Annotated in this window: 183 protein-coding genes, 10 tRNA genes and 8 pseudogenes; 122 read left to right on the plus strand and 79 right to left on the minus strand. The window is 65.5% G+C overall.

Translation table 11 applies throughout. From position 1 onward, the window contains the following. Positions 1-191 precede the first annotated feature (191 nt). Both ABQ137_RS16610 and ABQ137_RS16615 read right to left on the minus strand, forming a co-directional pair. Entirely contained in the window at positions 192-617 is a 426-nt protein-coding gene (locus ABQ137_RS16610) for a barstar family protein (protein WP_046343048.1), read from the minus strand. After that, complete coding sequence (locus tag ABQ137_RS16615) at positions 614-1,063, minus strand: guanyl-specific ribonuclease (RefSeq protein ID WP_016904848.1); 450 nt, start codon at positions 1,061-1,063, stop codon at positions 614-616. The genes ABQ137_RS16610 and ABQ137_RS16615 overlap by 4 nt, the downstream gene beginning before the upstream one ends. 257 nt (positions 1,064-1,320) lie before the next feature. Here ABQ137_RS16615 and ABQ137_RS16620 point away from each other — a divergent pair, with 257 nt between their 5' ends. Further along, a complete protein-coding gene (locus ABQ137_RS16620) occupies positions 1,321-1,932 on the plus strand; it encodes a superoxide dismutase (RefSeq protein WP_016904847.1) in 612 nt (203 codons plus the stop codon). 662 nt (positions 1,933-2,594) lie between these two features. Here the strand turns inward: ABQ137_RS16620 and ABQ137_RS16625 are convergent. Then, a complete protein-coding gene (locus ABQ137_RS16625) occupies positions 2,595-3,428 on the minus strand; it encodes an inositol monophosphatase family protein (protein ID WP_039521909.1) in 834 nt (277 codons plus the stop codon). Between the two features lie 115 nt (positions 3,429-3,543). Here ABQ137_RS16625 and ABQ137_RS16630 point away from each other — a divergent pair, with 115 nt between their 5' ends. From ABQ137_RS16630 to ABQ137_RS16640, 3 genes are read left to right on the plus strand one after another with little or no spacing between them, the layout of a single operon-like run. Beyond that, positions 3,544-4,311: an RNA methyltransferase gene (locus ABQ137_RS16630; protein ID WP_054593068.1), complete on the plus strand. Its 768-nt coding sequence runs from the start codon at positions 3,544-3,546 to the stop codon at positions 4,309-4,311. A 51-nt stretch (positions 4,312-4,362) separates the two neighbouring features. Beyond that, on the plus strand, positions 4,363-5,292 hold the full coding sequence (locus ABQ137_RS16635; RefSeq protein WP_161961042.1) for a phosphate/phosphite/phosphonate ABC transporter substrate-binding protein: 930 nt from the start codon (positions 4,363-4,365) through the stop codon (positions 5,290-5,292). Further along, the gene (locus ABQ137_RS16640; RefSeq protein ID WP_024940418.1) at positions 5,289-7,406 is read left to right on the plus strand and encodes a putative bifunctional diguanylate cyclase/phosphodiesterase; all 2,118 of its coding nucleotides are present in this window, start codon (positions 5,289-5,291) and stop codon (positions 7,404-7,406) included. The genes ABQ137_RS16635 and ABQ137_RS16640 overlap by 4 nt, the downstream gene beginning before the upstream one ends. Before the next feature lie 96 nt (positions 7,407-7,502). On the opposite strand, the gene epmB is transcribed toward ABQ137_RS16640, so the two are convergent. Next, positions 7,503-8,531, minus strand: coding sequence for an EF-P beta-lysylation protein EpmB (epmB, locus tag ABQ137_RS16645; protein ID WP_349783211.1), 1,029 nt, complete (start codon positions 8,529-8,531; stop codon positions 7,503-7,505). A gap of 103 nt (positions 8,532-8,634) precedes the next feature. On the opposite strand from epmB, the gene efp reads away from it, so the two are divergent. The 6 genes from efp to ABQ137_RS16675 are packed head-to-tail and all read left to right on the plus strand — an operon-like array spanning position 8,635 to position 13,655. Continuing rightward, positions 8,635-9,201, plus strand: a complete 567-nt coding sequence (gene efp, locus ABQ137_RS16650; RefSeq protein WP_007962665.1) for an elongation factor P — start codon at positions 8,635-8,637, stop codon at positions 9,199-9,201. 52 nt (positions 9,202-9,253) lie between these two features. Beyond that, positions 9,254-10,054: a PA3715 family protein gene (locus ABQ137_RS16655; RefSeq protein WP_503021231.1), complete on the plus strand. Its 801-nt coding sequence runs from the start codon at positions 9,254-9,256 to the stop codon at positions 10,052-10,054. Positions 10,055-10,072: 18 nt separating this feature from the next. Continuing rightward, positions 10,073-11,410, plus strand: a complete 1,338-nt coding sequence (locus ABQ137_RS16660; protein WP_024940415.1) for a TRZ/ATZ family hydrolase — start codon at positions 10,073-10,075, stop codon at positions 11,408-11,410. A gap of 29 nt (positions 11,411-11,439) precedes the next feature. Then, the gene (gene ubiG / locus ABQ137_RS16665; RefSeq protein WP_024940414.1) at positions 11,440-12,159 is read left to right on the plus strand and encodes a bifunctional 2-polyprenyl-6-hydroxyphenol methylase/3-demethylubiquinol 3-O-methyltransferase UbiG; all 720 of its coding nucleotides are present in this window, start codon (positions 11,440-11,442) and stop codon (positions 12,157-12,159) included. A 52-nt stretch (positions 12,160-12,211) separates the two neighbouring features. Further along, a complete protein-coding gene (locus tag ABQ137_RS16670) occupies positions 12,212-12,937 on the plus strand; it encodes a phosphoglycolate phosphatase (protein WP_349783213.1) in 726 nt (241 codons plus the stop codon). A gap of 28 nt (positions 12,938-12,965) precedes the next feature. Further along, entirely contained in the window at positions 12,966-13,655 is a 690-nt protein-coding gene (locus ABQ137_RS16675) for a squalene/phytoene synthase family protein (protein WP_024940412.1), read from the plus strand. A gap of 175 nt (positions 13,656-13,830) precedes the next feature. On the opposite strand, the pseudogene ABQ137_RS16680 reads toward ABQ137_RS16675, so the two are convergent. Further along, positions 13,831-14,052: pseudogene (locus tag ABQ137_RS16680) on the minus strand (putative acyl-CoA thioester hydrolase); the annotation flags it as partial. On the opposite strand from ABQ137_RS16680, the gene ABQ137_RS16685 reads away from it, so the two are divergent. Next, positions 14,030-14,467, plus strand: coding sequence for a hypothetical protein (locus tag ABQ137_RS16685; RefSeq protein ID WP_349783266.1), 438 nt, complete (start codon positions 14,030-14,032; stop codon positions 14,465-14,467). The pseudogene ABQ137_RS16680 and the gene ABQ137_RS16685 overlap by 23 nt on opposite strands. A 263-nt stretch (positions 14,468-14,730) precedes the next feature. Next, a pseudogene (locus tag ABQ137_RS16690) lies at positions 14,731-14,831 on the plus strand (transposase); the annotation flags it as partial. Positions 14,832-15,006: 175 nt separating this feature from the next. On the opposite strand, the gene ABQ137_RS16695 reads toward ABQ137_RS16690, so the two are convergent. Together ABQ137_RS16695 and ABQ137_RS16700 are read right to left on the minus strand one after the other, a co-directional pair. Then, on the minus strand, positions 15,007-15,204 hold the full coding sequence (locus ABQ137_RS16695; RefSeq protein WP_164738893.1) for a hypothetical protein: 198 nt from the start codon (positions 15,202-15,204) through the stop codon (positions 15,007-15,009). A 65-nt stretch (positions 15,205-15,269) separates the two neighbouring features. Beyond that, the gene (locus tag ABQ137_RS16700; protein WP_349783214.1) at positions 15,270-16,235 is read right to left on the minus strand and encodes a tetratricopeptide repeat protein; all 966 of its coding nucleotides are present in this window, start codon (positions 16,233-16,235) and stop codon (positions 15,270-15,272) included. Between the two features lie 20 nt (positions 16,236-16,255). On the opposite strand from ABQ137_RS16700, the pseudogene ABQ137_RS16705 reads away from it, so the two are divergent. From ABQ137_RS16705 to ABQ137_RS16715, 3 genes and pseudogenes are all read left to right on the plus strand, one after another. Continuing rightward, a pseudogene (locus tag ABQ137_RS16705) lies at positions 16,256-16,808 on the plus strand (transposase); the annotation flags it as partial. 271 nt (positions 16,809-17,079) lie between these two features. Next, positions 17,080-17,568: a pyridoxamine 5'-phosphate oxidase family protein gene (locus ABQ137_RS16710; RefSeq protein ID WP_349783215.1), complete on the plus strand. Its 489-nt coding sequence runs from the start codon at positions 17,080-17,082 to the stop codon at positions 17,566-17,568. Between the two features lie 177 nt (positions 17,569-17,745). Beyond that, positions 17,746-18,036, plus strand: coding sequence for a hypothetical protein (locus tag ABQ137_RS16715; protein ID WP_154832140.1), 291 nt, complete (start codon positions 17,746-17,748; stop codon positions 18,034-18,036). Between the two features lie 9 nt (positions 18,037-18,045). Here ABQ137_RS16715 and eutC read toward each other — a convergent pair whose 3' ends face one another. From eutC to yidD, 6 genes are all read right to left on the minus strand, one after another. Beyond that, entirely contained in the window at positions 18,046-18,897 is an 852-nt protein-coding gene (gene eutC / locus ABQ137_RS16720) for an ethanolamine ammonia-lyase subunit EutC (protein ID WP_349783216.1), read from the minus strand. Then, positions 18,894-20,303 (minus strand): ethanolamine ammonia-lyase subunit EutB, encoded by a 1,410-nt coding sequence (locus ABQ137_RS16725; protein ID WP_154832138.1) that lies wholly within the window; start codon positions 20,301-20,303, stop codon positions 18,894-18,896. Before ABQ137_RS16725 ends, eutC begins: the two co-directional genes overlap by 4 nt. After that, positions 20,300-21,664: an ethanolamine permease gene (gene eat / locus ABQ137_RS16730; protein ID WP_349783217.1), complete on the minus strand. Its 1,365-nt coding sequence runs from the start codon at positions 21,662-21,664 to the stop codon at positions 20,300-20,302. The genes ABQ137_RS16725 and eat overlap by 4 nt, the downstream gene beginning before the upstream one ends. Positions 21,665-21,862: 198 nt before the next feature. Continuing rightward, positions 21,863-22,702 carry a M23 family metallopeptidase gene (locus tag ABQ137_RS16735; protein WP_349783218.1) on the minus strand — a complete coding sequence of 280 codons (840 nt, stop codon included), beginning with the start codon at positions 22,700-22,702 and terminating at the stop codon, positions 21,863-21,865. Continuing rightward, a complete protein-coding gene (locus ABQ137_RS16740; protein WP_160954544.1) occupies positions 22,702-24,051 on the minus strand; it encodes a dihydroorotase in 1,350 nt (449 codons plus the stop codon). Before ABQ137_RS16740 ends, ABQ137_RS16735 begins: the two co-directional genes overlap by 1 nt. Next, a complete protein-coding gene (gene yidD, locus ABQ137_RS16745; protein ID WP_046343020.1) occupies positions 24,048-24,335 on the minus strand; it encodes a membrane protein insertion efficiency factor YidD in 288 nt (95 codons plus the stop codon). Before yidD ends, ABQ137_RS16740 begins: the two co-directional genes overlap by 4 nt. A gap of 90 nt (positions 24,336-24,425) precedes the next feature. Between yidD and dksA the strand changes: the two genes are divergently transcribed. Continuing rightward, positions 24,426-25,469, plus strand: a complete 1,044-nt coding sequence (dksA, locus tag ABQ137_RS16750) for an RNA polymerase-binding protein DksA (RefSeq protein ID WP_349783219.1) — start codon at positions 24,426-24,428, stop codon at positions 25,467-25,469. Between the two features lie 198 nt (positions 25,470-25,667). Here dksA and ABQ137_RS16755 read toward each other — a convergent pair whose 3' ends face one another. The 3 genes from ABQ137_RS16755 to cysS form a co-directional block, all read right to left on the minus strand. After that, the gene (locus tag ABQ137_RS16755; RefSeq protein WP_039521872.1) at positions 25,668-26,918 is read right to left on the minus strand and encodes an MFS transporter; all 1,251 of its coding nucleotides are present in this window, start codon (positions 26,916-26,918) and stop codon (positions 25,668-25,670) included. Next, entirely contained in the window at positions 26,915-27,352 is a 438-nt protein-coding gene (locus ABQ137_RS16760; RefSeq protein ID WP_016903219.1) for a SufE family protein, read from the minus strand. Before ABQ137_RS16760 ends, ABQ137_RS16755 begins: the two co-directional genes overlap by 4 nt. Before the next feature lie 301 nt (positions 27,353-27,653). Next, positions 27,654-29,078 carry a cysteine--tRNA ligase gene (gene cysS, locus ABQ137_RS16765; RefSeq protein WP_160954543.1) on the minus strand — a complete coding sequence of 475 codons (1,425 nt, stop codon included), beginning with the start codon at positions 29,076-29,078 and terminating at the stop codon, positions 27,654-27,656. A 186-nt stretch (positions 29,079-29,264) separates the two neighbouring features. On the opposite strand from cysS, the gene ABQ137_RS16770 reads away from it, so the two are divergent. From ABQ137_RS16770 to ABQ137_RS16830, 13 genes are all read left to right on the plus strand, one after another. After that, positions 29,265-29,762 (plus strand): glycine zipper 2TM domain-containing protein, encoded by a 498-nt coding sequence (locus ABQ137_RS16770; RefSeq protein ID WP_024940007.1) that lies wholly within the window; start codon positions 29,265-29,267, stop codon positions 29,760-29,762. A gap of 312 nt (positions 29,763-30,074) precedes the next feature. Beyond that, entirely contained in the window at positions 30,075-31,100 is a 1,026-nt protein-coding gene (locus ABQ137_RS16775; protein ID WP_167709027.1) for an N-acetylornithine carbamoyltransferase, read from the plus strand. A 71-nt stretch (positions 31,101-31,171) separates the two neighbouring features. Further along, positions 31,172-32,416, plus strand: coding sequence for an argininosuccinate synthase (locus ABQ137_RS16780; protein ID WP_126966082.1), 1,245 nt, complete (start codon positions 31,172-31,174; stop codon positions 32,414-32,416). Positions 32,417-32,739: 323 nt separating this feature from the next. Beyond that, entirely contained in the window at positions 32,740-33,840 is a 1,101-nt protein-coding gene (locus ABQ137_RS16785) for an acetylornithine deacetylase (protein ID WP_024940004.1), read from the plus strand. A 49-nt stretch (positions 33,841-33,889) separates the two neighbouring features. Beyond that, a complete protein-coding gene (locus ABQ137_RS16790) occupies positions 33,890-35,233 on the plus strand; it encodes an acetylglutamate kinase (RefSeq protein ID WP_024940003.1) in 1,344 nt (447 codons plus the stop codon). A 5-nt stretch (positions 35,234-35,238) separates the two neighbouring features. After that, a complete protein-coding gene (locus tag ABQ137_RS16795) occupies positions 35,239-35,850 on the plus strand; it encodes a GNAT family N-acetyltransferase (protein WP_039526977.1) in 612 nt (203 codons plus the stop codon). Next, positions 35,847-36,797, plus strand: coding sequence for an N-acetyl-gamma-glutamyl-phosphate reductase (gene argC, locus ABQ137_RS16800; RefSeq protein WP_349783220.1), 951 nt, complete (start codon positions 35,847-35,849; stop codon positions 36,795-36,797). The genes ABQ137_RS16795 and argC overlap by 4 nt, the downstream gene beginning before the upstream one ends. 127 nt (positions 36,798-36,924) lie before the next feature. Beyond that, positions 36,925-38,220, plus strand: coding sequence for an argininosuccinate lyase (locus ABQ137_RS16805; protein WP_349783221.1), 1,296 nt, complete (start codon positions 36,925-36,927; stop codon positions 38,218-38,220). After that, positions 38,220-38,573 (plus strand): cupin domain-containing protein, encoded by a 354-nt coding sequence (locus ABQ137_RS16810; protein WP_024939999.1) that lies wholly within the window; start codon positions 38,220-38,222, stop codon positions 38,571-38,573. Before ABQ137_RS16805 ends, ABQ137_RS16810 begins: the two co-directional genes overlap by 1 nt. Continuing rightward, on the plus strand, positions 38,573-38,833 hold the full coding sequence (locus ABQ137_RS16815) for a YciI family protein (protein ID WP_039521853.1): 261 nt from the start codon (positions 38,573-38,575) through the stop codon (positions 38,831-38,833). The genes ABQ137_RS16810 and ABQ137_RS16815 overlap by 1 nt, the downstream gene beginning before the upstream one ends. A gap of 13 nt (positions 38,834-38,846) precedes the next feature. After that, positions 38,847-40,001: a glutamate 5-kinase gene (gene proB, locus ABQ137_RS16820; protein ID WP_046343002.1), complete on the plus strand. Its 1,155-nt coding sequence runs from the start codon at positions 38,847-38,849 to the stop codon at positions 39,999-40,001. A gap of 130 nt (positions 40,002-40,131) precedes the next feature. After that, positions 40,132-41,376, plus strand: coding sequence for a glutamate-5-semialdehyde dehydrogenase (locus ABQ137_RS16825; protein ID WP_349783222.1), 1,245 nt, complete (start codon positions 40,132-40,134; stop codon positions 41,374-41,376). 127 nt (positions 41,377-41,503) lie between these two features. Further along, positions 41,504-43,417 (plus strand): CocE/NonD family hydrolase, encoded by a 1,914-nt coding sequence (locus ABQ137_RS16830; protein ID WP_349783223.1) that lies wholly within the window; start codon positions 41,504-41,506, stop codon positions 43,415-43,417. Here the strand turns inward: ABQ137_RS16830 and ABQ137_RS16835 are convergent. The 5 genes from ABQ137_RS16835 to ABQ137_RS16855 all read right to left on the minus strand — a co-directional run bounded on the left by ABQ137_RS16835 (position 43,398) and on the right by ABQ137_RS16855 (position 47,878). Next, positions 43,398-44,624 carry a CynX/NimT family MFS transporter gene (locus tag ABQ137_RS16835; RefSeq protein WP_024939994.1) on the minus strand — a complete coding sequence of 409 codons (1,227 nt, stop codon included), beginning with the start codon at positions 44,622-44,624 and terminating at the stop codon, positions 43,398-43,400. The genes ABQ137_RS16830 and ABQ137_RS16835 overlap by 20 nt on opposite strands. Before the next feature lie 123 nt (positions 44,625-44,747). Then, positions 44,748-44,824 (minus strand) — tRNA-Pro (locus ABQ137_RS16840). A 60-nt stretch (positions 44,825-44,884) separates the two neighbouring features. Further along, the gene (gene cydX, locus ABQ137_RS16845; RefSeq protein ID WP_024939993.1) at positions 44,885-44,995 is read right to left on the minus strand and encodes a cytochrome bd-I oxidase subunit CydX; all 111 of its coding nucleotides are present in this window, start codon (positions 44,993-44,995) and stop codon (positions 44,885-44,887) included. Between the two features lie 92 nt (positions 44,996-45,087). Then, a complete protein-coding gene (gene cydB / locus ABQ137_RS16850; RefSeq protein ID WP_054591565.1) occupies positions 45,088-46,239 on the minus strand; it encodes a cytochrome d ubiquinol oxidase subunit II in 1,152 nt (383 codons plus the stop codon). Positions 46,240-46,255: 16 nt separating this feature from the next. Next, positions 46,256-47,878 (minus strand): cytochrome ubiquinol oxidase subunit I, encoded by a 1,623-nt coding sequence (locus tag ABQ137_RS16855; protein ID WP_349783224.1) that lies wholly within the window; start codon positions 47,876-47,878, stop codon positions 46,256-46,258. A 148-nt stretch (positions 47,879-48,026) separates the two neighbouring features. Here ABQ137_RS16855 and cydD point away from each other — a divergent pair, with 148 nt between their 5' ends. Both cydD and cydC read left to right on the plus strand, forming a co-directional pair. Beyond that, positions 48,027-49,772: a thiol reductant ABC exporter subunit CydD gene (gene cydD, locus ABQ137_RS16860; protein WP_349783225.1), complete on the plus strand. Its 1,746-nt coding sequence runs from the start codon at positions 48,027-48,029 to the stop codon at positions 49,770-49,772. Further along, positions 49,769-51,445 (plus strand): thiol reductant ABC exporter subunit CydC, encoded by a 1,677-nt coding sequence (gene cydC / locus ABQ137_RS16865; RefSeq protein ID WP_349783226.1) that lies wholly within the window; start codon positions 49,769-49,771, stop codon positions 51,443-51,445. Before cydD ends, cydC begins: the two co-directional genes overlap by 4 nt. A gap of 57 nt (positions 51,446-51,502) precedes the next feature. Here the strand turns inward: cydC and ABQ137_RS16870 are convergent, their stop codons facing one another. From ABQ137_RS16870 to ccmA, 11 genes are all read right to left on the minus strand, one after another. Continuing rightward, positions 51,503-51,925: a DUF1294 domain-containing protein gene (locus ABQ137_RS16870; protein ID WP_349783227.1), complete on the minus strand. Its 423-nt coding sequence runs from the start codon at positions 51,923-51,925 to the stop codon at positions 51,503-51,505. After that, the gene (metX, locus tag ABQ137_RS16875; protein WP_349783228.1) at positions 51,919-53,121 is read right to left on the minus strand and encodes a homoserine O-acetyltransferase MetX; all 1,203 of its coding nucleotides are present in this window, start codon (positions 53,119-53,121) and stop codon (positions 51,919-51,921) included. Before metX ends, ABQ137_RS16870 begins: the two co-directional genes overlap by 7 nt. A 480-nt stretch (positions 53,122-53,601) precedes the next feature. Next, positions 53,602-54,615, minus strand: coding sequence for a tetratricopeptide repeat protein (locus ABQ137_RS16880; protein WP_349783229.1), 1,014 nt, complete (start codon positions 54,613-54,615; stop codon positions 53,602-53,604). Then, positions 54,615-55,049, minus strand: coding sequence for a cytochrome c-type biogenesis protein (locus ABQ137_RS16885; RefSeq protein WP_184632085.1), 435 nt, complete (start codon positions 55,047-55,049; stop codon positions 54,615-54,617). Before ABQ137_RS16885 ends, ABQ137_RS16880 begins: the two co-directional genes overlap by 1 nt. Next, positions 55,046-55,648 (minus strand): DsbE family thiol:disulfide interchange protein, encoded by a 603-nt coding sequence (locus ABQ137_RS16890; protein WP_024939984.1) that lies wholly within the window; start codon positions 55,646-55,648, stop codon positions 55,046-55,048. Before ABQ137_RS16890 ends, ABQ137_RS16885 begins: the two co-directional genes overlap by 4 nt. Next, complete coding sequence (locus ABQ137_RS16895; RefSeq protein ID WP_126966094.1) at positions 55,641-57,578, minus strand: heme lyase CcmF/NrfE family subunit; 1,938 nt, start codon at positions 57,576-57,578, stop codon at positions 55,641-55,643. The genes ABQ137_RS16890 and ABQ137_RS16895 overlap by 8 nt, the downstream gene beginning before the upstream one ends. A 171-nt stretch (positions 57,579-57,749) precedes the next feature. Continuing rightward, positions 57,750-58,220 carry a cytochrome c maturation protein CcmE gene (ccmE, locus tag ABQ137_RS16900; protein WP_039515161.1) on the minus strand — a complete coding sequence of 157 codons (471 nt, stop codon included), beginning with the start codon at positions 58,218-58,220 and terminating at the stop codon, positions 57,750-57,752. Continuing rightward, on the minus strand, positions 58,217-58,387 hold the full coding sequence (locus ABQ137_RS16905) for a heme exporter protein CcmD (protein ID WP_047125263.1): 171 nt from the start codon (positions 58,385-58,387) through the stop codon (positions 58,217-58,219). The genes ccmE and ABQ137_RS16905 overlap by 4 nt, the downstream gene beginning before the upstream one ends. Next, a complete protein-coding gene (gene ccmC, locus ABQ137_RS16910; protein WP_104554234.1) occupies positions 58,384-59,136 on the minus strand; it encodes a heme ABC transporter permease CcmC in 753 nt (250 codons plus the stop codon). The genes ABQ137_RS16905 and ccmC overlap by 4 nt, the downstream gene beginning before the upstream one ends. A gap of 94 nt (positions 59,137-59,230) precedes the next feature. Then, positions 59,231-59,926, minus strand: coding sequence for a heme exporter protein CcmB (ccmB, locus tag ABQ137_RS16915; protein WP_006452115.1), 696 nt, complete (start codon positions 59,924-59,926; stop codon positions 59,231-59,233). Beyond that, positions 59,923-60,567 carry a heme ABC exporter ATP-binding protein CcmA gene (gene ccmA / locus ABQ137_RS16920; protein ID WP_024939979.1) on the minus strand — a complete coding sequence of 215 codons (645 nt, stop codon included), beginning with the start codon at positions 60,565-60,567 and terminating at the stop codon, positions 59,923-59,925. The genes ccmB and ccmA overlap by 4 nt, the downstream gene beginning before the upstream one ends. Positions 60,568-60,765: 198 nt before the next feature. On the opposite strand from ccmA, the gene ABQ137_RS16925 reads away from it, so the two are divergent. Beyond that, on the plus strand, positions 60,766-61,914 hold the full coding sequence (locus ABQ137_RS16925; protein ID WP_349783230.1) for a pyridoxal phosphate-dependent aminotransferase: 1,149 nt from the start codon (positions 60,766-60,768) through the stop codon (positions 61,912-61,914). Positions 61,915-62,058: 144 nt separating this feature from the next. Continuing rightward, a complete protein-coding gene (locus ABQ137_RS16930; RefSeq protein ID WP_104568380.1) occupies positions 62,059-62,859 on the plus strand; it encodes an amidohydrolase in 801 nt (266 codons plus the stop codon). A gap of 79 nt (positions 62,860-62,938) precedes the next feature. On the opposite strand, the gene ABQ137_RS16935 is transcribed toward ABQ137_RS16930, so the two are convergent. Further along, positions 62,939-63,709 (minus strand): glutaminyl-peptide cyclotransferase, encoded by a 771-nt coding sequence (locus ABQ137_RS16935; RefSeq protein WP_349783231.1) that lies wholly within the window; start codon positions 63,707-63,709, stop codon positions 62,939-62,941. A gap of 165 nt (positions 63,710-63,874) precedes the next feature. Here ABQ137_RS16935 and ABQ137_RS16940 point away from each other — a divergent pair, with 165 nt between their 5' ends. Beyond that, positions 63,875-64,312, plus strand: coding sequence for a hypothetical protein (locus ABQ137_RS16940; RefSeq protein ID WP_016904973.1), 438 nt, complete (start codon positions 63,875-63,877; stop codon positions 64,310-64,312). A 201-nt stretch (positions 64,313-64,513) separates the two neighbouring features. Here ABQ137_RS16940 and ABQ137_RS16945 read toward each other — a convergent pair whose 3' ends face one another. The 3 genes from ABQ137_RS16945 to ABQ137_RS16955 are packed head-to-tail and all read right to left on the minus strand — an operon-like array spanning position 64,514 to position 68,283. Beyond that, entirely contained in the window at positions 64,514-66,142 is a 1,629-nt protein-coding gene (locus ABQ137_RS16945) for a pseudouridine synthase (protein ID WP_349783232.1), read from the minus strand. Continuing rightward, positions 66,135-67,400: an SMC-Scp complex subunit ScpB gene (gene scpB / locus ABQ137_RS16950; protein ID WP_503021232.1), complete on the minus strand. Its 1,266-nt coding sequence runs from the start codon at positions 67,398-67,400 to the stop codon at positions 66,135-66,137. Before scpB ends, ABQ137_RS16945 begins: the two co-directional genes overlap by 8 nt. Beyond that, the gene (locus ABQ137_RS16955) at positions 67,378-68,283 is read right to left on the minus strand and encodes a segregation and condensation protein A (RefSeq protein WP_024940608.1); all 906 of its coding nucleotides are present in this window, start codon (positions 68,281-68,283) and stop codon (positions 67,378-67,380) included. Before ABQ137_RS16955 ends, scpB begins: the two co-directional genes overlap by 23 nt. A 350-nt stretch (positions 68,284-68,633) precedes the next feature. Here ABQ137_RS16955 and ABQ137_RS16960 point away from each other — a divergent pair, with 350 nt between their 5' ends. The 10 genes from ABQ137_RS16960 (at position 68,634) to ABQ137_RS17005 (ending at position 82,561) form a co-directional block, all read left to right on the plus strand. Beyond that, positions 68,634-68,933, plus strand: coding sequence for a YciI family protein (locus ABQ137_RS16960; protein ID WP_024940607.1), 300 nt, complete (start codon positions 68,634-68,636; stop codon positions 68,931-68,933). Beyond that, positions 68,930-69,199 carry a BolA family protein gene (locus ABQ137_RS16965; RefSeq protein ID WP_016904540.1) on the plus strand — a complete coding sequence of 90 codons (270 nt, stop codon included), beginning with the start codon at positions 68,930-68,932 and terminating at the stop codon, positions 69,197-69,199. Before ABQ137_RS16960 ends, ABQ137_RS16965 begins: the two co-directional genes overlap by 4 nt. Positions 69,200-69,527: 328 nt before the next feature. Further along, complete coding sequence (locus ABQ137_RS16970; RefSeq protein WP_349783234.1) at positions 69,528-70,550, plus strand: LacI family DNA-binding transcriptional regulator; 1,023 nt, start codon at positions 69,528-69,530, stop codon at positions 70,548-70,550. 121 nt (positions 70,551-70,671) lie between these two features. After that, positions 70,672-73,650, plus strand: coding sequence for a TonB-dependent receptor (locus ABQ137_RS16975; protein ID WP_102581593.1), 2,979 nt, complete (start codon positions 70,672-70,674; stop codon positions 73,648-73,650). A 101-nt stretch (positions 73,651-73,751) separates the two neighbouring features. Continuing rightward, the gene (locus tag ABQ137_RS16980) at positions 73,752-75,371 is read left to right on the plus strand and encodes a glucoamylase family protein (protein ID WP_039527041.1); all 1,620 of its coding nucleotides are present in this window, start codon (positions 73,752-73,754) and stop codon (positions 75,369-75,371) included. 3 nt (positions 75,372-75,374) lie between these two features. Beyond that, positions 75,375-76,727, plus strand: coding sequence for a sugar ABC transporter substrate-binding protein (locus tag ABQ137_RS16985; protein ID WP_349783235.1), 1,353 nt, complete (start codon positions 75,375-75,377; stop codon positions 76,725-76,727). After that, positions 76,724-77,608, plus strand: a complete 885-nt coding sequence (locus ABQ137_RS16990) for a carbohydrate ABC transporter permease (protein WP_024940601.1) — start codon at positions 76,724-76,726, stop codon at positions 77,606-77,608. The genes ABQ137_RS16985 and ABQ137_RS16990 overlap by 4 nt, the downstream gene beginning before the upstream one ends. Beyond that, positions 77,605-78,441, plus strand: coding sequence for a carbohydrate ABC transporter permease (locus ABQ137_RS16995; protein ID WP_016904891.1), 837 nt, complete (start codon positions 77,605-77,607; stop codon positions 78,439-78,441). The genes ABQ137_RS16990 and ABQ137_RS16995 overlap by 4 nt, the downstream gene beginning before the upstream one ends. Positions 78,442-78,467: 26 nt before the next feature. After that, the gene (locus ABQ137_RS17000; RefSeq protein WP_024940600.1) at positions 78,468-81,605 is read left to right on the plus strand and encodes a discoidin domain-containing protein; all 3,138 of its coding nucleotides are present in this window, start codon (positions 78,468-78,470) and stop codon (positions 81,603-81,605) included. A gap of 65 nt (positions 81,606-81,670) precedes the next feature. Continuing rightward, positions 81,671-82,561: an endonuclease/exonuclease/phosphatase family protein gene (locus ABQ137_RS17005; protein ID WP_503021233.1), complete on the plus strand. Its 891-nt coding sequence runs from the start codon at positions 81,671-81,673 to the stop codon at positions 82,559-82,561. 118 nt (positions 82,562-82,679) lie between these two features. Here the strand turns inward: ABQ137_RS17005 and ABQ137_RS17010 are convergent, their stop codons facing one another. The 6 genes from ABQ137_RS17010 to ykgO all read right to left on the minus strand — a co-directional run bounded on the left by ABQ137_RS17010 (position 82,680) and on the right by ykgO (position 87,424). Further along, positions 82,680-83,912, minus strand: coding sequence for a TraB/GumN family protein (locus ABQ137_RS17010; RefSeq protein ID WP_039515126.1), 1,233 nt, complete (start codon positions 83,910-83,912; stop codon positions 82,680-82,682). Next, complete coding sequence (locus ABQ137_RS17015; protein WP_046342957.1) at positions 83,905-84,432, minus strand: GNAT family N-acetyltransferase; 528 nt, start codon at positions 84,430-84,432, stop codon at positions 83,905-83,907. The genes ABQ137_RS17010 and ABQ137_RS17015 overlap by 8 nt, the downstream gene beginning before the upstream one ends. A 4-nt stretch (positions 84,433-84,436) precedes the next feature. Then, complete coding sequence (locus ABQ137_RS17020; protein ID WP_016904714.1) at positions 84,437-85,321, minus strand: carbon-nitrogen hydrolase; 885 nt, start codon at positions 85,319-85,321, stop codon at positions 84,437-84,439. Between the two features lie 80 nt (positions 85,322-85,401). Then, positions 85,402-86,436: an agmatine deiminase family protein gene (locus tag ABQ137_RS17025; protein WP_349783236.1), complete on the minus strand. Its 1,035-nt coding sequence runs from the start codon at positions 86,434-86,436 to the stop codon at positions 85,402-85,404. Positions 86,437-86,728: 292 nt separating this feature from the next. Continuing rightward, positions 86,729-87,058: a hypothetical protein gene (locus ABQ137_RS17030; RefSeq protein WP_039515118.1), complete on the minus strand. Its 330-nt coding sequence runs from the start codon at positions 87,056-87,058 to the stop codon at positions 86,729-86,731. Positions 87,059-87,298: 240 nt separating this feature from the next. Further along, positions 87,299-87,424 (minus strand): type B 50S ribosomal protein L36, encoded by a 126-nt coding sequence (gene ykgO / locus ABQ137_RS17035; protein ID WP_005913193.1) that lies wholly within the window; start codon positions 87,422-87,424, stop codon positions 87,299-87,301. A 172-nt stretch (positions 87,425-87,596) separates the two neighbouring features. On the opposite strand from ykgO, the gene cmk reads away from it, so the two are divergent. The 9 genes from cmk (at position 87,597) to ABQ137_RS17080 (ending at position 97,925) form a co-directional block, all read left to right on the plus strand. Continuing rightward, a complete protein-coding gene (cmk, locus tag ABQ137_RS17040) occupies positions 87,597-88,280 on the plus strand; it encodes a (d)CMP kinase (protein ID WP_024939216.1) in 684 nt (227 codons plus the stop codon). Between the two features lie 183 nt (positions 88,281-88,463). Further along, complete coding sequence (gene rpsA, locus ABQ137_RS17045) at positions 88,464-90,149, plus strand: 30S ribosomal protein S1 (RefSeq protein WP_016903550.1); 1,686 nt, start codon at positions 88,464-88,466, stop codon at positions 90,147-90,149. A gap of 88 nt (positions 90,150-90,237) precedes the next feature. Next, positions 90,238-90,549, plus strand: a complete 312-nt coding sequence (locus ABQ137_RS17050) for an integration host factor subunit beta (RefSeq protein ID WP_016903549.1) — start codon at positions 90,238-90,240, stop codon at positions 90,547-90,549. Between the two features lie 65 nt (positions 90,550-90,614). After that, positions 90,615-90,920 carry a lipopolysaccharide assembly protein LapA domain-containing protein gene (locus tag ABQ137_RS17055; RefSeq protein ID WP_024939214.1) on the plus strand — a complete coding sequence of 102 codons (306 nt, stop codon included), beginning with the start codon at positions 90,615-90,617 and terminating at the stop codon, positions 90,918-90,920. 6 nt (positions 90,921-90,926) lie between these two features. After that, a complete protein-coding gene (gene lapB / locus ABQ137_RS17060) occupies positions 90,927-92,105 on the plus strand; it encodes a lipopolysaccharide assembly protein LapB (protein ID WP_016903547.1) in 1,179 nt (392 codons plus the stop codon). Next, positions 92,105-93,082, plus strand: coding sequence for an MraY family glycosyltransferase (locus ABQ137_RS17065; protein ID WP_104568392.1), 978 nt, complete (start codon positions 92,105-92,107; stop codon positions 93,080-93,082). The genes lapB and ABQ137_RS17065 overlap by 1 nt, the downstream gene beginning before the upstream one ends. 13 nt (positions 93,083-93,095) lie before the next feature. Continuing rightward, positions 93,096-95,003 (plus strand): polysaccharide biosynthesis protein, encoded by a 1,908-nt coding sequence (locus ABQ137_RS17070; RefSeq protein WP_024939212.1) that lies wholly within the window; start codon positions 93,096-93,098, stop codon positions 95,001-95,003. Further along, the gene (gene galU / locus ABQ137_RS17075) at positions 95,003-95,896 is read left to right on the plus strand and encodes a UTP--glucose-1-phosphate uridylyltransferase GalU (protein ID WP_016903544.1); all 894 of its coding nucleotides are present in this window, start codon (positions 95,003-95,005) and stop codon (positions 95,894-95,896) included. The genes ABQ137_RS17070 and galU overlap by 1 nt, the downstream gene beginning before the upstream one ends. A 172-nt stretch (positions 95,897-96,068) precedes the next feature. Further along, a complete protein-coding gene (locus ABQ137_RS17080) occupies positions 96,069-97,925 on the plus strand; it encodes a monovalent cation:proton antiporter-2 (CPA2) family protein (RefSeq protein WP_349783237.1) in 1,857 nt (618 codons plus the stop codon). Positions 97,926-98,052: 127 nt separating this feature from the next. Here ABQ137_RS17080 and ABQ137_RS17085 read toward each other — a convergent pair whose 3' ends face one another. Then, positions 98,053-98,373: a DUF1244 domain-containing protein gene (locus tag ABQ137_RS17085; RefSeq protein ID WP_016903543.1), complete on the minus strand. Its 321-nt coding sequence runs from the start codon at positions 98,371-98,373 to the stop codon at positions 98,053-98,055. 49 nt (positions 98,374-98,422) lie between these two features. Here ABQ137_RS17085 and folD point away from each other — a divergent pair, with 49 nt between their 5' ends. The 3 genes from folD to guaA all read left to right on the plus strand — a co-directional run bounded on the left by folD (position 98,423) and on the right by guaA (position 102,551). Beyond that, positions 98,423-99,307, plus strand: coding sequence for a bifunctional methylenetetrahydrofolate dehydrogenase/methenyltetrahydrofolate cyclohydrolase FolD (folD, locus tag ABQ137_RS17090; RefSeq protein ID WP_039521785.1), 885 nt, complete (start codon positions 98,423-98,425; stop codon positions 99,305-99,307). A gap of 90 nt (positions 99,308-99,397) precedes the next feature. Then, positions 99,398-100,855: an IMP dehydrogenase gene (guaB, locus tag ABQ137_RS17095; RefSeq protein WP_016903541.1), complete on the plus strand. Its 1,458-nt coding sequence runs from the start codon at positions 99,398-99,400 to the stop codon at positions 100,853-100,855. A gap of 130 nt (positions 100,856-100,985) precedes the next feature. Next, on the plus strand, positions 100,986-102,551 hold the full coding sequence (guaA, locus tag ABQ137_RS17100; RefSeq protein WP_039521782.1) for a glutamine-hydrolyzing GMP synthase: 1,566 nt from the start codon (positions 100,986-100,988) through the stop codon (positions 102,549-102,551). A 511-nt stretch (positions 102,552-103,062) separates the two neighbouring features. Here guaA and ABQ137_RS17105 read toward each other — a convergent pair. Further along, positions 103,063-109,695, minus strand: a complete 6,633-nt coding sequence (locus tag ABQ137_RS17105) for a DUF3320 domain-containing protein (protein ID WP_349783238.1) — start codon at positions 109,693-109,695, stop codon at positions 103,063-103,065. Positions 109,696-109,907: 212 nt separating this feature from the next. Here ABQ137_RS17105 and ABQ137_RS17110 point away from each other — a divergent pair, with 212 nt between their 5' ends. Together ABQ137_RS17110 and ABQ137_RS17115 are read left to right on the plus strand one after the other, a co-directional pair. Beyond that, positions 109,908-110,399: a helix-turn-helix domain-containing protein gene (locus ABQ137_RS17110; protein WP_349783239.1), complete on the plus strand. Its 492-nt coding sequence runs from the start codon at positions 109,908-109,910 to the stop codon at positions 110,397-110,399. After that, positions 110,396-111,052: a nucleotidyl transferase AbiEii/AbiGii toxin family protein gene (locus ABQ137_RS17115; RefSeq protein WP_349783240.1), complete on the plus strand. Its 657-nt coding sequence runs from the start codon at positions 110,396-110,398 to the stop codon at positions 111,050-111,052. The genes ABQ137_RS17110 and ABQ137_RS17115 overlap by 4 nt, the downstream gene beginning before the upstream one ends. Before the next feature lie 594 nt (positions 111,053-111,646). Here ABQ137_RS17115 and ABQ137_RS17120 read toward each other — a convergent pair. Continuing rightward, on the minus strand, positions 111,647-112,390 hold the full coding sequence (locus ABQ137_RS17120; RefSeq protein WP_349783241.1) for an SDR family NAD(P)-dependent oxidoreductase: 744 nt from the start codon (positions 112,388-112,390) through the stop codon (positions 111,647-111,649). A gap of 86 nt (positions 112,391-112,476) precedes the next feature. Here ABQ137_RS17120 and ABQ137_RS17125 point away from each other — a divergent pair, with 86 nt between their 5' ends. Then, a complete protein-coding gene (locus ABQ137_RS17125; protein ID WP_024939198.1) occupies positions 112,477-113,040 on the plus strand; it encodes a TetR/AcrR family transcriptional regulator in 564 nt (187 codons plus the stop codon). 90 nt (positions 113,041-113,130) lie between these two features. On the opposite strand, the gene ABQ137_RS17130 is transcribed toward ABQ137_RS17125, so the two are convergent. From ABQ137_RS17130 to ABQ137_RS17145, 4 genes are all read right to left on the minus strand, one after another. Continuing rightward, positions 113,131-113,745: a DUF8082 domain-containing protein gene (locus ABQ137_RS17130; protein WP_024939197.1), complete on the minus strand. Its 615-nt coding sequence runs from the start codon at positions 113,743-113,745 to the stop codon at positions 113,131-113,133. 44 nt (positions 113,746-113,789) lie between these two features. Then, positions 113,790-114,917 (minus strand): Cache 3/Cache 2 fusion domain-containing protein, encoded by a 1,128-nt coding sequence (locus ABQ137_RS17135; protein ID WP_024939196.1) that lies wholly within the window; start codon positions 114,915-114,917, stop codon positions 113,790-113,792. A gap of 413 nt (positions 114,918-115,330) precedes the next feature. Beyond that, positions 115,331-115,972: a response regulator gene (locus tag ABQ137_RS17140; protein WP_024939195.1), complete on the minus strand. Its 642-nt coding sequence runs from the start codon at positions 115,970-115,972 to the stop codon at positions 115,331-115,333. Further along, positions 115,965-119,057, minus strand: coding sequence for a sensor histidine kinase (locus ABQ137_RS17145; protein ID WP_503021234.1), 3,093 nt, complete (start codon positions 119,055-119,057; stop codon positions 115,965-115,967). The genes ABQ137_RS17140 and ABQ137_RS17145 overlap by 8 nt, the downstream gene beginning before the upstream one ends. 462 nt (positions 119,058-119,519) lie before the next feature. Here ABQ137_RS17145 and ABQ137_RS17150 point away from each other — a divergent pair, with 462 nt between their 5' ends. From ABQ137_RS17150 to ABQ137_RS17170, 5 genes are all read left to right on the plus strand, one after another. Next, a complete protein-coding gene (locus ABQ137_RS17150) occupies positions 119,520-119,993 on the plus strand; it encodes a helix-turn-helix transcriptional regulator (protein ID WP_104593319.1) in 474 nt (157 codons plus the stop codon). Then, positions 119,990-120,646, plus strand: coding sequence for a hydrolase (locus tag ABQ137_RS17155; protein ID WP_104552631.1), 657 nt, complete (start codon positions 119,990-119,992; stop codon positions 120,644-120,646). Before ABQ137_RS17150 ends, ABQ137_RS17155 begins: the two co-directional genes overlap by 4 nt. Further along, positions 120,643-121,080: a DoxX family protein gene (locus ABQ137_RS17160; RefSeq protein ID WP_349783242.1), complete on the plus strand. Its 438-nt coding sequence runs from the start codon at positions 120,643-120,645 to the stop codon at positions 121,078-121,080. The genes ABQ137_RS17155 and ABQ137_RS17160 overlap by 4 nt, the downstream gene beginning before the upstream one ends. A gap of 113 nt (positions 121,081-121,193) precedes the next feature. Next, positions 121,194-123,035, plus strand: a complete 1,842-nt coding sequence (locus ABQ137_RS17165) for an amidohydrolase (protein WP_349783262.1) — start codon at positions 121,194-121,196, stop codon at positions 123,033-123,035. Between the two features lie 85 nt (positions 123,036-123,120). Then, positions 123,121-124,749 carry an MFS transporter gene (locus tag ABQ137_RS17170; protein WP_349783243.1) on the plus strand — a complete coding sequence of 543 codons (1,629 nt, stop codon included), beginning with the start codon at positions 123,121-123,123 and terminating at the stop codon, positions 124,747-124,749. 664 nt (positions 124,750-125,413) lie between these two features. On the opposite strand, the gene ABQ137_RS17175 is transcribed toward ABQ137_RS17170, so the two are convergent. Together ABQ137_RS17175 and ABQ137_RS17180 are read right to left on the minus strand one after the other, a co-directional pair. Further along, positions 125,414-126,238, minus strand: a complete 825-nt coding sequence (locus tag ABQ137_RS17175) for an alpha/beta fold hydrolase (protein WP_024939189.1) — start codon at positions 126,236-126,238, stop codon at positions 125,414-125,416. A 523-nt stretch (positions 126,239-126,761) separates the two neighbouring features. Further along, the gene (locus ABQ137_RS17180; RefSeq protein WP_349783244.1) at positions 126,762-128,108 is read right to left on the minus strand and encodes an Nramp family divalent metal transporter; all 1,347 of its coding nucleotides are present in this window, start codon (positions 128,106-128,108) and stop codon (positions 126,762-126,764) included. 144 nt (positions 128,109-128,252) lie between these two features. On the opposite strand from ABQ137_RS17180, the gene mntR reads away from it, so the two are divergent. The 3 genes from mntR to orn all read left to right on the plus strand — a co-directional run bounded on the left by mntR (position 128,253) and on the right by orn (position 129,887). Then, positions 128,253-128,720 carry a manganese-binding transcriptional regulator MntR gene (mntR, locus tag ABQ137_RS17185; protein ID WP_024939187.1) on the plus strand — a complete coding sequence of 156 codons (468 nt, stop codon included), beginning with the start codon at positions 128,253-128,255 and terminating at the stop codon, positions 128,718-128,720. A gap of 8 nt (positions 128,721-128,728) precedes the next feature. Further along, the gene (tadA, locus tag ABQ137_RS17190) at positions 128,729-129,232 is read left to right on the plus strand and encodes a tRNA adenosine(34) deaminase TadA (protein WP_503021235.1); all 504 of its coding nucleotides are present in this window, start codon (positions 128,729-128,731) and stop codon (positions 129,230-129,232) included. 70 nt (positions 129,233-129,302) lie between these two features. Next, positions 129,303-129,887, plus strand: coding sequence for an oligoribonuclease (gene orn / locus ABQ137_RS17195; RefSeq protein WP_024939185.1), 585 nt, complete (start codon positions 129,303-129,305; stop codon positions 129,885-129,887). Positions 129,888-130,086: 199 nt separating this feature from the next. On the opposite strand, the gene ABQ137_RS17200 is transcribed toward orn, so the two are convergent. Together ABQ137_RS17200 and ppsA are read right to left on the minus strand one after the other, a co-directional pair. Further along, positions 130,087-131,052: a mechanosensitive ion channel family protein gene (locus ABQ137_RS17200; protein ID WP_016905101.1), complete on the minus strand. Its 966-nt coding sequence runs from the start codon at positions 131,050-131,052 to the stop codon at positions 130,087-130,089. Continuing rightward, complete coding sequence (ppsA, locus tag ABQ137_RS17205; protein WP_349783245.1) at positions 131,052-133,430, minus strand: phosphoenolpyruvate synthase; 2,379 nt, start codon at positions 133,428-133,430, stop codon at positions 131,052-131,054. The genes ABQ137_RS17200 and ppsA overlap by 1 nt, the downstream gene beginning before the upstream one ends. Positions 133,431-133,572: 142 nt before the next feature. Here ppsA and ppsR point away from each other — a divergent pair, with 142 nt between their 5' ends. From ppsR to ABQ137_RS17220, 3 genes are all read left to right on the plus strand, one after another. Next, positions 133,573-134,394 (plus strand): posphoenolpyruvate synthetase regulatory kinase/phosphorylase PpsR, encoded by an 822-nt coding sequence (ppsR, locus tag ABQ137_RS17210; RefSeq protein ID WP_104608823.1) that lies wholly within the window; start codon positions 133,573-133,575, stop codon positions 134,392-134,394. Between the two features lie 197 nt (positions 134,395-134,591). Then, entirely contained in the window at positions 134,592-135,101 is a 510-nt protein-coding gene (locus ABQ137_RS17215; RefSeq protein WP_016904415.1) for a DUF1249 domain-containing protein, read from the plus strand. Positions 135,102-135,165: 64 nt separating this feature from the next. Further along, positions 135,166-135,654, plus strand: coding sequence for an NUDIX hydrolase (locus ABQ137_RS17220; RefSeq protein ID WP_024939182.1), 489 nt, complete (start codon positions 135,166-135,168; stop codon positions 135,652-135,654). A gap of 319 nt (positions 135,655-135,973) precedes the next feature. Here ABQ137_RS17220 and ABQ137_RS17225 read toward each other — a convergent pair whose 3' ends face one another. Next, on the minus strand, positions 135,974-136,735 hold the full coding sequence (locus tag ABQ137_RS17225) for a 3-hydroxybutyrate dehydrogenase (protein ID WP_102251943.1): 762 nt from the start codon (positions 136,733-136,735) through the stop codon (positions 135,974-135,976). A gap of 82 nt (positions 136,736-136,817) precedes the next feature. On the opposite strand from ABQ137_RS17225, the gene ABQ137_RS17230 reads away from it, so the two are divergent. The 5 genes from ABQ137_RS17230 to ABQ137_RS17250 all read left to right on the plus strand — a co-directional run bounded on the left by ABQ137_RS17230 (position 136,818) and on the right by ABQ137_RS17250 (position 140,566). Further along, positions 136,818-137,480, plus strand: coding sequence for a CDP-alcohol phosphatidyltransferase family protein (locus ABQ137_RS17230; RefSeq protein WP_349783246.1), 663 nt, complete (start codon positions 136,818-136,820; stop codon positions 137,478-137,480). Positions 137,481-137,534: 54 nt separating this feature from the next. Further along, positions 137,535-138,704: a class III poly(R)-hydroxyalkanoic acid synthase subunit PhaE gene (gene phaE, locus ABQ137_RS17235; RefSeq protein ID WP_349783263.1), complete on the plus strand. Its 1,170-nt coding sequence runs from the start codon at positions 137,535-137,537 to the stop codon at positions 138,702-138,704. After that, positions 138,701-139,777 carry a class III poly(R)-hydroxyalkanoic acid synthase subunit PhaC gene (locus ABQ137_RS17240; protein WP_024938704.1) on the plus strand — a complete coding sequence of 359 codons (1,077 nt, stop codon included), beginning with the start codon at positions 138,701-138,703 and terminating at the stop codon, positions 139,775-139,777. Before phaE ends, ABQ137_RS17240 begins: the two co-directional genes overlap by 4 nt. Before the next feature lie 103 nt (positions 139,778-139,880). Then, complete coding sequence (locus tag ABQ137_RS17245) at positions 139,881-140,081, plus strand: PspC domain-containing protein (protein ID WP_104574704.1); 201 nt, start codon at positions 139,881-139,883, stop codon at positions 140,079-140,081. Continuing rightward, on the plus strand, positions 140,051-140,566 hold the full coding sequence (locus tag ABQ137_RS17250) for a hypothetical protein (protein ID WP_349783247.1): 516 nt from the start codon (positions 140,051-140,053) through the stop codon (positions 140,564-140,566). Before ABQ137_RS17245 ends, ABQ137_RS17250 begins: the two co-directional genes overlap by 31 nt. Here the strand turns inward: ABQ137_RS17250 and ABQ137_RS17255 are convergent. Then, on the minus strand, positions 140,524-141,735 hold the full coding sequence (locus tag ABQ137_RS17255) for an NAD(P)/FAD-dependent oxidoreductase (protein ID WP_228911755.1): 1,212 nt from the start codon (positions 141,733-141,735) through the stop codon (positions 140,524-140,526). The genes ABQ137_RS17250 and ABQ137_RS17255 overlap by 43 nt on opposite strands. 192 nt (positions 141,736-141,927) lie before the next feature. Here ABQ137_RS17255 and ABQ137_RS17260 point away from each other — a divergent pair, with 192 nt between their 5' ends. Both ABQ137_RS17260 and ABQ137_RS17265 read left to right on the plus strand, forming a co-directional pair. Beyond that, complete coding sequence (locus ABQ137_RS17260) at positions 141,928-142,155, plus strand: hypothetical protein (RefSeq protein ID WP_016904406.1); 228 nt, start codon at positions 141,928-141,930, stop codon at positions 142,153-142,155. 244 nt (positions 142,156-142,399) lie between these two features. Beyond that, a complete protein-coding gene (locus ABQ137_RS17265; RefSeq protein ID WP_024938700.1) occupies positions 142,400-144,766 on the plus strand; it encodes a Tex family protein in 2,367 nt (788 codons plus the stop codon). 385 nt (positions 144,767-145,151) lie between these two features. On the opposite strand, the pseudogene ABQ137_RS17270 reads toward ABQ137_RS17265, so the two are convergent. From ABQ137_RS17270 to ABQ137_RS17280, 4 genes and pseudogenes are all read right to left on the minus strand, one after another. Then, positions 145,152-148,133, minus strand: a pseudogene (locus tag ABQ137_RS17270) (PAS domain S-box protein); the annotation flags it as partial. A gap of 6 nt (positions 148,134-148,139) precedes the next feature. Continuing rightward, positions 148,140-148,484 (minus strand): annotated as a pseudogene (locus ABQ137_RS20710) (PAS domain-containing protein); the annotation flags it as partial. Between the two features lie 30 nt (positions 148,485-148,514). Further along, positions 148,515-148,925 (minus strand): annotated as a pseudogene (locus ABQ137_RS17275) (histidine kinase); the annotation flags it as partial. Positions 148,926-149,122: 197 nt separating this feature from the next. Continuing rightward, positions 149,123-149,503, minus strand: coding sequence for a response regulator (locus ABQ137_RS17280; protein WP_046342825.1), 381 nt, complete (start codon positions 149,501-149,503; stop codon positions 149,123-149,125). Between the two features lie 139 nt (positions 149,504-149,642). On the opposite strand from ABQ137_RS17280, the gene ABQ137_RS17285 reads away from it, so the two are divergent. Beyond that, positions 149,643-149,729, plus strand: a tRNA-Leu gene (locus ABQ137_RS17285). A 346-nt stretch (positions 149,730-150,075) separates the two neighbouring features. Then, entirely contained in the window at positions 150,076-150,252 is a 177-nt protein-coding gene (locus ABQ137_RS17290; protein ID WP_349783248.1) for a hypothetical protein, read from the plus strand. Positions 150,253-150,459: 207 nt separating this feature from the next. On the opposite strand, the gene ABQ137_RS17295 is transcribed toward ABQ137_RS17290, so the two are convergent. From ABQ137_RS17295 to ABQ137_RS17320, 6 genes are all read right to left on the minus strand, one after another. Beyond that, a tRNA-Glu gene (locus ABQ137_RS17295) sits at positions 150,460-150,535 on the minus strand. Positions 150,536-150,583: 48 nt separating this feature from the next. Next, a tRNA-Ala gene (locus ABQ137_RS17300) sits at positions 150,584-150,659 on the minus strand. A gap of 502 nt (positions 150,660-151,161) precedes the next feature. After that, positions 151,162-151,237: transfer RNA gene (locus tag ABQ137_RS17305), tRNA-Glu, on the minus strand. Between the two features lie 45 nt (positions 151,238-151,282). Further along, a tRNA-Ala gene (locus tag ABQ137_RS17310) sits at positions 151,283-151,358 on the minus strand. Positions 151,359-151,462: 104 nt separating this feature from the next. Then, positions 151,463-151,924 (minus strand): c-type cytochrome, encoded by a 462-nt coding sequence (locus ABQ137_RS17315; protein ID WP_039514407.1) that lies wholly within the window; start codon positions 151,922-151,924, stop codon positions 151,463-151,465. A gap of 8 nt (positions 151,925-151,932) precedes the next feature. Further along, complete coding sequence (locus ABQ137_RS17320) at positions 151,933-152,325, minus strand: c-type cytochrome (RefSeq protein ID WP_046342823.1); 393 nt, start codon at positions 152,323-152,325, stop codon at positions 151,933-151,935. Positions 152,326-152,529: 204 nt separating this feature from the next. On the opposite strand from ABQ137_RS17320, the gene ABQ137_RS17325 reads away from it, so the two are divergent. The 3 genes from ABQ137_RS17325 to ABQ137_RS17335 are packed head-to-tail and all read left to right on the plus strand — an operon-like array spanning position 152,530 to position 160,252. After that, positions 152,530-153,663, plus strand: a complete 1,134-nt coding sequence (locus ABQ137_RS17325) for an efflux RND transporter periplasmic adaptor subunit (RefSeq protein ID WP_024938697.1) — start codon at positions 152,530-152,532, stop codon at positions 153,661-153,663. Beyond that, on the plus strand, positions 153,660-157,169 hold the full coding sequence (locus ABQ137_RS17330; RefSeq protein ID WP_349783249.1) for an efflux RND transporter permease subunit: 3,510 nt from the start codon (positions 153,660-153,662) through the stop codon (positions 157,167-157,169). Before ABQ137_RS17325 ends, ABQ137_RS17330 begins: the two co-directional genes overlap by 4 nt. Beyond that, positions 157,166-160,252 (plus strand): efflux RND transporter permease subunit, encoded by a 3,087-nt coding sequence (locus tag ABQ137_RS17335; RefSeq protein WP_065031465.1) that lies wholly within the window; start codon positions 157,166-157,168, stop codon positions 160,250-160,252. Before ABQ137_RS17330 ends, ABQ137_RS17335 begins: the two co-directional genes overlap by 4 nt. Positions 160,253-161,195: 943 nt before the next feature. Here the strand turns inward: ABQ137_RS17335 and ABQ137_RS17340 are convergent. From ABQ137_RS17340 to zwf, 5 genes are all read right to left on the minus strand, one after another. Then, positions 161,196-161,855 carry a bifunctional 4-hydroxy-2-oxoglutarate aldolase/2-dehydro-3-deoxy-phosphogluconate aldolase gene (locus tag ABQ137_RS17340; protein ID WP_039815810.1) on the minus strand — a complete coding sequence of 220 codons (660 nt, stop codon included), beginning with the start codon at positions 161,853-161,855 and terminating at the stop codon, positions 161,196-161,198. A gap of 52 nt (positions 161,856-161,907) precedes the next feature. Next, positions 161,908-163,824, minus strand: a complete 1,917-nt coding sequence (gene edd / locus ABQ137_RS17345; protein ID WP_024938694.1) for a phosphogluconate dehydratase — start codon at positions 163,822-163,824, stop codon at positions 161,908-161,910. 144 nt (positions 163,825-163,968) lie between these two features. Continuing rightward, complete coding sequence (gene pgl / locus ABQ137_RS17350) at positions 163,969-164,688, minus strand: 6-phosphogluconolactonase (protein ID WP_102254232.1); 720 nt, start codon at positions 164,686-164,688, stop codon at positions 163,969-163,971. Next, on the minus strand, positions 164,685-165,692 hold the full coding sequence (gene glk, locus ABQ137_RS17355) for a glucokinase (protein ID WP_016902597.1): 1,008 nt from the start codon (positions 165,690-165,692) through the stop codon (positions 164,685-164,687). Before glk ends, pgl begins: the two co-directional genes overlap by 4 nt. Next, on the minus strand, positions 165,689-167,119 hold the full coding sequence (zwf, locus tag ABQ137_RS17360) for a glucose-6-phosphate dehydrogenase (RefSeq protein ID WP_016902596.1): 1,431 nt from the start codon (positions 167,117-167,119) through the stop codon (positions 165,689-165,691). Before zwf ends, glk begins: the two co-directional genes overlap by 4 nt. Positions 167,120-167,540: 421 nt before the next feature. Here zwf and ABQ137_RS17365 point away from each other — a divergent pair, with 421 nt between their 5' ends. Further along, complete coding sequence (locus tag ABQ137_RS17365; RefSeq protein ID WP_349783250.1) at positions 167,541-168,629, plus strand: ABC transporter ATP-binding protein; 1,089 nt, start codon at positions 167,541-167,543, stop codon at positions 168,627-168,629. On the opposite strand, the gene ygfZ is transcribed toward ABQ137_RS17365, so the two are convergent. Further along, on the minus strand, positions 168,626-169,516 hold the full coding sequence (gene ygfZ / locus ABQ137_RS17370) for a CAF17-like 4Fe-4S cluster assembly/insertion protein YgfZ (protein ID WP_104554269.1): 891 nt from the start codon (positions 169,514-169,516) through the stop codon (positions 168,626-168,628). The two genes, ABQ137_RS17365 and ygfZ, sit on opposite strands and share 4 nt — an antisense overlap. Positions 169,517-169,555: 39 nt before the next feature. On the opposite strand from ygfZ, the gene ABQ137_RS17375 reads away from it, so the two are divergent. From ABQ137_RS17375 to lolD, 10 genes are all read left to right on the plus strand, one after another. After that, the gene (locus ABQ137_RS17375; protein ID WP_162839016.1) at positions 169,556-169,726 is read left to right on the plus strand and encodes a DUF1674 domain-containing protein; all 171 of its coding nucleotides are present in this window, start codon (positions 169,556-169,558) and stop codon (positions 169,724-169,726) included. 56 nt (positions 169,727-169,782) lie between these two features. Continuing rightward, positions 169,783-170,178 (plus strand): succinate dehydrogenase, cytochrome b556 subunit, encoded by a 396-nt coding sequence (gene sdhC / locus ABQ137_RS17380; RefSeq protein ID WP_349783251.1) that lies wholly within the window; start codon positions 169,783-169,785, stop codon positions 170,176-170,178. Beyond that, positions 170,175-170,561 carry a succinate dehydrogenase, hydrophobic membrane anchor protein gene (gene sdhD / locus ABQ137_RS17385; protein ID WP_016902592.1) on the plus strand — a complete coding sequence of 129 codons (387 nt, stop codon included), beginning with the start codon at positions 170,175-170,177 and terminating at the stop codon, positions 170,559-170,561. Before sdhC ends, sdhD begins: the two co-directional genes overlap by 4 nt. Before the next feature lie 33 nt (positions 170,562-170,594). Next, positions 170,595-172,385, plus strand: coding sequence for a succinate dehydrogenase flavoprotein subunit (gene sdhA, locus ABQ137_RS17390; RefSeq protein WP_039514416.1), 1,791 nt, complete (start codon positions 170,595-170,597; stop codon positions 172,383-172,385). 3 nt (positions 172,386-172,388) lie between these two features. Then, positions 172,389-172,598, plus strand: coding sequence for a hypothetical protein (locus ABQ137_RS17395; RefSeq protein ID WP_349783252.1), 210 nt, complete (start codon positions 172,389-172,391; stop codon positions 172,596-172,598). Positions 172,599-172,614: 16 nt separating this feature from the next. Beyond that, on the plus strand, positions 172,615-173,397 hold the full coding sequence (locus ABQ137_RS17400; RefSeq protein ID WP_024938686.1) for a succinate dehydrogenase iron-sulfur subunit: 783 nt from the start codon (positions 172,615-172,617) through the stop codon (positions 173,395-173,397). 111 nt (positions 173,398-173,508) lie between these two features. After that, positions 173,509-173,757: an FAD assembly factor SdhE gene (locus ABQ137_RS17405; protein ID WP_016902588.1), complete on the plus strand. Its 249-nt coding sequence runs from the start codon at positions 173,509-173,511 to the stop codon at positions 173,755-173,757. Then, positions 173,708-174,160 carry a hypothetical protein gene (locus ABQ137_RS17410; RefSeq protein ID WP_065047439.1) on the plus strand — a complete coding sequence of 151 codons (453 nt, stop codon included), beginning with the start codon at positions 173,708-173,710 and terminating at the stop codon, positions 174,158-174,160. Before ABQ137_RS17405 ends, ABQ137_RS17410 begins: the two co-directional genes overlap by 50 nt. A 23-nt stretch (positions 174,161-174,183) precedes the next feature. Then, complete coding sequence (locus ABQ137_RS17415; protein ID WP_039514422.1) at positions 174,184-175,425, plus strand: lipoprotein-releasing ABC transporter permease subunit; 1,242 nt, start codon at positions 174,184-174,186, stop codon at positions 175,423-175,425. Beyond that, complete coding sequence (gene lolD, locus ABQ137_RS17420; RefSeq protein WP_349783253.1) at positions 175,418-176,152, plus strand: lipoprotein-releasing ABC transporter ATP-binding protein LolD; 735 nt, start codon at positions 175,418-175,420, stop codon at positions 176,150-176,152. The genes ABQ137_RS17415 and lolD overlap by 8 nt, the downstream gene beginning before the upstream one ends. A gap of 240 nt (positions 176,153-176,392) precedes the next feature. Here the strand turns inward: lolD and ABQ137_RS17425 are convergent, their stop codons facing one another. Then, positions 176,393-177,457 (minus strand): SDR family oxidoreductase, encoded by a 1,065-nt coding sequence (locus ABQ137_RS17425; protein ID WP_054592954.1) that lies wholly within the window; start codon positions 177,455-177,457, stop codon positions 176,393-176,395. 257 nt (positions 177,458-177,714) lie between these two features. Between ABQ137_RS17425 and ABQ137_RS17430 the strand changes: the two are divergent. From ABQ137_RS17430 to ABQ137_RS17490, 13 genes and pseudogenes are all read left to right on the plus strand, one after another. Further along, positions 177,715-180,261: pseudogene (locus ABQ137_RS17430) on the plus strand (DNA internalization-related competence protein ComEC/Rec2); the annotation flags it as partial. Further along, the gene (locus ABQ137_RS17435; protein WP_024938680.1) at positions 180,155-180,817 is read left to right on the plus strand and encodes a MotA/TolQ/ExbB proton channel family protein; all 663 of its coding nucleotides are present in this window, start codon (positions 180,155-180,157) and stop codon (positions 180,815-180,817) included. The pseudogene ABQ137_RS17430 and the gene ABQ137_RS17435, both read left to right, overlap by 107 nt. A 3-nt stretch (positions 180,818-180,820) precedes the next feature. Continuing rightward, a complete protein-coding gene (locus ABQ137_RS17440) occupies positions 180,821-181,285 on the plus strand; it encodes an ExbD/TolR family protein (RefSeq protein WP_047128748.1) in 465 nt (154 codons plus the stop codon). Continuing rightward, a complete protein-coding gene (msbA, locus tag ABQ137_RS17445) occupies positions 181,282-183,051 on the plus strand; it encodes a lipid A export permease/ATP-binding protein MsbA (RefSeq protein WP_016902580.1) in 1,770 nt (589 codons plus the stop codon). Before ABQ137_RS17440 ends, msbA begins: the two co-directional genes overlap by 4 nt. Beyond that, a complete protein-coding gene (gene lpxK / locus ABQ137_RS17450; RefSeq protein ID WP_102581629.1) occupies positions 183,048-184,085 on the plus strand; it encodes a tetraacyldisaccharide 4'-kinase in 1,038 nt (345 codons plus the stop codon). The genes msbA and lpxK overlap by 4 nt, the downstream gene beginning before the upstream one ends. A 279-nt stretch (positions 184,086-184,364) precedes the next feature. Then, positions 184,365-185,144 carry a 3-deoxy-manno-octulosonate cytidylyltransferase gene (gene kdsB, locus ABQ137_RS17455; protein WP_166771326.1) on the plus strand — a complete coding sequence of 260 codons (780 nt, stop codon included), beginning with the start codon at positions 184,365-184,367 and terminating at the stop codon, positions 185,142-185,144. Beyond that, positions 185,141-185,605: a low molecular weight protein-tyrosine-phosphatase gene (locus ABQ137_RS17460; RefSeq protein WP_184378193.1), complete on the plus strand. Its 465-nt coding sequence runs from the start codon at positions 185,141-185,143 to the stop codon at positions 185,603-185,605. The genes kdsB and ABQ137_RS17460 overlap by 4 nt, the downstream gene beginning before the upstream one ends. 23 nt (positions 185,606-185,628) lie before the next feature. Then, positions 185,629-187,047 carry a hypothetical protein gene (locus tag ABQ137_RS17465; RefSeq protein WP_167764190.1) on the plus strand — a complete coding sequence of 473 codons (1,419 nt, stop codon included), beginning with the start codon at positions 185,629-185,631 and terminating at the stop codon, positions 187,045-187,047. Beyond that, positions 187,044-188,900, plus strand: coding sequence for an excinuclease ABC subunit UvrC (gene uvrC, locus ABQ137_RS17470; protein ID WP_016902575.1), 1,857 nt, complete (start codon positions 187,044-187,046; stop codon positions 188,898-188,900). Before ABQ137_RS17465 ends, uvrC begins: the two co-directional genes overlap by 4 nt. Further along, positions 188,900-189,532, plus strand: coding sequence for a CDP-diacylglycerol--glycerol-3-phosphate 3-phosphatidyltransferase (pgsA, locus tag ABQ137_RS17475; RefSeq protein ID WP_024938673.1), 633 nt, complete (start codon positions 188,900-188,902; stop codon positions 189,530-189,532). The genes uvrC and pgsA overlap by 1 nt, the downstream gene beginning before the upstream one ends. A 36-nt stretch (positions 189,533-189,568) precedes the next feature. Continuing rightward, positions 189,569-189,644 (plus strand) — tRNA-Gly (locus ABQ137_RS17480). 68 nt (positions 189,645-189,712) lie between these two features. Then, positions 189,713-189,786, plus strand: a tRNA-Cys gene (locus tag ABQ137_RS17485). 81 nt (positions 189,787-189,867) lie between these two features. Beyond that, positions 189,868-189,943 (plus strand) — tRNA-Gly (locus tag ABQ137_RS17490). A 527-nt stretch (positions 189,944-190,470) separates the two neighbouring features. On the opposite strand, the gene ABQ137_RS17495 is transcribed toward ABQ137_RS17490, so the two are convergent. After that, positions 190,471-190,554: transfer RNA gene (locus ABQ137_RS17495), tRNA-Leu, on the minus strand. Between the two features lie 142 nt (positions 190,555-190,696). On the opposite strand from ABQ137_RS17495, the gene ABQ137_RS17500 reads away from it, so the two are divergent. Then, positions 190,697-191,989: a nucleotide sugar dehydrogenase gene (locus ABQ137_RS17500; RefSeq protein WP_184519072.1), complete on the plus strand. Its 1,293-nt coding sequence runs from the start codon at positions 190,697-190,699 to the stop codon at positions 191,987-191,989. Here ABQ137_RS17500 and ABQ137_RS17505 read toward each other — a convergent pair. Together ABQ137_RS17505 and ABQ137_RS17510 are read right to left on the minus strand one after the other, a co-directional pair. Further along, a complete protein-coding gene (locus ABQ137_RS17505; RefSeq protein WP_349783254.1) occupies positions 191,973-193,232 on the minus strand; it encodes a TIGR03862 family flavoprotein in 1,260 nt (419 codons plus the stop codon). The two genes, ABQ137_RS17500 and ABQ137_RS17505, sit on opposite strands and share 17 nt — an antisense overlap. A gap of 11 nt (positions 193,233-193,243) precedes the next feature. Then, positions 193,244-193,675, minus strand: a complete 432-nt coding sequence (locus tag ABQ137_RS17510) for an FKBP-type peptidyl-prolyl cis-trans isomerase (protein WP_024938670.1) — start codon at positions 193,673-193,675, stop codon at positions 193,244-193,246. A 61-nt stretch (positions 193,676-193,736) separates the two neighbouring features. Here ABQ137_RS17510 and ABQ137_RS17515 point away from each other — a divergent pair, with 61 nt between their 5' ends. The 3 genes from ABQ137_RS17515 (at position 193,737) to ABQ137_RS17525 (ending at position 195,756) form a co-directional block, all read left to right on the plus strand. Beyond that, entirely contained in the window at positions 193,737-194,102 is a 366-nt protein-coding gene (locus ABQ137_RS17515) for a DUF6164 family protein (RefSeq protein ID WP_065031449.1), read from the plus strand. A gap of 35 nt (positions 194,103-194,137) precedes the next feature. Beyond that, positions 194,138-194,899: a sulfurtransferase gene (locus tag ABQ137_RS17520; protein WP_349783255.1), complete on the plus strand. Its 762-nt coding sequence runs from the start codon at positions 194,138-194,140 to the stop codon at positions 194,897-194,899. Positions 194,900-195,108: 209 nt separating this feature from the next. Beyond that, positions 195,109-195,756: a response regulator gene (locus ABQ137_RS17525; RefSeq protein WP_024938667.1), complete on the plus strand. Its 648-nt coding sequence runs from the start codon at positions 195,109-195,111 to the stop codon at positions 195,754-195,756. 587 nt (positions 195,757-196,343) lie between these two features. On the opposite strand, the gene ABQ137_RS17530 is transcribed toward ABQ137_RS17525, so the two are convergent. After that, positions 196,344-200,075 (minus strand): Rne/Rng family ribonuclease, encoded by a 3,732-nt coding sequence (locus tag ABQ137_RS17530; RefSeq protein WP_349783265.1) that lies wholly within the window; start codon positions 200,073-200,075, stop codon positions 196,344-196,346. 410 nt (positions 200,076-200,485) lie between these two features. Between ABQ137_RS17530 and ABQ137_RS17535 the strand changes: the two genes are divergently transcribed. Beyond that, positions 200,486-201,472 carry an RluA family pseudouridine synthase gene (locus tag ABQ137_RS17535; RefSeq protein ID WP_104544063.1) on the plus strand — a complete coding sequence of 329 codons (987 nt, stop codon included), beginning with the start codon at positions 200,486-200,488 and terminating at the stop codon, positions 201,470-201,472. A 120-nt stretch (positions 201,473-201,592) separates the two neighbouring features. Here ABQ137_RS17535 and zupT read toward each other — a convergent pair whose 3' ends face one another. The 3 genes from zupT to ABQ137_RS17550 form a co-directional block, all read right to left on the minus strand. Then, positions 201,593-202,411, minus strand: a complete 819-nt coding sequence (zupT, locus tag ABQ137_RS17540) for a zinc transporter ZupT (protein WP_016904561.1) — start codon at positions 202,409-202,411, stop codon at positions 201,593-201,595. Positions 202,412-202,682: 271 nt separating this feature from the next. Continuing rightward, a complete protein-coding gene (locus tag ABQ137_RS17545; protein WP_184455991.1) occupies positions 202,683-203,105 on the minus strand; it encodes an energy transducer TonB in 423 nt (140 codons plus the stop codon). Further along, entirely contained in the window at positions 203,102-203,458 is a 357-nt protein-coding gene (locus ABQ137_RS17550) for a 4a-hydroxytetrahydrobiopterin dehydratase (RefSeq protein WP_024938664.1), read from the minus strand. Before ABQ137_RS17550 ends, ABQ137_RS17545 begins: the two co-directional genes overlap by 4 nt. 89 nt (positions 203,459-203,547) lie before the next feature. Here ABQ137_RS17550 and ABQ137_RS17555 point away from each other — a divergent pair, with 89 nt between their 5' ends. From ABQ137_RS17555 to ABQ137_RS17605, 11 genes and pseudogenes are all read left to right on the plus strand, one after another. After that, complete coding sequence (locus ABQ137_RS17555) at positions 203,548-204,147, plus strand: NfuA family Fe-S biogenesis protein (protein ID WP_024938663.1); 600 nt, start codon at positions 203,548-203,550, stop codon at positions 204,145-204,147. A 13-nt stretch (positions 204,148-204,160) separates the two neighbouring features. Beyond that, entirely contained in the window at positions 204,161-205,975 is a 1,815-nt protein-coding gene (locus ABQ137_RS17560) for a transmembrane repetitive protein (protein ID WP_184519082.1), read from the plus strand. A gap of 142 nt (positions 205,976-206,117) precedes the next feature. Beyond that, a pseudogene (locus ABQ137_RS17565) lies at positions 206,118-206,263 on the plus strand (SDR family NAD(P)-dependent oxidoreductase); the annotation flags it as partial. A 518-nt stretch (positions 206,264-206,781) separates the two neighbouring features. Further along, the gene (locus ABQ137_RS17570; RefSeq protein WP_184519085.1) at positions 206,782-207,459 is read left to right on the plus strand and encodes a 4'-phosphopantetheinyl transferase family protein; all 678 of its coding nucleotides are present in this window, start codon (positions 206,782-206,784) and stop codon (positions 207,457-207,459) included. Between the two features lie 244 nt (positions 207,460-207,703). Beyond that, complete coding sequence (locus tag ABQ137_RS17575; RefSeq protein ID WP_184519088.1) at positions 207,704-208,048, plus strand: hypothetical protein; 345 nt, start codon at positions 207,704-207,706, stop codon at positions 208,046-208,048. Positions 208,049-208,070: 22 nt separating this feature from the next. Beyond that, complete coding sequence (locus tag ABQ137_RS17580; RefSeq protein WP_349783256.1) at positions 208,071-211,292, plus strand: efflux RND transporter permease subunit; 3,222 nt, start codon at positions 208,071-208,073, stop codon at positions 211,290-211,292. Positions 211,293-211,350: 58 nt separating this feature from the next. Next, positions 211,351-214,515, plus strand: coding sequence for an efflux RND transporter permease subunit (locus ABQ137_RS17585; protein WP_349783257.1), 3,165 nt, complete (start codon positions 211,351-211,353; stop codon positions 214,513-214,515). Positions 214,516-214,965: 450 nt separating this feature from the next. Then, a complete protein-coding gene (locus ABQ137_RS17590) occupies positions 214,966-217,449 on the plus strand; it encodes a penicillin acylase family protein (RefSeq protein WP_179465775.1) in 2,484 nt (827 codons plus the stop codon). 3 nt (positions 217,450-217,452) lie between these two features. After that, the gene (locus ABQ137_RS17595; protein WP_184519100.1) at positions 217,453-219,153 is read left to right on the plus strand and encodes a cyclic peptide export ABC transporter; all 1,701 of its coding nucleotides are present in this window, start codon (positions 217,453-217,455) and stop codon (positions 219,151-219,153) included. Between the two features lie 104 nt (positions 219,154-219,257). Beyond that, positions 219,258-222,470 carry a non-ribosomal peptide synthetase gene (locus ABQ137_RS17600; protein WP_349783258.1) on the plus strand — a complete coding sequence of 1,071 codons (3,213 nt, stop codon included), beginning with the start codon at positions 219,258-219,260 and terminating at the stop codon, positions 222,468-222,470. Continuing rightward, positions 222,463-227,057 (plus strand): non-ribosomal peptide synthetase (locus ABQ137_RS17605; protein WP_349783259.1); only part of this gene is annotated, 4,595 nt, incomplete at its 3' end. The genes ABQ137_RS17600 and ABQ137_RS17605, both read left to right, overlap by 8 nt.

Below are 227,057 nucleotides of genomic sequence, written 5' to 3' on the forward strand. Positions count from 1 at the left end.
GACTGCGTGCCGGCCTTGTGGATGTGTGGAGCGATAACTGGCACCACGCCTCCCACTACAGGGGTGGCAGCCGTGGGGCAGCGCGTTGCGTGAAACACGCGCTGGACACGCACCGGTGATCACCGACCACCACCACGCCGTGTTGATCGTGCTGTGCCCGGCGAGTGCGCGATGCGTCTTGCAGGCAGCGCCTAGTCGCAGGCGCTCGCAGGCGCCACGAATGCCGCAAACGTGAGCCCGCGCGCGGCCCAGGCGGTAGCCGCTTCGTCGAGGATGTCCAGCAAGGTGTCGCGGTCGTTCGGCGCAGTGCGGGCCAGCGCATCGGCGCCGTCGATCAGCAGCGCATAGCCATGCGACGCCGGCAGCCATGCCAGATCGCGCAAGGCATCGGAGAGCGCATCCCAGTTGCGGCCGAAGCCGGCCGGGAAGTCCAGTTGGGTGGCCAGGCGCATCAGCAGCCTGTGCTTGTCGCCGCAGCTGGCCAGGTCCACGCGCAGGATGTGCAGGCCGGCATCGCGGGCAAGCGCGGCCATGGTGTCCAGATCGTCGGTCTCGGCTTGGTAGACGCCCGATTGCTGCGGGTCGGACAGGTCCAGTGCGAAGTCGCCTGCGCTCATGGTGCCTGCTCCGGGGCCGGGCCCTGGAACGATCTGAAACTCTGGTAATGATCGTCGCTGTAATACCACGCCTGCGGTGGCGTACCGCCGGTGACGATGCGGCGCGCACCGCGATCGGGACTGCCTGGGGTTTCCACGGTGTATTCGTGGTAGTAGCCGCGCGGACGCTCGGGCAGGCGCTGCTCACGATTGCCGAACACGCTGCCGTCCTGCGGATGCGGAAATGGCCCGCCGCGCTGGATCAGCACGATCGTGGCCATGGCCTCGGTCGGCAGAAATCCCGGCAACGCTTGCTGCTGCGGTGAGCGTTCGACCGGTGCTGCGGCGGCGATCGGCGCGCTGAGCTGCGGCGCGAAGTGCGGCTTGGGTGTCTGCATCGCGCGCATGCCCCATAACCCGGCGACGAGCAGCACGATGGCGACGATCAGCAAAGCGGGCTTGCGCATGACGGTTCCGGAAACAGGGTGTTGGGACGGCAGAGCAAGTATGCCGTTGCGCGACTGTGTCGACTTTGAACGCGCCGGGCTGCAGGACGGTTCACGCCCGAGTAACCGGGGCATGGTGCAAGGTATGCAGCGAACACGACGCGGCATGCGATGGGATGAAGTTTCCCTGCCAATAACCTTGGTAAGCGCCGCCGCCGTCCTTACCATCTACCCCGCAACGCCCGGTCTTCGCCGGGCGGCAAGTCCAGGAGACACGCATGGCTTACACCCTCCCGCAGTTGCCCTACGCCTACGACGCGCTGGAACCCAACATCGATGCGCAGACGATGGAAATCCATCACACCAAGCATCACCAGACCTATATCAACAACGTCAACGCGGCGCTGGAAGGGACCGAGTACGCCGACCTGCCGGTGGAAGAGCTGGTGTCCAAGCTGAAGAGCCTGCCGGAAAACCTGCAGGGCCCGGTGCGCAACAACGGTGGTGGCCACGCCAACCATTCGCTGTTCTGGACCGTGCTGTCGCCCAATGGCGGCGGTGAGCCCAAGGGCGAGGTCGCCAAGGCAATCGACAAGGACATCGGTGGTTTCGAGAAGTTCAAGGAAGCCTTCACCAAGGCCGCCGTCAGCCGTTTCGGCTCGGGCTGGGCCTGGTTGAGCGTGACCCCGGACAAGAAGCTGGTGGTGGAAAGCACCGCCAACCAGGACAGCCCGCTGTTCGAAGGCAACACCCCGATCCTGGGTCTGGACGTGTGGGAACACGCGTACTACCTGAAGTACCAGAACCGTCGTCCGGAATACATCGGCGCGTTCTACAACGCGGTGAACTGGGAAGAAGTCGAGCGCCGCTACCACGCTGCGATCGCCTGAAGTCGTGCATCAGCGCTAGGTTCCACGTAGCGCTGCGACAGCGGCACCCAACGCACAAGGCCGGGAGCGATCCCGGCCTTGTGTGTTTTGCTGCGCGCTGTGTAGGAGCGACCCTGGTCGCGAGGGGCTTTGCCGGGAAGCCCCGTCGCGCTCTGGCGCGCTCCTACGGTGTGCGGCGCCGATGGGTTTTGCAGCGAGCTGGAACACACAAGGCCGGGAGCGATCCCGTTTTGCTGCGGGCTGTTGTAGGAGCGACCCTGGTCGCGAGGGGCTTTGCTGGGAGAGCCCCGTCGCGCTCGGGCGCGCTCCTACGGTGTGTGGCGCTTATGGGCTTGGCGTCGCGCTGAAACGCACAAGGCCGGGAGCGATCCCGGCCTTGTGCGTTTTACTGCGCGCTGTCGTAGGAGCGACCCTGGTCGCGAGGGGCTTTGCCGGGAAAGCCCCGTCGCGCTCGGGCGCGCTCCTACAGTGTGTGGCGCCGATGGGCTTTGCATCGAGCTGGAACGCACAAGGCCGGGAGCGATCCCGGCCTTGTGCGTTTTGCTGCGCGCTGTTGTAGGAGCGACCCTGGTCGCGAGGAGCTTTGCTGGGAAAGCCCCGTCGCGCTCTGGCGCGCTCCTACGGTGTGCGGGCGCCGACTAGAACTTGGGGTCGGGCAGCGATCAGAACTTGGCGTCGAACTCGCGGGCGTAGCCGGTGTTGACGATGACCTTCTGCAGCGCGTCGCTGATCTTGATGTTGCCGGCCACGATCTGCTGCGTTTCCGGGCCCATGTTGTCCATGCGCGGCGGGGTGGCACCCTTGTAGTCGCAGACGCGGCCACCGGCTTCGCGCACCAGCAGCACGCCGGCCGCGATGTCCCACGCTTTGACGCCGGCCTCGAAATACGCATCGGCGCGGCCGCAGGCCACGTAGGCCAGGTCCAGCGCGGCAGAACCGGTACGACGCACATCCTCTGCCTGCACCAGCAACGCATCGACGCACTTCAGCTGCGCACTGGTGCGTGCGCGCTCGCGCGGCGGGAAGCCGGTGTGGACCATCGCGCCTTCCAGGTCCTTGCGTTCGGCGATGCGGATGCGGCGGTCGTTGAGCACCGCGCCGGCGCCGCGGCTGGCGGTGAACAGCTCATTGCGCAGCGGGTCGAAGATCACCGCGTCGGTGGGCTCGCCGTTTTCCACCAGCGCGATCGACACGCAGTAATGCGGGAAGCCGCGCAGATAGTTGCTGGTGCCGTCCAGCGGGTCGATGACCCAGGTGTAGCGGCCACTCTTGCCACCTTGCACGCCGCCTTCTTCGCCGAACACGGCGTACTCGGGGTAGCCGCGCTTGAGTTCCTTGATGATGACCTTCTCGGCATCGGCATCGACTTCGCTGGCGTAGTCCATGCGGCCTTTCTGCACCACGTTGAGCGCATCGAGCTTGTTGATACCGCGCAACAGCACATTGCCGGCGAGGCGGGCGGCTTTGACCATGACGGTGACGGCGGGTTTCTGCATGGTTAAAGCTCCCGTGAAGGCAGAATCGAAAATGGCGAAGGTAAAAGAGCGGTCCGGCACCAAAGCCGGCCGCGCAGTTTACCATCTACGACCGAATCGCTCCCAATCTCCGTTCATGTCCGTCAGCCAGCGCATCCGTTTCGTTCTTGTCGGCACCCAGCATCCAGGCAACATCGGCGCCGCCGCGCGCGCGATGAAGACGATGGGCGTGTCGCGCCTGGTGCTGGTGGCGCCGGAGCGTGCGCTCGACGAAGACGCCTATCGGCGGTCGGCCGGTGCCGAGGACGTGCTCGGCGAGGCGCCGATCTTCGCCACCCTGGCCGAGGCGGTGGCCGATTGCACCCTGGTGATCGGCTGCACCGCGCGTGCGCGCCGGGTCGCGCTGGAAGAGTTGCCGCCGGACGAGGGCGCGCGCCGTGCCTGGGCCAAGGCCGGCGAACCGGCCGAGGTGGCGATCGTGTTCGGCCGCGAGCGCACCGGCCTGACCAACGACGAACTGCAGCTCTGCCATGCGGCGCTGCATATCCCCTCCGATCCGGCGTTCAGCTCGCTCAACCTGGCGGCGGCGGTACAGGTCGTGGCGTACGAGGTGCGGCTGGCGCAGCTGGCGGCTGGCGAAGCGGAGGTTGCGCCCGCCGCGGCGGCCGGCGCGCTGCGCGAGGGCCCGGCCAGCCATGCCCAGCTGGAAGGCATGTTCGGCCAGTTGGGCCAGACCCTGGACGAGATCGACTTCCACAAGGGGCGGGCGCCGGAGTCGGCGATGCGCAAGCTGCGGCGGCTGCTGTTGCGCGCGGACATGAGCGAGCAGGAAGTGCGTTTGCTGCGCGGCATTCTGTCCGATGCGCAGCGCATGGCCATGCTGGCAAAGCGCAACGGAAACTGACGTCTGTCACATCTGGAAAGATTCGGCTAGGCTGTCGGCGGCTCTAGGGGAGTGTCCGTTTTGCGCGGTCTACGATGGTGTCTGATTGCCTGCGGGCTGTTGGCCGGGGCAGGCTTGGCCGCGACGGCGACAGCGGCGCCTTCCCCGGTATTGGTGCTTGGACGGATCAGCGACGATCCCGCCACCCATTACGCGCAACTCAAGCCCCTGCTGGATTACGTGGTGCCGCGCATGCGCGAGGTCGGGATCCGCCGTGGCGAAATCCTGATGGCGCCGGATGCGCGGCAGATGTCCAGTTACCTGCGGCGTGGCCGCGTCGACTGGGTCAGCGAAACCACCGGTGCGGCAATGCTGCTGGAACAGCGCGGCAGTGCGCACCCGCTGGTGATGACCGAGCGCGCCGGCCTGCGCGAGTTCCATACGGTGTTCTTCGTCCGCCGCGACAGTCCGATCCAGTCGCTCAAGCAGTTGCGCGGGCACACCCTGGCGTTGCAGAACGCCTCCTCCACCAGCGGCTACCTGCTGCCGATGCTGGAGCTGGTGCGCAACGGCATCGCCTGCGATGTGCTGCTGTCGCCGGACGACAGCCAGGTACCGGGCTCGGTGGGTTACCTGATGGTCGGGTCGAAACTGAATATCTCCGCCTTCGTACATCAGCACCTGATCGATGCGGGCGCTTTCAGCAACGCCGACTGGGATGACGAACGCCACCTGCCGCAGGTGTTCAAGCGTGATTTTCGTATCGTCCATCGCAGTGCGCCGGTGCCGCGCGCGGTGGAGATGGTGCGCACCGGCATGGATCCGGCGGTGGAACGGCGTCTGCGCGTGGTGCTGCTGCAGGCGGCCTCCGACCCCAAGGCCGGGCCGGCCCTGAAGCGCTTCTTCGGCACCACCGCCTTCCACCCGCTGGATGCTGCCAGCCGCCGGCGCCTGGATGCGCTGAGCGCCGGCTTGCACCGTGTCAGGGACCAAGTGGAATGACTCAGGTGCGCTTCGGGTTGCAGGCACGCTTCTTGTTGGTGATGGCGCTGACGCTGCTGCTGGTCGGTGCGATCCTGGCGTCGCTGCTGCAGCGCCAGAGCGCGATGCAACGCGAGGTGCGCGGGCTCAGCGCGCAGATCCTGCACGAGCTGTTCGATCGCAGCCTGCGCACGCGTGGCGAGACCCTGGCCACCGAACTGGCGAACGGCCTGGCCAATCCGTTGTACTACTCCGACCTGGGCACGGTGGGTGCGCTGGTGCGCAACGCCTCGCGGCAGCAGGTGGTGAGCTACGTGCTGGTGTTCGATCGACGCGGCCGGCTGGTGCACGATGGCTCGCCCGATCTGCAGCATTACGGCCAGCCCATGACCGACCCGCTCGCGGCCAGGGCGGTGACCGCGCGCGCCATGCTGTCGCAGTCCTCGCCGGAAGTGCTGGACGTGACGATGCCGATCAAGATCGGCGACCAGCGCATCGGCGGGGTGCGGGTGGGCATGTCGCGCGAGCGGGTGCGCAGGGTCGAATCCGGCGCCAACCTGACCCTGGTGCAGAACCTCAACGCGATCGGCAAGCGCGATCTGGGCTGGCTGCTGGTGCTGCTGGCCGCGCTGGTGGCGCTGGGGGTGCTGTTGGCCATCTACGTGCAGCGCACCCTGGTGGCGCCGGTGCGGCTGCTGGCGGCGGCCGCGCGCCAGATCGAGCGTGGCGACTATGCGGTGCAGCTGCCGCCGCATCCGCGCAACGACGAGATCGGCGAGTTGATTTCCGCCTTCGGCCGCATGAGCGAGAGCATCGCCCGGCACGATCGCGAGGTGCGCCACATGGCCTACACCGACGCGCTGACCGGGCTGACCAACCGGCTGGGGTTCCGCGAGGGCCTGGACCATCTGCTCAACACCGCCCGCAGCACCGACAGCAAGCTGGCGCTGCTGTTCGCCGATATCGACGACTTCAAGCGGGTCAACGACACGCTGGGGCACGAAGCCGGCGACGAGGCGCTGCTGCAGTTTGCCAGCCGCATCAGCCGCGCGGTCGGTGCGTTGGGCGGCGACGACGCGATCCTGGCGCGCTTTGGCGGCGACGAGTTCGTGATCCTGCTGCAGAACGGCGATGTCAGCCTGCTTGCCGCCCAGCTGGCGGACCGGCTAGTGCACGAATTGAGCCGCCCCTTGAACGTGCAGGGCCGGGAGGTGTTCCTGGGCACCTCGATCGGCATCACGCTGTTCCCGGACGATGCCAGCAATGCCACCGCGTTGCTGAAGAACGGCGACATCGCGATGTACCAGGCCAAGGTCGCCGGCAAGAACTGCCATCGCTTCTATAGCCGTGCCGCCGATCATGCGGTGGAGCGGCGCGTGCATATGGAGCACGAGCTGCGCGGGGCCTGGGAGCGCGACGAGCTGCGGCTGGTCTATCAGCCGATCTACCGTACCAGCGACCGGGTGCTGGTGGGGGTGGAAGTGCTGTTGCGCTGGCAGCACCCGGCGCTGGGCACGATTGCGCCGTCCACCTTTATCGACATCGCCGAGCAGAGCGGCCTGATCGAGGTGATCGGCCCCAAGGTGCTGCGCGCGGCCTGCCTGGAAGCGGCGCAATGGCCGGTGGTGGGCGAGGGCTTGTTCATCTCGGTCAACGTCTCGCCGCGTCAGCTGCGCAGTGGCGACCTGATCGACACCGTGGCCGAGTGCCTGGCCGAGTCCGGCCTGCCGGCCGCGCGCTTGCACCTGGAGCTGACCGAAACGGCGGTGATCGGGGACGAAATGATGGCCGCTAGCCTGCTCGATCAATTGCACCGCACCGGCGTGAAGGTGTGGCTGGACGACTTCGGCACCGGTTTCTCCGGCTTGAGCCATCTGCGCCAGGTGCCGGTGGACGGGGTCAAGATCGACAAGAGTTTCATCGCCGACCTGCAGCGCGACCCGGACGATCTGGCGCTGACCACAGCCATCATCGGCATGGCGCATTCGCTGGGCATCACGGTGGTGGCCGAGGGGATCGAGCAGGAAGCGCAGTTCAACCTGCTGCGCGAGCGTGGCTGCGACCTGGGCCAGGGCTACTGGTTCAGCCGCCCGCTGAGCCCGGCCGACATGGTCAAGCTGATCGCCGCGGGCTGATCAGCGTAGGAGCGCACGCGGGCGCGACGGGTGTTACCGGTCATGCTTCGTCGCGCCCGGGTGCGCTCCTACGATCCGGTGTGTTCGAGCTGGTGGTTACAGCGGACGTTTGCCGGTGTCGCCGGGAATTTCGCGCACCAGGCGCGGCACCAGGTAGCCGGACAGGCGCGCGGCCAGCTCGGTGTGCAGCGCGCGCGCGCGCGCATCGTCCACTTCGAAATGCGCCACGCCGGCCACCCGGTCGAGCTGATGCAGGTAATACGGCAGCACGCCGGCGGCGAAGCTGCGTTCGCTCAGGGCCGCCAGCGCGTCCACGCTGTCGTTGACGCCGCGCAGCAGCACGGCCTGGTTGAGCAACTGCGCGCCGGCCTCGCGCAGGGCGCGCATGGCATCGTCCACGGCGGTATCGAATTCGTTGGCATGGTTGGCATGCACCACGAAGGCCACCGGCCACGGCAGGCTGCGCAGCCAGGCCAGCAGCGGCGTGTCGACACGCGCGGGCAGCACGATCGGCAGCCGGCTGTGGATGCGCAGGCGCTTGATGTGGCCGATGGCAGCCAGCGCGTCGGTGAGTTCGGCCAGCTTGCCGGTGGCCAGCGACAGTGGGTCGCCGCCGGACAGCAGCACTTCGTCGATGCCGGGGTCGGCCGCGATCGCGGCGACCGCGTCGCGCCAGCCGTCGCGCGCGGCGGTTTCCTCGGCATACGGGAAGTGGCGGCGGAAGCAGTAGCGGCAGTGCACCGCGCAGCTGCCGGTGGCGATCAGCAGCGCGCGGCCGCGGTATTTCTGGATCACCCCGTCGGCGGTCTTGGCGGCGCCATCGCCGACCGCATCCAGGCCGAAGCCGGGCACCGGCCGCATTTCATCGTCCAGCGGCAGCACCTGGCGCAGCAGCGGGTCGTGCAGGTCGCCACGGCGCATGCGCGCCACGAATGCCTGCGGCACCCGCAGCGGGAACTGCGCGGCGGCCGCGTCGCTGATCCCGGCCGCCTGCGCCTCCAGGCCCAGCAGCGCCAGCAGCGCGCGCGGGTCGCGCACGGCGTCGCGCCACTGCTGCTGCCAGCGCGGCGGTTGCAGGGTGGGCGGCGGAGATGGCTGCAAGGCGAGGGGGGCTGCGGGTATCATGTGCGGTCACAAAACCAATGCCCGCCGGTTGCGGCGGGCGCCCCATTCTAATCCGACCTGCCACGGCCTGTGGCAGATCGTGGTCTTATCGAGGAGCTGCACCATGGCCACTGTTGGCATGAACGACGTCAAGAACGGCATGAAGATCCTGGTCAACAACGAGCCGGCGGTCATCACCGAGACCGAATACGTCAAGCCGGGCAAGGGCCAGGCCTTCACCCGCATGAAGTACCGCTTCATCAAGTCCGGCCGCGTGGTCGAAATGACCATGAAGGCGACCGACGACGTGGAAGTGGCCGACGTGGTCGATACCGACATGCGCTACCTGTACAGCGATGGCGAGTACTGGCACTTCATGGACCCGGAAACCTTCGAGCAGGTGCAGACCGACAAGGCCGGCATGGGCGGCGCCGACAAGTGGCTCAAGGGCGAGGAAGACTGCATCGTGACGCTGTGGAACGGCACGCCGATCTGGGTGCAGCCGCCGAACTTCGTCGAGCTGAAGATCACCGAGACCGACCCGGGCGTGCGTGGCGATACCTCCGGCGGCGGCGGCAAGCCGGCGACGCTGGAAACCGGCGCGGTGGTGCGTGTGCCGCTGTTCGTCAACCAGGACGAAATCATCAAAGTCGACACCCGCTCGGGCGAATACTCGGCGCGCGTCAAGTAAGACGATGCGTCCGGGACACTGGCCTGATCGAGCGGGACGCGGTGCCAGTGTCGTGTTGGGGCTGTGGGGGGCGCTGCTCGCGTGCCCGGCGTTTGCGCAATCGGCTGCCGCAACCTGCGATGCCGAGGACGTGGCCGCCGTTGCGGCCATTGCAACGTCCGGCGTCGTGGGCGGCGCTGCCGCCACGGTGCCGGTCGACCGTCTGGTGGCCCAGAGCTGCAAGCCGTGGCCGAACGATGCGGCGATCCGGTTGGCGGCAATCGCATTTGCCGGCGATGCGGAGACCGTGCCTGGCGAGCGCGACCTCGAGTTGCGCGTGGCCATGCTCGATGCCGCCAGCGGCAAGGTGCTGGCGTTCTACGCGCAGGCAATGGGCGAGGACGCCGCCTTTGAACTGGCTGCCGACAGCCTGCGCCTGGACACCGCGCGCTACGACCTGGCCAAGGGCGTGCGTGCGATCGGCGTGGTGGTGCGCAGTGCCGCGCGCGGGCCCAGCTGCCCGGATTTTTACAGCAATCAGGCATTGACACTTCTGGTGCGCGAGGGGCGCAGCCTGCGCCCGGTGCTGCAACGCGATCTCTATGCGTGGCAACGTGTGAAAGGCGAGCCGTGCAGTCTGGGCAAGGACGATGTGATCACCGAAGTGGCCAATCTGAGCGTGAGCATGGCGCCGCAGGTACACGCCGGCTACGCGGACATCGTGCTGACAGCCAACGTGGCTACCGTGGAGAGCGCCGCTGGCAGCGACACCGATACCGAACGCACCCGTCGCGTGCGCCAGGTGCTGCGCTACAACGGCCAGCGCTATGTGCCTGTGGCCGGTGGCGATCCCAGCTGGCCGTTCGACAATTAACCTTTTATGGATCCGCTCATGACCAATGCCCCTCCCGAAGTCTGCGACCTGTTGATCGAAGCCGGTTACGTCGTGCCGATCGAGCCGCATGCGGTGGTGCTCGACGATCACGCGGTGGCGGTGCACAACGGCGTCATCGTGGCCATCCTGCCGACCGCCGAGGCGCGCCTGCGGTTTGCGCCGACGCAGACCGTCTCGCGCCCGGAGGCGGCCTTGATCCCGGGCCTGGTCAATGCGCATACGCATAACCCGATGACGCTGCTGCGTGGCGTTGCCGACGATCTGCCGTTGATGGTGTGGCTGCAGCAGCACATCTGGCCGGTGGAGGCGGCGGTGATCGGGCCGGAATTCGTCGCCGACGGCACCACGCTGGCGATCGCCGAAATGCTGCGTGGCGGTACCACCTGCGTCAACGAGAACTACTTCTTCGCCGATGTGCAGGCGGCCGTGTACAAGCAGCACGGGTTCCGTGCGCTGGTCGGCGCGGTGATCATCGATTTCCCCACCGCCTGGGCATCGTCGGACGACGAATACTTCGCACGGGCCGGCGAACTGCACGACCAGTGGCGCGACGATCCGCTGATCAGCACCGCCTTCGCGCCGCATGCGCCGTACACGGTCAACGACGCCAACTTCGAACGCGTGCGCATGCTGGCCGACCAGCTGGATCTGCCGGTGCATCTGCACACGCACGAAACCGCGCAGGAAGTGGCCGATTCGGTTGCCCAGTACGGGCAGCGCCCGCTGGCGCGGCTGGACCGCCTGGGGCTGGTCAACGACCGCCTGATCGCCGTGCACATGACCCAGCTCACCGAGGCGGAAATCCACCTGTGCGCCGAGCGCGGCGTCAGCGTGGTGCATTGCCCGGAGTCCAATCTCAAGCTCGCTTCGGGCTTTTGCCCGGCCTGCGCGCTGCAACGTGCCGGCGTCAACCTGGCGATCGGCACCGACGGCTGCGCCAGCAACAACGACCTGGACATGTTCAGCGAGAACCGCACGGCGGCGATCCTGGCCAAGGCAGTAGCCAACGATGCCACTGCACTGGACGCAGCGACCACGCTGCGTGCGGCCACACTGGGCGGCGCGCGCGCGTTGGGCTTCGGCGACAGGATCGGCTCGATCGAAATCGGCAAGCAGGCCGATCTGGTCTGCGTGGATCTGTCCGCACTGGAGACCCAACCGCTGCATCATGTGCTGTCGCAACTGATCTACGCGGCCGGCCGTCATCAGGTCACCGATGTGTGGATCGCCGGCAAGCCCAAACTGGTGCAGCGCGAGCTCATCGACATGGACACCGCTGCCCTGGTCGCCAATGCGCGGCAGTGGCGCGAGCGCATCCGCACCGTCCGCGCCTGAGCGCGCGTCACCCCATCACGGAGCTCCGCATGAATCCGAATCCCCAATCCAATTCCAGCAACTTCCATCAGAGCGAGCTGGACAAGTTTGCGGCGCTGGCCAACCGCTGGTGGGATGCCGACGGCCCGCAGAAGCCGCTGCATGCGCTCAATCCGGTGCGCCTGGACTACGTGTCCGCGCGGCTGGGCCTGGCCGGCGCGCGCGTGCTCGATGTCGGCTGCGGCGGCGGTCTGCTCAGCGAGTCGATGGCGCGCCTGGGCGCCCAGGTTACCGCGATCGACCTGGCGCCGGAGCTGGTCAAGGTGGCGCGCCTGCACAGCCTGGAATCGGGCGTGCAGGTGGATTACCGCGTGCAGTCGGTGGAAGACCTGGCCGCCGAACAGCCGGGCAGTTTCGATGCGGTGACCTGCATGGAAATGCTCGAACACGTGCCGGACCCCACCGCGATCATCCGCGCCTGCGCCAGCCTGCTCAAGCCGGGCGGCAAGCTGTTTTTGTCCACGCTCAACCGCACCCCGGCCGCGTTCGCGCTGGCGGTGGTCGGCGCCGAGTACATCGCGCGGCTGCTGCCCAGGGGCACGCATCACTACAAGGATTTCATCAAGCCGGCAGAGCTTGCGGCGTGGTTGCGCAGTGCCGAACTGCAGCTGGAAGACGTCAGCGGCATGGTGTACGAGCCGTGGCGCAATCGTGCGCGCCTGTCGTCGCGGACCGAGGTCAATTACCTGGCTTATGCGGTGAAGCCGTGACGAATCGGGAATCGGGATTCGGGAATCGCAACAACAGAGACCGGCGCCGGTGATGTCCGAGCCATTTCGAGTTCAAGATGACGCCGCTCAGCGGAAAGACGCCGTCGCATCGTCGAAGTTTCCGCGTGCGGTGTTGTTCGATCTGGATGGCACCTTGCTGGATAGCGCGCCGGACATGCTGGCGACCGTCAACGCGATGCTGGATGCGCGTGGGCGTGCGCCAATCGCCTTGGCGCAGTTGCGTCCGGTGGTGTCCAAGGGCGCGCGCGCGATGCTGGCGGTGGCGTTTGCCGACCTCGATGCGCTCGAGCGCGACACCTTGGTGGCGGAATTCCTGCGTCGTTACGAAGCCTTGATCGGCACGCAGTCGCAGCTGTTCGATGGTGTCGAAGAACTGCTGCTGCGGCTGGAGCGTGCAGGTTGCGTCTGGGGCGTGGTCACCAACAAGCCCGAATATCTGGCCCGGCTGATCCTGCCGCAACTGGGATGGGAGCAGCGCTGCGCGGTGCTGATCGGCGGCGATACGCTGGCCGAGCGCAAGCCGCATCCGTTGCCCTTGCTGACCGCGGCCGAGCGCATCGGCGTTGCGCCGGCGCACTGCGTCTACGTCGGCGACGACGAGCGCGACATCCTGGCCGCGCGCGCGGCGGCGATGCCGTCGGTGGCGGTGTTGTGGGGCTATCGCCTGCATGACGACGAGCCGTCGCGCTGGCAGGCCGACGTCCTCGTCGCGCAGCCGCAGACGCTGTGGGATGCCGTGGCGTGGCCGCAGACCTGATCTTCTTTCGTTTTCTTCCGGACCCGCCATGAGCCAATCCAGCGCTCTCGACAGTTTTCTCGACAAGTGGCGCACGCGCTGGCCGGAATGGTCGGTTGCCGAGCCCTTCATTCCCGAGCCGCAGCGACGCCTCACGGCGGCCTGGTTTGCGCTGCTGCAGGAATGGGAAGACATCATGAACATCGCAGGCGACCCGTTGCCGGCCGACGCCAAGCTGGCATGGTGGCAGCAGGAGTTGCGCGACTGGTCGCAGCAGCGTTCGCGCCATCCGCTGGGGCGCGTGCTGGAGCCGGTGCCTGCGCCATGGGCGCAGTTGGCCGACACCTTGCCGGCCATGCAGGACGCCCGTGCGCAGCCGCAATCGTTGCAGCAGGCGTTGGCGAGATTGCGTGCCTTCGCCGAGGCCGTGGTCGGCGTGGAAGCCGCGCTGTTTGCGCGCACCCAGCCTGGCGATGCCACCGCGGTGGCGCTGCAATGGCTGGATGCACGCCAGCGTGTGGCCGGCGACAGCGCCGCACCCGGCGACATGACGCTGGCCGCATGGCGCACGCAATTGCTGCGCGCCTGGCCGCGCAAACCGGCGTTGGCGCGCCCGCACCGGGTATGGTCGCGGCTGGCACGCCTGCGCCTGCAGCGCGAGCTTGCCGGCAAGGCAGCCTATCCACCGCCCGTGCAGCAGTTGTGGCATAGCTGGCGTGCTGCCAGCGGCGCGGACTGAGCGCGCGGATCTGGTTCCGTTAGTGCACGACCAACGACGTGGCGAAGGTGCCGCAATCGCAGGAAACGGCAACGCCTGTCGGCGTAACGCATCACACGGCTTGCCGACAGGCGGGGGTGGCAACGTCCACGCGCTGCGATCCGGCGACGCGGATGGCCTGGTGTGGCAGCCGTCGGTCCGCGCTGCCGGCACCGCTATTGCCGTATTCGTAGAAACGGTTGGCCGAATTGACACAGGTGCTGCTGCAGTACGGGCGGCTGACGGTGGATGCATTGCATGGTGCGGTCTTGCAGATGTGGCTGCCCAGGCTGGAATTGCGCACCGTGACCTGGCCATTGGGCGAGTTTCCGTTGACGTAGGCGGACAGGCTGCCGATGCCCTCGTCCCAGGCGCGCCCTGGGTTGGCGCGATGCATTTATTTATATAAAGGTGAAAATGCATTTTTAACTGAAACGCCATTTATCATCGGCATTTTAATGACTGCCATTGGTTTGTTCGTAATGCTTTCAATCTTCAAGCCTAATAAAGACGAGTTGGTGAATATAAAAAACTGGAAGACCAAGGGGGAGTGGCATGGTGAGATAATTACTACCGAGCCTAAAAGCTGGTCGCCAACAGGCGCCAAGTATGGTGATGAATTCTTCTATAATTTCAAGGTATCACTTAATGTTGCTGGAAAACCGAATCTATATACTGCGAAAGGGTTGGTAAGGCCAAATGACATTCATAAATTAAAGAGAGGCATTAAAGTCATTGTTAAATATAGTGAGGGTAAGTCGCCAAAAGTCGCTGTAGTTGATGTGTTGTATTAGTCCTTTTTAACTGTGCCGTAGATTGGTTAGGCAACTTGTTATTTGCTTTGAGTTGCGGTAGCGAGGGTGGCTAGGTTTACGTATTCCAAAGTGGTGGAGTTATTGGAGTGGCAAGTCCCTGACATGTATTGGGTTGGATATAACATGTAAAAAGCTATTCGCAAATAGCAGCGCGGAAATTTCATCCTCTAAGCACCGACGTCCCCCGATTTTGAGTAGCACCGCAGTTTGTAGTCCAATTCCCTAGCCGAAGGAGATTGGACGTGAAGAAGCGCTTTTCCGAAGAACAGATCATTGGCTTCTTGCGCGAAGCCGAAGCGGGCGTGGCGATCAACGACTGTGCCGGCGCCATGGCTTCAACGAACACTGGTTCCCGACACTGCTGCACGCACGTATGCCCCACAGCTGGCGGCACCGATATCATCAACCCCGGACTCTAAACCCGGCCGCTACTCAGGACGGGCGGACGTCGTGACCAGGGCGGCAAAGAAAGGACACAAAAGAGGTCCTTGAGGCGCTATCCGCCGATCTGCGCTGTCCTACATCAGGCCGGCGGCGCGGGTGCAGCCGCCCACATGCACGGCCAACTTCGGCGCCAGCTTGGTGAGCTGGGTGGCGATGCTGGTGTACGGGATACGGTGGCGCATCGCGTACTTCGCCGGATGTGTCGACACATCGTGGGTCAGCACGGCAATCCCGCTAATCTGCAGATCGGGCGGCAGGCCCAGATCACCCATATGGCTGCATTACCCCAGCGCCTCTCTCAAGAGCCGTTGAGGATTCTCCGCAAGGTCATCGCGATTCAGATCAGCAAACGATCGATCAACGCCTGCTCGTAATCGTTGAGAGGCTGATTTTCGTAGAGCTTGTCGGAGGCGTCGACTAGCGCCCGGCCCTCGACTTCACGCCCACTTTCGCCATACACGTAGCCGAGGTTCTCCAGCGACTGCAGGTTGCCGTGCTTGGAGAAGGAAATCAGATACCAGCGCTCGGCCGCCTCGAGTTCGCTCAGGCGGTGGTAGGCCACCGCCAGATTGTGCTGGGCGTAGACGTGATCGGATTCCAGCGCCTGCAACAACGCCTGCCTGGCCTGTTGGTAGTCCTCGAGCTGCAGGTACAGCAGGCCGAGGTTGTTGTAGCCGTCGATATTCCCCAGCTCGGCAGCGCGCCGATAGGCCTGCTCGGCCTGCGGGTAGCGCTTGGCGTGCAGATGGACGTCGCCAAGCAGGTTCAGCGCCTCCGCATGATCGTGGCGCACTGCGTTGTCGAGGTGCTCGACGGCGGCGTCGTGATCGCCGTCCTGATAGGCCATGCTGCCGAGGTAGAAGTGGCTGCGGGGGCAATCGTACGCGGCGGCTTTCTGGAAGTATTGGCGGGCGGCGTCGTGATCACCCTCCTGGAAGGCCATGCTGCCGAGGTTGTAGTGGCTGCCTGGATAATCGTGTTCGGCGGCCCTTTGGAAGTGTTGGCGGGCGGCGTCGTGATCACCGTCCTGATAGGCCAAGATGCCGAGGTTGTAGTGGCCGCCGGGATAATCGTGCTCGGCGGCCATCTGGAAGTGTCGATGAGCGTCGGCGTGATCTTCACGCGCCAGGCTCACGGCGCCAACGCCGTTCATCCAGCGCGGGTCGGCGGGGCACGCCTTGGCAAGGGTCTGGAAGTACTCCAGCGCGGTGTCCAGATCCTGCTCGCGAAACGCCGCCCACGCCTGCTCACTGAGCGCGGTCGCCTGCTCGTCACTGAGGTTTTTTTTATTCATGAACCACATAATGTTTCCTGCCTTGCGAGCAGGTCAAGGATGTGTGCCGTGAGCCGGGTATTTCCGATGCGACGTACTACGTCTGGAAGTCCAGGTACGGCGGCACGGAAGCCTCGGACGTGCCGCGGCTGCGTGATGTTGAGGCCGAGCACGCCAAGCGCAAGCGGATGTATGCCGCGTTGGCGATGGACAACCATGCGTTGAAGGATCTAACCGCAAAAAAGCTGTAGACCCTGCGTATAAGCGTCCGTTTCTTGCCTGGCTCATTGAGCAGCATTGTTGGAGCGCGCGCCGTGCCTGTTCAGTGGTTGGCGCGGCTCGCTCAACGGCGCGCTATCGGCGTTGTCCCGATCGCGACGTGGAGGGCATTGCATTGTTGTCCGAAGTGGCCGAGCGCTTTCCCGAGCGTGGTTTTGGAAAGCTCTTTCCAGATTATCCGCCGTCGCGGACAGGTGTGGAACCACAAAAGGGCCTGGCGCGTGTATTGCCCTGATGAAGCTCAATCAGCGTCGTCGCAGCAGGCGCCGGGTCCCTACGCGCTATCCCCAACCGTTGGCGTGCGGAGCATGCCCCAATGCCGGGCGGCCTGGCAGGCGAGCTTACTGACATGGGTGCTACAGCTGCCCGGTGTCGAGGCGCAATGTTCAAGGGCTTTGCTGGCATCACGCTCTGCAAGGTGACTGCGTCGCAAACACGCCGCATGGGTGGTCGCCATTTATACAGGTGCACCATTGCAGAGGGGGCGATCGCGTTGCCGCCATGTGCAGGCAGGAGTGCGCATCGTCACATGCCGTGGGCGGGGAGACTTCCAGACTGAGTCACCCGCGTAGACACGCGCATGTGAGACATCGAGATGGCAGATCCCAAAGAGCTGCAGGAAAAATTCTGGAAAGCCCTGAAATCCGATCGCACCGTGATGCTGGGCCTGGATGGCGTGGAAGACGGGCATGCCCGCCCGATGACCGCGCAGATCGAAGGCGATAGCGGTGGTCCGATCTGGTTCTTCACCTCCAAGGACAATGCGTTGATTGCCATGCTGGGGCAAGGCCGCCGCGTCATCGGCGCCTTCAGCAGCAAGGGGCATGACCTGTTCGCCAGCATCAGCGGCTCGTTGCGTGAAGACACTGACCCGGCTGTGGTCGAGCGCCTGTGGAACCCGCATGTGGCTGCCTGGTACGAAGGCGGCAAGGACGATCCCAAGCTGGCGCTGCTGCGTCTGGACACCGATCACGCGCAGATCTGGCTCAACGGTTCCAGTCTGCTGGCCGGTATCAAGGTGTTGTTCGGCGTTGACCCGAAAAAGGATTACCAGGACAAGGTGGCGGACGTTCCGCTGCCCTGAGGCCTGCTGCACGCCTGCACGATCTTCGCGATGGTGCAGGCGTTCTCATTTCACTGCTGTCGCTTGCGCAAGCGCCGATCCAGTTGTGAGGCTGGATCTGCGCTGTCAGCCTGGATTGCATACAAGAACGTTCATGGCACTGCGCGTTCGAGCGCTGCCTGCCAAAGGAGAAGCAAGATGCAACAGATCGAAATCGGCCAGATGGTATTTCTGCGCGATGGCGAAGTCGGCGTCGGTGCCGTCCGCGAGGTGCGCAAGGATGGCGCCGAGCTGGTCATCAATATCGAAAACGGGGGCGACTTCGTGCTGCCTGCGTCGGTGGTGCGTGATGTGCATTCCGGCAAGGTGATGCTGGATGTCGCGCAACTGCCCGCAGAGGTACGTAATGCCTTGCGCCATCCGCACGACAACGAGTTGCCAACCAGCACCTATGCGGCCAGCGATCCGCACGATGGAGCGCTTACCTAAGTAGGTCGGCTAGCCGCACCCAGCTTCAGCGTCTGGTGGCGCGCCATCAGGAAGCAGAAACGTCCGCGGCGCGGCGTCGGACGCGCCCGCCGACGGCAACGCCGGTTGCTCGGCTTCGTCCTTGAGTTGCACGCCGGACAGTTTGCGCCGGAACGATTCGCGCAGCAGGTATGCAAGCTTGTGCGTGGCTTCGGCGTAACTCAGTCCTTCGGCGCGGATATTGGAGATGCAATTGCGCGCGGCGTCGGTCAGGCCGACGCGCGGGGTATAGGTCAGATACAGGCCCAGGCTGTCGGGCGAGCTCAGCCCTGGTCGCTCGCCGATCAACACGATCACCAGACGCGCCTTGAGCAGTTCGCCGACCTCGTCGCCGATGGCAACGCGGCCTTGCGCGATCAATGCCACCGGCGCCAACGACCAGCCTTCGTGTGCGGCCAGCGCGTCGATATGCTCCAGCATCTGCGCTGCGTGTCGATGCACCGCCAATGCAGAGAGTCCGTCGGCGACCACCACCGCGACATCGTGCCCGCCGCCGTGGACCGCAGTCAGGCCACGCAGATGCGCGGCCGCATCCTCGTCCAGGCGCCGGCCCAGATCCGGACGTTGCAGATAGGTGTGCCGGTCCACCGCTGCGCTGTGCAGCAGAATGCTGTCCCGCCCGCGCTGTTGCAGCGCTGCCTGCAGCGGCTGTGGGTCGAATGCCAGATGCACCGCATCGCGCGCCTGCGCATGCGCAAGCTGGAAATCCAGATGTGCCGCGGTGGGCAGGCTGGTGCCGACGCGCCCCAGCGCAACGCGCGCCGGTGTGAGTTGACGCAGCTGCGCCCAGGCATCGCGCGGAGGAGTGGTGGGGCTGCTCATTGCACGCTGCCGGCGTTCAATTGCTCCAGCGCACGCCGGAACGGTGCGGGAAGCTCGCTGCCGAGTTCGAAGCGGCCATCGCGCAGGCGCAGGATGCCTTGCTGTTCCAGCCAGTGTTCGAACTCGGGCGCAGCGCGCAGCCCGAGCGCCTGGCGCGCATACAGCGCATCGTGGAACGAGGTGGTCTGGTAGTTGAGCATCACATCGTCGGAGCCGGGAATGCCCATGATGAAGTTGATGCCGGCGGTGCCGAGCAGGGTCAGCAGCACGTCCATGTCGTCCTGGTCCGCCTCGGCATGATTGGTGTAGCAGATGTCGCAGCCCATCGGCACGCCCAGCAGCTTGCCGCAGAAGTGATCCTCCAGCCCGGCACGGATGATCTGCTTGCCGTCGTAGAGATATTCCGGGCCGATAAAGCCCACCACGGTGTTCACCAGCAGCGGCTTGAACTGCCGCGCCACGGCATAGGCACGTACCTCGCAGGTCTGCTGATCGACGCCATGGTGCGCATTGGCCGACAAGGCGCTGCCCTGGCCGGTCTCGAAATACATCACGTTGTCGCCGACACTGCCGCGCCGCAGCGACACCCCGGCGTCATGGCCTTCCTGCAGCAGCGCCAGATTGATGCCGAAGCTGGCATTGGCCGCTTCGGTGCCGGCGATCGACTGGAACACCAGGTCCACCGGCACACCGCGGTTGATCGCGTCGATGGTGGTGGTGATGTGTGCCAGCACGCAGGACTGCGTGGGGATCTGGTAGCCGGTGATCACCGCATCGAGCATGCGCAGCAACGCGGTGGTGGCGGCCAGGCTGTCGCTGGCAGGATTGATGCCGATCACCGCATCGCCGTTGCCGTACAACAGGCCATCGAGCACGCTGGCGGCGATGCCGGTGGCATCGTCGGTAGGGTGGTTGGGCTGCAGGCGCGTGGACAGACGGCCACGCAAGCCCAGCGTATTGCGAAAGCGCGTGACCACGCGCGTCTTCTGCGCGACCAGGATCAGGTCCTGCACGCGCATCAACTTCGAGGCCGCCGCCACCATCTCCGGCGTCAGTCCGGGCGCCAGTGCGGCCAGTGCCGCTTCGTCGGCCTGCGCACTCAACAGCCAATCGCGAAAGCCACCTACGGTGAGATGCGCCACCGCAGCAAATGCGGCCGCATCGTGCTGGTCGACGATCAGGCGGGTGACCTCGTCCGATTCGTACGGCACCACCGCTTCATCGAGGAAGTGTCGCAGCGGCAGGTCCGCCAGCGCCATCTGCGCGGCCACCCGCTGCAGCCCGGAGTCGGCGGCGAGCCCGGCCAGTTGGTCGCCCGAGCGCGGCGGCGTGGCCTTGGCCAGCAAGGTCTTGAGATCGGCAAACTGGAAGCGCTCGCCGCCGGCGGTAAACGCGAACCCGCTCATCTGGCACTGGTTGCAGGCGTGGCCTGGCTGCGCAAGCTCAGCACGCAACACAGCGCACCGAACAGCAGCAGGCCCACGAAGATCAGCGCCACGATCGGGTTGAACCAGACCATCGCCACCAGACACACCAGCGCCAGCAGCAGAGCGATTGCCGGCACCACCGGATAACCCGGCGCACGAAAGCTGCGCTCCAGCCCGGGTTCGGCGCGGCGCAGCTTGAACAGGCTGAGCATGCTCATCACGTACATCACGATCGCACCGAACACCGACATGGTGATCATCGCCGCGGTCAGCGACATGCCCTGGATCTTGACCACGCTGTCGCTGCAGATCGCCGCGATGCCGATCGCGCCGCCGGCAAGAATCGCGCGATGCGGCGTGCGAAAGCGCGACAGCCTGGCCAGCCCGTGCGGCAGGAACCCGGCACGCGCCAACGCAAAGAACTGCCGCGAATAGCCCAGGATGATGCCGTGGAAGCTGGCCACCAGGCCGAACAGGCCGATCCACACCAGCATATGCAGCCAGGTCGAGCTGTTGCCGACCACGGCCTTCATCGCCTGTGGCAACGGGTCGTTGATGTTGGAGAGCTGACGCCAGTCGCCGACCCCGCCCGCAAACACCATCACGCCCAGCGCCAGCACCACCAGAGTGAGGATGCCGGCGATGTAGGCACGCGGAATCGTGCGCTTGGGGTCCTTGGCTTCTTCGGCCGCCATCGCCGCGCCCTCGATCGCCAGAAAGAACCAGATCGCAAACGGAATCGCGGCAAAGATGCCGGAAATGGCGGCCGGGCCGAACACATCGTGACCGGCCCAGCCATTGGCGGCAAAACGCGCAACGCTGAAGCCCGGCGCCACCACGCCCATGAACACCAGCAGCTCGATCACCGCCAGCAAGGTCACGATCAGCTCGAAGGTGGCGGCGATCGCCACGCCGAGGATGTTCAAGCCCATGAAGATCGCATACGCGCCGATCGCGGCGATGCGTGCGTCCAGGGTCGGGAACTGCACATTGAGATAGGCGCCGATTGCCATCGCGATGGCCGGCGGCGCGAACACGAATTCGATCAGCGTGGCCAGGCCCGCCAGCATGCCGCCGTAGGTCCCGAACGCGCGCAGGCTGTAGGCGAACGGCCCGCCCGCATTGGGGATGGCGGTGGTCAGCTCGGTAAAGCTGAAGATGAAGCAGGTGTACATCACCGCGACCAGCAGCGTGGTCACCAGAAAACCCAGCGTGCCGGCGGTGCCCCAGCCGTAGCTCCAGCCGAAATATTCGCCGGAGATCACCAGACCCACGGCGATCCCCCACAGTTGCCAGGTGCCCAGGGTGGGTTTGAGTTGCTCGTTGCGCATGTCGCACATCTCCTGCGGTCGGGGGAGGGGAGATGACGCAGGTCCGGCGGCTAGGCACCGGACCGACGGCCAGTGACCGATCGTCCACCGTTGCCCGGTGACGATCGACGGTCGTCCCGGTTATACCCCAAAGCCCTGCGGCGAACACAAGCGCAACGGGTGGGTCGCAGACACCATGCCGCCGTGGCGGCACACCGCGCGCGCTAGCTATTTGCTGCGCTCAAGCACCAGCAGCGGATCGATGCGTACATCGAACCAGTTCATCCCCCAATGCAGATGCGGCCCGGTCGCGCGCCCGGTGGCACCGACTGCGGCAATCACCTGGCCTTGCTCCACCCGGTCGCCCACCTTCACGTCGATGCGCGACAGGTGCAGAAAATTCGAGCTCACCCCGAAGCCATGGTCCAGCAACACGGTGCCGCCGGTCAGATACAGGTCCGGCGCGGCAAAGGTCACCACGCCGGCAGCCGGTGCCTTGACCGGCGTGCCGGTGGGCACGGCGATGTCCATGCCCGAGTGGCCGGCACCGGGCTGGCCGTTGTAGACGCGCGCGTTGCCGAAGCGCCCGCTGATGCGGCCCTGCACGGGCCAGATGAAGGCCTGGGCGAAATCGGTGCGGGCATCGTCGCGGTCACGCGCGGCGGTGACCTGCGCCTGCTCGCGCTTGATCCGCTCGGCGATCGCCGCAGGCGGATTGACCGTCTTGGGCGGCACGCCGTTGACGCGCTCCACCGGCCAGTCGCGCGGCGTCACCGCAATGCTGGCGGTCTGTTTGCTGCCATCGGGCCGGGTGATCTGCACCTGCAACGGGCCGGTGGCGTCGCGGCCGATGCCGAACACCACGCTGCCATAGCCGCTGACCCGCAAGCTGCGGCCGGCGTACTGCACCTGGCTGCCCGCCGGCACCTTGCCGATCACCAGCGCGCCCTGCGAAGCGCTTTGCGGAAATACCACCTCCGTAGCGTCGGCAGACTGCGCAGCGACGCTGCCGACAGCGAGCGAGAGCGGCGCCAGCGCAAGCCAGGCGCCAAACAGGGCTGCGCGCATCAGCGGTCGAAGGTCAGGCGCTGACCGGCGGCAGCGCCAATCAATTGTTCGCCATCCCACACCTGCTGGCCGTTGACCCAGGTCGCGGCGATACGCGAACGGAACGTGGTGCCTTCGAACGGCGACCAGCCGCACTTGGACAGCACCTGCTCGCGCTTCACGGTGAACGGGGTGTTGTCGATCATCACCAGGTCGGCGAAATAGCCTTCGCGCAGGAAGCCACGCTCTTCCACATCGAACAGCTGCGCCGGCGCATGCGCGAACTTCTGCACGATGCGGGTGATCGGCAGCTTGCCCTCGTGCACCAGCTCCAGCGCGGCGACCAGCGCGTACTGCACCAGCGGCAGGCCGGAGGGCGCCTGTGCGTAGGGCTTCTGCTTTTCTTCCCAGGTATGCGGGGCGTGGTCGGTGGCGAGCACGTCGATGACGTCCTCGGCCAGCGCCTGGATCAACGCTAGGCGGTCGTCGGCGTCCTTGATCGCGGGGTTGCACTTGATCAGGTTGCCCAGTCGCGCGTAATCGCTGCGGTCGAAGCGCAGGAAGTGGATGCAGGTCTCGGCGGTGATGCGCTTGCGCAGCTTGCCCTCTGCATCGACCAGCGGGCCGGCTTCGAACAGCGCCAGCTCGTCGGCGGTGGAGATATGCAGCACGTGCAGGCGGGTGTTGTGCTTGCGCGCCAGCGACACCGCCAGCCGCGAGGACTTCAGGCAGGCCTCGCGTGAGCGGATGTCCGGATGCATCTCCGGGGTCAACGCGTCGCCGTACTTTTCCTTGTACTGCGCCAGCGTCGCGTCGATGGTGGGGGTGTCTTCGCAGTGGGTGATGATCGGCGTCGGCGCGTCGCGGAAGATCGCGTCCAGCGTCTCGGGATTGTCGACCAGCATGTTGCCGGTGGAGGCGCCCATGAACACCTTGATGCCCGGGGCGGTCTTCGGGTCCAGCGTCTGGATCGCGGCCAGATTGTCGTTGCTGGCGCCCATGTAGAAGCCGTAGTTGGCCCAGGCGCGCCCGGCCGCCGCGTCGTACTTGGCCTGCAGTGCGGCCGCGTCCAGGGTCGGCGGATTGGTGTTGGGCATGTCCATGAAGCTGGTCAGGCCACCGGCCACCGCGGCGCCTGATTCGGTCGCGATATCGCCCTTGTGGGTCAGGCCCGGCTCGCGGAAGTGCACCTGGTCGTCGATCATGCCCGGCAGCACCCAGCGTCCGGCCGCGTCCACCACGGTGTCGCCTGCGGCTGGGGCGATCTTGCTGGCGATCTTGGCGATGCGGCCGGCTTCGATCAGCAGATCGGCGTCGAATTCCTTGCCTTCATTGACCAGGCGGGCGTTGACGATGAGGGTTCGGCTCATGGATGAGGTCCTTTGCAACTACAGGAAGGGGAAGCGGGCGAGGACGCGGGCGCGTCGGGGACGGGATCGAACCCGCCCGGATGAAAGGGATGGCAGCGGCCGAGCCGGCGTGCGGCCAGCCAGCAACCGCGCAGCGGGCCGAAGCGGCCGATCGCGGTCATCGCGTATTCCGAGCAACTGGGCGCGAAACGGCAGCGCGGCCCCAGCAGGGGGCTGATGAACCGCTTGTAGAAGCGCAGCAGCGCGATGAGCAGGCGTGAGATCACTTGCCAATGATATGCCACTTGGATTAATACGTGGTTGCCGGAGGTCCGTGGGGTAAGCTATAAAGGCCCGCTTTCCCGGGCCCCGGGGGAACCAAGGATGAGCGTTTCGTGGCTGCTAAAAAACCTGCAAAAAAGGCCGTAGAGGCCGCCAAGAAGTCCGCCAAACCCGTTGCGAAGAAGGCAGCGGCGCCTGCCGCTGCAAAACCGGCCGCCAAGCAGGTCGAGCCGGCTGCCAAGCAAGCGGTTGCCAAGAAGGCAGCTGCGAGCAAGACCGCGGCCAAGCCGGCGCCGGTCGCCAAGACCGCAGCGTCCAAACCCGCGGCCGCCAAATCTGTAAAATCTTCTGTCGCCAAGCGTGCTGCCAAGCCGGCGGCGAACAAGGCAGCTCCGGCTGCCGCCAAACCGGCCGCCAAGCCGGTGGCGCCCAAGTCCGTACCGAAGCCGGCTACCAAGCCGACTCCGGCCAAGTCAGTCCCGGTCAAGGCTGAAAAGCCCGCGCCCGCACCGGCCTCCAAGGCCGCCCCTGCGAAGCCGGCAAAGCCTGCGACCCCGTCACTCAAGAATCCCGTGCCCGTTTCGAAATCTTCAGCAAAAACGCCAACCAAAACCGAAGCCCCCGCCAAGCCCGCCGCGACCCGTCCGGTCGGCAAGGTGGCCGTGGCCGTGACCTCCAAGCCGTCCAGCCCGACCCCCAAGACCAAGTACAAGGTGGTCGAGTACAAGACCGATGAGGCCACCGGTCGTCCGATCCTGCCGCAGGGCTACAAGCCTGCAGCCGATGAGGAGTACATGAGCAAGCTGCAGCAGGAGTACTTCCGTCAGCGTCTGCAGAGCTGGCGCAACGACCTGATCGAAGAGTCCAAGCAGACCATCGAAAACCTGCGCGAAGAAGTGCGCGACATCGGCGACGAGGCCGAGCGTGCCACGCGCGAGACCGAGAACTCGCTGGAGCTGCGCACCCGCGACCGTCACCGCAAGCTGATCGGCAAGATCGACAGCACGCTCAAGCGTCTGGAAGACGGCGACTACGGTTACTGCGTGGACACCGGCGAAGAGATCGGCCTGGACCGGCTGGAAGCGCGCCTGACCGCCGAACGCACCATCGACGCCCAGGAGCGTTGGGAGCACCTGCAGAAGCAGCAGGGCGACTGATCGTTCGACAAGGTCCAGGCCTTGTCCGTCGACTGAAAGACCCCGCCATGTGCGGGGTTTTTTTATGCGCATCGTGCCAGCGCAACGGACGTTGCAGTGGTCGACACGCCTGGCGCGTGTCATGCGGCCAGGCAGGCATCGATCAGGTGATATCGATCAGACCTGCGGGCACCGTCGCAAACCTCACTGCCGCAGACCTCACTGCAGGTCGCGCAGATCCAGCTTGCGCAGCTTGGGCGCCTTCCACGCGGTGGTGGCGACCACGCCCAGGGTCACGCAGCCGCCGATCACCACCGCCGGCACCAGGCCGACCAGGCGTGCCATCACCCCGTCGTAGAACGCACCCAGCTCGTTGGACGAGCCGATGAAGATGCCGTTGATCGACGACACCCGGCCGCGCATCGCATCGGGCGTGGCCAGCTGCAGGATGGTCTGGCGCACCACCACCGACACCCCGTCGCACATGCCGTAGACCAGCAGGATCGCCGCCGACAGCCAGAAATGCCGCGACAGGCCGAACGCGATGGTGCACAGACCGAAGCCGGCCACCGACAGCATCAGGATGCGCCCGGCATTGCGCTGCAGCGGGTGCCGCGCCAGCCACACGCCGACCACGATCGAGCCCAGTGCCGGGGCGCCGCGCAGGATGCCCAGCCCTTCCGGGCCGTAATGCAGGATGTCGTGGATGAAGGCCGGCAGCATCGACACTGCGCCGCCCAGCAACACCGAGAACATGTCCAGCGCCATCGCGCCCAGCATGATCTGGTTGGACAGCACGAACTGCGCACCTTCGGCGATGCTGCGGAAGATCGGCGCACGCGGGCCTGCGTTGACCGGCTCGCTGACACGCAGCAGCGCCAGCGCCAGGATTGCCACCAGCGCCACGCCGGCGGCCACGCCATAGGCCAGGCCCTTGCCGCCCCAGCCGACCAGCACGCCGCCCAGCGCCGGGCCGATCACCATGCCGGCCTGGAAGGTGACGCTGCCGATACTGGCGCCGCGCGCGAACGCCTCGCGCGGCAGCGCACGCGCGAACAGCGCGTTGTAGACCGGCGACAGGAACGAGCGCGCCGCACCGGTCAGCGCGATGGCCGCGTAGATCGGCCACACGCCCTGCACCGGCAGCCAGCCATGGGTGATGGCCAACAGCAGCAACGCGGTGGCGACCAGGCCCAGCACCGCGACCATGCCGAGGCGTCGGCGCGGCAGATGATCGACCAGATAGCCGGCAAACGGCGCGATGCAGAAGAACGGCAGGATCTCCGCCAGGCCGATCAGCCCGAGCGAGAGCGGATTGCGGGTGATCTCGTAGATATGCCAGCCGACCGTGACCGCGACGATCTGGTACGACAGCATCGCCGCCACGCGATACAGCAGCACCAGGCCGAAGCCGGGATGAGCCAGCAGCGTACGCAGCGAGGCGGCGGGCGAGGGCGTCGGCGTGCTCACTGCTGGGCGCGGGCGGTGTCGCGGATGAAAGCCAGCATTGCCGCCACGCCGTTGCTGCGGGTCGGCGACAGATGCTTGGCCAGCCCGATGCCGGCGATGTAGTCCGGCTCGGTGGCCAGGATCTCCTGCGCGCTACGCCCGGAGTAAACGCGCAAGGCCAGATAGATCAGCCCGGAGACGATCGCCGAGTCGCTGACGGCGTGGAAGTCCAGCCGCTCGGCATTGCCCTCCGGCACGATCCATACCATCGACTGGCAACCATGCAGGCGGTGTTCTTCGGTCTTCCACTGTTCGGGGAAGCTGGGCAGCTTGCGGCCCAGGTCGATCAGGTACTGGTAACGCTCGGACCAGTCGCCGAAGAAGGAGAACTCCTCGGCAATGGCGGCCTGTGCGTCGACGGCGGTGGGTTCAAGCGGGAAGGGGGTGGTGGTCATCAGAAAATCCAGATTCGGTCGGTGGTAGCGCTGCCCGGCGACACCGCAATGGCGCCCATCACCCGCCGGGGCGAGAAGGCGGCGCGGTTTGCGCGCCATGGGCGCGCGTGCCTTGAAGCGCCCGCGCCGCCAGCGCGGGCCGGGGCGCGGAGCGGGGGTTGGGGCGAGGGTACGGGCAAAGCCTCGCTGGAATTCGATGCGGGTGGCTTCGCCCTTACCGCAAGGAAGGTGCATGTGGCTGCGCTCGCACCCTGATCCGCCCCTACGGGGCACCTTCCCCCAAAGGGAGAAGGGCGGAGGGTCATGCGCGCTTCCAGCGCACGCCTTGCGGAGTGTCTTCCAGCACGATGCCTTCGTCGGCCAGCTGCGTGCGGATGGCGTCGGCGCGGGCGAAGTCCCTCGCTTTCTTGGCGGCATTGCGTTCTTCGACCAGCGCCGTGATGCGTGCATCGTCGCCGGCGTCGGTGCCGCGCGAGAACCAGGCGGCCGGATCCTGCTGCAGCAATCCCAGCGCCAGGCCTGCGCCGAGCAGCCGCGACTTCAGCCCGGACAGCGCGGCAACACCTGCCGATGCGTCGCTGCCCTGTGCGAGTTGGGTGCGCAGCGCGCGGGCCTCGGAGGCAATGCTGGCGATGACCGACAGCGCAAGCGGGGTGTTGAGGTCGTCGTCGAGCGCGGCTTCCACCTCGTCGGGAATCGTGGCCGGCTGCGCGGGGGCGATCCCGGCAGCGTGTTCGGCCGCGGCCAGGTCGCGCAAGGTGCCGTACAGCCGGTCCAGCGTGTTCTTGGCCTGGTCGATCAGGCCATCGGACCAGTCCAGCGGCTGCCGGTAATGCGCGCTCAGCAGCGCGTAGCGCAACGCCTCGGGCGGGTGGCGGGCGATCAGGTCGTGCACGGTCTCGATGTTGCCCAGCGACTTGCTCATCTTGGCGCCGCTGAAATTGAGCATGCCGTTGTGCAGCCAGAACCGCGCGAACGTGGCTCCACCATGCGCGCACTCGCTCTGCGCGATCTCGTTCTCGTGATGCGGGAACTGCAGGTCCACGCCGCCGGCATGGATGTCGATGGTCGGGCCCAGGTGCGCGGCAGCCATCGCCGAGCATTCGATATGCCAGCCCGGGCGGCCGCGGCCCCAGGGCGAGTCCCAGCCGGGCAGCTCGTCGCTGGAGGGCTTCCACAGCACGAAGTCGCCGGGGTCGCGCTTGTACGGCGCCACGTCCACGCGCGCGCCGGCCAGCATCTCGTCCGGGTCGCGGCGCGAGAGCTTGCCGTAGTGCGCAAAGCTGGCCACCGCGAACAGCACATGGCCTTCGGCGGCATAGGCATGTCCGTTGGCAATCAGCTGCTCGATCATCGCCACGATCTGCGGGATATGCGCGGTCGCTTCCGGTTCGATGTCCGGCGGCTGCACGCCGAGCGCGGCCATGTCCTGGCGGTAGATCGCGGCGAAGCGGTCGGTGATGGTCGAGATCGGCACGCCCTGCGCCTGCGCGGCGGCGTTGATCTTGTCGTCCACGTCGGTGATGTTGCGCGCGTAGCGCAGCGCGCCGTAGCGCCGGCGCAGCAGGGCGGCCAGCACATCGAACACGACCGGGCCGCGGGCGTTGCCGATATGCGCGTAGTTGTAGACGGTGGGGCCGCACACATACAGAGTGGGGCTGGACGGATCGAGCGGTGCGAACGGCTCGACCCGCCGCGTCAGGTTGTTGTGCAGGCGCAGGCTCATCGGCATCTGAAAAAGGATAACCGGGCGATTCTAGCCGGTCGCGGCGATGTGGCGAACCAACCGCACGCGCGCAGCAGCGCCGGTGACCGGATGGGCTGCGTTCAGCCCAAGGTATCGCAAGCTCCATACACTTACGTATTGCCTGGCTGCGCCCTCCTGGTACTGATGCGACCTTCCCCGTTCTTCCTGCTGCTCTGTGTGTTCGCCTGGCAGGCATCGTCAGCGCACGCGGCGGAAACCGATCCCAAGAACCGGGTGGTGGTGATCGAGAACGTGAAGCTGGATTACGCGCAGGTGCTCAATGTCGAGCCGGTCTACCAGACCCTGCGTGCCACCCGCATGGAGGAACAGTGTGAGGCCGAGCAGGTCGCGCCGGTAGCAGCGGCACCGGTCGAGGACGAAGGCCGTATCAACCGGATGGTGGATTCGGTCAAGGAGATGTTCTCCCGTCGCCCCGAACCGGCGTCCGTGCCGATGGCGGTGCCGCCGACCAGCACACGGCGCAACTGCCGGGTGGTGGAAGTGCCGCGCGAGTTCCGGCGGCCGATCGCCTTCGACGTGGATTACGTCTACAAGGGCACCAAGTACCGTTCGCGGCTGCCGGAAGACCCGGGTAACCGGCTGCGCGTCCGCGTGTCGGTCACCCCCTACATCCCCGACGCCATCGTCGCGCCGCCGCGCTGAGCCGCGCGGCGGTTGCGCCGTGCCCGCATGCATGCGAGGATTCGCGCCCTATGTACGCAAACGCCTTTCAGCACGACACCAGCGCCGCCCGGATGGCCTCCGGCATGACCTCGCGTGCCCGCCGACCGGAATCCCACATTTTCGCTGGGTAACCGGAGCGTTTTGCTGTTCCGCCGTTGAAAACCCAGCCCGCAGGCTGGGTTTTTTCGTTTTGACGTCACAAAAGTTTCAACCGCAAGAAACGCGCATGTCGCGCACCCCGCCGCTCCTGGCGGACCACGCAGCAGAAGCACGCAGCACAAGGATCGATCGATGTCACTGAAGCACTTCTTGAACACCCAGGACTGGAGCCGCGCCGAACTGGACGCGCTGTTGACCCAGGCCGCGTTGTTCAAACGCAACAAGCTGGGAAGCGAGCTGAAGGGCAAGTCGATCGCGCTGGTGTTCTTCAACCCGTCCATGCGCACCCGCACCAGCTTCGAGCTGGGCGCGTTCCAGCTGGGCGGGCATGCGGTGGTGCTGCAGCCGGGCAAGGACGCCTGGCCGATCGAGTTCAATCTGGGCACGGTGATGGATGGCGACACCGAAGAGCACATCGCCGAAGTGGCGCGGGTGCTGGGCCGTTATGTCGACCTGATCGGCGTGCGCGCGTTCCCGAAGTTCGTCGACTGGTCCAAGGACCGCGAGGACCAGGTGCTCAGGAGCTTCGCCAAGTATTCGCCGGTACCGGTGATCAACATGGAGACCATCACCCACCCGTGCCAGGAGCTGGCGCACGCGATGGCGTTGCAGGAACACTTCGGCACCCAGGATCTGCGCGGCAAGAAGTACGTGCTGACCTGGACCTATCACCCCAAGCCGTTGAACACCGCGGTGGCCAATTCCGCGCTGACGATCGCCACCCGCATGGGCATGGACGTGACCCTGCTGTGCCCGACGCCGGACTACATCCTGGACCCGCGCTACATGGACTGGGCAGCGCAGAACGTGGCCGAAAGCGGCGGCTCGCTGCAGGTCAGCCACGACATCGACAGTGCCTACGCCGGTGCCGACGTGGTGTATGCCAAGAGCTGGGGCGCGTTGCCGTTCTTCGGCAATTGGGAGCCGGAAAAGCCGATCCGCGACCAGTACCAGCACTTCATCGTCGACGAACGCAAGATGGCGCTGACCAACAACGGCGTGTTCTCGCACTGCCTGCCGCTGCGTCGCAACGTCAAGGCCACCGACGCGGTGATGGATTCGCCCAACTGCATCGCCATCGATGAAGCCGAGAATCGCCTGCATGTGCAGAAGGCGATCATGGCGGCCCTGGCGGGCCAGGGCCGCCGGGATTCGTGATTGGGGATGTGGGATTCGCAACGGCGAACCCGGCTCCCGACCCAACCTAGTCAACTTCTAAAGAGACCCCCATGTCGCAGCAGACCGCTTCCACCAATCCCGAATCCCCACTCTCCAATCCCGGCACAAAGAAGGACATCGTCCTGGCGTTCTCCGGTGGCCTGGATACCAGCTTCTGCATTCCGTATCTGCAGGCGCAGGGCTATGCGGTGCACACCGTGTTTGCCGATACCGGCGGGGTGGATGCCGAGGAGCGTGATTTCATCGAAAAGCGCGCGGCCGAACTTGGTGCCGCCAGCCATGTCACCGTCGATGGCGGTCCGGCCATCTGGCAGGGCTTCGTCAAGCCGTTCGTGTGGGCGGGCGAGGGCTATCAGGGCCAGTACCCGTTGCTGGTGTCCGACCGTTACCTGATCGTCGACGCCGCGCTCAAGCGCGCCGAGGAACTGGGCACGCGCAGCATCGCCCACGGCTGCACCGGCATGGGCAACGACCAGGTGCGTTTCGACCTGGCAGTGAAGGCACTGGGCGATTACCAGATCGTGGCGCCGATCCGCGAGATCCAGAAAGAACACACCCAGACCCGCGCCTACGAGCAGAAGTACCTGGAAGAGCGCGGCTTCGGCGTGCGTGCCAAGCAGCAGGCCTACACCATCAACGAGAACCTGCTCGGGCTGACCATGTCCGGCGGCGAGATCGACCGTTGGGAAGCGCCGGGCGAAGGTGCGCGCGGCTGGTGCGCGCCGCGCAGCGAGTGGCCGGCCGAGCCGCTGACCGTCACCCTGAAGTTCGTCGAAGGCGAGGCCGTTGAACTCAATGGCAAGGCGCTGCCGGGCGAGCAGATCCTGGCCCAGCTCAACAAGTTGTTCGCGCCCTACGGCGTGGGCCGTGGCGTCTACACCGGCGACACCGTGATCGGGTTGAAGGGCCGCATCGTGTTCGAGGCGCCAGGCCTGATCTCGCTGCTGACCGCACACCGCGCGCTGGAAGATGCGGTGCTGACCAAGCAGCAGAATCGCTTCAAGCCGGATGTGGCGCGCAAGTGGGTGGAGCTGGTGTACGAAGGCTTCTATCACGATCCGCTCAAGACCGACATCGAGGCGTTCCTGAAGTCGTCGCAGGCCAAGGTCAATGGCGAGGTCACGCTGGAAACCCGCGGCGGCCGCGTCGATGCGGTGGCGGTGCGTTCGCCGCACCTGCTCAACACCAAGGGCGCGACCTATGCGCAGTCGGCCGACTGGGGCGTGGAGGAAGCGGAAGGCTTCATCAAGCTGTTCGGGATGAGCTCGACGCTGTATGCCCAGGTGAATCGCTGAAGTTTCAGGGCACGTATGCAAAGCCCCTCTCCCCCGGGGCGAGAGGCACGGCGTACGCGCCACTGGCGCGCGTGCCTTGGAGCGCCCGCGCCGCAAGCGCGGGCCGGGGCGCGCAGCGGGGGTGAGGTGAGGGTGCGAGCGAAGCTCCTGCAGGGTGCGGTGCACTCGGCTTCGCCCGTCCCCTCATCCGCCCCTTCGGGGCACCTTCTCCCGGTGGGAGAAGGGTGGCCTGGATGCGCTGTAGGTGTTGTTTGCGCAACCTCGCACCACGGTGCAGTTGTGACTTTTGTTAGCCGCCACTTCGGACCATTGATCAAACCGACATGACCGATCTACTTGCCTCCACCCTCGAACACCTGGAACAGCTGGTGTCCTTCGACACCCGCAATCCGCCGCGGGCGATCGCTGCCGAGGGCGGCATCTTCGATTATCTGCGTGCGCAGCTGCCCGGTTTCCAGGTCGAGGTGATCGACCACGGTGCCGGTGCGGTCAGCCTGTATGCGGTGCGCGGCACGCCCAGCTACCTGTTCAACGTGCATCTGGACACGGTGCCGGATTCGCCGCACTGGAGCGCCGATCCGCACGTGATGCGGCGTACCGACGATCGCGTGATCGGCCTGGGCGTCTGCGACATCAAGGGTGCGGCAGCGGCGCTGGTGGCAGCGGCCAATGCCGGGCAGGGCGATGCGGCCTTCCTGTTTTCCTCCGACGAGGAAGCCAACGACCCGCGCTGCATCGCCGCGTTCCTGGCGCGCGGTGTGCCGTATGAGGCGGTGCTGGTCGCCGAGCCGACCATGAGCGAGGCGGTGCTGGCGCATCGCGGCATCAGCTCGGTGCTGATGCGGTTTGCCGGGCGTGCCGGGCATGCCTCGGGCAAGCAGGACCCTTCCGCAAGTGCATTGCATCAGGCGATGCGTTGGGGCGGCAGGGCGCTGGACCATGTCGAGTCGCTGGCGCATGCGCGTTTCGGCGGCCTGACCGGCCTGCGCTTCAACATCGGTCGGGTCGAGGGCGGCATCAAGGCCAACATGATCGCGCCGGCGGCCGAGCTGCGTTTCGGCTTTCGTCCGCTGCCGTCGATGGACGTGGACGGTTTGCTGGCGACGTTTGCCGGATTTGCCGATCCACACGCGGCGCATTTCGAAGAAACCTTCCGCGGCCCCAGCCTGCCGTCCGGCGATATCGCGCGGGCCGAGGAACGCCGCCTGGCCGCCCGCGATGTGGCCGATGCGCTGGACCTGCCGATCGGCAATGCAGTGGATTTCTGGACCGAGGCCTCGCTGTTTTCGGCCGGCGGTTACACCGCCCTGGTCTATGGCCCCGGCGATATCGCCCAGGCGCACACCGCCGACGAGTTCGTAACGCTTGCGCAGCTGCAGCGTTACGCCGAGTCGGTACATCGCATCATCAACGGCTCAAACTGAAGCCGCGTTCCGCGCCCAGGCGCGGCCATCCCTCTCTTCGATCACGGCAATGTCCCTCTCCGCACAGCCCCACAAACAGACCCGCCAGACCATCGTGCGCCTGCTTTCGAGCATGGCCAGCGCCAAGGAAATCAGCCAGTACCTCAAGCGTTTCTCGCAGCTGGATGCCAAACGCTTTGCGGTGGTCAAGGTGGGCGGCGCGGTGCTGCGCGACGACCTGGACGCGCTGACCTCGTCGCTGTCGTTCCTGCAGGAAGTGGGGCTGACCCCGATCGTGCTGCATGGCGCCGGCCCGCAGCTGGATGCCGAACTGTCGGCGGCCGGTATCGAGAAGCGCACCGTCAACGGCCTGCGGGTGACCTCGCCGGAAGCGCTGGCGATCGTGCGCAAGGTGTTCCAGGCCTCCAACCTCAAGCTGGTCGAGGCGCTGCAGCAGAACGGCGCGCGTGCGACCTCGATCACCGGCGGCGTATTCGAAGCGCAGTATCTGGACCGCGACACCTACGGCCTGGTCGGTGAGGTCAAGGCGGTCAACCTGGCGCCGATCGAAGCCAGCCTGCAGGCCGGCTCGATTCCGGTGATCACCAGCCTGGGCGAGACGCCGAGCGGGCAGATCCTCAACGTCAACGCGGATTTTGCCGCCAACGAACTGGTGCAAGAGCTGCAGCCGTACAAGATCATCTTCCTCACCGGCACCGGCGGTCTGCTGGATGCCGATGGCAAGGTGATCGACTCGATCAACCTGTCCACCGAGTTCGACCATCTGATGCAGCAGCCGTGGATCAACGGCGGCATGCGGGTGAAGATCGAACAGATCAAGGATCTGCTCGATCGCCTGCCGCTGGAGTCGTCGGTGTCGATCACCCGGCCGGCCGATCTGGCCAAGGAACTGTTCACCCACAAGGGCTCGGGCACGCTGGTGCGGCGCGGCGAGCGCGTGCTGCGCGCGACCTCCTGGGACGAACTGGACCTGCCGCGGCTCAGGACGCTGATCGAATCCAGCTTCGGCCGCACGCTGGTGCCCGATTACTTCAGCAACACCAGGTTGCTGCGCGCCTATGTCAGCGAGAACTACCGCGCCGCGGTGATCCTCACCGACGAAGGCATGCTGGGTGCAAGCGCGCTGATCTACCTGGACAAGTTCGCCGTGCTCGACGACGCCCAGGGCGAAGGCCTGGGCCGTGCAGTGTGGAACGTGATGCGCGAGGAAACCCCGCAGCTGTTCTGGCGCTCGCGTCACAACAACCAGGTCAACATCTTCTACTACGCCGAGTCCGACGGCTGCATCAAGCAGGAGAAGTGGAAGGTGTTCTGGTACGGGCTGGAGAACTTCGAGCAGATCCAGCACTGCGTGGCGCATTGCGCGACGCGCCAGCCGACGCTGCTGGGCTGAGTACGATGGCGCCCGTCGCATTGCCAGCGCTTTGGCGCGAGCTGCCCACGCTACGCGGGCAACACGCAACACTGGAACCATTGCAAGCTGCGCATGCCGATGGTCTGCGCGCTGCGCTGGGCGATGGGGCCTTGTCGCGGCTGTGGTACACCGGCGTGCCGGCACCGGCGCAGGTGGACGACTACGTGGGCGCGGCCCTGGATGCGCAAGCCGACGGGCGGGTGCTGCCTTACGTGGTATGCGATGCGGCCGGCGAGGTCGTCGGCTGCACACGCTATTACGGGCTGGATGCGACAGTGCCCAAGCTGTCGATCGGCTACACCTGGTACGCGCCGCGCGTGCAGCGCAGCGGCGTCAATACCGACACCAAGCGGATGCTGCTGCAGCACGCCTTCGAGACGCTGGGCTGCCTGAGCGTAGTGTTCGAGACCAGTTGGTTCAATCACACCTCGCGCGCGGCGATTGCGCGGCTCGGTGCAAAGCAGGACGGCGTGCTGCGCAATTACACCCGTCACCCTGACGGCACGCCGCGCGACACCGTGGTGTTCTCCATCATCGATACGGAATGGGCCGGGGTCAAACGCCACCTGCAGTTCCGCCTGGAAGCAAACGCATGACTGTTCAAACAACGACCATCGGCATCGTCGGGGCCCGCGGGCATACCGGATCGGAATTGATCAAGCTGGTGGCGGCACACCCGCATCTGCAGCTGCTGTTCGTGTCCTCGCGCGAGCTGGCCGGGCAACCGGTGGCCAAGCACAACGCGGCGTATCGCGGCGAGCTGCGCTACGAGAGCCTGGATGCCGATGCGGTGGCCGCCAAGGCCGCCGACGTGGTGATCCTGGCATTGCCCAACGGCAAGGCCGAGCCCTTCGTCGCGGCGATCGACTCGGCCAGGCCGCAGACGCTGCTGGTCGATCTGTCGGCCGATTACCGCTTCGATCCGGCCTGGTATTACGGGCTGCCGGAGCTGACGCGCGGCAGCTACGCCGGGCAGCGACGCATCAGCAATCCGGGCTGCTATGCCACCGCGATGCAGCTGACGATCGCGCCCTTGCTCGACCAACTGGCCGGCCCGCCGCAGTGTTTCGGCGTGTCCGGGTATTCCGGCGCGGGCACCACGCCGTCGGACAAGAACAACCCCGAGTTGCTGGCCGATAACCTGATGCCGTATGCGCTGACCAACCACATGCACGAGCGCGAAGTCTCTGCGCAGCTCGGTGTGCCGGTGGAGTTCATGCCGCATGTGGCACCGCACTTCCGTGGCATCACCATGACCGTCAACCTGTGGCTGCAGCAAGCGCTGACGCGCGAGCAGGTCCAGGCGCGCTACACGCAGCGTTACGCCGACGAGCCGTTGATCGAGATCGTCGATGAAGCGCCGTGGGTCAGCCGCATCGCCGGCAGGCATGGCGTGCAGATCGGTGGCGTGACGCTGGCGCCGGGCAACAAGCGGGTGGTGGTGGTGGCAACGCTGGACAACCTGCTCAAGGGCGCGGCGACGCAGGCGATGCAGAATCTCAACCTGGCATTGGGCTGGGACGAATTGACTGCGATTGGCTGATGATGCGAGTCCCTCGCAAGAGCCCGCACTTCCTTGTGCGGGGATTTAAAGATGCGAGTCCCTCGCGACAGCCCGCACCTCCGTGTGCGGGGATTTAAGCTGACAATTTATTTCGAGACGCTTTCCGATGACCAATCTGTTGTGGCAAAAACCCGGCGTGGCGGTGGACGCCAAGATTCAGAGCTTCCTGGCCGGCGACGACGTCATCCTGGACCGCGAGTTCTTCCTGTACGACATCGCTGCCAGCAAGGCGCATGCGCAGGGACTGCAGCACATCGGCATCCTGTCGCTGCAGGAGCTGGGCGGACTGAGCGAACAGCTCGACCTGCTGGCGGCTGATTTCCGCAGTGGCACGTTCGTGCTGGACGAGCGCTACGAGGACTGCCATTCGGCGATCGAGGCGCGCCTGACCGAACGGCTGGGCGATGCCGGCCGCAAGATCCACACCGGGCGCAGCCGTAACGACCAGATCCTGGTCGCCACGCGCCTGTGGTTGAAGGACAAGCTGCAACGCGTGGCCGAGCTCGGCGCGGAAATCGCCAAGGTGGCGCTGGACCGCGCGCATGCCGAAGCCGCGTTGCCGGTGCCGGGCTATACGCATATCCAGCGTGCGGTGGTGTCCTCTGCCGGCATGTGGTGGGCGGGCTGGGCCGAGGCCTTTATCGACAACGCGGTGCGTGCGGCCGATACCTTGCGCCTGGTGGACAGCAATCCGCTCGGTACTGCGGCCGGCTACGGCGTCAACCTGCCGCTGGACCGTGCACACACTACTGCCGAGCTGGGCTTTGCACGGCTGCAGGTGTCGCCGATCTATGCGCAGCTCTCGCGTGGCAAGTACGAACTGGCCGCGCTCGAGGCGCTTGGCAGCGCAACGCTGGACCTGCGCCGGATCGCCTGGGATCTGTCGTTGTTCACCAGCGGCGAGTTCGCCTTCGTCGCGTTGCCGGCGCAATACACTACCGGCAGCTCGATCATGCCGAACAAGCGTAACCCCGACGTGATCGAACTGATGCGTGCCACCCACGCCAGCGTGGCCGCCGCGCGGACCGAGATCGAACAGCTGCTGTCGCTGCCATCGGGCTATCACCGCGACCTGCAGAGCAGCAAGGGCGCCATCGTGCACGGCTTCGGGCGCGGCCTGGCGGCGCTGGAACTGCTGCCGGCCCTGCTGGCCAATCTGGAATGGCGCCCGGATAAGCTGCGTGCGGCGATCGATTCGGGCATGTACGCCACCGACGTGGCGGTGGAAGCGGCGGTTGCCGGCGTGCCGTTCCGCGAGGCCTACAAGGCGGCCGCGGAATCGGCCGACACTGCAGGGCGGGGGCGCACGCCGGAAGGCAGCCTGGCCGCCCGCGTCTCGCCAGGCGCCGCCGCAGATCTGCAGCTGGACGTCCTGCGTGCCCGCTGGCAGGCGCTGGTTTGATGGCCGCGATCAGCACCGACACCGCCGAGCATTACCCCTGGGGCGAAGCCAGCGACGGCTGGCACCTGTTGCGCGACCCCAACCTGAGCGTGCTCGAAGAGCACATGCCGCCCGGCGCGGCCGAGCTGCGTCACCGGCACAGCCGCGCGCGGCATTTCTTCTATGTGCTGGCCGGCGAGGTGATGCTGCAGCTGGATGGCGAGCAGCATGTGCTCGGGGTCGGGCAGGGCCTGCATGTGCCGCCCGGTTCCACCCATCAGATGCACAACCTGTCCGAGATGGAAGCGCGCTTTCTGGTGATTTCCGCGCCGTTCGGCCGTAGCGAGGCAACACCCGACAAGGAGGCAGGCTGATGGCGACACGCTATCTGGTGCTGGCGATGCGCAAGCCGGATTTTCCGGCCGATGTGGTGCAGCCGCACCGTGCATTTCTCGACACGCTGCGGGCGGCCGGGCAGCTGGAACTGACCGGCGGCTTCAGCGATGGCAGCGGCGGCGCGTACGTGTTGATCAACGTCGCCAGCCTGGAAGACGCACAGCAGATCGTCGCGCGCGACCCATTGGCGCTGCGCGATGCCTCCACGCTGACCGTTCATGAGTGGAACACGCACTGAGCAGGTTGTCGCCATGAGCACGCCCATCGCCACTGCTGCGTCATTTACCGAGCAGGCGCTGCCGCCATGGCGACGCGCGGTGCTCAAGGTCGGCAGCAGCCTGCTCGCCGCCGATGGCGGTGGCCTGTCGCCGCGTTTTGCGCTGGGGCTGGCGCAGTTCGTCTCGGCCAACCTGATGGCCGGGCGCGAGCTGGTGATCGTGTCGTCGGGTGCGGTGGCCGCCGGCCGTGCGATCCTGCCGAAGGCTGCCGAGGCCGGTGCGCCGATCGCCGCGCGCCAGGCGCTGGCTGCGCTGGGGCAGGCGCAGTTGATCGCGCTCTGGCAGCGCTTCTTCGAGCGCCCGGTGGCGCAGGTGTTGCTCACCCACGACGACCTGCGTAACCGCCGCCGCTATCTCAACGCACGCGCCACCCTGGGCGAGTTGTTGCGGCTGGGCGCGTTGCCGGTGATCAACGAAAACGACACCGTGTCGGTGGACGAGCTCAAGCTGGGCGACAACGACAACCTGGCCGCGATCGTCGCCGCCCTGGTCGATGCCGATGCCTTGTTCATCGCCACCGATATCGACGGGCTGTACAGCGCCGATCCGCGCAGCAATCCGCTGGCGCGGCCGCTCGACGAGGTGGCCGAACTCACCGCCGAGGTACTGGCGATGGCCGGCGGCAGCGGCAGCAGCGTGGGCACCGGCGGCATGCGCACCAAGCTGGAAGCCGCCGCAAAGGCCGGCGCGGCCGGCATCGAAACCTATCTGTTCAACGGCCGCAATGGCGATGTGGTGCGGGCACTGGCGCAGGATCGCCTGCACGGCACGCGTATCCACGCCGCACGCACGCGCATCGCCGCCCGCAAGTACTGGCTGCGGCATGCGCCGGTGGAAGCGGGCGCGATCCTGATCGATGCCGGTGCCGCCGCCGCACTGACCGACAAGGGCGCCTCGCTGCTGCCGGGCGGCGTGGCCGGTGCGCAGGGCGACTTCCGGCGTGGCGACATGGTGGAGATCCACCTGCGTGACGACGCCGGCGAGCGCTGCCTGGCACGCGGCGTCAGCCAGTATTCGGCGGTGGATATCCGCCGCATCGCCCGCCGCCACTCGCGCGAGATCGAGCCCGTGCTCGGTTACAGCTACGGCGAGAATGTGGTGCATCGCGATGATTTGGTGCTTTTGTAGCGGGGAATCGAGAATCGGGAATGGGGAATCGCAAGAGCGCTTCCAGCCAACTTTCCCGCTGCCGATTCTGTCGCAGTAAAGTGATGGCGCGCGCTTTTACCATTCCCGATTCCCCACTCCCGATTCCACAATGACCATCAAAACCCTAGCCCTGCAATGCCGTGATGCCGCGCAAGTGCTGTCGCAACTGTCCGCGTCTGCCAAGCAGGCCTTGCTGGAGGCGATGGCGGCCGCGCTGGAACAGGATGCGGCGGTGATCCTGGCGGCGAATGCGCGCGATCTGGAGGCGGCGCGTGAGAAGGGGGTTGGTGCTGCGATGCTCGATCGTCTGGCGCTGGACACAAAGCGCCTGGACGGCATCGCAGCCGCGCTGCGCGAGGTGGCGCAACTGCCCGATCCGGTCGGGCAGGTCACGCGCGAGGATGTTCGCCCCAACGGCATCGTCGTGCAGAAGGTGCGGGTGCCGCTGGGGGTGATCGCGATGATCTACGAGGCGCGCCCGAATGTGACCGCCGATGCCGCAGCACTGTGCATCAAGGCCGGCAATGGCGTGATCCTGCGTGGCGGCTCGGAAGCAATCCACTCCAACACCGCGATCGCGCGCGCCCTGCAGCGCGCCTTGCGCGAGGCCGGCGTGCCGGAAGCGGCGTTGACCCTGGTCGAGGATCTGCGCCGCGAGACCATGCTGGAGCTGCTGCAACTCAGCGACATCGTCGATCTGGCGATTCCGCGTGGTGGCGAAGGGCTGATCCGCTTCGTGGCCGAGCATGCGCGCGTGCCGGTGATCAAGCATTACAAGGGCGTGTGCCATCTGTTCGTGGATGCGTCGGCGGACGTGAATCTGGCCGTGCGTCTATTGGTCGATGGCAAGGCCAGCCGGCCCTCGGCCTGCAATGCGCTGGAGACCTTGCTGGTGCATGCCGACATCGCGGCGCGCTTTCTGCCGCTGGCCGCGCAGGCCCTGCGTGAGCGCGAGGTGGAGCTGCGTGGCGATGCGGCAACGCGCGCACTGTTGCCCGACGTCGCAGCTGCCAGCGACGACGACTACGCCGCCGAATTCCTCGACCTGATCCTGGCGATCCGCGTAGTGCCGGATCTGGACACCGCGCTGGCGCATATCCGCCAGTACGGCTCGGACCACACCGAGGTGATCGCCACGCAGGATGCCGCCAACGCCGAGCGGTTCGTGCAGTCGCTGCGCTCGGCGGTGGTAATGGTCAACGCCTCCTCGCGTTTCTCCGATGGCGGCGAGCTTGGCCTGGGCGCGGAGATCGGCATCTCCACCACGCGCCTGCATTCCTACGGCCCGATGGGCCTGGAGGCGCTGACCGTGGAGCGCTTCGTGGTGCGGGGCCAGGGCCAGATACGGCACTGATTGGCGATACGCAGGCCAGCCACCCGGCAATCACGACCTACCCGGCAACCACGACCTTTGACACTCCCCCGGCAGGCCGCGCTCTGCCTACAGTCGACGACTGCCCACGCACGTTCCGGAGTCGTCGATGCGCCGTTTTGCCGCCTGCCTGCTCGCCACCGCCATTGCCGCCGCCACCGGCAGCGCGCTGGCGCAAACTTCGCCGATGACGCCGGACATCACCGGCAAGCCGTTCGTGGCAGGTGATGCCGCCAACGACTACATCAAGCGCGAGGTGATGATTCCGATGCGCGACGGGGTCAAGCTGCATACGGTGATCGTGCTGCCCAAGGGCGCGCGCAATGCGCCGATGGTGCTGACGCGCACGCCGTACAACGCCAGCGGCCGCACCGAGCGCATGGCCTCGCCGCATATGAAGGACCTGCTCGCACAGGGCGACGACGTGTTCGTGGAAGGCGGCTATATCCGCGTGATCCAGGACGTGCGCGGCAAGTACGGCTCCGAAGGCGATTACGTGATGACCCGGCCGTTGCGCGGTGCGCTCAATCCCAGCGAGGTCGACCATTCCACCGATGCCTGGGACACCATCGACTGGCTGGTGAAAAACGTCAAGGAATCCAACGGCAAGGTCGGCATGATCGGCTCGTCCTACGAAGGCTTCACCGTGGTGATGGCGTTGACCAACCCGCATCCCGCGCTCAAGGTCGCGGTGCCGGAAAGCCCGATGATCGACGGCTGGATGGGCGACGACTGGTTCAACTACGGCGCGTTCCGCCAGGTCAACTTCGACTATTTCACCGGCCAGCTCACCCAGCGCGGCAAGGGCAGCGGCATCGCGCGCCAGGGCCATGACGACTACAGCAACCTGCTGCGCGCCGGGTCGGCCGGCGATTTCGCCAGGGCCGCCGGCCTGGAGCAGCTGCCGTGGTGGCACAAGCTCACCGAACACGCCGCCTACGATACGTTCTGGCAGGAGCAGGCGCTGGACAAGGTGATGGCGCGCACCCCGCTCAAGGTGCCGACCATGTGGTTGCAGGGGCTGTGGGACCAGGAGGACATGTGGGGTGCCATCCATAGCTACGCGGCGATGGAGCCACGCGACCGCAGCAATACGCTCAACTACCTGGTGATGGGGCCGTGGCGGCACAGCCAGGTCAACTACGACGGCAGCGCGTTGGGCGCATTGAATTTCGACGGTGATACCGCGCGCCAGTTCCGCCACGACGTGCTGCGCCCGTTCTTCGATCAATACCTGGTCGATGGCGCGCCCAAGGCGAGCACGCCACCGGTGTTCATCTACAACACCGGAGAGAATCATTGGGACCGTCTGCAGGCCTGGCCGCGCAGCTGCGCCAAGGGCTGTGCATCGCGCAGCAAACCGCTGTACCTGCAGGCCGGCGGCAAGCTGTCGTTCCAGCGGCCGGCGGCAGGCCAGCCGGGTTTCGAGGAGTACGTGGCCGACCCGGCCAAGCCGGTACCGTTCGTGCCGCGCCCGGTGGACTTCGGTGATCGCAGCATGTGGACCACCTGGCTGGTGCAGGACCAGCGCTTCGTCGACGGCCGCCCGGACGTGCTGACCTTCGTCACCGAGCCGCTGACCGAACCCCTGCAGATCGCCGGCGCACCCGAAGTGCATCTGCAGGCCTCCACCAGCGGCAGCGACAGCGACTGGGTGGTGAAACTGATCGACGTGTATCCGGACGAGATGGCGTCCAGTCCCAAGATGGGCGGCTACGAGTTGCCGGTGTCGCTGGCGATCTTTCGCGGCCGCTATCGCGAGAGTTTCAGCACGCCCAAGCCGCTGGCATCCAATCAGCCGCTGGCGTTCCAGTTCGGCCTGCCGACCGCCAACCACACCTTCCAGCCGGGCCACCGGGTGATGGTGCAGGTGCAGTCCAGCCTGTTTCCGCTGTACGACCGCAATCCGCAGACCTACGTGGACAACATCTTCTTCGCCAAGCCCGGCGATTATCGAAAGGCCACCCAGCGCGTCTATGTGAGCCCCGAGCAGCCCAGCTACATCAGTCTGCCGGTACGTTGACCGCGCGGGCGCCGCGTGGCGGCGGCGCCCAGACGTCTTCCAGCAACTGCGGGCGGCAGGCCACCCAGGCGGCCGCCAGCTGCACCAGGATGCAGATCACCAGGAAGACGAACGGCGAGGTCCAGCCGCCGTGGTGCGCGTGCAGCCAGCCGAACAGGAACGGCCCCAGGCAGCTCACCGCATAGCCCATGCCCTGCGAGAACCCGGACAGGGCCGCCGAGCCGGCTGCGGTGCGGCTGCGTTGATTGACCAGCACCAATGCCAGCGGGAACGTGCTCGGCCCCAGGCCGAGCAGGGTCACCCACAGGATCGGCGCGGCCAGCGGCGCCCACCACAGCCCGGCAAACGCGACCAGATGGCAGGCCGCGCACAGCAGCACGATCGGAAACGGGTTGCGCATGCGGACCGCCAGCGCCGGCATGGTCAAGGCACCAACCATGCCCAGTGCCGCGAACAGCGCCACCATGGTGCCGCCGAATGCGGGCGAGGCGCCGGCTTCGCGCAGCAGCGTCGGCAACCAGGTGAACATCGAATAGGTGACCAGCGAGGTCATGCCGAAGGTCACCGCCATGCTCCAGCCCAGGGCGGTGCGTGCCACGCGGCCCTCGGCCTCGGGCGTGGGTGTGACCGGTGCCGGCCCGGTCGCGTGAATGCGGCGGTGGCTGGTGTGCACCATGGCCCAGGCCGCCAATGCCAGCAGTGCCGGCAACACCCACACCACCATCGAGCTGCGCCAGCCCAGCGCATCGGCCACCGGTACCGCCAGCAGTGCCGGCAGCAGGGTGCCGACCTGCAGCACGGTGATGTAGAGCGTGCTGACGCCGCCGACGCGATCGCCGAAATAGCGCTTCACCAGCGGCGGCAACACCACGTTGCCCATGCCCATGCCGGCGAGTGCCACCAGCGAACCGATCAGCAGTCCGGCAGTGCCCGGCAGCAGCGGGCGCAACACCAGGCCGACAGTGGCCAATGCCATCGACAGCAGCGCGGTGCGCAGCAGGCCGAAGCGGCGCAGCAAGGCCGGCGTGGCCACACCGGTCAGTGCGAATGCAGCCGTCGGTAACATGCCGAGCGCACCCATGGTGGGCGCGCCGAATGCGTACTCGTCGGCAATGCGTTCCAGCAGCGGCGTCAACGACGTCACCGCGGTACGCAAGTTGAAGGCGGACAACAAAATGGCAGCCAGCACCAAGCCGCGACCACGCAACCGGGCGGACGGGGAGGCAGCGGCAATGACAACAGACATGACAGACCATCCGCACTGCGCGCATGCATGCGCCAGCGCCTGAAAACACAAAACCGGCACGAGGCCGGTTTTGTGTTTTGAAACTGGTCGGGGAGACAGGATTCGAACCTGCGACCTCTACGTCCCGAACGTAGCGCTCTACCAGACTGAGCTACACCCCGAAGGAGCCGCGTATGTTACATAGGGAATGCGGAATCGGCAAGCATCTAGCGAAAATAATTTTACTGATGCGGTTGGCCACGCTCCGGCTCGCGTGCTTCGAACCACATGCCGTTGAGCACGGCCGCCAGTGCGGCCAGACCGGTGCCGAGGATCCAGGCGAAGTACCACATTGTCGTTCTCCTTGAGTTGTTGAAGCAGGTGCGAGGTTGAGGCCTGCTGCGAGCGCGATGCAGCTGTGCATCGCAACGCGCAGCGGGCATGCTCAGTAGGCGTTTGGATTGGCCGAGAGTTCGTCGGCGGTGACCTTGCCCTTGAGCACGCGATAGACCCAGCTTGTGTAGGCCAGCACGATCGGCATGAACAGCGTGGTCGCCAGCAGCATGATCCACAGCGTCAGGTGGCTGCTGGAGGCATCCCACAGCGTCAGGCTTGCGCTCGGTGCGGTGGACGAGGGCAACAGGAACGGGAACAACGCAAAGCCGACGGTAAAGACGATGCCGACGATGGCGCAACCCGAGGCGATGAACGCCAGGCCGCCGCGACGCACACGCAATAGCAGCGCATTCATTGCCAGTCCGACCAGGCCGATCAGCGGTGCCATCAATGTGGCCGGCATGCTGCTGTAGTTGTGCAGCCAGCCGCCGGCTGCGGTGAGTGCGGCGGTCTTGCCAAGCGGATTGGTCGGCGCATCGGTTGCCAGGAGCGAAGTCACTGCGTAGCCCGGCAGACCCAGCGCCACCCATGCACCGGCGGCGGCAAACAGCGCCACCGCGCAGAGCGCGGCGATGCTGCCAAAACGCGCCGCACGCTCGGCCACCGGTCCGTCGGTCTTCAGTACCAGCATCGCCGCGCCGTGCGCCATCAACATCGCCACGCTGAGCAGGCCGGCGAGCAGCGCGAACGGCGTCAGCAGCCCGAACAGGTTGCCGGTATAGAACGTGCGCATGCTGGCGTCGAAGTGGAACGGCACACCGAGCAGCACATTGCCGACCGCCACGCCCATGATCAGCGCCGGAATGCAGCCGCCGACGAACAACGCCCAGTCCCAGTTGCTGCGCCAGCGCTGGTCGGCCAGCTTGCCGCGGAACTTGAACCCGACCGGGCGCAGGATCAGTGCGAACAGGATCAGGAACATCGCCAGATAGAACCCGGAAAAACTCACCGCATACAACGGCGGGAATGCGGCGAAGATCGCGCCGCCGCCCAGGATCAGCCAGACCTGGCTGCCTTCCCAGACCGGGCCGATGGTGTTGATCACCAGCCGGCGTTCGGCATCGTTGCGGGCCACCAGCGGCAGCAGGGTGCTGACGCCCAGATCGAAGCCGCCCATCACCGCGTAGCCGGACAGCAATACGCCGAGCAACAGCCACCAGATCACGCGCAATGTGGTGTAGTCGAGCAAGATGAAATCCATGGTTGTCTCTCCTGGCTTACGGTGCGCCGCCGGCCAGCGCGCCGGTGCTCAATGGGGCGTCGGGTGAGGACGCGTGGGGCGAGCTGCCGTGCGGCGACGGGGTGCGTTGGCTCGGTGGAAATAGCGCATCCGGGCCCTTGCGGATGGTCTTCAGCGACAGCTTGATCGCGATCACCAACAGCGTGGTGTACAGCGCGGTGAAGCCGACCAGGGTCAACACGATTTCGTACAGATCCAGTCCCGAGGCGGCATAGAAGGTCGGCAGCACGCCTTCCACCGCCCATGGCTGGCGGCCGTACTCGGCCACGAACCAACCGCACTCGATCGCGATCCACGGCAGCGGCAGGCTCCACAGCGCCAGGGTCAGGAACCAGCGTTTTTCCTCGAAGTTGTGCTTGCAGGCGAACCAGAACGCGATGGCGAAGAAGGCGATCAGGTAGATGCCGATGGCGGCCATGATGCGGAAGGTCCAGAACAGCGGCAGCACCCGCGGCACGGTGTCCATCGCGGCCTGGGCGATCTGCTGCGGCGTGGCATTGCCGATATCGTCGCGATAGCGCTTGAGCAGCAGGCCGTGGCCCAGATCCTGCCAATGTGCCTCGAAGACCTTGCGCGCTTCGGCATCGTCCTTGTTGGCGCGGATGCGTTGCAGCGCGCCGTAGGCGATCTGGCCGCCGCGGATGCGATGCTCGGCACGGCCGACCAGTTCCAGGATGCCGGGGATCGGCTGGTCCAGCGAACGTGTGGCGATCAGACCCATCAGGTACGGGATCTTGACCGCGTAGTCGTTGCGATGGGTCTGCTGGTTGGGAATGCCGAATGCGGTGAAGTCGGCCGGGGCGGCTTCGGTTTCCCACATCGCCTCGATCGCCGCCAGCTTCATCTTCTGGTGTTCGTTGGCGGCGTAGCCGCTCTCGTCGCCGAGCACCACCACCGACAGCGAGGACAACAGGCCGAACGCGGCAGCCACTGCGAACGAACGCCGCGCCATCTCCACATGGGTGCCGCGCAGCAGATAGAACGCGCTGATCGCCATCACGAACACCGCGCCGAGCACGTAGCCGGCGCTGACGGTGTGCACGAACTTGGCCTGTGCCACCGGGTTGAACAGCACCGCCATGAAATCGACCACTTCCATGCGCATGGTGTCCGGGTTGAACACCGCGCCGGTCGGGTTCTGCATCCAGCCGTTGGCGATCAGGATCCACAGTGCCGAGAAGTTGCTGCCCAGCGCCACCAGCCAGGTGGTGGCCAGGTGCTGCACCTTGCTCAGCCGGTTCCAGCCGAGAAAGAACAGGCCCAGGAAGGTCGCTTCCAGAAAGAACGCCATCAGGCCTTCGATCGCCAGCGGCGCACCGAAGATGTCGCCGACGTAATGGCTGTAGTAAGACCAGTTCATGCCGAACTCGAATTCCATCACGATGCCGGTGCCCACGCCCATGGCAAAGTTGATGCCGAACAGCACGCCCCAGAACATGGTCATGCGCCGCCAGATGTCCTTGCCGGTCATCACATAGACGCTTTCCATGATGCCGAGCAGGAACGACAGGCCCATGGTCAGCGGCGGAAAGATGAAGTGGTACATCGCGGTGACTGCGAACTGCAGCCGCGACAGTTCAACAACTGTCGAGTCGATCATGGCGGGTGGGCCTGGTTGGGTGTCGATGAAGGAATGCAGCCGATCATCTGCGCTTGCCGCGACACGCGCGTTGATCCAGATCAATGCCGCGGCGGGCGGGTGCGGCACAATGCGCAGCCCGTAGCGGGAAGTGGCGACTTACAATCGCTTGCAACACGATGTCTTCCTTGAGAGCGATGTGAGCCAGCCCAGCGTGCGAGCCAGCGAAACGCCAGCCCAGCGCCGTCAACGCGGCCAATGGCTGGATGCACTGGCGGCCCCGGCCACGCGTGCGCGGCGCCTGGCCGGCGTGGCGGTGGCGGTGTCTGGGGTACTGCTGCTGGCGCAGGCGGCGGCGATCGCGTGGTTGCTGCAGGCGGTGCTGGTGCAGCATCTGGCGCTGGCGCAATTGCGCGACGTGGGGGCGGGGCTGGTCTGTGCGCTGGTAGGGCGCGCGCTGCTCAATGCCTGGGCGCAGTCGCTGACCGGCGAGGTGGCCGATGTGGCCAGGCGCGAACTGCGTGCCCGCATCGCGCGCCGCCTGGTGCAGCATGGGCCGGTGTGGCTGCGTCGGCAGCGCAGCGGCGAACTGGGCGAATTGAGCCTGGCGCATACCGATGCGCTGGAGGGCTACTTCGTCGGCTACCAGCTCGCACGCACCGAGATGCTGCTGGTGCCGCCGCTGATCCTGGTCGCGGTGTTTTCGGTCGATTGGGTGGTGGGCCTGGTGCTGCTGCTGACCGCACCGCTGATTCCGTTCTTCATGATGCTGGTGGGCTGGGGCGCCGAAGCCGCCGGGCGCGACCAGCTGAGCGAGCTGGCGCGGATGGGCGGGCACTTTGCCGATCGCCTCAAGGGCCTGGGCCTGTTGCGCGTGTATGGCCGCGGCGAGGCCGAGTTGAGCGGCATTGCCGCGGCGGCCGAAGGCGTGCGCGAGCGTTCGCTCAAGGTGCTGCGCATCGCCTTCCTGTCGTCCACGGTGCTGGAATTCTTCGCCTCGGTGAGCGTGGCGATCGTGGCGCTGTACTTCGGCCTGACCTATCTGGGCATGCTCGATCTGCACGGCTTGCCGACGCTGGGCGCGGGCATGTTCTGCCTGCTGCTGGCGCCGGAATTCTTTGCGCCGTTGCGGCGGCTGGCGGCGCATTACCACGACCGTGCCAATGCGCTGGCGGCGGTGGCCGAAGCCGAGCGCCTGCTGGAAGGCTTCGCGCCGGCATCGGCAACGCCACCGGTGACGGTGCCGCCCTTGCGTGCACTGGAACCGGCCCAGGCACACGCCCCGCTCTTGCAGGCGCGCGATCTTGCGCTACGGCCGCCGGGCGCGCCGCACACGGTGGTCGCGCATTTTTCGCTGACCTTGCAGCCCGGGCAGCGCGTTGCCGTGATCGGTGCCAGTGGCAGCGGCAAGAGCACCTTGCTGGAGGGCCTGGCCGGCTGGCTGGCGCCGGAGGCCGGCAGCGTGGTGCTGCGGCAGGGGACTCGCATCGGCTATGCCACGCAGCGGCCGTATCTGTTTCACGGCAGCATCGCCGACAACCTGCGCCTGGCCGATCCGCAGGCCGGCGCTGCGCGCCTGCACGCGGTGGCCGACGCTGCGCAGGTGCTGCGCTTTGCCGCGCAGCTGCCTGCGGGCCTGGACACGCAGATCGGCGAGCGCGGCTTCGGGTTGTCCGGTGGCGAAGCGCGGCGCGTGGCCCTGGCGCGGCTGTTGCTGCGTGAGCCGGACCTGTTGCTGCTGGACGAACCCACTGCCTTCCTCAATCCGGACACCGAAGCGGAGTTGCTGCGCACCCTGGGTGTGTTCGCACGCGGCCGCGCGGTGGTGCTGGCCACGCACAGCGCGGCGGTGATGCGCTGGGCCGACACGGTGATCGACCTGCGCGGCGCCACCGTCACAGCGGAGCTGCCATGAACGACACACAGCCCGACCGTCTGCGCGATGTGTTTCGCCGGCATGCCTGGCGCCTGCTGCTGTCGGCGCTGTTGGTCCTTGTCACCATGCTGGCCGGCGTGGGCCTGCTCGGCCTGTCCGGCAGTTTCCTGACCGCCGCTGCTTTGGCCGGTGTCGCCGGCATGGGCAGCGGCTTCAATTTCTTTTCGCCCTCGGCCGGCATTCGCGCGCTGACCTTTGCGCGCATCGTTTCGCGTTATGGCGAAAAATTGATCGGCCACGACGCCACGCTGCGCATCGCCCGCGACCTACGCGTGTGGTTCTTCCGCCGCGCGTTGCCGCTGGCGCCGGGCCGCCTGTCGGCCACGCGCACCGGCGATCTGCTGGCGCGGCTGATGTCCGACATCGGCGAGGTCGATGGCGTGAGCGTGCGCGCGTTGGCGCCGTTGAGCGCATTGCTCGGCATCTGGGTGGCCGGCGTGGTGGCAGCGGCGCTGATCTATCCGCCGGCTGGCGTGTTGCTGGTGGTGCTGGGCGTGGTCATCGGCGGCATGGTGCCGTGGCAGGTGGCGCGCGGCGGTGCGCAGCGCGAACAGCTGCGCGCCCGGCAACGCACCGCCTTGCGCACGCAGGCGTTCGAGGGCCTGGAAGGTGCGGCCGATCTCGCTGCGGTGGATGCGCAAGGTGCCTGGCTGCATCAGGTCGATGCAACGGCGGCGGCGGTGGTCGATGGCGATCGCCTGCAGCGCCGTCGCCTGATCGGCGGCAACCTGCTGCATGCGGTCTGCGGCGGTATCGGTCTGGCCGGCATGTTGTGGCTTGGGTTGAGCGCGGCAGAACGTGGATTGATTGCTGCGGAAATGGCGGCTGGGCTGGTGTTCCTGACCATGGCATTGCTGGAGGTCTGGGCCGGCGCCGGGCTCGCCTTGCAGGCGCTGCAGAGCGCGCGCGTTGCGGCCAAGCGCCTGCAGTCCATCGTCGACCAGGCGCCGTCGGTCGTCGATCCGTCGCAGCCAGTGGATGCGCCACGCAGCGGCACGCTGCGCCTGCAACAGGTCAGTTTTGCGTGGCCGGGCAGCGGACGCCCGCTGCTGCAGGCGCTCGATCTGAGCCTGGCGCCTGGCGAGCGCATCGCCATCAGCGGTGACAGCGGCAGCGGCAAGAGCAGCTTGTCCGCAGTGCTGTTGCGGCTGTGGGACCCGCAGGCCGGGCAGGTGAGCTACGCCGATATCGACCTGCGCCACTTCGCGCAGGCGCAATGGCATCAACGCATCGCCTGGCTGCCGCAGAATGCCCCGGTGTTTGCCGGCACGGTGCGCGACAACCTGCGCATCGGCGATGCCGGCGCAGGCGATACGGCCATGTGGAACGCGCTGGACCAGGTGCGTCTGCGCGCCTGGGCCACCGCGCAAAACGGCCTGGACACCTGGGTCGGCGAAAACGGCGCCACGCTCTCGGCTGGCCAGGCGCGCCGGCTGGCGCTGGCGCGCGCCTTGCTGCGCGAGGCGCCGATCCTGCTGCTGGACGAACCCACCGACGGCCTGGATGTGGATACCGCGCACGCCTTGCTGCTGGATCTAGCTGCCGCGCTGGGCGAGCGCAGCCTGGTGATGATCACCCACGACAGGGTGCCCGATGGCGTGGTGCAGCGACGCTATCGCCTGCGGGCCGGTGCGCTGGAGCCGTTGGCCTGAGGATGCTGTTGCCGGTTCGCACTGACCGGTTGTGCGCATGTATCACGCAGGCGCCGCTCACCCCAGCAATGCGTGGAGTGCTGCCATCAGCGCAGGTTGGCGGCATGCCCAATACAAGGCGGCGACGTTCGCTACGACAGTGATCCAGAACCGCAGCTGGAAGGCCGCCTTGCTGGATTTATGCCGGAACAGCGCCTGCGCCAGCAACGCGCCCGGCCAGCCGCCGAGCAGTGCGATGAGGTGCAGGGTGGCTTCCGGTGTGCGTTGCCGGCCGCGTTGGGCTGCGCTCTTGTCGAGCCGGTAGATCAGCATCGCCAGCAAGCTTGCAGCCGCGTACCACAGCGCCAGCAGCGCCGGCAGGCGACCTGCAACCACCATGGCGGTCATGCCGATCAGGAACAGCAGCGCCAGCGTCTTGCGCGGCAGGCTCTGCTGCCGTGACGGACCACGCCGCCGTTGCGCAGGTCTGGAAATCAGCAAGCATCCAGGAAGTTGCGTACCGCCGGCCCGAAGCGCGCAAAATCGACCAGGAAGGCATCGTGGCCTTGTGGCGAATCCAGCCCGATGAAGTGTGCCTCGGCACCGCCGGCGCGCAGGCCTTCCGCGATCTGTTCCTGTTGCTGCACCGGGAACAGGATGTCGGTGTTGGCACCGATCGCCAGCGCCCGCGCGATGCGGATCTGCGCCAGGCCGGCCAGCACCGTGGCGTCGGTCGAGATGCCTGTATCCGGCCTGGCGGCGACAGCAGTGTCGTCGGTTTGCGTGTCATCGATACGCGCGTCGATGGCCGGGCTGTTGTCGACATACTCGGCCAGATCGAACCAGTCCATCGAGCGGCTCAGATACAGATAGCAATTGGGATCGAAGAAGCGCACGAAGCGGCGCGCATGGCCTTCCAGATAACTTTCGACCTGGAATTCCAGGCCGAACGGATCGTCGGCGGCCTGTTCGGAATCCAGCCGCACGCGGCCGAAGCGGCCGTCCCATTCCAGTGCCGAGCGGTAGGTGATCACGCCGAGCTTGCGCGCCATGCGCATGCCCGATTCCGGGTAACACGTGTTGTCGTAATGGCCGCCGTTCCAGTGCGGATCCAGGCGGATGGCTTCGCGCTGCAGCGAGCGGATCGCGATCGAGAACGGCAGCGCCTGCGCACTGCCGGAGATATTGATATGGCTGCGCGCGATGCCGGGGTGGCGCAGCAACAAGGCCAGTGCGGTCATGCCGCCCATCGAGTTGCCGATCAGGCAGGCCAGTTGCTCGATGCCCAACGCGCGCACCACGTCGGCTGCGGCATCGGCCACATCTTCGATCGACAGTTCCGGGAAACCCAGGCGATACCGCGTGCCGGTGGCAGGGTCGATCGACGCCGGGCCGGTCGAGCCCTTGCAGCTGCCCAACGAATTGACGCAGACCACGAACCAGCGTTCGGTATCGATCGGCTTGCCAGGCCCGAGCATTGCTTCCCACCAGCCCGGCTCGGGATTGGCCGGATTTGCCGCGGCATGCGCATTCGGCGACAGACCGGTGACGATCAACACCGCATTGCTGCGATCGGCTGCCAGCGTGCCCCAGGTTTCGTAGGCGACACGCGCCTGCAGCAGCACACCACCGCGCTTCATCGGAAACGGCGAGGGCAGCGCGTGGAACAGCGTGCCGGGGGGAATGAATTCGGTCATGCGGCAATTCTATCTGCCATGGCAGGTGCCGGGGGGCAGGATGGGATTCGGGATTGGGGATTCGGGAATTGGGAATCGGTTTGAGTCGTTGCTCTGTGTGATGCCACTCTGCAGAGCGGCGGATCTGCGGTTTGGTTGCAGGGTCCTTGCCCTCGACGTTGCGAGTTTGCTGCAAGGACCAGTGGAGATGGTCGGTGTGCGTGGTTTTCAGCAAAACAATCAGCACACTGCCTGGTGCGGTGTCCTTGCCCTCGACGTTGCGAGTTTGCTGCAGGGCCCTTGCCCGCCCACCATCGCAGGACACGCCGCAAGTACGTCCGTGTAGGCTCTTACGCGGCATCCATGCCGCGTAAGGTCCCGCGACGATGGGCGGGCAAGGACCAGTGGAGATGTTGGGTGTGCATGGTTTTCAACACCGCTGCCGACTCACTCCGGTGCGGCGTCATCGTTGATTGCGTCGCGTCGACACGTGGCGGGCAATCAGCGACCGATTACCAGCTCCACCGGCGCGGCAGTGGGCAGTTCCACCATCAACGGCACGCTTTCGACGTCATCGGCCTGGCGCATTGCGTTGCCGCTGCGCGATAGCCGTGCCAGCACCTGCACGGTGTCCAGCGACGACAGCCGGCGCGTCGGCATCGGGCTGTCGCCGTCGTCCAGGGTGATGGTCAACGGCAGCTCGCGCAGCGCGTGTTTTTCCACCGCCACCGGCATCGGCGTGTCGGCGGCGCGCGCAATCACGAAGACGCTGGTGTCGCCCGGCAACCCGGCGCGTTTGGCGAACTCGGCATCCAGCGTCACGCGTACCTGGATGCGTTTGCCGCTGGCTGCATCGGCGGCAGGCGTAGCCGGCGTCTGGATCGGCGCCAGCCTGGCTTCCTGGCGCGCGGCGTTGATCTGTTCCAGCAGGCCGGGGCGGGTAGAGGCATCCACCACGCGCAACAACGGCTCCCAGGTCTCGCTGGCCTTGGCCGGCTGACCGGCCTGGCGCTGCACCACGCCCAGGAACCAGCGTGCGCGTTGATGGTCCGGTTGCACCGCCAGCGCATGTTCCAGCAGGCGCATGGCCTGCGGATCCGGGCGCCCGCTGTCGTCGGCGAGCATGCGCGACTGCGCGGCAGCCACCAGCACATCCGGCTCGTCCGGACGCAGCGCGACCGCGCGCGCAAACGCATCGCGCGCTTCGGCGAATTTCTGTTGGCTGGACAGCGAGCGCCCCAGCAACACCCAGCCTTCGGCCTGATCGGGATTGCGCGCCAGCGCGGCGCGCAGTTGCACGATGGCTTCATCCAGCGAGCGTGGCGTGGCCGGCCGCTCGGCCGGCGCCTGAATCGCGCTCGGTGTGCCGACCAGCCAGTACAGCGCCGCGCTCGCCGCCAGCAGCAACACTGCGATGCTGGCGGTCAGCCCGCGTGCCTCGCGCCATAGCGGCCGCAGCGCCACGCCGAAGACGAGCAGGGCCAGCACCACCACCGCACTGACGAAGCCGGCCATCACCACTCCTGCTCATCGGCGGGCAGGGCAGGCGCAGCCACGCTGCGTCGGCGCACCAGCAACACAATGGCGCCAGCGCCCAGCAACAACACCAGCAGCGGGCCGAACCACAGCAGCCAGGTGCGCGATTCCACGCGCGGGCGGTACAGCACGAACTCGCCATAGCGCGCGACCAGGAACTGGCGGATCTGCGCATTGCTGCGGCCTGCGTGCATCAGCGCCAGCACTTCGCGGCGCAGGTCCTGGGCAATCTGCGCATTGGAATCGGCCAGCGACTGGTTCTGGCACTGCACGCAGCGCAGCTCGGCGGTGAGCGCATGAAAGCGTGCTTCTTCTTCGGCTGAGGCATAGCGCAGCGGCGCCGGGTCGCCGACCGGCTGGGCCAGGGCCAGCCAGGGCAACAGCAGCAGCGTCAGCAGCCAGGCGCGCATCATTGCTTGGCGTGCAGGTCCGGTGCGGCACTGGGCGAGCGCTCGATCTTGCTCAGCACCGGAATCAGCTGCGTGTCGATGATGGATTGGGTGAGCATGCCGCTGTACTTCCAGCGCACCACGCCGCGCCCGTCGACCAGAAAGGTCTCCGGTGCCGCAGCGATGCCGAAGTCGATCGCGGTACGGCCGTCTTTGTCGGCGACCACCAGCAGGTAGGGGTTGCCCAGCTGTTCGAGCCAGCGTAGCGCATCGTTGCGCTCGTCCTTCCAGTTGTAGCCGATCACGCGCACGCGCTTGGTCAGCGCAAAGCGGCTCAGCACCGGGTGCTCCTCGCGGCAGGCCGGGCACCAGCTGCCCCACACGTTGATGATGTACGGCGCGCCGCGCAGTTCGCGCGCATGCACCACGATGCTGGGGTCGTGCAGCAGCGGCAGCGCGAACTCCGGCGCCGGCTTGCCGATCAGCGCAGAAGGCAAAGCATCGCGATCGTCCTGACCGGAGCGCACCACCGCATAGACCAGCAGCGCTGCCAGCGCGAGCAGCAGCACGATGGCACCTACCAGAACCGCAGTAGGCAGGCGGGGTGAACGTGACTCAACCATCTTGGATCTCCGGAGAACGACGAAAACGCCGGTCGGCCGCGGTGACCAGGCCGCCAAGCGCCATCAGCAGCGCCCCCAGCCAGATCCAGCGGACGAACGGTTTGAGGTGGACGCGGACCGCCCAGGCCTGATTGCCCAGGGGTTCGCCAAGCGCGACATACAGGTCGCCGAACGGGCCGGGACGGATCGCCGCCTCGGTCAAGGTCTGCCCGCCGCTGGCGTAGCGGCGTTTTTCCGCATGCAGCAGGCCGACCGGCGCATCGTCCTTGAACACCTGCAGATTGGCACGGTCGGAGACGTAATTGGGCCCGCGCAGTTCTTCGACATTATCGAAGTGCAGCGCGTAGCGGCCGATCTGCATCTGCTGCCCGGGCGCCAGTGCGACCTCGCGCTGCAGGCTCAGTGATTCCACCAGCAACGCACCGGCCAAAAACACCGCCACGCCCAGGTGCGCCAGCAGCATGCCCAGCATTTCGGCAGTGAGCTTGCGGCCCTTGGCCGCGCGCCGCGTCCACAGGAAACGCAGCGTGCCCAGCAGTACCCAGGCCGCGCCGGCCACGCCGAGTGCCGCCTTCCACTGGCCCTGCGGCGCGGCGAACCAGGCCAGCACGCCTGCGGCAACCGCCAGGCCTGCCCATGGTGCGAGCATCGCCAGCGGACGCGAGGCCTGCTCGCGCTGCCAGCGGGTCAGCGGGCCGAACGGCAACAGCGCCACCAACGGCGCCATCAGCACCAGGAACAAGGTGCCGAAGTAGGGCGGCCCCACCGACAGCTTGCCCAGGCCCAAGGCGTCGGCCAGCAGCGGATACAGCGTGCCCAGCAACACCATTGCGCAGGCGCAGGCGAGCAGCAGGTTGTTCAACAGCAGCAAGGTTTCGCGCGAGCTGCCGGCGAACGCGCGGCGCGGGTCATCGAGCAGCGACAGGCGCGGCGCACGCAGTGCGTACAGCAGCAGCGAACCACCGACCACCGCCAGCAGGAACACCAGGATGAACAGGCCGCGCGACGGGTCGGCCGCAAACGCATGCACGCTGGTCAGCACGCCCGAGCGCACCAGGAAGGTGCCCAGCAACGACAGCGAAAAGGCGGCGATCGCCAGCAGCAAGGTCCAGCTGGCGAAGCTGCCGCGCTTTTCGGTGACCGCCTGCGAATGCAGCAAGGCGGTGCCCACCAGCCACGGCATGAAACTGGCGTTTTCCACCGGGTCCCAGAACCACCAGCCGCCCCAGCCCAGCTCGTAATACGCCCACCAGCTGCCAAGTGCGATGCCGACGGTGAGCATGGCCCAGGCCACATTGGTCCATGGCCGCGTCCAGCGCAGCCAGCGCGCATCCATGCGGCCTTCCAGCAACGCGGCGATGGCGAAGGCGAACGGCACCGCGAAACCGACATAGCCGCAATACAGCATCGGCGGATGGATGATCAGCCCCGGGTCCTGCAATAGCGGATTCAGGTCGGCGCCTTCCAGCGGCACCGGCAACAAGCGCGCGAACGGATTGGAGGTGAACAGCAAAAACGCCAGGAAGCCGATGCTGACCAGCGCCATTACCCCCAGCACGCGCGCCACCACCTGCGCGGGCAACTGCCGCGACCACAGCGCCACCGCCCCGGTCCACAGCGCCAGCACCAGCGTCCACAGCAATAATGAGCCTTCGTGCGCACCCCATACCGCCGAGTAGCGATACATCACCGGCAGCAGGCTGTTGGAATTCTCGGCGACATAGCGCACCGAAAAATCCTGCACCAGGAAGGCATGCGTCAGCAGCGCGAAGGCCGCTGCGATCAGGCCCAGCTGCAGCAACGCGGCCGGCCGCGCGACCGCCATCCAGCTGCTGCGCCCACGCTGCGCACCGGCCAGCGGTAGCGCGGCCTGCACCAGGGCCACCAGCAAGGCCAGAATCAGCAGGAAGGTGCCGAGCTCAGGCAGCATCGGGTTGGCGCGTTGGTGGGCAGGCAGTGGTGCGACGCTTGCCGGCGCAATGCAGGGGCGGCCGCCGGGCAGCGTCTGCATGCGCCTGCCCGGGCACGGCGACATCGTCGGCCACGCAAGTAAGCTGCAAGCGATCACAGCGCAGCAAGGCGAACGTTTTGACCCCTGCCATCAACGCAGCGCTCCGGCCTGGTCTGCGGCCGCCGGCACGTCATGCTTGCGGTGCGCGCTGCCCATCTTGTCGGCGACTTCCTTCGGCATATAGGTCTCGTCGTGCTTGGCCAGCACATCTTCGGCAACGAAGACGCCGTTCTGCATGCGCCCGGTCGCCACCACCGCCTGGCCTTCGCGAAACAGGTCCGGCAGGATGCGGTCGTAACGCACCGGCAACTGTGCATCGCCATCGGTGACCCGGAACTGCGCTTCCAGCGAACCGGACGCACGTTGGAACGAGCCTTTCTCCACCATGCCGCCGAGCCGGAAGCGCGCATGCTCGCCGGCGTCGCCGCGCAGCACTTCCGACGGTGTGTACAGATAAGCCACGTTGCGCTGCAGTGCCATCGCCACCAGCGCGGTCGCCAGGCCACCGGCCAGCACCAGCGCGATCACCAGCCAGATCCGGCGGCGCCGTTGCGGGTTCACCGGATCAGCTCCGCATCGCTGGGCACCGCGCGCTTGCGCTCGCGCAGATGCCGCGCCTGCGCGATCTTCGTCGCGCGGCGCAGCTGCCAGCGGCCGGCGATCAGGTCCCACAGCAGCACCAGCACGAATACCGCGTAGGCAGCGATGACGTAGGGCAGGTAGCTCATGCCGCGTGCTCCGGCGCATCGCGCACGATCCAGGCCTTGCCGGCCTCGCGGCGCAGGTTGTCGGCGCGCGCACGCGTCAGCAGCGAACCGGCGAACCAGAACTTGGTGCCGATCACCATCAGCCACAGCGGCAGCAGCATGCTGGCATCGATGCTGGAGGGGCCGAGCAGGCGGATGCTCTGGCCCTGATGCAGCGAATTCCACCACACCACCGAATAGCGGATCACCGGCAGCAGCGCCACGCCGACGATCGCCAGCAAGGCGGCCGCGCGCGCGGCCTGACGGCGATCGTCGATGGCCTGGTACAGACCGATCACGCCCAGATACAGGAACAGCAGGATCAGCTCGGTGGTCAGGCGCGGGTCCCAATCCCACCAGGCGCCCCACATCGGCTTGCCCCAGATGCTGCCGGTCAGCAGGGTGATCACGGTGAACGCCGCGCCGATCGGCGCGCAGGCCATGGCCAGGATTTCGCAGATCTTGATGCGCCAGATCAGCGCGATCGCCGCGTACACCGCCATCAGCCCGAACACGAACAGGCTCATCCACGCGCTCGGCACATGGATATACAGAATGCGGAAGCTATCGCCCTGCTGGTAGTCGGCCGGGACCGCAAACAAGGCCTGCCAGATGCCCACGCCCAGCAACACCGCGGCCAGCGCGTAGCACCACGGCGCCCAGCGCGCAGTGAAACGGTCGAAGATCGGAGGCGAGGCGAGTTGGTGGAACCAGCGGGCGACGACGTTCATGCGATGGCAGCAGCCTTTGGAATGGCATTGGCTCTCGAAACAGCAACAACGCAATGAGTGGAGCGTCTTGTCGACAGCGCATCGACCGCAGGGCTCAACTCAAGGAAATCCGGATTGCGGCAGCCGCAGCCAGCGGTGCCAGCACCACGCCGATCACTAATCCGGCGCCCAGCAACAACAACGCACCCACCGCATCCTGCCCTTGTCCGCTGGCCGCGACACTGCCGGCACCGAACACCAGCACCGGCACGTACAACGGCAACGCCAGCAACGCCACGAGAATACCAGAGCGTTTCATCGTCACCGTCAGCGCCGCGACCACGGCACCAAGCAGGCTCAGAAGCGGTGTGCCCAGCGCCAACGATGCCAGCAGCACTGGTAGTTGGTCATGTGGCAGGTGCAGCAATTCGCCCAGCAGCGGCGTCACCGCGATCAACGGCAGCGCGCTGGTCGCCCAGTGCAGTAGCACGCGCACCGCGATCAGCCACGCCAACGGCACCGGCGCCAGCAGCCATTGCTCCATCGAGCCGTCTTCCACGTCGCTGCGGAACAACGCATCCAGCGACAGCAGGCCGGCCAGCAGCACCGACAGCCACAGCACCGCCGGTGCGGCCTGCGCCAGCAGGTCCGGGCGACCGCCCAGGCCCAGCGCGAACAACACCACGATCAGCAGGGCGAACAGCGCCGGCTGCAAGGCATCGCTGCGACGGCGCCACAGCAGCTGCAGGTCGCGGCTGAGCAGCGCGCGCGCGGCCTGCCACAGCGAGGGTTGTGGCGAATGCAGGCTCATGCCGCCGCCTCCAGCGTGAGCATGCGCGTGCGTACCGGCGGCGCCGCATAGGCGCCGTGGGTGGTGACCAGCGCCGCGCCACCGCCGCGCAGGTGCGCGGAGATCATCCGGTTGACCAGGGTGATGCCGTCCAGGTCCAGGTTGGCGTAGGGCTCGTCCAGCAGCCACAGCGGGGCCGGCGACAACCACAGCCGCGCCAGCGCCAGGCGCTTGCGCTGGCCGGCCGACAGCTGCCGCACCAACGCATCCTCGTAGCCGGCCAGACCGACGATGGCCAGCGCACTGCCGGGCATCTGTTTGGCGCGGCGGCCATGCAGGCCGCACAGGAAGTGCAGGTTCTCCAGCGTGCTGAGATCGGCCTTCAGCCCCGGCAAATGGCCCAGATAGGCCATGAAGCGGCTGCGGTCGCCGCGCCGCGCGGTCTTGCCGTCAATCTGGATCTGCCCGCGCTCCACATGCAGCAGCCCGGCCAGCACCCGCAGCAGCGTGGTCTTGCCGGCGCCGTTGTCACCTTGCACCAGCAGCGCCTCGCCGGCATCGACATGGAAATCCAGCGGGCCGAACACCGGCTCCTCGTTGCGGCTGAAAGCCAGCGCGCGCGCCGCCAGCAGCGGTGGCGCAGTGTGCAGCGGTTCGATCATCGGCGCAGCGGGCTCCCGTCGCAGGACGGCATGGGGTGGGCGAGGCAGGGCGCGCATTGTAGCGACGATGGCGCGCTGCCGGGGGCGCGTTCGGCGGCGTGATGTGTCCGGGAACGCTGTTTTGCATTGCCTGGGCGCAACCGCCTGGCGGCTTTGCGTACACTCGCGGTCCCCCCGTTTGTTGCCCGGACAGGCCCGATGCCCCTCACGACCAAGCTGCCCAAGGTGGGCACCACCATCTTCACCGTCATGTCGCAGCTGGCGGCCGAACACGGCGCGGTGAATCTGGGCCAGGGTTTTCCCGATTTCGCGGTGCCGCAGCGGCTGGTCGATGAACTGACCAAGGCCATGGCGGCCGGCCACAACCAGTACCCGCCGATGACCGGCGTTGCGGTCCTGCGCCAGGCCATCGCCGGCAAGGCGCAGCGCTGCTACGGCGCGCAGGTCGATGCCGACAGCGAGATCACCGTCACCAGCGGGGCCACCGAGGCGATCTTCAACGCCACCCACGCGGTGGTGCGCGCAGGCGAGGAGGTCATCGTGCTGGACCCGGCCTACGACTGCTACGAGCCGGCGATCGACCTGGCCGGCGCGCGCGCCGTGCACGTGGCGCTGGACCCGCAGACCTTCGCCATCGATTGGCCGGCGCTACGCGCGGCGATCACGCCGAAGACGCGCCTGCTGATGATCAACTCGCCGCACAATCCCTCCGGCGCGATGCTGTCTGCCGATGACATGCAGCGCTTGACCGAGCTGTTGCGCGGCAGCGACATCTTCCTGCTCTCGGACGAGGTGTACGAACACATCGTGTTCGACGGCCGCCGCCACGAATCGGTGTTGCGCTGGCCGGAACTGCGCGAGCGCGCGTTCGTGATTTCCAGCTTCGGCAAGACCTATCACTGCACCGGCTGGAAGATCGGCTACGCCATCGCGCCGCCGGCACTGAGCGCCGAGTTCCGCAAGGTGCACCAGTACAACACCTTCACCAGCTTCGGTCCGGCCCAGCACGCATTCGCCGCGATGATTCGCGACGAACCCGAACACGACGAACACCTCGGCGCGTTCTACCAGGCCAAGCGCGACCGTTTCCGCGAACAGTTGCTGACCACGCGCCTGAAGCCGTTACCGGTGCCCGGCGGCTACTTCCAGCTGGTCGACTATTCGGCGATCAGCGACCTGCCCGACACCGAGTTCGTGAAGTGGCTGACGGTGGAAAAGGGCGTGGCCGCGATTCCGCTGTCGCCGTTCTACGAGACCGCGCCGCAAGGGCAACGACTGGCGCGGCTGTGCTTCGCCAAGAACGATGCGACGCTGGATGCGGCGATCGCGCGGTTGCAGCAGCTCTGACGCGCTGGGATTCGGGAATCGGGATTAGGGAATCGTAAAAGCGGTTGGTCGTTTGTTGACGAGTTCGCAGAATGCCGATGACAGGAAGCCACCCGAAACCCGCCGTTCGAATCCCAAATCCCACTCCCGAATCCCGAGCCTTTAATGAACGACCTGCGCATCTCCCTGATCCAAGGTGACACCCGCTGGCATGACCCGGCCGGCAATCGCGACTATTACGGTGCGTTGCTGGAGCCGTTGGCCGGGCAGACCGATCTGGTGATCCTGCCGGAGACCTTCACCAGCGGGTTCTCCAACGACGCCATCGACAAGGCCGAGGACATGGACGGGCCGACCGTGGCCTGGGTGCGTGCGCAGGCGGCGCGGCTGGATGCTGCCGTCACCGGTAGCGTGCAATTGCGCACGCCCGAAGGCGTGTTCAACCGGCTGCTGTGGGCCACGCCGGACGGGGCGCTGCAGTATTACGACAAGCGCCATCTGTTCCGCTTCGGCAACGAGCACCTGCGCTACGCGGCCGGGCGCGATCGCCTGACGGTGGAGTGGAAGGGCTGGCGGATCAATCCGCAGGTCTGCTACGACCTGCGCTTTCCGGTGTTCTGCCGCAATCGCTTCGATGTCGAGCGGCCGGGCCAGCTGGATTTCGATCTGCAACTGTTCGTCGCCAACTGGCCGTCCGCGCGCGCCTATGCCTGGAAGACGTTGCTGCGCGCACGCGCGATCGAGAACCTGTGCTTTGTGGCAGCGGTCAACCGCGTCGGCGTCGACGGCAATCAGCTGCACTACGCCGGCGACAGCGCCGTGATCGATTTCCTCGGCCAGCCGCAGGTGGAAATCCGCGAGCAGCCACAGGTGGTCACCACCACCGTCAGCGCTGCCGCCCTGGCCGAACACCGCGCACGCTTCCCGGCGATGCTGGATGCGGATGGCTTTGTGATTCGGGATTAGGGATTAGGGATTGGTGCAAGCAGGCAAGGCACAGCTATCCGTTTGCCCGCTGTTGCGAATCCCCAATCCCCAATCCCCGCTACTCACCCAACTTGATCTCGTAGATCTTCGGCCACCGCTTGCCGGTGACGAACAGACGATCGTGCTCGGCGTCGTAGGCGATGCCGTTGAGTACATCGTTGCTTGGGTCGCTCAGGGTGTCGGCGTCCGGCACCAGCGCCTTCAAGTCGATCCAGGCGATCACCTTGCCGCTGGCCGGGTCGATGCGTGCGATGCGGGTGGTCAGCCAGACGTTCGCCAACAGCTCGCCGTTGACCCATTCCAGCTCGTTGAGATTGTCCAGCGCCCTGCCGCCGGCAGTGACCTTGATGCTGCCGACCTGCTGCAGCGTCTGCGGATCCAGCCGTCGAATGCGGGCAGTGCCATCGCTCATGTACAGGCTGCTGTCGTCGCGGGTCAGCGCCCAGCCCTCGCCGGAATAACTGAACTGCGTGCGCGGCGTCAGCGTGGCCAGGTCGTAGACAAACCCGCGCTGGTTGCGCCAGGTCAGCTGGATCAGGCGGTCGTGCCAGGCCACGATGCCTTCGCCGAAAAACGGCGCCGGTGTCGAGGCCTGCTGCAGGACGCGGCCGGTCGCCAGCTCGACCTTGCGCACGCTGGACTGGCCCAGTTCGCCGGTGCTCTCGTACAGGTAGCCGTCGAGATAGAACAGGCCTTCGGTAAAGGCGGCGGTGTCGTGCGGATAGGTGCGCACGACGGTATAGCCCTGGGTCGGGATGGTCTCGCCGCAGTGGGCGAGGGTGGGCAGCAGCAGGGCGGCGAAGAGCAGGCTGTAGGCGGTGCGTGGCATGCCGCAATCATCCCATGCCGCCATTGCAGACTGTGGCTGCGCAGGCCGCGGGCCGGCGAAATAATGATTCGCTGAACGGTCGCATGCGTGGTGCCGGCATGTTGTCGCGGCTGCCACATCGGCGCTGCTAGGCTCGGCGCCACGTTCACCAACCGGAATGCCCGCATGATCAAGTCCCTTTCCCTCTTCGCGCTGCTGGGCGCCGCAACGCTTGCACCGCAGGCGCAGGCCGCCGGCAACATCGACTGCCAGCTGTCGTTCAACCTGTCGGGCTGGTCGGTGTTCTACAAGACCGCCAGCGGCACCGGCACCATCAAGTGCGACAACGGCGCGGTGATCCCGGTCAAGATCTCCAGCAAGGGCGGCGGCCTGACCGTCGGCAAGTCCAAGATTGTCGGCGGCCGCGGCACCTTCTCCGGCGCCTACAGCCTCAATGATCTGTTCGGCACCTACGCGGCGGCCGAAGCGCATGCCGGCGTGGTCAAGTCCAGCACGGCACAGGTGGTCACCAAGGGCGACATTTCGCTGGCCCTGGCCGGCACGGGCGAGGGCGTCGATCTGGGCGTGGCGGTGGGCAACTTCGTCATCGAGCGTCGCAAGTAAGACGCTGTGCATGCAGCGCAAGCGTCGCCAATGGTCGACGCCTGCGTGAACGCGCAGCGCCCCCAGACAGTGGGCTCAGCGCTGTTGCTGTACGAACTCGGTGTCGCTGCTGTTTCCAGCAACTGCGATGCCGGGCGCGAACGGAAACACCAATAAAAAACGGCCCTTTGCAGGGCCGTTTTTTATTGCGCGTGCCGCAGCTTAGCGACCGCGATTACCGCCGCCTGGCGGACGACGATTGCCGCCACCCGGCGGGCGACCACCCGGTCCACGCGGCGCGCCGCCCGGACCACCCGGACCGCGATTGCCGCCCGGACCACGGTTGCCACCGGGGCCACCCGCGCGTGCGCCGGTCGGGCGACCGGCCGCCGGACGTGCCGCGCCATACGGGCTGAAACCCGGGTTGGCGTGATCGGACGGAAAGCTCGGCGCATTGCCCGGATGACCGTACGGGTGCTTGCGCTGACCCTGGCCCTGCGACTGGCCCTGTCCGCTACCGGCGCCGCCACGTCCCGCGCCGCCCGCGCCAGGGCGTGCATTGCCCGCGCCGCCACCTGGGCGTGCACCGCCCGGACCCTTCTTCGCGTACGGGCGCGCCTGGCCGGTGCCAGGGCCACCGGGGCCGGCATTGCGGTGGCCGCTCGGGCCGGTGCTCACGCCATCGGGCACGTACCAGCTGCGGAACGCGGCCGGGTTGCCGTCCGGAAGGCCGCGGTCGCCCTTGGAGGGGGCGCGTTGCTTGAATGGGCGCTGCTGCGACTGCTTGGCTGCCGCTTCGCCGCTGACGGTGAGGCCGCCGCGGAAACCGCCCGGCTTGCCACGGCCACGGCCGCCGCGATCTTCGCGCGGGTTGTCGAAGCGGCGCAGTTCGCGTCCTTCGTCGGCGCCGGAGGTCTGGCCGTTGACGTAGGCATTGCTGCGGCCATCGCGCGAGACGTGCACGGTGGACTTGGCGGCGCGGCGCTGGCCGATCACCGGCTGCAGCGTCAGCGCCGACGGCGCGCCTTCTTCCAGCTTGAGTTCGGCACGCAGGCTGTCGACCTTGTCCTGCGCCACTTCGATGGACTGCCCACGCAGCAGTTCGCGCGGCAGCGAGATCTTGCCGTAGCGGCTGCGCTTGAGGCGACTGACCTGGCAGCCCTGCGACTCCCACAGGCGACGCACTTCGCGGTTGCGGCCTTCCTTGACCACCACGCGGAACCAGTCGTGCGAGTCGGTGCCGCCGATGCGTTCGATCTCGTCGAACTTGGCGCCGCCGTCTTCCAGCAGCACGCCGCGCGACAGGCGCTCGATGATGGCGTCGGAGACCTTGTCCTCGCCTTCCGGGGCGCGTACGCGCACCACGTATTCGCGCTCGACCTCGTAGGAGGGATGCATCATCGCGTTGGCCAGCTCACCGTCGGTGGTCAGCAGCAGCAGGCCGGTAGTGTTGATGTCCAGGCGGCCGATGGCGATCCAGCGCGAGCCCTTCAATGCCGGCAGCGACTCGAACACGGTCGGGCGGCCTTCGGGGTCTTCGCGGGTGGTCACTTCGCCTTCGGGCTTGTTGTAGATCAGCACGCGCGAGGGCTCGGTCAGCGCGCTGGCCACGAAACTGCGGCCATCCAGCTCGATCTTGTCGCCGCTGCGCACCGACATGCCGGTCTGCGCGACGGCGCTATTGACCTTGATCAGGCCATCGGCAATGCGCTGTTCCAGCGCGCGGCGCGACCCCAGTCCGGCCTGGGCCAGCACCTTGTGCAGGCGCTCTTCCAGCTTGGGCGCTTCGGGCGCGCTGTCGCGCTTGAGGGAAAGCTTGTTCAACGACAGCTTGCGGGGGGTGTCACTCATGTGTCTGGCTCCGGCCGACGCGTTCTGGGTCGGCCTCTGGTTCGGAATCGGCTTCGTCAACAGCCACGGTCGTCGTCGCGACGGCGTTGTCTTCGTCTTCGTTCACTGCGTCCGCGCGCGTTCCCGGCGCGGTGTCGGGGTCGCCCTCACGGGCGTCATCTGGGTTCAACGGTTTTGGGTCCTGCGCCGAGGCATGCTCGGGGTGTTGCGGTGTGTCGTTACTCGATTCATCGGCGCTGGCCTGGTCATCGACCGCGTCGGCGTGGTGTTCGTGTTCGTCGTCGACTGCAGTGCCTGGGCTGGCGATCTGGTCGCTGTCGTCTACATCAACATCGGTATCGCCATCGCCATCGGCATCGACGGCCAGCTCGGCATCGGCATCGGCGTGCATTGCATCGTTGCTGTCGCTGGTTGCATCGGTGGTGCTGTCCGATGCCGGCAGCACCTCCTCGGCATCGCGCTGTTCCTGCGCGTCGTCGCCCGGGTCGGCGTCCACGTCAGCGCCAACATCCGCTGCCGCGTCAGTCCGGGCGGCAATCGCCGCATCGGCGCCGGCGCCATCTGCATCCGCACTATCCGGGTCTGGATCCGTATCCGGACCCGCTTCAGCATGCTCCGCACCCATCGCCGCCGACGCCGGCACCGCGCCATCCAGTTGGCCGTCGCGGTCCAGCGGCAGCTGCGGTTCCAGCTCGGCAATGTCCTTCAACTCAGACAATGGCGGCAGCTCGTCCAATCGCTTGAGCCCGAAGTAATCCAGAAAGCCCTTGGTAGTGCCGAACAGGGCCGGCTTGCCGGGCACGTCGCGGTGGCCGACCACGCGGATCCACTCGCGTTCTTCCAGCGCCTGGATGATGTTGCTGCTGACCGCCACGCCGCGCACCTGCTCGATCTCGCCGCGGGTGATCGGCTGGCGGTAGGCGATCAGTGCCAGGGTTTCCAGCGTGGCGCGGGTGTACTTGGTGCGGCGCTCGGTCCACAGCCGGGCGACCCAGCCATGCACGTCCGCCTTGACCTGGAAGCGGAACCCCGAGGCCACCTCGACCAGCTCCACGCCGCGCTCGGCGCAGCCGTCGCGCAGCAGTTCCAGCGCACGCTCGACGCTGCCGGGCGGCGCCGGTTCTTCTTCCGGAAACACGCCCTGCAGCTGCGCCAGCGTCAGCGGCTGGCTGCTCGCCAGCAGGGCGGCTTCGATAATGCGGGTGATCAACGCTTGATCCATTCGGTGATCGGCTTCAGAGGGGTTCGTTGGCGGCATCGCTGTCGTCGAATTCGCTGGAGAATTGCAGCGGCGCATTGGTATTGCCCAAGGCCAGCGACTTCACGTAGATCGGCGCCAGCGGCGCCTCCTGCACGATGTCCAGCAACTGCTCCTTGGCCAATTCGAGCAGCGCCAGGAAGGTGACCAGCACGCCGAGCTTGCCTTCTTCGGCCGTGAACAGCGATTCGAAACGGTAGAACCTGCCATCGTCCAGGCGGCTCAGCACATCGCCCATGCGCTGGCGCACGCTCAGCGCCTCGCGCTTGATCGCATGGCCGGTGAACAGTTCGGCGCGTTTGAGCACGTCGTACAGCGCCATCAGCATTTCTTTCAGTTCCACCGGCGGCGGCAGCTTGACCGCGGCGCGCTCGGGTAGATGCGCCTGCACCGGCGCGCTGTCGCGGCCCATGCGCGGCAGGGTGTCCAGATCCTCGGCAGCCTGCTTGAAGCGTTCGTATTCCTGTAGCCGGCGCACCAGCTCGGCGCGCGGATCGTTTTCTTCGCCTTCCTCGCTGGGCGGGCGCGGCAACAGCATGCGCGACTTGATCTCGGCCAGGATCGCGGCCATCACCAGATATTCGGCCGCCAGTTCGAAGCGCAGCTCCTGCATTACGTTGATGTAATCCACGTACTGCCGGGTGATCTCGGCGACGGGGATATCCAGGATGTCCAGATTCTGGCGGCGGATCAGATACAGCAGCAGGTCCAGCGGACCTTCGAAGGCATCCAGGATGACTTCCAGCGCGTCCGGCGGAATATACAGATCCTGCGGGATCTGCAGCACCGCTTGCCCATGCACCACCGCCAGCCGCATTTCCTGCTGCTGTGGCGGCGCGCTCGTGGCTGGCGGATTCGCGTCGTGCGCGAGTTCGGAATTCATCAGGTCGACATCGGGTCTTACGGTCGCCGGCCACGGTCGGAGCCGCGCCTGCAGGGCTTTGCCTTGAGTTATTGCGATCAATGTCGTGCCCGTGCCGGCACGATCCTACAAATCCACATACAACGTGCGCCGCGTGGCATGCGGCGACGGAACAGCGAGGAGGTCGTCTACGCGGGTCGGCGGTGGGCAGCGAATCGGTCGTCGAGGAGGCGTGGGGCCTGGGCCGACGGGCCGCTGCGTCCGATTGCGTGTGCAGTGGTGGCAAGGGTAATGCGTGCGCGGGGGCGGTGTCCAGCGCCGAGGCGGCTAGAATCCCGGGGCTGTTCTTCACGTCTTGGGCGAGGTGGCCTATGTGGTACGTAATCGAAGGGTATGACCGTGCCGACGCACTGGCGGCCCGGCAGCAGGCGCGACCGGCGCATCTGGCCCGTTTGCAGACGCTGGCGGCGGCAGGGCGCCTGCTGGTGGCCGGGCCATGTCCGGCGATCGATGCCGAGGATCCGGGCCCGGCCGGTTTCAGTGGCAGCGTGGTCATCGCCGAATTCGACGCGCTGGATGACGCCCGCGCCTGGGCCGATGCCGATCCGTATGTCGAGGCGGGCGTCTACGTGCGCACCGAGGTCCGCCCGTTCCGCCGGGTGCTGCCATGAGCCGGGTCGAGCGGATCCGCACCGCGCTGCAGGCGGCGCTGGCGCCGACCGAGCTGGAGGTGGTGGACGACAGCCATCGCCACGCCGGGCATGCCGGCGCGCGCGACGGCCGTGGGCATTTCAATGTGCGCGTGGTCAGCGCCGCCTTCGCCGGCAAGCCGCCGCTGGCGCGGCACCGCGCGGTCTATGCCGCAGTGGGCGAGATGATGCAGACCGATATCCACGCGCTGTCGATCGAGGCGATCGCGCCGGGCGAGGCGGGATAACCAGGCCACTCAACCAGCCGTCGTAGGAGCGCACCCGGGCGCGACGGGGGTATCGGTAAGGCCTGTCGCGCCCGGGTGCGCTCCTACGGGCGGCGACCGTTCCCTCCGGAGCGCCAAACCGCCCCAACCGTGATCGCCGTCGACCTTCATCCGTGGACATATGGGCGATATTTGTTGCGTCGCAACACATTGCTTCACGTATTCATCACTTGCAGATGCTTGATCTGTAAGCGTTTTCACGGGCGTGAAGACAGGGGTTTACGCCTTCGTATGAAAACGCTTACAGTCCGCGCCAGTTTTGGGAACTCGGTCGCGGAGGGCGACACGAATGGCCAAGGGTGCGGTCACCATCAAAGATGTCGCCAGGGAAGCACAGGTCTCCGTTGCAACGGTGTCGCGTGCGCTCAATGGGCATGACAACGTCGCCGGGCCGGTGCGCCAGCTGGTGCAGGACGTGGCCGCCCGGCTGCGCTACAGCCCGCATGCGGCAGCCCGCAGCCTGAGCAGCCGACGCACCCAGACCCTGGGCGTGGTGCTGCCCGATCTGTATGGCGAATTCTTTTCCGAGCTGATCCGCGGAATCGATGGTGCGGCACGCGCCGCCGGCCAGCATCTGCTGGTGTCCAGTTACCACGGCGACCCGGAAGCGCAGGGCAGGGCACTGCAGTCCATGCGCGGGCGCGTGGATGGTCTGCTGGTGCTGTCGCCGTATGCCGAGCAGCCCGGGTTCCTCACCGACAACCTGCCGCAGGCGCTGCCCACGGTATTGATCAACGCGCATCTCCCCGGCGATGCCTATCCGGTGCTGAGCATCGACGACCATGCCGGCGCGATGGCGATGACCGAACATCTGTTGTCGGCCGGACATCGGCGCATCGCCTTCATCGGCGGGCCAGCGCTGAATTTCGATGCGCGCGAACGCCTGCGTGGCTTCCGCGATGCGATCGCCGCCTACGGCGATACCGCGCAGGGCATCGAATTCCCCGGCGACTTCGACGAGGCCTCCGGCCACCGCGCCGGCCAGGCGATGCTGGCCGGCGGCACGCTGCCCGACGCGGTCTTCGCTGCCAACGACATGACCGCGCTGGGCTGCCTGTACGCGTTTGTCCAGGCCGATGTCTCGGTGCCCGGCGATGTGGCACTGGCCGGTTTCGACGATATTCCGCTGGCCCGTTTCGTCCATCCGGCGCTGACCACGATGCGGGTCAGCATCGCGCGCCTGGGCGAGCAGGCGATGTCCCGGCTGATGCGGCTGGTGGACCAGCCCGGCCGCGACGACGGCATCCGCCAATTGCTCACGCCCGAGCTGGTGATCCGCGCCTCCTGCGGCGCCGGCGAGCCCGGCCCCTGAGGTTTCCTGCCCGCTGACCCTTTTCGCGGACGTTCTGTCCGCTCCCGCTGCCCCCCGCAGCGGTCGTTCCTGCAAGTCGCAACGCCACAACAACAATCTGTACCGATCCCTGGAGGGACCAATGCGCCACCACTACCCCCATTCCGCCAGTCCGGCGCGCAAGCTGCTCAGCTGCGCCCTGGCCAGTTGCCTGTTGCTTGGTGCCGCACCGGCCTTTGCGCAGAGTGCTGCGGCGACCATCCGCGGCCAGGTCACCGTCGACTCGGCGCCTGCCAGCCAGGCCCAGGTCACCGCGACCAATCTCGCCACCGGCCTGACCCGCACCGTGCAGGTCAGCAACGGTGGCTACTCGCTCGGCGGCCTGCCGCCGGGTTCGTACCGCCTGGACGTCACCGCCAACGGCCAGACCACCTCGCAGAACGTCACCGTGCAGGTCGGCCAGACCGCGACCCTGAACCTGGGCGTCGGCGGCGAACCGGCCACGGCTGACGGTGGTAACGCCACCACGCTGGACGCGGTGCAGGTCAAGGCCCCGCCGGTACTGGTGGAAACCCGTACCTCCGAGAACGCCACCTATATCTCCAACGTGCAGATCCAGAACCTACCGCGTGCCACGCGCAACTTCCTGGAACTGGCCGACACCGTGCCGAACGTGCAGTTCACCCGCGAGGCCAACGGCACTACCAAGGTCCGCTCGGGTGCCACCTCGGCCGAAGGCACCAACGTCTACATCGACGGCGTGAGCCAGAAGAACTACGTGCTGACCGGTGGCGTCAGCGGCCAGGATTCCAGCCGCGGCAATCCGTTCCCGCAGTCGGCGATCGGCGAATACAAGGTCATCACCTCCAACTACAAGGCCGAGTTCGACCAGGTCAGCGGCGCGGCCATCGTGGCCTCGTCCAAGTCCGGTACCAACGATTTCCACGGCAGCTTCTTCTGGGATACCAGCAACGACAGCTGGCGCGAAGAAAGCCCGCTGGAAAAGCGCGCCGGCGTGCGTGACGACTTCGAGGAAACCCAGTACGGCGCCACCTTCAGCGGCCCGATCCTCAAGGACAAGGCGCACTTCTTCGTCGCCTATGAAGCCAAGGAATACACCACCCCGAACGTGGTGATCCCCGGTTCGATCTATTCGGACCGCGTCGATCAGCTGCCTACGCAGTTGCAGCCGCTGGTCGCCACCTACAGCACGCCGTTCAAGGAAGACCTGTACTTCGCCAAGATCGACTGGACCATCGGCGACAACAGCCTGTTCGAGCTGAGCGGCAAGTACCGCAAGGAAGACGAGCTCAACGACGTCGGCGGCACCTCGACCCTCGAGCACGGCAGCATCAACGGCCAGGAAGAAAAGCGCGCCAACCTGCGCTGGCAGTACAGCGGCGCCAACTTCCTCAACGAAGCCAACCTCAGCTACGAGAGCGCGTTCTGGAACCAGGCGCCGATCAACAACGGCAACGGCTACATCCTCAGCTACACGCCCAACCGCGGTAACGAGACCGACGTGCTTGCCGCAGGCGCCGGCAGCAGCTTCCAGCGCAAGGGTCAGAAGGGCTGGACATTCCAGGACGATTTGACCCTGAACAGCCTGGAATGGCACGGCGCGCACACCGTCAAGATGGGCGTGAAGTTCAAGAGCATCGATCTGGATTCCACCCAGTTCAACCCGGCCAACCCGCAGTACTACTACAACATCCTCAGCGATGTCGAAACGCCGTACCGGGTGCGCTTCGGTGCGCCGCTGGTCGAAGGCGGCGGTTCGGTGGTGTCCGAGAACAAGCAGTACGGCATCTACCTGCAGGACGACTGGGAGGTCAACGAGCACTGGACCCTGAACCTGGGCGTGCGCTACGACTACGAAGAAACCCCGGCGTTCCTGGACTTCGTGACCCCGTCCGACGTCGCCGGTGCGCTGCAGAACTGGACCAACCTGCGCAACGCCAACTACGACATCAACAACTTCATCAGCACCGGCAACAACCGCAAGGCGTTCAAGAACGCCTGGCAGCCGCGCCTGGGCGCCTCCTATGACCTGTTCGGCGATCAGGCGCATGTGATCTATGGCGGTGCCGGCCGTGCCTACGACCGCAACATCTTCGACTACCTGGCGCTCGAGCAGCTCAACAACTCGTTCAACTCCTATAGCTACTACTTCACCAGCGCCAATAACCCGGCCTGCCTGGGCGATCCGTGCACCGCATGGAATCCGGCCTACAACACCCAGGAGGGCCTGAACACGCTGACAGCCAGCAGCAGTGGCGGCGGCGGTCGCGAGGTCTACCTGATCGACAACAACATCAAGACCCCGTACTCCGATCAATTCAGCATCGGCATGCGCAACATGGTGCCGCTGTGGGGCCAGGACTGGTTCACCGACGTGACCCTGAGCCGCATCGAAAGCCATGACGGTTTCGCGTTCGTGCGCGGCAACCGTCTGCCGGACGGGTCGTTCTTCCAGCCGGGTACCACCTCCGGCTCGCCGACCGACGGCCCGGATGGCTACAGCGCCATCGTGCTGGGGACCAACGGCGTGGAAACCCGCAACAACCAGCTCGCCCTGCAGGTCGAAAAGCCGTTCGACGAGGAGTCCGGCTGGGGCCTGACGGTGGCCTACACCTATTCCGATGCCAAGGAGAACCGCCAGTTTGGCGAGCATTACGCCCTGGATCGCGAACGCATCGAGGACTACGGCTGGCGCGAGGCCGGCGGCATTCCGAAGAATCGCCTGGTGGTCACCGGCATCTACGAGCTGCCGTACGAGATCAAGCTGTCCGGCAAGCTGTCGCTGGCCAGCCAGACCGCGCGTTATGGGCAGAACTGCCTGGCCGGCAACGACCAGTGCTACATCGTGCAGTTCAAGCCGGACGGCACGTTGGGCTACAAGGAGTTCAGCATCGCCGCCAATAAAGAGTGGGATACCGGCGCAGGCGTCAAATTCAACGTGCGTGCGGATATCCTCAACGTGTTCAATTGGGTGAACTACGCCAACTTTAACGGCGAGACCGGGACACTCGGAGACTTGAACACGGCTTACGGCACCCCGACCGGTGTGCTGGCGTCGCCGATGCGTACCTTCCGTCTGGCCTTCGGCCTGAACTGGTGAGGTACTCGACCGCCCCGGCTGTTGCCGGGGCGGTCGAACTCGGCGCTTGGATAGGGTAGGTTGGCGTGCGAGATGTAATCGATTACACAAGTGGGGGGCGGATGAACAGGGGCAGGACTTCGTATTGGTTGACGATTCCACTATTGCTGGGTGCGCTGGTGCTGGCGTCCTGCAAGCAGGCCGAGGAACCCAAAGTGGCCGAAAAGAAGGCGCCGGTGAAAGTCATCCTGGTGGAAGCGCAGCTGCCACCCAAGCCGGTCAAACCCGCGCTGCCGCCGCTGTTCTCGGACATCGAGCGCCGCACTTTCCAGTTTTTCTGGGACACCACCAACGAACTCAATGGGCTGTCGCCGGACCGGTTTCCGTCACGTCCGTTCGCCAGCATCGCCTCGGTGGGGTTCGCGCTGACCGCGTACCCGATCGGCATCGAGAACGGCTGGGTCAGTCGCAATCAGGCGATCGACCGCACCCTGACCACACTCAAATTCTTCCGCGATGCGCCAATGGGGCCGCAGCGGACCGGTAGGGCCGGGTACAAGGGCTTCTACTACCACTTTCTGGACATGCAGCAGGGCAACCGTTACGACAGCTGGGTCGAGCTGTCGAGCGTGGATACCGCGCTGCTGATGATGGGCGTGTTGTTCACCCAGTCGTATTACGACGGCGACGACCCGCGCGAAAAGGAGATCCGGCAGATCGCCGATGCGCTGTATAAGCGCGTGGACTGGCGCTGGCTGCAGCAGCGCGCGCCGCTGATCTCGATGGGCTGGTTCCCCGAGAGCGGCTTCATCGACCACGACTGGATGGGCTACAACGAGGCGATGATGCTGTACATCCTCGCGCTCGGCTCGCCGACCCACGGCGTGGACGTGGATGCCTGGACCAGCTGGACCCGCACCTACAACAACGACTGGGGCGTCTACCAGGGCCAGGAATACCTGTCCTTCGGTCCGCTGTTCGGTCACCAGTACAGCCATGTCTGGATCGATTTCCGCGATATCCAGGATCAGTACATGCGCGAACGCGGCATCGACTATTTCCTCAACAGCCGCCGCGCCACCCTGGCCCAGCGCGACTACGCCATCGACAACCCGATGAAGTGGAAGGACTACGGCGAGAACGTCTGGGGCCTGACCGCCGGCGACGGCCCGCAGAACACCAGCCAGGAATACCGTGGCGAGCAGCGCCAGTTCCGCCACTATTCGTCGCGCGGCGCCGGCCTGCGCGAGAACTTCGACGACGGCACCATCGTGCCGTCGGCGGCGATCTCCTCGATCGTGTTCGCCCCGGAAGTGGTGATCCCGGCCACCGAGGAAATGCACAAGCGCTACGGCGACTTCCTGTATTCCAGCTACGGCTTTCTGGACTCGTTCAATCCCAGCTTCAACTACGACATCCCGCTCAAGACCGGGCGCATGGTGCCGGACCGTGGCTGGGTGGCCAGCGACTACATCGCCATCGACCAGGGCCCGATCCTGGCGATGATCGCCAACTACCAGAACGAATTCGTCTGGACCGTGATGAAGAAGAACCCCTACATCCGGGCCGGTCTGGAACGCGCCGGCTTCACCGGCGGCTGGCTCACCCCCGAAGGCGAGCCGCAGCCGGCGCCGCAGAAGGACGAGCAGAAGGCCGCCGCCCGCGCGCTGGGCATGGCCGAGTCGCGTGCCGCCGCCGCCCAGGCCCAGCAAGACCCCTCGCAACGCCAAAAACCCGAGTAATCCGTGCGCCTTTTGAAACTGTTGATGATCTCCGCCGCACTGTGTCTGGGTGTGGCGGGATGCGAACGCTCCGACCCCGGCAAGACCACCGTGCGCTTCTGGGCCATGGGCAAGGAGGCCGAAGTGGTCGCCGAGCTGGTGACCGACTTCGAGAAGCAGAACCCCGATATCCACGTGGATGTGCAGAACATCCCGATGACGGCGGCGCACGAAAAACTGCTGACCGCCTTTGCCGCCGATGGCTTGCCGGACGTGTGCCAGCTCGGCAACACCTGGCTGCCGGAGTTCGCCCTGCTGGACACGCTGGAACCGATGCAGCCGTATGTGGCGCGTTCCAGGATCGTCGACCCGCAGGATTATTTTCCCGGCGTGTGGGACACCAATCTGGTCGACGGCACCCTGTATGGCGTGCCGTGGTATGTGGACACCCGGCTGCTGTTCTATCGCAAGGACCTGCTGCGCGAGGCCGGCTATAGCGAGATGCCCAAGACCTGGGCCGAGATGGAACAGGTGATGGCGGCGATCAAGCGCAAGGTCAGCCCGGACCGCTACGCCATCCTGATGCCGCTCAACGAGTTCGAGCAGCAGCTGTCGTTCGCGCTGCAGCAGGACGACCGCCTGCTGCGCGACCACGACAACTACGGCAACTTTCGCGGCGAGGGCTTCCGCAAGGCGCTGGGCTTCTACGACACCATGTATCAGAAAGGCTGGGCGCCGAAGGTCTCCGAGACCCAGGTCTCCAACGTCTGGTACGAATTCTTCAATGGCTATTACGCGTTCTATCTGTCCGGCCCGTGGAACGTGCGCGAGTTCAAGCTGCGCCAGCCGCCGGGCATGGAAGGCAAGTGGGGCACTGCGCCGCTGCCGGGGCCCAACGGCCTGGGCGCGGGCATTGCCGGCGGTTCCAGCCTGGTGATCTTCAAGTCGTCGCAGCACAAGGACGCCAGCTGGAAGCTGATCGAATACCTGTCGCAGCCGCAGGTGCAGGCGCGCTTCCACGCCATCATCGGCGACCTGCCGCCGCGTCGCAGCACCTGGAAGGTGCCCTCGCTGGCCAACGACGAACTGGCGCATGCCTTCGGCGACCAGCTGGAGCGGGTCAAGGCCACGCCCAAGGTGTTGGAGTGGGAGCGCATCGTGCAGGAAATGCGCCTGGTGACCGAGCGCGTGGTGCGTGGCGGCCAGTCACATGAGGCCGCCGTGCAGGAACTGGATAAACGCGTGGACGAGATCCTGGCCAAGCGCCGCTGGATCTTCGAACAGGAGGGCGGGCATGTCGGTCCGGCCGGTGAACCGGCAACGCCTGCGGCGACGCCTGCCGCAGCGCCTGCAGCGGGCGAGGGAGCGGCACGATGATGAAGCGTAATTCCGTCGCCGGCTGGGTGTTCGCCGCGCCGTCGATCCTGGTGCTGGGCATGTTCTTCGGCGTGCCGGTGTTCGCCGCGCTGGTGCTCAGCGTCACCGACTTCGACCTGTACGCGCTGGCCGACAGCGGCCATCTGCGCTTCGTCGGCCTGGGCAACTACATCGACCTGCTGCAGACGCCGCTGTTCTGGAAGTCGTTGTGGAACACCACGTATTTCGTGCTGCTGGGCGTGCCGATGTCGATCGGCGTGTCGCTGGGCGCGGCATTGCTGCTCAATGCCAAGGCCTCGCGCTTCAAGGCGTTGTTCCGCACCGCCTTGTTCGCCCCGGTGGTGACCACGCTGGTGGCGGTGGCGGTGATCTGGCGCTATCTGTTCCACATCAAGTACGGCCTGGTGAACTTCGGCCTGAGCCATCTGGGCATCGCCCCGATCGACTGGCTGGGCGACCCGCGCTGGGCGATGCCGACCATCATGCTGTTCGCGGTGTGGAAGAACTTCGGCTACAACATGGTGATCTTCCTGGCCGGGCTGCAGGCGATCCCGCAGGACCTGTATGAGGCCGCGCGCATCGATGGCGCCTCGCGCTGGAAGCAGTTCCTGCATATCACCCTGCCGATGCTCGGCCCGGTGCTGATGGTGGTCGGGGTGATCACCATCTCCGGCTATTTCCAGCTGTTCGCCGAGCCTTACGTGATGACCCGCGGCGACCCACTGCAAAGCACCGTGAGCGTGCTGTATTTCATGTTCGAGGAAGGCTTCAAGTGGTGGAACCTCGGCCGCGCGTCGGCGGTGGCGTTCCTGTTGTTCCTGATCATCCTGGCGGTGACCACCGTGATGCTGCGCTTTGGCCGCAAGAGGGATTTGATATGAGTCGTGATGTCGGCCAATCGCGCTGGAATGGCGTGCTGATCAACGGTGGCCTGCTGCTGCTGGCGCTGGTCAGCCTGGCGCCGCTGTTGTGGATGCTGTCGGTGTCGTTCATGCCCACCGGCGAGGCCAGCCGCTTTCCGCCGCCGATGCTGCCCTCGGCGTTCACCACCGCCAACTACCACGAGCTGTTCGCGCGCACCGGCATGGCGCGCAATTTCGCCAACAGCCTGATGGTGTCCGGGCTGATCACGCTCGGCTCGCTGCTGATCAACACCATGGCCGGCTATGCGTTCGCCAAGCTGCAGTTCGTTGGCCGCGAGCGCATCTTCAAGATCCTGATGGCCGCGTTGGTGATCCCGGCGCAGGTGGCGATGCTGCCGTTGTTCCTGTTGATGAAGCAGCTGCATCTGGTCAACAACATCGGCGGGGTGGTGGTGCCGGCGCTGGCGACGGTGTTCGGCATCTTCCTGGTGCGCCAGTACGCGCGCAGCATTCCCGATGAACTGATCGAGGCCGCGCGCATCGACGGCGCCAGCGAAATGCGGATCTTCTTCCAGATCGTGCTGCCGATGCTCAAGCCGGTGCTGGTCACCCTGACCATCTTCACCTTCATGGGCTCGTGGAACGATTTCATGTGGCCGCTGATCGTGCTGACCGACCAGGAGCAGTACACCTTGCCGGTGGCGCTGGCCGCACTGTCGCGCGAGCACATCATGGACGTGGAGCTGATGATGGCCGGCGCAGTGGTGACGGTGATTCCGGTGCTGCTATTGTTCGTCGCGCTGCAGCGCTACTACATCCAAGGTCTTCTGCTGGGGAGTGTGAAGGGGTGAAGCCAATGTTCCTGCGATTGTTTGCCATGACCGCTGTTGCCACCTCTGCGGTCACGGCGCAGGCGCAGGAACGCGTGCTCGACGGCTTCAACGACATCGGCGCCTGGCGCCTGGTGGTGTCCAACCAGGTCAGCGGCTCGCTGCGGCCGGTCGCCACCAGCGCCGGCGGGCATGCGCTGTGCCTGGACTACAACTTCAACGGCGTGTCCGGCTATGTCGGCATCCGCCGCAACCTGCCGATCGACTATCCGGACAATTACCGCATCGGCTTTGCGCTGCGCGGCGACTCGCCGTCCAACGACCTGCAGGTCAAGTTGATCGATGCCAGCGGCGACAACGTGTGGTGGGTCAACCGGCCCGGCTTCAACTTCCCGAAGAACTGGACCACCGTCGGCTATCGCAAGCGCAACATCGAAAAGGCCTGGGGCCCGGGCCAGGACAAGCAGCTGCGCAGCAGCGCGGATGTCGAGTTCACCATCTACAACAAGGTCGGCGGCAAGGGCACGGTGTGCTTCGACCGCCTGACGCTCACGCCGCTGCCGCCGGAAGACACCTCGCCGTTGAAGGCCGAGGCGATCACCGACACCGCGCCCGCACTGGAACAACGCCTGGCCGACGGCAAGCCGGAGACCTTCTGGCTCAGCGGCGCGGTCAAGCAACAGACCGTCACGCTGGACCTGGGCAAGGTGCGCGAATTCGGCGGCGCGGTGGTGCAGTGGGTCCCCGGCCTGCAGGCCTCGCAATACGTGGTGCGCGCGTCCAGCGACGGGCGCGGCTGGCGCGATCTGCGCACCGTCACGGCCGGTGCCGGCGGCACCGATTGGCTGGCGCTGCCGGACACCGAGGCGCGTTACCTGCGCTTCGATCTCAAGGACGGTCCCAACTGGCGCTACGGCATCAAGGAAGTGCAGCTGCAGCCGCTGGCATTTGCGGCGACCCCGAACGACTTCATCAAGTCGCTGGCCGCGCAGATGCCACGCGGCAGCTATCCGCGCGGTTTCTCCGGCGAGCAGCCGTACTGGACCATCCTGGGTCTGGATGGTGGCACTGAGCAGGGCCTGATCGGCGAGGACGGCGCGGTGGAAGTGGGCAAGGGCGGCTTCAGCATCGAGCCCTTCGTGGTCACCGGCGGCAAGCTGCTGCACTGGTCCGACGTCAGCAGCGAACAGAGCCTGCAGGACGATTACCTGCCGATTCCCAGCGTCGACTGGCACCACGACCTGATGAACCTGCGCGTGACCGCATTCGTGCAGGGCACCCCGGATCAGGCGCAACTGGTCGCACGCTATCAGCTGCACAACACGGGCAAGGAGGCGCGCGACTTCACCCTGGCGTTGGCGGTGCGGCCGTTCCAGGTCAACCCGCCGGCGCAGTTCCTCAACACCCTGGGCGGCGTCAGCCGGATCGAACAACTGGCGGTGGAGGGCGCGCAGGTCAGCGTCAACGGCAAGCCGCGGGTATTCGCCGCACAACGTCCGGATGCCGGCTTTGCCAGCGCCTTCGACAGCGGCATGGATGTCAGCCATCTCACCGCCGCCACGCCGCCGACGATCACCCAGGTCAAGGACGACACCGGCCTGGCTTCGGGCGTGCTGCTGTATCGCTGGAAGCTGGAGCCCGGCCAACAGCGCGAGGTGGCGCTGGTGATTCCGCAGACCGGCACCGCGCAACTGCCGGCCGGCTTCGATGCCGACAAGGCGCAGCAGCAGGTGGCCCAGCAGTGGCGCAGCAAGCTCGATCGCGTGCGCATCAGCGTGCCGGCCGAAGGCAAGCCGGTGGTCGACACCTTGCGCACCGCGCTGGCGCACATGTTGATCTCGCGCATCGGCCCGCGCCTGCAGCCGGGCACGCGCTCGTATTCGCGCAGCTGGATCCGCGACGGCGCGATGATTTCCGAAGGCCTGCTGCGGCTCGGCCGCGAAGACGTGGTGCGCGAGTACGTCGACTGGTTCGCCCCGTATCAGTTCGCCGACGGCATGGTGCCGTGCTGCGTGGACGACCGCGGCAGCGACCCGGTGCCCGAGAACGACAGCCATGGCGAGCTGATCTTCAACATCGCCGAGTACTACCGCTACACCGGCGACAAGGCGTTCCTGGAAAAGATGTGGCCGCACGTGACCGGCGCCTACGACTACATGGAAAAGCTGCGCGCCAGCGAACGCACCGAAGACAACTTCATGCGCAATCCGGCCTTCTACGGAATGATGCCGGTGTCGATCAGCCACGAAGGGTATTCGGCCAAGCCGGTGCATTCTTACTGGGACAACTTCTGGGCGCTGCGCGGCTACAAGGATGCGGCGATGCTGGCCGGCGCGCTCGACAAGCCCGACGAGGTCGCCCGCTTCAGCGCCGCACGCGACGAATTCAGTGGCGACCTGGTCGCCTCGCTAGGCGCTGCGGTGCGCCAGCACAGTCTCGATTTCCTGCCCGGCTCGGCCGAGCTGGGCGACTTCGATGCGACCTCGACCACCATCGCGCTGGCCCCGGGCGGCGAGCAGCAACGCCTGCCGCAGGACCTGTTGACCAATACCTTCGAGCGCTACTGGAAGGAGTTTTCCGATCGCCGCGACGGCAAGCGCGCATGGAAGGACTACACGCCCTACGAATGGCGCAACGTGGCCGCGTTCGTGCGTCTGGGCTGGCGCGACCGCGCCTGGGACGCCACCGCGTTCTTCTTCAAGGACCGTGCGCCGCAACCCTGGAACCAATGGGCGGAAGTGGTCTCGCGCACGCCGCGCACGCCGTTCTTCGTCGGCGACCTGCCGCATGCCTGGGTCGCCTCGGATTTCGTGCGCTCGGTGCTGGACATGTTCGCCTACGGACGCGAATCCGACGCCAGTCTGGTCATCGCTGCCGGCACGCCAACGCGCTGGTTCGAGGGCAAGGGCATCGGCATTGCCGAACTGCGCACGCCCTACGGGCGCCTCAATTACACCTTGCAGCGCACCGACAAGCAGCTGGTGCTGCAACTGCAGCCGGGCCTGATCCTGCCGCCGGGCGGGGTGGTGTTGCCGTGGCCGTACCAGGGCACGCCGGGCAAGGCCAGCATCAACGGTGAATCTGCCGAATGGCAGAACGGCGAATTGCGGATTCAACAGCTGCCGGCCAATGTGCAGATCGATGTGCCCAGCGCGGTGCGGCGGGCCGAGCGCGCCTCGCAATGACCCACGCAGCTCGACCGACCCGGGCAGCCCCGGCGCGGCGCGGCGGCGGGTGGCCGGTCGCGTGGGTGGCGCTGCTGCTGTGCGCTGTCGCTGCATACGCCACGCAGGCCGTGCAGGCCGCGCAACCCGCACAGCTCAACCAGACCGATCAGGTAGCACACGCATCCCCGGCAGTGCAGTCGCCGGGCGCGGCGCAGCGCGAGATGACCCTGGTCACGCTCAACCTGCATCACGACCGCGAAGACTGGCCGGCGCGTCGCGCCTATATCGCCAGACAGCTCAAGCAACTGGCGCCGGATGTGATCGCACTGCAGGAAGTGATCGAGCGCCGCGGCAGCGTGGATAACCAGGCCGCCTGGCTGGCGCGCAAGCTGGATTACGACTACACCTTCGCCTCGGCCGATCCGGTCGGTGCGCCCAAGCGCTACGGCAATGCCTTGTTGAGTCGGCGCACGGTGCTGGCCCGGCATCAGCGCCTGCTGCAGCCGCTGGACGATTACCGTGTTGCTGCGCATCTGCAGGTCGATGTCGACGGCCAGCCGATCAACGTCTACGTCACCCATCTCAACGAACGTGCCGATGCGCGTGGCACGGCCACACGCACGCGTCAGGTCGCCGACCTGCTGGATTTCATTGCTTCAAACAGCGAGCAGGCCCCGGTCGTGATCGCCGGCGATTTCAACACCGCCGCCGACGCCCTGGATCTGGAAGCGCTACGCAAGGGCTACGGCGACAGCTACGGCAGCGTGCACCGCAACAGCGACGCCACCGTCAGCACCTTGAACCTGCATGTGTTCGACACGCCGGCGCGGATCGACCACGTGTTCTTCCAGCAGAACCGCCTGCTGGCCCGCGAAGCGCGCATCCTGTTCGACACCCCGTACGCCGAAGGGCGCTGGGCCTCGGATCACTACGGCGTCTGGGTGCGCCTGCAGCTCGCGCCCGATCAGCCGTAACTCGACCCCTACATCAACCACGTAGGAGCGCACCCGGGCGCGATGGGCTTTACCGATAACGCCCCATCGCGCCCAGGTGCGCTCCTACGAGCAGCAGCAGATTGCAGCGCCGCCACGCTCACCCATGCAGGCGATTGAAGATCTGCACACCGGCCAGCCACACGCCGGCCATGCTGCCGACGTTGGTCAGCAGGAAGGTCAGCACCACGCGCGAGACGCGATTGCGGTACCAGCCGCGCAAGGTCTGCGCATCGTCGCGCAGCGACAGGAAGTCGCCATAGGCCGGCTTGCGCATATGCACTTCGACCAGGGCGGCGAACGCACCGGTCGGCACGCTCAGGCGGAACGGCTTGAACGGCGCCACCACCGCCGCGGTGAGGATGCTCAACGGGTGGCTGCCCGCCAGCAGGCAGCCCAGCGCGGCCAGTCCTCCGGTATACATCGCCCACTGCAACAACAGGTCCGCGCCCATGCTCAGGCCGCCGCGCCAGAACCCGATGCCGATGCCGGTGATGATGACCGCCAGGATGCCCAGCGTGATCCATGGAATGCGCTTGCGCTGCTGCACGAATTCCAGCGATTCGCGCAACGGGCCGGGTGCGGCGGTGTCCTGCTCCAGGTGGCGTGCCAGACCGGCCAGATGTCCTGCACCGACCACCGCCAGGATCTCGCGCTGATCGGTGGTGGCTTCCTCGCGCAGGCGCGTGGCCATGTACTGGTCGCGCTCGGCAATCACGGTCTCGTACAGCTCCGGGCTTTCGCTGGCAAAGTCGCCGAAGCTCGCCTCCAGCATGTCGCCCTGCTTGAGCTTTTCGATTTCCTCTTCGCCCACCTCGTCAGCCGCGAACAGGCCGCCGAGCAGGCCGCCGGCCAGTTTCATCTTGCCGAAGAATCCCAGCCGCCCGGACGCGCGCTTGAAGGTCAGGCCGACCTCGCGATCGATCAGGTGCACCGGCAGGCCTTGCGCGCGCGCCAGATTCACCGCTTCCTTCAATTCCGCGCCCGGCTCGATACCGAGCTGCTTGGCCAGGCGGCGCTGGTAGGCGGCCAGGGCGAGGTTGGCCGCAAACAAGGCCACCCTGCCCTTGCGAATTACCTGCACCAGGTCCAGGCGGGCGAGGGCATCCGGATCGCTGAGCGCCTGCAGGCGCTGCGCGTCCAGTTCCACCGCCACCGCATCGTAGCGGCCGCTGCCGATCGCCCGCTGCACCGCAGCCACGCTGGCCAGCGAGACATGCGCGGTGCCGAGCAGGGTATAGCGCACGCCATCGCGTTCGACGATGCGATGCGGCTGGCCGGACAGCGCATCGTCCAGAACGTGGGTGGTTTGCTCAGTCATGGGGTCATTCATCAGAAGGAGGGGCGGTGTCACCGGAGCCGAGCGCGCGTTGCATCTGCACGCCGTCCAGCCAGCGACCATGCTTGCGGCCGATACCGGTGAACACTCCGACCGTGCGAAAACCAAAACGTTCATGCAGCCGTCGCGATGCCAGGTTGTCGGCATCGCCGATCACCGCAATCATCTGTCGATAGCCGCGCTGTTGGCAGCGTGCGATCAGCTCGCCGAGCAAGGCCTTGCCGATGCCGTGGCCCTGTGCGGCGCTGGCGAGATAGATCGAATTCTCAACGGTCCAGCGGTAGCCGGCGCGTGCGCGATAGGCGCCGACGTAGGCATAGCCCACCACCACGCCATCGCGCTCGGCAACAAGATAGGGGTAGCCGGCATCCACGCTCGCGCGCACCCGTGCAGCCATCTCATCGCGCGATGGTGCGCTGTATTCGTAGCTGTTGACCCCGGCAATCTGCTCCGCATAGATCGCGGTGATGGCCGGGATGTCCGCGTCGCGGACTTCGCGCAACTCCACTGGCATGCGGTCAGTCGATGTAGCGCTTGAGCAGGTCGCCATACGCATCGATACGGCGATCGCGCAGGAACGGCCAGATGCGGCGCACGTGTTCGCTGCGCTGCAGGTCGACGTCGCAGACCAGCACCGTCGGGTCCTGTCCAGCTTCGGCGATGAATTCGCCCTGCGGCCCCAGCACATGGCTGTTGCCCCAAAACTGGATGCCCGAGGCGCCCAACGGCGAGGGCTCATGGCCGACGCGGTTGCACGACAGCACCGGCACCCCGTTGGCGACCGCATGGCCGCGATGGCTGAGCACCCAGGCATCGCGCTGGCGCTCCTGCTCCGGTTGCTGGTCATCCGGATCCCAGCCGATCGCGGTGGGGTAGAGCAGCAGTTCCGCGCCGGCCAGCGCCATCAGGCGCGCCGCTTCGGGGTACCACTGGTCCCAGCACACCAGCACGCCGAGCCGGCCGACCGAGGTATCGATCGGCGCAAAGCCCAGATCGCCCGGGGTGAAATAGAATTTTTCATAGAAGCCCGGATCGTCCGGGATATGCATCTTGCGGTACTTGCCGAGCAGGCGGCCGTCCTTTTCGAACACGACCGCGGTGTTGTGATACAGCCCGGCCGCGCGGCGCTCGAACAACGAGGCCACCAGCACCACGCCGTGCTGCTTGGCTAGCGCGCCCAGCCGCTCGGTACTGGGGCCGGGGATCGGCTCGGCCAGGTCGAATTCGTCCACCGACTCGTGCTGGCAGAAATACGCACCGTTGTGCAGTTCCTGCAGCAGCACCAGCTTGGCGCCCTGTGCGGCGGCTTCGGCCACGCGCGATTCGATGATGGCCAGATTGGCCGCGGCGTCGCCGTGGTTGCGCTCCTGGATCAGCGCGACGGGAAGGAGATGACGGGTCATGGCGATTCGTCCAGCGAAGTGGCGCACTAAGGTAGCGCGCGATGGTGTAACACCGGCCTGCCGGCCGGAACAGGAGTGACTCAGGCAGCCAGCAGACCGGCGGGCAGCTGCATGGTCAGACAATGCAGGCTGCCGTTCTGCCAGATCAATGGGCGGCACGGCACCGGCACGATGACGTGCTGCGGAAACGCCTCGGCCAGCACTGCCTGCGCGCGCGCATCGGCCTTGTCGCTGTAAGCCGGCATCAGCACCGCACCGTTGACGATCAGGAAGTTGGCGTACGAGGCGGCCAGACGCCGGCCCTGGTCCAGGATAGGCTCGGCCCACGGCAACACGAACAGCCGATACGGCTGCCCATCGGCCTTGCGCAACGCAGCCAGCTCGGCGCCCATCGCCTGCAGTTCGGTGTAATGCGAATCGCTGGCCACATCGCAGCCCTGGTAGACGATCGCATCCGGGCCGGCGAAGCGTGCCAGCGTATCGATATGCGCGTCGGTGTCGTCGCCTTCCAGATAGCCGTGATCCAGCCACAGCACGCGGTCCTGCGCCAGCCACGCGGCAAGATCGGCACTCAGCGAATCGCGTGTGCGCTGCGGATGCCGCTCGTGCAGGCACTTCCAGGTGGTCAGCAAGGTGCCCGCACCATCGGTCTCGATCGCGCCGCCTTCCAGCGCGAAGTCCACCGTCTGCACCTGCGAGGGCACGAATACCTGCGCCGCATCCAGCGAGGTGACCAGCTGATCGTCCAGGCTGGCCTCGAATTTGCCGCCCCAGCCGGTGAAGCGGAAATCCATCAGGCGGAAACCGCCGTCCTGGCGCAGTGTGATCGGGCCCGAATCGCGCAGCCAGGTGTCGTTGTAGGCCGCAACCACGAAGCGCACCTGCGCCATGTCCACCCGCGCCGAGCGCAGCCGCGCTTCCGCATAAATCTGCAGGTCGTCATCGGCCACGCACACGATCACCGGCTCGAAGCGGGAAATCGCCGTGACCAGCGCGATATAGGTCTCTTCCACCTCGGCAAGACGCTCGGCCCAATCGGTACCCGCATGCGGCCACGCAATCAACACGGCGGACTGAGATTCCCACTCGGCAGGAAAGCGAACGCTATCGGTCATAACCTAACAAACACCTATCAATGCCCAACCGAAGCCAGGCTGTTAATTCAATCCCCGCACATGGATGTGCGGGCTCTTGCGAGGGACTCGCCTTAAGTTGGCTCTTGCGAGGGACTCGCCTTAAGTCGGCTCTTGCGAGGGACTCGCCTTAAGTCGGCTCTTGCGAGGAATTCGCGTCGAATCGCCCCTTGCGAAGGACTCGCCTTACCGACTCGCAGCGATCGCTTCCCGCACACCATTGGATCAAATCACTGTTGCAGTCACCCTCCGATGGAACCCGAACAACCCGCGATCACTTGATCGGCGGCTTGGGCCCGATCTCGTTGGCATCGGCCTGGTTGGCCACCACGTCGATCACCCGGCTCTTTTCGAAGTACACGGTGAAGGCCGGATATACCCAGCGATGGATCGTCGGCCACTGGCGCTTCTGGCCACCGCGCGGCGCCAGCTTTTCCTGCGGCGCGCCATAACGGCCTTCGACCTGGCTCATGCTGTCGCCGCGCAAGGGCAGGGCAGCGGCAGGCTTCTGCTGTGCGCGGTCGATCAGCAGCGTATCGGCCGACGCAGCGGCACTGATCCCCATCAGCGCGATCAGCGGCAGGACAAACAAACGGTTGCGCATGTCATCTACTCCCCAGTGGACAAGATTCGGATGGTGATTACAGCAAAACCAGGGCCAGCGTGCTTGCCGATCGGTGGTACACAACGCCGCGGCGTATTGCCTGCCAGCGCAACCGTTACGCGGAGCTGGGCGGGCATCCGTGTAGTCCAGCCTGCATCAGGCAATCGTCGGCGTGAAGGATCGGCCAAGAAAAAGCCGCCCGGAGGCGGCTTTCTCGGGTCTTGCACGCGCGGCGAAAGCTTAGCGCTGACGCGCCTTGAAACGCGGGTTCGACTTGCAGATCACGAAGACCTTGCCGCGGCGGCGGACCACCTTGCAGTCGCGGTGACGGGTCTTCGCAGACTTCAGGGAGGACAGGACTTTCATGGCACACCTCGGCGTAAACGGTTGGATTCGATGGGAGAGTGCCCGCTATCGAGGGTGCACCCGGAATTAAGCCGGCAATTCTAACCGGCTTTTCGTCGTGCTTTCAAGTGGTTGCATCGCAATCCCCGCGAGCGGCGCTACACTACCGCCTGATGACCTTCCGGAAACCTGAATGACCGACCTTTCGCCCGTCCTTACCATCGATGGTCCCTCCGGCGCCGGCAAGGGCACCGTGAGCCGGATCGTGGCCGCCCGGCTGGGCTGGCATTACCTCGATTCGGGCGCACTGTATCGCGCGGTGGGCGTGGCAGCGAGCTGGGCCGATCTGGATGTCTCCGATCCGGCTGCGCTGGTGCGCTGCACCTTCGACACCAGGGTGGAGTTCGACGATGCCGGCGAGGCAGGACTGCGGGTGCTGGTCAATGGCGTGGACGCCACCGGCGAACTGCGCCTGGAGACCACCGGCGCGCTGGCCTCGGCGATTGCGGCCATTCCCGAGGTGCGCAGCGCGTTGAAGGAACGCCAACGCGCATTCAGGCAGGCCCCCGGCCTAGTCGCGGACGGGCGTGACATGGGCACGGTAATCTTCCCCGATGCCGCCTTCAAGGTGTTTCTGACCGCCAGTGCCGAAGAACGTGCGGGCCGTCGCCATAAACAGTTGATGGAAAAGGGTGTTTCGGTTATCTTTGACGACCTGCTGCGCGAGATCATGGCTCGAGATGCCCGTGATGCGCAGCGGGTGGTGGCGCCATTGCGGCCGGCCGAAGACGCCGTGCTGATCGATACCAGCGGAATGGGGATCGAGGATGTCGTCCAACGTGTGGTCGGGTTGTTGACCGTTCGCACGTCGTCGTAAGCGTTCCGCAAGCGGGCATGTCCCGCCGACCGTAAGGCGTTCCAAGGCTCCGTCGCACATCCCGTGTGGCGGTTCTACTACTACTTAACCGACTCGCTGTCCGGAGTCGACCAACAGGCTGGGCGCTTGGCATCTGTCGCATTCGACGATCAACGCCCGTGTGTTCAACTGAGTAAAATTCAAATGACAGAATCTTTTGCTGAACTGTTCGAAGCCAGTCAAGCCAATCTGGCGAAGCTGAAGCCGGGCTCCATTGTCACCGGTACCGTCGTGGAAGTGCGCGGCGACGTGGTGGTGATCAACGCTGGCCTGAAGTCCGAAGGCATCGTGCCGATCGAGCAGTTCCGTAATGACGCTGGCGAGATCGATGTCGGCGTAGGCGACCAGGTCAAGGTTGCCCTCGATTCCATCGAGAACGGCTTCGGTGAGACCGTGCTGTCGCGCGAGAAGGCCAAGCGCGCAATGGTGTGGGACGAGCTGGAAGAGGCGTTGGAAAAGAACGAAACCATCACCGGTCGCATCAGCGGCAAGGTCAAGGGTGGTTTCACCGTGGACATCAAGGATGTCCGCGCGTTCCTGCCTGGTTCGCTGGTGGATGTGCGCCCGGTGCGCGACCCGGCCTACCTGGAAGGCAAGGAACTCGAGTTCAAGCTGATCAAGCTGGACCGCAAGCGGAACAACGTGGTGGTCTCGCGTCGTGCCGTGGTCGAGAGCGAGCACTCGGAAGAGCGCGAGCAGCTGATGGACAAGCTGCAGGAAGGCGCGATCCTGAAGGGTGTCGTCAAGAACCTGACCGATTACGGCGCGTTCGTGGACCTGGGCGGTATCGACGGCCTGCTGCACATCACCGACATGGCCTGGAAGCGCGTGCGCCATCCGTCCGAAGTCGTCAACGTCGGCGACGAGCTGGACGTGCGCGTGCTGAAGTTCGATCGCGAGCGTAACCGCGTCAGCCTCGGCCTGAAGCAGCTGGGCGAAGATCCGTGGGACAACATCGCACGTCGTTACCCGGCCAACAGCCGCGTGTTCGGCAAGGTCTCCAACGTCACCGATTACGGCGCATTCGTCGAGATCGAGCCGGGCGTCGAAGGTCTGGTGCACGTCTCCGAGATGGATTGGACCAACAAGAACGTCAACCCGTCCAAGGTTGTGCAGGTGGGTGACGAAGTCGAAGTGATGGTGCTGGATGTCGACGAGGAGCGTCGCCGCATCTCGCTGGGCATGAAGCAGGTTGCCGCCAATCCGTGGGAAACCTTCGCTGCCACCCACAAGAAGAACGACAAGGTGTCCGGCCAGATCAAGTCGATCACCGACTTCGGCATCTTCATCGGTCTGGACGGCGGCATCGACGGCCTGGTCCACCTGTCCGACATCAGCTGGAACACCACCGGCGAAGATGTCGTGCGCAACTACAAGAAGGGCGACACGCTGGAAGCCGTTGTGCTGGCAGTCGATCCGGAACGTGAGCGCATCAGCCTGGGCGTCAAGCAGCTGGAGCAGGATCCGTTCGGCCAGTACATGGCGTCCAACCCGAAGGGTTCGAAGGTCGAAGGCGTGGTGCGTGAAGTGGATGCTAAGGGCGCCACGATCGACCTGGCCGACGGCATCGAAGGCTACGTCGCTGCACGCGACATCGCCAACGAGCGTGTGGACGACGCGACCCAGCACCTGAAGGTCGGCGACAAGATCGAAGCCAAGTTCGTGGGCATGGACCGCAAGGGCCGCACCCTGCAGCTGTCGATCAAGGCCAAGGACGATGCCGAAATGCGCGAAACGCTGGAGGAATACCAGTCTTCGGCCGCATCCGGTGGCATGACCCAGCTGGGCGCGCTGCTGCGTGCACAGTTGAACAGCAACAAGTCCGAGTAAGCGCGTAGCGCTCGCAAGAGCGTGATGGATCGGCCCGGGCTTGCCCGGGCCGATTCCGATGTGTCAGTCGAAAAAAGCAAGTCTTCCCATGACCAAGTCCGAATTGATTGAAATCCTGGCGCGACGTCAAGCGCATCTGAAGGCGGACGACGTGGATCTGGCAGTCAAATCGCTGCTGGAAATGATGGGGCAGGCGCTCTCCGATGGTGATCGGATCGAAATCCGCGGGTTCGGCAGCTTCTCGCTGCATTACCGCCCGCCACGTCTTGGCCGTAATCCGAAGACCGGCGAGTCGGTCGCGTTGCCGGGCAAGCATGTTCCGCATTTCAAGCCTGGCAAGGAATTGCGCGAGCGTGTCAGCTCCGTGGTCCCGGTCGATCTGCTGGATGCGGCTGACTGAGGTCATTCTGCCGCTGCGTTTATGTCGGCTCGGTTAAGCTAAGCCTCTTTTGACGGAGTCTGGCCATGAAGGTGTTTCGCTTGCTGGTGATGTTGGCCTTCCTGCTGGTCGGTCTGATCATCGGTGCGGTCAATTCCCAGGACGTCACTCTCGACTTCCTTTTCTCCAGTGTGCACACGACCTCCGGAATCGCGATCATCGTCGCGCTGCTGGTCGGTGTGTTGATCGGCGCCGGCATGGTGCTGGTCAGCGTGGTCATTCCCCTCTATTCCAAACTGCGCCAGGCCAACAAGGCGGTTGCAGTCAGTCGCGCCGACGCCAGGCCCATTGCGCCTGCCGCAGTCGAGCCGCGCCCCTTTGATGGACTGTAAGCGCGTATGGACTTTCTGACCGAGTGGATCTGGTTCTTCCTGTTCGTGCCGTTGGCAGCGCTGGGGGGCTGGGTCGTTGGCCGCCGCGGTGGTCAACGCCACGGCGATACCCAGGTCAGTCGCCTGTCCAGCACCTACTTTCGCGGTCTGAACTATCTGCTCAACGAGCAGCCGGACAAGGCGATCGAGCTGTTTCTGCATATCGCCGAACTGGACAAGGAAACCTTCGAGACCCAGGTCGCGTTGGGGCATTTGTTCCGTCGCCGCGGTGAGGTCGACCGCGCGATCCGGCTGCATCAGGGCCTGGTGCAACGCGCCGACCTGACCGATCAGCAGCGCGTGCAGGCCTTGCTGGCGCTGGGCGAGGACTACATGAAGTCCGGCCTGCTGGATCGCGCCGAGACCGTATTCACTGAACTGGCGCAACTGGATCAGCGTGCGCCGCAGGCGCTGCGTCACCTGATCGGCATCTATCAGGCCGAGCGCGACTGGGAAAAGGCGATCGACAACGCCACCCGTTACGAAGAAGTCACCGGCGAGCCGATGGGCAAGCTGATTTCGCAATTCGAGTGCGAGCTGGCCGACCGCTATCGTGGCCTGAGCAAGCCCGACGAAGCATTGCAGGCGATCGCGCGTGCCTACCAGGCCGATGGCACCTCGGTGCGCGCCGGCATTCTGGAAGGACGCATCGAAGCCGAGCGCGGACACGACGAAGCGGCAGTGCGCGCGTTTGAGCGCGCTGCGCGGCATGATCCGGAATACCTGCCGGAGATCATTCCCGCATTGATGGCGGCCTATCGCCGGGTCGGCGATATCGCCGGCGCACGTAATTTCCTGTCCGAGATGACCGAGCACTATCGCGGCATCGCCCCGGTGCTGGCATTGACCCAGTTGATGGAAGCCCAGGACGGTGTGGCACCTGCGTTGGCCTACCTGGGCCGCCAGCTCAAGGACCGGCCCTCGGTCCGCGGCGAATCGGCGTTGATCGACCTGACCCTGGCCGAAGGCAGCGACCCGGTCGGCACCTTGCAGGACCTCAAGCACATCACCGACCAGTTGCTGGTGCGCAACCCGAGTTACCGCTGCACCCGCTGCGGCTTCGGCGCCAAGACCCATCACTGGCAATGCCCGAGTTGCAAGGAATGGGGCACGGTCAAGCCGCTGTTGAACTACGCGGTGGTCTGATGCCGCAGGCCTGGCTGTGGTGGTGTCTGTTGCACCTGACGGTCGCGGCACTGGGAACCTGGTTGTTGCGACGTTACGCGCTGCATCGGCGGCTGCTCGATCATCCGGGTGAACGCCGCAGCCATGTGGTCGCGACCCCACGTGGCGGTGGCATGGCAATCGTGGCGGCGCTGCTGTCCGGGTGCGTGGCAGCCGGCGTGATCTGGCCGGCTGCAGGCCCGATTCTTGGTTGGTTCGCGGCCGGGCTGGTGCTAGTGGCCGGGGTGGGTTGGTGGGACGACCATCGTCCGCTTTCGGCCAGGCTGCGTTTTGCGATCCACCTATTGGCGTCGGTCATGCTGGGCTGGCTGGTCAGCCATTACACCGGCAGGCTCTGGGATGGCGTACTCACCGCCATGGCGTCGGTAGTGTTGATCAACGTCTGGAACTTCATGGACGGCATCAACGGCCTGGCCAGCAGCCAGGCGGCGCTGGCCGCGCTGGCGTTTGCTGCGGTCTTGCCTGGTGCCTGGGCCTGGGCCGGTCTTGCCGTCGCCGCGTCCTGCCTGGGATTTTTGCCGTTCAACTTTCCGCGTGCGCGCATCTTTCTGGGTGATGGCGGCAGTGGTGCGTTGGGATATGTGCTGGCTGCGCTGCTGGCGCTGACGGTGGCCAGCGGCCAGGTGAGCTGGTGGATCAGTTGGTTGCCACTGACAGCATTTCTTGTAGACGCCGGCTTCACGCTGCTGTCTCGCATGCTCGCCGGGCAACGGTGGTGGGAGCCACACGCCCAACATCTCTATCAGCGTCTGGCACGCAGGCTTGAGACGCACGTTCCGGTAACCGGTATTTATTTCGCTTTCAGCGTCGCCGTCGTCTGCTTGTATGTGTTACTTCGTCATGATGCAACTTGGCTGCAGGTATCCGGAGCCCTGGTATGGGGACTGGGTGCCACCGCAATCTGGCACTTCCTGCGCGATGGATTGCGCAATTCCTGAGTAACGGACTTTTATGATTTCCTGGCGTGACCGTTTGACCAAGGCCCTGCCGCAAGCAGCGGTGGTGCTGCATGACCTGTTGATGGTGTGGGTGTGCTGGCAGTTGCTGCATGCAGGCCGCTACTCCATGCTGCGCGAGGCTCCCGATCTGCCGTTATGGGATTGGCGCACCGCGGTGGTCCTGGTCGCGCAAGGCCTGGTGTTCTGGAAGATGGGCCTGTATCGCGGGCTGTGGCGATTCGCCTCGGTGCCGGACCTGTGGAACATCTTCAAGTCGAGTTTTCTCGGCCTGGTCGCGATCGTGCTGGCGCTGTCCTATGACCGCCTGGACGGGGTGCCGTTGTCGGTGCTGGTCGTTTATCCGTTCGCACTGTCTGCGCTGCTGGGCACGCCGCGGCTGCTGTATCGCGCCTGGAAGGATTACCAGATCGCGCACTCCGGCGATGCTGCGCAGCGCGTGTTGATCCTTGGCGCGGGCCGCGCTGCCGAGGGTCTGGTCCGTGATCTGCGCCGCACCGGCGCATTCGTGCCGGTCGGCTATCTGGACGATGCCAACAATCTGCATGGCGCCAAGATCCAGGGCCTGAATGTGCTGGGCAACCTGGACCAGGCTGCAGCCATCGCCAAGGAGACGGCGGCCAAACTGCTGGTCATCGCGATCCCGTCGCTGGATGCCTCGGGCATGCAGCGCGTGGTGGCCATCTGCGAAAGTACCGGGCTGCCGTTCCGCATGGTGCCCAAGCTGATCAACGTGCTGGAAGGGCGCTCGTTACCCGGCGAGTTGAAGGAGGTCGCGATCGAGGACCTGCTCAACCGCAAGCCGGTTACCCCGGATTGGCGCCTGATTCGCGACTGGTTGACCAACAAGACGGTGATGGTGACCGGCGCGGGTGGTTCGATCGGGTCGGAAGTCTGCCGCCAGTGCGCCCGGCACGGTGCGCGCCGCATCGTGCTGCTGGAAATCGATGAGCTGGCGCTGCTGACCGTCGATTCGGACCTGCGTCGGTTGTTCCCCGATATCGAGGTGGTGCGCGTGCTTGGCGATTGTGGCGACCCGGCGGTGGTCGCGCATGCCTTGAACACCGCGCTGCCGGATGCCGTCTTTCATGCCGCCGCCTACAAGCAGGTGCCGCTGCTGGAAGAGCAGTTGCGCGAGGCGGTACGCAACAACGTGCTGGCCACCGAAAACGTGGCGCGCGCATGCCAGCGCGCACGCATCGAGACCTTCGTCTTCATCTCCACCGACAAGGCGGTCGAGCCGGTCAACGTGCTGGGCGCGAGCAAGCGCTATGCGGAGATGATCTGCCAGAGCCTGGACGCGCGCGATGCGCCAACGCGCTTCATCACCGTGCGTTTCGGCAACGTGCTGGATTCGGCCGGCAGTGTGGTGCCGTTGTTCCGTGAGCAGATCCGCCAGGGCGGCCCGGTCACGGTGACCCATCCGGATGTGACGCGTTACTTCATGACCATTCCGGAAGCCTGCCAGCTGGTGGTGCAGGCCGCGGCCTCTGCCTCGCATGGCGCGATCTATACGCTGGACATGGGCGAGCCGGTGCCGATCCGCCTGCTCGCCGAGCAGATGATCCGTCTTGCCGGCAAGCAGCCCGGCAAGGATGTGGCGATCCTCTATACCGGCCTGCGTCCGGGCGAAAAGCTGCACGAAACCCTGTTCTATTCCGACGAAGACTATCGCCCAACCGCGCATCCCAAGATTCTGGAAGCCGGTGTGCGCGAGTTCTCGCACGAGCAGGTGTTGCAGCTGGTGACGCGCTTGCGTGAGGCGGTTAACCGTTACGACATCAAGGCGATGGAGACTGTGCTGGGCAGTCTGATGCCGGATTTTGCGGCTGCTCGACGGAAAGTCGACGCGCGATCTGATACGGTCGTTCCATTCCCCGCACGTGAGGTCAGAAGACTTTAATGAGCAAGCGTATTCGCAAGGCCGTATTCCCCGTCGCAGGTCTTGGGACCCGCTTTCTTCCGGCAACCAAGACGGTGCCGAAGGAAATGCTGCCAATCATCGACAAACCTTTGATCCAGTACGCCGTCGACGAGGCCATCCAGGCCGGTTGCGACACGCTGATCTTCGTGACCAATCGCTACAAGCACTCGATCGCCGACTACTTCGACAAGGCCTACGAACTGGAGCAAAAGCTCGAGCGCGCCGGCAAGCTCGAACAGCTGGAGCTGGTGCGGCATGCCTTGCCGGAAGGCGTGCGCGCCATTTTCGTGACGCAGGCCGAAGCGCTCGGTCTGGGTCACGCTGTGTTATGTGCCAAGGCCGTGGTCGGCGACGAGCCGTTTGCGGTGTTGTTGCCGGACGACCTGATCTGGAACCGTGGCGCCGGTGCGCTGACCCAGATGGCCGATGTGGCCGAAGCCTCGGGTGGCAGCGTCATCGCCGTGGAGGATGTGCCGCACGACAAGACCGCCAGCTACGGCATCGTGGCCACCGATGCGTTCGATGGTCGCAAGGGGCGCATCAACGCCATCGTCGAAAAGCCCAAGCCGGAAGTGGCACCGAGCAATCTGGCCGTGGTCGGCCGGTATGTGCTCAACCCGAAGATCTTCGAGCTGCTCGAAGAGACCGGCGCCGGCGCCGGTGGCGAAATCCAGCTGACCGATGCGATCGCCGGACTGCTGCAGCAGGAAACCGTCGACGCCTATCGCTTCGAAGGCCGTCGCTTCGATTGCGGCGCGCATATCGGTCTGATCGAGGCCACCGTGCATTTCGCGCTCGAGCACGAGAAGCATGGCGGGCCGGCCAAGGAAATCCTGCGCACCGCATTGGCCGAGGCCGACGCGCGCGGCTGATTGCCTGGCCATCGCCTGCATCCACGAACGACGCCATCCGGCGTCGTTCGTCGTTTGGGGCCTCGCTGGGCGGGAATGCCGTACCGCTGGCTGATCGACACGTCAAGCGGCTTTGCCAGCGTGGCACGCTGGTGCAAGTCCGTGGTACGCGCCTGCGGCTAGAATCCTCGGCATGAGCCAGCCTGCCGAATCCAGCGAACTGATCAACGTGGTGGCCTTGCTGGGCGCTGCCGTGGTCGCCATCCCGGTGTTTCGACGTCTGGGCCTGGGCTCGGTGCTGGGTTATCTGGCCGCGGGTCTGGCGATCGGTCCGTTCGGCCTGGGCCTGTTCGATGACCCGCAGGCGATCCTGCACGTGGCCGAGTTGGGCGTGGTGATGTTTCTGTTCGTCATCGGGCTGGAAATGCAGCCGTCCCACCTGTGGAGCCTGCGCAAGGAGATCTTCGGCCTGGGGACGCTGCAGATCGCAGTGTGCGCGCTGGTGCTGACCGGCATCGGCCTGTTGCTCGGCTTCACGCCGCCGGTGGCATTCGTGACCGCATCCGGCTTCGTGCTGACCTCCACGGCGGTGGTGATGCAGTTGCTGGCAGAGCGGGGCGATGTCGCCTTGCCGCCGGGCCAGAAGATCGTGGCGATCCTGTTGTTCGAGGACTTGTTGATCGTGCCGCTGCTGGCGATCGTGGCCTGGATGGGCGCCAATGGCGACCCGCATGCGGCGACGCAACGCTGGCAGGACATCGGCATCGGTCTGGCCTGCATCGTCGGCCTGGTGGTGGCGGGGCGCTGGCTGCTCAATCCCTTGTTCCGCATCCTGGCCGCGTCCAAGGCGCGCGAGGTGATGACGGCGGCGGCCTTGCTGGTGGTGCTGGGCGCGGCGCTGTTGATGCAGGTCGGCGGGCTGTCGATGGCGATGGGCGCGTTTCTGGCCGGTGTGTTGTTGTCCGAATCCACCTTCCGGCATCAGATCGAGGCGGATATCGAGCCGTTCCGCGGCATCCTGCTGGGGCTGTTCTTCCTGGGCGTTGGCATGAGCCTGGACCTGCATGTGGTTGCGGCCGACTGGCGACTGATCGTGGCCGGTGTGCTGGCGCTCATGCTCGGCAAGGGCGTGTGCATCTACGCGGTGGCGCGGTTGATGCGCAGCGACCATCGCCAGGCGCTGGATCGGGGCGTGCTGATGGCGCAGGGCGGCGAGTTTGCCTTCGTGCTGTTCGCGGCGGCATCAGCCTCTGGCGTCATCGACGCACAGGTCAACGCAAGCCTGACGGCGATCGTGGTGTTGTCGATGGCGCTGACGCCGCTGTTCGTGCTGTTGCAGCGACGGCTGACGCCGGCCGCCCAGCCGTCGCTGGAAGGCGTGGAAGCCGTCAATGGCCAGACCGGCAGCGTGCTGATCATCGGGTTCGGGCGCTTCGGGCAGGTTGCCAGCCAGTCGCTGCTGGCGCGCGATGTGGATGTGACCATCATCGATAACGACATCGAGATGATCCAGAGCGCAGAACAGTTCGGTTTCAAGATCTACTACGGCGACGGCACCCGGCTCGATGTGCTGCACGCCTCCGGGGCGCATAGCGCACGCGCGATCGCGGTGTGCATCGACAACCGCGAGGCGGCCAATCGCATCGTCGAGCTGGCAACGCGCGAGTTCCCGCACGCCAGGTTGCTGGTGCGCTCGTTCGACCGTGAGCACTCATTGCAGTTGGTCGCTGCCGGGGTGGACTACCAGATTCGCGAGACCTTTGAGTCGGCAGTGGCGTTCGGGCAGGCGGCCCTGGTCGAGCTGGGCGTGGACGAGGACGAGGCGGTCACCATCGCGCGCGAGATCCGGCGGCGCGATGCCGAGCGGTTCGAACTGGAGATTGCGGCCGGCAACACGCGTGCCGGCGCCGTGGCAGGGCTGATGTACGGCAATCTCACGCCGACCGTGCCCAAGCCCACGCCGTTCACCCCGCCGCGGCGGGAGAGCCGCACGCTCAATCCCGATGCGGTGCCGCAGGCCACTCAGCCCGAAGCCGTGACCCGCGACTGAGTCGTGTGTGGCTGGCGAGCACCGAAGCGGGTTCGGCGCTGGGATTGCCTCGGCTGGTCGAGAAAAAACCTGGGGTGATAGAGCGGCCGGCACCAAGCTGCCGGCCTGAGCTGACAAGTCGACCGGCTCAGCCGTGCCGGCGTTGAGCGGCCGCGAAGGCTTCCAGTTGCTCGGGTGTGGCATCTTTCTGGTGCTGCTGTTTCCAGTCGGCGAACGGCATGCCGTACACCGCTTCGCGTGCCTGCTCCTTGCTCATCGGCTGGCCGTGCGCTTCGGCGGCTTCGCGGTACCAGTCGCCCAGGCAGTTGCGGCAGAAGCCGGCCAGGATCATCAGATCGATGTTCTGCACATCCGGGCGCTGCTGGTTGAGATGCTGCAACAGACGGCGAAATGCGGCCGCTTCGATGGACGTGGTGATGGAATCGGGTGTCGAGGTGGTGTCGGTCATGACGGAATCGGGGACAATAGACGGCCTTCGACTCTACACCTGACGCCCCATGACCGTTTCCGCGCCAGCTGCCTCTGCTCCGGCCCGCCTTCTCGATGGTCGCCGCATCGCCGAGGAACTGCTCGACGGGCTGAAGCTGCGCGTGGATGCGCGCCTTGCCGCCGGCAAGACGCGCCCCGGGCTGGCGGTGGTGCTGGTCGGTGGCGACCCGGCCTCGTCGGTGTATGTGCGCAACAAGCGGCGTGCCGCGGAAAAGGTCGGCATCGAGGCTTTCGATTACGATTTGCCGCAGGGCACCAGCGAGGCCGAACTGGCGCGGCTGATCGACCAGCTCAATGCCGACCCCAAGATCCACGGCATCCTGATCCAGCTGCCGCTGCCGGGCATCCCCGATGCCAATCGCCTGATCCAGCGCATCGATCCGCGCAAGGACGTCGACGGCTTCCATCCGCAGAATGTCGGGCACCTGGCGCTGCGCGAGTTCGGCCTGCGTCCGTGCACGCCGCGCGGCATCGTGACCTTGCTGGGGCACACCGATCAGCCGGTGCGCGGCCGCAACGCGACCATCGTGGGCGTGAGCAATCACGTCGGCCGGCCGATGGGCCTGGAGCTGCTGATCGCCGGTTGCACAGTCACCAGCTGCCACAAGTTCACCCCGCCCGAGGTGCTGGAAGCCAGCGTGCGCAATGCCGACATCCTGGTGGTGGCAGTCGGTCGCCCGGGCCTGATTCCGGGCGAATGGGTCAAGCCGGGCGCAGTGGTGATCGATGTCGGCATCAATCGGCTGGACGACGGTCGCCTGGTCGGCGATGTCGGTTTCGACGCAGCGGTGCAACGTGCGGCCTGGATCACGCCGGTGCCGGGTGGAGTCGGGCCGATGACGGTCGCCACGCTGATGCAGAACACGCTGGAAGCGGCCGACGCGGCTGGCTGAGGCGCGTGTAACGCTGCATTGCAGTCGCGTTGTGTCTTCGTGAAGGCTTTCAGGGTAAAATGCCGCGCTTCCCCAAACTCGGGTCCGCCGATGCTCCGCATCCAGGCTGAAGCTCTCACCTACGACGACGTTTCCCTCGTCCCCGCTCATTCGATCGTCCTGCCCAAGGACGTCAGCCTGGAAACCCGGCTGACCCGCGATCTGCGCCTGAAACTGCCGATTCTCTCGGCCGCGATGGACACAGTGACCGAGCACCGCCTGGCGGTGGCCATGGCCCAGCTGGGCGGCATCGGCATCATCCACAAGAATCTGACCCCTGCGCAGCAGGCGGGCGAAGTGGCCCGGGTCAAGAAATTCGAATCCGGCGTCATCACCGAGCCGTTCACGGTGAGCCCGGACACGACCATCGGCGAGGTGCTCAAGCTGACCCGCGCGCGCAACATCTCCGGCGTGCCGGTGGTGGATGGCAGCGAACTGGTCGGCATCGTCACCAGCCGCGACATGCGCTTCGAGAAGAAGCTCGACGATCCGGTCCGCCACATCATGACCAAGAAGGATCGCCTGATCACCGTGCGCGAAGGCGCCAGTGACGAGGAAGTGCTGGAGCTGCTGCACCGCAACCGCATCGAAAAGATCCTGGTGGTCAACGACAGCTTCGAGCTGCGCGGCCTGATCACGGTCAAGGACATCCAGAAGAAGACCGACAACCCCAACGCGGCCAAGGACGGGTCCACGCGCCTGCTGGTCGGCGCGGCGGTTGGCGTGGGCGGCGACACCGAGCAGCGCATCGAACTGCTGGCCGCGGCCGGCGTGGACGTGGTCATCGTCGATACCGCGCACGGCCATTCGCAGGGCGTGATCGATCGCGTGGCCTGGGTCAAGAAGGCGTATCCGCAGCTGCAGGTGATCGGCGGCAACATCGTCACCGGCGATGCCGCGCTGGCGCTGATGGACGCCGGTGCCGATGCGGTCAAGGTCGGCGTGGGCCCCGGGTCGATCTGCACCACGCGTGTGGTCGCCGGTGTCGGCGTGCCGCAGATCACCGCGGTGGACATGGTCGCCGAGGCGCTGCAGGACCGTATTCCGCTGATCGCCGATGGCGGCATTCGCTACTCCGGCGACATCGGCAAGGCGTTGGTCGCCGGCGCCTCCACGGTGATGGTCGGCGGCCTGTTCGCCGGCACCGAGGAAGCCCCGGGCGAGGTCGAACTGTTCCAGGGCCGCAGCTACAAGAGCTACCGCGGCATGGGCAGCCTGGGCGCGATGGAGAAGGGGTCCAAGGACCGCTATTTCCAGGATTCCAGCGATGCCGACAAGCTGGTGCCGGAAGGCATCGAAGGGCGCGTGCCGTATCGCGGCCCGGTCGGTGGCATCGTCCATCAGCTGATCGGCGGTCTGCGCGCCACGATGGGCTACGTGGGCTGCGCGACCATCGAGGAAATGCGCACCAAGCCGAAGTTCGTCACCATCACCGGTGCCGGCCAGCGCGAAAGCCATGTCCACGACGTGCAGATCACCAAGGAACCGCCGAATTACCGCATGGGCTGATGCCCGTGCGCGGGATTGGGGATTCGGGATTAGGGACGCGTAGCAGCCCGCCGCATCTCCTTCGGCAGGGCGCATCGCCGCCATCCCGCTGTTGCCAATCTCCAATCCCGAATTCCCAATCCCGGCGCCAATGACCAACATCCACAGCGACAAGATCCTCATCCTCGATTTCGGCGCGCAGTACACCCAGCTGATTGCGCGGCGCATCCGCGAGATCGGGGTGTATTGCGAGATCTGGGCCTGGGATCATGACCCGGCCGAGATCGCCGGTTTCGGCGCCAAGGGCATCATCCTGTCCGGTGGTCCGGAGTCGACCACCTTGCCGGGTGCGCCGGTCGCGCCGCAGGAAGTGTTCGACAGCGGCTTGCCGGTGTTCGGTATCTGCTACGGCATGCAGACGCTGGCTGCGCAGCTGGGTGGTGCGACCGAGGCGGCGGACCAGCGCGAATTTGGTCATGCCGAAGTCGATGTGGTGGCCGCCGATGCCCTGTTCGCAGGGCTGACCGATCATGCCGGCGCGTCGCGTCTCAATGTGTGGATGAGCCACGGCGACCACGTGTCGCAGGTGCCGCCGGGCTTTACCGTCACCGCGGTGACCGACCGCATCCCGGTGGCGGCGATGTCCAACGAGGACAAGCGCTGGTACGGCGTGCAGTTCCATCCCGAGGTCACCCACACGTTGCAGGGCCAGACCTTGCTGCGCCGCTTCGTGGTCGATGTCTGTGGCTGCCAGACGCTGTGGACGGCGGCCAACATCATCGACGACCAGATCGCGCGCGTGCGCGAGCAGGTGGGCGATGACGAAGTAATCCTGGGCCTGTCCGGCGGCGTCGATTCGTCGGTGGTCGCCGCGCTGCTGCACAAGGCGATCGGCGACAAGCTGACCTGCGTGTTCGTCGATACCGGCCTGCTGCGCTGGCAGGAAGGCGACCAGGTGATGGCGATGTTCGCCGAGCACATGGGCGTGAAGGTGATCCGCGTCAACGCGGCCGATCGTTACTTCGCCAAGCTCGAAGGCGTCAGCGACCCGGAAGCCAAGCGCAAGATCATCGGTAACCTGTTCGTGGATATCTTCGACGAGGAATCCAACAAGCTGGCCAATGCCAAGTGGCTGGCGCAGGGCACGATCTATCCGGACGTGATCGAGTCGGCCGGCAGCAAGACCGGCAAGGCGCACGTGATCAAGAGCCACCACAACGTCGGCGGCCTGCCCGAGCACATGAAGCTGGGCCTGGTCGAGCCGTTGCGCGAATTGTTCAAGGACGAAGTGCGCCGCCTCGGTGTCGAACTCGGCCTGCCGCGCACGATGGTGTACCGTCATCCGTTCCCGGGCCCCGGCCTGGGCGTGCGCATCCTGGGCGAAGTGAAGCGCGAATACGCCGAATTGCTGGCCAAGGCCGATGCGATCTTCATCGACGAACTGCGCAAGGCCGATCTGTACGACAAGACCAGCCAGGCATTTGCGGTGTTCCTGCCGGTCAAGTCGGTCGGTGTGGTCGGCGATGCACGCGCCTACGAATGGGTGATCGCACTGCGCGCGGTGGAAACCATCGACTTCATGACCGCGCACTGGGCGCACCTGCCGTACGATTTCTTAGGCACGGTGAGCAACCGCATCATCAACGAACTGCGCGGCGTCTCGCGCGTGGTCTACGACATCTCCGGCAAGCCGCCGGCGACGATCGAGTGGGAGTGATGAAGCGTCTTTCGGAGGCTATCGCCCGATATCGGTAGAAGTAACTTAACTTTTTGATTATAAAAGTATAAGTTGAGTTTTCTATCTGTGGCTATTGCCGACCAGCAGAACGGGTCGGCGACAGAACTGACGGTAAGCCCCCCGGAGGTCGGATCCAGACCTTCCTACTGTCGCGGCAGGCGATGGACATCTTCGTGGCCTTGCACATTTGCGCTGACAACGCGAGGTAGTGGGCATCGATGCCGTGGAACAGTGTCCTGTCCCCACTAGCCTCATCACCAAGCATCGCCTTGTAGCGCTCGAGTTGGAAGATGGGCCGCAGGAGTAGCAGGTTGCGCTGCTGACGTGACAGGTCAAGTAGTTCTGTGGCGCCATCCAATCACTCGCTGCTCTCGGAGGATGCCTGCGGCCAAGGCTCCGCCGGGACCATCTTGGGCGTTGCAAGGCCCTGTTCCGGGTTCGACGATAGCGCCTCCTGGTGTGGCATGGCTCCCCTCCTGAGAATGTCTACCTAATGCCCTGTCGAATGCACGGCCTGCTCCAAGCGCATTCGGCTGGAGGCCCGCAGCTGCTGGAGGCTCAGTCTCCGCGCCATTGCGTAATACACAGCTTCGTCTTTCGTTCCTTGTGCGATCACAGCACGGGCCAGCGAAGCCAGTTCCTGCAGGCTGATCTCGTCGACCGCTCGCACGCTGTCCTCGTCGGCAGGCGCTCGGAAAGGCGGCTCCGTTGCAGGATCAAGATGCTCGGGCCAGTAGAACGTGCCGACCTCTTCATCCGTCGTCCGATGGCGGGCCCGAGCAAGTTGGAACACGCGTTCGCGGATCCGCCCGCCTGTACGTACCCAGCCGTGGGCACGGGCGATGCGGCGAGCCAGCAGGGCGTCGAGCACGGGGCCTTCATGATCGATGACGTGGGCGATCATGGCCAGTAGGGTGTCGTTGTAATCGCCGTCGAAAAAGCGATCGGGATTAGCGCCGGCGACCGCTTCGGCCGGGTGGGTGACCCGATAGAGCGAGGCTTCGGGTGGCGTTGTTTCTGCGATACCGGCATGGGCTGGTGCTGCGGAGACCTGGCGAGCAAAGACTTCCTCGACTTGCTGCGATGGAGCTGTCGCCGGGACTTCTGGTGCGACCGGACCCGCATCCTGGATTGGGGCCGCCGTTTCCTCGTCTGGCTTCGTTACTGACGCCATAGCTTGCGCGATGGCCGCCTGCGCTAGGCGCTCGGCCTCAGCTTCGTGCTCGGCCTGTTCGGAGCGCCGCTTGCGCTGGGCCGTGAGCACGGCTTGCAGCCGGGCGTCCAGCCTGTCGAGCGTGCCGGCCGGATCAATCCACCAGTCGGTGGACCAGACCCGCACGATGTCCCATCCCAGGCCGCGCAGAACCTGCTCGCGCAGCTTGTCGCGGTCGCGCGCGGTGGCGCTGCGATGGTAGGTGGCGCCATCGCATTCCACACCGGCCAGGTAGCGTCCGGGGGCGTCGGGATCGACGATGCCGAGGTCGACGCGGAACGAGGAGGCGCCGATCTGTGGCTGGACCTGCCAGCCGCGCCGGGTCAGGGCGGTGGCCACGGCTTGTTCAAAGGGACTGTCGAAGCCCCCCAGGCTGCCTCTGTTCGCTTCCGCCAGCGCGCGAGCGCCGCGTTCGGCGAATTCCAAGAAGTGCTTGAGATCGCGCACGCCGATGGCTTGGGTTCGCGCCAAATCCATCTGCTCCGCGCGGACGCTGGCGAATACGCGCAGTTCGTGACGCGCGCGGGTGATAGCCACGTTGAGCCGGCGCTCGCCGCCTTGGCGGTTGAGTGGACCGAAGTTCATAGCCAGTTGGCCTGCGGGGTCCGGGCCGTAGGTGATGGAGAAATAGATGAGATCGCGTTCGTCGCCCTGCACGCTCTCCAGGTTCTTGACGAACAGCGGCTCCAGTTCGCTCTCGGCGAAATAGGGCTCCAGCCTTGGATCCTGGCGGCGTGCCTCGTCGAGCAGGTCCTCGATCAGTTTTTGCTGCTCCGCATTGAAGGTGACCACTCCAATCGTAAGCCCGATTTCGCGGAAACCGGGCGCCGTCAGGCGCGCCACCACGTCGGCGACCAGCGCCTTCGCTTCGGCCGGGTTGGTCCGCGCACCGCCTTTCTGGTAGGTGCCTGAGACCGGCTGCAGGCTGACCGCGCGATCGTTGGTGACGGGTGAGGGGAAGGTGACCAGTTCGCCGTCGTAGTAGGCATGATTGGAGAACGCAATCAGGCTTTCATGACGGGAGCGGTAGTGCCAGTTCAGATTCCGTGTCGGCAGGTTGGCGCCGATGCACTCGTCGAGGATGCTCTCCAGGTCGGCCTCGACGTCTTCGTCGTCCAGCCCGGATTCGGCGCGGTCGAAGAAAGAGGTGGGCGGCAACTGCTTGGGGTCGCCGACCATGACGACCTGGCGGCCGCGGGCGATGGCGCCGATCGCGTCCCAGACCGGGATCTGCGAAGCTTCGTCGAAGATCACCAGGTCGAACGCGTTGGCTCCGGCCTGGAGATACTGCGCGATGGACAGCGGACTCATCAGCAAGCAGGGCGTGAGCTTGGTCAGCGCCTCGGGAATCTGAGCCATCAGTTCGCGCAAGGGCAGGTGCGCGCGCTTCTTGCCCATTTCGTGCCGTAGCAGCCCCCATTCGGAGTTGCGGCTGACGTTGTCCTGCGAGGGCAGGTCGGCGCACAGGCGGGCGCGCAGCCAGTCCCGGGTCATGGCGGTGAAGCGTTCGTCGAGTTCGCAGAAATCGCGGATGCGCTGTTCATGCTCGGCGCTGACGAAGCCGCGAATGACCGGCTCGTGATCGACCACGGCGTTGAGCCACCAGCGTGCGTAGTTGGTCTCGAAGCTTCGGCGTGCCTGGTCCGGGCCGACCCGGCCCTGCTCGATGGCCTGGACCAGGGTGGCCAGCCCGAGTGCGAGCGCCTCGTCGCGCGCCTGGCGCCATGCGCACCAGCTGCGCAGCCCGTGTTCGGCGCGCACGATGGACTGGCTTTGCTCGATCAGCCCGTCGAGTGATATGGACTGCCACTGCGCCTGGGCGGCCTCGGCAAAATGTCCGGTTGTCGCGAGTGCCTCGCGCCGGGGTAGTAGCTGTTCCCATTTCTCCACGTATCGAGCGCCGGCCAGCACGATTCGACCACCGGGCTCCAGCAGTGCATTGGCATCGCCCAATAGCGTATGCAGCGGTGCCTTGCAGGCAGAGATCTGTTCGGGCGTGGTGGCCAGGCGGGCCAGCACGGCAGCCAGATCCTCTCGGAGCTGGCAGGCCTGCTCGAGGTCATCCAGGTGGGTGGCGAGACCTTTCCACAGGCCTGCGGTGAACTCGCGCAAGTCGTCCAGGGCGGCCAGTGCTTGTTCCGTATCGGCCCGCTGGCGAAGCGTTTGGTGGTCACGTGTCAGCGTGGGGCCGCAAGCGCCTTCCTCAACCAAGGTGTGGGCATCCAACGCACCTAGCTGGGCATGGCTGCGCCAGTCGCTCAGGAAGTCGAGTGCGGCACGCATGCGGTCGATTGGTGTGGCGTGGCCTGCCCATAGGCCGTCGGTCGCCGTTTCCAGCGATGCCTGTGCCGCAATGTCTTGGTCGAGCTGGCGCAGTCGCCGTGCCCGTTGCAGATCGGCTTGCAGGGCGGCCCCGCATTGGCCGTTGGCGATGGCATCGAAGCCGTCGTCCTCCCAGGGCTGGCCTTCGCGTACGGCGGCCAGGGCGGTTTGCCAGCGCAGGGCCGTGCGTATCTTGTCCTCTTGTGTCTCCAGTCCTGCCCAGACGTCCGCACACTGCTGGCCTGGAGCGATGGCCTGGATCTGCTGGCGCAAGGCGCGGATGGCCTTCCAATGCTGCAGATCGTTGGCTACGTCGGGCTGCGCGCCGCCTGTGATAGCGCTGGACAGTTGTGCTGTGACCTTGCGTTTACCCAGCCAGGACTTAGGCCAGAACGTCTGCTCGGCCTGTTCCCACATTTGCTGCAACTGGGCGACGTCGAGCTGTTCGATCGCCTTGCCGTAGGGAGCCGATATTGCCGAGTGGTGCTCGCCGAGTTGGGCCAGCAAGCCCAGCCCTTGGTTGAGCTGCACGGTGATGCGTATCGGCCAGGGCTCGCCGAGTTCTGCGCGAGTCTGCCGGTGCTCGGCGAGCAGGGCCAGCCCGTCGGCGCAGGCGGTCATGACAGAAGCGGGCCACGGCGTGGACAGCTGTATGTTCAGTTCCGCATGGCGGCGCACCAGTGCCGCGCCTTCCTGAAGGCGTTGGCTCAGGCTGCGTGCGTCGGGCCGCAGGACAAAGCGCCAATCATGTCCCGCCGCCACAGGCAGGCGTTGGGCCAGGAGCAGCAGCGCTTCGCAGGTTTCGGGCGTCAAGGTGGGCGAGGGCAGGCCGATGGCCTGGACAAACGCCTGGGCGGATTCGATCGTCGCCTGGGCGGCGGGAAGCACATCACGTGCAGTGGCGATTAGTTGTTGCTGCCAGGTGGGCGACCAGTCTCCCTGGCCGACCAGGGCCAAGGGGTGCTGCGCCAGCGCGGCATGGCCAATGGCCTGTGCGTTGACTTCCAGGCGGTCCACGGCACTGCGCAACTGTTCGATGCCAGCATGATCGTGCTGATCGGCCGAGGGCCAGGCCACGTGAAGTGTCGGGACGTCGTGTCCCGCGCTGACGGTGCCGATGGCACCGAACAGGCTCAAGCCGTTGCGGCGACGCTGGTGAAGGCGTTCCACATAGATGTTCAGCGCATCGCGCAGGCGTTTGAGTTTCTCGGCCTCGGCCCGCCACTGCTCGGCGTCGGCCTGGCCACTGCTGGACCAAGCCGATTGCAACTGCGTCAGCACGTCGAGCTTGCGGGCTTTGCTCGAGTGCAGCTCCAGGCAGAACTCGCCCAGGCCGATTTCACGCAGGCGCCGGTAGACGACGTCCAGCGCCGCGATCTTCTCGGATACGAAGAGGACGCGTCGGCCCTGTGCCAGGGATTGGGCGATCAGGTTGGCGATGGTCTGGCTCTTGCCCGTCCCCGGTGGACCGATCAGGACGAAGTCCTTGCCCTGCGAGGCGGCCAGCACGGCTGACAACTGCGAGGAATCCGCCGGCAAGGGGCAGAACACCTGCCTGGGGTCGAAGTGCTGGTCCAGTTCGCGCACTTGCGGGAACGGAGCGCCCGGTGGATAGGCATCGCGCGGGGTGTCCAGCAGGTGGCGCACGACCGGGTTCTCTCGCAACTGTTCGCTGTGCTCGGCCAGGTCTTTCCACATCAGGTACTTGGCGAACGAGAACATGGACAACACAACGTCCTCGGTCACTTCCCAGCCCTTGATGTCCTTGATGGCGTGGCCGACAGCCTTCCATACCGCAGCGACGTCCAGGCCGGCATCGTCCCGCGGCAGTTCGCCTTCGAGCGTGCCTAGGCTCAGTTCGAAGTCCTGGCGCAGCATCTCGATCAAGGTCGGATTGAAGCGGGGCTCGTCGTCATGCAGGCTGAGCGTGAAGCCCGAGCGGGCGCTCTTGCGCTGCAGGCTGACCGGCACCAGGATCAAGGGCGCGCGGTAGCGCTGACCGTCACGGTCTTCGCGGGTCCAGGACAGGAAGCCCAGGGCGAGATAAAGCGTGTTGGCACCACCTTCTTGCAAAGTCGTGCGAGCGCTGCGAAACAAATCGACCAGGCGTGAATCGAGTTCGATCTCGGGAACGCCAACGAAAACCTCGCCTTTCTGCAGGGCTTCCAGCGCGTGCGCACGGCGCACGTTCTCGCGTTCGCGGGCTTCGTAGATGGCCTGATCGCGCGGATCGGCACCGTCCATCAGGTCTGGACGCGGGCGCAGCTTCAGGGACTGGCCGCTGGCCAGCATGTCTTCCAGCGCGCCAGGGTCAGGTGCTTCCAGCTTGAGTGCTTTCTTGCCGGCCTTGAAGTTGAGCAGGTTGTTGCGAAGCGACAGATCCAGCAGCTTGCGTTGCCAGCGAAGCAGCCGGTCTTTGGGATCGAGCTGGCTGGCATCTTCCGCATTGGCCGGCGCGTTGTCGGGCAGGTCAGGCGCGTCTTCGATCTTTGGCGCGGCGGGCGTGGACGGTGACCCTTTGGTGTCCGACGCCGTAGCAACTGCCGCCTCCGCACTGGCCAATGGCTTGATGCGCTGCAGCCGCGCCCGGCGGATGTCCACGGCCAGGCGGAATCCCGCATCCTGAGATTCATCAACCTGCTGGGCACCGCGTTCGGTGGCATAGCTGAAAGGGACAGTGGGGCGCTGGGTGATCAGGGTGGTCTCGAACAGCACCAGTTCCTTGAGCCTGAGGCGCTTGCGCAAAGCGGTCACGTCGTCGACGACCGTGTTGGAAAACTCCTCTGGTTGCAGCCAGACACCTGCAAAGGCATGGCCCTCTGTGAAGACCAACAGGGGGTTCAACCCTGCCTGCTCGAGTGCGGCGCAGAACAGCAACGTGAGGTCGAAACACGTCCCCAGCCCCGAGCTTTCGATCTGGCTGGGACTGCGCACCTTCTGGCCCGACTGCTCGAAGCTGGCCGGGGGCAGGGCATAGTCCAACTGCATGCCAGCCGTGGCCCCCCAGAGGGCCGAAGCCAGTTCCCAGGCGCGTTTGGCGCCGCCGGTGTAGCCATCCAGTGCGGGGTTGCGATCGTTCTGCCGCAACACCTCGGCGGTTCGCTTGAGCAGCCGATCCACGGCCGGATCGTTGGGTTGGACGAAGGCGGCGACCAAGTCCGGCAGATGCGAGATGCCGCCCCATTGGTTGCGTGGCAGCAGCTCCAGATGGCTGTCGCGCTGCGCGAGGGCCGGGATGGACGCATCCGCGCCCACGGAGCGCAAGGCCAGCGAGACCGTGGCCGTCTCGGCCTCGGTTAGCCGCGCCAGCAATCCGCCGTCCAGATTCAGGTCCAGGTCGCGGATCGGATAGCGGGAGCCCGCGGCCAGCGCGTCGATCCGCCAACGGCGCGGCTTCAGAAAGGGCGGATCGGACGTCAGGACCAACTCGACCTGCTCATGCTTCTGATCGGTCTCGTTGACCAGCCAGAGATCCCGCAACAGTGGGACCGCATTTTGAAAGTCCGCCAAGTTCAATTTGGCGATCAGGGTAACGTCGATTTTCAATTCGGCAGCGGTGGCCGAATCTTCCAGTTGTGTCTCGTCCATGGAATCCCCTGCAGTGCCCTGTCATAACGCGCATTACGCCCCGTTACGCCCTGCCAGGATATTAGCGCCAGTTGGCAAAGATATCGGCTAGATAAGAGCCATCGCAGCGAAATAGGGACGACGGCTTGCCAAATCTGTCTTCTTGCAGGTGGTGATAAGTGGGTATATTATGTAAAAAATATTAGACATTTAACCTAGCTATCGCGCCTGCCATGAACCTCATCGATATCGGCCATACCGTGCGGACCCGGCGCACTGAGCTGGGCCTGTCCCAGGCGCAGTTGGCACACTTGAGCGGACTGTCTCGCCAGACCCTGGTCGGCCTGGAAAATGGCACGCTGAGCGATCTTGGCGTCAACCGTGTGGGGCAGGTGACGGCGGTACTGGGCTTGGACAGTCCCAAGCTCGATACGCAAGCGAGGCGTAAGAAGCGCGGCCTGTGGATGGCGGCCAAGACGGTGAGCGTCAGCTATGCACGTGAACTGGCGCCCGAGGCGCTGGAGAAGGCCCTGGCGAGTGGCGAAGTGCCTGCTCCATTTGCCCCTCACCTGACACATTTACTCGACGAGGCGCCTGTGCCCATCGTCGTGATGGCCGTGGAAGAGGCGGCCTCGCGTGCACACCTGCCGCCAAGGCAGGTCTGGCGCAACGTGGCGAAGCTGGCCGGATCCTTGTCCGTGCACCGTCGGGCGCTGTGGGCATGAAGCCCGTGGCACTGCCCGGCGGTCCATGGGAGAAGCTTTTCCCGCGGGCGTTGGCGCTGATCGACGAGATTAGCCAGTACGGCGGCATCACGGACCCGTTCTGGACCCTGGGCGGTGGAACCGTGCTGATGTTCCGTTACCGCCATCGGCTGAGCAAGGACATCGACATTTTTGTGCCCGATCCGCAGTACCTCGGCTTTGTCACGCCTCGTTTGAGCGACTCGGCGGCGGACTTGACGCAGGACTATACTGAGCAGCCAGGCGCCTTCGTCAAACTGCAGTTCGAGGAGGGCGAGGTCGACTTCGTTGCCGCTCCCAATCTGCTGAACGGCGCCTGGGACACCTGGGATATCGGCGGTCGCGCCGTGAAGGTGGAGACAGCCGCCGAAATCATTGCCAAGAAGATGTATCACCGTGGCGATCGGGTCACGGCGCGTGATCTTTTCGACCTGGCGCTCGTGATTGAGCGCGAGCCTCAGCAGCTTCTGGCGGCGACGCCGTTTCTCCTACGCCATCGGGAGGCGTTTCTGTCCCAGATCCAAGCGCCGCATGCCGGCCTGCGCGCCGCGTTCAAGGCCATCGCCATGCTGGATTACACGCCCAGCTTCGATCATTGCGTCGCCGTGGTCGGGGATTTCCTGGGCGAACTGTAATCCCTTAGCGTGTGGTCGTTCCCGGTCGTAGTGGAGCGCGCTAAATCGACAATAAGCCCGGAAGTGTCTACGCCGCGCAGGTCGCTCTATAACCCGCACCAGCATTAAACGCGTGTTTTGACGGTAGATCGCGACGGTATACATTTGTCGATCACTAGAAATCCCTCACTAGAAATCCCTTAAATCATAGGGATTTACGAGGCCCGTTGATGACAGAGGAGGAGTGACATCGGCCTTTCGAGGACTGTCGCCGGTCGTCGAAAAGATGACGCAAGTATCGATGATGGTGAAATAGACCGGGTGCGCATGCGCCCGGACCCCGCCGTTGGCGGGGGAGGGTGAGGCATTCTGCACTCAGGTACGTTCGACCTTCGCGGATGATGGGATGCTGGCCTGCGCTCTGCCGTTGCTGGATGACAGGACCGTGCCCTAGAAGCGCGGGCTGCGTCAGGTCTCTGCGTCAAACAAGACCACATAGCGGGATACCCCGCGCTCGACGAAGCGTTTCGACCAGAGCCGTAGCCATGCCTGCACGATCTCAGCACGGCTTCGACACGCAGGATGGCCGTGCACCCCACGCGTCTTGCCCAATGCCTAAACCGCAGCGACGCCACCGTCGACGAAAAGCTCATGGCCGGCGACAAAGCTGCTCTCGCTGGAGGCCAGGAAGAGGACTGCCCGTGCTACCTCGTTCGGTTCGGCCAACCGTCCTAGCGGAACACTCTTGCTCAGCGCCTCTTCAAGTTCGGGCTGCGAATCGAGGTAGCTGCGTATCAGGCGCGTCTGCGTGCCACCAGGCGAGACGACGTTCACGCGGATGCCTCGCTCCTTGAGGTCAGTGGTCCAGCTTCGGGCGAACGAGCGCACCGCGGCCTTGCTGGCGTTGTAAAGAGACTGGCCTGGCAGGCCCTTGCTGCCGGCGATGGAGCCGTTGAGGACGATAGCGCTGCCCGCAGTCATCAGCGGTAGCGCTTTTTGCACGGTGAACACCATGCCTTTCACATTGACGTCGAAGGTCGTGTCGAAATGCGTAGCGTCGATCGCGTTGAGTGGGACGATCTCGTAGATGCCTGCATTCGCGAACACGACATCGACCTTGTGGTGATCGCGTTGGATGCGTTCGTAAAGCCGCGCGACGTCGTCGGAATTGGTGACATCGCCTTGCACACCGACTGCTCCGTGGCCGATCTCCTTGACGGCCTCGGTAAGTGCGTCCTGCCGACGCCCGGTGATGTACACGTGCGCGCCTTCCATGGCGAACAGCTTCGCCGTTGCCAGGCCGATGCCGTCGCTGCCCCCGGTGATCACCACCACTTTGTCCTCGAAACGGTTCGTCATTTGCCAGCGCCTTTTCCAAATATGGAGGATTGCTCCACTTATTATATGGAGGTAACCTCCACTTGACAAGAGAGGGAGTAAAACGTGTGAGTGACGAACCTGCCCTTCGGGCAGACGCGCAGAAAAATCGGGAACTCATCCTTTCTGCAGCTGAAGCGCTCTTTCTGGAAAAAGGAGCTGGTGTCCCGCTCGAGGAAGTTGCCAGGCGCGCAGGTGTCGGCATCGGTACGCTGTATCGTCGCTTTCCCACGCGCGAGGCACTGTTAGCCGCGACCAGCAACGAGCGTTTCCTGTCGCTGGCGCAAGCCAGCCGTGCGCGCGACCGAGACCTTGCTCCAGGCGAGGCGGTACGCGCGTACCTGGAAGAACTTGCCAGGAACACGAGCATTTATCAGAGCCTTGCTGCTTCGATCGGAGCTGTTATCCAATGCGGGACGCCCGGCTGTCATGCGATCACCGCGGAAGGGCGACGGCTGCTTCAGCGCGGGCAGGACGCGGGTGCGATCCGTGGCGACGTCACGTATGAGGACTTCATTTGCGTGGTGACTGCCATCTCCCTTGCAGTCGAAAATGACCAATCATCGAAATCGCGTATCGGGCATTTCGTCGACTTGTTCTTGAATGGCATAAGCGTGAAAAGTCTGGATTAGCCAGCGATAATTCCGCTATCTCCGCACGAGTGGGCGCGAAAAAAAACCGCGCAATGCGCGGTTTGATCCTGGATCCACTGCAGTTGCCTGTCAGCGCAGCTTGGCCAGCGCCACGCGCGCATCGGCCATGAATTTCTGCGTTTCCTGTGGCGTGGAGAGGTTGGCGCCGAGCTGGTTGAGCACCTGCTCGATGTCGCTCGATGCGTCCCAGGCTTCGTCGCAGAGCATGCCGGCGATCGGGCCAAGATAATTCAGCGCGACCTTTTCCAGTGCATCGCGGACGCGCTCGTCCGGTGGCGACCCAGCGCCTGCAGGTGCTGCGTTCGGTGCGGCGGCCGGTGCCGGAGCCGCTGCAACCGCTGCAACCGCTGCCCGCGGCGGTGCCGGCACACCACCCAGATCCTGTTCGAAACCGCCCATCAACCACTGGCGCGAGTCATCGCTCAGCAGCGAGGGCTTGCCCATGCCGGCGCCGGGATCGGTCTGGAAGCGGGCCTTGGCCGCATTGACCATGGTGAGGCGTTGCACCGCCTCATCATTGCGCAGCATGCGGAACACCACCTCTTCGATCTGCCCGGCGTTGAGGCGGATGATGCAGGAGTGGTTCTCCTCGGTGACGATGAACAGAAAGCCGGACGCCTTCTTCAGTGCCAGCGCCTTGAGCTCGCGCAGGACCTCGATCAGCGGACGGAATTCAGTGGACATGGCGTCTTCCTTGCATCATCTGGTACGGAGTGGGTGCGCGCAGCTCAGCGTTTGCTGAGCCGCTCCATGGCCAGCCGGACACTGTTGGACAGACGGGAGATGGCGCGCGCCAGGGTACCAATTTCATCCTTGAGGTTGACCTCGTCGATGGTGTGGTTCCACTTGCCCAGGCTCAGCTCTTCGGCCACGGTGGTCAGGTGCTGAATCGGGCGCAACACGCGGCTCCAGATCAACGCCCACTGCAGGCCGAGCAACAGCGCACACACCAGCAGGCCGATGCCGGCGATCCACAGCGACTGGCGCACGATCACGCCATTGACGTCGCTCTTGGGATAGGCCGACACCAGGGTGAAGCCCCAATCGGGCACTTCCTGCTTGGTGACGACCCAGTCGTTGGGCGTTTCCTTGACGATCCGCTCGATGGTGGCGGTGTCGGTGGTGGCACCGGTGGTGGACTGGAAGCGCAGCTTGTTCTTGCTGTCGAACACGGCGATGAAGCCGGAGTCGAGCACGCGACGGCTGCTGACCACGTTTTCCAGCGCCTGGGTGTCGGCCTTGTAGCCGACGTACCAGGCACCGATCACGCGCTTGTCGTTGCCGGCGAAGATCGGCTCGTAGCCGGTGACGTACGGATTGCCGAGGATGTCGACCACGCCGTAGAAGCTTTCGCCGTTGCGCAGCTTGGCGGCGGCCTGGCCGTTCGGATCGAGCACGGTGCCGATGGCGCGGCTGCCGTCGTCCTTCTTGACGTTGGTGGAGATGCGCACGAAGTCATCGCCGGTGCGCGAGAACAGCGTGGCGGTGCCTTCGTGGATGGCGGTGACCTCGTCGAGCATGTCGAAGACGTTGGCCTGCGCCTTCTGGCCCAGCAGCAGGTCGTTGGCGCTGCGCTCGCCCACGCGCACTTCGTTGCCGACGCTGGCGGCGCCGTGTGCGTTGGCTTCCTTGCGCAGCTGGCGCATGGAGGAATTGACGCGATCGAGCATCATCGCGCGGGTGACCGAGAACAGGGTCTGCAAGGACACCGACTGGCGCTCGATCGCGTCGCCGGTCTCGAACTTGACCCGATTCGCTTCGGTAATGGCCAGAATGACCGTCAGTGCCACCACCACGACCAGCACCAAGGCCAGCACCGGCAACAGCAGGCGCACCCGCAAAGAGTGACGAAGCATCGCAATTCCCCTGAACGCGTTTAGTGATTGGATCGAACGCCGTCGCAGCCCCCCGGCAGCGGTCGGACCTAGCCGTTATCGGCTGTTGCGCATGATGCTGAAGCGGCCCCCACGCCGCTGGCGGTGCATACGATAGCTCAAGCCGATCGATTTGACAGTGCGCGTCGATCGCATCGTGCGCCTTGTGTTCAAGAATGGTGGACCGGGTTACAGAGTTCGGGCTGGCGGGCGCGGTGGGCGGCAAGATCGGCTAGCCCTCCAGGGGCGATCCATCGCGGCGCCGTCGGTGAGCCGGCCGATGCGCGCGGTGGCGTCTTTGTGTCACGCCTGCCGTTGCCGCGCTACCGCGATGACCAGATGCAGCGGTGTTTGAAGAGCGACCTGCGCTTGCGATCTGCCTGGTCGCAGGCGGCTCAGGTTTCCAGCGACAGGATTCCCCGGCGCAGGGCAACGGTGACCGCATGGGTGCGATCGCGCACGCCGAGCTTGGCCAGGATGTTCTTCATATGCGCCTTGACCGTCTCTTCGGAAATGCTCAAGGCATTGCCGATCTGCTTGTTGGAGCATCCAGTGGCCACCAGGCTCAGTACCTCCGTCTCGCGGGCGGATAGTGCGTCGTCGAGCACGTGGGCGGCGATGTTTTCGGCCACCGACGCCGGAACATGCCGCCGCTGGCCGCGGCGCACGTCGCGAATGGTGTCGACCAGCTCGCGGCGCAGCGCGCTCTTGAGCAGATAGCCGCAGGCGCCGGCCTGCAGTGCGCGCACCGCACGCACATCGCCCGTATAGGTGGTCAACACGATGACCTTGGCGGCGGGGTCGACACGGCGGATGCGCTGGATGGCTTCGACGCCATCCACGCGCGGCATCTGCAGATCCATCAGCACCACGTCCGGGCGCAGGCTGGCGTAGCAGGCCACGGCCTGTTCGCCGTCTTCGGCTTCGCCGACCACACGCATGTCGTGTTCGGCGGCAAGCATGGCACTGAGACCGTCGCGCAGCAGCGGATGATCGTCTACCACCAGCACGTCGGTCGGTTTGACCATCTCAGCCATTGGAGCTCTCCGTGGATCGTGCAGGTCGAAATCGCCACCACCAGCGCGGTGGCGTCGCATAGGCGGTACGGGCCGGAAGCGTGATCTGGATTGCGGTGCCGCTGCCTGGACGCGACCACAACTGCATCTTGGCGCCGATGCGTTTGGCGCGTTCCTGCATGCCGGTCAGCCCCCAGTGGCCGGTGCGTGCATGCCCATGCAGCACGTCTGGATCCAGGCCGCAGCCATCGTCGCGGATGCGCAGCACGAAGTCACGTGAACCGTAACGCAGTTCCAGCGCGATGCGCGCGGCGCCTGCATGGCGATCGGCATTGGCCAATGCTTCGCGGCCAAGCTGGAACACTTCGTCGGCCACCATCGGACGCAGCGCCACCGGGCGTCCTTCGACCGACACCTGCAGTTCGGCAGACGGCGGTGGCATGGTGGCCTCGCGTGCGCGCTGCAGTGCGGCGGCCAGATCCTGGCGCAGCGAATAACTGTCGCGCAGCCCGTTGACGCGGTCGCGGCCTTCGACCAGCGCATTCTCGGCCAGGTCGACCGCCTGTTCGAGCTCCAGCCGCCGCGGGTCGTCCTGCGGCAACGAGCGGCTGGCGGCATGCAGCCGCAGGATCAGGCCTTGCGTGCCCTGCAACAAGGTGTCGTGCAACTCGCGCGCGATGCGTTCGCGTTCGCGGTAGCGCTCTTCCAGGCGTGCACGCAGGCGTCCGGCAATACGCCGGGTGCGCATGCGCCACAGCATCGCAAGCGTCAGCAGCAGGGCGAGCGCAACGCACACCTTGAATTGCCAGGTTTGCACGAAGGCCGCTTCGATGACGAAATCCAGCGTGTCGCCGCGCGCGTTCCACACGCCATCGTTGTTGGCGGCGGCAATGCGGAAGCGGTAACGGCCGGGCGCGAGGTTGGTATAGAACGCCTCGTTACGGTTGCCGGCGTCCTGCCAGTGCGCGTCCACGCCCTCCAGCCGGTAGCGGAAGCGCACGCGTTCGGGCCGGGTCAGGCTCACAGCGTCGTAGCCGATGCGCAGGCGGTGCGTCCACTTGGGCAGGCGCAGCCCGGCGGTACGCGGGTAGGGACGGTCGTCGGCGACCACGTCGGTGATGAAGACCTCCGGCGCGGTGGGGTTGCGGTAGGTCTGTTCCGGGTCCAGCCAGGCCAGGCCCTGGTTGGTGGTGAACCACAACAGGCCGTCGTCGGCGGCGATGGCCGTGGGGACCGGTGTGGCCTGCTGGGCGACACCGGGCAACCCGTCCATGATGTCGTACAGGCGCAGCGCCGGGCTGACCACGCCCGATTGCACGCTCTGTAGCAGCGCACGTTGAGCGATCTGCACCACGCCGCGGTTGCCGTTCAACCACAGCGTGCCGTGCCGGTCCTGCACGATGCCGGTGATGCCCTGCAGGAGCGGATTGGTCTGATCGACCACTTGCCGGAACCGGCCGTCGGCGCCCAGCGCTGCCAGCCCGGTTTCGCCGGCGACCAGCGTGAGCGACGGGCCTTGCCAGATGGCGGTGATCGGCCCCACCGACAGGCCATTTTCTGCGCTGTAACGCGTCACCTGCCGGACCTGCAGCAGGCGCGCATCGCCCTTGATGGTGCCCACCCACAGGCCGCCATCGCGCGTATTGGCGAGCACCGTGCACGGGCTATCCTGCAGATCGGGCAGCGGCTGCCAGACGTTGCCGTCGAAAGCGTAGGGGCCGCCGGCATCCGGGCAGATCCGGGGATGGTTGCGGTTGTCCACGACGAAGGCGCGGATGGCGCCGGTCGCCAGGCCGAGCGGCAGCGCCACCGGTTGCACGCGGCCGACCTGCAGACGTAGCAAGGCGTGCTCGCCAAGCACCCAGCCATTGGCGGTCGCCGGCACATCCAGGATGTGGTGGGACGCACCACGCTGCAAACCTTCCACGCGATCGCGGCTCAAGGCCAGCAGCCGGCCATCGCGCAGGCTGGCCAGGAGCGGGCGTGCGGCGGTGCCCGGGGCGGGATTGAAGGTCGCCACGGCCATCGCCTGGCCCGGCAGCAAGGACGCCAACGGCAGCAACGCGCGATGTCGGAACCGGTTGAGGCCCAGATTGGTGCCGGCCCACAGATTGCCTTCGCGGTCCTCGAGCAAGGGGCCGGCAGTGGCCGAGGTCAGGCCTTGTACGGTTCCGAAGCGTTCCAGCACCGGCGTGGGCGATGTGGGCAAGGCGATCCGGAACAGGCCATGCGCCGCGTAGTCGCTGCCCCATAGCGCGCCATCGCGCATGAACCGGATGCGCCGCGCGAACAGCCCGGGAAATTGCAGCCGGGCACGGGCCGTGGCGGGCAGCACGTGGCCCTGCGCATCGGTCAACGCAAACACGCCGCGGTACGGGTCTGCGACCCAGATCGCTCCGCCCGGACTTTCGGCCATGGTGACGTAGAGACCCACCTGCTGGCCGCTGGGTTCGAAGCGTTTGGCGCCAAGCCGCAACGACAGAATCTGGGTACCGTCGCTGACCCAGAGCGTGCCGCGCACATCGCGCAGCAGCCAATGCGCGCGCTCGGCGGTGTAGCCCCAGTCGGCGCCTGCACGCTGCCAGCGTTGCCCATCGAACCAGCACAAACCGCCATCGATGGCGGCCCACCAGCGCCCACTGCCATCGTGCTCAATGCGGAACACCATGCCGGCGGGCACGTCCTTGCCCGGGCTGAAGTGCGTCAGGTGACCGTCGGCAACGCGATCGATGCCGGCGTTGAAGTAGCCGATCCAGGCGGTATCGTCCGGCGCCAGCGCAAGCGTGGTCATGTTGTGCGATGCATAGGCCTCGCCATCCGGCGCCGCCTGCCGCGCGAAACGGTCGCCATCGAACTGAAACAGGCCAAATCCGGTCGCCAGCCACAATGGCCCGGCCTCGGCTTGCTGGATATCCCAGATATCGGCCGGTGCGCCGCGCTCGGTGCTCCAGGCGGTGTGGTGGAATTGCAGCAGCCCCGCACGCGTTGCGGCGATGCCTTGGGCGTACACGGGATTGCACGGCCACCCGCAACTGCACATCACAACGATCACCGCCGCGCACAGGCGCCAGAGCAGGTGGAATCGGATGGGGGGCTCGCGCGGCATTGCAGCATTGTCGGGCGAGATCGGGGCCAAGCACCACCACCTCTTTCGGGGGAGGCAGGTCGGGCAGGAAATCGGCTACGCATGGACCGGCATGTAGCGTGGGGTGCGTGCGTGTCGCTGCGATGCAGTGTGCGCCAAGCTGGATGCCATCGGTTGGCTGCAGCAGTGATGACGCCGCCTTGTAGCGTGGCATTCGTGCGCTGGCGTCCGCTTGGTTTGCGTGTGGTGCGGGTGTCGGCTTGGACACTGCAAAGCGCGACAGAAACAACGGCGCGGTATCGCCCCTGCATCGGCGTGCATGCGCGGTGCATGCCATGGCGATGCACCCATGCGATCCCATGCGTGCTTGTGGCAGCACGCGTGTCGCTCACCCGAAAGAGTGAGCGATCGGCCTCACCATCAGGGGTGGGGCGATCGGCAGGTTCGCCCCACCATGGCGCCATTCCCCGCCGGAGACGTCACATGGCACGTCTGACTGCCGCCGGTTGCCCCGATCTGCATGCAGGCAACACCAACGCACTGTACGCCCCGCGCGCACGTGCCGTGGCCAGAGCGCTGCAGTACATCGACACGCATCTGTATGAGCCCATCGGCGTGACGCAACTGGCCGGCGCCGCCTGCATGAGCCGCTTCCATTTTGCGCGCGTGTTTCGCGATGCGCTGGGCGCCAGCCCGATGGAGTATCTGCGTCGTCGTCGCCTCGAACGCGCCCAGGCCATGCTGCGCGAGGGCGGCCACACCATCAGCCAGATCGCCACCGATCTGTGCTTCTTCGATCAAAGCCATTTCGTCCGCAGCTTCCGCAACGCCACCGGCTGCACGCCGGCGCGCTTTGCCGCGCAAGTGGCGAACGATCCCTGCGCCGCGCGTGCCCAGCCGCGTGCGCATCGGCACAGCGCCGGTTCTTTTTCATCCTCCCTGGAGCATCACGCATGACCACCGCCACCGCCGTCCCCGGTAAGTCCCTGTTGTCGCCCGGTGATCACGCGCTGATCCTGATCGACCATCAATCGCAGATGGCGTTCGCCACGCATACCATCGACATCTCGGCGCTGCGCAACAACGTGTCGCTGATTGCCAAGGGCGCCAAAGGCTTCAAGGTGCCGGTGATCTTGACCACCGTTGCAGAGAAGTCGTTCTCCGGCCCACTGTTTCCCGAGCTGCCGGAGATCTTTGCCGGCGAACCGGTGTTCGATCGCACCAGCATGAATGCCTGGGAAGACCAGGGTGTGATCGATCGCGTCAACGCCATCGGCAAGCAGCGTCTGGTGATTGCCGGGCTGTGGACCAGCGTCTGCATCGTCGGCCCGACGCTGTCGGCGGTCGAGCAGGGGTTCGAGGTCTACGTCATCACCGATGCCTGCGGCGATGTCAGCGACGAAGCGCACGAGCGCGCGGTGACGCGGATGGTGCAGGCCGGCGCCGCCCCCATCACCAGCGTGCAGTACCTGCTGGAACTGCAGCGCGACTGGGCACGCAGCGACACCTACGACCTCACCACCGGCATCGCGCGTGCGCATGCGGGCGGCTACGGCATCGGCATTCAGTACGCCAAAACCATGTTCGGCGCGCAGGAAGGCGGGCATTGAACGCATCGGCACCACGTGGCAACGCCGGCCTTGCAGCGGCATTGCTGATGCTGCGCATTGCCGGCGGCGGTTTCCTGTTGCCGCATGGCCTGGGCAAGTTGCTGGGATGGTTTGGTGGGCCGGGGCTGGCTGCATTTGCCGCTGAATTACAGCAATTCGGCTTTCCGTCTGCGCAACCGTTGCCGTTGCTGCTGGCTTTGGTGCAGACGCTCTCGGGGCTGGCGGTGTTACTGGGTCTGTGGACGCGCGTCAGTGCTGCACTGGCGGCGGTGTTCATCGCCACCACCGTCGTGGTGGGCGTGCCCAAGGGCTGGTTCTGGATGCACGGCGGGATGGAATACCCGCTGATGTGGCTGCTGGTGTTGCTGGGGCTGGTTGCCGCTGGCGGTGGCGCATGGTCGCTGGATGGGCTGCGCAGGCGTGGTGCGGCATGAGCGGCGTACCGAATGATCACGATGCCGGGCGGCGCCTGTGGATGCAGGCCGCCGCCGCCGGTCTTGCGTTGGGCGCCTTGCCCGGCGCCTGGTCTGCTTCAGGGAAGTCTCCGATGGTCGATCTGGTCGTTCGCAACGCACGCATCACTACCCTCGATCCACGTCAGCCCAGCGCCACCGCCATTGCAGTGACCGATGGACGCATCGTGGCGGTGGGCGACGATGCGCAGATCATGGCGCTGGCAGCTGGCGCCCGCAGCATCGATGCGCAAGGCCGACGCCTGTTGCCCGGCCTCAATGACAGCCACACCCATCTGATTCGCGGCGGGCTCAACTACAACCTGGAGCTGCGCTGGGATGGCGTGCGCTCGCTTGCCGATGCGATGGCGATGTTGAAGGCGCAGGTCGACCGCACCCCAGCGCCGCAATGGGTGCGTGTGGTCGGCGGATTCACCGCGCATCAGTTCGTCGAAAAACGCTTGCCGACCCTGGACGAGATCAATGCCATCGCACCGGATACACCGGTATTTTTGCTGCATCTGTACGACCGCGCCCTGCTGAACCGCGCGGCCTTGCGCGCCTGTGGCTACGACAAGGCCACTGCCGATCCGCCCGGCGGGCGCATCGAGCGCGACAAGCTGGGTAATCCCACAGGCTTGCTGCTGGCCAAGCCCAATGCCCTGATTCTCTACACCAGCCTGGCCAAGGGCCCGCGACTGCCGTTGGAGTATCAGGCCAATTCCACACGCCATTTCATGCGCGAACTCAACCGGCTGGGGATCACCTCGGTGATCGATGCCGGCGGCGGTTTCCAGAATTATCCGGAGGACTACCAAGTCATCGAACAGTTGCACGCGGCCGACCAGTTGAGCGTGCGCATCGCCTACAACCTGTTCACCCAGAACAAGGGCAAGGAAGTCGACGACTTCCGCGGCTGGACCGAGATGCTGCCGGTGCGCAAGGGCGACGATCTGCTGCGGCACAACGGCGCCGGCGAAATGCTGGTGTTTTCGGCTGCGGATTTCGAGCAGTTCAGCGAGCCGCGCCCGGAGCTGCCGCCGGAACTGGAGCCCGAGCTGGAGCAGGTGGTGCGGTTGCTGGTCGAAAAGCGTTGGCCATTCCGTATCCATGCCACCTACGACGAAAGCATCGGACGCATTCTCGATGTGTACGAAAAGGTCAATGCCGACATTCCGTTCGATGGCCTGCATTGGTTCGTCGATCACGCCGAAACCATCACGCCACGCAATATCGACCGCATTCGCGCCTTGAGCGGCGGCATCGCCGTGCAGCACCGCATGGCGTATCAGGGCGAAGCGTTTGTCGAGCGCTACGGCGTACAGGCTGCGCAGCAGACGCCACCGGTGCGTCGCATGCTGGCCGCCGGCGTGCCGGTGGGCGCCGGCACCGATGCGACGCGCGTGGCCAGTTACAACCCGTGGGTGGCGCTGTCGTGGCTGGTCACCGGACGCACGGTGGGCGGTCTGGCGTTGTACGGCGAAGAGAACCTGCTCGACCGTGAGCAGGCGTTGCGGCTGTGGACGCAGGGCAGCGCGTGGTTCTCCGGCGATGAGGGCCACAAGGGCACGCTGGCGGCGGGGCAACTGGCCGATTTCATCGTGTTGTCCGACGATTACTTCCGCGTCGACGATGCCGCCATTGCCGACATCACCAGCGTGCTGACCGTGCTGGGTGGGCGCGTCGTCCATGGCGACGGCGACTTCGCCGCACTGGCGCCCACCTTGCCGCCGGCGATGCCGGACTGGTCGCCGGTCAACCGGTTCGGCGGCTATCACGTGGGCGGTACGGCCAGCGGGCTTGCCAGTGCCACGCACACGCATGGCCATGGCTGTCGCGCGCACGGGCCGCATGGACATGCAGCGCAGCATGCTGCGCCCAGCGATGATCTGCTCGGCTTCTGGGGCGCATTGGGTTGCGCGTGTTTCGCGTTCTGAGATCGGCACCACAGCGATGCGCCTGCCGGCGCATCCAGGCCCGTCACCTTGTTTGTTTCACCCCGTCCACTGGAGCCTTGCCGCGATGACTTCTTCTGCCGCACCCGCCGATAGCGGTGCCTGGTCGCCGCTGCGCGAGCCGATCTTTCGTGCCTTATGGCTGGCCATCTTAGGCAGCAACATCGGCACCTGGATCAACGATGTCGCCGCGTCCTGGGTGATGGTCGAACGGACGGGCTCGCCGTTGATGGTGGCGGCGGTGCAGTCGGCCACCACCTTGCCGGTGGTGTTGTTCGCACTGGTGGCCGGCACGCTGGCCGACATCGTCGACCGCCGCCGCTACCTGATGCTTACCCAGGGCTGGATGTTGCTGGTGGCCGCAGCCTTGGCCTTGCTATCGCATCTGCAGTTGCTAACCCCGTGGGTACTGGTGGCATTGACCTTTGCAATGGGCATGGGCGCGGCAATGGCGATGCCTGCGCAGGCGGCAATCGTGTCGGAGCTGGTGCCGCGGCCGATGCTGGCCTCGGCGGTAGCGCTCAATTCGATCGGCATGAACATCGCCCGCTCGATCGGCCCAGCGGTTGGCGGTTTGATCGTGGCGCAATTCGGGCCGCCGTGGGCATTTTTGCTCAATGGCGTGACCTTCGGGCTGATGCTGCTGGTGTTGTGGCGTTGGCGTCGCGATGTGCATATCTCTGCATTGCCGCCGGAGAGCTTCGGCGCGGGCCTGCGTGCCGGTCTGCGCTACGCCGCACGCGCCGGGCGCTTGCAGGCGGTGCTGATCAAGGCCGCCGGGTTCTTCCTGTTCGCTAGCGCGTTGACCGCATTGCTGCCGTTGGTGGTTCGTCGCGACATGCAGTTGGGTGCCGGCAGTTATGGCGTGTTGCTGGGCTGCATCGGCATCGGTGCGATCAGTGGCGCGCTGCTGTTGCCACGCCTGCGTGCGCGCTACGACCGCGACCTACTGGTGTTCGTGGCCACCATCGTGTGCGCAGCCTCATTGCTGGGGCTGGCATTGTCGCGTCAGATCGGAGTGCTGTGCGTGGTGATGGTGGTCAACGGCCTGGCCTGGATTACCGTGCTGTCGTCCTTGCAGATCGCCGCGCAAACGGCGGTGCCTGCCTGGGTGCGCGCACGCGCATTGTCGCTGTACATCGTGGTGTTTTCTGCGGGTATGGCGGCCGGCTCGCTGGTCTGGGGCGCGTTGGCGCAACGCACCTCGATCGCGACAGCCCTGCAGATTGCCGCCGTTGGCGCGGTGATCGCGGCGCTGCTGGTCAAGCGCGCGCGCATTGCCGGCACCGAACAGCTGGACCTCGCCCCTGGCGGACATTGGCCTGTGCCGGCGCAATCGGATGCGGTCGAACACGATCGCGGCCCGGTGCTGGTGACGGTCGAATACCGCATCGCTGCCCATGCGCGCGTAACTTTCCTGCAGCTGATGACGCAACTGGGCAACGCGCGGCGTCGTGATGGTGCGGTGGTCTGGGGTATCGCCGAAGACGCGGCAACACCCGGCGTGCAACTGGAATACTTCATCGTCGCCTCGTGGCTGGAACATCTGCGTCAGCACGAGCGCGTCACCGGCGACGACCGCCAGCTGCAGGAGCAGATCCGCGCCCTGCATCAAGGCGAGCGCGCGCCGGTGGTCCGCCACTTCGTCGGTGGCGGCGGTGTAGCGGTGCCGCCGCACGCGCATGCCGATATCTGAGAACTTCATCAGCACGACGCTCCCGATCGGCCCGGCGCTGAAATCGATGTCGCTTTCTGCTGCCAGGTTGGCCGCGCCTGCCGTGCGTGAGGCCGGTTGCCGGCGCTGGTAACCGGCCTGCGCAGACCCAGGGCCGGAGCGCCTTTTGGCCAAGCGGAGCGGGCGCACCCCGCCTGCTGGCTGCGCCCGATCGGCCATACGGTCAGCCAGGGCAGCGCACGTGTCCTTCAGCGGTCGGCGTATCGCTCGCGCTGCCGATCGACATTGGCTGCGACTGCCTGACCTGCCATTGCTGGCACCGCCATGGCTGAGCATCGCGTTGCTGGTGGTCGTGCTGCGTGGCGGTTTCTTGCGGGCACTGGTTGCTTTGCTCACCTGTGGCTGGCCGGTCCATGCCTGAAGCTGGTCCGTTGCGCGGTGTTGCGACCACGCTGCGAAGGTGCACCGTCGCCATCCCGCTTGCTGTTTCGGCATCTTTGCGCGCACGTCGTGGGTCCGCAAGCTCGCCTGCAGTGGGCGCATTGGGGCGCCACTGGCAACAGGCCTATCGACGCTGAGGCCGCCAGCCTGATCACAACGGATCTGCGCGCAGCAAAGCAACGCGCACCAAAACAAAAGGCCGGCTCTCACGAGCCGGCCTTTGTCTTACGCAGTGAAGCAAGAATCAGCGCTTGGCGAAGGCCAGCAGATCCTTGTTGAACTGATCGGCATGGGTAATGGTCAACCCGTGCGGCGCGCCGGGGTAGATCTTCAGTTCGGCGTTGCTGATGATCTTGGCCGACAACTTGCCTGATGCATCGATCGGCACGATCTGGTCGTCGTCGCCATGCACCACCAGCGCCGGCACGTCGATCTTCTTCAGGTCGGCGGTGTAATCGACCTCGGAGAATTCCTTGATGCAGTCGTACTGACCCTTGTGACCGCCCAGCATGCCCTGCAGCCAGAACGCATCGCGCATGCCCTGGGTGACCTTGTTGCCGTCACGGTTGGCACCGAAGAACGGCGTGGTCAGGTCCTGATAGAACTGCGAACGGTCCTTGGCAACGCCATCGCGGATGCCGTCGAACACGCTCATCGGCAGGCCGCCCGGATTGGTTGGGCTCTTGACCATCTGCGGCGGCACTGCGCCGACCAGTACCACCTTGGCCACACGCTTGCTGCCATGGCGGCCAACGTAATGCGCCACTTCGCCACCGCCGGTGGAATGGCCGACCAGGATCGCATCCTTCAGGTCCAGCGCGTCGATCACTGCAGCCAGATCGTCCGCATAGGTGTCCATGTCGTTACCGTCCCAGGTCTGCGACGAGCGGCCATGGCTGCGGCGATCGTGTGCGATCACGCGGTAGCCGTGCTGGCCCATGAACAGCATTTGCGGGTCCCAGGCATCGCCGCTGAGCGGCCAACCATGTGCGAAGACGACCGGCTGGCCCTTGCCCCAATCCTTGTAGAAGATATTGGCGCCGTCGGGGCGTTTGACGAAATTGGACATCGGGTTGACTCCGTGAGTGGACGAGTGGGGTGGGGTGGTGGCGCGGGCGCGTGCGGGAGGTGCGGCAGTGGCGAACGCGGGCAGCGACAACGCTGCTACGGCGACCGTGCCGGTGATGAGAAAGCTGCGGCGTCCGGCGTCGGCCGGATGCGCCTCGAACGGGTCCATAAACACTCCTGGGGCGAGGGGCATGCAGCCCGGCGATGGCACGATGCGATACGCATCGTGCTTGCATGAGCCCGCGCCACGCGGTGCGACGCAGGCCACGGGCGTGCCGGTGCATGCGAGCAGTAGACCGCCTGCGTCGCAGCGCAGATTGCATCTGCGTGCGCTCTACAACGGTTATCCCCAGCGTTGCGGATCAGCTCGTTCGCTGCAGTCGATGCGCCGTAATGGATCATCCGGGCATCCACCTCGCACGAACGCAATGCAGCGCCGATCAACGCTCCTCCGTGCATCCTGCCTGGCTCTGCAGCACACGCAGCTGCCGCATCGCATCGACCACGCCGGTTGTGCTCGCCACTCACTGCAGCGCAGTGTCCCACAGCAGCTTCAGGTTCAAGCCGACGATCACCGTCGCAATGACCCAGGCGATGCGCACCAGCCACGGCGGTGCCACCAATGCGCCCATCAACTCACGGTCCGACACGAAGCGCACCAGCGGGATTACTGCAAACGGCAGCTGCATCGACAGCACCACCTGGCTGAGCACCAGGAGCCGCGCGGTACCGGCCTCGCCATACAACCAGGTCACGATCACCACCGGCACGATGGCGATGCCACGTGTCAGCAGGCGGCGCAGCCACGGCGGCAAGCGCAGTTGCAGGAAGCCTTCCATCACGATCTGCCCGGCCAGCGTGGCGGTGACGGTGGAATTGACGCCGGAGGCCAGCAACGCCACTGCGAACAGCGTCGAGGCCAGGCCCACGCCCAGCATCGGCGCGAGCAGGGCATGGGCCTGTTCGATTTCCTGCACATCGGTGCGGCCCTGCGCATGGAACACCGCCGCCGCCAGGATCAGGATCGAGGCATTGATGAACAGCGCGAACATCAATGCCACGGTGCTGTCGGTCACCGCCCAGCGCAGCGCCGACTTGCGGCCCGCATCGGTGCGCGGATACGCACGTGTCTGCACGATCGACGAATGCAGGTACAGGTTATGCGGCATCACCGTCGCACCGATGATGCCGATCGCCAGATACAGCGCGCGCGGGTCGGTGACCACCTGCGCACGCGGAATGAAGCCGCCCAGCACGGCGGCGATCGGTGGTGCCGCCAGCGCGATCTGGACGCCGAAGCAGACGAAGATGATCAACAGCAGCGCGATCACGAACGCTTCCAGCGCACGGAAACCGCGGTTCATCAGCAACAGCACCAGCACCACGTCCACCGCAGTGATGATGGCGCCCACGGTCAGCGGAATGCCGAACAACAGCTTCAACGCAATGGCGGTGCCGATCACCTCGGCCAGATCGCAGGCGATGATCGCCAGTTCGCAGATGCCCCACAGCGCCAGGTTCACTCCGCGCGGGTAGCGCGCCCGGCAGGCCTGCGCCAGGTCCAGCCCGGTCGCGATGCCCAGCCGCGCCGACAGGCTCTGCAGCACGATCGCCATCAGGTTGGACAGCAGGATCACCGACAGCAGCAGATAGCCGAACTGCGAGCCGCCGGCCAGGTCGGTGGCCCAGTTGCCCGGGTCCATGTACCCGACCGACACCATATAGCCCGGGCCCAGGAACGCCAGCAGCCGGAACCACCAGTGCCCGCCCTTGGGTACGGCGACGCTGGCGTGGTGATCGCCCAACCCGCCATTGGCCGCGGCCGGCAAGGGGAGGGGCGAGGTCGGGTGAGGACGGAGATCGACGGACATGCGGCGCAGGCTGGCGGGGATTCACACCGATGATATAGCAAGGGCTATTCTATTGAGCATTGGCAATTTAAATCGTAATGATCGGCTGCGTGCTTCAAACTACGCATCCCGGCACTGGCGCCGGACGTGATGACGGGGATGAGGGTGGGCAAGAGCGAAAAGCTGGAAGCAGCCGCGCCGGCGCTGATCGACGCGCAGGTGCATATGGAGAGCTTCCGTCAGGTGCGCGAAGCGCGCCGCGCCGAGCTGGTCGAGGACTATGTGGAGCTGATCTCCGATCTGCTGGTCGACGGTGGCGAAGCGCGTCAGGTCGATATCGCCGCGCGCTTAGGCGTGGCGCAGCCGACCGTGGCCAAGATGCTCAAGCGCCTGGTGCGCGACGGCTGGGTGGTGCAGCGCCCGTACCGCGGGGTGTTCCTGACCCCGGCCGGCGAGGCGCTGGCGGCGTCCAGCCGGCAGCGCCATCAGATCGTCGAACGTTTCCTGCTCGCCCTGGGCATCGACGAGGCCACCGCGCGCCGTGACGCCGAAGGCATCGAGCACCATGTCAGCGAAGCCACCGTGGCCGCGTTCGCCGCCTTCCTGGATCGCCAGGGCGGCAGCGCCGCGTGAGCATGCCGGTGGAAACGTCGGTAGACGCGGCGCAGACGCTGATCGACCAACAGTGGATGCAACGCGCCCTGCAACTGGCCGAGCGTGCCGAACGCGACTTTGACGAGATCCCGGTCGGCGCGCTCCTGATCGATGCCAGGGGCACCGTGCTGGGCGAGGGCTGGAACTTCAATATCGCCAGCCACGATCCCAGCGCGCATGCCGAGATCATGGCCCTGCGCGAAGGTGGCCGCCGCCTGGCCAACCACCGGCTGATCGGCTGCACGCTGTATGTCACGTTGGAGCCGTGCGCGATGTGCGCGATGGCGATGATCCACGCGCGCATCGCGCGGGTGGTATTCGCCGCCAGCGACCCCAAGACCGGCGCCTGCGGCAGCGTGTTCGATCTGCCCGCCGACCCGCGCCATAACCACCGCGTGCAGGTCAGCGGTGGCGTGCTGGCCGCCGAGGCCGGCCTGCGCCTGACCAATTACTTCAGGGCCAAGCGCGGCAAGCCGCCCCTCGCGCCCTGAGCGGCGCGGCCGCGGTATGATGCGCGCCCTTCAGCATCCGGCCGGCGACGGCCCTCCACAGGACGGCGATATGGCAGACACCCTTGCAGGCAACGACCGACTGATCTGGATCGATCTGGAAATGACCGGCCTGGATACCGATCGCGATTCCATCATCGAGATCGCCACCATCGTGACCGATGCGCAGTTGAACGTGCTTGCCGAAGGGCCGGAGCTGGCCATCGCCCACCCGCTGGCGACGCTGGAAGCCATGGACGAGTGGAACCGCAATCAGCACCGCCGTTCGGGGCTGTGGCAGCGCGTGCTCGACAGCCAGGTCACCCATGCCCAGGCCGAGGCGCAGACGGTGGCCTTCCTGAGTGAATGGATCCGCGCCGGCGCCTCGCCGATGTGCGGCAATTCGATCTGCCAGGACCGCCGCTTCCTGCATCGCCAGATGTCGCGCCTGGAGCGCTACTTCCACTACCGCAACCTGGACGTGTCCACCATCAAGGAGCTGGCACGGCGTTGGGCGCCGACGGTGGCCAATGGCTTTGCCAAGAGCTCGGCCCACACCGCGTTGAGCGATGTGCGCGATTCGATCGACGAGCTGCGCCACTACCGCCAGTTCATGGGTGCGCTGGGCGGCGATTCCCAGGCCGACGTGCCGGCCTGAGCGCTGGCGACGGCGGCGTTGCACGCTGTTGGCGTGTTGATTGAGGGCGCCTAGTTGCGGACGACGCTCAGGCGTACGTCCGGCAACGTTTGCTGCCGACCCAGGCAGGCCAGAAGCCACACAGTGGCAGCGCATCCAACAAAAAAGGCCGCATCGTTCGATGCGGCCTTCCTGCTTTTCCATCACGCCACTGAATGCATCAGCGCGCCAGCGGCGGACCCTTGCTCAGGTCGCCGTCGTCGGCGATGCCTTTTAGCAGCAGGTCGGAGATCGGCTTGCCGTCGGCATCGTGGTGATACACGTGCAGGTCGCGCTGCGGATACGGGATGTTGAGCCCGTTTTCCAGCAACTGGTTGCGGATCTGTTCCAGCGTGGTGCTCTTGGCCGCGCCGAAATTGCCGTTGGTCGCATACGCGAACAACATCAGATCCACCGTGCTTTCGCCCAGATTGGTGACCTGCACGAACGGTGCCGGCGACTCCAGGAGGTTCGGATTGTCCTTGGCGATCTGCAGCAACAGCTGCTGGGCTTTCTTCAGATCGTCGCCGTAGCCCACGCCCACGGTCACTTCCAGGCGCCGGTTGGGTAGGGTGCTGTAGTTGACGATCGGCGAGGTGGTGATGGTGCTGTTGGGCAGGGTGATCATGCGCTCGTCGAACGAGCGGATCCGGGTCTGGAAGATCCGGATCTCGTCGACGATGCCTTCCTGGCCGGCGATCACCACATGGTCGCCATCGCGCATCGGCCGCAACACGATCAGCATCACGCCTGCAGCGATATTGGACAGCGAGTCCTTCAACGCCAGGCCGACCGCCAGGCCGGCCGCACCGAGCACCGCGATCAGCGAGGTCGGCGGTACGCCAATCTTGCTCAGTGCACTGACGAAGACCAGCACCAGCAGCAATGCATACAACACGTTGCGCAGGAAGTTGGTCAGCGTGATCTCGATGCGTGCGCGGGTCAGCGCACGGTGCAGCCACTGGCTGAGCTGCTTGGCCAGCCACATGCCGACCACCACGATCAGCAGGGCCAGCCCCCAGTTGAGCGCGTATTGCGCCCACGGGATATTGGCCCAGTTGAACGCCGGCTCCGCCGTCTTGGCCGCCACCGGCCTTGCGGCGACTGCTCCCGCAGCCGCCGCCAACACCGCACCCAACATACCCATCAGCTCTCGCTCTTCAACTTGGCCAGACGCAGCCAGGTGTCGACCACGGTGTCAGGATTCAGCGATACCGACTCGATCCCTTCCTGCATCAGCCACTCGGCCAGTTCCGGGTGATCGGACGGCCCCTGGCCACAGATGCCCACGTACTTGCCCTTGGCGCGCGCCGACTTGATCGCCATCGACAGCAGCTTCTTGACCGCTGGGTTCCGCTCGTCGAACAGATGCGCCACGATCGACGAATCGCGGTCCAGGCCCAGGGTCAGCTGGGTCAGATCGTTGGAGCCGATCGAGAAGCCGTCGAAGATGTCCAGGAACTCGTCGGCCAGCAGCGCATTGGACGGCAGCTCGCACATCATGATGATCTTTACGCCGTTCTCGCCCTGCTTGAGCCCGTTCTGCTCCAGCACCTCGATCACCTTGCGGCCTTCTTCCAGCGTGCGCACGAACGGGATCATCACCCAGAGGTTGTCCAGGCCCATCTCGTTGCGCACCTTCAGCACCGCCTTGCACTCCAGCGAGAAGGCCTTGGTGAAGGACGGATCGACGTAGCGGCTGGCGCCACGGAAGCCGATCATCGGGTTCTCTTCATGCGGTTCGTAACGCGAGCCGCCGATCAGGTTGGCGTACTCGTTGGACTTGAAGTCCGACAGGCGCACGATCACCGTGTTCGGTGCCACCGAGGCGGTCAGCGTTGCGATGCCCTCGGCCAGGCGATTGACGTAGAAGCTCACCGGGTCGCCATAGCCGGCTGTCTTGGCGTCGATCTTCTTGCGGACGTCAGCGTCCTGCTTGTCGTATTCCAGCAGCGCGTTGGGATGGATGCCGATGTGCGCGGCAATGATCATTTCCAGACGCGCCAGGCCGATGCCGGCATTGGGCAGCTGGCCGAAGTCGAACGCACGCTCCGGGTTGGCCACGTTCATCATGATCTTGAGCGGGGCAGGCGGCATGTTGCCCAGGTCGGTGGTGGTGCGCTCGAACGGCAGCAGGCCGTCGTAGATGAAGCCGGTATCGCCTTCGGCGCAGCTCACCGTCACTTCCTGACCGTCGCTGATCACATCGGTGGCGTTGCCCGAGCCGACCACGGCCGGCACGCCGAGTTCGCGCGCGATGATCGCCGCGTGGCAGGTGCGGCCGCCGCGGTTGGTGACGATGGCCGATGCTCGCTTCATCACCGGCTCCCAATCGGGATCGGTCATGTCGGCGATCAAGACGTCGCCGGCCTGCACGCGATTCATGTCGTCCAGCGAGCGCACCACGCGTGCCACGCCGCTGCCGATCTTAGCGCCTACCGCACGGCCTTCGACCAGGATCTTGGCGTCCTTGGCTTCCAGCGAGAAACGCTCGATCTGGGTGGCATGGCTGCGCGACTTCACGGTTTCCGGACGCGCCTGCACGATGAACAGCTTGCCGCTGACACCGTCCTTGGCCCACTCGATGTCCATCGGGCGGCCGTAATGCTTTTCGATCACCAGCGCCTGCTTGGAAAGCTCCTGCACGTCTTCATCGCTGATCGAGAAGGTGCTGCGCAGTTCCACCGGCGTGTCTTCGGTGCGCACGCGCTCGCCGGGCACATCCGAGTAGACCATGCGGATCGCCTTGCTGCCGAGCGAGCGGCGCAGGATCGCCGGCTTGCCTGCGGTCAGCGTGGGCTTGTAGACGTAGAACTCGTCCGGGTTGACCGCGCCTTGCACGACCATCTCGCCCAGACCGAAGCTGGAGGTGACGAACACCACGTCGCGGAAGCCCGATTCGGTGTCCAGCGTGAACAGCACGCCGGCCGCACCGACGCCCGAGCGCACCATCAACTGCACGCCGGCCGACAGGAACACGTCTTCGTGCTTGAAGCCATGATGCACGCGGTAAGCGATTGCGCGATCGTTATAGAGGCTGGCGAACACTTCCTTGACCTTGTGCACGACATCGTCGGCACCGGTCACGTTGAGGAAGGTCTCCTGCTGGCCGGCGAACGAGGCATCGGGCAGATCTTCGGCAGTGGCCGACGAACGCACCGCCACGGCCACTTCGCCACCGCCGTTTTCCGCACACAGCTGTGCGTATGCGGTGCGGATATCGCGGTCCAGTTCCGGCTGCAGCGGAGCATCGATCACCCAGCCGCGGATTTCCTTGCCGGCAACGGTGAGGGCGCCAACGTCCTCGACATCCAGCGTCGCCAGCTTGTCGAAGATGCGCTTGGACAGATCGTTATGCGCGATGAAGTCCTTGAAAGCCTCGGCAGTGGTCGCATATCCACCGGGAACCGAAACGCCGAGCCCGGCCAGGTTGCCGATCATCTCGCCGAGCGAGGAATTCTTACCACCTACGCGGGCCAGATCGGCCAGGCGTAGCTCATGCAACCACAGGATATTCTCGTTCAAGCGCGATGCTCCGTATGGCCATCGCCCGAGCGGGCTGGATGGCCGCGTCCGTAGGAAGAAGCCGCTATGATGCAGTGCACAGCGGAATCTGCACAAGCATGAACCCGTAAGTTTTGGACACCAGTTCAAAGAGGTGGTCTTGATGTCAACAATTCGACCGGTGTTCTACGTCTCCGATGGAACCGGTATCACCGCTGAAACGATTGGGCATAGCCTGCTCACGCAGTTCAGTGGATTCAACTTTGTCACCGACCGCATGTCGTTCATTGATGATGCAGAAAAAGCGCGCGATGCGGCGCTGCGGGTGCGCGCGGCAGGTGAGCGGTACCAGGTGCGCCCGGTGGTGGTCAATTCCTGCGTCGATCCCCAGTTGAGCATGATCCTGGCCGAAAGCGGCGCCTTGATGCTGGACGTGTTCGCGCCCTTCATCGAGCCGCTGGAACGCGAACTCAATGCGCCGCGGCATTCGCGCGTGGGCCGTGCGCACGGCATGGTGGACTTCGAGACCTATCACCGCCGCATCAACGCGATGAACTTCGCGCTGAGCCACGATGACGGTATCGCACTCAATTACGACGAGGCCGACGTGATCCTGGTGGCGGTGTCGCGCGCCGGCAAGACGCCGACCTGCATCTACCTGGCATTGCATTACGGCATCCGTGCCGCCAACTACCCGTTGACCGAGGAAGATCTGGAAGACGAGCGCCTGCCGCCGCGCCTGCGCAATTACCGCAGCAAGTTGTTCGGCCTGACCATCGACCCGGAGCGGTTGCAGCAGATCCGCCAGGAGCGGCGCGCCAATTCACGCTACAGCGCGGCAGAGACCTGCCGGCGTGAGGTGGCCACCGCCGAGCGCATGTTCCAGATGGAGCGCATCCCGACCTTGAGCACCACCAATACCTCGATCGAGGAAATTTCCAGCAAGGTGTTGTCCACGCTGGGGCTGCAGCGCGAGATGTTTTGAGGCGGGAATTGGTTGGCGGGATTGGGGATTGGGCCGGGCGTAGCGTATTCACGATCCGGAGCTGCCGTGACGTGTCACGGTCGGTCGGCGAGCGTCAAGCAAATCAAGTGGGCGGGGCAGGGCTCCGCCAAGGTAGGCCTGCCGGTGGCCGGTCGTCAATGCTGCCCGTGCGGCAGCGCAGCGTGTAGGATCGGTTCATGGCGCAAGCACTGAGTAAACTCGAACGCATCCCCAAGTTGAGCCGGTTCGGCTGGCTGATGGGCTTGTACGCAGAAAACTTCCAGCATCTGACCCGGCTGTTCGCACCGGCCGACCTCGCTCCCGGCTCCTATGTCTCGTCGATCGGCGATGGCCTGGACCTGCGTCTGGACGTGATCGAGTGCCACCGCTACACGGTCGAGCTGCGGCTGACCTACGACCTGTGCGATCCCGTCACCGGCGAGCCTGACCCGTCGGCCTACGTGCGCCTGTACCGCGATGCGCGCCAGGCCGAGACCACCCATTGCTACGTCGGCCGTCGCTGGCAGGACGTGATGGGCATGTTCCCGCCGCCGGCCGAGCTGATCAGCCACCGCATGCGGATGAATACGTTCCTGGGCAAGTGGCTGGACTATCTGGCCGAGCGCGGCCATGGCGTGGCTACCTTGCGTCTGGATACCGACTACGTTGCGCCACCGCGCCCGGGCTCGCAGGCTGCGGTCGGCTGAGGCTGCGCCACGCCGCTTGCACAGCATCGGTCATACTGATGCGCTCGATTCCAGCTCGCCCGCCATGCCCTATACCCCCATCGTCGCCACGCTCGGCTACCTGTTGTCGCCCGACGGCACACAGGTGTTGATGATCCATCGCAATGCCCGCCCCGGCGATCAGCATCTGGGCAAATACAACGGGCTCGGCGGCAAGGTGGAACCGGACGAGGACGTACTGGCCGGCATGCGCCGCGAGATCCGCGAAGAGGCCGGCGTTGAGTGCGGCGACATGCAACTGCGCGGCACCATCAGCTGGCCGGGCTTCGGCAAGCAGGGCGAGGACTGGCTGGGCTTCGTGTTCCTGATCCGCAGCTTCCAAGGCGAGCCGCAGGCTTCCAACCCGGAAGGCACGCTGGAATGGGTGGCGATCGACCGCATGGACCAGGTACCGATGTGGGAAGGCGACCGCAATTTCCTGCCACTGGTCTTCGATGGCGACCCGCGTCCGTTTCACGGCGTGATGCCGTATCGCGACGGGCGCATGCAGTCGTGGACGTATTCGCGCATCTGAGCGGGATTGAGGGGGTGCGCAGCCACCCAGGCGAGCGCGGCTGTTACTGCTGTCTGGCGCGGTCACCGCAGCGCCGGACTTAAGCGTCCGCCGTCCTTAATGGACTTCGATCTGCTGGCACCAATGTGCATGCGATCGACCTGGCGAGCGCAACCGCAAATCGGCGCTGCACGCTGTGGCGACCTGCCGCCCGCATTCGCCTCCACGCACTTCTCCACACCGGTTGTGGATGAATCCTGCGCAAGTCTGTGGACAACTGCGCGCGCGCCTTGCGGCGCAAGGCGGCCACGGAAGCTGGTGAAAATTTCGCCAGCCGCGCTTACTGCGCGGTCCAGCCGCCATCGATGGCGATCGCCTGCCCGGTGATGTTGCGTGCGGCATGCGACATCAGGAACGCGACCGTGCCGGCGAGTTCGTCGTAGTCGATGAAGGCGCCCTTGGGCATCGGCTTGAGCATCACATCGCGAATCACTGCGTCTTCGGCGATGCCGCGCGTGCGCGCCTGGTCGGCGATCTGGCGCTCCACCAGCGGGGTGCGCACATAGCTCGGGCACAGCGTGTTGACGGTGATGTCGCAGTCGGCGGTTTCCAGGGCGATGACCTTGGCCAGGCCGACCAGGCCGTGCTTGGCGGCGACATACGCGCTCTTGTACGGGCTGGCGACCAGCGAGTGGATGCTGCCGATGTTGACGATGCGCCCGTAGCCGGCCGCGCGCATGCCGGGCAGGACCGCGCGGCTGAGCCGTGCGGCGCCGGTCAGCATCACATCCACCAGCAAGGCCCAGCGCTGCATCGGAAAGTCTTCCAGCGCTGACACCTGTTGCAGGCCGGCATTGTTGACCAGCACCTGCGGCGCGCGCGTCACGCGCGCCAAGGCCTGCGCGATGCCGTGGTCATCGGTCACGTCCAGCGCCAGTGCTTCGGCCGAGCCGCCGGTGTCGCGCAGGCGCTGCGCGGTGCGTTCGGCTGCCGCCAGGTCCATATCGCTGACGATCAGATGGTGGCCGCCGGCGGCCAGCTCGGTGGCGATGCCGGCGCCGATGCCGCTGCCTGCGCCGGTGATCAGGATGCTGCGCTTCATGCTGTCCTCGGTGTCGATCGTGCCCGGCCGGAGCGGCCACGCTGATCGCCAGCCTAGCCGATAGCGCGAAACGGTCGCCTGCATGGCGTGCGCGCGTTACCCTTTGCGCCTTGCTCTTCTCAGGTTCCGCATGAAACGCCATTTCTCGATGCTGCGCGATTTCCAACTCGCGGACTGGTTCACCCTGGCCAACGCCTTCTGCGGCACCGGCGCGGTGTTCGCGTCGATGCGTTTCCTGCAGGAAGGCCATCGCGGCGACCTGCTGCTGGGCATGGCGCTGATCCCGCTGGCGTTCGTGTTCGATGCGCTGGACGGGCATGTGGCGCGCTGGCGCAAGGCGTCCTCGACCCTGGGCCGCGAGCTGGACTCACTGGCCGACGTGATCTCGTTCGGGGTGGCGCCGGCGGCGCTGGGCTATGCCTGCGGCATGCGCGGCGGCTGGGATTGGTTGGTGCTGAGCTATTTCGTCTGCTGCGGCGTGAGCCGGCTGGCGCGCTACAACGTGACTGCCGAAGAGATCGCCGGCGAGGCCGACAAGGTGCCGTACTTCGAAGGCACCCCGATCCCCACCAGCCTGCTGCTGGTGATCCTGCTGGCGGTGGCCGCCAGCAGCGGCTATATCGGCCAGACCTTGTGGTGGGGCCAGTGGCAGCTGGGGCCGTGGCAGTTCCACCCGTTGGTGCTGCTGTTTGCGGTGTCCGGTTCGCTGATGATCAGCAAGACGCTGCGCATCCCCAAACCCTGACCGGTACGGCCGGGCACACGCGGTAGGATGGCTGGTGGACAGTCACGGGAAGGGATCATGGCAACCAGCGGTTCGGACAACGGCAACTTCGAAGACAAGGCGCGCCAGTACTGGAGCGCCTGGGGAGATGCCATGCGCCACGGCCAGTCCGGCGCCGCTGCCCAGCCCGGTGCCGTTCCCGGGACGGGGCCGGGCAGCGACGCACCGCAGGATTGGCGCAAGGCGATGGACTGGTGGTCGCAACTGCTGCCCACCCAGGCCGCACCGCAGGCGCAGGAGGCCATCGACCGCTTCCGTCATCAGGCCGGCGACTGGTTCGGCACCATGCAGCAGGTGGCCGCGCAGTTTGCCGGGCGCGACACCTCGGCCAATGAGGTCTCCGAAGCCTGGCGACGTGCCGTGCAGGGGCAGGGCGAGCAGCTGATGCAGTGGACGCTGGGCTCGCTGCGTGGCGGCAGCCCGGGCGGCTTCGACCCGTGGCTGCAGGACGCTGCGCAGGCGCTGGCGAAGTGGCGGGAAGAAAACGCGCCCTGGCTGGGCATGCCGGCATTCGGCGTGAGCCGCAATCACCAGGCACGCCTGCAGACGCTGGCCCGTGCGCAGCAGGAGTACCAGGCGCAATCGCAGGCCTATGGCGAACAACTCAAGTCGGCGATCGAGCAGGCGTTCGGCCGGTTCGCCTCCAAGCTGGGGGAGCACGAAAGCAGCGGCAGTCAGCTGACCAGTGCGCGTGCCTTGTTCGATCTGTGGATCGAGGCCGCCGAAGAGTCGTATGCCGACGTCGCCTTGTCCGACCAGTTTCGCGAGGTCTACGGCGGCTTTGCCAATGCGCATATGCGCCTGCGCGCCGCGCTGCAGGAAGAAGTGGAGCAGTTGAGCGAGCGTTTCGGGATGCCGACGCGTTCTGAGATGGACGCCGCGCATCGCCGCATCGCCGAGCTGGAACGTGCGGTGCGGCGCATGCTGCGCGCCGCGGCCAGCCCGGCCGGCAAGCCCGCTGCAGCGGCGGCTGACCCGGCTGCGCCGGCCACGGCCAGGCGCGCGCCGGCCGCCAAGGCGGACACTGCGCCCAAGCCGGCAGCGGCGACCAGCCCGGCCAAGAAACCGCCAGCGAAAACCGCCCCAGCCAAGAACACGAAGGCGGCCAAAAGCGCCGCCAGGCCATCGACCGGCACAGCTTCCGGTAAGTCGACCGCACGCAAGCCACGTGGAGCGCAGACATGAAAGGCCCGTTGGGATTCAGCGCCGAAGACCTGATGCAGGAAACCCTGTCGATGCAGCGCAAGCTGCGCGAGGGGCTCAAGCTGTTGCCCGGCGTGGAAGACGTGGATTACGGCGTGACCGAGCGCGAGGAAATCTGGCGCGACGGCAAGGTGGTGCTGTACCGCTTTGTCGGCGAGCAGGCGCCGGTGGCCAGGACGCCGCTGCTGATCGTCTACGCGCTGGTCAACCGCCCCTACATGGTCGATCTGCAGGCCGACCGCTCGCTGGTCAAGGGCCTGCTGGGCCACGGCCAGGACGTCTACGTGCTGGATTGGGGCTACCCGGACCGCTCCGAGCGTTACCTCACCCTGGAGGACTATCTGCTGCGCTATATCGATGGCGCGGTGGATCACCTGCGCGCGCAGTCGGGGCTGGAGGCAGTCGATGTGCTCGGCATCTGCCAGGGCGGCACGTTTGCGCTGTGCTATGCGGCGCTGCAGCGGCCGAAGGTGCGCAACCTGATCACCATGGTCACGCCGGTGGATTTCCACACCCCCGACAACATGCTCTCCAACTGGGCGCGCATGGTCGATGTGGATCTGTTCGTGGACACCATGGGCAACGTGCCGGCGGATCTGATGAACGCCAGTTACCTGATGCTCAAGCCGTTCCGGCTGAATCTGCAGAAATACGTCGGCTTGCTCGACATCCTCGACGACAAGCAGGCGCTGGAAGATTTCCTGCGCATGGAAAAGTGGATCTTCGATTCGCCCGATCTGGCCGGCGAGGCGTTCCGCGAGTTCGTCACCCAGTTCTATCAGCGCAATGGGCTGGTGACCGGGCAGGTGCGCATCGGCGGGGAGGCGGTCGACCTGCAGGCGGTGGACATGCCGGTGCTCAACATCTACGCCGAACACGATCATCTGGTGCCGCCTGACGCCTCGCGTGCATTGCGCGGCCTGGTCGGCAGCGACGACTACACCGAGCTGAGTTTCCGCGGCGGGCATATCGGCATCTACGTCTCCGGACGTGCGCAGCGCGAGGTGCCGGTGGCGATCCACCGCTGGTTGCAGGAGCGTGGCGGCAACGCGTGATCCGGCTTCGGGTTGCGCTGTGCCTGCAGCGAGCAGCCGCAGCCGTCACAAGGCGCAGTCGCTGCGCTTTTTAGACTGGGCGACACGTTCGAAGGAGCCTTCCATGGTCACGACCACCACATTGTCCCGTTCCCTCAACGACCGCATGATCGCCGGCGTGGTCGGCGGCATCGCCCGCCGCTTCGGCTGGAGCTCCACGCTGTTGCGGGTGCTGTTCGTGATCGTGTCGATCGCCTCCGCGGCGTTCCCCGGCATCCTGGTCTATCTGATCCTGTGGCTGCTGATCCCCAATCAGGCCGACTGACGCCCGCCCGGCGCCGGTGGTCGTCCGTGCAGGTGCTGGGCGCGTTGTGGACGCTGCCCAATACCTTGCTCGGCCTTGCCATCGGTGCCGCCGGCAGCTGTTTCGGCGCGCGTCCGCGCTGGTCCGGGCGGGAACTGGCCGTGGTGTTCCATGCCTGGCCATGGGGACCGGGCGGGGCGATGACGCTGGGCAATGTGATCCTGCTCAAGGGCGCCTCGCTGGATCTGCAGTGCAGCACGTATGCGCATGCGGCCGGGCGTTGTCAGCACCCGCCGGTGCGCCTGGGCGACCACGAACGTGCGCATGTTTACCAGTACATGCTGCTCGGCCCGCTGTTTTTGCCGGTGTATTTGCTGTGCGGCGGCATCCACGTACGCAATCCGCTGGAACGGGCCGCCGACGCGTATGCGCTGTATGGCCACGGCTGGTGGCCGTGGGGATCTCAGCGCAACCGCGAGAAACCGAACAGGTCCGATAACGGGTGAGGCCTGCCTTCCAGTTGCGCGCGCAATAAGCCTGCGCCGATCGCGCTGTAGGTGATGCCGTTGCCGCCGTACGCCATCGCGAACGACACCCGCGGCCCATGTTGCGGATGCGGGCCGAAGAATGGCAGTCCATCAGCGGTTTCGGCGAAGGTGCCGCCCCAGGCGAACACCGGGCGCAGGCTGATGTCCGGCATCGTCCGGTGGATCTTCTTCAGCAGCGTCTTCAGCTTGCGCATGACACGTGCGTCGCGACGTGCGGGCAGATCGATGTTGTCGTCTTCGCCGCCGGCCACCACGCGTCCATCCGGCGTGCTGCGCAGGTAGAGATAGGGACGCGCGGTTTCCCACATCATGGTGTGCTTGAGCGCGCCCATCTCGCCGTCGTGCAGCGGATCGGTCACGAATGCGTAGCTGCTGCGGTTACGTGCCACGCGCTGCGACAGCCACTGCTGGTTTGCGTAGCCTGCGGCCATGATGACGTGCCGGGCGCGCAGCGTGACCCCGTCGCGGGTGCGCAACGCGACATGCCGGTCGTGGGGTGTGAGGGTGGCGATCGCGGTGCGGTCGTAGATGCGCGCGCCGTAATGCTCGCCTTCTGCAAACAGGCGGTAGCACAGCCGATACGGATCGACGCTGGCGGCCAGGCGGCTGAGGATCGCGCCCTCCGAGCGTACGCCGTAGTTGTGCCACAACGGCGTGCGCTCGATCCATTCGACCGGAAGAGTGTGGGTTTTTCGCACCTGCAGTTCGCTGCGTAGGTCGTCGAGATCCCGCGACCGGCTGGCGTAGTACAGGCTGTCCTGACGGCTGAAGTCGCAACCGCCCAGCGTATTGCAGAGGCCTTGCAGGTCGATGATGGCTTGCGCGCACGCAGCGTATGCCGACGCTGCCGCCGGCATGCCGTAATGCCTGGCCAACTCGATCATCGGTGTGTCGATTTCGTACTGCAGCAAGGCGGTACTGGCCGAGGTACTGCCCCAGCCGATCTCGCGCTGCTCGACCACTACCACCTCGTGCCCGTGCTTGAGCAGTTCGTGCGCGATCAGCGCGGCAGTGACCCCGCCGCCGATGATGGCCACCTCGCAATCGGTGTCCCGCTCCAGACGCGGATAGGCGCGCATCAACCCATTGCGGATCGACCAGAACGGGTAGCCACTCTTGAGGTCCATGCGGTGTCGTACGTGCGGGAGGAGCGCAATTGGACCGGCAGGTCGGGTGAAGCGGTTGTGCAGACAGGCGAGGGGATCCCGCCGTCACCAAACCGCAAACAGCCGGCGTTAACGTGCGTGGAAAGCTCCTCACGGCACGGTCGTTATGCTCGCGCCACTAACGTAGTCACAGTTGTTAATGAGGGTGTGGGCATGTCGATCGTTCTGTACGTCGGTGGCAGCAAAGATGGCGACAAGGGAGTTGTGCCTTACGGGTTCAGCAAGTCGCGCGCGATGACCGACGCTGGCCCGGAGATCTATGTCGAGCGCATGGTGCCGTTGAAGGACGTCGGCAAGATCCGCGTGATGGCACTGGAATCGCTGCACGAAAGCATCCTGGTCGAGCGCGCGGCCACGCATTACGCAGGTCGCGCCAGCTAAGCGCAGCCGACCGGACGAGTGCGCTCACTGTCAGTGGGCGCCAAGTGCCCACTGCTGCAGGTATCGCAACGGTACTTCAGCGCTTCCGCACCATCGGTAACCCCCCGACGATCGCCCGCTAGCGCTTGTCAGCCATCGACGGGCGCGCCGGCACAGGGTTATGGCGATCCTGTCAACGGGTTCCCGCGGCGGGCCAGCACTGCGAAAATGCTTTTTTCAGTGAAGCGGCTCCGGCCGCGCCGCCATGCACGACAGCCAGCTTGCCCAGCAGATCGCTCGCACCATCGCCGACGAGATCGGTGCCCAACCCGCCCAGGCGCGCGCCGCCATTGCCCTTCTCGACGAAGGCGCCAGCGTTCCGTTCATCGCGCGCTACCGCAAGGAAGTCACCGGCGGGCTGGACGATACCCAGCTGCGCAATCTGGAAACGCGCCTGACCTATCTGCGCGAGCTGGAAGAGCGCCGCGCGGCGATCCTGTCCAGCATCGGCGAGCAGGGCAAACTCAGCGACGAATTGCGCGCCGAGATCGTGGCGGCCGACAGCAAGTCGCGGCTGGAAGACCTGTACCTGCCTTACAAGCCCAAGCGCCGCACGCGCGCGCAGATTGCGCGCGAAGCCGGTCTGGAGCCGCTGGCCGATGGCCTGCTGGCCGACCCGAACCAGGCGCCGGAAGTCGCCGCTGCGGCCTACATCGACGCGGAAAAGGGCGTGGCCGATATCAAGGCAGCGCTGGAAGGCGCACGCGCCATCCTGATGGAGCGCTGGGGCGAAGATGCCGCCCTGGTAGGTGAGCTGCGCAGCTGGTTGAACGACAACGGCGTGATTCGCGCGCGCGTTGCCGAGGGCAAGGAAGAGGCCGGTGCCAAGTACCGCGATTACTTCGATCATGCCGAATCGCTGTCCAAGATTCCCTCGCACCGCTTGCTGGCGCTGTTTCGTGCGCGCCGCGAGGAGTTCCTGTACCTGGATCTGGAGCCGGGCAACGATGCCGAGGCCGGCCATCAGTACGCCGAGGGCCGTGTGGCGCGCAATGCCGGCATCTCCAACCAGAACCGTCCGGCCGATCGCTGGTTGCTGGATGCCTGCCGGCTGACCTGGCGCGCCAAGCTGCACATGCATCTGCTGCTGGACCTGTTCAACCAGGCGCGGGAGAAGGCCGAGGCCGAGGCGATCGCCGTGTTCGGCGACAACCTCAAGGACCTGATGCTGGCCGCGCCGGCCGGCCCGCGCGTGGTGCTGGGGCTGGACCCGGGTATCCGCACCGGTTGCAAGATCGCCGTGGTCGATGCCACCGGCAAGCTGGTGGCCACCGAGACGATCTACCCGCACGAGCCCAAGCGGCAATGGGAGCAGTCGCTACAGACGATCAAGAAGCTGTGCATGCAGCACAACGTGGAGCTGATCGCGATCGGCAATGGCACCGCCAGCCGCGAGACCGACAAGCTCGCCGGTGAGGCGATCGCGCTGTGCGGGGCGAGCAAGCTGCAGAAGATCGTGGTCAGCGAAGCCGGTGCGTCGGTGTATTCGGCGTCCGAGTTTGCTGCCAAGGAGTTCCCCAATCTGGACGTGTCGCTGCGCGGTGCGGTGTCGATTGCGCGGCGCCTGCAGGATCCGCTGGCCGAGCTGGTCAAGATCGAGCCCAAGGCGATCGGCGTGGGCCAGTACCAGCACGACGTGGATCAATATCGTCTGGCCAAGGCGCTGGAGGCGCGCGTGGAAGACTGCGTCAATGCGGTCGGCGTATACGTCAATACCGCGTCGGCGGCGCTGCTGTCGCGCGTATCCGGGCTGTCGAGCACGGTGGCGGAAAACATCGTGCGCCATCGCGACGACAATGGGCCGTTCAAGCGCCGCAAGGACCTGCTCAAGGTGCCGCGTCTGGGCGACAAGACCTTCGAACAATGCGCCGGTTTCCTGCGCATCGCCGATGGCGACGAGCCGCTGGACGTGTCGGCGGTGCATCCGGAAGCCTATCCGGTGGTCGAGCGCATCGTCGGCAGCACCGGCAAGCCGATCAAGGCCCTGCTGGGCGACGGCAGCTTTCTGCGTGGACTCAAGCCGGAGCTGTTCACCGACGAGCAGTTCGGTGTACCGACCGTGCGCGACATCCTCAAGGAGTTGGAAAAACCCGGCCGCGATCCGCGCCCCGAATTCAAGGCGGCACAGTTCGCCGAAGGCATCGAGGACATCAAGCACCTTAAGCCCGGCATGGTGCTCGAAGGCGTGGTCAGCAACGTCGCCGCATTCGGTGCGTTCGTCGACATCGGCGTGCATCAGGATGGCCTGGTGCACATCTCCGCGTTGTCGGACACCTTCGTCAAGGATCCGCGCGATGTGGTCAAGGCCGGCGACATCGTCAAGGTCAAGGTGCTGGAAGTGGACGTGGCGCGCAAACGCATCGCGCTGACCTGCCGTCTGTCCGATACGCCACCGCCGGCCGATGCTGCAGCCCAATCGCGCGATCAGCGCGGCAACGGCGGCGCGGGGCAGGGCCGGCGCGAGGGTGGCGGTGGGCGTGGCCCGGCGCAGGGCAACAGCAAGCCGCGCACCACTGCGCCGCCGGCCGACAACGCGCTGGCCGCGGCATTCGCACGCGCCAAGCGCGGCTGAGTCAGCGTGCCCGGCGGCTGCCCTGGCGTGGCTGGGCCGTGTAGATAGACCCGCTCGCAAGGCGGCGGGTCCGGCTGCGATTGGATCGCGCTTGGGCAGGCTGATCTGCAACTTGGCTGCGGGTCCGTGCACTCCGACCACCGCGGTGCGCCTATGCAGATACGATCAGTCGTAAGGCGGCTGGTCTGAGGCCTTGCTGCAGGGCCCTTGCCCGCCCACCATCGCAGGACACGCTGCAAGTACGTCCATGTAGGCTCTTACGCGGCATCCATGCCGCGTAAGGTCCCGCGACGGTGGGCGGGCAAGGACCTGTTGGGATGGTCGGTGTGTGTGCTGCAAGCAGCACTTGGTTGACCACGCTGTTTTATTGCGTTTCCAGGCGATCTCACGCCTCGCTGCGTAGCGCGCGCGTCGGCAAGATCAGGCGTTCGATCAGGTCGACCAGGCCGGGTGGTTCCACCGGCTTGCCCATATGCGCATCGAATCCGGCGACCACAGCGCGGTCGCGGTCTTCTTCGCGCACATAGGCGGTGAGGGCGATCGCGGGGATGTGCCGCGGCAGGTCGGCGCGGCCGGAGCGCACCGTGCGGATCAAGTCGTAGCCGTCGCGCACCGGCATGGCGATATCGCTGACCAGCACATCGAAGGGCGTCTCTGCCAGGCATTGTTCGGCCGCTTCCACCGAGCCGGCCGCCTGCACCTGCGCGCCGGCAAGCATCAGGAACTGCACCACCGCCTCGCGCGAATCCTGGTCGTCGTCGACCAGCAGCAGGCGCACGCCATCCAGGCGCCCGAGACAATCACTCGGCAGCGGACCGACCTGCAGCGACCCGGCCGACGCGGGACGCAGATCGCTGACCCCGTGCTGGAACGGCAGCACGATGGTGAAGATCGACCCCTTGCCTTCGCCCGCACTGGAGGCACCCAGGCTGCCGCCGTGCAGATCGACCAACTGGCGCGAGATCGACAAGCCCAGCCCCAGCCCGCCCACGCGCCGCGTGGTGCCGGCATCGGCCTGGCGAAAGCGGTCGAACACATGCGGCAGGAACTCGGCCGCAATCCCGATGCCGGTGTCCTGCACGCACAGTCGCAGCCGTTCGTCCTCAATGTCCAGCGCCACCCGCACCGTTCCGCCGGGTGAGGTGAATTTGAGCGCATTGCTGAGCAGGTTGGACAGCACCTGCTGCAGCCGCCCGGCATCGCCGAAGAACCACAGCTCGCCCTCGCTGGGTGCATCCAGTTCCAGCGCGATGTCGCGCGCCAGTGCAGACGGCTGCATCAACTCCACCGTACTGCGCATCAATCCTGCGATATCGAAGTGCTCTGCCTGCAGACGGATTTTGCCGGACAGGATCGCACTCATGTCGAGCAGGTCGTCGATGATCTGCGTCTGCGCACGCGCACTGCGTTCGATGATGACCAGCCCCTTGCCCAGATTGGCCGGCTCGAACACCTCCGACTGCATCAACCGCGACCAGCCCAGGATGGCATTGAGCGGCGTGCGCAATTCGTGGCTGAGCGTGGCCAGGAACTCGTCCTTGACCCGGTTGGCATGCTCGGCCTGACTGCGTGCGACAGTCTCGGCCTGCAGCGATTGCTTGAGCTTGGCATCCACGCGCGTACGCTCGATGACGATGCCGGCCAGATGCGATGCAGAGCGCGCCATCGCTTGTTCGCGCAGCGAGGGCAGGTGGACGCGGTCGTAGTAGATGTTGAGCGTGCCCAGCACTTGGCCGTTGCTGTCCAGGATGGGCGTCACGCAGCAGGCGACGATGCCCAGCGCCGCCGAAATCGCGTGGTGGTCGCTGAAGCTGGGGTCGGCCTGGATGTCCTCGCAGATCACCTGCTGACCGAGATAGGCCGAGCGCGCGCACGGCGGCCCGTTCGGCCCGATCGGCGAGGCTTCGAAATGCCCGCGGTACTCGACCGGAAAATGCGGCGCCGAGCCGAAGCTCAGCATCTTGCGTACGTCATCCAGCACCATCACCGCGCAATACAGCGCAATCTCGCCACGCGCTTCCACGCTCGCTGCGATGGCGTCCAGCACCACCGGCAGCGGCGCGCCGGTGGTGATCAGGCTCAGGATGGCGCGATCGGAGGCGGTTTCATCCTCGATCAGCTTGCGTTCGGAGATATCGGTCAGCGAACCGATATGGCCGAGGAAGCGTCCGTCGCTGGCGAAATGCGGCGACGCGGTATCGATGCACCAACGGTATTGCCCGTCGTGACGACGCACGCGGTACTCGGCCAAGAACTCGCCTCGCTGCTCCAAGGCCTGGCCGAATGCGTGGCGCACGCGTTCGGCATCGTCCGGATGCATCACATCCCACCAGCCCTGGTCCATGGCCTGGTCTTCGGCCTGCCCGGTGAAGTGGTACCAGCGCGGATTCCAGTACACGCAGTCGCCCTGCGCATCGGCCATCCAGATCATTGCCGGCACCGTCTCGCACAAGGCACGGAAGCGCACCTCGCTTTCGCGCAGCTGTTGCTCGAACGCACGGCGGTCATGGATATCGGTGTAAGTGCCGATCCACTCGCTGATGCTGCCGTCGTCACCGCGCACGGGCAGGGCACGTGCCAGATGCCAGCGCCGCTGGCCATCGTGGCGTTGCAGCTCGCACTCCATCTCGTAGGCGCGCTCGCCCTCGATGGCCAACACCCAGGCCTGCGCGGACAGCTGCAGGCCATCGGCGGTGTGTGCCTGATGCCACGCAGTGGTCTGGTGATCGGCAGGATCCAGTCCGGTGTATTCGTACCAGCGCCGGTTGAAGTAATGCGGCTCACCCTCCGGGTCGGCAATGAAGATGATCTGTGGCAGCGTGTCGGCCAGTCGGCGCAGCCGCGCCTCGTTGGCGGCCAGTTGCTGCTGCGCCTTGGCGCGTTGCATGGATTCCCAACAGCGCGCCGCAACCAGGCGGACCAGCTCGATCTCGGTGGACAGCCAGCGCCGCGGTGCGCGCTGATGCACGCCGATGGCCGCGACCAGGCGGCCGTGTTTGTGCAGCGGAATCGCCAGCGATGCGCGCAGGCCGGAGCGTCGGTACTGCTGCGCCACGTAGTCCGGTGCGCCGGGCGCCATCGCATCGGTGGTGAACCAGGGGCGGTTTTCCAGCAAGGCGTCGCGCAGGCCCTGCGCCACTTCCAGCGGAAAATCGCCCTGCAGGCTAGGCATGTCCTGCACATGGTCGCTGATCACGTGCATGGTTCTGCCGTCGGCCGCCGCCAGGCCGAACGCGCAGCGATTGACCTGCAGATGCTCGCCCAGCAAGCGCACGCTGGTATCGATGATCTGACGCGGATCGGAAACGTTTTGCAGCGCGTCTTCGAGCATCAGCAGGAAACTGTCGCGACTTGCCATGCTGCGTTGCTGGGTGACATCGAATCCGTGCACCAGGATCGCGTCAATGCGGCCGTCGCGCTCGCGCATCGGCTGATACAGGAAATCCACGAAGGTCTGATCGAGCGCATTGCCGGGCGTGCGCTGCAGATAGGCGGACATCGATTCGCCGATGAAGGGGCGGCCGCTGCGCCGCACCTCATCGAGCAGCTCGAGATAGCCCTGGTCTGCGACTTCCGGCATCGCCTCGAGCAACGGACGGCCGAGCAACGGTCGCTGGCCGACCAGCTCGTGGAAGCGTTGGTTCGCGCTTTCGATGATGTAGCCGGGTCCCCGCAGCACCGCCATGAAGGCCGGCGACTGGTCGAGCGAAGGCGACACCGCTGCGGGCGCGGACTCGCGACGGGGCGGCCCCGCAGCAGGGGCGGGCGTGCCCGCGACATACAGCATGCCCAGAGGTTTGCCGGCCTGCAGCACCGGGCTGCAGGACCACGTCGACAGCGTCAATGCTGCACGCGCATCGGCACTGCTGTGGTTGGCTTCAGCGCCGTCTGCAAGTTCCGCCAAGGGGTGGCCGAATGCTGCCGGGTGGCGTTCACCCAACAGCGCGGCGCAGGCATCGTTGTAGATGCAGCGCGACTGCTCGCCCCAGACCAGCAACATTGGCGCCTGTGCATGCAGGCACAGCGAAAGCGTCGTGCGCAGCGCTGGGCTGTCGCGTAGCAGCGGGTCGGCGGCGCATGCGGACGATGCCAGCAACAGCCCGGCTGTCTCGCACGTCTCCGGCAACAGACCGGCAAACGGCGACACGGCGATATCCATTGGTGACCTGCCCATCATGCCTGGATGCACGATTCTAGTGGCAAGCGGGCCGTGATCGAGGGGGTGTGGCAGCCGGCGCGACCGCGCGATGAGCCTACGTTAAGCGCAGCAGGCGGGCGGTCTGCAGGTGTGGCTGGCGATGAATGAGAGCATCGGCCGGGCCCGCATGCTGGCGACGCAGGGGCTGGTCGGAGCTTTCAGCTGGCGGCGCCGCTCAGCTGCCGTGCCCTGGCCAAAGCGCTGATCAGTTCGTCTGACAAATAGGGCTTGGTCAGGATCACACCGCGCTCGAAGCCGCTGGGGATGGTGCCACTGGCAACACCGGTCGCCAGCACGAACGGAATCCCGAGCTCCGACAGCAACCGGGCGACCGGCTCGCTGGTCTCGCCATTGCCGAGGCGGTAGTCGAGCACTGCGATCTCCGGCGCATCGGCCTGAATCAGGGTTAGCGCTTGCGCAACCTCCCCGACCGGACCCAGCACCACCGCGCCAGCCTGGACGAGCTGCAGATCGAGCAGCATGGCATTCATCTGGTCGTTCTCGACCACCAGCACCCGAACTCCACGCAACACCGACATTGCTTACTCCTTCACCTAAGTCGGCCAGTATATCGACACTGCTCCACCGCAGCGCTGACGCCAATGCTTGCAGCTGAATTCGTCAGGCGCGTTCTGACACTGTTCGTTTCATGCGCAAGTCGCTATACTGCGCGGCCACGCCGAAGTGGCGGAATCGGTAGACGCAGCGGATTCAAAATCCGCCGCCCTTAAAAGCGTGTGGGTTCGAGTCCCACCTTCGGCACCAGGATGTAGCGGTACAGGCAAAGCCCTTCTGGCGACGGTCAGAGGGGCTTTTCTTTTGTGCGCTCGAGAATCGCCGCAACCAACGAACGTTGGCAGCTGCTGCATCGTCGCGCCTGAGTATGCCGTCAGAAATAGAGCATTTTGCCGTGGACGTGGCGCAGCTGCTGATGCAGCGGCGTCACCTTTCTTCACCGCATGGCGGCGTGTTCCATTGCCTCGTATCGATGAAGCATGGTCGCTGAAAATTCCGGCGAGATGAGCGTGGGTTGCTGGTACACGCCTGTAGGCACGCAGCCATCACGCGCGATGCGTACCTTGGAAAGCTCTTTTCAAGCAGGTGGCTTCCCATGGATTTCGATTCTTCGCAGAAACTGCGCATCTTGCGCGACATCCATGACACCAAGCCGGTCGCCGACGAAGAGGCCAACTGGGCAGTGCGTGCCGGCTATGCGACCCAAGCCGAAGACGGCGACATCGATCTCACCCACGAAGGTCGCAAGGCGCTGGATGTCGGCCAGACCTGATCCGTCGTTGTGCGGATTCGTTCGACGCGCAACCAAGCTGTGAGCGTTCCACAATCGATGCGTGCGTGCGTGCGTGCGTGCGTGTGTGTGTGGATGGACTGACAGGATGCGCGCGTATCGTGTCGCCACGTCTGCATGCGGTGGAACAGGGTGCCGCTGAATTTCAGGCAAAAAAAAGCCCCGGCAGTGCCGAGGCTTTCGGATGATTGGCGTCCCCACGGGGATTCGAACCCCGGTGTCCACCGTGAAAGGGTGGTGTCCTAGGCCTCTAGACGATGGGGACGCGTATCAAAACCTGGTTGTAGATTCCAGACGGCCTATGTCGGGAATTTGGTGGAGCCAGGCGGGATCGAACCGCCGACCTCCTGCATGCCATGCAGGCGCTCTCCCAGCTGAGCTATGGCCCCACGATGCTGCGAGCCGGCAATCATAGCGACATCGATGGCGCTTGGGAAGTGGTGTGCGCAAAAAAGTTTGCGCGACCGATTCGCCAGTAGCGGGGACCAATGGCGCGTGCCTTTGCGAGCGCTTGATGAGTGCGCGCGTCGCAAACTGATCGACCTCGATGTCGTCTGCATGCACGAGTGCCTGGTTGCGTAAGGTGTGGCGGTGCAGTGGCAGCGGCGTCTTTTGCACGTCGGTCATGTGCAATAGTCTGCGCACAACATTCGATCAGCATCGCAACATCCTGCATTTGCTTGCACCGCAATCTGCGTAGCCGTGCCGGCAACCGCAGCAAGTGAGGTGCAAAGCTCCAGGTCGCACTACGCTGATGCGGAGCTGTTGCATCAACGATATCGACAGATGACACGCCACACCACGAGCACCGCATGCAGATAACCGCGCATGCAATCGATGCTGAAAAACACGCAAAAAAAAGCCCCGGCAGTGCCAGGGCTTTCAGATGATTGGCGTCCCCACGGGGATTCGAACCCCGGTGTCCACCGTGAAAGGGTGGTGTCCTAGGCCTCTAGACGATGGGGACGCGTATCAAAACCTAAGTTGTCACCCTGACGGCCTAAGCCAGGAGTGGTGGAGCCAGGCGGGATCGAACCGCCGACCTCCTGCATGCCATGCAGGCGCTCTCCCAGCTGAGCTATGGCCCCACGAAACTGAGAACGAAATGATAGCGGCCTGTTAATGTTCGCGCAAGTGCTTTTTCATTTCGCATGAGACGCAGCGTGCGCGGGGCACGCTGCTCATCGACAACTCAGTTGACGCCGTGCAGGTCGCGCAGCTGCGTCTGTCGAGCACCGAAGTATGCGGCCAGGTCGGCGATGTCCTGATCGCTCAGCGCAGTGGCCTGCGCCGTCATCAACGGGTGCTGGCGATCGCCGCTGCGGTAGGCCTGCAAGGCGTGCGCAAGATAATCGCCGTATTGGCCGCCGAGCTTGGGATAGCTGGGGTCGATGGGGGCATTGCCGTCGGCGCCGTGGCAATCGATGCAGCTCTGGCCGGTGGCCTTGCCTTTCGCGTGCGCCAGCTTGTCGCCGGCGTCGGCGCGTCCGGTCGGCAGGCCGGCAGACGAGCCGGAGCCATGTTCGCCACTGGCGTGGCCGGCATCGCCGGCGGAATGATCGGTGGACTCGACCTGGGATTGGGAGCAGGCCGCCAACATCAGGGCAGCGACCAGGGCGATGGCTAGACGCGGAGCGTGCAGGGCGTTCGGCATGTGGGCGCTTATTTGAGGGTGGACAGGTAGGCGGAGATATCGGCGATGTCCTGCTCGGAAAAGCTCTGCGCCTGCGCTTGCATGGTGGGATGCTTGCGTTTGCCCTGGCGGTACTCGGTCAGCGCCTGGGTCAGATACTGGCTGGACTGGCCGCCGATCTTGGGCACGCGATAACTGGGATAGGCGTTCTTGTAGCCGGTGACGCCATGGCAGCCCTGGCAGGTGTAGGCCAGCAAGCGGCCGTTGGACGGATTGCCGGTGGGCGCTGCGGGTGTAGCCACTGCCGCGGCGGGCGCAGGGGTGGCGGGTGCGGCTGGCGTGACTGACGGTGTCGCTGATGCGCCCCCAAACGGCAGGAAGACGACCAGAGCGAGACAAGCGGCGAGCGGCTGCGGGCGCATGGTTTCGTATCCGGAAGACTGATTGAACGTCCGCACGTGGGGGCGTGGCGGAACCGGTCCGAGTATGCCTGCGATTTGGCGTGGCGCAAACGGGGTGAATACGCGAACTTGAACAGACCATGACCTTTGGCGCATTGGCGACATGATCGTTCTGGTGGTCTACTTGCCTACAACACCTGTTCACGCATCCACTAGGACACGACGATGTCGCCACTCTCCTTCCTGCCCGGCCGCAGCGGAACCTGCGCCGCTGCATTGTTGATCACCACGAGCCTGTTGCTGGGCGGCTGCAAGGCGGGAGATGGCGAGGCCAAGGCGGCCGAGGAGAAGAAAACCGTCGATGCGGTACCGGTGGAAATTGCCAAGGCCGCACGCCGTGCGGTGGCGGCCAGCTATACCGGCACCGCCGCCCTGGAGCCGCGTGCCGAAGCGCAGGTGGTGGCCAAGACTTCCGGCGTTGCATTGGCGGTGATGGTGGAAGAGGGCCAGAAGGTGTCTGCGGGTCAGGCCCTGGTTCGCCTGGATCCGGACCGTGCGCATCTGGCGGTGGCGCAAAGCGAAGCGCAGCTGCGCAAACTGGAGAACAGTTACCGACGTGCCACCCAGTTGGTGGGGCAACAGCTGGTCAGTGCCGCCGATGTCGACCAGCTCAAGTTCGATGTCGAAAACAGCCGCGCGCAGCATCGCCTGGCATCGCTGGAGCTGTCCTACACCACGGTGCAGGCGCCGATTTCCGGGGTGATCGCCTCGCGCTCGATCAAGACCGGCAACTTCGTGCAGATCAATACGCCGATCTTCCGCATCGTCGACGATTCGCAGCTGGAGGCCACGCTCAACGTGCCCGAGCGCGAGCTGGCCACGCTCAAGTCCGGCCAGCCGGTGACCTTGCTGGCCGATGCCTTGCCCGGTCAGCAGTTCATCGGCAAGGTCGACCGCATTGCGCCGGTGGTGGATTCGGGCAGCGGCACTTTCCGGGTGATCTGTGCGTTCGGCCAGGGCGCCGAAGCGCTGCAGCCGGGCATGTTCGGGCGCATCCGCATCGACTACGACCAGCGCAAGGACGCGTTGGTGATCCCGCGCCTGGCGCTGCTGGACGATGGCGAGCCGGCCGTGTTCGTGGTGCGTAAGGGCAAGGCCAGCCGGGTGCCGGTGAAACTCGGTTATGCCGAAGGTCCGTGGCTGGAAGTGCGGCAAGGGCTGAAGGAAGGCGACCAGGTGGTGACCGCCGGCAAGGTGGCACTGCGTGATGGCACTGCGGTGCAGGTCATCGGCCAGCCCGACCGCAAGCCGGTTGCCGCTGCGGCACCGGCAGCCGGCAGCGACGGGAAACGCTCATGAGCGATCACGGCAACCCGCACGCACCCGTGCACGACCCGCATGCCTCCTTGCCCGGCGGCGGCGGTCTGGTGGCCTTCGCCACGCGGCGGCGGGTGACCATCGCGATGATCACCGTGACCATGCTGCTGTTCGGGCTGATCGCGTTGCGCAGTCTGAAGGTCAACCTGTTGCCGGACCTGAGCTACCCCACGCTGACCGTGCGCACCGAATACACCGGCGCGGCGCCGGCGGAAATCGAAACGCTGGTGACCGAGCCGGTGGAAGAAGCGGTCGGCGTGGTCAAGAACCTGCGCAAGCTCAAGTCGATCTCGCGCACCGGGCAGAGCGATGTGGTGCTGGAGTTCGCCTGGGGCACCAACATGGACCAGGCCAGCCTGGAGGTGCGCGACAAGATGGAAGCCCTGTCGCTGCCGCTGGAAACCAAGCCGCCGGTGCTGCTGCGCTTCAATCCATCCACCGAGCCGATCATGCGGCTGGCGCTGTCGCCCAAACAGGCGCCGGCCTCCGACAACGATGCGATCCGCCAGCTCACCGGGCTGCGTCGCTACGCCGATGAAGATCTGAAAAAGAAACTTGAACCGGTGGCCGGCGTGGCCGCGGTCAAGGTCGGCGGCGGGCTGGAAGACGAGATCCAGGTCGATATCGATCAGCAGAAACTGGCGCAGCTCAACCTGCCGATCGACAACGTGATCACCCGGCTCAAGGAGGAGAACGTCAATATCTCCGGCGGCCGGCTGGAGGAAGGCTCGCAGCGGTATCTGGTGCGCACGGTCAACCAGTTCGTGGATCTGGACGAGATCCGCAACATGCTGGTGACCACGCAAAGTAGCAGCGGTAGCGCCGCGGAAGCGGCGATGCAGCAGATGTATGCGATCGCCGCATCCACCGGGTCGCAGGCGGCGCTGGCCGCGGCGGCCGAAGTGCAGAGCACCTCGTCGGCGTCCAGCAGCAGCATCGCCGGCGGCATGCCGGTGCGATTGAAGGATGTGGCCGAGGTCCGCCAGGGCTACAAGGAACGCGAGGCGATCATCCGCCTGGGCGGCAAGGAAGCGGTGGAGCTGGCGATCTACAAGGAAGGCGATGCCAATACCGTGTCCACCGCCGCAGCGCTGCGCAAGCGGCTGGAGCAGTTGAAGGCGACCGTGCCCGGCGATGTGGAGATCACCACCATCGAGGACCAGTCGCACTTCATCGAGCACGCGATCAGCGACGTCAAGAAGGATGCGGTGATCGGCGGCGTGCTGGCGATCCTGATCATCTTCCTGTTCCTGCGCGATGGCTGGAGCACCTTCGTGATCAGCCTGTCGTTGCCGGTGTCGATCATCACCACCTTCTTCTTCATGGGCCAGTTGGGCCTGAGCCTCAACGTGATGTCGCTGGGCGGGCTGGCACTGGCCACCGGGCTGGTGGTGGACGACTCGATCGTGGTGCTGGAAAGCATCGCCAAGGCGCGCGAACGTGGCCTGAGCGTGCTGGATGCGGCAATCGCCGGCACCCGCGAAGTCAGCATGGCGGTGATGGCGTCCACATTGACCACGATCGCGGTGTTCCTGCCGCTGGTGTTCGTCGAGGGCATCGCCGGGCAGCTGTTCCGCGACCAGGCGCTGACCGTGGCGATCGCGATCGCGATCTCGCTGGTGGTGTCGATGACGCTGATCCCGATGCTGAGTTCGCTCAAGGGTGCGCCGCCGATGGCATTCCCGGACGAGCCCAGCCATCCGCAGTGGCAGCCGCAGCAGCGCTGGCTCAAGCCGGTGGCTGCCGGCCGGCGCGGGGCCGGCGCGAGCGTGCGCTATGCGTTCTTCGCGGTGGCGTGGACGGTGGTCAGGCTGTGGCGCGGCATCGCACGGGTGCTGTCGCCGGTGATGCGCAAGGCCAGCGACCTGGCGATGGCGCCGTATGGCCGCGCCGAGCGTGGTTATCTGGCGATGCTGCCGGCGGCATTGCGGCGGCCCGGCCTGGTGCTGGGACTGGCGGCCGCTGCGTTCATCGGCACCGTGTTGCTGGTGCCGATGCTGGGTGCGGATTTGATTCCGCAGCTGGCGCAGGACCGCTTCGACATGACGGTGAAGCTGCCTTCCGGCACGCCGCTGGCGCAGACCGACGCACTGGTGCGCGAGTTGCAGCTGGCGCACGACAAGGACCCGGGCATTGCCTCGTTGTATGGGGTGAGCGGCAGCGGTACGCGGCTGGACGCCAACCCCACCGAGAGCGGCGAGAACATCGGCAAGCTCACCGTGGTGATGGCCGGCGGCGGCAGCCCGGAAGTGGAAGCGGCGGCCACCAGGCGACTACGCAGCAGCATGGTCGGGCATCCCGGAGCGCAGGTGGATTTTGCACGGCCAGCATTGTTCAGTTTTTCCACGCCGCTGGAAGTGGAGCTGCGCGGGCAGGACCTGGGCGAGCTGGAACGTGCCGGGCAGAAGCTGGCAGCGATGCTGCGGGCCAATGGCCACTACGCCGACGTCAAGTCGACGGTGGAAGAGGGCTTCCCGGAAATCCAGATCCGTTTCGATCAGGAACGCGCCGCTGCGTTGGGCCTGACCACCCGCCAGATCGCCGATGTGATCGTCAAGAAGGTGCGCGGCGATGTGGCCACGCGCTACAGCTTTCGCGATCGCAAGATCGATGTGCTGGTGCGTGCGCAACACAGCGACCGCGCCAGTGTGGATGCGATCCGGCAGTTGATCGTCAACCCGGGCAGCAGCCGGCCGGTGCGTCTGGCGGCGGTGGCCGAGGTGGTGGCGACGACCGGGCCGAGCGAGATCCATCGCGCCGATCAGACCCGCGTGGCGATCGTCTCGGCCAGCCTGCATGACATGGATCTGGGCGGCGCGGTGCGCGAGGTCGAATCGATGGTGCGCAACGATCCGCTAGCCGCCGGCGTGGGCATGCATATCGGCGGGCAGGGCGAGGAACTGGCGCAATCGGTGAAGTCGCTGTTGTTCGCCTTCGGTCTGGCGATCTTTCTGGTCTATCTGGTGATGGCCTCGCAGTTCGAATCGCTGCTGCATCCGTTCGTCATCCTGTTCACCATTCCGCTGGCGATGGTCGGCGCGGTGCTGGCCTTGCTGATGACCGGCAAGCCGGTGTCGGTGGTGGTGTTCATCGGCTTGATCCTGCTGGTGGGGCTGGTGACCAAGAACGCGATCATCCTGATCGACAAGGTCAACCAGCTGCGCGAGGAGGGCGTGCCCAAGCGCGAGGCCTTGATCGAAGGCGCGCGTTCGCGCTTGCGGCCGATCGTGATGACCACGCTGTGCACCTTGTTCGGCTTCCTGCCGTTGGCGGTGGCGATGGGCGAGGGCGCCGAGGTGCGCGCGCCGATGGCGATCACCGTGATCGGTGGGTTGCTGGTGTCCACGCTGCTGACCCTGCTGGTGATCCCGGTGGTGTACGACCTGCTGGACCGTCGCGCCGATGCGTACTACCTGGAGCGTGGCCGGCGCACGGCCGGCCAACGTGCGCAGGCGACCGGTAACTCCGACGGGCTGGAGGCGCTATGAGCGTTGCCGCCTTCAGCATCCGTCGGCCGGTCACCACCATCATGTGCTTCGTCTCGCTGGTGGTGGTGGGGCTGATTGCCGCGTTCCGGCTGCCGCTGGAGGCGCTGCCGGACATTTCCGCACCGTTCCTGTTCGTGCAACTGCCGTACACCGGGTCCACCCCAGACGAGGTGGAACGCAACCTGGTGCGGCCGGCCGAAGAGGCGCTGGCGACGATGACTGGCATCAAGCGCATGCGCTCGACCGCCACCGCCGACGGCGCCAACATCTTCATCGAGTTCTCCGATTGGGACCGCGACATCGCCATCGCCGCATCGGATGCGCGCGAGCGGCTGGATGCCATCCGCGACGATTTTCCGGAAGATCTGCAGCGCTTCCACATCTACAAATGGTCCAGCAGCGACGAGCCGGTGCTGAAGGTGCGCCTGGCCAGCCAGACCGACCTGACCGGCGCGTACGACATGCTCGACCGCGAGTTCAAGCGGCGCATCGAACGGATTCCCGGCGTGGCCAAGGTGGAGATCTCCGGCGCACCGCCGAACGAAGTGGAGATCGCCATCGCGCCGGACCGGCTCACCGCGCACGACCTCAGCCTCAATGATTTGAGCGAGCGCCTGGGCAAGCTCAATTTTTCGGTGTCGGCAGGGCAGATCGACGACAACGGCCAGCGCATTCGGGTACAGCCGATCGGCGAATTGCGCGACCTGCAGGAACTGCGCGACCTGGTGCTCAATGCCAAGGGGCTGCGGCTGGCCGATATCGCGCAGGTGCGGCTGAAGCCGACGCGGATGAATTACGGCCGCCGCCTGGATGGGCGCCCGGCGATCGGGCTGGATATCTACAAGGAGCGCAGCGCCAACCTGGTGGATGTGTCCAAGGCGGCGTTGAAGGAGGTCGAGGACATCCGCGCCGAACCTGCGATGCGCGATGTGCAGATCAAGGTGATCGACAACCAGGGCAAGGCGGTGACCTCGTCGCTGGCGGAACTGGCCGAAGCCGGCGCGGTGGGCCTGTTGTTGTCGATCACGGTGCTGTTCTTCTTCCTGCGCCACTGGCCATCGACGCTGATGGTGACGCTGGCGATTCCGATCTGCTTTGCGATCACGCTGGGCTTCATGTATTTCGTCGGCGTCACGCTCAACATCCTGACCATGATGGGCCTGCTGCTGGCGGTCGGCATGCTGGTCGACAACGCGGTGGTGGTGGTGGAAAGCATCTACCAGGAACGCGAGCGCATGCCCGGTCAACCGCAGCTTGCGGCCCTGCTCGGCACGCGCAGCGTGGCGATCGCGCTCAGCGCCGGCACCTTGTGCCATTGCATCGTGTTCGTGCCGAACCTGTTTGGCGAGACCAACAACATCAGCATCTTCATGGCGCAGATCGCGATCACCATTTCGGTGTCGCTGCTGGCCTCGTGGCTGGTGGCGATCAGCCTGATTCCGATGTTGTCGGCGCGCATGAAGACACCACCGATGGTGAGCTCCGAGCGCGGCGTGATTGCGCGGCTGCAGCGGCGTTATGCCAAGGTGCTGGCATGGACGCTGGCCCATCGCGGCTGGAGCGTGGCCGGCATCGTGTTGGTCAGTGCGATCAGCCTGGTGCCGATGAAGTTGACCAAGGTCGACATGTTCGGCGGCGATGGCGGCAACGAGGCTTTCATCCAGTATCAGTGGAAAGGCTCGTACACGCATGAGCAGATGGGTGAGGAAGTGGGTCGGGTCGAGCGTTACCTGCAAGCCAATCGCGACAAGTACCACATCACCCAGATCTATTCGTGGTTCAGCGAAGCGGAAGGCGGCAGCACCACCGTGACTTTCGACGCGGGCAAGGTCAAGGAGCTGCCGGCGTTGCTGGAACAGATCCGCAAGGCCTTGCCGCGCTCGGCGCGTGCGGACTACAGCATCGGCAACCAGGGCGATGGCGGCAGCGGCAATCAAGGCGTGCAGGTGCAGTTGGTCGGCGATTCGACCCAGGCCTTGCAGGCCCTGGCCGACGATGTGATGCCGCTGCTGGCGCAGCGCAAGGAATTGCGCGACGTGCACGTGGACACCGGCGACCGCACCAGCGAGTTGGCGATCCGGGTCGATCGCGAGCGTGCGGCAGCCTTCGGGTTCAGTGCCGAGCAGGTGGCAAGTTTCGTCGGTCTGGCGTTGCGTGGCACGCCGTTGCGCGAGTTCCGCCGCGGCGACAACGAGGTACCGGTGTGGGTGCGCTTTGCCGGCGCCGAACAGAGCAAGCCGGAAGACCTGGCCAGCTTCACGGTACGCACCAAGGATGGCCGCAGCGTGCCGTTGCTCAGTCTGGTCGATGTGCAGATTCGCCCGGCCGCCACCCAGATCGGCCGCACCAATCGCCAGACCACGCTGACCATCAAGGCCAATCTGGCCAGCAAGGTCACCGTGCCGGAAGCACGCGCGGCAATGGAAAAGCCGCTCAAGGCGATGAGTTTCCCCGCCGGTTACAGCTATACCTTCGACGGCGGCGATTACCAGAACGACGGCGAAGCGATGGGCCAGATGGTGTTCAACCTGGTGATCGCGCTGGTGATGATCTATGTAGTGATGGCAGCGGTATTCGAATCGCTGCTGTTTCCTGCGGCGATCATGAGCGGCGTGGTGTTTTCGATCTTCGGGGTGTTCTGGCTGTTCTGGATCACCGGCACCTCGTTCGGGATCATGTCCTTCATCGGCATCCTGGTGTTGATGGGCGTGGTGGTGAACAACGGCATCGTGATGATCGAGCACATCAACAACCTGCGCCGCCGCGGCATGGGCCGCACGCAGGCCTTGATCGAAGGCTCACGCGAGCGCTTGCGGCCGATCATGATGACGATGGGCACCGCCATCCTGGCGATGGTGCCGATCTCGCTGACCAGCACCACGATGTTCAGCGATGGCCCGCCGTACTTCCCGATGGCCCGCGCGATCGCCGGCGGACTGGCGTTCTCGACGGTGGTGAGCCTGCTGTTCCTGCCGACGATCTACGCAATTCTCGATGACATGAGCAACGGCGCAGCCGCGCTGGTACGACGTGCGCGCGGCGTGCCGAAGACGCCGCCGGCAAGCGTTGCGCTGGAATCGTGAGCCGCCAACCCTGCTGAAGTTTCCCTGGCCTAAGGCACTCACCAGCGCACTGAGGCCCTGAGTGACAAGGCGCAAAGCCCCTCTCCCGGTGGGGCGAGGAGGCACGGCTTGCACGCCATGGACGCGCGTGCCTTGGATCTACCGCGCCGCAAGCGTGGGCCGGGAGCGGGGTTGGGGGGAGGGTACGGTTTCTCTTCCGGGGCACTGCCAGGCACGCGGCTGTGTTTCGCTGGCTTTGGTGAGGGCGACAGCGCGTCCGCGGACTGGCTCCTCGGCTCGGTCAGACATCCTGTCTGACTCGCCGCCGCAGCACATCCCTGTGCCGCTCTCCGCCAATCCCCGGCCACGCTGCCGCTTCGGCGAGTCGTTTCCGCGACGTTGAGCGACGAAAAACGGCAGCCGATTCAGTGGTCGATTTTTGGTGCGTGCCAATCATCCGCCACGTTCGCTGCACGTCCTCTGGACCTTCGACTTCGTAGCTCCCAGACACACCGCCCAGACACCAACTACTCAGAAGTGCACGGTTTCCAGCGCTCTCAATCCGCTGCCTTCAAGAGGGATGCGAAGAAGCCTCTGCCCCAATAGCCGAGGCAACGATCAAAACCTAGGTCGAGCATGCCCTGCGGCAGTGGCTGCTCTCCGTTCCGCCAACACAGGAACATTCGAAGAGTGGTCCGCGGGCGCCGGGGCAGGACCTTACACGACATGGCGCGTGTAAGAGCCCCCATGGATGGGTTCACGGCGTGTCCTGCCCGGCGCCCGCGGGCCGCTGGCACGCATGAAACAAGGCGCCTGCCAGCAGCCTTTCCTCAACCAAAGTGAAAGCGCCAGCAAACCGGGCTTTCCTCATTCAAAACCAAAGCGCCAACTGATCAGCTGTCCTCAGCTATCCAGCTTTCCCGGCAACCTGGGTTCCAAGCCGCTGGATACACTGGCCAGAGAATCAGCCCGCGCGTACCTGCCGCACGATCGCCGCCGCCTTGGCCGAGCTCTCCTTGACCTTGTCCCACTGGCCCTGTGCCAGCCAGTCCTTGGGCACCATCCACGAGCCGCCGATGCACAGCACATTCGGCTGCGACAGGAACTCGGCCGCGTTGGCCTCGCTGATGCCGCCGGTGGGGCAGAGCTTGAGTTCGGACAGCGGGCCGGCCAGGCCCTTGAGCATCTGCAAGCCGCCCACGGCGGTGGCCGGGAACAGCTTGCACACGCGGAAGCCCAGGCCCATCAGGGTCAGCAGCTCGGTCGGCGTGGCCGCGCCGGGCACGGCGGGGATCGGCGCATCGGCAAGCAGGCGCGCCAGCGGCGCCGGCGTGCCGGGGGTGACCAGGAAGTCGGCACCGGCATCCACCGACTGACGCAGTTGCAGCTCGCTCAGCACGGTGCCGGCGCCGATCACGATGTTGGGCAGCTCGCGCTTGAGCATGGCCAGCGCTTCGATCGCAATCGGGGTGCGCAGGGTCAGTTCGATCGCGGGCAGGCCGCCTTCGAGCAGCGCATCGGCCACGCGGCGCGCCTGGTCCAGCGTGTCCACGGTGACCACCGGCAGGATGCCGGCATCGCGCAGCAGCTGTTCGGCGGTGTTCTGGGTCTGGGCAATCGTCATTGCAACTCCGTTAGACGGCGACCGCGGGGCGGTCGCGCAGAGGGAAGGGGAATCAGGCGTCCTTGGACTCGTGCGGTGCGGCGGCGGCGGCTGCATCGGCACCGAGTTCGTACTCGGCGTCGTAGCTCCACAGCGCGCCGTCCGGACGGGTCGGGCCGCAGGAAATCGAGATGGCGCCCTGGTCGGCCGGGCCAACCACCTGGCGGTTGATGGCGAACAGGTTGCGCCCCAGGTCGTTGCCCGCCACCGAGGTGTTGGGTGCGACCTCGCGCGATGCCCACTCTTCGGCCGAGACCAGCACTTCCAGCGTGCCGGCTTCACCGTCCAGGCGCACGATGTCGCCTTCGCGCACACGCCCGATCGGACCGCCGCGTGCGGCTTCGGGCGTCATGTGGATCGCCGCCGGGAACTTGCCCGACGCACCGGACAGACGGCCGTCGGTGACCAAGGCCACACGCCGGCCCTGGTTCTGCAGCAAACCCAGCAACGGCGCCATCGAATGCAGTTCCGGCATGCCGTTGGCACGCGGGCCCTGGTAACGCAGCACCACCACGAAATCGTGCGGCAGCACGCCGGCGGCGTGCAGCTTGTTGAGCACCTGTGGCGTGTCGATCACCACTGCCGGCGCTTCGATCGTACGGTGCTGCGGCTTGACTGCCGACAACTTGATCAGCGAACGGCCCAGGTTGCCGCGCAGCAGGCGCAGGCCGCCCTGCGATTCGAATGCGGCGCTGACCGGCCGCGCCACGCTGTCGTCGGCGGTGGTCGCAGTGCCGGGCACGTAGACGACCTTGCCGTCCTGCAGGCGCGGCTCGTTGGCGTAGGCGCGCATGCCGCCTTCGACCACGGTGGGCAGGTCGTCGTGCATCAGCCCGGCGTCCATCAGCTCGCGGAACACGAAGGCAGTGCCGCCCGCGGCCTGGAAGCGGTTCACGTCGGCTTCGCCGTTGGGGTAGATGCGGGTCAGCAGCGGCACGGTCTGCGAGATCAGATCCATGTCGTCCCAGGTCAGCACGATGCCGGCCGCACGCGCTACCGCAATCCAGTGGATGGTGTGATTGGTCGAACCACCGGTGGCCATCAGCGCGACCACGGCATTGACGATGGCACGCTCGTCGATCAGGCGACCGAACGGACGGAAGTCCTGGCCCAGCGCAGAAATTGCCAGCGCACGCGCGGTGCCCTCACGGGTCAGCGCATCGCGCAACTGCAGCTCCGGGTTGACGAACGAGGCACCGGGCAGCTGCACGCCCATCGCCTCGAGCAACACCTGGTTGGAATTGGCGGTGCCGTAGAAGGTGCAGGTGCCGGGCGAGTGATACGAGGACGACTCGGCTTCCAGCAGTTCGGCGCGGGTGGCTTCGCCGGCGGCGTAGCGCTCGCGCACTTCGGCCTTCTGCTTGTTCGGAATGCCGGGCGTCATCGGGCCGGCCGGCATGAACAGCGCCGGCAGATGCCCGAACGCCAGCGCGCCGATCAGCAAGCCCGGCACGATCTTGTCGCACACGCCCAGGTACACCACGCTGTCGAACATATCGTGGCTGAGGCCGATCGCCGCGGCCTGGGCGATGTTGTCGCGCGAGAACAGCGACAGCTCCATGCCGGCGCGGCCCTGGGTCACGCCGTCGCACATCGCCGGCACGCCGCCGGCCACCTGCGCGGTGGCACCGAGCGTACGCGCGGTGTCGCGGATCAGCTGCGGGTAATGCTCGAACGGCTGGTGTGCCGACAGCATGTCGTTGTAGGCGGTGATGATGCCCAGGTTGGGCGTGGCCGCACCGCGCAGGCGCGACTTGTCGGTCGGCTCGGACGCGGCGAAACCATGCGCCAGGTTGCCGCAGCTCAAACGGCTACGGAACGGCCCCTCGCGCAGGGCGGCATCGAGACCGGCCAGATACGCCGCGCGCGACGGCGCGCTGCGCTTGCGGATACGGTCGGTGACAGCTTGGATGTTCGGATGCAGGCTCATTGGCTACCGGCTATGAGAAACGGGGAAGGTAATCACGCTGTTCTTTTCGTAGATACCCGCACATGGATGTGCGGGCTTTTGCGAAGGACTCGCACGTTTGAATCCCCGCACATGGATGTGCGGGCTCTTGCGAGGGACTCGCACTCACGCACACCAGTGAACCCGCAATTTCGGGCCCGGCGGCTGCAGCGCCACGCGGATCGGATACTCGCTGACATCGTCACCGGCCAATGCAGCCTGCAGCACGTCCAGCTTCTGCTTGCCGCGCAACAGCAGCAGGCGGGTCGGGATGGCGGCCAGTCCGGCCGGTGTCAGCGTGATCCGCAGCGGCCACTGATTCGAGCCGGGGCAGCCGGTGGCATCCAGCGACGCGTACGGCTGCGGGCTGGACAGCGCCTTGCTCAGGTCGGTCGAGCCCGGAAACAGGGAGGCGGTGTGTCCGTCGCCGCCCATGCCCAGCACCGCCAGGCACGCAGGCTCGGCGTGCCTGGCCTGCAGGTTCGCGGTGTGCACGCACTCGGGCAACTGCTTGCCCGGGCGCACCAGCGGGATGAAGGTGGCCGCCGGTGCGTGGGTCAAAAAGCTGTGATTGACCAGCCAGGCGTTGCTGTCCTGATCCTGCGGCGAGAGCCAGCGCTCATCGACCAGGCCCACTTCCACCCGCGACCAGTCCAGCGGACGGTGGGCAAGGGATTCGTACACGGGCGCCGGGGTGGTGCCGCCTGACAGCAGCATGCGTGCCTGGCCGCGGCGCGATATCTCCTGTTCCAGCAGGTCGGCCATCTCGCTGGCTACCGCCTCGGTCCACTCGGCCGGGTCTTCGTAGCGCACCAGTGTGATGCGCGGATTGTCCTGCAGGTTCATCGCTGCTCCCCTGGATGCTGACGCTGCGCATCCACCGCATAGGCGGCGGCGCCGAGCAGGCCGGCATGCGGGTGCATGACAGCCAGCGATGGCACCCGCGACATGATCGCGGAGAAGCGTCCCTTGTGTTCGAAGCGCTGGCGGAAGCCGGAATGCTGCAGCGAATCCAGCACCTTGGGCACCAGCCCGCCGGTGAGGAATACGCCGTCCCAGGCGCCCTGCATCAACACCATATCGCCGGCGATCGCACCGAAGATGGCGCAGAACAGATCGATGGTGCGCGACGAGCGCGGGTCGCCCGCCGCCGCACGCGCGGTGATGTCCTTGGGCTGCAGCGGGCCCGGGTCGACCCCGGCGATCTCGCTGAGCGCGCGATGGATGTTGACCAGGCCCGGGCCGCAGATCAGGCGCTCGTTGGAGACCCGGCCGAACTGCTCGGAAAGGATTTCCAGGATGCGGATCTCCTCTGGCGTGCCGGGCGGAAAGCTGACGTGGCCACCTTCGGTTTCCAGCGGAAAGCAACGCCCGTTGCGGATGATCAGCCCACCCACGCCCAGCCCGGTGCCCGGGCCGATCACGCCGTAGTTGCGCGGCTGATCGATCGGCGCCGGCCGCCAGCTGGCGCCGCCGACCTGCACCACGTCCTGCGGGCGCAGCAGGCTGATCGCCATGGCCTGCGCGGCGAAGTCGTTGATCAGGTGCAGGGTGCTGAAGCCCAGCATCGCTGCGGTGCGCGAGCGCGAGATCACCCACGGATGGTTGGTGATGCGCGCCTCGTCGCCGTCCACGCGGCCGGCCACGGCGAACACGCCCTGGGTGGCCTGCACGCCGATCTGATCGAGGTAATAGCGCGCGGCTTCGCCGAGCGAACCGAAATCGACCACCGCAAATTCGCGCGAGGTGTCATCCAGCAGCGGCACCGAGGCGTCGACGTCGGCCAGCGCGAAGCGCGCATTGGTTCCGCCGATATCGGCAACCAGCACCGGCTTGGAAGGAGCGGTCATGCGGTGTGTCCCTGTGCGTCGGTGGCCGGGGGCAGGAAGGGCGCCGCGGCATCGGGGCCCCAGCTGCCGGCCGGGTAGGGCTGCAGCGGCAGCTGCGCGTCTTTCCACGCATCGCTGACGCTGTCGATCCACGACCAGGCGGCCTTGACCTCGTCGTCGCGTACGAACAGCGCCGGGTTGCCGTTGAAGGCATCCACGAACAGGCGCTCGTAGGCGATGCGGCGGTGCAGGCCGGTCGGCACCGACAGTTCCAGTTCCAGCGGCTGCAGTTCGATCGCACCCCATTCCGGGCCGGCCAGGCTGCTCATCAGACCAAGCTCGATGTTTTCCTGCGGCTGCAGCTGGAAGGTCAGGCGGTTGGGCACCGCGTTCTGCCGGTCCGGGCGCTCGAACAGCCAATGCGTCACCGGCTTGAGCGTGACCACGATGCGGGTGGAACGCTCGGCCAGACGCTTGCCGGTGCACAGGTGGAACGGCACCCCGGCCCAGCGCCAGTTGTCGATATGCGCGGTCACCGCGACGAAGGTTTCCACGTCGCTGCCTTCCGGCGGGTGATAGGCCTGCGCCGGCTGGCCGTTGATGCTGCCGGCGGTGTAGCGGCCACGCACGCTGTCGTGGGCGGCATGCTCGGCGGTCATCGGGCGCAGCGCGCGCAGCACCTTGACCTTCTCGTCGCGGATGCGATCGGCTTCCAGCGAGGCCGGCGGCTCCATCGCCACCAGGCACAACAACTGCAGGATGTGACTCTGCACCATGTCGCGCAGCGCGCCGGAGCGCGCGTAGTAGGCATCGCGCCCATCCACGCCTTCGCTCTCGGCCACCAGGATCTGCACCGACTCGATATAGGTGCGGTTCCACACCGCTTCCAGCAACGTATTGCCGAAGCGCAGGGCGATCAGGTTCTGCACCGCCGCCTTGCCCAGGTAGTGGTCGAGGCGGAACACGCGGTCTTCGTCGATCAGCGCGCCGATCGACTGCAGGATCTCGCGGGCGCTGTCCGAGTCGTGGCCGATCGGCTTTTCCAGCATCAGCCGGTGCGGCGCAGCCAGCGCGCCGCCCAGGGCCAGGCCCTGGCAGGTGCTGATGTACAGGCCCGGCGGAATCGCCAGGTAGCTCACGCACTGGCGGCTGGCCAGCTCGCGTACGGCATTGGCCACCGACTCGGCATCGCGCAGATCCACCGAGCGATAGTCGACCCGCTGCAGCAGCGTTTCGATCTGCTCGGGCGTGGCGATCGGCAGCGCGGCGGCCAGGCGCGGGCGCAGGACCTCGCGGAATGCCTCGGTGTCGTGCGGAGACAGCGCCAGTGCGCGGATACGGAAATCCTCCGGCAGCAGGCCATCGACGAACAATCGCAGCAGGGACGGGAAGAGATAGCGCTGGGCGAGATCGCCGGTGGCGCCGAACAGGATCAGGGTGTTGTGCATGGACCGAATTTCAGATTCTGGAGACATCGTGATCAGCAGCTGGTCGGAAAGGCGCCGGACAGCCGGCGGTCGGTATGTCTGTTCCTGAGCGACACTGGCGTGCGCGCAGCGGGGGATGGACGCGCACGCCCAATCCCCGATTGTTGCAGCAAGTGGCCGTCAGCGGTTAGCGCCGCGGCGGTTGACCTGCACATGCGTGGCCGAATGGCGGGCCTCGCAAGGTAGGCTGCACCGCTTGAGACAGCGGCTTGGGTCGGTGGCGGCATGGTCCCTCCCGAGATCGATGTTGCCATGTGAAAACGATTACATGTCAGAATAAACCAATGCATTCGTTTGCAGGGGATTTCCTTGCAGGCGCATGCGGCGTCACCGCCGTCGGGAGGGCCGAGGGCAGGGCGCACAACTTACGTTGAGGCCGAAGATGGCGAAAGTGCAGTTGGAAGGTGTCCGCAAGGTCTACGAGAACGGCCAGGTCGCGGTGCAGGGTGCGAGCTTCGAGGTCGCCGATGGCGAGCTGATGGTGCTGGTCGGTCCGTCCGGCTGCGGCAAGTCGACCCTGTTGCGCATGATCGCCGGGCTCGAGGACATCAGTGCCGGCACGCTGAAGATCGGCGAGCGCGTGGTCAACGACGTGGCTCCCAAGGACCGCGACATCGCCATGGTGTTCCAGAGCTACGCGCTCTATCCGCACATGACCGTGGCCGAGAACCTGGCCTTCGGGCTCAAGCTGCGCGGCCACCCCAAACAGGTCATCGCCGAGCGCGTCAACAACGCCGCCGAGTTGCTGGGGCTGACCCCGATGCTCGACAAGCTGCCCAAGGCGATGTCCGGCGGCCAGCGTCAGCGCGTGGCGCTGGGGCGGGCGATGGTGCGCGAGTCGTCGGTGTTCCTGCTCGACGAGCCGCTGTCCAATCTGGATGCCAAGCTGCGCCACAGCGTGCGTACCGAGATCGCGCAGCTGCATCGCAAGCTCGGCACCACGATGATCTACGTCACCCACGATCAGGTCGAGGCGATGACGCTGGGCCAGCGCATCGTGGTGCTCAAGGATGGGGTGATCCAGCAGATCGACAGCCCGATGGCGCTGTACGACCGCCCGGCCAATCTGTTTGTGGCCGGATTCCTCGGCAGCCCGGCGATGAACGTGCTGCAGGGGCGCCTGGATGAGCAGGACGGCCTGCATCTGGTCATGGCCGATGGCTGGCGCGTGCCGCTGGGTGCGGCGCGGGTCGAGCGCAGCTGGTTCGGTCACGAGGTGATCGTCGGCGTGCGTCCGGAGCATCTGCAGCCGTCAAACGATGCCGCGCTGGGCTTTGACGCGCGTATCGACGTGATCGAGCCGGTCGGCAACGAGATCTTCCTCAACCTCGACCGTGGCGGCCAGCCGCTGGTGATCCGGGTCGCACCGCAGGCCCTGCCGGCGGTGGGGGAGCAGCTGCGCCTGGCACTGCGCAGCGAGGCGCTGCACTTCTTCGACCCGGCCAGCGGCGAACGGCTGGCACTGGCCTAACGCGCCAGTCCCTGCACGAATGCAAGCGGGCGGGCGGCATGCGCGCCCGCCTGCAGCACGGCGTCGGCCTCCAGGGTCAGCTCCAGCGGCAGCACCGCCAGCGCAAGATCGCCCGCCACGCTGACCAGCGTTCCAACGGTGGCATCGCCCAGCAGCACGGCCTGGCCCGCCTCGACCAGCGCATCGCTGCCAACGGCATCGACCTGCAGCAGCTGCAGTGCACGCTTGGCCTTGCCCAGAAAATGCGTCCGCGCCACGATTTCCTGGCCCGGATAGCAGCCCTTCTTGACGCTGAAGGCCTGCAGGCGATCCAGCGCCAGCTGCTGCGGCGTCCACTGCTCACGTTGCGCATCGGGCAGGCGCGCCAGCCCCAGTTGCAGGTCCGTACGGCGCCACTCGGCGTCCATGCGCGGTACTTCGATAGGCGCGGCCAATGCCTCATCGTTCGTCAGCAACACCAGCGTGCGCGGCAGGGCAGGGCTGCCCAGGTCCAATTCGATACGCTGCGTTCCGATATCGGCCTGCGCGCCCTGGGCGCGGGCGGGCGCGGCAAGGCCGCCAAACGCCGAAAGCGCCGCCACGCCGATCTTGAGCTTGCGTCGGAACACAAAACGGCCGAGTTGCGTTGCGATCTCGGCCGCATTGCCATCGGGCAACAGCATCAGCAGGTGGGTGTCGTCCTCACGCAGGAGTGCGAAGATGGCGATCACGCGCCCCTTTGCCGTCAACCACGCATTCCACTGCCACTGCCCGATCGCCAGCGCCTGTACGTCGTTGGCAAATTGCGCATGCGCGAACGCCACTGCATCCGTCCCGATCAAGCGGACGTATTGCATGTCGTGCAGGGAGCCAAAACCCTGTGGAATAAGATTCAGGTTGTCAGCCATGGAAGGGGAGGACTAAAATCGCAATGTTGTGAGACCACTATGATAGGCCATCCAACCCCCACCCCAGCGCAGGATTCCGAGACGCAGCCTTCTCCTCAGGAGCATCTTCCCGAGAAGCAGCCACTGCCCAAGGAGATTGGTGGACGCGACGGCCCCGAGCCAACGCGCTACGGCGACTGGGAAAAAAATGGACGCTGCATCGATTTTTGAGCAGCTTTTAGCCACAGCGGTCTAGTGCCGCCCAGCCGAGAAAACGAGCCCAGCGAATGGCGATCCGCGAACGTCCTCTTTCCCCGCATCTCCAGGTGTACCGCTGGCAGATACAGATGGTGACCTCGATTCTCAATCGAGCCACTGGCATCGTACTGTCCATCGGCGCCCTGGCGATTGCCGCCGCCTTGCTGACATTGATGCTCGGCCCCAACCACTGGAATTGTTTCCGCGAGCACGCAGGCGCCTGGTACGGCCAGGTCTTCCTGTTCGGCTGGACCTGGTGCTTCGCGTTCCACCTGTTCGGTGGACTGCGCCACATCATGCAGGACTTCGGACAGGGCTATGCAGTGCGCTCGTTCGTCAGTCTTGGCTGGTTGTCGCTAATCCTGAGCTTCGTGCTCACCGCTGCGATCTGGGCCTATGTACTGCTGGCCGGAGGTGCCGTATGAACCGCTACCGTACCCCGCTGAAGAACGTGCGTGGCCTGGGTGCCGCCAAGACCGGCACCGAGCACTTCGTGGTGCAGCGCCTGACCGCCACCGCCCTGGTGCCGCTGTCGATCTGGTTCCTGATCTTCGTGCTGAGCCTGATCGGTGCCGATCACGCTGCGGCCAGCGCTGCCGTGGCCAAGCCCTGGAACGCGATCCTGTTGGTCGGCTTCCTGATCGCCTCGTTCTGGCATGCGCAGCTGGGCATGCAGGTGGTGCTGGAAGATTACGTGCACAACTCGCTGCTCGCGCTTGCTGCGCAGACCATCGTGCGCTTCGTCGCCGTGCTGGGCGCCATCGTCAGCGTGTTTGCCGTGGCGCGTATTGCGCTGGGCATCAGCTGAGTCGTCCGCGACCAAACAGGAATCCATAATTCGATGTCCGCTTACAAGATCACAGAACACAAGTACGACATGGTCGTGGTGGGCGCCGGCGGCGCCGGCCTGCGCGCCACGTTCGGCCTGGCCCAGAAGGGCCTGCAGACGGTCTGCCTGACCAAGGTCTTCCCGACCCGCTCGCATACCGTTGCGGCGCAGGGCGGCATCTCGGCCGCGCTCGGCAACATGGGCGAAGACGACTGGCGCTACCACTTCTACGACACCATCAAGGGCTCCGATTGGCTGGGCGACCAGGACGCGATCGAGTACATGTGCCGTGAGGCGATCCCGGCCATCATTGAGCTCGAGCACTACGGCGTGCCGTTCTCGCGTACCGAAGAGGGCAAGATCTACCAGCGCCCGTTCGGCGGCATGACCACCAAGTACGGCGAAGGCCCGTCCGCGCAGCGCACCTGCGCGGCGGCCGACCGTACCGGTCACGCGATGCTGCACACGCTGTACCAGCAGTCGCTGGCGCACAACGCACGCTTCATGATCGAGTACTTCGCACTCGACCTGATCTTCGACGAGGAAGGCGTCTGCCGCGGCGTGCTGGCGCTGGATATGGCCGATGGCAGCTTGCATCTGTTCCGCGCCCACGGCGTGGTGCTGGCCACCGGCGGCTATGGCCGTGCCTACTTCAGCGCCACCTCCGCCCACACCTGTACCGGTGACGGCGGCGGGCTGGTGATGCGTGCCGGTCTGCCGGTGCAGGACATGGAGTTCGTGCAGTTCCATCCCACCGGTATCTACGGTGCGGGCTGCCTGATCACCGAGGGCGTGCGTGGCGAAGGCGGCATCCTGCGCAACAGCAATGGCGAGCGCTTCATGGAGCGCTATGCACCGCATTACAAGGATCTGGCATCGCGCGACGTGGTATCGCGTTCGATGACCGTGGAGATCCGCGAAGGCCGTGGCGTGGGCGAGCACAAGGATCACATCCTGCTCGACCTGACCCACCTCGGCCCGGAAGTCATCAACGAAAAGCTGCCCGGCATCGCCGAGAGCGCGCACATCTTTGCCGGTGTGGACGTGACCAAGCAGCCGATTCCGGTGTTGCCGACCGTGCACTACAACATGGGCGGCATTCCGACCAACTTCTATGGCGAAGTCGTGCGCAAGCAGGGCGACAATCCGGATGCGGTCGTGCCGGGCCTGTATGCGATCGGCGAAGCTGCCTGCGTGTCGGTGCACGGCGCCAACCGCCTGGGTTCCAACTCGCTGCTGGATCTGGTGGTATTCGGCCGTGCGGTGGCAAACCGCTGCGCCGAGACGGTCAAGCCCAACCAGCCGCACAAGACATTGCCGTCCGATGCCTGCGAAAAGGCGCTGGGCCTGCTGGACAAGCTGCGCTACGCCAACGGCTCCACGCCGACCTCGGTGATCCGCGACAACATGCAGCGCACCATGCAGTCGGACGCGGCGGTGTTCCGTACCAGCAAGACGCTGAAAGAGGGCGTCGACAAGATGGCCGAGATCTTTGCCAGCTTCGAAGACGTCAAGGTCTCGGACCGCTCGCTGGTATGGAATTCGGATCTGATCGAAACCTACGAGTTGAACAACCTGCTGCTCAATGCAGTGGCGACGATCAACTCGGCCGAACAGCGGCATGAGAGCCGCGGCGCGCATTCGCACGAAGACTTCCCGGACCGCGACGACGTCAACTGGCAGAAGCACACGCTGGTCACCGTCGACGACAAGGGCAAGTGCGAGTTCGAATATCGTCCGGTGCACATGTACACGCTGAGCAAGGACGTGGACGTGGTCCCGCCGAAGCCGCGCGTTTACTGATCGATGCGCATGGATCGATCCGCTTTCGCATTGCCTCTGCTGGCCGGCCTGTCCGGATACCGCAGCCGTGCACCGCGCCAGCCGGATCGCTTCATGAAGCAGGGGCAACGCCGGCACGCCGCCGGCGGTTGCGCCACCGCTTCGGCGGTGGCATCCGTCATCTTTACCTTCATGCGCACGGTGCGGTTGTCGTTCGCACCGCGCATCGCCTGAGCCAACGAGAGCAGCTATGGCAGAGTTCACCCTCCCCAAGAATTCAAAGATCGGCAAGGGCAAGCATTACCCTGCACAGGGCGCCAAGAACACGCGCACCTTCAAGGTCTACCGCTGGGATCCGGATGGCGAAGCCAACCCGCGTACCGACAGCTATGAGATCGATCTCGACAAGTGCGGTCCGATGGTGTTGGACGCGCTGATCAAGATCAAGAACGAGATCGACCCGACGCTGGCGTTCCGTCGCTCCTGCCGCGAGGGCATCTGCGGCTCGTGCGCGATGAACATCGACGGCACCAATACGCTGGCCTGCACCAAGGCGATTGCCGCCTGCGGCAAGGCCGAGGTGCCGATCTATCCGCTGCCGCATATGAGCGTGATCAAGGACCTGGTGCCGGATCTGACGCATTTCTACGCGCAGTACGCGTCGATCAAGCCGTGGATCCGCACCCAGACCCCGCCGCCGCCGGACCGCGAGCGCCTGCAGTCGCCGGAAGACCGCCGCAAGCTCGATGGGTTATACGAGTGCATCCTGTGCGCCTGCTGCTCGACCAGTTGCCCGAGCTACTGGTGGAATGGCGAACGCTATCTGGGCCCGGCGATCCTGCTGCAGGCGTATCGCTGGATCATCGATTCGCGCGACGAGGACACCGGTGCGCGCCTGGACGACCTGGAAGACCCGTTCAAGCTGTATCGCTGCCACACCATCATGAACTGCGCGCGGACCTGCCCCAAGGGCCTGAACCCGGCGCTGGCGATTGCCGAGATCAAGAAGCTGATGATGGCGCGTCGCGCCTGATCGCAGCGCAATGCGGACCCGCGTTGGCGGGGAGATGGTTCACAGCGGCACCGGCCCTTGGTCTGGTGCCGCTGTCGTTTTCGGCGCCGGCAAGGCGAGCTGGAGAGTGAGATGGATGAAGAAACCCTGTTGAAGAAACTGCGTTGGCGTTGCCGGCGCGGCATGCGCGAGCTCGATCAATTGTTCGGGCGCTATCTGGATCAACGCTGGGCGCAGGCTTCCGAATCCGAGCGCGCGGTTTTCCTACAGCTGCTGGATTGCGAAGACGATAAGTTGTGGCGCTGGTTCATGGGATACGAGGCCTGCCCGGATGCCGTCAACGCCGCACTCATCGCCGATATTCGCGCCATGCCGGCTTGAATGGCGGCCCTCGCGCGGGCTTGCTTGCGCGCTGGGCGTGCTGAGCGCGCTCGCGTTGGGGGCGCTCTGGCGGAGCGGGGCACCGCCATGGCTGGCGATGCTGCTGTCCGTCTATACGGTGTTGACCGGTGGACGATCGCTGCGCCTGCTGTTGCGCTCGTCAGCACGGGAAGTGATCGTGCCCTGGAGCGAAACGCCTGCCAGCGTTGACGGTGTGCAGGTGCAGGGCCTGCAGGTGGCGTGGCGCGGGCCGATCGCGGTGGTGGCGTGGACCGGCCTGGATGCACGTCGCCAACGCCTGCTTTTCTGGCCGGATACCTTGCCCGCAGCGCAGCGACGTGAACTGCGTCTGGCCGCTCAGGCACACGCCATTTCGTCCCGGCGGCCGCAAGTGGCACCATAGCGTCCCTTTCCTGGTTGAACCGCATGTTCAAACCTATCCCGGTTGCCATCGGCTTGCGCTACCTGCGTGCCAAGCGGCGCAATGGCTTCATCTCGTTTATCTCGATGGCATCGATCCTGGGCATCGCCCTGGGCGTGACCGTGCTGATCACCACGCTGGCGGTGATGAGCGGTTTCCAGAAGGAAATCCGTGACCGTCTGCTGCAGATGGCCGCGCATGCCACGGTCAGTGCGGACGGCGCGCCGATGCACGACTGGCAGCATGCGGTCGCGGTCGCCATGGCCGATCCGCGCATCGCCGGTGCCGCGCCGTACATCGAAACCGAATCGCTGCTGCAGGGCCCGCGCAAGCAGCCGGCGATCGTGCGCGGCATCGTTCCTGCCGAAGAGGGCAAGGTATCGGTGCTGGCCAAGAAGATGCAGCAGGGGTCGGTCGACAGCCTGACCCCGGGCTCCTACAACATCGTCATCGGCAAGGAGCTGGCGATCTGGCTGGGCGTGGACATGGGCGACAGCATCGTGGTGCTGCTCAGCGATACCCAGGCCACGCCGCTGGGCGCGATGCCGCGGCTCAAGCGCTTCACCGTCAGCGGAATCTTCGAGGCGGGCTACAACGAGATCGACCGCGGCCTGGCTGTGGTCAACATGCAGGACCTGGCGCGTGTGTTGCGCATGGACGGCGTCACCGGCGTGCGGCTGCGCCTGCACGACATGGATCAGGCCTGGCCGGTGGCGCGCGATCTGGCGGTGAAGTTGCATGGCCCGTACCGGGTCAGCGACTGGACCCAGGAGAACGCCAATCTCTACCACTCGTTGAAGATGGAAAAGACCGTGATGGGCATCCTGCTGTCGCTGATCGTGGCGATGGGCGCGTTCAACCTGGTGTCCTCGCAGGTGATGCTGGTCACCGACAAGCAGGCCGACATCGCCATCCTGCGCACCCTGGGCCTGTCGCCTGCGGGGGTGATGCAGGTGTTCATGGTGCAAGGTTCGTTGATCGGCTTCATGGGCACGATCATGGGCGTGATCGGCGGCATCGTGCTGACGCTCAACCTGGAACGCATCCTGGGTGTGATCGAGACCATCTTCAGCGTCAAGCTGCTGCCCGAGGACGTGTATTACATCACCGGCTTGCCGACCGACATGCAGACCCAGGACGTGGTGGTGATCACCGTCGTCGCGCTGGTGATGAGTTTCCTGGCGACCTTGTATCCGGCATGGCGCGCCTCGCGCACGCAGCCGGCGGAGGCGCTGCGTTATGAATGAGATCAGGGAATCGGCCGTGCAAACGCCAAACCAAGCAGAGGCGGTGATCCGCGCCGAGGGTCTGGGCAAGACCTACGCCGAAGGCAAGATGCGCACGCCGGTGTTCGACGGGCTGGATCTAACCGTGGCGACCGGCGAAACCGTGGCCATTGTCGGCGCCTCAGGGGCGGGCAAGAGCACGCTGCTGCATCTGCTCGGCGGCTTGGATGTTCCGACCTCGGGCGAGGTGTACGTGGCCGGACGGCGCATGTCGGCGTTGTCCGATGGCGAGCGCGGCAAGCTGCGCAATCAGGCCCTGGGTTTCGTCTACCAGTTCCATCATCTGCTGCCGGAATTCACCGCGCTGGAAAACGTGATGATGCCGGTGCTGTTGTCCGGGAAAGAGGTGTCGGTGGCGCGGGCGCAGGCCTTGCAGTTGCTGGAATCGGTCGGGCTCGGACATCGCATCGAGCACAAGCCCAGCGAATTGTCCGGCGGCGAGCGTCAGCGTGCGGCGGTGGCGCGCGCACTGGTGAACAAGCCAGGCTGCGTGCTGGGCGATGAGCCCACCGGCAACTTGGACGACAAGACCGCCGAGACCGTGTTCGAGCTGATGCTGGAACTCAACCGTGCACAGCGCACCAGTCTGGTCCTGGTAACGCACGATCGCAGCCTGGCGCGGCGCCTGGACCGCGTGCTCGAGCTGCATCAGGGCAAGCTGCGCGAACTGGCACCTTCTGCGGTGTGAGAAGCACTGCCTGGCCGTCGGAATTCCTGGCGGCTGGGCGGTGTTGAACCCGCGGTCTCAGATTGAAGATCCTGGGGCTGGTGACGGGGGCATTCGCGTGATGCATCGATCGGCGTTCGCCACACATGCGCGTTCAGCACGCAATGCCCGCGCGCAGCATCGCGTCGATGCTCGCGGTGACGGAAGTCGCGTTGACAGGAAGAACGGTCGCCGCCACGTGTGTGGCGACGACCCAGCGCATCAGGGAATGATGCGCAGCGCGCGCAGGCGCGTGAACAGTTCCAGGAACGATGCACGGCTGTCATAGAAATCCATAAAGCCCAGTTCGCGGCTCTTGGTCATGTCGTTGACGCACTCGATCTCGCGGCCCAGGTCGGCATCGGTGTGCCACCAGGATGCCAATCGATTGACGTCGGCCTCCACTAGGCCATGCTGGCTGGCGATCTCGCTCCATATTGCCGGCGCGGTCTCGCTCAGGCGTGCCTCCAGCGGCTGCGGGGTCTCGGGGCAGGGCGCAGCGTCGAGCCCGAAGAAGTCGGCAATCTGGCTCCACATCCAGCGCCAGCGGAACACATCGCCGTTGACGGTGTTGAAGGCCTGATTGCGTGCGGCCGGGCTCAGGCCGGCCCAGGCCAGCTGCTTGCCGAGCAGGCCGGCATCGGTCAGGTCGGTGAGGCTGTTCCACTGCGCCTGCGAGCCGGGAAACACGAACGGCTGGCCGGTGTGCTTGCACAGCGATGCATACACCGCCAGCGTCACGCCCATGTTCATCGCATTGCTGCCATTGGCCATGCCGATCATGGTGTGCGAGCGATGCACGCTCCAGCCAAAGCCATGCTGCTCGGCGTGTGCGAACAACAGGTCTTCCAGCGTGTAGTAGAAATTCTCGCCGGGCTGGCGCGGCTCGCTTTCGCGGAACGGCGTTTCCGCCTTGCCGCTGCCGTAGTTCTCGAACGCGCCGAGGTAATGCTTGGTACCGGTGACCAGCGCCATGTGCTGCAGCGGCGCATCGCTCAACGCTTCGCACAGATGCCGCATCATCGCGCCGTTGGCTTCGACGTTCTCGCGCTCGGTGTCGCGCCGTGTCCAGGTGCAGAAGAACACGTGGGTGATCGGCAGGCCACGCAGCGCGGTGCTGGTGCTGTCGGCATCCAGCAGATCGGCCGCAAGCGGGATCACGCCGTCCTGAGGCAGCGGGCGCCGTGCCAGGCCATAGACGGTCCAGCCATCGGCCACCAGGACATTAGCGAGGTTGTAACCGGAAATGCCGGTCACGCCGACAATCAGTGCAGTGCCTTTACGCATGGGGGACGCTCCTCAGAAACAGTGGCGAACATAGCGCGGCAGTCATGAAATCGAGGCGAATGCAGGCTGATAGGGTTGCTGATGCGGCCAGCACACGCTGTCCTGCCTGGCGCATTGCACCTGCGTGGCAGCGCCTTCCACCGGCCGGATGTACCACGGCAGGGGCAGCCTGATTCCTACCCCGCAATGCGCCGCTCGCTGCTGTGCCCGACGCAGGCGCTGGTCTAACTTGAGTCGGTGGATGGACCACGGCCGGGATGGCGACCGACAGCATGGATGCGTCAGCACAGGCACCGCCTACACCGCGGCGGGTACCGACGATGACCGCGGCAGCGGCCTTGTTGCTGGGCATCGTGGTGTGCGCGTGGTCGCCTGCGCTGCTGTCGCGTGCGGTCTATGCGGCATGCCTTGCTGCAGCGGTGCTGGGCATCGGCCTCGGCACATGGCTGCGTCCGCGGCGGATCGTGTTGGTGGGGACACTGGCCAGCGCGGTGTTCGGTTTCGGCCTGATGGGCTGGCAGGTCACCGGCGTCCTGCAGGCACAATTGCACCCGCAGGATGAAGCGCGGGAACTGACGGTGCGCGGGCAGATTGTCGAACTGCCGGTCGCCGAGCCACGACGCACGCGCTTTCAGCTGCGCGTGGATGACGATCCCGCACAGCCTGCCGCACTGCGCGGCAAGCTGCTGCAGTTGGCCTGGTATGACGACTTCGGTGCCGAGCGCATCGGGCCGCGTGCCGCGCTGCGCGCGGGCGCCGCCTGGCAGCTGCGGCTCAAGCTGCGTGCGCCGCGCGGCTTGCGCAACCCTGGTGGCTTCGATGCCGAGCGGCAGGCACTGGCGCAGCGCATGGCTGCCAGCGGCTATGTGCGGGTGCCGATTGCTGCGCGGCAGACCGCTGCACCGCGCGGCGTGGATGCCTGGCGCGAAGCGATGTCGCAGCGCATTGCCGACCGCGTGCCTGGATCATCGGCGCCTTACCTGCGCGCGCTCGCCCTGGGCGACACGCGCGGGCTGGACGACGCAGCCTGGGCCACGCTGCGTGCGACCGGGCTCAGCCATCTGATTGCGATCTCGGGATTTCATGTGGGGCTGGTCGCTGCATTCGTCGCCCTGCTGGTCGCCGGACTCTGGCGAGCCTGGCCGGTGCTTGGAACGCGGATTCCGCGGTCCCATGCAGCGGCGGTCGCCGCCTTGTTCGGTGCCGCAGGCTATGCGGCGCTGGCGGGCCTGGCGCTGCCGACGGTGCGCACCGTGCTGATGATTGCCGTGGTCGCCTTGGCGCGGGTGCTGCGGCGGCGCGCCAGCACCGTGCAGATCCTCGCGCTGGCCTTGTTGGCAGTGCTGCTGTGGGACCCGCTCAGCGTGCTGGTGGCGGGCTTCTGGCTCAGCTTTGCCGGGGTGGCCTGGCTGGTGTGGTGCCTGCCAGCGGACGATCGCGCGATCGTGCGCGGCTTCCTGTCCGCCCAGACCGTCGCCACTGTTGGCCTGCTGCCGTTGACCGTCAGCCTGTTCGGCCAGGCATCGCTGGTGGGGCCATTGGCCAATCTGGTCGCCATTCCCTGGTGGACTTTTGTAGTGGTGCCGCTCGCCTTGCTGGGCACCGGGCTGGAGGCAGTACATCCGGGAGCGGGCGTGTGGGCATGGCGATTGGCTGGTTGGTGCTTCGAGCTCACCTGGCCAGGCCTGGTCTGGCTTGGACAGACCTCGGTGGCGTTGTGGTGGGTACCCGAGTCCGATGCGCTCGCATTGGTCGCGGCCTTGTTCGGCGCGTTCTGGTTGCTGCTGCCGCGCGGCACGCCCGGCAAATCCATGGCGCTGTTGTTGTGGTTGCCGCTGCTGTGGCCGGACCGCGAGCTGCCCGCGGCCGGCGAAGCCGACGTGCAGGTGCTGGACGTGGGGCAGGGTCTGGCCGTGCTGGTACGCACGCAACGGCATGCATTGCTGTTCGACACTGGCCCGGCGGTGCGCGATGGCTTCGATGCGGGCGAGCGGGTAGTGCTGCCGGCCTTGCGCGCGCTCGGGGTGCGCCGCCTGGATGCCATCGTGCTCAGCCATGCCGACGCCGACCATGCCGGCGGCTATGCAGTGGTGCGTGCTGGATTGCCCGTGGCGATGACGGCGGCACCGCTACAGGCGCCACTGGACGTCAGCAACCGCTGCCGTGCCGGCCAGCAATGGGCATGGGATGGGGTGCGCTTTGGCTTCCTGCACCCCAGCGCCGGCTTTCCGTATCTGCGCAATCAGTCCAGTTGCGTGCTGCGCATCGAAACACGGTATGGCAGCGCATTGTTGCCGGGCGATATCGGCGAGCTCGTCGAGCGCCGCCTGCTGCGGGAACATGCTCCGGAGTTGCGTGCCGATCTGGTGGTGGTCCCGCACCACGGCAGCGCCGACGGCTCGCATGCCGATTTCATCGCCGCCACCGGCGCGCGGCTGGCGCTGGTGTCCTCCGGGCACGGCAATCGCTTCGGTCACCCGCGCGCCGAGGTGGTGCAGCGCTGGCAGGGCAGCGGCGCCGAGTTGCTCGACACGGCCCAGGCCGGAGCGATCCGGGTCTGGCTGGGCGCCGATGGCCTGCAGGTACGCGAGCGGCGGCGCTGGCAGCCACGGCTCTGGGATGCTGCGGAACGGCGGCGGTCGGCTGCTATCCTATCGACCAGCGAATAGGCGGCCGCGTTGCCGGAGGAATCGAATCGTGTTGGAGCTGGTCAAGGCAGGCGGTTGGCCGATGGTGCCGTTGCTGTTGCTGGGCGTGATCGCGCTGGCGATCGTGCTGGAGCGTCTGTGGAGCCTGCGCCGCAACGAGGTGACCCCGCCAGGTCTGGGCGAGGAGGTCCGCAACTGGGCCGCGCGCGGCAAACTGGATCCCAGCCACATCGAGTCGCTGCGGCGCAATTCGCCGCTGGGCGCCTTGCTGGCCGCAGCGCTGGATGTGCGCGGTCGTCCGCGTGAGTTGATTCGCGAGCGTATCGAGGACACCGGCCGGCATGTGGTGCACCGCATGGAGCGCTATCTGAATGCCTTGGGCACGATCGCCTCGGCCGGACCGCTGCTGGGACTGCTGGGCACGGTGGTCGGCATGATCCAGATGTTCCTGGGCATCCTCGATCACGGCGTGGGCGATGTGAACCAGCTGGCCGGCGGCATCGGCAAGGCGCTGGTGTGCACGGCCACCGGCATGATCATCGCGGTACCGGCATTGATGGCGCATCGCTTCTTCAAGGGCCGCATCGCCGGTTACATCATCGAGATGGAGCAGGAAGCCACCTTGTTGCTGGACACGATGGACGGCCGCGTGGTGCCAGCCACCACGGCGCCGGTCGCGGCAGCTGGCAAACCCGTCATGGCAAAGGGCTGACGGATGCGCATCGGCAGTGACCGGGGCCAGGACGAGCCGCATATCGATCTGGTGCCATTGATTGACGTCATCCTTGTCCTCATCATCTTTTTCGTGGTGACCACGACTTTCGACGCACGCTCCACGCTGCAATTGCAGCTGCCGACCGCCAGCGACCAACACAGCAGCACACCGCCACGTTCGCTGAGCGTGCTGGTCAATGCCGATGGGCGTTATTTCATCAACGATCAGGAAGTGCTGCGTTCGGACGTGGACTCGCTCAAGCAGACCATCGCCCAGCTCGCCGGCGACGACCGCGAGCAGACGGTGTTGCTGCGTGCCGATGCACGCACGCCGTATCAAGCGGTGGTGACCGCGCAGGATGCGTTGGGGCAACTCGGCTTCCGCCGCATCGCGATCGCCACAGCGCCTCAAGCCGGGGCGACACCCACGACCGGCCAGACACGCACTAACGGAACCCGCCAGTGACCACCTCCAACGACCGCCCGGCGCCAGTTTCGTCCTGGCGCACGTACCGTCGCCTGCTGGCCTTCGCCAAGCCCTATCGCCTGCTGCTGGTTGCCGCGCTGATTGCCGCGCTGATCGAGGCGGCCGGCACGACCGGCTTCCTGGCGTTGATGAAGCCGATCACCGACGAGACCTTCATCTACAAGAATGCCGAAGTCAGTCGCTGGCTGCCGGTGCAGATCATCCTGTTGTTCGTGGTGCGCGGGGTTGCCGGCTACATCACCGATATGGCGATGGGCAAATCCGCACGCAGCATCGCGCGCGACCTGCGCGTCAAGGTGATGTCCAAATATCTGCGCCTGCCGGGATCGCGCTTCGATTCCGAACCGGTGCCGTCGATGCTGATCCGCCTGGGCTCGGACTCGGACCAGGTGGCGCAGGCGGCGGTGGATGCGGTCAAGGTGATGATCCAGCAGTCGCTGCAGGTGATCGGCGCGCTGGCGCTGATGCTGTGGCATAGCTGGCAGGTCACGCTGACCATCCTGGTGCTGGCACCGGTGCTGGCCTGGGTGATGGACAAGGTGGCGCGGCGCTATCGGCGCATCAGCCACAGCATCCAGGAAAGCGGCGCGCATCTGCTGCAGGCGGCCGACCAGACCTTGTCCAGCCATCAGGAGGTCAAGATCTACGGTGCCCAGCAGACCGAAATGGAGCGCTATGGCGCGCTGGCCGACCGCAATCTGCGTCTGGCGATGAAGGTCGAATCCACGCGTGGCATTTCCACCGCCACGGTGCAGATGATCGGTGCGATCGGCCTGTCGGCGCTGTTGTTCGTCGCCGGTGCCCAGGCACTGGCCGGGCGGCTGACCGCCGGCGACTTCGTGGTGCTGATGACCTCGATGCTGACGATCATCCCGGGCCTCAAGCAGCTCACCAATGTGCAGAACATGGTGCAGCGTGGCCTGGCCTCGGCCGAGCGCCTGTTCTCGGTGCTCGACAGTCCCGACGAGCCGGATCAGGGCGCGGTGCCGCTGACGCGCGCCAAGGGCCTGATCGAATTCCGCAATGTCACTGCACGCTATCCGGGCCAGGTGAACCCGGCCCTGGCCGAGGTCAGTTTCGTGGCGCAACCGGGCACGGTGACGGCGATCGTCGGGCGTTCCGGCAGCGGCAAGTCCAGCCTGATCAAGTTGATCCCGCGCTTCTACGAAGCAGAGTCCGGGCAGATCCTGCTCGACGGGCACCCGGTGCAGGCGTATGCGCTGGCCGATCTGCGGCGGCAGATCGCGCTGGTCGGCCAGCAGGTCATGCTGTTCGACGGCAGCATCGCCGACAACGTCGCCTACGGCGAAATGCGCAGTGCCGATGCCGGCCAGCTGGAACGCGCCATCCTGGGCGCCAACGCGATGGAGTTCGTCGCGCAATTGCCCGAAGGCCTGCAGTCGCATGTGGGCACCAAGGGCGGGCGCCTGTCCGGCGGCCAGCGCCAGCGTCTGGCGATCGCGCGCGCAATGCTCAAGGACGCGCCGATCCTGATTCTGGACGAAGCCACCGCGGCGCTGGACAACGAATCCGAACGCCTGGTGCAGGACGCCTTGCATAAGCTGATGCCGGACCGCACCACGCTGGTGATCGCGCACCGCCTGTCTACCATCGAGCATGCCGACCAGGTGCTGGTGATGGACCAGGGCCGTATCGTCGAGCGCGGCACCCATCACCAATTGCTGGAGCAGGGCGGCTTGTACTCGCACCTGCACGGCATGCAGTTCCGCGAACGTCAGGCATGAGCAAGCGCGGCACCCGCACGCCGGGTTACTGGTACGACAATGCGCCGATCCCGCTGTCGGCGCGCCTGCTGGCGCCGGTCTACGGCGCTGCCATCGCGCTGCGACGCGCCCTGTATCGCCGCGGCTGGCGCAAGCGCCACGGCGTGCCGGTGCCGGTGATCGTGGTGGGCAACGTCACTGCCGGCGGCACCGGCAAGACGCCGTTGACGATTGCCCTGGTCGCCAAGTTGCAGGAGGCCGGCTGGACGCCCGGCGTGGCCAGCCGCGGGTATGGCCGTGACGAATCGGGCACGGCGCGCTGGGTCGAGGCGGACACGCCGGTCGCGCTCGGCGGCGACGAGCCGGTCCTGATCGCCTGGAAGACCGGTGCCCGCGTACGCGTGGACAGCGATCGCCTGGCTGCGGCGCGCGCCCTGGTCGAAGCGGGCTGCGACATCGTCGTCTGCGATGACGGGCTGCAGCACTACCGGCTGGCCCGCGATGTCGAGATCGAAGTGGTCGATGGCCAGCGCCGCTACGGCAACGGGCGCCTGCTGCCGGCCGGGCCGCTGCGCGAGCCGGCTGCACGCGCACGCGACTGCGATTTCCGCGTGGTCAATCTGGGCCAGGCCAGCGCAGCAGCGACCGCACCCGCGCCTGATGACACCGGATTCGGCGAATGGCAGATGCGTCTGAGCATCGACAGCGTGCAGCCGATGGATGGCAAGCGCGCTCAGCCATTGAGCAGGCTGGCCGGCCAGCGCGTGCATGCGGTAGCCGGGATCGCGCACCCGGAACGCTTCTTCGCGATGCTGCGTGCGCGGGGCATCGGTGTAGTGCCGCATGCCTTCCCTGATCATCACGTGTATCGCGCGGCGGATTTCAGTTTCGGCAGCCGTTTGCCAGTGCTGATGACCGAAAAGGATGCGGTGAAATGCAGGCCATTTGCCGACGAATGGCTGTACAGCGTGCCGCTCAAGGCGGAGCTGCCGGCGGCGTTCTGGGTGAGCCTGCTGGATCGCCTGGACAAGTTGGCCAGCCGGCAGGGCGTGTGAACGCTGCGCCGGTGGGCGATCTGCGGCTTGGTTGCAGGGTCCTTGCCGACCCACCGTCGCGGGACACGCCGCAAGAACATCAAGGTCCCGCGACGGTGGGCGGGCAAGGACCAATCAAGATGGTCGGTGTGCCTGTGCGGGCAGTACGGACAGCGGCGCGTAGTGCCGATGTCGGGCATCGGCGCCCAACTGACCACCGTGACTTCGCTCACACCACGACATCATGCGATTCGGTTATCTCGTTTCTTCCACTCTTCCTGTTTTCCAGAGCGCGCACGCATGACTAACTCAACGCCTGCAGATTTCGTCGTCGCCATTCCCGCGCGCTACGCTTCCACGCGCTTGCCGGGCAAGCCGCTGCAGTTGATCGGCGATCGCCCGATGATCCAGCATGTGGCCGAGCGGGCGCTGCTGGCCGGCGCGCGCGAGGTCTGGGTGGCCACCGACGATGCACGCATTGCCGAGGTGGTCGAAGGCCTGTCCGGCGTGCATGTGGCGATGACCGGCGACGCGCACGCATCGGGTACCGACCGGCTTGCCGAATGCGCGCGGATCGCCGGATGGGAAGCCGAGACCTGCGTGGTGAACCTGCAGGGCGACGAGCCGTTCGCGCCGGCCGCCGGCATCCGTGCGGTGGCCGAGCTGCTGCTGCACTCCGGCGCCGAAATGGCCACGCTGGCCGCACAGGTCGACGGCGCGCACGAACTGTTCGATCCGAACGTGGTCAAGCTGGTGCGTAACGCAGGTGGGGACGCCTTGTACTTCAGCCGCGCGCCGATTCCCTGGCATCGCGACAGCTTCGCCAGTCAGCGCGACAGCTTGCCCGGTGACGGGCAATGGCTGCGCCATATCGGGATCTACGCCTACCGCGCAGGATTTCTGCAGCGCTTCGCGGCAATGCCGCCCGGCATGCTGGAGCGCATCGAGTCGCTGGAACAATTGCGCGTGATGGAGGCCGGCTACCGTATCGCGGTGGCGTTGACGCCGGAACAGTTTCCGCCGGGCATCGATACCCCGGACGATCTGGCGCGCGCGCAAACCCGCGTGGCAGCGGCATGAGGGTGCTGATCGTGTGTCTGGGCAATATCTGCCGCTCGCCGATGGGCGAGGGTGCCCTGCGTGCGCGGCTGGACGAGGCGCGGCTGTCGCGGCGGATCGAGGTCGATTCCGCCGGCACCGGCGACTGGCATGCCGGCGATCCGCCGGACCCACGCGCGATTCGCTGCGCACGCGGCCATGGCGTGGACATCTCCGGGTTGCGCGCGCGCCAGGTGCGCGGCGCCGACTTCGAACACTTCGACTGGTTGCTGTGCGCCGATGGCAGCAATCTGCGCGATCTGCAACGCCTCGCCCCGGCGCCGCTGCGCGACAAGGTCGCGCTCTGGCTGCCCTGGGCCGGTGTGGAAGAGCGTGACGATATCCCCGACCCCTACACCGCTGACATGGACGATTTCGAGCGTGCCTGGCAGCTGGTCGATACCGCTGCGCGCCAGACCGTAGCCAGACTCACCCGCAGCTAATCGGGCTTGGGCATAATTACGGTATGACTGCCCAGCTTACCCAGGAATTGCCGGAATTTCCTACCTGGCTCAATGCCAGGCCATCCACCCTGCAGGAGCATCGCGGGCGGGCGCTGGTGCTGGCATTCGTCAATGCCAGCTCGGTGTGGTGCGCCGAGCGCCTGGCCGAGCTGGCGCAGTTCCAGGCGCGCAGCCCCGGCCGGCTGCAGGTGATCGTGGTGCAGGTGCCGCGCTTCGACAGCGAACGCGAGCCGCAACGCGCGCTCAAGCAGCTGCGCGGCCATGGTGTCAGTGCGCCTATCTTGCTCGACAGGGACTGGGAGACCTGGCGCCGTTTCGGCATCGACTCCTGGCCGACGCTGGTGCTGCTCGATGCCTACGGCCGCGAGCGTCAGCGCCTGGTCGGCGTGACCGGCGATCTCGACAAGGCGCTGGTCGCCCTGTGCGAAGGCCAGCAGCCGCCATCGGATGCCGACCTGCATGGGGTGGCCGAGCGCGATCCCGAGCCGCGCCTGGAGCTGCGGTTTCCAACCGGTCTGGCCGCCACCGAGGACCGCCTGTACATCGCCGACACCGGCCATCACCGCGTGCTCGAATGCACGCACGGCGGCCGCGTGCTGCGCCAGTTCGGTCACGGCAACGCGGACTTCATCGATGGTGGCGTCGGTGAGGCGGCGTTCCGGCGTCCGCAAGGCCTGGCGCTGGAGCGCGACCAGCTGTATGTCGCCGACACCGGCAATCACGCCCTGCGTCGCATCAACCTGCGCAGTGGGCAGGTCGACACCTTGTGCGGCACCGGGCGCTCCGGCGAGCCGGTCGAGGGGCCGCTGGCTTTCGCCGGTGCCTCGGCGCTGAACTACCCGCAAGGCCTGGCCGTTGCCGACAATCAGGTGTTGATCGCCATGGCGGGCGACAACCGCATCTGGAGCTATGACCTGGGCCGCGCCGCATTGAGCGCACGCGCCGGTACCGGTGCGCTCGAGATTCGCGATGGCAGCGGGCACCTGGCCGCATTCGCACAGCCGGCCGGCCTGGCCGCGGTGCAGCAGGTGGCCTACATCTGCGATGGGCTGGGCTCGTCGATCCGCACCATGCAATTGCGCGGCGATCTGGTGCAGACCCTGGTCGGCGGGCAGGGCACCTGGCAGTTCGGCGACGAGGATGGCCCGCGCGGCACTGCGCGGCTGCAGTTTCCGCAAGCCATCGCGCTGGCGGCCGATTCGCCGATGCTGTGGATCGCCGACACCGGCAACGGCCGCCTGCGCTGCCTGCGTCTGGGCGGCGGCGAGCTGACCACGGTCGCGCTGCCACGCCGCCTGCATGGCCCGGCCGGGCTGGCGGCCGCCGCCGGCGCGGTGTGGATTGCCGAGACCGATGCCCATGCCGTGTTGCGCTATGACCTGGCGAGCGGCGAACTGCGCGATGTTTCGATAGAAGAATGAACGCAAGGCCCCAATCCGATTTCGATGGAAAGGCGTTTGCTGCGCAACTGAGCACCGCGCCCGGCGTCTACCGCATGTACGCGGGCGACGACACCTTGCTGTATGTCGGCAAGGCCGGTGCATTGCGCAAGCGCGTGGGCAGCTATTTCAACGGCACGCCGAAAAATGCGCGGCTGACCTCGATGCTGTCGCAGGTCGCGCGGATGGACGTCACCGTGACCCGCAGCGAAGCCGAAGCGCTGCTGCTGGAAAACCAGCTGATCAAGTCGCTGTCGCCGCGCTACAACGTGTCGCTGCGCGACGACAAGAGTTATCCCTACGTGCTGCTGACCCGCGAGCAGTGGCCGCGCATCGCCCTGCATCGTGGCCCGCGTGCCGTGCAGGGGCGCTACTTCGGCCCGTACACCGGCGTTACCGGCGTGCGCGAAACGCTGAGCCTGATGCACAAGCTGTTCAAGCTGCGCAGTTGCGAAGACAGCGTGTTCCGCAACCGCTCGCGGCCGTGCCTGCAATACCAGATCGGTCGCTGCAGCGCGCCCTGCGTGGAGCTGGTCGCCGCGCCCGATTACGCCGAATCGGTACGCCGCGCCACCATGTTTCTGGAGGGCAAGAGCGACCAGCTCGGCGAAGAGATCATGCAGTCGATGCAGCAGGCCAGCGAGGCGCTGGAGTTCGAGCGCGCCGCACGCCTGCGCGATCTGCTGTCCTCGCTGCGCAGCATGCAGAACCGCCAGTACGTGGACGGCCGCGCGGCGGATCTAGACGTGCTGGCCTGCGCCACGCAAGCCAGCCAGGCTTGTGTGCTGCTGCTGAGTTTTCGCGACGGCCGCAACCTGGGCACGCGCTCGTTCTTTCCCAAGACCAATGGCGAAGACAGCGCGGACGAAATCCTGGCTGCGTTCGTGTCGCAGTACTACGCCGAACATTCGCCGCCGCGCGAGATACTGCTCGATCGGGAAATTCCCGATGCCGAGCTGATCGAGGCCGCACTCAGCACCGCCGCCGAATACAAGGTGACGTTGAAGTGGAACGTGCGCGGCGAGCGTGCCGGCTATCTGTTGCTGGCGACACGCAACGCACAGCTGACCCTGGTCACCGAACTCACCAGCCAGAGCGCGCAGCATGCGCGCAGCGAGGCATTGCGCGAGATGCTGGGGCTGGCCGAGCAGGTCAGGCGGGTGGAGTGCTTTGACATCAGCCACACCATGGGCGAGGCGACGGTGGCCTCGTGCGTGGTGTTCGATGCCAGCGGCCCGGTACGCGGACAGTACCGGCGCTTCAATATTTCCGGAATCACGCCAGGCGACGACTATGCGGCGATGCGTCAGGCCATCGAACGGCGTTTTCGACGCGCGGTGGAAGAAAACGGCGTGCTGCCGGATGTGCTGCTGATCGACGGTGGCGCCGGTCAGCTCGCACAGGCGAAGGGCGCGCTGGCCGATCTGGGCATCGAGAATGTGCTGCTGGTCGGCGTGGCCAAGGGCGAGGAGCGCAGGGCAGGGCACGAGGCGCTGATCATGGCCGACGGCCGCGAGCTGCGGCCGGGTGCGGCATCGCCGGCACTGCAGTTCATCCAGCAGGTGCGCGACGAGGCGCACCGCTTTGCGATCACCGGTCACCGCGGCCGCCGCCAGAAGGCGCGCATGACCAGCAAACTCGAGGATATCCCCGGCATCGGTCCGCGCCGACGCGCGAGCCTGCTCAAGCATTTCGGTGGCCTGGTCGGGCTCAAGGCCGCCGGCGAGGCCGAGATTGCGCGGGTGGAGGGCGTCAATGCCGCACTTGCCGCGCGAATCTACGCTAACCTGCACGGGCTGGCGCTTCCCGATGCGGCAGGCGAGTCGAGTCCGTAATGAAGTTGACCATCCCCACGTGGCTGACACTGCTGAGGATCGTGATGATCCCGGTGTTGGTCGTGGTGTTCTACCTGCCGTACACCTGGACCAATTTCGCGTCCGCCGGCGTATTCGCGCTGGCCGCCATCACCGACTGGCTGGATGGCTGGGTCGCGCGGCGTTATCACCAGTATTCGGCCTTTGGCGCGTTCCTGGACCCGGTGGCCGACAAGTTGATGGTCGCAGTGGCATTGTTCCTGATCGTGCAGGGCCACCCCACACCATGGATGGCGTTCTGGGCGGCGGTCATCGTCGGCCGCGAAATCGCAGTCTCCGCCCTGCGGGAATGGATGGCCGAAATCGGCCAGCGCGCCAAGGTACGGGTGGCGGTGATCGGCAAGGTCAAGACCACCGCACAGATGGTCGCGCTGCTATGTTTGCTGTACTCGGTGACGCCGGGGCAGATGCCCACGCACGGAATCTGGTTCGGTAACCTGATTTTCCGCGCCGGGTACTGGACGCTGGCGATCGCCGCATTGCTGACGCTGTGGTCCGGATTCCAATACCTGCAGGCCGCCTGGCCGAGCCTGCGCGCCGACGAAAAAGCCGCGATCACCAGCAAACCGAAAAAAGTCGAAAGCAATAGTTGACAGCGATGCTGTTCGCTGTAGAATTTCGCCTCCCAAGCGGGAATAGCTCAGTTGGTAGAGCGCAACCTTGCCAAGGTTGAGGTCGCGAGTTCGAGTCTCGTTTCCCGCTCCAGATGTAGACAAGGCCCCTTGCCGGAGGTCTCGTTGTTTCAAGGCAGGATGCCTTGGGTTTGATGTTTCGGCCTGGTGGTAGAGTGGTTATGCAGCGGACTGCAAATCCGCGTACGCCGGTTCAATTCCGGCCCAGGCCTCCACATTGCATGCGTTGTTTCATGCGTCGGCAACGACGACAGGACTGGCGCAACGAAGTAACAAGCTGTACAATTTTGCTCCACGCGGGAATAGCTCAGTTGGTAGAGCGCAACCTTGCCAAGGTTGAGGTCGCGAGTTCGAGTCTCGTTTCCCGCTCCAAATTCAAACCCCGTATATCGAACGATATACGGGGTTTTTTTATTGGCCGATGCAGGTCGGGCTAGCACTTGAGGAGGGCAACTCTTGGCCTTCTTCTCGCTGACGTAGCGCGGCGTGCTTGATGCCAGATGCGCATTGCGCCTGGTACTCCGCTGGCGCCAGGACTTCTGTCGTAAACAAGATCGCATCGTTGTGCGTGGCACTGCGTGGATGCTGCGGCTGGTGCTCTCCAGGCGCACGGAAGGGCAGTGCGGCCTGCATGCTATGCAATGGCGCGCCGCTCCATCTCGTCTGGCATCGCTAATCACGTCTACCGCAGCCGTGATCACCAATCTGCTCGCGCTGTTCCACCTCAGCCTGCGAGGCACTGACGGTTGCGGTGATGTCCGAGACAGGGGAGCGGGCTGAGGGCGCGTCATGCACTTGTAAGCGCAACGCAAAGGCTGGACTGCTCAATGCGACAGCGCTGCAGGCAAGGTTTGTCGACGCGTCGATGGCGTTGCGCACTTTGCAGTGCCACTAGAGCGTGCCCGGGGCGGGAATCGAACCCGCATAGCCTTGCAGCTGAGGGATTTTAAGTCCCTTGCGTCTACCAGTTTCGCCACCCGGGCATTGCGATAGCGTGCCTGATTGCGCGCCGATTGTGAATCGCCGCGTCGCCAGTTCGCCGCACTCATGGTCCGATGGTTGCCTGCGCTATGCTCCCACCGCGCAGGCGCGCAGCAACCGGCTGCGCACGATCGAAGGAACCGCATGTCCAGCACCACGCTACTCGTTCCGCAGCAGGCCCGCATCGCGGTGATTGGATTGGGCTATGTCGGCCTGCCGTTGGCCGTCGCATTCGGCGAGCAACGCGATACGTTGGGCTTCGACATCGATGCGCAGCGGGTAGCGCAGCTGCGCGACGGTCACGATGCCACGCTGGAGCTGGACGACACCGAGCTGGCTGCCGCCACCCGGTTGCGCTATACCGCGAATGCAGCGGACCTGGCTGCGTGCAGCATCTTCATCGTCACCGTGCCGACGCCGATCGACAGCTTCGAGCAGCCCGACCTGGAACCGCTGCGCAGTGCCACCACCTTGATCGCCGCTGCGCTCAAACCCGGCGACCTGGTGATCTACGAATCCACCGTCTACCCGGGCACTACCGAAGAGGTCTGCGTGCCCTTGCTCGAAGCCGCATCGGGGCTGCGTTTCAATGACGACTTCTTCTGTGGCTACAGCCCCGAGCGCGTCAATCCAGGTGACCGCCAGCGGCGTCTGCGCGATATCCGCAAGATCACCTCCGGCTCTACCGCAGAAGCCGCCGATGCGGTCGACGCGCTGTACGCCAGCATCATCACTGCCGGCACCTGGCGGGCGCCGTCGATGCGCGTGGCCGAGGCCGCCAAGGTGGTGGAAAACATCCAGCGCGACGTCAATATCGCACTGGTCAACGAGCTGGCCTTGATCTTCGACAAGCTGGGCATCGATACGTTGGACGTGCTGGAAGCCGCCGGAACCAAGTGGAATTTCCTGCCGTTCCGCCCCGGCCTGGTCGGTGGTCACTGCATCGGGGTGGATCCGTATTACCTGATGCACAAATCCGAAAGCGTGGGCTATCACCCGGACCTGATCCACACCGCGCGCCAGGTCAACAACCGCGTCGGCCGGCACGTGGCCGAGCGCGTCTGCGGCATGCTGGCCACGCGTGGCGTGGTGCTTGCGCAGGCGAGGGTGCTGGTGCTGGGCGCCACCTTCAAGGAGAACTGCCCGGACCTGCGCAACAGCCGCGCGCTGGAGCTGGTGCAGCTGCTGCAAGCCGCTGGCGTGCAGGTCGACACCTGCGACCCGTGGGCCGACCCCGCAGAAGCGCTGCAACACGCCGGCGTGCAGTTGTGCGAGCTTGCGGACGAGGGTGCGTACGACGCCGTCGTGCTGGCAGTCGCGCATGCGCAATACCGCGACTACGACACCCAGCGTATTGCCGCACTGGGCAAACCGGGTGCGGTGATTTACGACGTCAAATCAGTGTGGCCGCGCGAGGCGGTCAGCGATCGTCTGTAGCGCGGTCGGTCTGCTGCAGCCATTGCACCGCGCCATGCGCGGCACGTAATCCGCTGGCGAAGCAGGCAGTCAGCAGATAGCCGCCGGTCGGTGCTTCCCAGTCGAGCATCTCGCCGGCGCAGAACACGCCAGGCTGCGCGCGCGCCATCAGCTGCGTATCCAGCGCCTCCAGCTGCACGCCACCGGCCGAGCTGATCGCCTCGGCAAGCGGACGCGCTCGCAACAGGCGTAACGGCAGGCGTTTGAGCGTACGCGCCACCAGCGCCGGATCGTCGCCCGCCTGTTTGCCCAGATGTTCGTAGAGCAAGGCGGCCTTGACGCCGTCGATGCCGACCTGCCGGCGCAGATGCTCGCTGAAACTGCGTCCCTTGCGCGGTTTTTCCAGTTCGGCGCTGATGCGTTCCAGCGAGCGTCCCGGAAGCAGGTCCAGGCCAAGCTCGGCGACGCCATCGGTATCGATCTGCGCGCGCAGATCCGCAGCCAGCGCATAGATCAGGCTGCCCTCGATGCCGGTGGACGTCGCAACGCACTCGCCCTGCAACTGATGCGGCGTGCCATCGCGATCCTGCCAGTGTGCGACCACGGGCTTGAGCGGCGCGCCGGCATGCCGCTGCACAAAATGCGCGCTCCAGGCGATGTCGAAGCCGCAGTTGGCCGGCACCAGCGGCGCCACTGCAATGCCGCGTTCCTGCAGCACGCCTTGCCAGAGGCCATCGGAGCCGAGCTGCGGCCAGCTGCCGCCACCAAGCGCCAGCACCAGGGCATCTGCGGTGCGTTCGACATCACCGGTGGGCGAGTGGAAACGCAAGCCACCGTCATCGCTCCAGCCAAGCCAACGGTGCTGCACATGAAACACAACGCCTTGTTCCTTGAGTCGACGTACCCAGCCACGCAGCAGCGGCGCGGCCTTGCGATCCATCGGGAACACGCGCCCCGAGCTGCCGACATAGGTCTCCACGCCCAGGTCGCGCGCCCAGGCGCGCAGCGCATCCGCATCGAACTGCTGCAGCCACAATGCGACGGCCTCGCTGCGCTCGCGATAGCGTTGCGCAAACAACGGCATCGGATCGGAGTGGGTGAGGTTCAAGCCGCCCTTGCCGGCGATCAGGAACTTGCGCCCGACCGAACCCTTGGCTTCGTACAGGTCGACCGCAAGGCCTGCCGCACATGCCACCTCTGCCGCCATCAGGCCGGCCGGCCCACCACCGATGATGGCCAGCCGCCGCTTGCTAGCATCCGTCATTGCGCAGCCCTTCAGCGCGGCTGCACGCCGAGCAATTCCACATCGAACACCAGCGATGCGCCGGGCGGGATCACGCCGCCAGCGCCGTTGTCGCCATAGCCGTACGCGGGCGGAATCATCAAGCTGCGCTTGCCGCCCACACGCATGCCGGCCACGCCCTCGTCCCAGCCGCGAATCACCTGATGGCCGCCCAGCACGAACTGGAACGGCTCGGCGCGGTCGAGCGAGCTGTCGAACTTCTTGCCATGCTTGTCGGCGGCTTTTTCGTCGTACAGCCAGCCGGTGTAGTGCACGGTGACCAGCGCGCCCGGTGTGGCTTCGGCACCGGTGCCTATGTTGCGGTCGATCCGCTCGAACGTGGCGATGGTGCCGCCGGACGGCGGCAGGGCAGGCGCACAGCCCGCGAGCAGCAGGGCAGCACAAAGCGTCAACAGAAGGCGCATGGGATGGTCCAGCAAAGGGAGCGCATCATTATCGCACCTGGCTCCCGGTATCATCTCGCCCATGGCCAAGCTGCTGCTCAATCTGCGCAATGTTCCCGATGACGAAGCCGACGAGGTACGGGCGCTGATGCGCGAGCATCTGGTGCAGATCTACGAAACCCGGCCCAGCAACTGGGGCATCTCCGCCGGCGGCATCTGGCTCAGCGACGATGCCGATCACCCGCGCGCCAAGGCGCTGATGGATGCGTATCAGGCCCAACGCGGTGCCGTGGCGCGTGCGCAGCGCCAGGATGCGCTCGCTGCCGGCACGGCCGAAACCTTCGGCGCGCTGCTGCGCAAGCGGCCGTTGTTCGTGATCGCCACGTTGATCGGCATGCTGGTTGTCGCCTCGCTGGTCCTGCTGCCGTTCTTGCTGTTGCGCGGCTGATCGCACCTGCGGCCGCATCGGCTTAAAATGGCCGCATGATCACCAATACCGCTGCCTACCAATTCGTTACCATTCAGGACCCGCAGTCGCTCGCCGACAGCGTCCTGGCACACGCCGGGCAGCAGGCCTTGAAGGGATCGGTACTGGTGGCCGAAGAAGGGATCAACCTGTTTCTGGCCGGCGAAGCCGAGCAGATCGACGCGTTCTATGTGTGGCTGCAGGCCGATGTGCGCTTTGCGCAGATGCGCATCAAGTACAGCCTGAGCGCGCTGCAGCCGTTTGCGCGGCTCAAGGTGAAGGTCAAGCCGGAGATCATCAGCTTTCGTCGCGACGATGCCTCGCCGCTGCAGGGCCGTGCGCCGGCGGTGACGCCTGCCACGCTGCGCGAATGGATGCGTGCAGGGCGCGACGATCGCGGCCGCCCGCTGGTGCTGCTGGACACGCGCAATGCCCAGGAAGTGGCGTACGGCACGTTCCAGGGCGCGCTGACGCTGCCGATCGACAAGTTCACCGACCTGCCGGCCGCGCTGGAAGCACATCGCGCTGCATTGGCCGACGCCACCGTGGTCAGCTTCTGCACCGGCGGCATTCGTTGCGAGAAGGCGGCGTTGTGGATGCAGGCCGACGGCATGGACAACGTACTGCAGCTCGAAGGCGGCATCCTCGGCTATTTCGAAGAAGTCGGTGGCGAAGGCTATGACGGCCGCTGCTTCGTGTTCGACGAACGCGTTGCACTCGATGCGCAATTGCGCCCATTGGTGGATGCCGAGCGCAGCACCGAAGCAGGAAAAATCTGACCGAGCGCGAGTGAAATGCCCGATGTTCGCGTATTGGGCCCGCTCGCATCATCCGATCACGCCGCGATAGTGCACGCAATGCCTACCATGACGCGTGGCGGCAGAGTACTTCGCGTTCTGACTCGAACGTAATACGTTGCATCGAGCTTGCCCTGAATTATTCACGGAGATAGGCTGCACCAGCCAGCCGCACAGCGAGGACAACAAGGATGACCATCAGAGTTTTTCTGATCGACGATCATGCACTCGTGCGTACCGGCATGAAGATGATCCTGTCCAAGGAAGTGGACATCGATGTGGTGGGAGAGGCGGAGAGCGGGGAGGCGGCCTTGCCGCAAATTCGTCAGCTCAAGCCCGAGATCGTGCTGTGCGACCTGCACCTGCCCGGTGTCAGCGGCCTGGAAATCACCGAGCGCATCGTCAAGGGCGATTACGGCACCCGCGTCATCATCGTCTCGGTGCTGGAAGACGGCCCACTGCCCAAGCGTCTGCTCGAAGCCGGCGCATCGGGGTATGTCGGCAAGGGCGGCGATGCGCAGGAACTGCTGCGCGCGGTGCGCGAAGTCGCCCTGGGCCGGCGCTATCTCGGCAATACCATTGCGCAGAATCTGGCCCTGTCCAACCTGGAGGGGGGCGGCTCGCCCTTCGATGCACTGTCGCCGCGCGAACTGGAGGTCGCCCTGTTGCTGACCCAGGGTCTGCGCCAGGAAGACATCGCCAAGCGCTTGAACCTCAGCGCCAAGACCATCAACACGCACAAGGCGCGCCTGTTCGAGAAGGTCGGTATCCAGGACAACATCGCCCTGGCACGTCTGGCCAATCAGTACGGCCTGACCGATCCGGCGCGGACCTTGTAAACCGCGCCTTCGGATTTTCGCGCTCGCAGACACAGCCGCCAGATGCTGCTGCACAGCGCGTCGATGAAAACAGGCATACGCTGTTTTGCGCGGGAGCGGCACTCCGGCGTGCAAGCGAACGCGCGCGCGCGCTTCGGCATTCACTGCCCGAGAGGCGCTTCGCTTGCGACGGCTGCCGATGACGACGTGTCGCTACGGCGCAGTGCGCCGCGCCATTGGAGCAGGGCGATTGAATCGGTTTGAACGCCGCTGCATTCGATGACGAGCGGTTGCCGATGCGCAGCAGCGGACATTTCGGTCTGCTGGCGTGGATGCAGTTACGGCGCAGGGCCATGATGGCGCTGGCTTCTGCCTGAGTCCTGATTTTGGCGGCAATCGCCCCGGCGCTCGTTGATGCGGCGGGAAACAGTGCCCGGGTCAAGCGCGACTGCGAGCGCAGCAACTGTTTCGTTGCGATTCCTGCAAGGCCTGGTCACCCACTATCGGCATGACACTGCTGCACGCAAAAACAAGGCGGCCCGAAGGCCGCCTTGTTTGACACTGCCCGCCTGGATTCACGCAGGCGGTTTCAACCGGCTGGGAAACGATCAGTGATCGCCACGCGGCTTGTTGGTGTCGTTCTGCTGCTCCTGCGCGTCATCGCCATTGCGCGCTGCATCTGCCGGCTTTGCTGCCTCTGACACGACGACCGTCGGCTTCGGCTTGTCGGCAGTGTGCTCGTTGGCGTCTGCAGACACCGCTGCAGGCCGCTCAGGCGCCTTGTACGGCACCGGCGTTTCGGCCTGCGTCGATGTCGCGGTCGCTGCTGCTGTTGCGTCGGCCGGAGCCAATGCGTCAAGCAGCGTGGTCTGCACCGGAGCGTACGGCTTGCGTGCCGGCGCAGCATCGGCAGCCGGCGAGGTCTGCGGCACCGTGGCGGTGGACGTCGCAGCAACATCGGCAGCCGGGCTTGCCGCCGTTGACGGCTCGGCATGCGGCGGCCTGGATGTCACGACGTCTGCCTGCGCGCTGGAAGGCGCAGCAGCGACCGGCTTGGGCACACTGACGGCTGCCGGTGCTGCGTCGGTTTTCGCCGGCTCCGCTTGCGTTGCTGCCGCAGCTGCAGCCGGTGCTGCCTGTTCCTGCCGAGCAACCGCAGGCGCTGCAGCGTCGGCGGATGCCGACGATGCCGACGGCACCGACGTTGACTGCACAGCCGGTTCGGGCGAACGCACGACCGAAGGAGCCGCACGCTCGACCGGCTGAGCTGCAGGAGCCGCAGCTGGCGTCGCGACCGGAGCCGAGGTGTCAACCTGCGTCGAGGCAGCCGACGGAGCCGAAGCGACAACCGGAGCCTGAGCCGGCGAGGTCGCCGATTCCTGCGCAACAACCGAAGCCTGAGGCGCTTGCGGGGTCGTCGATGCAACGGCAGAAGCCTGCGCAGCCGGTGCCGATGCAGCCGACGCCGTGTTGCTGGCCGAGGCGGTTGCAGCCGGTGCCGCGGAGGCCGCCGATGCATTGCCACCTGCCTGCTCGGCTGCGGTGACTGACGGCGTTGCAGCCTGCTGCTCGAACGACGGCGTAGCATTGGAAACCGGCGCCGTGGTCGACGTCGTGTCGGCCGCCAGCGGTGCTTCCGCACGTTCCTTCGGAACCGGACGCGGCTTCACTGCGGCCGGAACGCTGGATTCCGGCTTGGCGCGTACCGATACCGCGGGCGTGCTCGCGTCATCGTCGAAGTCGAACTCCGGCTGACCGGCGCGCGGGGCAGCCGAGGTGTGGACCTGCGCACCGGCTTCGTCGCTCTCGTTGTCGCCATCGAGATCGCCTTCGGCATCGCCGTCCAGATCGTCCGTCTCCAGACCATCGACGCCGGTACCGCCTTCACCGTTTGCGCCAGCGCCACGACGACGACGACGGCCACCGCGACGACCGCGACGACGACGGCTGCCGCCCTCGCCATTTGCCGCATCATCGCCTGCTGCCTCCGGCGGCTGACCCTCCGCATTTGCATCGGTACCGCGATCGGCCTGCGACTCGGTCACGATGACCTCGACCGGGTGCGCCGGGGTGGCCGCAGCTGCCGCTGCCGGCGTTGCCGGTGCTGCGGTGTCGGCAATTGCCGCGACCACGGTGGCAGTCGTTGCGGTTGCAGCGGTGGAGGTCAGCGTCTGCGCCGAGGCAGTGCCTTCTTCCTGACGCGCAGGGCGCTGCTGCCGCTCGGACGGCGCGCCGTCCTGCTGCTGCGCAGCTGCACGCGGCGGGCGCGGTGCCTGGTTCTGCGGCTTCTGCTTCTGCTGCTGGGCCTGCTGCGGCTGCTTGGGCTGTTGCTGTGCCTCGTTGCGCGGCGGCTTGGGCACCTGCACCTGCTGCGCCTGACCGCCGTTTTGCGCAGCCTGGCCGTTGGCCGGCTGGCGACGCTCGTCACGACGCTCCTTGTTGGCGCCATTGCCGTTGCCGCCATTGCCGCGGTGCTGATTGCCACCGTTGCCGCCATTGCGGGCATCGCGGCCGTCGCGACGCTGGCCGCCACGATCGCCACGCTCGTTGCGGCTGCTGCGGCCGGCATCGTTCTGACGCGGACGCTGGGTCGACTCGGGCGCAGGCGCGACCGGCTCGACGCCGCCGAAGATGCGCTTCAGCCAGCCGACCACACCGGTGACCGGCGCGGGAAGCGGCAGTGGTGCGACCGGAGCCGGTGCAGGTGCAGCGGCAACCGGGGCAGGGGCCTCTTCACGTAGCGGAGCCGGCTGGCTCGGCTTGATCGAGGTCACTGCCGGCGCAGCCGGGATATTCAACTGTGCCTTGGTCAGCGCATGCACCGGCAGCTTGCGCGGGGTGCCGCGCTGGTAGCTCGGCTTGCCGCTGTCTTCGCCCAGCTCGTTCTCACGCAACCGCGTGACTTCGTAGTGCGGGGTGTGCAGCTGTTCGTCGGCGACGATGATGATTGGTGACTCGTGGCGCTGCTCGATCTCGCGCAGCGCGCTGCGCTTTTCGTTGAGCAGGTAGTTGGCGATCTCCACCGGGGCCTGGACCAGCACCTGTCCGGTGTTTTCCTTCATGGCGTGCTCTTCGGCCACGCGGATGATCGACAGCGACAGCGACTCGACGCTGCGCATGCGGCCATGGCCGTCGCAGCGCGGGCACACGATCTGGCTGGATTCGCCCAGGCTCGGGCGCAGGCGCTGGCGGCTCATTTCCATCAGGCCGAAGCGCGAGATGCGGCCCAACTGCACGCGTGCGCGGTCGTACTTGAGCGCGTTCTGCAGCTTGTTTTCCACTTCGCGCTGGTGCTTGGTCGAGGACATGTCGATGAAGTCGATCACCACCAGGCCGCCCAGGTCGCGCAGGCGCAACTGGCGGGCCACTTCCTCGGCCGCTTCTAGATTGGTCTGGAAGGCGGTTTCTTCGATGTCGCTGCCCTTGGTGGCGCGCGAGGAGTTAACGTCGACGGCGGTCAGCGCTTCGGTCTGATCGACCACGATCGAGCCACCCGACGGCAGGCGCACGTTGCGCTCGTAGGCGCCTTCGATCTGCGATTCGATCTGGAAGCGGTTGAACAGCGGAATGTCGTCGGTGTAGTGCTTGAGCTTGCGCAGGCTCTGCGGCATCACCTGCTGCATGAACTCCTGGGCATCGGCATACAGCTCCGGCGTATCGACCAGGATTTCGCCGATGTCGGCGCGCAGGTAGTCGCGCAGGGCGCGGATGATCAGGCGCGATTCCTGGTAGATCAGGAACGCGGCCGGCTTGCTCAGCGCCGCCTCGGCGATCGCCTTCCAGGTCTGCAGCAGGTAGTCCAGATCCCACTGCAGTTCTTCGGCGTCACGGCCGACACCGGCGGTGCGGATGATCACGCCCATGTCGTCGGGGATGTCGAGCTTGTCCAGCGCTTCCTTCAGCGCGGCACGGTCTTCGCCCTCGATCCGGCGCGAGACGCCGCCGGCGCTGGGCGAATTGGGCATCAGCACCATGTAGCGGCCGGCCAGCGAGATGAACGTGGTCAGGGCGGCGCCCTTGTTGCCACGCTCTTCCTTGTCGACCTGCACCACGATCTCCTGGCCCTCGCGCAGCAACTCGCGAATGGTCGACTTGTTGTGGTCGACACCAGCCTGGAAATAGTCGCGGGAGATTTCCTTCAGTGGCAGGAAGCCATGGCGCTCGGCGCCATAGTCCACGAACGCCGCCTCCAGCGAGGGCTCGAGCCGGGTGATACGGCCCTTGTAGATATTGGACTTCTTTTGTTCCTTGGACGGCTGTTCGATGTCGATGTCGTACAGGGTCTGGCCGTCCACAATCGCCACGCGCAGCTCTTCGGCCTGCGTTGCGTTGATCAGCATTCGCTTCATTATTGCGTTCCTCTCGCGCTCTACCGCGCGGAACGCCGTGACGTTTCGCCTCTGGAACAGCTTGTCGGCCCTTCGCGCAACGCGCGGACAGGCCTGACCAGGGTTTCCAGCGCTGCAACACCACGGCAGGCCGCGGGAGCGCTTGTCTTAAGTTTTATAGGTGTTTCAGGGCCGGCAGCCGCGTCCGGACGAACCGGGGCAGCGCACGGGACATGTTCAGCGCGACGGTCAAAAACCGCCGGCGATGGCCGGGCAGGCCGGTGAGCCGCTAACATGGCCGCCCCGGGGGCGGTGGTCGCGCACTGTGCCGGAATCATCGGAAGGCAGGCTTCTGGCCAATCAACTTCCAACGAAATCAAACCCTTATCTCGCTCGCCGAGTGTAACAGAATAAAGAGCCGGATGACCGACCCCCAGCCCCCCAAGCCACCCACCGACCGTGTGGGCGTGCGCATTCTCAAAGTTCCGGAAGACCGTGCTGGGCAGCGGCTGGACAATTTCCTGCTCGGCCAGCTCAAGGGCGCGCCACGCAGCCTGATCTACAAGCTGGTGCGCAGCGGCCAGGTGAGGGTGAACGGCGGGCGGGCCAAGGCCGAGCGCAAGCTCGAGGGTGGCGAGGAAGTGCGAATTCCGCCGGTGCGCGTAGCCGAGGAGGGCGACAGGGCGGCGCCACCGGCATCGTTCCTGGCGCGGCTGGAAGCGGCGATCGTGTTCGAGGACGCGCGCCTGCTGGCGCTCAACAAGCCGTCCGGGGTCGCTAGCCATGGCGGCAGCGGGATCAGCTTCGGCGCCATCGAAACCCTGCGCGCCCTACGCCCGAATCAGACCCTGGAACTGGTGCACCGGCTCGATCGCGATACCTCCGGCCTGCTGATCGTGGCGAAGAAGCGTTCGGCGCTGACCGAGCTGCAGGCCTTGATGCGCGAGGACGACCGTGTCGAAGGCCGCGGCATCACCAAGCGCTATCTGACCTTATTGGTCGGCCGTATGCCGGACGGGGTGATGACAGTCGATGCGCCGCTGCACATCGGGCTGCGCCAGGGCGGCGAGCGGCATGTGCAGGTCAATGCGATCGGCAAGCCTTCGCTGAGCCACTTCAAGCTGCTGGAGCGACGCGGCGGGCACTCCTATTGCGAAGTCCGTATCGAAACCGGCCGCACCCACCAGATCCGCGTGCACGCCCAGCACCTGGGGCACCCGGTGGCCGGCGACGACAAGTACGGCGAAGCGGAGGTCAACAAGCGCCTGCGCGACCAGCTCGGCCTGAAGCGCCTATTCCTGCACGCCGCTTCGCTGGAATTTGCGCTGGATGCCGGCAAGACGCCCTATGTGTTGAGCGCGCCGCTGGCGCCGGAACTGGCCGAGGCATTGGACCGGCTGGGGCGCTGAGGCCGCCATTGCGCCGCGGCGACGCATCCGTCCCGGTCGTGGCCGCCAGCGCTTCGCCGATGTGTCCTGGCGGTCGAGCCGATGGTCGTGCCGGCACCGCGGCTGCGGTTCGGCCGGGCGTTAAGGCGTGGCGAAGCGGAACAACACCAGGCTGATCGCCAGTGTGCCCATGCCGGCCACCAGGCCGTAGACCGTCTCGTGGCCCTGCGCGTAGCGCTTGGCCGCCGGCAACAATTCGTCCAGCGCCAGGAACACCATCACCCCGGAAATCAGGCCGAAGACCGTGCCGAACACCGCTTCTGACAGCACGCTGGACAAGGCCAGATAGCCGATGCCGGCGCCGATCGGCTCGGCCAGTCCGCTGAGCAGGCTGGCGCCGAAGGCGTAGAACTTGTTGCGGGTGGCGAAGTACACCGGCACCGCAATGGCGATGCCCTCGGGAATGTTGTGGATCGCGATGGCGAACGCGAGCGGCATGCCGACCGCGGGGCTTTCCAGTGTGGCGAAGAAGGTCGCCAGGCCTTCGGGGAAATTGTGCGCGGTGATGGCGATGGCGGTCATCAAGCCGACCCGGCGGATATAGGCACGGTTGTCGTCGCGGAACAGCGGATCATCGCTGGACAGACTCTGGTGCGGGTTGGGCACCAGGCGGTCGATCACCATGATCAGCAGCATGCCGGCCAGAAACGCCAGCGTGCCGAAGGTGAAGCCGAGCTTGTCGTTGTAGGCGTTGGAGAACGAGGCGATCGACTTGTTGAGAATCTCCGACAGCGACACATACACCATCGCACCGCCGGCAAATGCCAGCCCGAACGCCAGCAGGCGCGGGTTGGGCTTCTTGGAGAACACGACCATCAGGCTGCCGAGTCCGGTCGCCAGGCCAGCGGCCAGCGTGACCGCAAACGCGGTCCAGACATTGTGGGATGACACTTCGAGCATGTGACGCACGACCTCGTGGAATAGAACGTACTCGGCGGGGAGCGTGGCGACTGCTGCTGCGCACTTTGCGCATGACCACACTGCGGCTGCAGGATGGCCATGCCTGGATGACGAAGGCGTGGTGTCTGGCGCGATAACCCTGACGCGTGCACGCTGGCATGAGGCGTGCACCGTGGCTAGCTGGAGCTGATGCGGGCCGTTCGCCGTGCTCAGCCTTGCGTGCTGCGCGCCGGCGCGGCCGCGCTTGTGCGCGTGTTACATCGAACGCGGCTTAACCGCCTCGACGCGCACGCTCTTCGATGGCGAAGCATTCGTCGGGGCGCGGCACCGGCGGCTTGAACGCGACCGGTACCTGGATCGTCTGCGGCACTGCCTGGCCATTGCGCGTGGCGGCCCGGAATTTCCATTCGCGCACGCGGCTTTGCGCGGCTTCGTCCAGCACCGGCTGACCGCTGCTTTGCGATACCGAGACGTCGGTCGGGGTGCCTTCGACACCGACCACGACCCGGAGCACGGCGGTGCCGCCGATGCCGGCACAGGCCAGCTGCGGCGAGTATTCCGGCGGCGGGGTCTTCAAGGCGGCCAGTTCGGTCGGTGCCACCGCCGGTGCGGCGGGCTGCTGCGACGACTTGCCACACCCGCTGATGCCGACGGCAAGGAACAGGCCGGCGAGGGCGGCGCGAGACAGGGTCATGGGGTGGCTCCTTGATCGTAAAGCTGGGCGGCCTTGGCCGCACAGATGAAGTCGTTTTCGCTCAATCCGCCGACGTCGTGGGTGGAATAGCGCACCACCACGCGGTCGTAATGCACGCCCAGGTCGGGGTGGTGGTCCTCGCGGTGGGCAATCCAGGCCAGCGCGTTGACGAAGGCTAGCGTGCGGTAATAGTCGGCAAAGCGGAATGTGCGGGTGATCGCAGTGCCCACTTCGGCCAGCTCCCAGCCCGGCACCTGCGGCAGCAGTTCAGCCAGACGCGCTTCGCCAAGCTTGTGGTCGCTGCCCTTGCGCGGCAGGCAATGGGCCTGTTCCAGGGGAATCAGATCGGTCATGACAGTCTCGCAGGGGTGGCGGACAGCGCGTTCACTCAGGATCACGGTGTTCCATGAGCGCAGGCGCATTGAGCGGTAGAATAACCCGCATGATCCAGATATCCGACAAAGCCCAAACCTATTTCCGCAAGCTCATCGAACGCGAGGGCGTGCCCGGCATGGGCGTGCGCCTGAGCGCGGTGGATGCGGGTACCCCGCGCGCCGACGCCCGGCTGGAGTTCGCCGAACCGGCGGACCTGAGCGGCGACGAATGGGCGATCGACTGCGACGGCTTCACCTTATATATCGTCGCCGCCAGCGTGCCCTGGGTGGATGGCGCCGAGATCGACTACGTCACCCAGTCCACCGGCAACCAGCAGCTCACCATCAAGGCACCCAAGATCAAGGGCGAAGCGCCGGCCGAGTCCGCATCGATGGTGGAGCGCGTGCGCTGGGTGGTGGAGAACGAGATCAACCCGCAGCTGGCGTCGCATGGCGGACGTGTGGCGGTACAGGAGGTCTCGGCAGAGGGTGTCGTGCTGCTGCGCTTCGGCGGCGGTTGCCACGGCTGCGGCATGGCCGATGTGACCTTGAAGCAGGGCATCGAGAAGACCCTGATGGGGCGCGTGCCCGGCGTGATTGCGGTGCGCGACGCGACCGACCACGCCACCGGCGACGCGCCGTATATCCCGCGCGACAGCGCGGCCTGATTCCGCGCCACCGGTGACCACGGCCGCCGATCTGCTGCAGGCACTGCGCGCGCGCATGCCGGGCAAGCTCATCCTGGATCGGCGCACCGGTTTGCCTTACGGCTGGGCAACCTGGATGAGCAGCCGCCTCGGGCCGGCGGCTGCGTTCGACGATGACCAGGTGTTGGGCGTGCTGCTGGCACGGCCAGCGCCGCATGCAGGCGTTGGCGTGGCGTTGTTGTCGCCGTTCCAGGCATTTCGCAGCCTGTGGTGGCAGCACTGGGAGCCGCGACCGAAAGACCAGCGACCACAGCACTGGCTGGCGCTGCTCGGCAGCCTGTTGATCCATCTTGGCTTCATCGCACTGCTGATCTGGGTCGTCACGGTGCGCTGGGCGCCGGATGACACCCAGACCGGCGACGAATCACGGGTGCGCATGACCTTCATCGGCGACGGTGCGGCAGAGCAGGGCGGTGGGCAAGGGCAGCCCGCTGACGCTGCGCAGGCCGCCTCGGGCGATGCGGCTTCGGCGTCACAATCCAGTGAGTCCGCTGCGACCGGCAGGCCGAACGGGTCAAGCGCAGCGCCGTCGGTGCCTGCGCCTGTCGAGTCCGTCGATCCTCCTTCAAGCGCTGCCCAGGCCCAGGACATTGCGCCGGAACCGGTGGCTGCCGCCGCCAGCGAACCGGTGGCGCCGGAGGTGCCACGCGTGACTGTTCAGGTGCCGCCGGTCACGATCGAATCGCCGCTGCAGGTCACCGAAACACCGGTGGCCACGAACGACTTTGTCGTGCCGCCACCGCCGACGATCACGGTAGCGCCGCGTCCTGTTGAGCCGGCCGCACCACAGATCGAGGTGCGTCAGCGCGATGTCCAGACCATGACCGAGCAACCGCAGCTACGCGAATTGCAGCGTCCCGCTTCGACCGTCGCGATGCGCACTGCCAACGCACCGACGGTGCGCGAGCGGGAAATCGTCGTGCCGGACCGGCCCCAGGTCGTTGCGCCGTCGGTGCGCAGCCGCGAGATCACACCGACGGTGCGCATGCCTGAGGTGGCCATTCGAACGGCCGAATTGCCAAGCGTGCCGGACCCGACGCCCCAGCCGGCACCGGCCGCGCCAGCCCAGCAGACGCCGGCGACTCCAGCGACGACATCGTCGACATCGGTAGCTGCGGCAACGCAACCATCGGCGGCGTCCACGCAGCCCAATCAGGCACTGGCGAATTCGGCGCGATCGGCGCAACCCAGCAGCACTACGGCGGCAGCCTCATCCGCAGCTAAGCCGGCGACCAGCAATGCCGGCCCGGCGCCAGCAGATCGCAGTGGCGGCTGGGATGTTGCGGCCAATGCAGACGACTGGAGCAAATCCGACCGTCATCGCGCCGGCGAAACCACAGGCGCCAATGGAGCACGCAACGGCATGTTCAACGCAGACGGCAGCGTTCACGTCTTCGCCGGAGCCGGCGATGCCGGCAACGGCGCCGGTGATCGCGGACCGCCAGGCAGCGAAACCGATACCTGGACCCGCGACCAGATCGCCCAGGGCGGCACCTGGCTCAAACGTCCGCCGTACGGCTACACACCGACCTCGCTGGACAAGTACTGGATGCCGAACCAGTCGCTGCTGCAGGAATGGGTGCGGCGCGGCCTGAAGAAGATCGAAATCCCGATCCCGGGAACGACCACCAAGATCAGTTGCGTGGTGTCGTTGCTGCAGTTCGGCGGCGGCTGCGGCCTGAGCGACCCGAATCTCAACGATCAACCCGCAACAGCCAGACCGCCGCCGGATGTGCCGTTCAAGCCGGAGCTGCAGGAGGATGTCGGGATGCGCAAGCGTACTCTTTAAGAGAGATGAGCTCACCAGAGTTCTATCGCTTCAATATCCTTATTGCCCATTCTCCGCGACTGGCATACGCGTCGAGCTATGCCCTGGTCAGTACGAGGCATGGCGCTTCCTCGAGTTCGATTCCCACATCGAATGGTTCTATGAGCGCTCCGGGATCGTGCTCAGGCGGCTCGGTCGGTCATAGGAATGGCCTCGCTGGTCGTATTCCTGTATTCGGAGCGGGCCAGCTTCATCGATGGGGCCGGCGTGCGCATAGACTCAGGCTCGGTGTTTGCCATCGCCAGTTGAGCCGGGCGAGGCAAACGCTCGGAAGCAGTGTCGATTGAATATTCCCGATGTCCGATCTCCACTCCTGGGCGTACGTGCTCCAATCAGGCGCCGCGACCTGGGTGAGGCCGTTCTACACCGTCGATTGCCATCTGCCATGACGGCTGGTCCTGCATGGTATTCAAGGCAACAACAGAATGGCTTGCCTTGGATCGATGACTGACCTTGCAAGGTTGCGCTCGCCGCCGTAGGCATCATCCAAGTGTCGAGGATTCTTCGTCCTGCTGGTTGCGCTGATTGGGTCAGCCGAGATGGCTCGCCTCATGCCTTAATCTCTTCGGGCAATCAGGAACGCAAGCGGACTAGAAGACTCCAAGCATTTATCGGTAGTATGGCGACCGGAAAGCAGTCAATTTTGAATCGGCAGCAGAATCTCATCAGAGCATTCACAAAAAATGACAGCGCCGTTTGATGTCGGAGCGGAGCCGATCGCGGGGACGGAAATACATTCATACTACCGCGACCGCCCAGCAAGTGAGTTGAGCCCGCTGCTGAGGTCAGGCGCAGGCTTCACGATGTTTTGGCATGCTGTCGGCTTCGAGGGCGAAATGCCATTTGCAGCGTTTGCCGATCGTCTTCCGGCCGACATGCGACAGGTTAGTCCCAAGCGGATTACTGAATACCTGGCTGGACGTTATTGCGCCGAGCGCGCGCTAGCGGCCGCAGGTGCTGAAGCTGGCTGTTGGCTCCCGCGGGGAATCGATCGTCTCCCCATCTGGCCGCCCGGATGGACCGGCTCAATCAGTCACGCAGATGGCATCGCAGCAGCTGCAGTTGTCGCTCGCGCTCCAGGGACGGCCTTTGGCCTGGACGTGGAGCGTTGGATCAATGCGGATCAGGCCGGGCAAATCTGTCGCCTCATTGCAAGCCAGGCAGAGCTGGAACTTCTGGTCGCGCTGCCGCCGGAGCGAGCACTGACACTGCTGTTTTCGGCCAAGGAGGCGCTATTCAAGGCGCTTTACCCATCGACAAGACGCTTCATGGAATTTTCCGCTGCGCGCTTGGTCGATGCCAACGACGAGGAGCTGAGCTTGCAGCTGAGCGAGCATTGGAGCCCGGACTGGATGCGGGGGACGATCGTACCAGTGCGCTTCCTGCTACAGGAAGCGTACGTGTCCGCTGCGGCGCTGGCGCGTCGGACTCCAGTTGCGCTCTAGCAGCGCATGAGGCGCGAAGACTGGGGGGGCCGGCTTCACCCTGTCTTCTGGGTCGGTTACGATGAACAGTGTGGTAGATAACTGTATCGCACCATGGGCCGAGGCCTCATTCCGAAGGCAACTGCCCGCTTTCGAATAACTGTCCTGCGTCCCTGGTCCTGCAGCCGGTGGGCGAGTTTGATTTTAGTGCATTGCTCTGACTGGTGAGATTTGCCTAATCTTCGCTCAAGGTAGGGAGTTGTACATGCGCAGGCTGGCCAAGGTGGCGTTGTTGTCGGGGGCGGTGGTGGTGGTGGCTGCGGTAAAACTAGCCGTGGCGGGGGAGGGCAGCACTGAGAACGCAACGGACGCCGCCGGCGAGAGCAGGGCTCCAGTTCCAGTCATCCCGATTGAGGCGAGCAGCCAGCCGGTGCGCGCCGGTGTCGAGATCGACAGTGCCAAGATTCAGACCGCCGCGTGCCTGAAGGCGGGTGAGCGCGTCGTTGTCAATGGTCACTTCCGGCTCAACGCCGATCGCAAGGTCGCCACAACGGCCTCCGCCGCAAAAAGGGGGGCTGGCAGTGCCCCAATCCGGCGGAATCGCCATTGACGCTTCCTCGGACGAGTTTTCCATGAGCTTCTCGTCGATCTTTATCCGCCGTCCGGTCGCCACGGTGCTGTTGATGGCGGGCGTACTGATGCTGGGCTTTCTCGGCTATCGCCAGTTGCCAGTGGCAGCGCTACCTGAAATTGATGTCCCCAGTCTGGTTGTGACGACCCAATACCCCGGCGCCAATGCAACGACGATGGCCGCGCTGGTAACCACTCCGTTGGAACGCCAGTTTGGGCAGATCTCCGGATTGGAACTAATGACCTCCGATTCATCGGCCGGTCTATCCACGGTGACGCTGCGATTCTCCATGGATCGCGACATTGATGTCGCCGCACAGGACGTGCAGGCAGCGATCCGCCAAGCCACGCTGCCGTCCTCATTGCCCTACCAACCGGTCTATAACCGGGTCAATCCGGCTGACGTAGCCATCATCACACTGAAACTGGGTTCTGACACCCGGCCGCTACGCGAGATCAGTCACTTCGCTGATTCAATCCTGGCCCAACGGCTGTCGCAGGTAAAGGGCGTTGGCTTGGTTTTGATTGCCGGCAATGTGCGGCCGGCGGTGCGAGTGCAGGTCAATCCCGCTCAGTTATCCAATATGGGGCTGACGCTAGAAGACCTGCGTGCGGCCCTGACTCGCGCCAACGTCAATGCGCCGAAGGGCTCACTCAATGGGGCCACCCAGTCCTACAGCATCGGTACAAACGACCAATTGGTCGATGCCGCCGATTACCGCGAGATCATCGTCTCCTACAAAAATGGCGCGCCGGTCAGGCTTGCCGACGTTGCCAATGTCATCGACGGCATCGAGAACGACCAGCTCGCAGCATGGGCAGACGGCAGGGAGGCCGTGTTGTTGGAGGTGCGCCGGCGGCCTGGCGCCAATATCGTGCAGACCGTCGAGCGCATTCGGGATCTGCTCCCCGAATTGCGCAGCCTGCTGCCTGCCGACGTGCAACTGGAGATATTCTCCGATCGAACCGAGACCATTCGCGCATCAGTGCACGAAGTACAGTTTACGTTGCTGCTGACCATTGGGCTGGTAGTGGCCGTGATCTTTGCCTTTTTGCGCCGTCTATGGGCAACGTTGATCCCATCAGTTGCAGTACCGCTGTCGCTGGCTGGCACCTTTGCGGTAATGGCGTTTGCCGACATGTCGTTGGATAACTTGTCGCTAATGGCATTGGTGGTGGCAACCGGCTTTGTTGTCGACGATGCAATCGTGATGATCGAAAACATCGTGCGCTACATAGAGCAGGGCAAGAGCGGGCAGGAAGCGGCTGAAATTGGCGCGCGTCAGATAGGCTTTACGGTACTTTCTCTCACTGTGTCGCTGGTCGCGGTGTTCTTGCCCTTGTTGATGATGCCGGGGGTGACCGGACGCCTGTTCCACGAGTTCGCCTGGGTGCTGAGCATTGCGGTGGTGCTATCGATGGTGGTGTCCCTGACGCTGACGCCAATGATGTGCGCTTACCTGCTCAAGCCCGATGGGCTGCCGGAGAGCGAGGTTTCTCGTGGGCGCGACGGCCGTGACAATCGCTCCAGCGTATGGAGCCGCATGGTCGCAGCCTATGAGCGCAGTCTCGATTGGGTGTTGGCGCATCCACAGTGGACCCTGGGTGCGGCAGGGATGGCGGTTGTACTGACGGTGTTGCTGTACGTGGCGATACCGAAAGGCCTGCTCCCCGAACAGGACACGGGCCTGATCGTGGGCGTTGTCCAAGCCGATCAGAGCATTGCCTTTGCACAGATGCGCGAGCGAACGCTGGCGGTAGCCCAGGCACTGCGAAGCGACCCGGCCGTCGCTGCAGTTGCCGCCTTCGTTGGAGCCGGAAGCATGAATCCGACGCTCAACCAGGGCCGGATCTCAATCGTGCTCAAAGAGCGCGGCGAGCGCCAGAGCCTTGACGAGATCCTGCCGCGTCTTCAACGCTCTACCACTGATGTTGCGGGCGTGGCCCTGTATCTCAAGCCGGTACAGGATGTCACCCTTGATACCCGAGTGGCCCCAACCGAGTATCAATACGCGTTGTCTGGCATGGACGCGGAAGAAGTGGCCGTTGAGGCCGAGCGGATGACCCAGGCGCTACGCGCGCGTCCGGAACTCGCCGATGTGGACAATAATTTGTCCAATCAGGGAGGCGCGCTAGAGCTGAGCGTGGACCGAGAAAATGCCAGCCTGCTCGGCGTGCCGATGCAGAGTATCAACGATACGCTCTACAACGCATTTGGACAGCGGCAGATTTCGACGATTTTCACCGAGATTAACCAGTATCGCGTGGTCTTGGAGGTGGCTCCTGAATTCCGCACGCAGAAGGCGTTGCTGCAGCAACTTGTAGTCGCTTCAAACGGGTCCGGCGCCTTGGTCGGCAGCAATGCAACCGCATTCGGCCAGCTTGCCTCCAGCAATTCCTCCACGGCCACCGGTATCGGCAACCGCGATACCGGTATCCCCGTGGGTGCTGGAGGCACTATTCCGCTGTCGTCACTGGTCAAGTCGAGAGTTACTAGCACGCCTCTGGTAGTCAGTCATCAGCAGCAGCTACCGGCGGCGATGATCTTGTTCAATATTGCTCCAGGCCATTCGCTCTCCGATGCGGTCAGTGCGGTAGAACAGGTACGCAAGCAGTTGGCCTGGCCGTCTCAGGTACACGGCCAGTTTGTCGGCAAGGCGGCCGAGTTTACCCAGAGCCAGACCGATGTGATCTGGCTTCTGCTGGCATCGCTAGTGGTGATCTATATTGTCCTCGGCATTCTCTATGAAAGTTATATCCATCCAATCACCATCATCTCGACGCTGCCGCCAGCAGGGGTCGGCGCATTGTTGGCATTGATGGTCTGCGGGTTGAGCCTGTCGGTCGACGGCATTGTCGGCATCGTGTTGTTGATCGGCATCGTAAAAAAAAACGGCATCATGATGGTCGATTTTGCGATCGAGGCGCAGCGTGCCGGCGCCAGTCCGCACGAAGCGATCCGCCGCAGCTGCCTGTTGCGTTTTCGTCCGATCATGATGACCACCCTGGCAGCGCTGCTCGGTGCGTTGCCACTGGCGCTGGGCACCGGTATCGGTTTCGAGTTGCGCCGTCCCCTGGGTCTGTCGATCGTCGGGGGACTGTTGGTGTCGCAGTTGGTAACCCTGTACACCACGCCGGTGATCTATTTGTACATGGAGCGCTATCAGGCGTGGCTGCGGCGGCGCCGACAGCAGCGCACGCAAGCCCCGGTGGTACACGCATGAAGAGGGATGCGCATCGCAGCATGCAAGCCCTCGCACGCGTTGAACGCGGTGCCGGCGTATGAATTTGTTCGCGCCGATCATCCGCCGCCCGATTGGCGCCTCCTTGGCGGGGGTCGGCCTCGTGCTGGTGGGTCTGTGGTCGTACTTCCTGCTTGGTGTGGCCGCGTTGCCTTCGCTGGATCTCCCCGCGGTGGCAGTAGCTGCGCAGATGTCTGGCGCCAGTGCAGAGACCATGGCCAATACCGTGATGACCCCCTTGGAGCGCCATCTGGGCCGGATCCCAGGGGTCAAGCAAATGGTTGGCATCGCAGGCGAGAACTCTGTCCAGATACAGATTCTGTTCGAGTTCGGTATCAATGCCGACTCGGCAGCCCGCGAGGTGCAGGCGGCGATCAACACTTCGTTGGTAGATCTGCCTGCGGGCATGCCGACGCCACCGCAGTATTTCAAGTTTGACACTGCGCAATTGCCTGTGCTGCTCGTGGCACTGACCTCGCCAACGCTGGCCCCTGACCAGCTTTATGACGTAGCCGACAATCTAGCCAAACCTGCCGTCGCGCGTGTTGACGGCGTGGCAACAGTCCAGTTGTCGGGCGGATCGCCGCGTGCGGTGCGCGTCGAGCTGGACAACCATGCGTTAGCGGCCAAGGGCATCACTGCCAATGAGGTCAAGAATGCCCTGGCTGCGGCTAATTCCTCGTCGGCGCTGGGCGCGGTGGAACAGGGCCCGCGACAGTTGCTGCTGGTCACCACATCCGCGTTGATGCGCGCGGCGGACTTTGCCGGACTTGTCATCGCAGTGCGTGGTCGCGCGCCCATCAAGCTGGGCGATGTGGCCCGTGTCTACGATGGCCAGGAGGACGCGTTTCAGGGGGCCTGGTACAACGGCCAACGCACAGTGGTGATGCAAATAAGCAAGCGCGCGGACGCCAACTCGGTGGCGACCGTGGAAGCGATTCGAGCGGCACTGCCAGGGTTGCGCTCCATCATGCCCGCTGATGTCGCCGTTCATCCGATCTTCGACCTCACCCAGACCACCAAAAGTGGCCTGCACGAGGTTGAGTTCACTCTGCTGCTCAGCATTCTGATGGTGGCCACAGTAATGCTGTTGTTTCTGCGTAGGGTCGGTCCGACCTTGATCGCGATGGCAAGCGTGCCGTTGTCGCTGGCAGGTGCCTTCATCGCGATGTGGTGCATGGATTTTTCGCTCAACACATTGTCGCTGATTGCTCTTGTGCTTGCGATCGGTTTTGTGGTCGACGATGCAATCGTCGTAATTGAAAACATTGTTCGGCACATGGAGCTCGGGCATTCGCCGCTAGCGGCTTCACTCAGCGGTACCCGAGAGATCGGGTTTACCATCGTTTCAATTACGTTGTCGCTCGTCGCGGTGTTTGCGCCGATGGTGTTTGGCAACAACATTTTTGTCACATTGGTGCGGGAGTTCTCGGTCACCCTGCTAGCGGCCATCATTGTAAGCGCGGTAGTTTCGCTAACAGTGACGCCCGCGTTGTGCGGAAAGTACTTGGATCTGAAAGCAGAGTCCGCCAGTGGCCAGACAACCGCACGCCTGGTTGCAGCGCTGCAGAGAATGGACGACGTCGTTCTGAACGTCTATCGACGAACGCTGGGCTGGGCAATGCGCCATCGGCGGCTGATGCGCTGGCAGCCGATATGCTTGATTGTCTTGACCGGCGTACTGGGCGCCGCCGTCGCGATGACCGCAGGTGGCGGAGTCATGCCGGAAGAGGATCTGGGCATGATCCAAGCCATGGTCCGCGGCGACGCTAATGTGGCCTCCGATCGTTTCTCAGCAGATGTGCGTGGCGTGGCTGCCATCATGCGGGCTGATCCAGCCGTTCGCGAGGTGACCGCAGTGCTTAACGGCAGCGGGCTGGATGCAGGCGGAGGTCGCTCCGCAAGTCTTTACGTCGAGCTTTATCCGATCAGTGAAAGACACGCTGGCGTCGCCGAGGTGATCGCCCGTCTCAACGAGACATATAAACACCTGCCGGAGGTGGCGGTAGTCATGAATGCTGTGCAGTTTTTCGGCGGAGGTGGCGATACCCGTTCCGGGGGAGGGCAGTATCAGCTTCAGCTCACCAGTTCGGCAGGCGTAAGCTTGCAGGAAACAACGTTGAAGCTGGCCGAGCGCTTACGGGCCATGCCGCAGCTGCGTGCCGTGGAAACAAGTTTTGATGGCGTCGGCAAACAGCAGTCGGTGGTTGTCGACAGGCAGGCTGCGGCCAGGATGGGCGTTTCGATGGCCGATGTCGATGACGCGCTCTACAACGCATTCGGTCAGCGGCCGGTATCGGTGATCTATTCGCACATCAATCAATACCGCGTCGTGCTGACCTCCGAACAGGCGCGTGCCCCGGGACCCGAGCAGTTGCTGCAAACCTACCTGCGCACAGGTACCGGGCAAATGGTTCCGTTATCGGCGGTCGCGACGATCAAGTCCGCGATTACCCCCTCCAGTGTCATGCATTACAACCAGTTGGAGTCATCGAGCATCAGCTACAACGTGGCCCCTGGAGTCAGCCAGATCGAAGGAATTCGTGTTGTCGACGAGCTGATCGCCAAGGCGCCCCTTCCCCCCGGCGTCCAGGACGACTACGCAGGCACCAATCAAAAGTTGATGGAAGCGGTCGTGGGTGCCGCGACCATGTTGATTGCGGTGATCGTTCTCATGTACGTGCTGTTGGGCGTGCTCTACAACAGTCTCTTCCATCCACTCGTAATTCTGTCGACACTTCCTGCGGCAGGCATGGGAGCATTTCTGGCAATGCTCGTGACGCAGACCCAACTGACCCTGATGTCCGTGATTGCGGTACTCATGCTCATCGGCATTGTCAAAAAGAACGCCATCATGATGGTCGACTTCGCATTAGTCGCCGAGCGCGAGCGCGGACTCGATCCGGTGGCTGCGATCACGGAGGCCGCCCTGGTGCGCTTTCGTCCGATTACGATGACGACGCTCGCGGCCATGGGGGCCGCGCTGCCCCTGGTAATCGGGTTTGGTGTTGGCTCAGAGATGCGTCGCCCCTTGGGTATCGCCATCCTCGGGGGGCTAATCGTGTCGCAATTGCTAACACTACTTAGTACCCCTGCGATCTATCTGTGGCTGCATGATCGTGCGCTGCACAAACGCGTACGCGTACGTGAACGCCTGCGCAAGTTACGCCGTAGCCGGATCGCGGCCAGTGGTGAGGGTGTCTGATACACCATTTCTGGTACGGAATGGGCCGATCAAGTCCTCTGAATGATCTCCAATGCTGTCCGGAATTGAGCATCACGCGCGTTCAGCGGAGGGTGCTGCGTTCTGAATAACGGAACGGAAGAGGTCCTTGCATCGTCATGCGCGGGACCTCCGAACGAGGCATAGCCGTGACAGACTGCCAATTCAGGCCCGTGCTCCTAGGCGATTTCTAACAATTCATACTTCGAGCGATCGCGGGCCAGTCAGTATTCGGAACTACGCGTGAAACGCTTGACGTCCTCTTTTTTTTTGAGGATCTTGTCAGGGGTTTCGCACGTGCATGAAGAAGCGAGTGGGGACGCTTCTAGCGCACCATGTAAGGTCCTCTAGGTCTGGGCCGCGCGTGCGTTGGCGTTAGCAGCGATCTACACCAGTTCACCGTTTCCTTGCTAAGACAGGACAGGATGTTCGATGCTCAAAAAGCACCCACTGCTTTCTCGTATCCTGTTTTTTGTCGTAGGTCCGCTTGTAGTCGCGGTGTCCGCCGGATGGTGGCGCCTGCATGAAAGCCTTCCAAACGAGCAGGGCCGTCTTGAAGTAGAAGGATTGCGTGCCCCCGTCAGCGTTGAGCGTGACGGTTACGGAGTGCCCAACGTGGTAGCGCGCAATGATCGCGACGCCTATTTCGCCGTGGGCTATCTGCATGCGCAGGACCGCATGTGGCAGTTGGAACTGCAGCGGCGGATGGCGCAGGGCCGCTTGAGCGAGTTGCTCGGCAAGGATGCAGTGCAACAGGACATCTGGTTTCGTACGCTCGGACTGATGCGTTCGGCGCATGAGGCCTGGGATGCGCTGAGCCCGGAGGCACGCGATTCTTTGCAGGCCTATGCCGACGGCATCAACGCATGGCTCGACGCACGCACGGCCCTTCCTGTGGAGTTCGTTGCGCTGGGAATTCGGCCTGATCCCTGGACCGTTTATGACTCGCTAGCTTGGTCAAAGGTGTTCGCGCTTGATTTGGGGGGCAACTACCGTCGAGAAATCGACCGTATGCTCGCAGCCCAACTGCTCGATACCGAGCGCTTGCAGACACTGTTCCCTGACGCCGCCGACGATCCGATGCGCATCGCAAACAAGCCGGATCTCGCATCGAGCTCTGCGTTCGACCCAATGACAGTGGAGGGCTGCGTGCAAATGCTCGAGTTCTTCTCAAAGCTGGAACAAAACACCGGACTTGGGGGGCATTATGTCGGCAGCAATGCATGGGCGGTGTCGTCTCGTCTGACGGGTAATGGTTCGGCGCTGCTCGCCAACGATCCGCATCTGGGTTTGCAGATGCCATCGCTTTGGTATATGGCCGCACTCAAAGGCGATCACCTCGATGTTTCCGGCGCAACATTGGTCGGCTTGCCCGTCGTGGTATTCGGACGCAATGCCAGCATTGCGTGGGGAGGCACCAACCTGATGGCAGATAGCCAGGACATCTATCTGGAACAAGCCAAGCCCGACGATGCGTCGCGTTATCTCGCCAATGGGAAGTGGGTACCGTTCCTGCAACGTGAGGAGCTTATCAAGGTTCGGGAGAGTTTCCCTTCGTTTCTGCACGCTCCGATCAAACCACTGCGAATCAGCGTACGTTCCACGCGGCACGGCCCGATCATCAACGATATGTTCCAGGTGTTTGAGCAGCCAGCCTCTCTGCGCTGGACCGCTCTGGACAAGGACGATACTTCTTACGAAGCCTTCTACCGGATCGGCTATGCACAGGATTGGAGCGAGTTCGACAAATCGCTCGCGTATTTGGTCGCACCCGCCTTGAACATGGTGTATGCGGACCGCGCCGGTCATGTCGGCCATCTGGCGGCAGGACGTATTCCGGTACGCGCGGCAGGTGATGGCGGCGCGCCGGTACCTGGATGGAACGATGAATACGTTTGGACTGGTCGCATCCCGTATGAGGAGATGCCACATGTCTACGATCCGCCGTCAGGCTTCGTGGCCTCGGCCAATGATGATCCTACGCCTCCCTCTTATCGCTGGCTGATTTCCAACGACTGGGCGCCGCCGACTCGAAAGAGGCGAATTGAAGAGATGATCACTGGTGCTGTTTCCGCCGGTAAACCGGTCGATGTGGCGTTGATGCAGCGCATGCAGGCCGATCAATACAGCGCCTCCGCAGTGCGGCTTTCCAAGGCTCTGTTGAATTATCCGCCGGGCGATAGAGCGCAGCGGTGGGCCCACGACACGCTACGCGACTGGAACGGGCGCATGGATCGAGATAGCCACGCGGCTACTCTATTCAATGCTTGGCTGCGTCAGCTCAAGCGCCGTCTGGTCGGCGCCGCATTCCAGGGGTATTGGAACCGTGCACGGCAGAGTCGCGTGCTGCAGGGAATGATCGACGGAATCGATCCAGATACCGTTGCCGCGATGTTGTCTGGACAGTCGGGCCAGTGGTGCCGCGACCTGGAGGACAGCAAGCCGGTACCCTGCGCTGATGTCACCGGCGCCGCACTCGACGACGCGCTCAGTGAGCTGCGCAAGATGGCCGGCGATAGTAGTGATGGCTGGGCATGGGGAGACGTCCATGAAACGGTCTATCGCCACGTGCCCTTTAGTGCGGTCAATGTAGCCAAGGTCTGGTTCGAGCGGAGAATATCCAACGGTGGTTCACCCGATACGCTCAACGTTGCCGACTACACCTTGGGCGATAGCGGTCGGTACGAGCAGACGTTTGGTGCTGGTTTCCGCCAGATCTTCTCGCTGTCGCCTGCCGCTGTTACACACTTGCAAATGAATTCTACCGGGCAGTCCTCCAACGCGATGAGCCCACATTACGACGACATGGTCGAGGGGTTTCGCGATGTGCGCTACCTCCCGATGACCGCTACGAGCGATGATCGCCGCCGACTCTGGCTCGAACCCGCGCAGTCTGCAAAAAAGGCGGGGCATTGATCGATGAGCATCCTGTCTTCATTTTCCCGGCGTGCACCCAACAAGGTGTTCATCGCAATGGTGTTGGGTACCTTGGCCGGGATGGCATACACAATGGTCATTCCGTTGGTGATGACCGTGCTCGATCAAGGTCCGGCGGCATTTTCCACGACCGAGCCGGAAACTGTCAGGCTCTTCGGTTGGCAGGTGTCGCATTACCGATTTGCTGCCTTGTTCGTGGCCAATTGCGTGTTCATTTTGGTCGCGCGCACCGCGTCGCAAGTGATCCTCTCCCGCGTAGCGCTGGATGTGACTACTGACTTGCGCAATAGCATGTATACAAGCATCTCGCAGGCGCCGATCGCCGAGTTGGAGCGAGTCGGCCTCGCCAGGCTAGTGGCATCGATCACTGCCGATGTGCCGGTCATTGTCGCCGGCGCGCGCTTGCTGCCGGATCTGTTGACGAACGCGGTGACATTGGCCGGTGTGCTTGGCTTCCTGCTGTTTCTCAGCCCCAGCGTGTTCTGGTTTGTGCTCAGCTGCATCGCACTGGGTGTGCTGACCTACCAGCTGCCGATGTTGATTGCGCGCCGTTATCTCGTCCGTGCACGCGGTCATCTTGACCATCTCCACGAAGGCATCCGGGGTCTCGTACACGGCGCCAAGGAACTCAAGCTCAGTCACGCAAAACGTCAGGACTATGCAGCGAATGTGCTTGCAGTGAACGAACGGCTGGTTCGAAATAGCGCCAAGACCGGCATGAGCGTCATGGCCGTGGCGCAGAATTACGGCAACCTGATCGTGCTGTTTGTGATTGGCGCAATTGCATTCGTATTCGTCAATTATCACGCTATCGGGAGTGGCACGCTGGCCGGTGTGATCATGGCCCTTCTGTACGTTACTGCCCCGGTCGCTGCCTTGCTTAATTTCGTGCCGCAGCTGAGCATGGCAAGGGTCGCTCAACGCAAGATCCACGAGCTGTTCGGGCAACTTGCCCGCGAGGACGCCGCAGAAGGAAGCGCACCTCGCCGGGACTGGCAGCACCTGCGGCTGCGGCAGGTGGTTTATCGGTATCCGGGGCGGGGCGAAGAGCCTGGGTTCCATATCGGCCCGATCGACTTGGAAATCAACCGTGGCGAGATCGTGTTTATTGTCGGCGGTAATGGGTCGGGGAAATCGACGCTGGCCAAACTGTTGAGCTTGCACTACCGCGCCGCCTCTGGCGAGGTGCTGTTTGACGACGTTGTTGTCGATGCTGATACTGTCAGCGGATTCCGCAATGGAATCTGCGCCATCTATTCAGACTATTATCTGTTCGACCGTCCGCTGGGAATTGATGGCGATGCCGCAAAGGTTGAGATCGAGCAGTACCTTGAGTTGTTGGGCCTGTCTGGCAAGGTCCGGTTTGCGGAGGGTCGTTTCAGTACGCTCTCTCTTTCTGATGGACAGCGCCGGCGTTTGGCATTACTTGTGGGTTTTCTGGAGGATGCGTCGCTGTATGTGTTCGACGAGTGGGCAGCGGACCAGGATCCGACTTTCAAGCAGGTGTTCTATGGCAAGATTCTGCAATCACTAAAGACGCGCGGCAAGGCAGTGGTTGTGATTTCGCACGACGATCGCTACTTCACCGGTGCAGATCGAGTCGTGGTGATGGGGGACGGCATGATGATTGGCAGCCCGGATGTATGGACATCAGATCCGCTGGTGGCTGAGACTGAGAACTGAAATGTAGCCGCTCCCGTTTGCGGCCGGAGCCAACGTTCAATAGGGCGACTCGGGTAGGGACGAGTCGGGGCGGGCGGGGATTACAGCGTGAAAGGAATACAAGGATGTCTCGACGTTTCCCTCTTTCACAAGGTCAACAGGCGCGCTGGTTTCAGTATCAGTTGAATCCCGCTTCCCGCGGTGATCACAACAATGTATTCGTGGTAGCGCTTGATACCGACACGATCGCAGGTCGGCTAGCGACGGCGATCGATGCGTTGGTTGCGCGTCATCCAATGTTGCGCGCACGTTTTTGCAGTGATCAGGAGGGTCATGTTGAGCAAACAATCACTGAGCCTCGTGGAGAAATCCTGGAGAAAGTCGACGCGCGCGAGATGGATCTGGAAACGCTGCAGCGGCGTGTGAGCGAGGATGCCTGGCGCGCCTTTGAAGACGAGCAATTGCTGCTGCGTGCCTGCCTCTATCGCCGCTGTGCGGGCGGTGCGGTTCTACTGTTGGCACTGGATCACCTCATCTGCGATGGCTGGTCATATTGGCGACTACTCGGTGAGCTATCTGCTGCGTTGGGCTCCGACGTCGAGACGATCGGCAAGATAGGTGCGGACGAGCACGATTACAGCGCGTACGTAAACTGGCAGGAGCAATGGCTGCAAGGTCCGGCGTGCGAACGTCAACTGGCCTATTGGCGTGACATAGTGGGTCGGCCGCAGTCTCCTCTTGAATTGCCCGCAGCCGATGTTGGCGGTGGCGGTGGCGGTGTGCAGCGGGCGCACACGCTATTGCTGAGTCGCGAACTGTGCCAACGCTTGCGCTGCTTCGCCGCCGATCACGATGCCAGCCTGTTCAGTGTGCTGCTGGCCGCGTTGCAAATCCTGTTGCACCGCTATAGCGGCCATTCCACGATTTCGGTCGGCGCGCCGATGCCTTGTCGCAGTAGAGCTGCGTGGCGTGGTGTGGTCGGTGATTTCGTCAACATGGTCACGTTGCGTGCGTGGTTCGGCGATGACAGTCGTGTAGCAGACGTTGTTGAGCGCGCGCGCGCGGCGGTGCGCGGAAGCGTACGTCACCAGGACTATCCAATCTCCACCCTGATCCGTCGTCTCGAGCTGGGTGGCACCCCCTTCGATGCCAGTCTGGTTTTCCAGAATGCGCGCGAATCAGGCCCGCTGACCGAGTTATGGAATCCTCGCCGTGAGGGCGAGACAATCACGCGGTGGGGCGAGGTTGCGCTGAGTGCATTCCCGATCCAGCAACGTGTTGCGCTGGACAGGATGGCGCTGGCAGTCCATGCGATCGAGTTCGAACATGGGGTGCGCTGCGATTTCATACACGATGAGACTCGCGTCGATGCCGGCGCTATCGCGCGGATGACGGCTAATTTCGAAACTGTGCTGCAGGCAATGCTCGCCGATCCGGGCGCACAGGTACGGACATTGCCGTTGCTGAGCGCCGACGAGCGCATCCAGGTGCTGGAGGCCTTCAATGCAACGCGCGTCGACCAGCAAGGCCCTGAGACCTTGCACGGCTGGTTCCAGTGCAGCGCCCGCACGTTTCCTGAGGCGATCGCCTTGCGATCAGGTGCGCAGACCCTGAGCTACAGCGAGTTGGACCGACGCTCTGACGCCGTCGCTGCGCGCCTGCAACGCATTGGAGTGGGTGCCCAGGAGTGTGTCGCAATCCAGCTGCCCCGTGGGCCTGGGCTGATCATTGCAGTGTTGGGGACGCTGAAGGCGGGGGCTGCCTATGTGCCGCTTGACCCTACCTACCCGCAAGAGCGTATAGCCGCCATCCTGGGTAGCTGCGGTGCACGCGTGTGCATTGTCACTGCGGCGCTGGCCGCTGCGCTGCCGGCAAACCTGGCAGCGCTGGACATCGACGATGCGACATTAGCGCAGGAAGTGCCGTGGCCATTACCGCACGTGCCTCCCAATGGATTGGCGTACGTCATCTATACCTCCGGTTCGACTGGAACGCCGAAGGGCGTGATGATCGAACATGCCAATGCTTGCAACTTCATCGCCTGGGCACTGCGCGACGGTGGAACGGACGCGTTCGCGCACACCTTGTTCGCGACCTCGATCAGCTTTGATCTGGCGGTCTATGAAATCTTCGCGACCTTGGCAGCGGGCGGTACGTTGGAGATCGTCCGCGATGTGCTCGAAGCGCCGTGCGGCCCGGTCAGTTTGATCAATACGGTGCCCTCGGGGATGTCGGCGCTGCTGCACGCCCGAGCAGTGCCGGCATCGGTACGGCGGGTCAATGTGGCCGGCGAGCCACTGCGTGCCGAACTGGTGGAGCGCATCTTTGCCGGTTCCTCAGCGCAGACGGTGCATAACCTGTATGGACCCACCGAGACCACCACGTATTCGACGGGCGTGCGGATCGGGCGCGGCGACGCATTTGCAGCCCATATCGGACGCCCGATCGACAACACCCGGATTTACATCGTCGATCGCGCTGAACAAGCGCTGCCGATTGGAGTGCAGGGCGAGATCTATATCGGAGGCGCAGGCGTGGCGCGCGGCTATCTCGGCCGTCCCGATCTAACGGAAGAGCGCTTCGGCAGCGATCCCTTTGTCGAGGGCGGCCGCTGGTATCGGACTGGCGATCTCGGCTGCTGGACTGCCGACGGGAATATTGAGTACCGCGGCCGCACCGACCACCAGGTCAAGATTCGCGGCTTCCGGATCGAGCTCGGGGAGATCGAGACGGCGCTGCTGTGCCTCGACGGCGTCGAGGCCGCCGTGGTGGTCGCCTGCGGCGATGCGACCGGAAACCAGCGGCTGGTTGCCTATGTTGTCGTGAGCCCGCAGGTTCACGTGACGCCGCACTCGTTGCGCGACGCGTTGGCCATGTCGCTGCCGGCGCACATGGTGCCGGCGGGGTTCGTCCCGCTGGAGCGGCTGCCACTGACTCCAAATGGAAAGATCGATCGCGCCGCGTTGCCGATACCGGAATTTTCCAGCGACCGCGCCTATCGCGCGCCCACCGGCGAGATCGAACAGCAGATTGTTCAGATCTGGGGGGAACTGCTGGGGGTCTCCCGCATTGGTCGCGACGACAATTTCTTTGATCTCGGCGGTCACTCGCTGCTGGCAATGCAACTGACTGCACGCCTGCGAAGCGAGTTCGGCGTTACGGTGCCCCTGGCGGAGTTGTTCGACGCCCCGGAACTGAGATACATGGCTGAACGAGTCGCCGTGGCGCAGGCTGCGGCATTGGCGAGCCAGGACATGCAGTCGATGCTCGCCGAGCTGGATGGGCTCAGCGAGGATGAGCTCAGGGAGATACTAAGCAAGGAAGCAATCGATGACTGAGTCCCTCGACGAGCGCCAGCGTCTTATGCAGGCAATCCTGCTTAACCGCACGCGCCGTGCGACGCGCACGCGCGATGCGGACGACGACGCGATCGTTGCGAGGCCGCGTGATGCGGAGCTGCCATTGTCGTTGGCCCAGCGCCGACTGTGGTTCCTATGCCAACTCGACGCCACCGCCTCGGCCGCTTACCACATGCCGGTGTCGCTGCGCCTGGAAGGCGAGCTTGACGTTGCAGTATTACGCGCCGCGCTCGATGCGCTGGTGGCGCGGCATGAGAGCTTGCGCACCCGTTTCCTGGCGCGCGATGGCGAGCCCGAGCAGGTGATCGATCCGGCCGATCGCGGCTTTGCGCTACGTGAGCTCGATGTGTCGCTGCTGCCGGCCGATGAGCGCGCGGAGGCGGTGGCCACCCACGCCCGTGATGCCGCTACCGCACCATTCGATCTTGCCGCCGGCCCGCTGGTGCGTGGTCGCCTGTTGCGTCTGGACGCGCACACCCATGTGTTGCTGCTGACCCAGCACCACATCATTTCTGACGGCTGGTCGGTAGGGGTGCTGGTCGGCGAGCTGGGGGTGTTGTACCGCGCCTTTGCCGAGGGTGCGGCCAATCCCTTGCCAGCGCTGGCGTTGCAATATGCCGACTATGCGGCCTGGCAGCACAGCCAGCTCGCTGGTGAGGTCTGGCAGCGTCAGATCGATCACTGGAAGCAGACCTTGTCTGGCGCGCCGTCGCTGCTGGAACTGCCGACCGATCGTCCGCGTCCGCCGGTGCAAAGCTATCGCGGTGCGAGTCTGCCGCTACGCCTGGAGCCTGAGCTGGTCCAGGCACTGCGCAGCTGGTCCTCGCGCCACGGAGCGACCTTGTTCATGGCCTTGACGGCCGGCTGGGCAGCGTTGCTGTCACGGCTGGGTGGGCAGGAGGAGGTGGTGATCGGCACGCCTGTGGCAAACCGCCCACGTGCGGAGCTTGAGGGGCTGGCGGGCTTTTTCGTAAACACGCTGGCGCTGCGGGTGCCGGTGGACGGCATGGCGGATGCGGCGACGCTGTTGATGCAGGTGAAGGCGCAAGCGCTGGACGCGTTTGCGCATCAGCAACTGCCGTTCGACCAAGTGGTCGAGCACGTGCGGCCGGAGCGCAGCCTGGGCCACAGCCCGGTGTTCCAGACGATGCTGGCGCTGAACAACACGCCGGGTGCACGTGAGCTGTCCTTGCCAGGGGTGCGTCTGCAACCGCAGCCACAACCGCGCACGACGACCCAGTTCGACCTGTCGCTGGCGTTGAACGAACACGCCGGCGCACTGACTGGCGAGCTCGAATACGCCACCGACCTGTTCGACGCGGCAACGATCCAGCGTTGGGCCGGCTATCTGCAGCGGCTGCTGCAGGCACTGCCCGACGCCGAAGGGCAGCCGGTGGCGGCGTTGCCGATGCTGTCCGAGCGCGAGCGCGAGCAACTGGTCCACGGCTTCAACGCCACCGCCCGTGCGTATCCGGCCCAGTCCACCATCGCCGAGGTGTTTGCCGCCTGCGCGGCCCGTCGCGGCGAGGCGATCGCGCTATGCGATGCTGATCACGCGCTCAGCTATGCCGAGCTGGATGCGCGCGCCAATCGTCTGGCCCACGGCTTGCGTGCGCATGGGGTGGATCGCGAGCAGCGCGTTGCGCTGATCGCCACCCGCAGCCTGGATCTGGTGGTCGCGCTCCTGGGCGTGCTCAAGGCCGGGGCGGCTTATGTGCCGCTGGATCCCGAGCAACCGATCGGCCGCCTGGCCGACCTGGTGGCCGACAGCGGTGCGACGGTGGTGCTGTCCGACCGGGCGCTGGAAGGCGCGGGGTTCCAAGCAACCCTGCCGCTGGCGCCATCGGCGTGGGCCCGCTATCCGGATACGGCGCCGGTGGTGGCAGGCCAGGCCAGCGATCTGGCCTATGTGATGTATACCTCCGGTTCGACCGGGACACCGAAAGGAGTGATGGTCGAGCAGGGCGCGGTGCTGCGGCTGGCGGTCAACGGCGGGTTTGCGCCGCTGGGCGATCACGACGTGGTGGCGCACTGCGCCAACCCGGCCTTCGACGCCTCGAGCTGGGAGCTGTGGGCACCGTTGTTGAACGGTGCCCGGGTGGCGGTAATCGATCCTGCGACAGTGCTGGATCCGGCGGCGCTGTCGGCGGCACTGGCGCGGTTCGGGGTCAGTGCGATGTGGCTGACGGTGGGGCTGTTCAACGCCTACGTGGACGCGCTGGAAGTCGCGTTCGGGCAGCTGGACCAGTTGCTGATCGGAGGCGACGCGCTGGACGTGCACACGGTGGGACGACTGCTGTCGCGGTCGCAGCGCCCGCGGCGGCTGATCAACGGCTACGGTCCGACCGAGACGACGACGTTCGCCACCACCCACGAGATCGTCCTGGCAGACCTGGCGGGGCATGCGATTCCGATCGGTCGCCCGATCGGCAACACGACGATCCGGATCGTGGACGGGCAGGGGCGTGCGGTGCCGGTAGGCGTGATCGGGGAGCTGTACATCGGCGGGGCGGGAGTGGCGCGCGGGTATCTGAACCAGCCCGAGCTCAGTGCTGCGAGGTTCGTGGCCGATCCGCTGGGCGGCCCGGGGCGCTACTACCGAAGCGGGGACCTGGGGCGCTGGCGTGCGGATGGGACCATCGTGTTTGCCGGTCGCAACGACGGCCAGGTGAAGCTGCGCGGTTTCCGGATCGAGCTGGGCGAGATCGAAGCGGCGCTGCAGCGGCTGCCGGGCGTGCGCGAGGCGGTGGTGGCGGTTGGGCAGACCGAACAGGGCGGCCGTCGTCTGGTGGGCTATGTGGTGGGCGGCCAGGGCCGTGTGTCGGACTGGCGGCAGACACTGTCCACACAGTTGCCGGACTACATGGTGCCTTCGGCGTTGGTGTCGCTGGAGGCGCTGCCGCTGACGGCCAACGGCAAGCTGGACCGCCGCGCATTGCCGGAGCCGGACGCCGCGTCGCTGGCGGTGGGTGACTATCAGGCCCCCCGGAACGAAACCGAACGTACCCTGGCCTCGATCTGGCGGGCGATCTTGCAGGTGGAACAGGTCGGCATCCACGACAACTTCTTCGAGTTGGGTGGGCACTCGCTGCTGGCAGCGCGGCTGGCCTCACGGGTGGCGGCCCAGTTGCAGCGGCAGGTACCGGTCAGCGCGGTGTTCGAGCATCCGACTCCGGCACGGTTGGCCGCCTTCCTGGAAACCGCCGCAGCGGTATCAACGACGGTGCCGGTCCCCATCGATCCGGCGCAGCCGCCGCAACTATCGTTGGCCCAACAGCGGTTGTGGTTTCTCGATCGGCTCGACCGCGCCGCGTCGGCGGCATATCACATGCCTTCGGCATTGCATCTGCAGGGGCCGTTGGAATTACAGGCACTGCAAGCGGCACTGGACCGCATCGTGGCGCGACACGCGGTGTTGCGCATGCGCTTCGCCGAGACCGACGGTTGCGCGACCCCATGGATCGCGCCCATGGACGAAGGCCTGCCACTGCGTAAGGACGACCTGAGCCTGCTAGACCCGGAGGCGCGCATTCAAGCCCTGGCCGCAATTGCACGCGAGGAAGCACTCACTCCGTTCGATCTAGGCGCTGGGTGCCCGATCCGGGCGCGTCTGGTGCACCTTGGCGCACATGAGCATGCGCTGTTTCTGACCCTGCATCACATCGTGTCCGATGGCTGGTCCAACGGAATCCTGACCCAAGAGCTGAGCGCGCTGTATCGTGCCTTCGTCAAGGGCGCGTCCGACCCCCTGCCGCCGCTGCCGCTGCAATACGCCGATTACGCGGCTTGGCAGCGCAGCCGGATCGATGATGTCGCGTTGGAAGCGCAACTGACCTTCTGGCGGGAGCACCTGCACGGAGCGCCGGAGCTGCTAGAACTGCCGACCGATCGCGAACGTCCCCGGCAGCCTTCGCACGCTGGGGCGATGTTGCCCTTCGAACTGGGCGAGGCAGCGAGCACACGTCTGCGCGATTGGGCGCGAACGCATGGCGCGTCCACCTACATGGCGCTGATCGCGGCATGGGCAATTTTGCTCTCGCGGCTGAGCGGGCAGGACGAAGTGGTGATCGGCAGCCCGGTTTCCAACCGGCCGACACCAGAACTCGAGGTGCTGATCGGCTTCTTCGTCAACACCTTGCCGCTGCGAGTGAGGGTCGACGCCGACGCCCCGGTGCAGGTGTTGCTAGAGCAGGTCAGAACCGGCGTGCTCTCCGCGCTGGCCAATCAAGACGTCCCGTTCGAACAGATCGTCGATGTGCTCAAACCTTCGCGGCAGCTGGCCTACAGCCCGCTATTCCAGGTCGCGCTGGCGTTCGACAACACACCCAAAGGGGCCACAGGCGAGTTGCCAGGGCTGAGCCTGTCGAGTCTCGAACAGGCCCATGCCAGCACGCGCTTTGATCTGACCTTGTCGTTGTCCGACGACGCGCGTGGTATTCGCGGTGTACTCGAATACGCCACCGACCTGTTCGACGCGGCAACGATCCAACGTTGGGCCGGCTATCTGCAGCGGCTGCTGCAGGCACTGCCCGACGCCGAAGGGCAGCCGGTGGCGGCGTTGCCGAT

It is taken from the genome of Xanthomonas sp. WHRI 8393, from assembly GCF_040203315.1.
Taxonomy (GTDB): Bacteria; Pseudomonadota; Gammaproteobacteria; order Xanthomonadales; family Xanthomonadaceae; genus Xanthomonas; species Xanthomonas arboricola.

Coding starts and splice junctions, on each gene's coding strand:
- ABQ137_RS17135 (WP_024939196.1), bottom strand. CDS start 114,917: ATGCTTCGTCACTCTTTGCGGGTGCGCCTGCTGTTGCCGGTGCTGGCC.
- edd (WP_024938694.1), bottom strand. CDS start 163,824: ATGAGCCTGCATCCGAACATCCAAGCTGTCACCGACCGTATCCGCAAG.
- ABQ137_RS17550 (WP_024938664.1), bottom strand. CDS start 203,458: ATGACCGATCTGATTCCCCTGGAACAGGCCCATTGCCTGCCGCGCAAG.
- epmB (WP_349783211.1), bottom strand. CDS start 8,531: ATGATACCCGCAGCCCCCCTCGCCTTGCAGCCATCTCCGCCGCCCACC.
- lapB (WP_016903547.1), top strand. CDS start 90,927: ATGGACTTTCTGACCGAGTGGATCTGGTTCTTCCTGTTCGTGCCGTTG.
- ABQ137_RS17020 (WP_016904714.1), bottom strand. CDS start 85,321: ATGACCCGTCATCTCCTTCCCGTCGCGCTGATCCAGGAGCGCAACCAC.
- cydC (WP_349783226.1), top strand. CDS start 49,769: ATGAACGACACACAGCCCGACCGTCTGCGCGATGTGTTTCGCCGGCAT.
- ABQ137_RS17245 (WP_104574704.1), top strand. CDS start 139,881: ATGGTCACGACCACCACATTGTCCCGTTCCCTCAACGACCGCATGATC.
- lpxK (WP_102581629.1), top strand. CDS start 183,048: ATGAGCAAGCGCGGCACCCGCACGCCGGGTTACTGGTACGACAATGCG.
- lolD (WP_349783253.1), top strand. CDS start 175,418: ATGAATGAGATCAGGGAATCGGCCGTGCAAACGCCAAACCAAGCAGAG.
- ABQ137_RS17230 (WP_349783246.1), top strand. CDS start 136,818: ATGGCGTGCGCGCGTTACCCTTTGCGCCTTGCTCTTCTCAGGTTCCGC.
- ABQ137_RS17580 (WP_349783256.1), top strand. CDS start 208,071: ATGAGCTTCTCGTCGATCTTTATCCGCCGTCCGGTCGCCACGGTGCTG.
- ABQ137_RS17520 (WP_349783255.1), top strand. CDS start 194,138: ATGATCACCAATACCGCTGCCTACCAATTCGTTACCATTCAGGACCCG.
- ABQ137_RS17405 (WP_016902588.1), top strand. CDS start 173,509: ATGGATGAAGAAACCCTGTTGAAGAAACTGCGTTGGCGTTGCCGGCGC.
- metX (WP_349783228.1), bottom strand. CDS start 53,121: ATGACCGAATTCATTCCCCCCGGCACGCTGTTCCACGCGCTGCCCTCG.
- ABQ137_RS17590 (WP_179465775.1), top strand. CDS start 214,966: ATGCTCAAAAAGCACCCACTGCTTTCTCGTATCCTGTTTTTTGTCGTA.
- ABQ137_RS17080 (WP_349783237.1), top strand. CDS start 96,069: ATGAGCCAGCCTGCCGAATCCAGCGAACTGATCAACGTGGTGGCCTTG.
- ABQ137_RS17500 (WP_184519072.1), top strand. CDS start 190,697: ATGTCCAGCACCACGCTACTCGTTCCGCAGCAGGCCCGCATCGCGGTG.
- ABQ137_RS17220 (WP_024939182.1), top strand. CDS start 135,166: ATGCCCTATACCCCCATCGTCGCCACGCTCGGCTACCTGTTGTCGCCC.
- guaA (WP_039521782.1), top strand. CDS start 100,986: ATGACCAACATCCACAGCGACAAGATCCTCATCCTCGATTTCGGCGCG.
- pgsA (WP_024938673.1), top strand. CDS start 188,900: ATGAAGTTGACCATCCCCACGTGGCTGACACTGCTGAGGATCGTGATG.
- ABQ137_RS17425 (WP_054592954.1), bottom strand. CDS start 177,457: ATGCGTAAAGGCACTGCACTGATTGTCGGCGTGACCGGCATTTCCGGT.
- ABQ137_RS17585 (WP_349783257.1), top strand. CDS start 211,351: ATGAATTTGTTCGCGCCGATCATCCGCCGCCCGATTGGCGCCTCCTTG.
- ABQ137_RS16830 (WP_349783223.1), top strand. CDS start 41,504: ATGCGCCGTTTTGCCGCCTGCCTGCTCGCCACCGCCATTGCCGCCGCC.
- sdhA (WP_039514416.1), top strand. CDS start 170,595: ATGTCCGCTTACAAGATCACAGAACACAAGTACGACATGGTCGTGGTG.
- ABQ137_RS17255 (WP_228911755.1), bottom strand. CDS start 141,735: ATGGACCTCAAGAGTGGCTACCCGTTCTGGTCGATCCGCAATGGGTTG.
- ABQ137_RS17240 (WP_024938704.1), top strand. CDS start 138,701: ATGAAAGGCCCGTTGGGATTCAGCGCCGAAGACCTGATGCAGGAAACC.
- ABQ137_RS16685 (WP_349783266.1), top strand. CDS start 14,030: ATGCCCTCGTCCCAGGCGCGCCCTGGGTTGGCGCGATGCATTTATTTA.
- ABQ137_RS17180 (WP_349783244.1), bottom strand. CDS start 128,108: ATGTCCGTCGATCTCCGTCCTCACCCGACCTCGCCCCTCCCCTTGCCG.
- zwf (WP_016902596.1), bottom strand. CDS start 167,119: ATGCACAACACCCTGATCCTGTTCGGCGCCACCGGCGATCTCGCCCAG.
- ABQ137_RS17460 (WP_184378193.1), top strand. CDS start 185,141: ATGAGGGTGCTGATCGTGTGTCTGGGCAATATCTGCCGCTCGCCGATG.
- ABQ137_RS16955 (WP_024940608.1), bottom strand. CDS start 68,283: ATGAATTCCGAACTCGCGCACGACGCGAATCCGCCAGCCACGAGCGCG.
- ABQ137_RS17000 (WP_024940600.1), top strand. CDS start 78,468: ATGACCGCTGTTGCCACCTCTGCGGTCACGGCGCAGGCGCAGGAACGC.
- ABQ137_RS16740 (WP_160954544.1), bottom strand. CDS start 24,051: ATGAGCCGAACCCTCATCGTCAACGCCCGCCTGGTCAATGAAGGCAAG.
- ABQ137_RS16735 (WP_349783218.1), bottom strand. CDS start 22,702: ATGCGCGCAGCCCTGTTTGGCGCCTGGCTTGCGCTGGCGCCGCTCTCG.
- ABQ137_RS16880 (WP_349783229.1), bottom strand. CDS start 54,615: ATGGCCGGCTTCGTCAGTGCGGTGGTGGTGCTGGCCCTGCTCGTCTTC.
- ABQ137_RS16630 (WP_054593068.1), top strand. CDS start 3,544: ATGTCCGTCAGCCAGCGCATCCGTTTCGTTCTTGTCGGCACCCAGCAT.
- orn (WP_024939185.1), top strand. CDS start 129,303: ATGGCAGACACCCTTGCAGGCAACGACCGACTGATCTGGATCGATCTG.
- ABQ137_RS17510 (WP_024938670.1), bottom strand. CDS start 193,675: ATGCGCCTTCTGTTGACGCTTTGTGCTGCCCTGCTGCTCGCGGGCTGT.
- ABQ137_RS17340 (WP_039815810.1), bottom strand. CDS start 161,855: ATGACGATTGCCCAGACCCAGAACACCGCCGAACAGCTGCTGCGCGAT.
- ABQ137_RS16715 (WP_154832140.1), top strand. CDS start 17,746: ATGCAACAGATCGAAATCGGCCAGATGGTATTTCTGCGCGATGGCGAA.
- uvrC (WP_016902575.1), top strand. CDS start 187,044: ATGAACGCAAGGCCCCAATCCGATTTCGATGGAAAGGCGTTTGCTGCG.
- ABQ137_RS16990 (WP_024940601.1), top strand. CDS start 76,724: ATGATGAAGCGTAATTCCGTCGCCGGCTGGGTGTTCGCCGCGCCGTCG.
- guaB (WP_016903541.1), top strand. CDS start 99,398: ATGCTCCGCATCCAGGCTGAAGCTCTCACCTACGACGACGTTTCCCTC.
- ABQ137_RS17325 (WP_024938697.1), top strand. CDS start 152,530: ATGTCGCCACTCTCCTTCCTGCCCGGCCGCAGCGGAACCTGCGCCGCT.
- ABQ137_RS16725 (WP_154832138.1), bottom strand. CDS start 20,303: ATGAGCGGGTTCGCGTTTACCGCCGGCGGCGAGCGCTTCCAGTTTGCC.
- ABQ137_RS16935 (WP_349783231.1), bottom strand. CDS start 63,709: ATGCCACGCACCGCCTACAGCCTGCTCTTCGCCGCCCTGCTGCTGCCC.
- ABQ137_RS17025 (WP_349783236.1), bottom strand. CDS start 86,436: ATGACCGATAGCGTTCGCTTTCCTGCCGAGTGGGAATCTCAGTCCGCC.
- ABQ137_RS16660 (WP_024940415.1), top strand. CDS start 10,073: ATGACCAATGCCCCTCCCGAAGTCTGCGACCTGTTGATCGAAGCCGGT.
- ABQ137_RS17165 (WP_349783262.1), top strand. CDS start 121,194: ATGGTCGATCTGGTCGTTCGCAACGCACGCATCACTACCCTCGATCCA.
- ABQ137_RS17120 (WP_349783241.1), bottom strand. CDS start 112,390: ATGACGAACCGTTTCGAGGACAAAGTGGTGGTGATCACCGGGGGCAGC.
- ABQ137_RS17315 (WP_039514407.1), bottom strand. CDS start 151,924: ATGCCGAACGCCCTGCACGCTCCGCGTCTAGCCATCGCCCTGGTCGCT.
- ABQ137_RS16995 (WP_016904891.1), top strand. CDS start 77,605: ATGAGTCGTGATGTCGGCCAATCGCGCTGGAATGGCGTGCTGATCAAC.
- ABQ137_RS16610 (WP_046343048.1), bottom strand. CDS start 617: ATGAGCGCAGGCGACTTCGCACTGGACCTGTCCGACCCGCAGCAATCG.
- ABQ137_RS17395 (WP_349783252.1), top strand. CDS start 172,389: ATGCGCATGGATCGATCCGCTTTCGCATTGCCTCTGCTGGCCGGCCTG.
- ABQ137_RS17050 (WP_016903549.1), top strand. CDS start 90,238: ATGACCAAGTCCGAATTGATTGAAATCCTGGCGCGACGTCAAGCGCAT.
- ABQ137_RS17320 (WP_046342823.1), bottom strand. CDS start 152,325: ATGCGCCCGCAGCCGCTCGCCGCTTGTCTCGCTCTGGTCGTCTTCCTG.
- ABQ137_RS16625 (WP_039521909.1), bottom strand. CDS start 3,428: ATGCAGAAACCCGCCGTCACCGTCATGGTCAAAGCCGCCCGCCTCGCC.
- ABQ137_RS17130 (WP_024939197.1), bottom strand. CDS start 113,745: ATGTCCACTGAATTCCGTCCGCTGATCGAGGTCCTGCGCGAGCTCAAG.
- ABQ137_RS17410 (WP_065047439.1), top strand. CDS start 173,708: ATGCCGTCAACGCCGCACTCATCGCCGATATTCGCGCCATGCCGGCTT.
- ABQ137_RS17105 (WP_349783238.1), bottom strand. CDS start 109,695: ATGGACGAGACACAACTGGAAGATTCGGCCACCGCTGCCGAATTGAAA.
- ABQ137_RS16640 (WP_024940418.1), top strand. CDS start 5,289: ATGACTCAGGTGCGCTTCGGGTTGCAGGCACGCTTCTTGTTGGTGATG.
- ABQ137_RS17200 (WP_016905101.1), bottom strand. CDS start 131,052: ATGGGTATGTTGGGTGCGGTGTTGGCGGCGGCTGCGGGAGCAGTCGCC.
- ABQ137_RS16760 (WP_016903219.1), bottom strand. CDS start 27,352: ATGACCACCACCCCCTTCCCGCTTGAACCCACCGCCGTCGACGCACAG.
- glk (WP_016902597.1), bottom strand. CDS start 165,692: ATGACCGCTCCTTCCAAGCCGGTGCTGGTTGCCGATATCGGCGGAACC.
- cmk (WP_024939216.1), top strand. CDS start 87,597: ATGACCGACCTTTCGCCCGTCCTTACCATCGATGGTCCCTCCGGCGCC.
- zupT (WP_016904561.1), bottom strand. CDS start 202,411: ATGCTCGAAGTGTCATCCCACAATGTCTGGACCGCGTTTGCGGTCACG.
- ubiG (WP_024940414.1), top strand. CDS start 11,440: ATGAATCCGAATCCCCAATCCAATTCCAGCAACTTCCATCAGAGCGAG.
- ABQ137_RS17280 (WP_046342825.1), bottom strand. CDS start 149,503: ATGTCGGTGTTGCGTGGAGTTCGGGTGCTGGTGGTCGAGAACGACCAG.
- ABQ137_RS16805 (WP_349783221.1), top strand. CDS start 36,925: ATGACCAATCTGTTGTGGCAAAAACCCGGCGTGGCGGTGGACGCCAAG.
- rpsA (WP_016903550.1), top strand. CDS start 88,464: ATGACAGAATCTTTTGCTGAACTGTTCGAAGCCAGTCAAGCCAATCTG.
- ABQ137_RS17555 (WP_024938663.1), top strand. CDS start 203,548: ATGATCCAGATATCCGACAAAGCCCAAACCTATTTCCGCAAGCTCATC.
- ABQ137_RS17515 (WP_065031449.1), top strand. CDS start 193,737: ATGGCCAAGCTGCTGCTCAATCTGCGCAATGTTCCCGATGACGAAGCC.
- ABQ137_RS17070 (WP_024939212.1), top strand. CDS start 93,096: ATGATTTCCTGGCGTGACCGTTTGACCAAGGCCCTGCCGCAAGCAGCG.
- ABQ137_RS17260 (WP_016904406.1), top strand. CDS start 141,928: ATGTCGATCGTTCTGTACGTCGGTGGCAGCAAAGATGGCGACAAGGGA.
- ABQ137_RS17400 (WP_024938686.1), top strand. CDS start 172,615: ATGGCAGAGTTCACCCTCCCCAAGAATTCAAAGATCGGCAAGGGCAAG.
- galU (WP_016903544.1), top strand. CDS start 95,003: ATGAGCAAGCGTATTCGCAAGGCCGTATTCCCCGTCGCAGGTCTTGGG.
- ccmC (WP_104554234.1), bottom strand. CDS start 59,136: ATGAACGTCGTCGCCCGCTGGTTCCACCAACTCGCCTCGCCTCCGATC.
- ABQ137_RS17575 (WP_184519088.1), top strand. CDS start 207,704: ATGCGCAGGCTGGCCAAGGTGGCGTTGTTGTCGGGGGCGGTGGTGGTG.
- ABQ137_RS16620 (WP_016904847.1), top strand. CDS start 1,321: ATGGCTTACACCCTCCCGCAGTTGCCCTACGCCTACGACGCGCTGGAA.
- ABQ137_RS16960 (WP_024940607.1), top strand. CDS start 68,634: ATGTGGTACGTAATCGAAGGGTATGACCGTGCCGACGCACTGGCGGCC.
- ABQ137_RS17055 (WP_024939214.1), top strand. CDS start 90,615: ATGAAGGTGTTTCGCTTGCTGGTGATGTTGGCCTTCCTGCTGGTCGGT.
- ABQ137_RS16710 (WP_349783215.1), top strand. CDS start 17,080: ATGGCAGATCCCAAAGAGCTGCAGGAAAAATTCTGGAAAGCCCTGAAA.
- ABQ137_RS17330 (WP_349783249.1), top strand. CDS start 153,660: ATGAGCGATCACGGCAACCCGCACGCACCCGTGCACGACCCGCATGCC.
- ABQ137_RS17375 (WP_162839016.1), top strand. CDS start 169,556: ATGATAGGCCATCCAACCCCCACCCCAGCGCAGGATTCCGAGACGCAG.
- efp (WP_007962665.1), top strand. CDS start 8,635: ATGGCCACTGTTGGCATGAACGACGTCAAGAACGGCATGAAGATCCTG.
- ABQ137_RS17085 (WP_016903543.1), bottom strand. CDS start 98,373: ATGACCGACACCACCTCGACACCCGATTCCATCACCACGTCCATCGAA.
- ABQ137_RS17535 (WP_104544063.1), top strand. CDS start 200,486: ATGACCGACCCCCAGCCCCCCAAGCCACCCACCGACCGTGTGGGCGTG.
- ABQ137_RS17365 (WP_349783250.1), top strand. CDS start 167,541: ATGGCGAAAGTGCAGTTGGAAGGTGTCCGCAAGGTCTACGAGAACGGC.
- ABQ137_RS16700 (WP_349783214.1), bottom strand. CDS start 16,235: ATGTGGTTCATGAATAAAAAAAACCTCAGTGACGAGCAGGCGACCGCG.
- ppsR (WP_104608823.1), top strand. CDS start 133,573: ATGTCAACAATTCGACCGGTGTTCTACGTCTCCGATGGAACCGGTATC.
- ABQ137_RS17290 (WP_349783248.1), top strand. CDS start 150,076: ATGGATTTCGATTCTTCGCAGAAACTGCGCATCTTGCGCGACATCCAT.
- ABQ137_RS17150 (WP_104593319.1), top strand. CDS start 119,520: ATGGCACGTCTGACTGCCGCCGGTTGCCCCGATCTGCATGCAGGCAAC.
- ABQ137_RS16615 (WP_016904848.1), bottom strand. CDS start 1,063: ATGCGCAAGCCCGCTTTGCTGATCGTCGCCATCGTGCTGCTCGTCGCC.
- ABQ137_RS17115 (WP_349783240.1), top strand. CDS start 110,396: ATGAAGCCCGTGGCACTGCCCGGCGGTCCATGGGAGAAGCTTTTCCCG.
- ABQ137_RS17015 (WP_046342957.1), bottom strand. CDS start 84,432: ATGCCAGTGGAGTTGCGCGAAGTCCGCGACGCGGACATCCCGGCCATC.
- ABQ137_RS16785 (WP_024940004.1), top strand. CDS start 32,740: ATGACCGATCTACTTGCCTCCACCCTCGAACACCTGGAACAGCTGGTG.
- ABQ137_RS17525 (WP_024938667.1), top strand. CDS start 195,109: ATGACCATCAGAGTTTTTCTGATCGACGATCATGCACTCGTGCGTACC.
- ABQ137_RS17140 (WP_024939195.1), bottom strand. CDS start 115,972: ATGGCTGAGATGGTCAAACCGACCGACGTGCTGGTGGTAGACGATCAT.
- ABQ137_RS16905 (WP_047125263.1), bottom strand. CDS start 58,387: ATGAGCTACCTGCCCTACGTCATCGCTGCCTACGCGGTATTCGTGCTG.
- ABQ137_RS16890 (WP_024939984.1), bottom strand. CDS start 55,648: ATGGTTGAGTCACGTTCACCCCGCCTGCCTACTGCGGTTCTGGTAGGT.
- ABQ137_RS17110 (WP_349783239.1), top strand. CDS start 109,908: ATGAACCTCATCGATATCGGCCATACCGTGCGGACCCGGCGCACTGAG.
- ccmB (WP_006452115.1), bottom strand. CDS start 59,926: ATGAGCCTGCATTCGCCACAACCCTCGCTGTGGCAGGCCGCGCGCGCG.
- ABQ137_RS17595 (WP_184519100.1), top strand. CDS start 217,453: ATGAGCATCCTGTCTTCATTTTCCCGGCGTGCACCCAACAAGGTGTTC.
- ccmA (WP_024939979.1), bottom strand. CDS start 60,567: ATGATCGAACCGCTGCACACTGCGCCACCGCTGCTGGCGGCGCGCGCG.
- proB (WP_046343002.1), top strand. CDS start 38,847: ATGAGCACGCCCATCGCCACTGCTGCGTCATTTACCGAGCAGGCGCTG.
- ABQ137_RS16855 (WP_349783224.1), bottom strand. CDS start 47,878: ATGATCGACTCGACAGTTGTTGAACTGTCGCGGCTGCAGTTCGCAGTC.
- ABQ137_RS17415 (WP_039514422.1), top strand. CDS start 174,184: ATGTTCAAACCTATCCCGGTTGCCATCGGCTTGCGCTACCTGCGTGCC.
- ABQ137_RS16825 (WP_349783222.1), top strand. CDS start 40,132: ATGACCATCAAAACCCTAGCCCTGCAATGCCGTGATGCCGCGCAAGTG.
- ABQ137_RS16895 (WP_126966094.1), bottom strand. CDS start 57,578: ATGCTGCCTGAGCTCGGCACCTTCCTGCTGATTCTGGCCTTGCTGGTG.
- ABQ137_RS17265 (WP_024938700.1), top strand. CDS start 142,400: ATGCACGACAGCCAGCTTGCCCAGCAGATCGCTCGCACCATCGCCGAC.
- ABQ137_RS17155 (WP_104552631.1), top strand. CDS start 119,990: ATGACCACCGCCACCGCCGTCCCCGGTAAGTCCCTGTTGTCGCCCGGT.
- ABQ137_RS17335 (WP_065031465.1), top strand. CDS start 157,166: ATGAGCGTTGCCGCCTTCAGCATCCGTCGGCCGGTCACCACCATCATG.
- eutC (WP_349783216.1), bottom strand. CDS start 18,897: ATGAGCAGCCCCACCACTCCTCCGCGCGATGCCTGGGCGCAGCTGCGT.
- ykgO (WP_005913193.1), bottom strand. CDS start 87,424: ATGAAAGTCCTGTCCTCCCTGAAGTCTGCGAAGACCCGTCACCGCGAC.
- scpB (WP_503021232.1), bottom strand. CDS start 67,400: ATGCCGCCAACGAACCCCTCTGAAGCCGATCACCGAATGGATCAAGCG.
- cydB (WP_054591565.1), bottom strand. CDS start 46,239: ATGGATTTCATCTTGCTCGACTACACCACATTGCGCGTGATCTGGTGG.
- ABQ137_RS16965 (WP_016904540.1), top strand. CDS start 68,930: ATGAGCCGGGTCGAGCGGATCCGCACCGCGCTGCAGGCGGCGCTGGCG.
- ABQ137_RS16945 (WP_349783232.1), bottom strand. CDS start 66,142: ATGAGTGACACCCCCCGCAAGCTGTCGTTGAACAAGCTTTCCCTCAAG.
- ABQ137_RS16810 (WP_024939999.1), top strand. CDS start 38,220: ATGGCCGCGATCAGCACCGACACCGCCGAGCATTACCCCTGGGGCGAA.
- ABQ137_RS16980 (WP_039527041.1), top strand. CDS start 73,752: ATGAACAGGGGCAGGACTTCGTATTGGTTGACGATTCCACTATTGCTG.
- cydX (WP_024939993.1), bottom strand. CDS start 44,995: ATGTGGTACTTCGCCTGGATCCTCGGCACCGGTCTGGCCGCACTGGCG.
- ABQ137_RS16885 (WP_184632085.1), bottom strand. CDS start 55,049: ATGATGCGCGCCTGGCTGCTGACGCTGCTGCTGTTGCCCTGGCTGGCC.
- ABQ137_RS17215 (WP_016904415.1), top strand. CDS start 134,592: ATGGCGCAAGCACTGAGTAAACTCGAACGCATCCCCAAGTTGAGCCGG.
- ABQ137_RS17030 (WP_039515118.1), bottom strand. CDS start 87,058: ATGCGCAACCGTTTGTTTGTCCTGCCGCTGATCGCGCTGATGGGGATC.
- ABQ137_RS16790 (WP_024940003.1), top strand. CDS start 33,890: ATGTCCCTCTCCGCACAGCCCCACAAACAGACCCGCCAGACCATCGTG.
- ABQ137_RS17225 (WP_102251943.1), bottom strand. CDS start 136,735: ATGAAGCGCAGCATCCTGATCACCGGCGCAGGCAGCGGCATCGGCGCC.
- ABQ137_RS16670 (WP_349783213.1), top strand. CDS start 12,212: ATGTCCGAGCCATTTCGAGTTCAAGATGACGCCGCTCAGCGGAAAGAC.
- ABQ137_RS16970 (WP_349783234.1), top strand. CDS start 69,528: ATGGCCAAGGGTGCGGTCACCATCAAAGATGTCGCCAGGGAAGCACAG.
- folD (WP_039521785.1), top strand. CDS start 98,423: ATGACCGTTTCCGCGCCAGCTGCCTCTGCTCCGGCCCGCCTTCTCGAT.
- pgl (WP_102254232.1), bottom strand. CDS start 164,688: ATGAACCTGCAGGACAATCCGCGCATCACACTGGTGCGCTACGAAGAC.
- ABQ137_RS17145 (WP_503021234.1), bottom strand. CDS start 119,057: ATGCCGCGCGAGCCCCCCATCCGATTCCACCTGCTCTGGCGCCTGTGC.
- ABQ137_RS16780 (WP_126966082.1), top strand. CDS start 31,172: ATGTCGCAGCAGACCGCTTCCACCAATCCCGAATCCCCACTCTCCAAT.
- kdsB (WP_166771326.1), top strand. CDS start 184,365: ATGACTAACTCAACGCCTGCAGATTTCGTCGTCGCCATTCCCGCGCGC.
- sdhC (WP_349783251.1), top strand. CDS start 169,783: ATGGCGATCCGCGAACGTCCTCTTTCCCCGCATCTCCAGGTGTACCGC.
- sdhD (WP_016902592.1), top strand. CDS start 170,175: ATGAACCGCTACCGTACCCCGCTGAAGAACGTGCGTGGCCTGGGTGCC.
- ABQ137_RS17440 (WP_047128748.1), top strand. CDS start 180,821: ATGCGCATCGGCAGTGACCGGGGCCAGGACGAGCCGCATATCGATCTG.
- ABQ137_RS16940 (WP_016904973.1), top strand. CDS start 63,875: ATGATCAAGTCCCTTTCCCTCTTCGCGCTGCTGGGCGCCGCAACGCTT.
- ABQ137_RS17065 (WP_104568392.1), top strand. CDS start 92,105: ATGCCGCAGGCCTGGCTGTGGTGGTGTCTGTTGCACCTGACGGTCGCG.
- ABQ137_RS16675 (WP_024940412.1), top strand. CDS start 12,966: ATGAGCCAATCCAGCGCTCTCGACAGTTTTCTCGACAAGTGGCGCACG.
- ABQ137_RS16815 (WP_039521853.1), top strand. CDS start 38,573: ATGGCGACACGCTATCTGGTGCTGGCGATGCGCAAGCCGGATTTTCCG.
- ABQ137_RS17505 (WP_349783254.1), bottom strand. CDS start 193,232: ATGACGGATGCTAGCAAGCGGCGGCTGGCCATCATCGGTGGTGGGCCG.
- ABQ137_RS16975 (WP_102581593.1), top strand. CDS start 70,672: ATGCGCCACCACTACCCCCATTCCGCCAGTCCGGCGCGCAAGCTGCTC.
- ABQ137_RS16695 (WP_164738893.1), bottom strand. CDS start 15,204: ATGGGTGATCTGGGCCTGCCGCCCGATCTGCAGATTAGCGGGATTGCC.
- ABQ137_RS16795 (WP_039526977.1), top strand. CDS start 35,239: ATGGCGCCCGTCGCATTGCCAGCGCTTTGGCGCGAGCTGCCCACGCTA.
- ABQ137_RS16925 (WP_349783230.1), top strand. CDS start 60,766: ATGCCCCTCACGACCAAGCTGCCCAAGGTGGGCACCACCATCTTCACC.
- ygfZ (WP_104554269.1), bottom strand. CDS start 169,516: ATGGCTGACAACCTGAATCTTATTCCACAGGGTTTTGGCTCCCTGCAC.
- ABQ137_RS17545 (WP_184455991.1), bottom strand. CDS start 203,105: ATGACCCTGTCTCGCGCCGCCCTCGCCGGCCTGTTCCTTGCCGTCGGC.
- argC (WP_349783220.1), top strand. CDS start 35,847: ATGACTGTTCAAACAACGACCATCGGCATCGTCGGGGCCCGCGGGCAT.
- ABQ137_RS17010 (WP_039515126.1), bottom strand. CDS start 83,912: ATGAATGACCCCATGACTGAGCAAACCACCCACGTTCTGGACGATGCG.
- ABQ137_RS17175 (WP_024939189.1), bottom strand. CDS start 126,238: ATGTCCAATTTCGTCAAACGCCCCGACGGCGCCAATATCTTCTACAAG.
- ABQ137_RS17530 (WP_349783265.1), bottom strand. CDS start 200,075: ATGCTGATCAACGCAACGCAGGCCGAAGAGCTGCGCGTGGCGATTGTG.
- ABQ137_RS17465 (WP_167764190.1), top strand. CDS start 185,629: ATGACTGCCCAGCTTACCCAGGAATTGCCGGAATTTCCTACCTGGCTC.
- ABQ137_RS17600 (WP_349783258.1), top strand. CDS start 219,258: ATGTCTCGACGTTTCCCTCTTTCACAAGGTCAACAGGCGCGCTGGTTT.
- eat (WP_349783217.1), bottom strand. CDS start 21,664: ATGTGCGACATGCGCAACGAGCAACTCAAACCCACCCTGGGCACCTGG.
- ABQ137_RS16775 (WP_167709027.1), top strand. CDS start 30,075: ATGTCACTGAAGCACTTCTTGAACACCCAGGACTGGAGCCGCGCCGAA.
- ABQ137_RS17170 (WP_349783243.1), top strand. CDS start 123,121: ATGACTTCTTCTGCCGCACCCGCCGATAGCGGTGCCTGGTCGCCGCTG.
- cysS (WP_160954543.1), bottom strand. CDS start 29,078: ATGAGCCTGCGCCTGCACAACAACCTGACGCGGCGGGTCGAGCCGTTC.
- ABQ137_RS16930 (WP_104568380.1), top strand. CDS start 62,059: ATGAACGACCTGCGCATCTCCCTGATCCAAGGTGACACCCGCTGGCAT.